Raw genomic sequence first — 185,089 nt, 5'->3', positions numbered from 1 at the left:
GCAGCGGCGTAAGCCGGTGACGCGTGGCCGCGGGAGCGCTTGCGTACCGTTGCCCTGAGGGCCGGCGCTGATCGAGGATCGGAGGGAGCTGGATGACCGATCCCTCCTGTCTGGCCGATGAGGACGGCGAGACCGGGCCAGCAGTGCGGGCCGCTTTGCTCAGTTGCTGGTTGGCATCCGGTGATGCACCGCTGATGTCACAAAGCCGACCGGGCGAGGGTCGGCTTTGTCGGCTGCTGTAGTGATGGCCATGCGCCCTGGCCCGGGCCGATATCCGCCCGGCGCCGCAAGGATGCGGACTTCAGGGCGGGGAAGGCGTCAGGCCGCCAGCCCCTTGGAGCCGATGTCCAGGAACTTCTGGCGCCGGTCCTTGATCAGCGTGGCGGCATCTTTGCCCTCCAGCTCGGCCAGCATCTCCGCCAGCGCGCCGCGCACCGCCTCAAAGGCGGCTTCGGCATTGCGATGGGCGCCGCCGAGCGGTTCCGGGATGATCTTATCCACCACGGCCAGCTCCTTGAGGTTCTGGGCGGTAAGGCGCAGGGCTTCGGCGGCTTCACGCATTTTCTCGGCATCCTTCCACAGGATCGAGGCGCAGCCTTCGGGGCTGATCACGGAGTAAACCGAATGTTCCAGCATCGCGACGCGGTTCGCGGTGGCAAAGGCCACGGCACCACCGGAGCCGCCTTCGCCGATGATGATGGAGATCAGCGGTACACCGATCTTGAGGCACATCTCGGTTGAGCGGGCAATGGCTTCGGATTGGCCGCGTTCTTCGGCACCTTTGCCGGGATAGGCGCCTGCGGTGTCCACAAGGGTCACCACGGGCAGGCCGAAACGACCGGCCATTTCCATCAGGCGGATGGCCTTGCGGTAGCCTTCGGGGCGGGCCATGCCAAAGTTATGGGCGATGCGGGCCTTGGTGTTGGACCCTTTTTCATGGCCGATAACCATCACCGGCTGGTCGTTGAAGCGGGCCAGGCCGCCCATAACCGCCAGATCATCGGCAAAGTTCCGGTCACCGGCCAGTGGCGTGTATTCGGTGAACAGCGCATCAATGTAATCGCGGCAATGCGGCCGTTCGGGGTGACGCGCGACCTGACATTTGCGCCAGGGGGTCAGATCCTTGTAAAGATCGATCAGCAACTGCGCCGCCTTGGCGTCTAGCGCTGCGGCCTCATCTGTCAGATCGGCCTCTTCATTGGCCCGGGCCAGGGCGCGCAGTTCTTCCGCCTTGCCTTCGATTTCGGCCAACGGTTTCTCAAAATCCATGTACTGGGTCATGTCGTCTCACTCGAGCGGTTTGCCCGATATATGGCCTCAAGGGGCGGCGGATGCAACTCAGCAAGATTTGTGAAGTGTTGCTATGGCATCCAAAACCGGTCAGAAGAGGGACGTTTTCCGATGAGCAACTCCTATGAGGACCGCATTCTGCGTGTGCTGGCGTATATCTACGACAACCCCGAGGGGGATCTGTCGCTGGATGCGCTGGCGGATGTCGCGGCGATGTCGCGGTTCCATTGGCACCGGGTGTTTCGCGCCCTGACCGGGGAAACCTGCGCGCAGGCGGTGCGCCGTATCCGGCTGCATCTGGCGGCGACCGCTCTGGTGCAGGGCAGCGCGCGGATCGAGCGTATCGGCGAGGCTGCCGGCTATCCCAATCCACGTTCTTTTGCCCGTGTTTTCGCCGATGCCTATGGGGTGTCGCCCGCTGCGTTTCGCAAAAGGGGCCGTCTTCTGCCGCCAAATCCCAATCTGATTGCCAAAGGAGAACCCATGTTACCCGTTACCCTTCGCACCGAACCCGGCCGCAGGCTAGCCGCGCTTGCCCACAAAGGCGCCTATAGCGAGATTGGTCGCAGTTTCGAGGCCTTTTCCGCGCTTTGTACCGCGCGTAATCTCTGGCCGCAGATGCGCCAGATGATCGGTGTCTACCTCGACAGCCCGGATGCTGTTCCGGATGCGGAGCTGCGCAGCTTCGCCGGGGCCAGCACGGCCGATGACAGCGTCCTGCCGGAGGGGATGGAAGAGGTTGTCTTGCCCGGCGGCAAGACCGCAGTCCTGACTTACAAGGGGCCATACTCAGGGATACATGCCGCCTATGGCGATCTGTTCGGGGCCTGGTTGCCGCAGTCGCAGGAAGAGCCGGCCGATGCGCCCTGTTACGAGATCTATCTCAATGATCCGCATCAGGTCGCGCCGGAGGAGCTGCTGACCGAAATCTGCCTGCCGCTGAAGTGAGTGTCAGCCCTGTAGCAGGATCGCGGCCAGCGAGGCCAACAGCAGCGCCGCCATGGTCCAGTTGAATGCCCGCAGCTGAGCGGGCCGGGTCAGCAGCCGTCGCAGTTGCTGACCCAGAATGGTCCAGGTCGAGGCCGAGAAACTGCCAATCAGCAGATAGGTGCCCGATACCCAGAGGATCGCCGTCACATCGCGGCTGGCCGCATAGAGGGTGATCGCGCCGAGTGCCATTGCCCAGGCCTTTGGGTTGACCCATTGGAAGGCGCAGGCCTGAAGAAAGCTGAGCGGTGTGCCCTGTGCCTCGCCGTCCTGCGGCGGGGCCGCATTGGCGACCTTCCAGGCCAGCCAGAGCATATAGGCCACCGACAGGGCGGTCATGATCCAGGTGAGTGGCGGGAAGGCGTCGAACAGCTGCATCACGCCAAGGCCGACCGGCAGGATCATCAGCGGAAAACCGATCGCCACGCCAAGAAGATGTGGCAGGGTGCGCTGGAAACCGAAATTGGCGCCTGAGGCCATCAACATCAGATTGTTGGGACCGGGCGTGAAAACAGTGCCGAAGACAAAAGCCGCAAGGGCGAGGAAGAGTTCATAAGTCATGGCGATGAAAATGCAGGGTCTCGGCATGAATGAAATTGCGTTCTCTGCGTGAATGGATCATGTTTTGCAACAAATGGCGAAACTTGATCAAATAAACGACAAGATATTGCGTGAGCTGACCCGGGACGGGCGGATCAGCAATCTGGAGCTGGCCGACCGGGTTGGTCTGTCGCCCTCGGCCTGTCTGCGCCGGGTACAAGAGATGGAGCGCAGCGGTCTCATCACCGGCTACCGTGCGGTGTTGAACCGTCAGGCGCTGGGCGTGGGGTTTGTCACCTATATCGGCGTTGGCCTTGGCGAACACACCAAGGAGGCGCAGGAGGCCTTTGAGGTTGCGATGCGACAGGCGCCGGAGGTGGTGGAGTGCCACAATATCACCGGCACCATCGAATATCTGCTGCGGGTCGAATGCGCAGATCTGCCAAGTTACAAGAAGTTTCACACCGATATTCTGGGCACGTCGCCTTATGTCACTTCGATCACCACCTATGTGGTCATGGGATCGCCCAAGGATCTGCGGGCCTGAGCGCCGGGGTGGTGGTATTTTTGAGTATTTGACGAAAGGTGACAGGGCTGCTGTTACCCTTCGGCCAGGGCGGCGCGCATGGCGATGGCAGGGGAGGCCAGTACGGGGATCTCCGTTTTTACGAGATCAGCAGCCCCGGCCATCGAGGCCTGCGCCAGGACCACACAGGCGGTATCAGCCACCAAGGCCAGGCTGGTGCTGATCCAGGTGGCGATCTCGGTGTGGAACAACTCACTGTTGCCATTGGTGAAATGAGGCCAGAGGCCGGTCAGCGGCAGGCTGCGGATCTCGGCGGTCCGGCCATTTTGGGCGAAGGCGCGTTCGAGCAGCGCAGTGGAGGCCGCGCGGGTGCTGTCCAGGCAGTAGGCGAGCAGCACCGGACCGCCGATCTGGGCGGCGGCCTGCATCATCGGCCAGTCGAGTCGCGTGGCGCCAGCGGTTTCCGCCAGCTCGCCCAGCGTGGTGCAGGTGCACAGGGCGGGACCGGTGACCTGGCGGATCTCGGCGGTGACCTCCTCGCGCAGGGTGTCGTCGATGCCATTTTGCGCCCGTTCGAGCCAGTCGGGGCGGACAATGTGGTGCAGTTTTGCCGAGCCGGCCAGCGCCTCGAAGGTTGCCACATGGACGTCGGCCGTATGGATGAGCGTGAGGTCGGTCATGGTCTGCGCCTGTGGCTGGGCGGGAGCGCGGTTGCGCTCCCGGCTTTCTGGGTCAGCTGTTGCTGGCGATCAGGTCCGATTGGGCGACAATCACCTCGGCCTGTTTGATCGAGGCGATATCGACCAGGCGACCCTTGTAGACGGTGGCACCTTCGCCGTTGGCCTTGGCAGTTTCCATTGCGGCGAGGATTTCGCGGGCCTCGGAGACTGCCTCTTGTGACGGGGTGAAGACCTGATTGGCCAGTGCGATCTGTTTGGGGTGGATGGCCCATTTCCCGACCATCCCCAGCGTGGCGGAGCGTTTGGCCTGGGCGATATAGCCCTCGTCATCAGAGAAATCTCCGAATGGACCGTCCACCGGCAGGATGCCATGGGTGCGACAGGCGGCAACGATGGCGGCCTGCGCCCAGTGCCAGGGATCGGACCAGTGTTTTTCGCCCGCGCGCAGCATGTAGTAGTCTTCCTGCGTGCCGCCGATGCCGGTGGTCTGCATGCCCATTGAGGCCGCGAAATCCGCCGCACCCAGCGACATGGCCTGAAGGCGTGGGCTGCTGGCGGCGATGGCTTCGACATGGGCGATGCCCGCAGCGGATTCGATGATCACCTCAAAGGATACCGGTTTGCTGCGGCCCTTGGCGCGTTCAATGGCGGTGACCAGCGCGTCGACCGCATAGACGTCTTCAGCGCAGCCCACCTTGGGGATCATGATCTGATCGAGGCGGTCACCGGCCTGTTCCAGAAGATCCACAACATCGCGATACCAATAGGGCGTATCCAGCCCGTTGATGCGCACCGACATGTATTTGTTGCCCCAATCGACCGTGTTCAGGGCCTCGATCACATTGGCGCGGGCGCTGTCCTTGTCGGAGGGGGCTACCGAATCTTCCAGATCGAGGTTGATCACATCCGCTGCCGAGGCCGCCATTTTGGGAAAGAGCTTGGTGTTGGAGCCGGGGCCGAACAACTGGCAACGGTTGGGGCGGGCCGGGGCGGCGGGTTGGATGCGAAAACTCATGCTGGCGACCTTTGAGTAATGAAGTGTCAAATTTTCCTTCTGTTTTGGTATTAAATTACGATCCAACCTGCAAGGAATTTGTGCAAGCGCAGCATTGCAGATGCAGAAAGCGGCAGCTCTGACGCGTGCCTGCGGGCGCAACCAAGCAAGGAACGCGCGCATCCGTCGCGAGGATCGAATAATCTTCGTGTAATTTGCAAAAACGTCGAAGAAATCTGCGTTGACCTGCGGATATTGCGCGGAATTCGGGAGCCTCTCGCAGAGCGGCTCTCTTACACTCGCGCGGAACTCGACTTTTACTCAGGAGGCCCCGCCATGATCGAGACCCCGTATCTGCTGTTTCTGGGCGACGCGCCCGATATGCTGGCTGCCAAGGTGGCCATCGGTATCCGTGACTGGCGGCCCGACCATGCGGTGGGCCAGATCCGCCTGCCGGGCTGTGGTGCCGATCTGGGGCTGACCGACATGACGCTGGCAGAGGCCAAGGCCGCCGGTGCCAAGACGCTGGTGATCGGTGTTGCCAACCGGGGCGGCGTGATCTCTCCGGCGTGGAAAGAGGTGCTGATTGCGGCCCTCGAGATGGGCTATGATCTGGCGTCTGGCCTGCACAACCTGCTGCGCGATGAGGGCGATCTGGTGGCAGCTGCCCAGACCCATGGCGGCACCCTGCATGATGTGCGCGTGCCCACTGTTGGCTATCCGATCGCCAATGGGGTGAAGCGCAGCGGCAAGCGCTGTCTGGCGGTTGGCACGGATTGTTCGGTCGGCAAGATGTATACCGCGCTGGCGATGGATGCCGAGATGCAGGAACGCGGGATGAAGTCGTCCTTCCGCGCGACGGGTCAGACGGGTATTCTGATCACCGGCCAGGGCGTGCCGCTGGATGCCGTGATTGCGGATTTCATGGCCGGTGCCGTCGAGTATCTGACGCCGGACAATGAAGACGACCACTGGGATCTGATCGAAGGTCAGGGCTCTTTGTTTCACGTGTCGTATTCCGGGGTGACCATGGCACTGGTGCATGGTGGGCAGCCGGATGCGCTGATCCTGTGCCATGAGCCGACCCGTGAGCATATGCGTGGCCTGCCGGGATATAAGCTGCCGAGCCTGGAGCAGCTGCGTGATACCGCGCTGCCGCTGGCGCAGGTTTCCAACCCGGACTGCAAGGTTGTCGGCATTTCCGTCAACACCCAGCATTTGAGCGAGGAAGAGGCGAAATCCTACCTCGCCGAGGTCGAGGCGCGGATGGGTCTGCCTGCGGTTGACCCCTATCGCCATGGCGCTGGCCGTCTGGTGGACGCGCTGAACGCGGTGTGATCTAACCTCGCTGTCGCCGGGGTGGTCCGACAGGATCGGAGCCTCCGGCGGGAGTATTTCGGGAAAGATGACATCCGGGGCCTGCGTCCTTGCCGACGCCTTGTCCGGTTGGATCCCGCGCGGTCGGATTTGACCAAATAGAGATTGACTAAAACCGCAGTGATGGAGACAGCCATGCAGATCAGCGTGACCCCCGATACCTTCAAGTTGGCGCAGGTCTTTACCATCTCCCGCGGCTCGCGCACCGAGGCCAAGGTGCTGACGGTCCGCATTGAGCAGGATGGTATGACGGGCTGGGGCGAATGTGTGCCCTATGCGCGCTATGGCGAGACGCTTGAGAGTGTCACCGCCGAGATTGAAGGTCTGCCTGAGACATTTGGTCGTGAAGAGCTGCAATCGCTCCTGCCTGCGGGGGCGGCGCGCAACGCAGTGGATTGTGCGCTATGGGATCTGGAAGCGAAACGGGCGGGCAAGCGCGTCTGGGAGCTGGCAGGTCTGCCTGAGCCAAAGCCCGAGATCACCGCCTATACGCTGTCGCTTGACAGCCCTGAAAACATGCAGGCGCAGGCAGCGAAGAATGCCCATCGTCCGCTTCTGAAGATCAAGCTGGGGACCGCTGACGATATGGCCCGCCTGGAAGCCGTGCGCGCGGGTGCGCCTGATGCGCGGATCATCGTTGATGCCAATGAGGGGTGGAGCGCGGAGGTCTATGCCGATCTTGCCCCGCATCTGGTGCGGCTGGGTGTGGCGCTGGTCGAACAGCCGCTGCCCGCGGGAGAGGATGAGGCCCTGTTGGGGATGGAGCGGCCGGTGCCGGTCTGCGCCGATGAGAGCTGCCATGACCGTGAGAGCCTTGCTGCGCTTGAAGGAAAATATGACGTCATCAATATCAAGCTGGACAAGACCGGCGGGCTGACCGAAGCGCTGAAACTGCGCGAGGCGGCACTGGCGCGGGGCTTTGATGTGATGGTCGGCTGCATGGTGGGATCGTCTCTGGCGATGGCCCCTGCGACACTGGTGGCGCAGGGTGCGGTGGTCACGGACCTTGACGGGCCGCTGCTTCTGGCCGAAGACCGCGAGGAACCGTTGAATTTCGACGCAGCCGGCGTGCACCCGCCGAACGCAGCCTTGTGGGGTTAAGGAGACCAAGATGACCCGTACCGTATATGTGAATGGCGAATACCTGCCCGAGACCGAAGCCAAGGTCTCCATTTTTGACCGCGGCTTTCTGATGGCGGATGCGGTCTATGAGGTGACATCGGTTCTGGGCGGCAAGCTGATCGATTTCGAAGGTCACGCCGTGCGTCTGAAGCGCTCGCTGGATGAGCTGGAGATGGCGGAGCCCTGCTCGAAGGAAGAGCTGCTGGAGATCCACCGCAAGCTGGTTGAACTGAACGGTATCGAGGAAGGCCTGGTCTATCTGCAGGTCAGCCGTGGCTCGGACGGGGATCGTGATTTTGTGTTCCCCTCTGCCGATACCCAGCCGACGCTGGTGCTGTTTACCCAGAACAAACCCGGTCTTGCGGACAGCCCGGCAGCCAAGAAAGGCGCCAAGATCATCTCGATCGAGGACATCCGCTGGGGCCGTCGCGACATCAAGACCGTGCAGCTGCTCTACCCCTCCATGGGCAAGATGATGGCCAAGAAGGCCGGCGCAGATGACGCCTGGATGATCGAGGATGGTCATGTGACCGAGGGGACGTCGAACAACGCCTATTTCGTCAAGGATGGCGTGATCGTCACCCGCCCGCTGTCCAATGACATTCTGCACGGCATCACTCGCAAGGCGGTTCTGCGCATGGCGGAAGAGGCGCAGCTGAAAGTGGAAGAGCGCCTGTTCACCATCGAGGAAGCCAAGGCGGCGGATGAGGCCTTTACCACCTCGGCTTCTGCTTTTGTGATGCCGGTTGTTGAAATTGATGGTGTAGCGCTGGGCAATGGTACGCCGGGCCCGATCGCCAAGCGCCTGCGCGAGATCTATCTGGAAGAAAGCATGAAAGAAGCGATCTGATCGTGCTGTTCTGCGAGACCGGAAAAGGCCGCCCCCGTGATGGAGGGCGGCCTTTTTATTGGTGGTCTGTCGCGCGTCGTTAGAGAAGCGACATCAGCTTGCGGGCTGCATCCTCGGAGGAGGCCGGGTTCTGTCCGGTGACCAGCTTGCCGTCGATGATGGCAAATTCCGCCCAGTCGTCCTGTTTTTCATATAGGCCGCCATTGGCTTTCAGCATGTCCTCGACCAGGAAGGGCACCACATCGGTGAGGCCAACGGCCTCTTCCTCGGTGTTGGTGAATCCGGTGACACGCTTGCCCGCCACCAGCGGTTTGCCATCGGCCCCCTCGGTGTGGCGGAACACGGCCGGGGCGTGGCAGACGGCGCCGACCGGGCGGTCGCTCCGGGCGAACCCTTCGATCAGGCGGCGGCTGTCGGCGTCTTCGGCCAGATCCCAGAGCGGGCCGTGGCCACCGGGGTAGAAGATCGCATCGAAACCTGCGTCTGTCACCTCGGACAGCACCTTGGTGTTGGCCAAGGCGCCCTGTGCGGCGGGATCGTCCTTGAACCGGCGGGTGGCTTCGGTCTGGGCGCTGTCATCGTCGCTTTTGGGGTCAAGTGGCGGCTGGCCGCCCTTGGGCGAGGCCAGCGTGACTTCGGCTCCGGCATCTTTGAACACGTAGTAGGGGGCGGCGAATTCCTCCAGCCAGAAGCCGGTTTTTTCGCCCGTGTCGCCCAGTTGGTCGTGGGATGTGAGAATCATCAGGATTTTCATCTCGGGTCTCCTTTCCATATGAAGTTCAGATCAGTCGGCGAGGTGAATGACGCGTTTGCCAAAGGCCTCGCCTCTCAGGAGGCCAACGAATGCGGCGGGCGCTTGTTCCAGACCTTCGATCATTTCCTCGCGGTATTTCACTTTGCCGTCCTGTACCCAGCCGGTCATCTGCTTGGCGAACTCCGGGTAGAGGTGGCCGAAATCGTCAAAGACAATGAAGCCGCGCATGGTGATGCGCTTGCGCAGCAGCTGGCCCATCAGATAGTTCATCCGGTCGGGGCCGTCGGGCAGGGCGGTGGCATTATACTGGGAGATGAGGCCGCAGAGCGGGATCCGAGCCGAGGGGTTCAACAGCGGCATCACCGCATCGAAGACTGCACCGCCGACGTTCTCGAAATAGATGTCGATGCCATCCGGGACCGCCTTGGCGAGATCGTCGGCAAAGCTATCAGTCTTGTAATCTATGCAGGCGTCAAAGCCCAAAGTGTCGACGACATGCTGGCATTTTTCGGCCCCGCCGGCGATGCCAACAACGCGCAAACCGAGGATCTTGCCGATCTGGCCAACGGTCGCGCCCACGGGTCCGCTGGCGCCTGCGACCACCAGTGTTTCGCCTTCCTTTGGCTGGCCGATCTGGGTGAGACCCGCCCAGGCGGTGAGACCGGGCATGCCCAGAACACCAAGCGCCCAAGAGGGGTTCTGCGGGGTCTTGCCCATATTGATGGTGAGGGTTCCATCAGACAGTGCATAGTCCTGCCAGCCGCCGAAGGCGACAACCCAGTCGCCCGGTTCGTACCCCTGAAGGTTGGAGGTCACGACCTGGGCAACGGTGCCGCCCACCATGACCTCTCCGATTTCGACCGGAGCGGCATAAGACGGGGCGCTGCTCATCCGGCCGCGCATGTAGGGGTCCAGCGACAGGTATTCGTTGCGCAGCAGCATCTGGCCTTCGCCGGGGGTCGGGATGTCGCTGGTTTCCAGGCGCAGGGTGCTGTCGGTCGGCTCACCCTTGGGGCGCTCTGCGAGGACGAATTTGCGGTTGGTGCTGTCGGACTGTGGCATGGGATGGTTCCTCTCTGATGAAGTTACGAACTAGACCGATCGTCTAGTGGCTGGAAAATTTTTTTGGCGCGGATCAGCTCTGCGGTGGTGGGAGCATGATCAGGGTCTGGGACATGGCGGTTTCAAACGGCGCGCCGTCCTGAGACAGATGTGCCATGAGGCTGGCGCCCAGCCAGATCTGGTAGAGGGTTGTGGCGGTCTGGTCTGGATCGACACTGGCGGCCAGAGACCCATCCGCCTGCGCGCCGCGAAGGCAGTCGGACAGGCGGGCGACGATCGATTCCACGCCGTGTTGCAGGATCGCGCGCATGTCGGCGGACAGATCGGACACTTCTGCTGCTAGCTTCACGATCAGGCATTTCTGCTCTGCGTTGCCGGAGATCTGGCGATCTTTCCAGCAGCGGAAATAGCCCAGCACCTGATCCCGCCCCGATTGTTCAGGATCATTCAGCGTGTGCCGGATCTCCAGCCGGTATTGATCAACATAGTGGCGCAGGAGCGCGCAGCCATAATCCTCTTTCGAGGCGAAATAGTGATAGAAGGAGCCTTTGGGCACCTGCGCCGTGCTCAGCAGCTCGGTCAGGCCAACCGAGGTGTAGCCGCGCTGTGCGGTCAGCTTGCGGCCGGTGTCCAGAATTTGCATGCGTGTCTCACTCATGACGCTAGACATAAGCTGACTAGACCGATTGTCTAGTGGCGCTTGCAGAATTATTTCTGCGGCGGATCAAACCTGCTGAAAATGCGACAAGGCCCCGCGATTGCGGGGCCTTGTTCAGGCTGATGCCAAGTGTGAGGGAGGTGTTACTTGATCATCAGTTGTGGGGAGACGACGTCGATACCCAGTGCCTTGCCGACGGCGAAATAGGTCAGCTTGCCCGCGTGGACGTTCAGACCGTTCAGCAGGTGCGGATCATCGGCGCAGGCCTGTTTCCATCCTTTGTTGGCGAGGTTCAGCATGAAGGGCAGGGTCGCATTGCCCAGAGCCTGGGTCGAGGTGCGCGCGACGGCGCCCGGCATGTTGGCCACGCAGTAGTGCATGATGCCGTCGACTTCGTAGATCGGGTCGGCGTGGGTGGTGGCTCTGGAGGTCTCGAAGCAGCCGCCCTGGTCGATAGCGACGTCGACCAGAACCGCACCCGGCTTCATCTCGCTGAGCTGTGCACGGGAGACCAGTTTCGGCGCCGCGGCACCGGGGATCAGAACCGCACCGATCACCATATCGGCGTCACGGACCAGCTCAGCGGTGGCACCAGCGGTGGAATACTGGTTCTTGAAGTCGCGACCGAAGACATCGTCGAGGTACTTCAGGCGTGTGAGCGACCGGTCGAGAATGGTGACATCTGCGCCCATGCCCGCAGCGATCTTGGCCGCATGGGTGCCGACCACACCGCCGCCGATCACAACAACCTTGGCGGGGGCCACGCCGGGCACGCCGCCCATCAGAACGCCACGGCCACCGTTTGCCTTTTGCAGGGTGTATGCGCCAACCTGCGGGGCCAGACGGCCGGCCACTTCGGACATCGGCGCCAGCAGCGGCAGGCCGCCACGGTCGTCGGTCACGGTTTCATAGGCGATGGCGGTACAGCCGCTTTCCAGAAGGTCCTTTGTCTGCTCCGGATCGGGGGCCAGGTGCAGATAGGTGAACAGCAGCTGGCCTTCGCGCAGCATCTTGCGCTCAACGGCCTGGGGTTCCTTGACCTTCACGATCATGTCGGCGGTGGCGAAGATCTCTTCGGCGGTGTCGATGATGGCGGCACCAGCGGCGACGTAATCCTCATCGGTGAAACCTGCACCCATGCCAGCACCGGCCTGGATCAGGACAGAATGTCCGTGGTTAACGGCTTCACGGGCGGCGTCCGGCGTCATGCCGACGCGGAATTCCTGCGGCTTGATCTCTGTGGGGCATCCGATTTTCATGTAATCACTCCTCCTACATGCTTGCGCTATTGTGCCGCAGGCGCAGTGAAAAGTGCTTCTTTTTTGGGCAGATTAAAAAGGTGCAGATCGAAGGTTCTTCGAATATATTGTAACTTTGACGAAGGATCTTTCACCATATGTCACTTGATCACACGGATCGTCGGATCTTGCAGGTGTTGCAGAAGCAGGGCCGGATCTCTAACGCAGAGCTGAGCGAACAGGTTAACCTGTCGGCGTCGGCCTGCCACCGACGGGTCCAGCGCCTGGAGGCGGATGGCTATATCCGCAATTATGTCGCGCTGCTGGATGCACGCAAGATGAACCTGCCCGCAACGGTATTTGTGGAGATTACCCTGCAAAGCCAGGCCGACGAGCTGCTGGACGCGTTTGAGAAGGCAGTGGCACGCATTCCGGATGTGCTTGAATGTCATCTGATGGCGGGAACGGCGGATTACATCCTGAAAGTGGTGGCTGAAAACACCGATGATTTCGCCCGCATCCATCGCCAGCATCTGACGCGACTGCCCGGCGTGGCGCAGATGCAAAGCTCCTTTGCGCTGCGTACGGTGTTCAAGACCACGGCGCTGCCGGTCTGACCGGGGCAGCGCCCCTGTGGCAGGGCGGCTTGTCAGGCTCCGTGATCTGGGAAAGACTGCTCCGGCAGAACAAGACGGCAGGATCGTCGCGGGCGGGGGCATATGGACTGGGACTATATCATCATTGGCGCGGGCAGCGCGGGGTGTGTGCTGGCCAACCGGTTGAGTGCCGCAGGGCAGCGCGTGCTGCTGTTGGAAGCGGGAGGCCGGGACAGCTACCATTGGGTGCATATCCCGATGGGATATCTCTATTGCATCAACAATCCGCGTACCGACTGGATGTATCGGACCGAGGCCGAGGCCGGGCTGAACGGGCGGGCGCTGATCTATCCGCGTGGCAAGGTGCTGGGCGGCTGTTCCTCCATCAACGGGATGTTGTACCTGCGCGGACAGGCGGCGGATTATGACGGCTGGCGTCAGCGCGGCCTGACCGGCTGGGGCTGGGACGACGTTCTGCCCTATTTCAAGAAGTCAGAGGATTATGTCGAAGGGCCGTCCGATCTGCACGGCTCGGGCGGCGAATGGCGGGTGGAAAACCAGCGGCTGCATTGGGATGTGCTGGACGACTGGATGCAGGCGGCCGCGGACTGGGGGCTGCCAAAGGTCACGGATTTCAACACCGGTAACAACGAAGGAGTCGGTTACTTCCGGGTGAATCAGCGTGGCGGCTTGCGGATGAACACCGCAAAGGCGTTTCTGCGGACCGCAACCGGCGAGACACTGAAGGTCGAGACCGGCGCCCATACACGGCGCATTCTGATCGAAGAGGGCCGGGCGGTGGGCGTGGAGTACAGCCAGGGGGGCGTGGTCAGGACCGCGCGGACGCGGGGGGAAATCGTGCTGTCGGCGGGCGCAATCAACAGCCCTCAGATCCTGCAACTCTCTGGCCTGGGTCCGGCGGAACTGCTGCGGGCGCATGGGATCGAGGTGCATCGTGACCTACCTGAGATTGGGCGGAACCTTCAGGATCATTTGCAGCTGCGCTGCGCCTGGCGGCTGAGCGGGGCAAAGACGCTGAACACGCTGGCAAACTCGCTGATTGGCAAGGTGAAGATCGCTGCCGAATATGCGCTGCGCCGGTCTGGCCCGATGTCGATGGCGCCCAGTCAGCTGGGTGCGTTTTCACGGTCGCGCCCGGATCTGGCGACGCCGGATCTGGAGTATCACGTGCAGCCCCTGACGCTGGAGGCCTTTGGTCAGCCGCTGCATGACTTTCCGGGGCTGACGGCGAGTGTGTGCAACCTGCGGCCCGAAAGCCGGGGTGAGGTGGCGATCACCAGCGCCGATCCGATGCAGGCGCCGCGTATTGCACCCAATTACCTGTCAACCGCAGGCGATCGTCAGGTCGCGGTCGCCGCGATCCGGCAGGCACGCGCGATCATGGGGCAGTCCGCCATGCGCCGCTATCTGCCGGAGGAGCTGAAGCCGGGCGGCGGATCCGATGAGGAGGCGGATCTGATGCAGGCAGCGGGTGATATCGGCACCACGATATTTCACCCGACCTGTACGGTGCGGATGGGCATCGAGGAGGCGGCGCCGGTGGATGGGGCGCTTCGGCTGCGCGGAGTGGCGGGGCTGCGGGTGGTTGATGCCAGTGTGATGCCGGTGATTCCCAGCGGCAATACCAATGCCCCCACAATCATGATCGCGGAAAAGGCAGCTGACATGATTTTGAGTGATCATCGCGCGTAATTGGCGTTTCTCGCACCGTGCCCCCTTGCGCCCGTTCGGATTATTCGATTCCCTGTTCTGACCCTGTCGGCGGTCGCGCCACGGGGAGCGATGGCCTGTTGGCAGTGACGGCGCGGAGTGCCGACGGATCTCTGCGACGGTATGGTGTGACATGAAACAATCACATCCGCCTGCTACTGCCGCGTGACTGACCACTAACCGACCAAGGAGCCCGAGCGTGACCAGCGAGTATGACCCTGATTCCTTTGACTGGCTGGACGCTGAACTTCAGGACACGTTGGACGAAGATTTCGAGATCGAGTTCGCCGAACCGATGCTGTCGATGGAGCTGCGCAAGATCTATCGCTCACAGCATCCGGAGATGCTGGACCGTAAGGTCTATTTCCGCAATCTGCTGCGGTTGCAGGCGGAGCTGATCAAGGTGCAGGACTGGGTCCAGCACACTGGGGCAAAGGTCTGCATTCTGTTTGAGGGCCGCGACAGCGCAGGCAAGGGCGGGGTGATCAAGCGGATCACCCAGCGCCTGAACCCGCGGGTAGCGCGGGTGGTGGCCTTGCCCGCCCCCAGCCGCCGTGAGCAGAGCCAGTGGTATTTCCAGCGCTATGTGCCGTATCTGCCGGCGGCGGGTGAAATCGTGCTCTTTGACCGCTCCTGGTACAATCGCGCCGGGGTGGAGCGGGTCATGGGATTTGCCAGCGATGACCAGGTCGAACAGTTCTTTCAGGACGTTCCCGAATTCGAGCGGATGCTGGTTCGGTCGGGCATCATCCTGCTGAAATACTGGTTCTCCATCACCGATGAAGAACAGCAGCTGCGGTTTCTCATGCGGATCCATGATCCGATGAAACAGTGGAAGCTGTCGCCGATGGATCTGGAGAGCCGAATCCGCTGGGAGCAGTATACCAAGGCCAAGGAAGATATGTTCGAGCGCACCAATATCCCGGAAGCGCCCTGGTATATCGTCGAGGGCAACGACAAGAAGCGCGAGCGGCTGAACTGTATCGAGCATCTGCTGACGAAGATTCCATATAGCGAGGTGCCGAGCGAACGGGTCTCGCTGCCGGACCGGGAGTACAAGCCCGATTACGAACGCCGGGTGCTGCCGGATGACCTCTACGTGCCCAAGATCTACTGACGGCAGGCCGTTTGTCGCGTCTGGACAGCCGCCGGGACCGGGCCCTGGCTGCGCCTGATCGGGCGGGCGCGCAGGCGTGGTGCGGGGCTGTTAGGGAAAGCGCAGTCAGGGCGCTGTCTACCCGTGGGCTCTGAGGAGAGAAGGAACCCGGAGCGGCAAATGCCTTGGTTGTAAGGGGGTAAGACAAGCGCCTGATGGGGGGGAGACGCTGCCTGCTCCGGGTTTAAACCACCGGGTGTTCCAGATCCGATGGAGCGGGCAGCTGCTGGGGAAACGCTTCAGCCTGCCCGTGCATTAACCAGACTAGCGCAGTTTTCCTGAAACGAACACACGTATTGCGTGTATTTTTTGATAAAATATTAATTTTATAGGCGACGGATTGTCGCACTCGCTATTTTCGGGGAGGGCAAAAACGACAAACCCCCGCGGCAAAGCCTCGGGGGTCGTCAATTTTGCGTCCAGAACTGCGGATCAAAGGGCTCAGAGGAGGCCTTCGCGCTGTGCTTTCTTACGTGCCAGTTTACGGGCACGGCGAATCGCTTCAGCTTTCTCACGCGCTTTTTTCTCGGACGGCTTCTCGAAATGTTGCTTGAGCTTCATTTCGCGGAAGACGCCTTCACGCTGCAGCTTTTTCTTCAGGGCACGAAGCGCCTGATCGACGTTATTGTCGCGAACACTAACCTGCATGTGGTTTTCACCACCTTTCTAAGTTGAGTTGCAAGGATTTGCAGGAGCTGGCCATATAGCAAGGTCGTGCTAGCTTGTCCAGTGCCGGGCAGGGGCGGTGCAGATGCTCCTGTAGCTGTTTGATGCGTCATTGTCGCTGAGCCAAACGGTCCGGGCGTGTCTGTCCGCGCCGCAGGTGATACCCGGTGTCCAGAAGACGCGATTGCGATTAGAGAGAGATGAGATTTCGGAAGGCGATATCATGACGATTGAGGATCACACCGACCCGCGCTCCGTGCCTGAGGCGGGCGACACCATCGAGCGGCTGCTGAATGCCGCATTACTGCATGTGCCCTTTGATGGCTGGAGCGCCTCGACATTCTCTGCAGCTGTGGCGGACGCCGGGGTTGACCCGGCGCTGGCGGAGGCGTTGTGCCCACGCGGCGCGGTAGATCTGGCGGTTGCCTTTCACAGGCGTGGTGATCAGCTGATGCTTGAGCGATTGGCGCAAGAGGACATGACCGGCCTGCGGTTTCGCGACAAGATCGCACGGGCGGTGCGTCTGCGGCTGGAGGTCGTCGACGATAAGGAGGCCGTGCGCCGTGGCACCACTTTGTTTTCGCTGCCACAATACGCAGGCGATGGTGTTCGGCTGATCTGGGGCACGGTGGATGCGATCTGGACCGCGCTTGGCGATTCTTCGGAGGATATCAACTGGTACACCAAGCGGGGATCGCTTGCGGGCGTTTATTCTTCGACCGTGCTCTATTGGCTGGGAGACGACAGTCTGAACCACCAGGCCAGCTGGGAGTTTCTCGACCGTCGCATCGATAACGTCATGCAGTTCGAGAAACTGAAGGCGCAGGTGCAGTCCAACCCGTTGCTGAAACCTCTGCTGGTGGGGCCGAACTGGCTGGCCCAGCAGATAAAGGCGCCGAGCGCGCGCGACGACCTGCCGGGCAGCTGGTCGACCCCGCGGCGCTGATGGGCGCAACGTTCTGGTTGCCTGTGCCAATGCAACGTCTTTGACGGGCAGCCGTCCTTTGCTAGGCAGTGACAACAGCGGAGGAATGCCAATGACCGAGATGATGCAGGCGATTGAGATTCGCGAGCCGGGTGGGCCTGAGGTTTTGCAGGGCTGTGCCCGCCCGATGCCGACCCCGGCGCATGGGCAGGTGGTTCTGAAAGTGGCCTATGCAGGCGTCAATCGCCCGGATGCGCTGCAACGCGCGGGCAAATACGCACCTCCCCCGACCGCCAGCGACCTGCCGGGCCTGGAAGCCTCAGGCGAGGTGGTCGCCATTGGCGCCGGGGTCAGCGAGCTGACTGTGGGCGACCGGGTCTGTGCGCTGCTACCCGGCGGCGGCTATGCCGAATACGTCGCGACGCCAGCGGCGCATTGCCTGCCGGTGCCTGAGGGGCTGTCTATGAAGCAGGCGGCCTGCCTGCCGGAGACCTGTTTCACCGTCTGGTCCAACGTCTTTACCCGCGGGGGCCTGTTGGCCGGGGAGCGGTTTCTTGTTCACGGAGGGTCATCCGGTATCGGAACAACCGCGATTCAGCTTGCTTCGCAGCTGGGCGCGCGGGTCTTCACGACCGCCGGATCAGATGAGAAATGTGCGGCGTGCCTGAGGCTTGGGGCCGAACGGGCGATCAATTACCGCGATGAGGATTTCGTCGAGGTAATGAAGAGCGAAGGCGGGGCCAATCTGATTCTGGACATGGTGGGCGGCGACTATATTCCGCGCAACGTGCGTGCGCTCGCGGATGATGGCCGCATGGTCCACATCGCGTTTCTGTCAGGTCCGAAGGTGGAGTTGAACTTTGCCCAGGTCATGGCGCGGCGTCTGACGCTGACCGGATCAACACTGCGACCACAGAGCGATCTGGCAAAGGCGCAGATTGCGCGGGATCTGCGCGAGGTGGTCTGGCCACTTATCGAGGCAGGGAAATTCGCGCCGGTGATGGACCAGACCTTTGCCCTAGAAGAGGCGGCGGCGGCCCATGCACGGATGGAAAGCTCTGCGCATATCGGCAAGATTGTTCTGGAGGTCGGCGGCGAGGGTTGGCCCTGCCGCGCGGGCTGATCGTGCTGGCGCGGTTGTCGCCGGCACGTGTCAGGCAACGGCCCGACGATAGAGATGCCAGGTGGCGTGTCCCAATACCGGGACCACCACGATCATGCCCGCAAACATCGGGATCGCAGCGACCAGCAGCGCAAGCGCGACAATGAGGCCCCAGACCAGCGAGACCCAGAGATTCCGGCGCACCACGCGCAGGGATGTGGCGACAGCGATGGGCAGGCCGACATGCCGGTCCAGCAACAGCGGAAAAGACACAAGGCTGACCGCGAGCGCTGCAAAGGCGAAGATCCCGCCTACGGTGCCGCCGATCACCAGCATTGCCCAGCCGGCACCGGTGGTGAAGATATCCTGGGTAAAGGCCGCCAGAGATGTCGGGGCCTCGGGCCCGAGCGTGCGGTTGTAGATCGCCGCAGCCACCGTCAGCCAGAGGATGCAGAGCGCGGCCAGATATAGGCCCAGCATCAGGATCGACAGGAACGCCGGGGAGCGCAGCACGGCAAAGGCGTCCATCCAGCGCGGTGTGAAACCGGCCTCGCGGCGTGATGACATCTCATAGAGCCCAACGGCGGCGACCGGGCCAACCAGCGCAAATCCGAGGACCAGCGGGAGGATCAACGGCAGGAGGTTCATCGACAGGCTGAGGACAACCAAGGCCACGCCAATCAGCGGGTAGAGAAAGACAAGCGCCATGGCGTCAGACCGGCAGGCCGCGAAATCCTGCCACCCGGCCCGCAGCGCAGCACCGAGGTCTGCCATGTCCAGCTGGAGCACGCGGGGCATCGCGCCTGCCTTGTCACTGCCCAGATGGTCCACCGAAGCGGAGAGATGGGAACTGGTCAGGCCAACGGATTTTGCCAGCCAGCTGATGGGGTTTCCGATGGTTCGTGCCATGATTATTCCTCTCGGGTTCGCGCAGTGCGCGGCAGTCCGGTCAAGGGAGGTGAGCACGACAGGTCCGGATCTGAGGTGCTCTCAGAGTGGTGCATATGCTCAGTCTACCATAAAGACAGCGCAAATTGGGTCACTATGGCGCGAGGGATGCCATTTCCCGGTGCCTCTCCCTGTGCTTCGGCGCAGGAGTCGTCTGGCCGTGCGGATTGCAGCGCTAGCGGATCGGCTCGAACACCGCGTTTTTCTGCGTGCAGTCCCGGATCACATCGCGGCCGCAGGGCACGGGTCTCAGCTCGCGGGACAGACAGATGCGAGCTTCCTGGATGTGGCCATCGCGGCAGGTGATGGTCAGCGTGTCGGGCTTCAGATCGGGGTTGTCCTGCAGAAAGGCCTGCTCCACCAGACTGGCGGGTAGGGTCACGGCTTGGGTCAGCCTGCGAAAGGCACGCGGTCGGTTGATCTCTGCATAGGCCTGCCGGGAGAGGGCGAAATATTCGCCAGCGGACAGGCCACTACAGGTTCCGTGTTTCTTCCACTGATGCCAGGCGAGGCCGGAGGTCCCCATGATGTCGGCCATCTGCTGCGTCTGCTGGCGGGTCGGCGGCGCCTCTGCGGTGCGGCAGTAGCTCGGCCAGCCACGATGGAACTGCGGCCAGAGCCCATGCAGGGTCCAGCCATGATCGTGGCGGGGGTCGCATTGCTCGGACCGTTTGGCATCGCCTTCCAGCGCACACCAGTTCGGCGACCAGCTGAGACTGAGGACATAGTAGTCGAACTGCCCGGCAATCTCGCCTTCGGCTGTTGCCTGTCTCGGCGATGTCGCGGCAAAGGCGATGCCCAGTCCGACAGTTGCTACCGCAATAAGGGCTGCCTTCAGGGTCCGTTTGATGCCGCGCATTCGCCTCTTTCCTTATAGAAACATCGCGACTATATAGAATTGAAGTTCCCCGACAACGGAAACCGCCCCAAATCGGGGAAGCCTCTTTCAGGCGACGGGAAAGATGTATCTGGGACAACCGTGTTACTAAGGAGATGAGCGCATGGCAAAACCGTTGATGGCCAAGGCGACCGCCGTGTGGCTGGTGGACAATACCACGATCAGCTTCAAACAGATTGCCGATTTTGTCGGTATGCACGAGCTGGAAATCCAGGGCATCGCTGATGGCGATGTGGCTGCTGGCGTCAAAGGGTTCGACCCGGTTGCCAACAACCAGCTGACGCAGGAAGAGGTGGATAAGGCCGAAAACAACCCGCTGCATAAGCTGAAGTTGAAGTTCAACCCGGCTGCTGCCGGTGAAGAGAAACGCCGTGGACCGCGCTACACGCCGCTGTCCAAGCGTCAGGACCGTCCGGCGTCGATCTACTGGCTGGTGAAGTTCCACCCTGAGCTGTCCGATGGCCAGATTTCCAAGCTGGTGGGCACCACCAAGCCGACCATTCAGGCGATCCGCGAGCGGACCCATTGGAACATTGCCAATATCCAGCCGATCGACCCGGTCGCGCTGGGCCTGTGTAAACAGTCCGAACTGGATGCCGCCGTACAGAAAGCCGCCGCCAAGAAGGCTGCCGAAGGTGGTGTGATGAGCGATGACGAACGTCGCAAGTTGGTGTCGACTGAACAGTCGCTGGAGATGGACGCAGAGCCCCGTATGCCGTCGGCGATCGAGGGTCTGGAGACCTTTACCCTCGGTGGCAGCGACAAGCCGAGCCGTGCCGAAGAAGAGGATGTGGTTGACGCTGACAGCTTCTTCAACCTGCCTGCCGGTGGCGATGACGAGGATGACGAGGACGATACGGATCCCCGTTTCTAAGCCACACGCGCCCCTGCACAGGGGTGACGCAAGATAGAAAAAAGCCACGGGATGCACAGCGTTCCGTGGCTTTTTTGCGTTTCAGGCGCCTTGCCTTCGGGGTGGCTGTGGCGTGGATGCTGGCAGGCCGCTGAGCTGCGGGCAGGCCAATTATTCGACCGTTACAAAAAATTCGCCTTTCGGTGCGGATCGCTGCATTTTTCTGACATTTCTGCCTTGACGCGCGGCCGTGGCTGGCGTACCTCGCACCCCGACGGCGCGGTAGCTCAGTTGGTTAGAGCGAACGACTCATAATCGTTAGGTCGGGAGTTCGAGTCTCCCCCACGCCACCATTTCTCCTTGAAAACAAAGACTCGACCACTGGCATAGTGCTGGGTGACTGCGCGGCGTTTCCGCCTGTGAACATCAGCGTCCAGCCGCTGTGTCTGATCAGATATCGCCTGGGCATGGGGCGTGGCCGTGGGCCAAGGGTGGCACGGGCGTGTCAGATGTCCTTGCGGGCGCGCAGGGCCGCCGTGATGGTGCCTTCGTCGAGGTAATCCAGTTCTCCGCCGATGGGCACGCCCTGTGCAAGAGAGGTGAGTCGAACCCGGCCGTTGAGCTGATCGGCAATGTAATGCGCCGTGGTCTGGCCGTCGATCGTGGCGTTGAGCGCCAGAATCACCTCCGTGACGTTTTCGGCTTGAACCCGGTCCTCCAGACGGGGAATGCGCAGCTCGTCAGGGCCGACGGCATCCAGCGCCGACAGCGTGCCGCCAAGCACGTGATAGCGCCCTTTGAAGACCGCCGCCCGCTCCATCGCCCAGAGATCCGCGACATCCTCCACCACGCAGAGTTCGCCATTGGCGCGGGTCATATCCTCGCAGATGGTACAGAGATCGCTGGTGCCGACATTGCCGCAGTTGAGGCATTCACGAGCCGTGGCTGCAACGTCACTCATCGTTTCAGCCAGTGGTGTCAGCAGCAGGGCGCGTTTGCGGATCAGGTGCAAGACCGCCCGGCGGGCAGAGCGCGGCCCCAGCCCCGGCAGTTTGGCCATCAGGGCAATCAGGTCTTCGATATCGGTGGTGGAGTTCTTGATCATGCCTAACGCCCCTATCTGCCCTGCTATATAGGCTGATTGCCCTTGGAAAGCACAAGGGGGCGCAGGCAGTCTGTTCAGGTTTTGTTTTACAGTGCCTGCGGAGCAAAAGAAAAGGCGGCCACAGGGCCGCCTGATCGGGTCTGCATGATGCCGCAGCTTAGAACGGCAGCTTGATATCCTTGGGCAGGCCCATGCTTTCGGTCAGCTTGGCCATTTCGTCCTGCGCCTTCTCGGCTGCCTTCGCTTGGGCATCCTTGATCGCGGCGAGGATCAGGTCTTCGACCACTTCCTTGTCGTCGCCGTTGAAGATCGACGGGTCGATATCCAGCGCCTTCAGATCGCCCTTGGCCGAGGCGGTTGCCTTCACCAGACCTGCGCCTGCTTCGCCGGTGACCATGACATTGTGCAGGTCTTCCTGCATCTGCGCCATTTTGGTTTGCAGTTCCTGTGCCGATTTCATCATCTTGGCCATGTCGCCAAGACCGCCGAGGCCTTTGAGCATCTGTTTTCTCCTAAGTGCGAGGGCGCAGCGCGCCGTAAGTCATCCCGGCACATATCGCAACTGCAAGGCCGATGAACAAGTGGGGTGGCGCCAAGCAATCTTCTGCAAGGTCGTAGGCTACCGCATAATTCAGCGCGTTTTCGTACCGGTCAATCGCAACGACAAAGGCAAGACCGGCCCAGAGCACGGCAGCGATTGCGAAGGTCGGGCGGTTTCGTGTGGTCAGAGCGATGCCCGCAAGGGCAAGCAACGCAAGGGACACGGGCAGGGTGGAGAGGCCCATCAACTCATCCCAGGCGGTGGCCGGACCATCACCCGGTTTCCAAAACGGTCGTTCCTTATCACAGACTTCTGCAATTGCTGCGGCGGGAAACAGCGTCATTATACCTGCAAAGCAAGTTACTCTTCTTCGAAGGGATCCCATTCGTCCTCGACCTCTGGCAGGGCGTCTGCTTCGACCTCGGCGGCGAGGTCTTCGGCGGTGCGGATCTTGATGATCCTGGCCTTGGGGAAGCTGTCCAGAACGGCCTGTACGATCGGATGTTGACTGGCCTTGTCGCGCAGGGCGTTTTCAACTGCATTGTCGCGTTCGGTGATCGTCTCACCACCGCCTTCGTTTGCGATGGAAATGACCCAGCGTGCCTGCGTCCAGGTCTGCAGCTGCTGGCCAAGGCGTTGTGCCAGATCCTTGGGCGCGTCATCGGTGGGCTGGATGGTGATCCGCCCCGGCTGGTAGGAGACCAGCCTCAGGTAGGTTTTGACATATTCCAGCAGCAGGCCATCCCGGCGGACGCGAATCAGTTCAACGATATGTTCAAAGCTGGGGTATCGGGCCAGCGCCTGATCCATCTGCGGCGCAAGGGCAGTGGCCGGTCCGCCGCCCGTGGCGGAGATGGTCTGCGACATCGTCGGCCCGCTGCCAGGGCCGGGCTGATAGCCGGAGGCTGTCTGACCCGTGTTGTGGCCGGAGTTTTGATTCTGGCCGGTGTTTTGGCCCGCATATTGCCCGGCATGGTGCCGCTGCGCGCCCGCCTGCGGCAGGGGGGCGCCATTGCCGGGGCCAGCTGGTGGCGGCGGGGTGTCCTGAAGCGTGCGCATCAGCTGTTCGGGGGTTGGCAAATCAGCCACATGAGTCAGACGGATCACGGCCATTTCGGCCGCCATCATCGCGTTGGGGGCGGCGGCAACCTCCTCCAGAGCCTTCAGAAGCATCTGCCACATCCGCGTCAGCACCCGCATCGGCAGGGCTTCGGCCATCTGGCCGCCACGGGCGCGCTCATCGGGGCTGACGGTGGGGTCTTCAGCCGCATCAGGCGTGATCTTCACCACAGAAACCCAATGGGTGATCTCCGCCAGATCGCGCAGCACCGCCAACGGGTCTGCGCCCTCGGCATATTGCGCACTGAGTTCCGTCAGTGCCTCCGCCGCATCGCCGCGCAGGATCATGTCCATCAGGTCCAGCACCCGGCCGCGGTCGGCAAGGCCCAGCATGGCGCGGACCTGATCGGCGGTGGTCTCACCCGCGCCATGGGAAATCGCCTGATCCAGGAGCGAGGTGGCATCCCGGGCAGATCCTTCGGCGGCGCGAGTGATGAGCGCCAGCGCGTCGTCGGCAATCTGGGCGCCCTCAGCCGTTGCGATCTTGCGCAGGAGGGCAATCATCACCTCCGGCTCGATCCGGCGCAGGTCAAACCGCTGGCAGCGCGACAGCACCGTCACAGGCACCTTGCGGATTTCGGTGGTGGCGAAGATGAACTTCACATGCGCGGGCGGCTCCTCCAGCGTCTTCAAGAGCGCGTTGAAAGCACTGGTCGACAGCATGTGAACTTCGTCGATGATGTAGATCTTGTAGCGGGCCGAGGCGGCGCGGTACTGCACCGAGTCAATGATCTCGCGGATGTCTCCGACACCTGTGCGCGAGGCCGCGTCCATCTCCATCACATCGACATGGCGACCTTCCATGATCGCCGTGCAATGCTCGCATTTGCCGCAAGGATCGGTGGTGGGGCCGCCCTGGCCATCCTCGCCGATGCAGTTCATGCCCTTGGCGATGATCCGGGCGGTTGTGGTTTTGCCGGTGCCGCGGATGCCTGTCATGATGAAGGCCTGGGCGATGCGATCGGCGGCAAAGGCGTTCTTCAGCGTCCGCACCATGGCGTCCTGACCCACCAGATCGGCAAAGGTCTCGGGCCGGTATTTGCGGGCCAGAACCTGGTATTGACCCGAGGTTTGGTCTGCTGTGTCGCCTGCTGTGTCGCTCATGATGTCTCGTGCCAGATTCGGGGGTCGGTCGTTGATGTCCGGGTAAAGTAGGCAAGCCCGCGCGTGGCGTCCACCGCTGATGGTGGTCGCGGCAGGATAAGGGGTGTGTACCATCGGGCTTTCAGAAACCATTAGGTGCAGGGCCGACAGATCGCTACATTGGAGGATGTGATCGTCCGGGGGGATTGCTGGCGTAGGATCAGGCGGTGAATTGGCAGTGGGGGCTGACCATGGAGGATGGATCTCAACACGGTGACATCGAAGAGGAGCGGGCCGGGGGCACGCTGATCTTGCACGCGCTTTCGGTGGCGGATGGTATTCTGGCGCTATGCCCGCTGCCCGGTGCAGGGGGCGATTATCGTGGCGATATGGACCACATTCGAGAGTGGCAGCCCGGTTTGGTCATTTCGATGACCACGGAGGAGGAACATGCCGCAGTTGGTGCCGAGACGATCGGAACGGATCTGCAGAGTATCGGCAGCCGATGGATACATTTGCCCGTCCCTGATTTCAGTGCGCCGCCGCCGGAGATCCTGAGCCGTTGGCCGGAGGTCAGCCATCTGGCGCGCAAGGCGCTTGTTGGCGGTGGTCGCGTGCTGGTGCATTGCCGGGGTGGCTGTGGCCGGTCTGGCATGGTGGTGCTGCGGCTGATGACGGAATGCGGCGAGCGGCCGGATCTGGCGTTGGCACGGCTACGGGCCATTCGCCCCTGCGCAATCGAGACCGACGCTCAGATGATCTGGGCGTATGGCCCGAGGCGTATTCCCGGCAAAGGCACCTGACAGCGGCTGTGTGAAACGGGCCGGCGCGGGGAGATGCTCCCGCCCGGATATGACCTTCGGCAAGGTCATATCCCGTTGGGCGTGGCGCCGCGCAAGCGCGGCGTGCGGTGCTTTCAAAGCGGCGTTCAGCTGAAAGCTGCGAGCTGCGGAGGGGTGATTCGGGCCATCTGAGGTGCCAGCGGCACAGCCTGTGCCAAGCCGCAGGGGTAATCCGGCAGCTTGGCAAGGGGGAGGCTGTCAGCCGAGGGCAGAAAGAGGGCATCCGCGAAACGGTCAAGACCGGCCAGATCCGCCTCTTGCGAGACACCACAATAAATGCGGATGCGGTCATGTCTGGCGGCAAATCTCGCCTCGCAGGGCCGGTCGCAGGCGGTCAGCTCGCATGTCCCGGCAATTTCGAAGTCCTCGGTTGTGACGGCTTTTGCCTGTCCCATGGCGGCGGCGAGGCGCGCAATCATGCGCTCTGCCGCCGGGCAGGGTTGCCCCAGATGCTGGCAGGTGCTCAGGGAATAGCCATGTGTCGTATCAGTCCAGTTCATTGCGCCCTCCGCGCGAAGGAGGGGATGAACGGTCAGAGCTGGCAGGCCAATCGGCGGACATGCAGACCCTGCCAGGACACCCCGCCCGGTTTCGAGTTTCTCATCAGATGGCAGGTCTCCTGACTCGCGGGTCGCGGCAACTTCGGGGCCTTCCCAACACCGTGGGATCCAACGGGATCCGTGGCATCAGTGGCATGGTCCGAGGTTGCTCACCGCTTACAGTTGCGGGGGCAGTCGCGGCATTGATCCGGTATGTCTACCATCTCGCACCGTGTTCCCTTTTCATCCTGATCGCGTGGCAGCGATGCAGGAACCATCTGCCACTAGGGCTAGCGGCTGGCGGGGCGAGTCGTCAAGCGCTACCTCAGGGGGTGGGGTATTTCTTCGGCGTATTGCCTACCATATCGGGGAGGAGTGGCGCCCCGTGCCACTATATATAGCGGCAATGCCAGAGTCGTTTGGTGTGGTGGATCAGCGGCCAAACTGGCAAGAGGCAGCTAACTCTGCCGTGGGCGGCGACTGAATGTCGGGGATGGGGGGAGGTGAGAGGTTGGACATCGACCCAAGCGGGGCTCGTTGTGGCTGCTTCCTTCCGGATCTGACCAGGTTGGCGAGGCGCTTGCCCGCGCCAACCTCTCACTGGTCGATATAGGAGGGCAGATCAGGAATGGCAAGCCCGTCTGACCGCAATAAGGCGCATGGCAGCGGGCGCATTCAGGCGGGGATCAGAGCTTGACACCGATCCGCAAAAATCCGTCGGCGGTTGTGCCGTACAAATTGTGGCGGGCCGGGTCGAGATCGGTGAGATATGTGCGGGCGCCGGGTCCGGTAAAGATCTCGACCTCGGTCGAGGGGTGATTGGACAGCCGCCAGGGGGGCGGCGCTTGTTCCAATGGATCGCGCATCAGGCGCCCGGCGACATAATCGCAAATCACGTCCCTGACCCGCAGGGGGGGCGTCGGCAGGCGGGTCGCGGCCTGGGCCATCGTGAAGTTGCCGCCGCCGCCAATGCGGTAACTGCTTACTGCTACGGCGAAATGTTGGTTCTCTGGTATTGGAGCCCCTTTCCAGCGCAGATTGCGGATTCGGTGATTGCTGGGGTCAATCAGCTCACCATCGCTGGCAAATCTGGCAGGTACGGAGACATCGATGTCGTATTGCAGCCCAAAGATGACATCAAAGTTGTGACCGGCCCGGTCCGTGTCCAACAGCGGGTCTCCAGAGGTGCCCGGCGCGATCTGATTGAAGAGACCCGCCGACATTTCCAGCCAATCGCGCAGCTGGGCACCATTCAGAACCACCGTGCGCAGCTCGTTCGGGAAGGGCTGGATGTCGACGACATGGCGCATGTACATCTGGCCGGCCGGTACATCTGTGTAGTTGGACGGACCTGACCGGGCGCCGAATTTGCCGGGAGCGGTCGCTGAGAGCAGTGGCAGGTTTCCGGCAACGGTATCTCGCAGGGCGGGGCGCACCGCAGCGGCCTGGGCCCAGGCCACCAGCGCGAGGGCCTGATCGCGACCAAGGAAGGTGAAATAAGAGTGCAGCGGTCTGCTGGTGCTGCCGACAGGCTGGGCCATCCGCCTGCGTGTCTCTGCGTGGTCTTCTGCGAGGGCGTCGACCATGACGGGGTCTTCGGCCACCAGGGGAACGAGCATGCCACCCGCGCCGGCGATGGTCTTGCGCCGGGCGATAGGGCGCAATCTGCAGGTGGTTTTGGTCACGGTCCAGCGGCCCGATTGCAGCTGGACGTGCAGGTCGATCACGCCGAGGTGTGAGCCATGGGCACCCGGCATCACCACAGGCGCGGATACGGGGTGGCGCGGATCCGGCAGGGTCAGATGAGTGTGACCTCCGATGATGGCGTCCAGAACGCCAAGATCTGCAAGCGGGTGGAGTGCGTTCTCAATGCCGTATCCGGTAGTTTGCTCTCCGATACCGGTATGGGCCAGCGCGATGACGATATCGCAGCCCCTGGCGCGCAACGCGTCGGCCTGCCGGGCGGCACATTGCACCATGTCGTCGATGGTGACGCGACCCTGCAGCTGATGCGCGGCCCATTTCAGGGTTTGCATCGGCAGAACCGAGAGCACGCCGATCCGAAGCGGCAGATCCTCCGAACCGGGGAAAACGCGTTCGAGCACTGCGGACTGGCAAAAAGGCAAGGAAGCCTGCGGATCCACCAGCTGCATATTTGAGCAGATGACGGGGCAGGAGATCTGCAGCAAGGCCTGCCTGAGCTGATCCAGGCCGAAATCGAAATCATGGTTGCCGAGCCCGATGGCATCGTAGCCGAGTAGGTCGAACGCGCGGGCAACCGGGGCCGGGCGGGTCTCGCTGAGCTGCATCGGGCGCTCTGCTATCGGGGTGCCGAAGATGCTGTCGCCATTGTCGACAAGCAGCGTCGCGGCGCCTTTGGTAGCGGCTTCCTCGCGCGCCTCAGCGATCAGTGTGGCAACACGAGAGAGCCCCAGGCTTGGGTCGGGGCGATCAGAATAATAGTCGTGACTCAAAAGATTAGCATGCAGATCCGTGGTCGCCAGAATGCGCAGGGATCCGACCTTTTCGTCTTCGGTTTGATCCGATCCTGTCATATTGCGTTTCTTAGCGGTCTCACGGCGAACCCCGGGGTGGCATTGATTGCCAATTTATTAACAAGCCTGTTTGCCTGTTTGAAGCAATCAAATGTGACGCCCGAAAGTCGCTTGTTGCCGAAAATTCTAATCAATCGCGTTGCTTTCCACTTGAGATGCTGCGGAATTACGGTTTTCACCTGTTGCGAGGGGTCAGGATATTTCTAGATCACTGTGGCGCAGAGGAAACAGCTTATCATCTCATAGATGTATTTCTCTGCCAGATTCAGGTGCTGCGACACATCAGTGCGCAGACGTAGCAGCGGGGCAGCGCGATGCGACAGGCGGAACAAGTGACATTTGGTGGCAGCGGTCTGGACCGGGCCGCACAGCTCCGGGATGATCCGGCGGCCCTGACAACACGCTGGCAGAGCGAAAATTGCCGTATCCTTTTGATTTGGAGAGGGAAACCGCTATGTACGCTACCCGAGGCGGGAGTGGAGAGCGGCGCTGTGCCGGATGCTCTGGCCTGGATCGGGTCCGATCATCCCCTGGCGACGGCAGGTGTGGGGCAGGCGGTCTTCCTGGGATGCTGTGCTGCTGGTTTGGCACGGTTCTCGCTTGATATCAGTGGGTGGCAGCCAGACAATCATGACGAGAGCGCGCTGCGCAGCTTTGTCGACAACAGTGAACAGCGGCACCCGGATTTGCCCACTGACACGGGGTTTGTGGAGCTGCGCCGCATCATGGCACAACTCAGCCGCGAGGACGCCGAACTGGCAGCGATGGCACGGGCGGTGTTCGGCTGGCATCACAGCCATGGGTTCTGCGCCTGTTGTGGCGCGAAAAGCAATATGGCGCAGGCTGGCTGGCAGCGGCTTTGTCCCAGTTGCGGTGCGGCCCATTTTCCGCGTACCGACCCGGTGGTCATCATGCTGATCACCCATGGTGATGCCGTTCTGGTTGGTCGCTCGCCGGGGTGGCCGGAGGGGATGTATTCGCTGCTGGCCGGTTTCGTGGAGCCGGGAGAAACGCTGGAAGCAGCCGTGAGACGCGAGACGGAAGAGGAAACAGGGGTGAAGGTCGGCGCCGTCAGCTACCTGTCCAGCCAGCCCTGGCCGTTTCCTATGTCGTTGATGTTCGGCTGCGCGGGCGAGGCTCTGGGGCGTGAGATCACCATCGACCCGAAAGAGATCGAAGCGGCGCGCTGGGTTTCGCGGCAGGAGATGATGACGGTTTTTGAAGGGGGCCATCCTGAAATTCGCAGACCGCGCAACGGCGCAATTGCACATTTCCTTTTGCAGAACTGGCTTGCAGATACACTGGATTGAGACGAATAGTAGAATTCAGCTCAAGACTGCCATTGGATCTTGCAGATCCGCCGTAACGACAGGATGCCCATGGATTTCTCCAGCAAAGAAGACATCGACGCACCTATCGCCGAAGTCTTTCGGTCGATTTCTGATTTCGAGAGCATGGAGCGGATGGCGTTGCGTCGGGGTGTCGATGTGCAGCGCCTGGGAGATGCGCAGCATCCGGAGAACGGGCTGGCCTGGGACATCGAATTTCAGTTCCGCGGAAAGAAGCGCAATCTGCATCTGTCGCTCAGCACCTACGAGCCGGTAACTCAGATGATTCTGAGCGGCACGGGTAGCGGGATGGATGGCACGATGGATATTGAGCTGCTGGCGCTGTCGCCCCAGCGCACCCGGCTTTCCGTGACCCTGACGCTGACACCGAAGACACTGTCAGGGCGTTTGATGGTTCAGTCGCTGAAACTGGCCAAAACCAAACTCAAGCGTGGTTTCAAGAAGCGGGTGTCCGAGTTCGCCAAGCAGACGGAAGAGCGCGTCAATCGTTCAGCCTGAGCGTGGCCCGCGGGCCAACCGGCTGCTGGGTTGGATTCGGGATGACCGATCCGGGGCCGGTAGCTGAGGCCGCCATCGACGCGTTAGCCGCGACGACACCGGTCAGAATCGGTCGTCATTGGCCGGGTAGACACCCAGTATTTCAATGTTGGTGGTGAAATAGGCCAGCTCGTCCATGGCGAGCTGCACATTTGGATCGTCGGGATGACCGTCGATATCTGCATAGAACTGGGTCGCTGTGAAGGACCCGTCGACCATGTAGCTCTCCAGCTTGGTCATGTTGATACCGTTGGTCGCGAATCCGCCCATCGCCTTGTAGAGAGCTGCCGGGATGTTGCGGACCTGAAAGACAAAGCTGGTGATCATGCCGTGGTTGCCACGGCGCTCCAGATTCGGCTCACGCGACATGGTCAGGAAGCGCGTGGTATTGTTGCCATGATCCTCGATATGGCGTGCCAGCACCTCAAGGCCGTAGATCTCTCCGGCCAATTCGCTGGCCAGCGCCGCATGGCTCTTGTCGCCTTGTTCAGCGACATCGCGCGCGGCGCGGGCGTTGTCCGGGCTGACGCGGCCGCGAATGTTGTTTTCGCTGAGGAAACGCGCACATTGCGGGAGCAGCACCAGATGCGAATGAGCGTCCTTGATATCCTCAAGCCGCGCACCAGGAACGCCAAGAAGATTGATATGCACCCGCACAAAGGCCTCATCAATGATGTGCAAACCGCTGTGGGGCAGCAGGCGGTGGATATCCGCAACGCGCCCGTAGGTGGAGTTCTCCACCGGCAGCATCGCCAATTCGGCTTCGCCGTTGCGGACAGCGTCAATGGCATCCTCGAAGTTGCGACAAGGCAGCACGTCCATGTCGGGGCGCTCCTTGCGGCAGGCTTCGTGGCTGTAGGAGCCAAGCTCCCCCTGAATGGCAATTCTATGGGTCATAACTGCGACATCCGTGCAAAACTTCAAAAACGGGCGTTTCGTCGCGCTGTCTATACCTTGCCACTTGAGAGGGGAAGCCTTAGACACCCTCCCAGACAGCTGAAATGGACTCGCGATCATGTTTGACACGATGACCCTTACCAAAGCGACCGCAGGCTTTTGCGGCGCTTTCCTCGTGCTCCTGCTAGGCAAATGGGCCGCAGAGGGGCTCTATCACACCGAAGCTCATGGCGAGGCTTCCTATGTGATCGAAGTGGAAGAGGCAGGTGCGGAAGAAGTAGTTGAAGTCGTCGACTTCGGCGAACTGATGGCCGCAGCAGATGTTGGCAAAGGTGCCAATGTCTTCAAGAAATGCTCCGCCTGCCACAAACTCGAAGCTGGTGCCAATAGCACCGGTCCTTACCTCTACGGAGTCGTTGGTCGCCCGATTGCTGCCGCAGATGGCTTTGGCTATTCCGCGTCGCTGGCGGGGATGGGCGGCGAATGGACAGCTGAAGAGCTCGATGCCTTCCTGACCAAGCCATCGCAATATGCGCCGGGCACCACCATGAGCTTCAGTGGCCTGAAAAAACAGAGCGATCGGGTGAACCTGATTGCCTATCTGGACAGCCTCGACAACTGATTTCAGTTGCTTTTGCCCATGATCAAAAGACCGCGCCAGTTGGTGCGGTCTTTTTGCTTTCGGGGTGTGCTGGTGCGGATTTGATGTCTAGGCAGGCGGGTTCATGCCCTGACATCGGTTGACACACGGGAAATTCAGCCAATCTGAACTTGAATGTAGGGGGTCGGCCCGCTTAGCTTTGGGACAGAGAATGATCCTGGCAGCGAAGGCCGGACAATGGAGGTATTGGCAGATGAAGACGCCCACCACACCGCGTCGTGCCGTTTTGGCCCGAGCGATTGATCCGCAACCGCTTTTCCGGGCCGTGATGACAGGGTTTGCCGCATTTGCGATGCTGGCACTGGCCGCTACCCTGGGACATGCCGAAGACAAGGTAATCAAAAGCCACGGGTTCACCGAATTTGGAGAGTTGAAATATCCCGAAGGCTTTGAACATTTCGACTACGTCAATCCAAAGGCGCCCAAAGGGGGCGAACTGTCTCTGTCGGCGGTGGGCACCTTTGACAGCATGAACCCCTATACCCGCAAGGGTCGGGGCGGCGCGATGTCGGCGGACCATTTTGAATCGCTGATGATTGGATCCTATGACGAGCCGGGATCCTACTATGGGCTGCTGGCCGAAAGCCTTGAGTATCCCGAAAGCCAGGATTGGGTGATTTTCAACATGCGCCCCGAAGCGCGGTTTTCGGACGGAACCCCTGTCACAGCTGAGGATGTGGTGTTTTCCCACAACCTGCTGCTGGAGCAGGGATTGCAGTCCTATGCGGAGGCGGTGAAGAAACGCATCCCCAAGGCCGAGGTTCTTGGCCCGCATCGGGTAAAATTCTACTTTTCGCCGGATTTCCCGCGCCGGGCGATGATCACGCAGGTCGGCGGCACCTCAGTGTTCTCCAAGGCATGGTTCGAGGCAGACACGGAGAACCGCCGCCTGGATGAGCCGCGTCTGGATCCTGGCATCGGATCAGGTCCCTATGTGGTGGAAACGGTCGATGTGAACCAGCGCATCATCTACAAACGCAACCCCGACTATTGGGGTAACGACGTCAACGTGAACGTCGGGCGTCACAACTATGACCGCATCCGCATCGAGTATTTTGGCGACAGCGTGGCCGCGATGGAAGGGTTCAAGGCAGGCATTTACACCATGCGGCCAGAAAACAGCTCCAAGAGCTGGGCAACGTCGTATGAGTTCGATGCGGTCAAGGAGGGGGATGTGGTGAAGGGGGAATTCCCGGATGGCAATGTCCCGGCCGCCAGTGGGTTTGTGATGAACCTCCTGCGCCCCAAATTCCAAGATCCGCGCGTGCGTGAGGCGGTTCAGCTTGGCTATAATTTCGAATGGACCAATGACAGCCTGCAGTATGGGCTGTTCGCGCAGCGCCATTCCTTCTGGCAAGACACAGGGCTGGAAGCCAAGGGCCTCCCCGAGGGGCGCGAACTGGAGGTGCTGAAGGATCTGGGCGATCTCATTGATCCAGCGCTGCTGACCAGCGAACCGGTGATGGCTCATAGCTCCAACCCGGATCGTCCGGCGGATCGGCGTAACCTGCGTCGGGCCATGAAGCTGCTGGATGAGGCTGGATGGACTGTTGGCAACGACGGTCTGCGTCGCAACGCCGAAGGAGAGCTGCTGAAGCTGGAATTCCTGATCGATTCTCCGACGATCGAACGGATCGTGCAGCCCTATATCGCCAATCTGCGCCAGATAGGGATCGACGCGATTTCCAACCGGGTCGATTTTGCGCAATATACCAGCCGCCGTCGTGAAAAAGACTTCGACATGATTACCTACGCCTACCCGAAATATCTGCAACCTTCGACCGGGCTCTATCAGCAGTTTGGGTCTGACGCGCACGAGTTTTCGGTGTTCAACCCGGCTGGAATGGCGGACCCAGCAGTTGATACGCTGATCGGCGCGATCGTGAAGGCGGAAGAACAGGAAGAACTATATGCCAATGTGCGTGCCCTAGATCGCGTCCTGCGCGCCAAGCGGTTCATGGTGCCGACCTGGTATCTGGATGTGAACTGGGTGGCCTATTGGAATTTCTATGAGCAGCCAGAGACCCTGCCGCTGTTCGATCTGGGGCTGAGTGATGTCTGGTGGGTCAACGCCGAGAAAGAAGCGGCATTGAAATCCTCCGGCGCGTTGAGGTAAGCGCCTGACATGGCAGCCTATATCCTTAGACGTTTTCTTCTGGTGATCCCGACCCTGTTCGGGATCCTCGTCATCAATTTTGCTCTGGTGCAATTTGTGCCGGGGGGGCCGGTTGAGCAGATGATCGCTCAGCTGGAAGGCGGCGGTGACGTCTTTGAAGGCTTCGCCGGGGGCGGCGGGGATGCGGGCAGTGAGGCCGTTGCCGCCAATGACAACTACGCTGGCCGACAGGGGCTGCCGCCGGAGCTGATCGCAGAGCTGGAACGGCAGTATGGCCTGGACAAGCCGCCGTTGGAGCGGTTCCTCCTGATGGTCGGCAACTACATGCGCTTTGACTTTGGGGAGAGCTACTTTCGCAAGATTGATGTGATGGATCTGGTGCTGGAGAAAATGCCGGTGTCGATCTCCCTGGGGCTCTGGTCGACGCTGATCGCCTATCTGATTTCGATCCCGCTGGGCATCCGCAAGGCGTTGCGCGATGGCAGCCGGTTTGACACCTGGACCAGCGGTCTGATCATCGCAGCCTATGCGATCCCCGGCTTTCTGTTTGCGATTCTGCTGCTGGTGCTGTTTGCCGGCGGCTCTTACTGGCAGATCTTTCCACTGCGGGGGCTGACCTCCGACAATTGGGAGAGTCTCAGCCTGTTTGGCAAGGTAGCGGATTATTTCTGGCACATCACGCTGCCGGTAGTCGCCTCGACCATATCCGCCTTCGCCACGCTGACGCTGCTGACGAAGAACTCCTTTCTGGATGAGATCAAGAAGCAATATGTCATGACGGCACGGGCCAAAGGGCTGAGCGAGCGGCGCGTGCTCTACGGCCATGTCTTCCGCAACGCGATGCTGATCGTAATCGCGGGTTTTCCAGCAGTCTTCATCGGTGTGTTCTTCTCCGGCAGCCTGATCATCGAAACGATCTTCTCGCTCGATGGTCTGGGGCGGCTGGGGTTCGAGGCGGCCGTGGCGCGCGACTATCCGGTGATCTTTGGCACGCTGTTCATCTTTGGTTTGATGAGCCTTGTTGTCGGCATTATCTCCGACCTCATGTATGTGATCGTCGATCCGCGTATCGACTTTGAAAAGAGAGAGGGCTGACAGATGGCTTTGTCTCCGCTCAACCAGCGCCGCTGGAACAATTTCTGCCGCAATCGCCGGGCTTTCTGGTCGCTGTGGATCTTCTCGGTCCTGTTTGGCATTTCGCTCTTTGCCGAGTTCATCGCCAACGACAAACCGATGCTGGTCAACTACCGTGGTTCATATTTTACCCCGGTGTTCAATTTCTACCCGGAGACAGTCTTTGGTGGCGATTTCCAGACCGAGGCGGCGTATCGCGACCCTGAGGTTCGGTGTCTGATTGCCTCCGGCGGGATCGAAGACTGCTTTGACGACCCCGAAACTATTCTGGAAGAGATCGAGGCCGGTACATTTTCAGCAGACGGGTTCGTAGAAGGATGGGCCATCTGGCCGTTGATTCCCTATTCGTTTAACACCACGGTCGACCGGCCCGGTGCGGCACCGCTGCCACCGAATGGAGAGAACCTGCTGGGCACCGATGACACCAAACGGGATGTGCTGGCGCGGGTCATTCATGGTTTCCGTCTGTCGATCCTGTTTACCCTGATGGTCACCGGTGCAGCAACATTGGTCGGTATTGCTGCGGGTGCGGTTCAGGGGTTCTTTGGCGGGTGGCTGGACCTGATCTTTCAGCGCGTGATCGAGATCTGGGGATCCATCCCGCAGCTCTATGTCATCATCATCATGTTTGCGATCCTTGGGCGCAGCTTCTGGTTGTTGGTGGTGCTGATGATCCTGTTCAGCTGGACCGCCCTTGTGAGCGTGGTGCGGGCCGAGTTCCTGCGCGCGCGAAATCTGGAATACGTCCGCGCTGCCAAGGCGCTCGGGGTCGGGAATATGACCATCATGTTCCGCCATATGCTGCCCAATGCGATGGTGGCGACGCTGACGTTTCTGCCTTTCATCGTGACGGGCACAATTGGCACGCTTGCAGGGCTGGACTTCCTCGGCTTTGGCCTGCCGTCCTCGGCGCCCTCGCTGGGCGAGCTGACCTTGCAGGCAAAACAGAACCTGGAGGCGCCCTGGCTTGCTTTCACCGCGTTTTTCACCTTTGCCATCATGCTGTCGCTGCTGGTCTTCATCTTTGAAGGGGTGCGCGATGCCTTTGACCCGAGAAAGACCTTCTCATGACCGGTTCAGGCTCTAATCCGCAGAATAGAGGCGTCGCGGCCTCCTGTTCGCCGCCGTGCGATGGTGCGACCCGCAAATGCTCCAACCCATGGGCAATCCGATGACAACACGCGATCAAACTGCGCCGCTATTAAACGTCGAGAACCTGCGCGTGTCTTTCCGCCAGGATGGAAAGGTGACCGAGGCCGTGCGCGGTGTGTCCTTCTCTGTTGGTCGCGGCGAAACAGTCGCGCTGGTGGGGGAGAGCGGGTCCGGGAAGTCGGTGACTGCGCTGTCCACCGTGTCATTGCTGGGGGACAGCGCCACTGTCAGCGGGTCTGTCACCTACGACGGACAGGAAATGGTCGGCGCCAGTGACCGCCGCCTTCGGCAGGTGCGCGGCAACGATATCAGCTTCATCTTTCAGGAGCCGATGACCTCGCTCAACCCGCTGCACTCGATCGAGAAACAGCTGGCCGAGTCGCTGGCACTGCATCAGGGGCTGGCGGGCGCTGCGGCGCGGAACCGGATTTTGGACCTGCTGAACCGGGTTGGTATCCGCGACGCTGAAACCCGTCTCGATGCCTATCCGCATCAATTGTCGGGTGGTCAGCGCCAGCGGGTGATGATCGCGATGGCCTTGGCCAACCAGCCCGATATCCTGATCGCGGATGAACCCACCACCGCACTGGATGTCACGATCCAAGCCCAGATCCTTGAACTGCTCGGGGACCTGAAGGCCAGCGAGGGCATGGGGCTGCTGTTCATTACCCACGACCTGAGCATAGTGCGCCGGATCGCGGATCGTGTCTGTGTCATGCAGGCCGGAGTAATTGTCGAGACCGGACCGACAGCTGAGATTTTCGCCAATCCGCAGCATCCCTATACCCGCAAACTGCTGGATGCCGAACCCACAGGCCAGCCGGAGCCGGTGCCTCAGGCTGCTGAAGAGTTGGTTCGGACCGAGGATCTGAAGGTCTGGTTCCCCATCCAGAAAGGCTTGCTGAAACGTACCGTCGGCCATGTGAAGGCTGTGAACCCGACATCGCTTTCGGTGCGGGCGGGCGAAACGCTGGGCATCGTCGGCGAAAGCGGCAGCGGCAAGACAACGCTGGCTCTTGCCATCATGCGGCTGATTGCGTCGGACGGGCGTGTGGAGTTCCAGGGACAGGATCTGCGCCAGTGGTCTACGAGGGATCTGCGGCGGCTGCGTGCCGATATGCAGATCGTGTTTCAGGATCCTTTTGGCTCGCTCAGCCCGCGTATGACCTGCGCGCAGATCATTGCCGAAGGTCTGGCAATCCACAATGTCGATCAGGATCGGGATCCTCGGGATCTGGTGGCTGAGGTCATGACGGAGGTTGGTCTCGATCCGGCCTTTATGGATCGTTATCCGCATGAGTTTTCCGGCGGCCAGCGGCAGCGGATCGCCATTGCGCGAGCCATGGTGCTGCGGCCGAAACTGGTCGTGCTGGACGAACCCACATCGGCGCTGGACATGACGGTACAGGTTCAGATCGTCAACCTGCTGCGCGACCTGCAAAAGCGCTACGGGCTGGCCTATCTGTTCATCTCCCATGACCTGAACGTCGTGCGCGCGATGTCGCACAAGATGATCGTGATGAAGCAGGGCGATGTGGTGGAGGCGGGATCCGCTGCGGAGCTCTTTGCCAACCCGTCGGATCCTTATACGCGGCAGTTGCTCGCTGCGGCTGGATGAGGGCTTGTTTCGGCGGATAGGCCGGATCCTGAGCTTTGGTTCCGATGGCATGGGTGTCGCGACAGTTTGGCAGATCCGGCTTGCTGAAACGGCTGAGGCTGTCGCCGGCGCCTAACCTGCTGAGATAGCTAACAAGACTGCCCTGCACGGGTTATGTGGTGGGGCGGCCGTCCGGTGGGTTGGCACATCATGCCAACAAACGCGGCGTCGCCAATTGTGATTTGCGCGGCACATGTTTAAGTTGGTGGTTGCAGGTTGGCTTTGGCCTTGGCGCAGATCAAATCGGATCAATCATGAACGCTCCTACCATTCACAATGTGAACTGCGGCGATTGCCCCATTCGTCACCGCGCTGTTTGTGCGCGCTGTGATGCGGATGAATTGGAAGTCCTGGATTCGATCAAATACTACCGTACATATGAGGCCGGTCAGCCGATCACCTGGTCCGGCGACCGGATGGATTTCGTAGGGTCGGTTGTGTCCGGCATTGCGACCCTGACGCAGACGATGGAAGATGGCCGCACCCAGATGGTCGGCCTGCTCTTGCCCAGCGATTTTGTCGGGCGACCGGGGCGCGATACGGCTGCCTATAATGTCGTGGCGACATCCACGGTGGTCATGTGCTGTTTTCGCAAGAAACCGTTTGAGGACATGATGTCCCAGACGCCGCATGTGGCGCATCGGTTGCTTGAGATGACGCTGGACGAACTGGACGCGGCGCGGGAATGGATGCTGGTTCTGGGACGCAAGACAGCGCGCGAAAAAATCGCCAGCCTTCTGTCCATTCTGGCCCGGCGCGATGCGTCCCTACAGCGCCACAAGGACAGCAATCGGCGGGTATTCGATCTGCCGCTCACCCGGGAAGCAATGGCTGACTATCTGGGGCTGACGCTGGAGACAGTCAGCCGACAGGTCTCAGCCCTGCGTAGGGATGGTGTCATTGAACTGGAAGGCAAACGGCATGTGACCGTGCCCGACATGGGCCGCCTGATGGAAGAAGCCGGCGACGACAGCGACGGGGGCTGTCTGATCTGACTTTCCGATAGAGCGCATGAGCAAGGGGCCTGCAACCGCGCCCCTTCTTTTTTGGACCGCAGCTAATGCGCCATCAGAACCGGGACTTTGGCCTTCTCAAGCATGTTGCGGGTCGCACCGCCCAGGATTGCCTCGCGGAACCGGGAATGGCCGTAGGCGCCCATTACGATCAGATCGGCAGCCGTATCCACGGCGTGGCGGTTCAGCACATCGGAGACCCGGGTCATTGTTTTGCTCAGTACGTCGATCTCACATTTGACCCCGTGGCGTGACAGCATCTGGCAGAGCATTCCACCTGGATCGGAACGTTCTGGGCCGTGCTGCGGCGGGTCAATCACCACCACACGCACCACATCCGCTGCCTGAAGCATCGGCAGCGCCTTGCGAATGGCGGTCATCGCTTCGATGCTTTCGTTCCAGGCAACCAGAACGGTTTTGGGTTGGTCGGGCAGTGGGCAGTCATCTGGAACCACCAGTACCGGCGCGCGGCCTTCGAATAGGGCGGCCTCGACGATGGCCTCCGCTTCGGCGGGGCGATCCTTGCCATAGGGCTGGCCCAACACAACAAGATCAGAGAACCGCGCCATTCGTGCAACATGACGGCCGATATCGGCCATTTGCGCGACACCGGTCTCGACGTTGAAAGTCACGGCGGATCGCGTCAGCCGCTCGGTGGCGGCGGTTTCGATCTCGGCCACCTCCTCTTTGGCGCGGGCAAGGGTCTCCTGCAGTACCATCGCGTTGGCACCGGCGTAGTAGTACCCGGTCTGGGTGCGATCCACCCCCAGGCACAGGGCATCCAGATGGCCGTCGCTCAGGCGGGTCAGCGAGATGGATTGCTCCAGCTGGGCTCCGGTGTTTGCGGGTGTGGTCAGCACAGTCAGTAGTGTTTTGTAGGACATATTAACCTCACATGAGTATGAGCGACCGCAACAAACTTGTGGTTGTGCCGCGTGTTGCGCCATTGTGAAGGTGCTTCTCACATTCTGCGGCAAACCGTCTTGATACAGATCAAGGCGTTGTCCGGCGCAGTTTTGCATTTAAGGCTCAGAAAAAATCTGTCTGACGCGACCCAGAGAATCGTGTCGGGCAAGGAAAAGGGACGCAAGATGTCTAATTATATCAAGCTGATCGCGCTTGGTTTGGTCACGCTCTTTGCGATGATCGCGACCAATTACGCGCGGGATTTGGCCTATCAGGTTCATGCGATCATCATCATGATCGTGGCTGGTGGGCTGTTTCTATACACCCTACAACACACCGATGAGCCTGTGACTGCAACGGGATCGTTACAGGGCGAGTACTTTGACAGTGTTGTACGCGCCGGTGTGGTCGCAACCGCGTTCTGGGGTGTGGTCGGGTTTCTGGTCGGGGTGTTCATCGCCTTCCAGCTGGCCTTTCCGGTCCTGAACTTCGAATGGGCGCAGGGGCTGGCGAACTTTGGGCGGCTCCGTCCATTGCATACCTCGGCGGTGATTTTCGCCTTTGGCGGTAACGCGCTGATTGCGACATCTTTTTATGTGGTGCAGCGCACCTCGGCCGCCCGTCTCTGGGGGGGCAATCTGGCGTGGTTTGTGTTCTGGGGCTATCAGCTCTTCATCGTGCTGGCGGCGACCGGATATCTCTTCGGCTCGACCCAGTCGAAGGAATATGCCGAGCCGGAGTGGCACGTTGACCTGTGGCTGACCATCGTCTGGGTTGCCTATCTCGCGGTGTTCCTGGGCACCGTCATCAAGCGCAAGGAGCCGCATATCTATGTGGCCAACTGGTTCTACCTCGCCTTTATCGTCACCGTGGCGATGCTGCATCTGGTCAACAACATGACCATCCCGATCAGCATCTGGGGATCCAAATCCGTGATCCTTTGGTCCGGTGTGCAGGATGCGATGGTGCAGTGGTGGTATGGCCACAATGCCGTCGGATTTTTCCTGACTGCGGGGTTCCTTGGCATGATGTATTATTTTGTGCCCAAGCAGGCGGAACGACCGGTGTTTTCATACAAGCTGTCGATCATCCACTTCTGGGCGTTGATCTTCCTTTATATCTGGGCGGGTCCCCACCATCTGCATTACACCGCGCTGCCGGATTGGGCGTCGACCCTTGGCATGGTGTTCTCCATCGTGCTGTGGATGCCCAGCTGGGGCGGCATGATCAACGGCCTGATGACACTGTCGGGTGCCTGGGACAAGCTGCGCACCGACCCGGTGATCCGAATGATGGTAATCTCTATCGGCTTCTACGGCATGTCCACCTTTGAAGGTCCGATGATGTCGATCCGCGCGGTGAACTCGCTGTCGCATTACACCGACTGGACCATTGGTCACGTTCACTCCGGTGCGCTTGGCTGGAACGGCATGATCACCTTTGGTGCCCTCTACTTCCTGGTGCCGGTTCTGTGGAAACGTGAGCGCCTCTATTCGCTCAGCCTGGTGTCCTGGCACTTCTGGCTGGCGACAATCGGCATCATTCTCTACGCGGCGTCGATGTGGGTGACCGGCATTATGGAAGGCCTGATGTGGCGTGAAGTGGATGCCAACGGGTTCCTTGTGAACTCCTTTGCCGACACCGTGGCTGCAAAGTTCCCGATGTATGTGGTGCGCGCCCTCGGCGGGGTCCTGTTCCTCGCTGGTGCTCTGATCATGTGCTACAATCTCTGGATGACCGTACGACGGGCGCCGGCCAAAGAGGCCAGCCTGACCGTTGCGGTTCCGGCTGAATAAGGAGGGCCGGACAATGGCAATTCTCGACAAACATAAAATCCTCGAGACCAATGCGACCCTCCTTCTGGTGTGCAGCTTTCTGGTTGTCACCATCGGTGGGCTGGTCCAGATCGCACCGCTGTTCTGGCTGGAAAACACCATCGAAGAGGTGGAAGGCATGCGCCCCTACACCCCGCTGGAGCTGGCCGGGCGTGACATCTACATCCGCGAAGGCTGCTATGTCTGCCACAGCCAGATGATCCGCCCCATGCGGGACGAAGTGGAACGTTACGGTCCTTATTCGCTGGCAGCGGAGTCGATGTATGACCATCCCTTCCAGTGGGGGTCCAAACGGACCGGCCCGGATCTGGCCCGTGTGGGTGGCCGCTATTCTGACGAATGGCACGTGGATCACCTGCGCGACCCGCAGTCGGTTGTCCCGGAATCGGTGATGCCCAAATATGGCTTCCTTGAGAACAACCGGATTGACGGCGAATACATCGGCGATGTGATGGCGGCGAACGCTTTTGTCGGTGTGCCCTATTCCGACGAGATGCTGGAAAATGCAGAGGCCGACTTCCGCGCCCAGAGCAATCCCGACGCCGATTATGACGGGCTTCTGGAGCGCTATGGCGAGAAGGTCAGCGTACGCAATTTCGACGGTCAGCCTGGGATCTCCGAGGCCGACGCGCTGATCGCTTATCTGCAAATGCTGGGGACTTTGGTTGATTTCTCGACCTTCACCCCCGCAGCCAACCGCTGATTGGAGGCAGGCATGGATATCTACACTCTGCTTCGGGAATTTGCGGACAGCTGGATGTTGCTCTTTCTGTTCGTGTTTTTCCTGGCTGTTGTGATCTGGGCGTTCCGCCCCGGCAGCAGCAAGGTCTACAAGGACACCGCCAACATCCCCTTCCGGCATGAAGACAAACCCGCCCCAGAAATGGGTAAAGCCAAGGAGGCGCGGTCATGAGCAAGAAAGTGAAGAAGTTCGAGGACGATCCGAATACCACCGGCCACAGCTGGGACGGGATCGAGGAGTTCGACAACCCGATGCCACGTTGGTGGCTCTGGACCTTTTACGCGACCATTATCTGGGGCATTGGCTATACCATCGCCTATCCGGCCTGGCCGGGCATCCAGTCTGCAACTGCCGGTGTGTTGGGCTGGAACTCGCGGGCGCTGGTGGCAGAAGAAATCGCCGCGGTGAACGAGGCGAATGCCCCGATCAACAGCCGCCTTGAGGAGATTGAGCTTGCGTCGATTTCCACCGATCCCGAGCTGAACGGCTATGCGGTCTCGGCTGGTTCTGCGGTGTTCAAGACCTGGTGCGCCCAGTGTCACGGTGCCGGTGCCGCCGGGGCAAAAGGGTATCCGAACCTGTTGGATGACGATTGGCTTTGGGGCGGATCGATCGAGGATATCCACGCGACGATCGCCCATGGGATCCGCAACGAAGAAAGCGACGAGGCGCGTTATTCGGAGATGCCAGCCTTTGGTCGCGATGAGTTGCTGGAGAAGGAAGAGATTGATCAGGTCGTGAACTTCGTGATGTCGCTTTCGGGCGATCCTCAGGATGCGACGAAGGTGGAGGCGGGCGCGGTGGTCTTTGCCGACAATTGCGCCTCATGCCACATGGAGGACGGTACCGGTGACCGTTCGCAGGGCGCTCCGAACCTGGCCGATGCCATCTGGCTCTATGGCGGGGATTACGCAACCCTGACAGAGACCGTCCACAATTCACGTTACGGGGTCATGCCAAATTGGAACACGCGTCTGACCGAGGCGCAGATCCGCGCGGTTTCGGCTTATGTGCACCAGTTGGGTGGCGGCGAATAGCTCTGCCTGTTTCGTGTCGCTAGATATAATCTCTGGGGCTGCCTTCGGGCGGCCCCATCTGTGTTTTGATAAGGTGAGTTGTGGCGGATTTTTTGCTTGAAGCTACAGTTGCTGTAGGGTTTAGCAGGGTGGGGCAACCAGATAGGTGACCCCATGTCAGATACCCGCTTCCTTACCGCAACCTCTATGCTGGATATCACCGCGCCAGCAATTTCTGCTTTGATTTCAGCGCGTGGCTGGCAGCAGCTCGCACCCGCTGACCGGATCGGCGCCGCCTATACCTACGTCCGCAATGATATTCTGTTTGGCTATAACATCGCTGATACGCGGACGGCATCGCAGGTTCTGGCGGACGGCTACGGCCAATGCAATACCAAGGCAACCCTGCTGATGGCGCTGCTACGGGCGCTTGGCATTCCGTGCCGTCTGCATGGCTTCACCATTGATAAGAGCCTTCAGCGCGGCGTTGTACCCGAACTGGTGTATTGGATGGCTCCGCGCAATATCCTGCATTCCTGGGTTGAGGTTCAGTTGGACGGCCAATGGATCAACCTGGAGGGTTTCATCCTGGATCAGGGCGTGCTCGGGGCTTTGCAGGCGGCATTTCCGGGGCGCGACACGCTATGTGGCTATGGCGCTGGCACCGATTGCCTGCAAGCGCCGATGGTCGTATGGCAAGGGCGCGACACCTATATTCAGAAAACCGGGATCAATGCAGATCTTGGTATGTTCGATAGCCCGGATGCCTTCTACGCCCGCCACCGGCAGGACCTGCGCGGCATACGCGGTTGGCTCTATCGGAATGCCATTCGTCATTGGATGAACCATCGGGTCGCCGGGATCCGTCGCGGGCAGGTGCCGGTACTGCCAGGTGGGAGTAGTACATTGGAACCGCAGTTCTCCAGTCCGCTTCTTGCCGCGGACACCGGCCCGTATTCAACAGAGGGAGAGTAGATTTTGGCCGGTCTTTGATCCCGGTCAAATACAATGGACGGGATGCCGGATAGTCTTGCCTCATCAGACAGTGCCACCGATGTGCCCTTTCCAGCGCCGGTGGCCGTCCAGTCCGCCACCTGTCTTGCAGGGAAACGGACCCAGCGTCGGCTTTTCGATCTGTTCGCGCGTTTCCTGAAAAGCCGACGCTCTCGCTATCCCAAGCGTTCATCTCCATATGCGGTGCCGGTTGCTCAGCCGATTGGGTTCTATCCCGCTGGCCACAATCACGCTAGGCTTGTTCCCGGAGCGCGGGACCGGTGACATCTAGAGGCTGCGCCCTGGTGTCACATCTGCGACGTGGCGACGCGGCCGACCGCGAGGAGAGGAGCGCAAAGGCCTCTACTTTATGGATTTATTGGGCGCGCCGTGGTTTTGGACGGAATGCCGCGCCCGGTTGACGATGTCGTCGCGACAGCAAAGATGTGTTCCGCATACGCGTTTGATCCACGTCAAGGTTCGTCCGGGGCGCATCTGGGACAACCGCTGCAACAATGCAAGATTTGGAGTGAGTCCGTGAGCGATTCCGATCCCGCCCCCAGCCTATATGCCGCCAGAGAGCCGATTTTCCCCCGCCGCGTGTCCGGCGCCTTTCGTAACCTGAAGTGGTATATCATGGCGGTAACGCTGGGGATCTACTACCTGACGCCATGGATCCGCTGGGACCGTGGTCCGGCGCTGCCCGATCAGGCGGTGTTGCTGGATCTGGCCAATCGGCGGTTTTACTTCTTCTGGATCGAAATCTGGCCGCATGAGTTCTATTTCGTTGCGGGCTTGCTGATCATGGCAGGGCTGGGGTTGTTTCTGTTCACCTCGGCGCTGGGGCGTGTCTGGTGCGGCTATGCCTGCCCGCAGACGGTCTGGACGGATCTGTTCATCCTGGTCGAGCGCTGGGTCGAGGGGGATCGGAACGCGCGCCTTCGCCTGCACCGCCAACAGAAGCTGGATTTTCGCAAGGCGCGTCTGCGGATCACCAAGTGGGTGCTCTGGCTGTTGATTGGTCTCGCAACCGGGGGGGCCTGGGTCTTCTATTTTGCAGATGCACCGACACTGCTGCATGATCTTGTCACCGGGAATGCCCACCCGGTCGCTTATACCACTATCGCCATCCTGACCGGGACCACTTTCCTGTTCGGTGGTTTTGCGCGTGAGCAGATCTGTATCTACGCCTGCCCCTGGCCACGCATTCAGGCGGCGATGATGGACGAGGATACGCTGACCGTCGGCTACCGCGAATGGCGGGGAGAGCCGCGCGGCAAACCGCGCAAGACCGATGAGCCGGGGCTGGTCCACGGCGATTGCATCGACTGTATGGCCTGCGTCAACGTCTGCCCGATGGGGATCGACATCCGCGATGGTCAGCAGATGGAATGTATCACCTGTGCGCTTTGCATAGACGCCTGCGATGATGTGATGGAACGGATCGGTAAGCCGCGCGGGCTGATCGACTATATGGCGCTCAGTGACGAGGCGAATGAGCGCGCAGGCCATCCACCCAAGAACATCTGGAAGCATATCCTGCGCCCGCGTACGCTGATGTATACGGCACTCTGGGGGGGCGTTGGTCTGGCGCTCCTGTTTGCCCTGTTCATCCGTTCGGACATCGAGTTGACGGTGGCCCCGGTGCGCAACCCGACCTTTGTGACGCTCTCGGACGGCTCGATCCGTAACACTTATGATGTGCGGTTGCGGAACAAGACTGGAGAGCCACGCCCGTTTGAACTTTCGATCAAGGGAGCGCCAGGCATGCAGCTCACGCTGGAAGGCATTGATGGCTCGATCGTCACGGTGCCTGCCGATACCAGCCTGCTTCAGCGCGTTTATATCGTGGCACCGAAATCCGCCGATGCCGCCGCAGCGCGCAGCACGCCGGTGCGGATCTGGGTTGCAGATATCGACAATGGCGAACGTGCGTATAAGGATACCAGCTTTAACGGGAACGGGAGCAGCCAATGACCGAGGGCAAACCGACACGACAGTTCACCGGCTGGCACGCGCTTATGATCTTCGGCGGCGCCTTCACCGTGATCATCGCTGTCAATATCGCGCTGGCGGTCAATGCGGTGCGGACGTTTCCCGGGCTGGAGGTCAAGAACAGCTATGTCGCAAGCCAGAGCTTCGATGCCCGTCGCGATGCGCAGCAGGCTCTGGGCTGGTCAGTCTATGCCTCGGCCGCCGGGGATCAGGTGAAACTGGAGATCACCGATGCCAATGGCGCACCGGTTGAGGTGGCACATTTGGCAGCGACACTCGGCCGTGCCACCCATGTGAAGGATGATCAGACACCTGATTTTCGCTTTGACGGTACGGCCTATGTCGCAGCTGCGCAGCTGAGCGCGGGCAATTGGAACATCCGAATGGTGGCCCGGGCCGAGGATGGCACCGAATTCACGCAGCGGGTCATCCTGCATGTGGCGCGGTAACTGGCCATGAGCACCGCCTTTGGCCCCCAACTGGCCGCATGCCCCGGCTGTGTCGCAGCGCCAAACGGCGCGGTTGAGCAGGCGCCGACCGAGGCACGTCTGGCCCTGTCGCTGCCCAGTATTCATTGTCAGGCCTGCATCTCCACGGTGGAGCGGGGTCTGAATGCGGTGCCGGGCGTGCGGAGCGCTCGGGTCAATCTCACTCTGAAACGCGCGCTGATTGAGGCCGATCCCGAGTTGCGTGCGCTTGATCTGGTGCCAGTATTGGAACAGCTTGGGTTCGAGGCGCACGAGCTTGACCTGTCGGCGTTGGGCGCGACCGAGACCGATCAGGCGGGACGTGAGCTGCTGATGCGTCTGGCGGTGGCCTTCTTCGCGTCGATGAATGTGATGCTGCTGTCAGTCTCGGTCTGGTCAGGGGCAAGCGATGCAACCCGTGACATGTTCCACTGGATCTCTGCGGCGATCACCTTCCCGGCGATCCTCTTCGCCGGGCAGCCTTTTTTTCGCAACGCCTGGCAGGCTTTGCGGGTGGGGCGGCTCAATATGGATGTGCCGATTGTTCTGGCAATCGTCCTGGCGCTGGTGACCTCTCTGTGGGAGACCTCGCTCTCTGGTGAACACGCCTATTTCGACGCGGCGCTGACATTGACGTTCTTCCTGCTGGCCGGTCGCTATCTGGACCATCGTACCCGCGCCGTGGCGCGTTCTGCTGCCGAGGAACTGGCGGCACTGGAGGTCCCGCGCGCCCTGCGGCTGGATGAGGCCGGGCAACCGGCGGAGGTTGCCGTTGCCGATCTGGCCATTGACGATCGTATTCTGGTACGCCCGGGCGGTCGGATGCCTGTGGATGGTGTCGTCCTGGACGGGCAGTCGGAACTGGATCGCTCTTTGCTGACCGGTGAAACGCTGCCGGTTTTTGCCGAAGTTGGGAGCCTTGTTTCGGCGGGTGAGGTCAATCTGACCGGACCCTTGGTTGTGCGCGCGACCGCCGTCGGGGCCGAGAGTTCCCTGCATCAGCTTGCCGATCTGGTCGCCATCGCAGAGTCCGGGCGGTCACGCTATACCTCGCTGGCGGATCGCGCGGCGAAGCTATATGCGCCCGGGGTTCATATCCTGTCCGCGCTGGCCTTCCTTGGCTGGTATCTCTTTACCTTCGACATGCGAGTGGCGCTGAATATTGCCGCTGCAGTGCTTATCATCACCTGTCCCTGCGCGCTGGGGCTGGCGGTCCCTGCGGTGACAACTGCGGCCTCGGGGCGGCTGTTCAAAAAAGGCATGTTGATCAAACACGCAACTGCGCTGGAACGTCTCGCTGAGGTCGATATCGTAGTTTTCGATAAGACCGGCACGCTGACCAATGGCAACCCTCAATGTGATGACTTCGACCAGCTGTCTCTGCCAGATCAGCGGTTGGCCTATGCGCTGGCACAGGGGTCTGATCATCCGCTGTCGGTTGCAATCTGCCGTGCTGCGGAACAGGCCGGGATTGAGCCTGCGTTGCTGACAAGGCAGGAAGAGGTGCCGGGATTTGGCACCGAGGGGCAGCACGGGGGGCAGCGGGTGCGTCTGGGGCGCGCGGCATGGGTTGGCGCGGCGCCGGGGCAGAAGACCGCCGCCTATCTTGATCGCGGTGATGGTGCGCCACAGGCTTTGACGTTTTCGGATAGTCTGCGTCCCGGCGCCGCTGCGGCGGTAGAAGCGTTGCAGGCGGCGGGGAAGGACGTCTGGCTGATTTCGGGTGACACTGAAGGAGCGGTGAGCGAACTTGCAGGCCGCCTCGGGATCCAGAACTGGATGGCCTCCGCCTTGCCGCAGGATAAATGCGATCAGGTCTCGGCCTTGTCCAGCGCGGGCCACCGGGTGCTGATGGTCGGTGATGGTTTGAATGACACTGCTGCGTTGGCGACAGCACATGTGTCCATTTCGCCCGCTTCGGCGCTGGATGCAGCGCGGGTTGCGTCGGATATCGTTCTGCTGGGACAGGATCTGGCCCCCATAGCCGAGGCCTGTAATGTCGCGCAGAAGGCAACACGACGCATTCGCGAGAACTTTCGCATTGCGACACTCTACAATGTGATCGCGGTTCCCTTGGCGGTGGCAGGGCTTGCGACCCCTCTTGTGGCTGCCTTGGCGATGTCGACATCGTCGATTACAGTATCCCTAAACGCGTTGCGCCTGCGCTGATGATGACCGCAGGCGACCGGCAGGCCAATTCAAGAGAGCCAAGATGAGCGTACTTACCTATCTGATACCGATCTCCCTTTTCCTGGGGGGCGTGGGACTTGTCGGTTTTCTCTATACGGTGCGCTCGAACCAATATGACGATCCAGAAGGTGATGCGCGCAGGATTCTCAGCGACGAATGGGATGATCACCCCAAGCCGTGATTGAACGCTCGAGTGACGGCATGGACCTGCAAAAGAAAAGGCGCCAGAAGGCGCCTTTTCCTATTGGCTTTGTCGCCCGCTTCAGGAGGGGCCGACCGTTTCGCAGGTGATGTTGCGGGCAGAGAGGCGGCGGCAGGCGAGGGCCGCACTCTCCTTGGTCATGCCAAGAAAATTGGCATCAAAGCCACGAGGTGTCTTAACAACTTTGCGCAGGCTGCCATCGAGGGTTGCCATTTCGGCAAGTGCCGTGCGCAGCAGCACTTTTTCGGCCTGATAGCGGCTGCCGTAGCGGCCCACGTTGATACCCCAGTAGCGCCCGCCCGAGGTCGAGAGCCGGGTGACAACCACCGGTTCCGGCTCGGCTGCGGTCTGGTTCGTGGCCAGCCGTGCGGGACGGGCCATGGGGCGCAGACCTACAAAGGGGCGTGGCCTGGCAATCGGAGCAGCCGTTTGTTCGGCTACGGCCGCCACGATTTCTGCCTCGGCGATGGCAGCCGTGATGCTGGCCTGTAGAACATCGCGATCCAGCTTCGGCGGTGCCTCTGCTGCAGGGATTTCGCTGGTGGTCGTCTCGGTCTCAGCCTCGGTCTGAGCCTCGGCCAGCACTGTTGCGGCCTCAGGTTCAGCGGCGCCTGGACGGCGTCTGGGGCGCAGGCTGGTTTTCACCAGACCCGAGACGCGAATGGTCTTGCCCGCCGCCCCGTCGGCAGCCGGTTCGTCAGCGCTGGCCAGCTGGGTGCCAAGACCACGATTGCCCTGGTAGGGCGGGCGCGCCGGCCGCCGCAATTTGGCGCTGCTTGGCGCGCGGCGAAACCCAAGATCGAGGAGTTCGGCGACTTTGGCATTACGAGAGGTTGATGATTTGCCGCCAAAAACAGTGGCAATGATCCGTTCGTTGCCACGTTCTGCGGAGGCGACGAGATTGAAACCTGCGGCCCGGGTGTAGCCGGTCTTGATCCCGTCGGCACCGCGATAGGCCGCAAGAAGACGACGGTTGGTGTTGGGCACGTTGCGCACACCGGCATCCGCCGAACGGCGCGAGAACAGATTGTAATACTCGGGATAATCATAGAGCAGATGCCGCCCGAGCGTGGTCATGTCACGCGCGGTGGACAGATGCCCGTTCTGGGTGAGGCCATGGGCGTTTTTGAAGGTGGTGCGAGACATCCCAAGCGCCTTGGCCGTGCGGGTCATGCGGCGGGCGAAGGCGGCTTCGGATCCGGCGAGTGTCTCGCCAATGGCAGTGGCGGCATCATTGGCGGATTTTACGGCAGCGGCCCGAATTAGGTAGCGAAAGGCGATGCGCTGTCCGGCCTTCAAACCCAGTTTCGACGGTTGCTCGGATGCGGCGTTACGGCTGATCTTCACCTCTGTATCGAGGCTAATCTCGCCGTTGCGAATGGCTTCAAACGCAATATAGAGAGTCATCATCTTGGTCAGCGAGGCCGGGTGCAGCCGGGTGTCTGCATTTCGGGAGTGCAGGACTTCGCCCGTCCGGGCGTCGATGACCATCGCGGCATAGGGGGCTGCCATCGCACTGGGCGGCGCAGTTGCGACCATCGATAGGAAAATAACCAGTCCCAAGACCCAACGCCCCAAACGGGAATACACCCGCAAAGCGCGGATCAGCGGAGTCCGCCTGACCTGCACGATATCTGCCATTTTTGCCTCTTGTCGCCGGTTTTCCGACTGACGTTTTTGCCTGTATTAAAAAAGCGTAGCACAGGGTCACTTTGGAATAAACAGCCCGGTTTTTAAGGAAAAATCGAGATCAGAGTTTGCTTTTCGACATCTAGTGGTGCGCAGCGATGATGACCACTAGATCGGCGGTTGGTTAAAGAAGTGTTAGCGAAAAAAATTGCCGCGGCGCGTGCTATTGGCGGTTGCACGCCTGCGTCTGGTGCCCTGCTGCAACAAGGCACGGCCGACACGCCGCCCATTGAGCGATTCCAGCAGGGCATGACGGGCTGAATCCGCGAGTCTGTCAGGGGTGATGCGGTCCTGTCGTGTAGAAGGGGCCCATGTAGGCCAGCTCCAGAGAAAAGGCGCAGGGGGTGGAGATTCGTGCTGTGATTGCGGTTTTCAACGCCGCAAGCAGCCTGTTGGAAAACGCGGCATCGCGATGGGGTTTCACCAGAACGGAGACCTTCACCACAACATGGCTGTGATGATAGGCGTCGGTCGGATAGCCGCGTCCCTTGCAATCACCGGCCCCATCGTCGTGGGATAGGATGACCTGTTCGATTTCGGCCAGGATCGCGGGGATGTCGAGATCCAGATCGCTGCTGTATTTGATTTCGGCGTGGGGCATTGGTGTGTCCGTTTGTTGAGTGATGAAGGCGAGAGTCGCGATAGCGCGGATCAGCCGATCTCGGCCACCAGCGCGGGCAGTGCGCCCAGATCCGCGATTTCGGTGTATCGAGGGCTATGGGTCGGCGCCGGAGCAAACTCGACCTCCCAGATCAATCCATGCGGCACATATGTGCCCCAGCCGCCTGCCTCGATTGCCGGGACCACGTCCGAGCGCATGGAATTGCCAACCATCATCGCCCGCTCCGCGCCATCGCCGTGGCGCAGGAAAATATCGGCATAGATCTGCGGCGTCTTCTCCGAGACGATTTCGACCCCGTCGAACAGATCACCCAGCCCGGATTGCGCCAGCTTGCGCTCCTGATCCAGCAGGTCGCCTTTTGTGACCAGCACCACCCGGTGGCTGTCGGCCAGAGCTTCAACCGCTGTCCGCGCGTTCTCCAGCAACTCGATAGGGTAGGATAGCATCATCTGCCCGGCGGTGATCAGCTCCTGTATGACGCAGGCAGGCACCTGGGCCTCTGTCACGTCAATGGCGGTTTCAATCATCGACAGGGTGAACCCCTTAACGCCATATCCATAACGCCCGAGGTTCTGTTTTTCCGCTGCCAGCAGCCGCTCCCCCAAAGCCTGCGAATCGAGATCATCGGGAACGTGATCCATCAGCAATTCGGCAAAGCGGTCCTGGGTGATGCGGAAAAATCGTTCATTATGCCAAAGGGTATCATCGGCATCGAAGCCAATTGTTGTCAATTTTCGAGTCAATCCGACACTCTCAATCCCTTTTCCTATCCATCAGAAAGGCTATATAAGCGGGACATTAAAATCCATCCACGATCGGAAGTCTGTGCCAATGCTGCCTACGCCAGTTATGATGTCGGATCATTCAGATGACGATACCGATCTCGGTGTCCTGACCAAGACCCGACCCAAAACGCAGCGTCCGCCGCGCTACAAGGTGCTGTTGCTGAATGACGATTACACTCCGATGGAGTTCGTGGTCATGGTGCTGGAACGGTTCTTCAGCATGACCCATGCCGAGGCCTTCGAAGTGATGCTCACCGTTCACAAGAAAGGCGTCGCGGTGGTCGGCGTTTTCAGCCATGAGATCGCCGAGACAAAAGTGGGGCAAGTGATGGATTTTGCCCACCGCCATCAGCATCCGTTGCAATGCACGATGGAAAAAGAAGAATAAAAAGAGGCTTTTAGATGTCTGTTCGCCTGTCCCTGGCCGTCGAGACGGGCGGATTTTCCGTGCCCGACTCCGGCCGCATCGTTGTGTTTCACCCGCTGTCCGACCTTGACCTGTCGGCGCTGCCAAAAGAGCGGCTGCTGATCGTACAACCCTTTGCGCCCGATCATATTGCGCTGGCGGGCCAAGGCTACGATTGCGTGCCCGAACTGCCTGCGGACGAGCGATTCGCGGCAGCGGTTGTTCTCTTGCCACGGGCGAAGGCTCTGGCGCGCGCGCTGCTGGCCAAGGCCGCCGAGGTCTGCGACGGCCCCGTGCTTGTCGATGGTGGCAAGACCGATGGGGTCGATTCGGTGCTGAAGGCGCTGCGTGCCCGCACCGAAGTGTCGGCCCCGATATCAAAGGCACACGGCAAGGCGTTCTGGTTCGACGCGACGCACTCCGATCTGGCGGACTGGCAGGGCGCAGCTGCCCAGGTCGATGGTGGTTTTCAGACGGCTCCCGGTGTGTTCTCCGCCGATGGCATTGATCCGGCTTCGGCTCTGCTGGTCGCCGCACTGCCGGAGAAGCTCGGCCGCAATGTGGTCGATCTTGGGGCTGGTTGGGGCTATCTCGCAGCTGCGATCCTGCAACGCGAGGGCGTGACGGCGCTGCATCTGATTGAGGCCGATCATAATGCCCTCAGCTGTGCACGAATGAACGTCAGCGATCCCCGCGCCCACTTCCACTGGGCCGATGCCCGCAGCTGGTCTGCGCCAGAACGGGTCGATTGCGTCATCTCCAATCCGCCGTTCCACACCGGGCGCACGGCAGAACCGTCGCTCGGACAGGCGTTTATCACTGCGGCGTCCGGTATGCTGGCACCGTCAGGGTCGCTCTGGATTGTTGCAAACCGGCATCTGCCCTATGAGGCGACGCTTGCCGAGCAGTTCGTAACAGTCGATGAGGTCGCCGGGGACAATCGGTTCAAGGTTCTGCGGGCCAGCCGACCGCGTCGCCACCGTCGCTGACAACGACCAAACACAAAGGGTGGTTCCCTTGTTTCTGTCGGCAGTCTAGGTTGCTGAAAAACGGGGTGGTGCCGTGGCGCCCCCCGGATCCTGACGGAGATCATTCATGTCTTTTTCCATTTCCGGCAAAACGGCCATCGTCACCGGTTCGGCCAGTGGCATCGGTCTTGCCATTGGCAAACAATTCGCAGCAGCCGGTGCCAATGTCATGTTTGCCGATACCGATGAGGCGGCGCTGCTGAGCGAGCTTGGCACGCAAGCGGATGAAAGCAATATCCGGTACTTTGCCGGGGACCTTCGGGAACGGCTCACCATTGCCAATCTTTTGTCGGCAACCATTGATGCCTTCGACGATATCGACATCCTGGTCAATGGCGCACGGCAGGTGGTGCCGACCGATCCGCTGGACCCGGAAGACAAGTCGATGGAGCTGCTGCTCAACGAGACGCTGTTGCCGACCATGCGCCTGTCGCAACAGGTCGCACGGCGGATGATCAAACAGGGTGAGCAACGCGACAATGGCGGGCCCAATGGCGCCATCATCAATCTGTCATCCATCGCCGCGCGCCGCTCGCACCCGGAACTGCTGGCCTATTGTGTGGCCTCGGCTGCGCTTGATCAGTTGACCCGGTCGCTGTCGGTTTCGCTGGCCCCTCATAGGATCCGGGTCAACTCCATTGCGTTCGGCTCTGTAATGAGCGCGTCGATGCAGGCGACGCTCAAGGATAATCGCGCCTATCGGCAGGATATCGAACGCCATACCCCCTTGGGGCGTATTGCCTCTCCCAGTGAACTGACCGAGGCGGCGCAGTTCCTGGCCTCTGACGCGGCGGCTTTTATGACCGGCCAGATCGTTACCCTGGACGGTGGCCGCACGCTGCTGGACACTGTCGCGGTGCCGGTCCATTAAGCGGCTTTCACCTTTGCGCAAATAGGCGACCAGATGAGCATTGAAATGATCGACGAAAAAGCCCGAGCGGCAGCTTGGTTCAGATCCTTGCGTGATACGATTGTGGCCGCCTTCGAGGCGCTGGAAGACAGCCATGCCAGCGGCCCTTTCAGTGATCAGCCTGCCGGCCGTTTCGAGGTCAGCGAAACCACGCGCTCTGCCGAGGATGGCAGTGATGCCGGTGGTGGCCTGATGAGCGTGATGCGCGGCGGTCGCGTCTTTGAAAAGGTCGGCGTGAATATCTCTGAGGTCTACGGCACATTGGGTGAGCGCGCGCAGACTGCCATGGCGGCGCGCAAGGGCATTCCGGGGATGAAGGACGATCCGCGCTTCTGGGCCTCTGGCATCTCTCTTGTGGCACATATGCAGAACCCCCATGCCCCCGCGGTCCATATGAACACGCGGATGTTCTGGACCCCGCATGCCTGGTGGTTTGGCGGGGGGTCTGACCTGAATCCATGTATCGAATACGATGAGGACACCGCCCATTTCCACCGCATGCAGGAACAGCACTTGGCGGCCCATGGCGCCGGGCTGTATCCCCAGCTCAAGGCCTGGGCGGATGAGTATTTCTACATCCCTCACCGGCAGAGGGCGCGCGGGGTTGGCGGCATCTTCATGGATGACCGCAACAGCGGCGACTGGGAGGCGGATTTCGCCCTGACGCAGGATATTGGCCGCGCCTTCCTTCCTGCCTATCTGCCGTTGGTCGAAAAACGCAGGCCGATGGCATTTGGCGCAGCGGAGAAAGACGTCCAGCTGGTCCATCGCGGCCTCTATGCCGAGTATAATCTGGTCTATGACCGCGGCACCAAATTCGGCCTGGAAACCGGCCATGACGCCAATGCCGTCCTGATGAGCCTGCCGCCGATGGCGAAATGGGTCTGATCAAGGCGCGCGATCTCCTGCTGATGGCGCGGGCGCGCTGTCTTGATCATTGCTCTGAACGGGCTGGCGGGCTTTACTGAACCAAAGCGAAAATCGCAGAGATCGGGCAGGTCGGGATGAGCAGATTTTGGTGGGTGCTTGCAGGGATGATGGTCCTTGCCGCTTGTAGCGGCCGAACAACACCGGTTGCGCCACCGACACCGCCAATAGGCCAGCCGGTGCAGCCCGGAGAAACCACCGCCAGCCTTGCCGCGGCGCGGGCGCGGCTGATCACCCACCCTAAATTCGCCGACAGCGATCCGCACCCCTGGGACGGGCGTACGCCATGGTCGTACCCCATCCATGGCATCGACGTCTCACGCTGGCAGGGGGACATCGACTGGCGCCGGGTTCGGGCTGCAGGCATCAGCTTTGCCTATCTGAAGGCAACTGAAGGCGGTGATCTCACCGATCCGAAATTCCGCGATCACTGGCGTGCCGCACGACAGGCGGGCGTCAAACGCGGCGCCTATCATTACTTCTACTTCTGCCGCCCGGCCGCGGAACAGGCGCGCTGGTTCATCCGTCATGTCCCCCGCGACAGCGCGGCCTTGCCGCATGTGCTGGACATGGAGTGGACGCCACATTCTCGCACCTGCACCAAACGTCCCTCCGGCGCCAAGGTGCGGGCGGAGGCAGAGCGGTTTCTGGACCTTCTGGAAGCGCATTATGGCCAGCGGCCTGTGCTCTACACGACGGTGGATTTCTACCGTGAGACCAGCATCGGCCGCCTGCGGGATACTGAGTTCTGGTTGCGCTCGGTCGCGGATCACCCGCATGTCACCTATCCCGGTGCGCTCTGGCGGTTCTGGCAATATACCGGCACCGGACGCGTGCCCGGGATCGCTGGCAACGTCGACCTCAACGTCTTTGGCGGCGGGCCAGAGCGTTGGCTGCGCTGGTCGGGGCAGATCTGAGCTGCACCGGCCGGGCCATCTTCTGGCTCAAAATATCCCGGAGCGCGAGGCAGCGCCTCGCATTCTACTGCCGATCCTGGTGCTTCCAGTCGAAAAAGCCCGCTCCGGCCTGCGCCAGAAGTTTCGCGGCCATCTCGCGGCCCAGCTCCGCACCGTCTTCGAGCGCACAGGTCTGATCGTCATTGATCGCTTCCGATCCGTCAGGGCGCAGGACTTCGCCGCGCAGCCTCAGGCTGTTGCCCTCCAACGTCGCAAGACCAGCGATCGGGGTCTCGCAAGAGCCATCCAGCGCGGCAAGAAATGCGCGCTCGGCAGTCAGGCGCAGCCCGGTCTCGCGGTCATGCAGAGCCGCCAGCATATCACCGATACGGCTGTCGCCCTGCCGGCGCTCAATGCCAATGGCACCCTGGGCGACGGCGGGTAGCATGTCTTCTGGGGGGATGGCGGTTGCCGGAACCTGATCGGCGCCAAGACGGTTGAGCCCGGCCATCGCCAGAAAGGTGCATTCGGCCACACCATCGCGCAGTTTGGTCAGCCGTGTCTGCACATTGCCACGAAATTCCACAACCTTGAGATCGGGACGCCGATGCAGAAGCTGTGCGCGCCGCCGCAGTGAGGAGGTGCCAACAACGGCGCCTTCGCGCAGCTCCGCGATGGATGAGACATTGGCGCAGATGAAAGCATCACGCACGTCTTCACGCGGCAGATAGGTGTCCAGCAGCAACCCCGCAGGCTGCGCTACGGGCATGTCCTTCATGGAATGCACTGCAATGTCGATGGCACCGGACAGCAGGTCCTCTTCGATCTCCTTCGTGAACAGCCCCTTGCCACCCAATGTCTTCAGCGGTTTATCTGCCGCGATCAGCGCCTGATTGTCACCGCTGGTCTTGATCACGACAATGTCGAATGCGTCCTGTGGCAGATCGAAGGCGGCCATGAGCCGGGCGCGGGTTTCATGGGCCTGGGCCAGCGCCAAAGGCGAACCGCGGGTGCCGATTTTCAGGGGCGAAGCGGGGGAGGGCAGATCGATCTGTGTCATATATCGACCCTTAATCGCGACATAATGCCATGACAAGCACCGGTCCTGCTGCCCTTGACAATTTGCCGCCAAGGCTAGACCTCAGATGCAACACAGATATGAGGGTGATCATGGCCGAACAGAAGAAGCTGCTGCGCGCATTGGCGGGCGAGACACAGGATGTGCCGCCGATCTGGATGATGCGCCAGGCGGGCCGCTATTTGCCCGAGTACCGCGCCACCAGGGCTGAGGCCGGCGACTTTCTGTCGCTCTGCTATAATCCAGAACTGGCGACTGAGGTGACGCTGCAGCCGATCCGTCGCTACGGTTTCGATGCAGCGATTCTGTTTGCCGATATCCTCTTGGTGCCGCAGGCACTCGGGGCTGATCTTTGGTTCGTGACCGGCGAGGGGCCGCGCCTGTCGACGGTCACAACGGAGAGCGATTTTGCCAAGTTGGGACCGGTCAGCGACATCCATGAGACGCTGAACCCGATCTATGAAACCGTGCGGCTGCTCTCGGCTGCCTTGCCCCGCGAAACCACGCTGATCGGCTTTGCCGGAGCGCCCTGGACCGTCGCGACCTATATGATCGCGGGACGCGGCACGCCGGATCAGGGGCCTGCGCATCTGCTGCGTCAGGAAAACAATCCGCTGTTTGAGGCGCTGCTGAACCGTATCACTGAGGCGACGATCGAATATCTCTCGATGCAGATCAAAGCCGGTGCCGAAGTGGTCAAGATCTTTGACAGCTGGGCAGGATCGCTCAGTGGCGAGGCGTTTGAGAAATACGCATTGGCTCCCTGCCGCCAGATCACCGCCGCGCTGAAACAGCGCCATCCCGAAATTCCGGTGATCGGTTTCCCGCGTGAGGCGGGGGAAAAATATGTCGGTTTTGCCAGGGCGACGGGTGTCGATTGTGTGGCGCTTGATAACTCCGTTGACCCCGAATGGGCGGCGGCCAATGTGCAGGTTGACGGCTGTGTTCAGGGCAATCTTGCCTCGCGCCATATGGTGACGGGGGGGCAGGAGCTGATTGATGACACCCACCGTATCGTCAAAGCTTTCGGCAAGGGGCCGCATATCTTTAACCTCGGCCACGGGATCACCCCGGACGCCGATCCGGACAATGTGCAACGGATGATCGACGCGGTGCGCGGCAGCTGACCGGGCTGAACAGAGCTGTCCGGCGATCATGTTCGTCTTGCGCGCTGAGGCCAATTGCGGCATCAGCGCGTTTTCCACTCACGCCGAAAGGGCAAGTCGATGGATTACAAGAAATCTGGAGCCCCCAGAATGGGCAAAAACAGCCCGCGTCATCAGGAGCATAATGCCAAGGGCAGCGCCAAGAACCCCTATGGTGCGCGCGAAACCAAAGCCGAACTCCTGGCGCGGATGAAAGCAGCGGCGGAGAAGGCCAAGAAAGACAGCTGATCCTAGCGCTGCCGTTGCCTCAGCTCCGCCAGTATCTCGGAATTGTGCTGGCCACGTGCCGGGGCCGGTGGGACCTCCCAGCTGTCCTGACCAGAGAACCGTGGCGCCGCAGCGGCCTGGAGGCCATTCTCAGCTGTTACCCAGGTCCTGCGCTGGTTCATCGGATGTGCCTCTGCCTCGATGGGTGACAATACCGGTGCCACGCAGGAGTCGCTGCCCTTGAATAGCCTGTCCCAGTGGTCGCGCGGCTGCGCGGCAAAGATACCGGCCAGCCTTGCGCCCAGCACCGGCCAGAGGCTTTTGTCGTGCTGCCGGGCGAATTGGGCATCCTCGCTCAGATCGAGGCGCGACAGAAACTCGGCGTAAAACTGTGGTTCCAGACATTGCACGCTGATGTACCCGCCATCGGCGCAGACATAACAGCGGCTCCAATGCGGCCCATCCAGCAGGCTTTTCCCACGCAGGCTGCTGAACTGTCCGGCCTGCTGCAATGTCATCAACAGGTTCATCATATGGGCCGAGCCATCGTAAATCGCGGCATCGACGACGCATCCGGCTGGCGTGTCGCCGTGACGGTTTTCGCGCCTTACCAGCGCTGCCAGAATACCCGCGACCAGATAAAGCGCGCCACCGCCGATATCGCCCACCAAAGTCGCCGGTGGCTGGGGAGGGGTGCCGGGCGTTGCATCATACCAAAGCGCCCCGGACAGCGCGATATAGTTTAGGTCGTGACCGGCGGTTTCGGCCAAGGGGCTATCCTGCCCCCATCCGGTCATACGCCCATAAATAAGGTCGGGGTTGCGGTCGTGACATGTGATCGGCCCCAGCCCCAGCCGCTCCATAACACCGGGTCGAAAGCCCTCGACCAGCGCATCGGCAGTCTCGACGAGATGCAGCAGCGTTTCGACGTCAGCCGGCGATTTCAGATCCAGCGTGATGGAGCGTTTGCCGCGATCAATGATCGGATGTGCAGGCATCAAACCCGCGCCCTCGCCTTTGCGGTGAACGCATATGACATCCGCGCCAAGATCCGCCAGCATCATCGCGGCGAAGGGCGCAGGGCCCAGCCCTTCGATCTCGATTACACGAATTCCTGTCAGCATGGCGGGCCTCCTGTCGGGTAATTTCGGATGATGTCGCGACCTTGCTGTCAGCCTAGCGGCTTTCTGCCCGGCCCCAAGAAGACCGTTGCGGCACATCCCGAATACTGCTGTTTTCGGATCAGATTTTTCTGAAGAAAGCGCTTGAAGCTCCAGCTGCTGTAGCAATTACATAAGCAGCCGACACGATGTGATGACAAAAAAAAGGTGACATTGGAATGGCTAGGGATGCGATTGAGCAGCTGGAGTGGCGGGTAACCGGAATGGACTGTGGGTCCTGCGCGACCAAGGTGCGTGGCGCGGTTGAGCGACTGCCGGGTGTCAGCGGCGTCGAGGTCGCCATGATGTCGGAGCGGCTGCGCCTGGAGCTTGATCCACGCCAAGGCTCGGTGATGGCCGTCGAGAAGGCGGTGCGCGGGCTGGGGTTTGGTGTCACGGCAAGCAGCACTGCACCAGCTGGCACCTCTGCGCCCTGCTGTGGCGGCGTACAGCACGCCGATGCCGCCGATGCAGTGGCCCCGCCTTGGTATCACAGTGCCAAGGGGCAATTACTGCTGGTGACGGGGCTGCTGCTGGCGCTGGCCTGGAGCATTAAGCTGCTGGCATCGCCTACGGTTGGTCTCTGGGCGTTCATGCTGGCGACCCTGATCGGAGTGGCTCCTGTGGCGCGGCGTGCCTTTGCGATGCTGCGGGCGGGGATGCCCTTTACCATTGAAATGCTGATGTCGATCGCAGCGATTGGCGCCCTGTTTATCGGTGCTGCCGAAGAGGCAGCACTGGTGGTGTTTCTCTTTGCCGTGGGTGAGATGCTCGAAGGTCTGGCTGCCAACAAGGCGCGGGATGGTATCCGGGCGCTTGCGGATTTGGTGCCAAAGACGGCGCTGCTTGAAGGTGGTGACACCCTGGAGGAGATCGCCGCAGATCGCCTGCGGGAGGGGCAGATTGTCGTGGTGCGCCCAGGTGACCGCGTGCCTGCGGATGGCGAAGTGATCAACGGTATCTCGGGCGTCGACGAAAGTCCGGTGACGGGCGAGAGCGTGCCCAGCCTCAAGGAACCGGGATCCGAAGTCTTTGCCGGATCAATCAACACCCAGGCGGTGCTGCGGGTGCGGGTGACCCGCGCCGCAGCCAACAACACCATTTCGCGGATTATCCGGCTGGTGGAAGAGGCGGAAAGCGCCCGTGCGCCGACAGAGCGTTTCATCGACCGCTTCAGCCGGATCTATATGCCGATCATCGTGGGTATCGCGCTGCTGGTCGCATTGGTGCCGCCGATGGTCTTCGCGATGGATTGGGACACATGGATCTACCGCGCCCTTGCCCTGTTGTTGATCGGGTGTCCCTGTGCCCTGGTGATCAGCGTACCCGCTGCCATCGCTTCGGCGCTGTCGTCCGGTGCGCGCCATGGTCTGCTTCTGAAAGGGGGCGCAGTGATCGAGGCCGCCGCCCGCACCACCGATGTTGCATTCGACAAGACAGGCACGCTGACCTGTGGGCGACCTCAGGTCACCGATATCGTTGTGGTTCAGGGCAGTGAGGGCAGCGTTCTGCAACTCGCCGCAGCGGTCGAGCGGGAGTCGAGCCACCCTCTGGCCGAGGCGATCTATGCTCGAGCTGTCGAAGCCGGGGTAGATATTCCGCCGGTGCAGGAAGCCCACGCGGTGCCGGGGAAGGGGGCCTCTGCCAAGCTCGGGTCAGTTGTCATCACCGTCGGATCGCCGCGCTTTGCCGCAGAAACAGGTGTGATGGCGCAGGCTTCCATGGTGAAGGCTGCCGAGCTTGAAGCCGAGGGGAAGACCGTTGTCGCCCTGTTCAGCGACGAGGTTCTATATGGATTGATCGCGCTCAGGGACGAGCCGCGCGAAGATGCGGTGGAAGCGATGCGCGCGCTCCGACAGATGGGGATCACAGCAACGATGCTGACAGGGGACAATGCCCGCACGGCAGCCGCCATCGCCGGCCAGCTGGGGATTGATCACCGTGCAGAGCTGATGCCGCAGGACAAGGTAGCGGCCCTGCAAGAGCTGACACAGCGTGGTCAGGTCATGATGGTCGGCGATGGCATCAATGATGCGCCCGCGCTTGCGACAGCGCAGGTTGGTGTCGCTATGGGGTCTGGCACCGATGTGGCCCTTGAGACCGCAGATGCCGCGATCCTGCGCAACCGGGTCAGCGATGTGATCGGCATTATTCGCCTGTCGCGCGCCACATTGACGAATATTCGCCAGAACGTTGCTGTGGCACTGGGGCTGAAAGGCGTGTTTCTCGTGACATCGGTTCTGGGGATCACGGGCCTGTGGATCGCGATTCTCGCCGACACTGGCGCCACGGTCCTGGTGACGCTTAATGCGCTGCGGCTGCTGTCTTTCAGACCCTCGCCAACGTCGAAGGAGCGCTAAGCACAGGCGTGGGCGACAGGCGCCGACTGAGGGAGAGATCAATAATGCGGAGGACGTTCGTCGCCAATGACAACCCCGCCGCCACCGTCCTGCTCGCGTGAAGCTTCCCGCTGAAACAGCATGGCGACACGATGGGTCAGCCGGTCAATCTCGGATTGCTGCCGGTTGACCACATCGCTCAGCTCATCGACGGTGCGCGTCAGGTGGGCGATCTGTTCTTCGAGATGTTGCATCGGTTTCTCCCTTCGGGTCTGCCGCTGTCATAGGGGCAGTTGCGTGCAGGGTCCATGCTCGGTTGTGCCAACGCCGCCGCTTTGGGTTGCATGGAGATCAGGCAACAACGGCACGGCCATAGGGCCTGCGCGCTCTGCCGCCTTGCTGTTGGGCCGCCCTTGGGCTAGACCGCCGGGCGAGTATCTGACCCATTTGACACCCCGAGGAGGCCAAGATGGCCAAAGTCAAGAAACAGCCCCGCCCCAAGGCGATCACGCCGAAGGGCTTCCGTGACTATTTCGGCGAAGAGGTGAGCCAGCGCAGCGAGATGTTGCGGGCCATTGCGGGTGTCTATCATCATTACGGGTTTGATGCGCTGGAGTCTTCGGCGGTGGAAACCGTTGAGGCACTGGGCAAGTTTCTGCCCGATGTCGATCGCCCGAACGAGGGTGTCTTTGCCTGGCAGGAATATGACGAAAGCGGCAACGGCGACTGGATGGCGCTGCGCTACGACCTGACCGCTCCGCTGGCACGGGTCTATGCCCAGCACCGCAATGATCTGCCGACGCCTTACCGCCGCTATGCGATGGGGCCGGTCTGGCGCAACGAGAAACCGGGTCCGGGCCGCTATCGCCAGTTCTACCAGTGCGACGCGGATACCGTTGGAACCGCCTCCATGGCCGCCGATGCCGAGATCTGCGCGATGTTGTCCGACACGCTGGAAACTGTCGGCATTCCGCGCGGTGACTATCTGGTGCGGGTGAATAACCGCAAGGTGTTGAATGGCGTGCTTGAGGCGATGGGCCTTGAGGCGGGCGACAGCAAACGCGACGACGTGCTGCGCACCATCGACAAATTCGACAAGGTGGGCGAGGCTGGTGTCCGCGAGCTGCTGACCAAGGGGCGTCTGGATGCCTCCGGCGCCTTCATCGACGGCGTTGGCCTAACCGATGACCAGGCAGCACCCGTGCTGGCGTTCCTGACCTCCAAGGGCGCTGACGCCGCCAAGACCCTTGCCAACCTGCGCGCCGCCATTGGGGGTAGTGCGATTGGCGCGGAGGGAGTCGCCGAGCTGGAGCAGATCGGCGATCTGCTGGCCGCTGGTGGGTATGGCGCCGACCGCATCGATATCGACCCTTCGGTCGTGCGTGGCCTCGGCTATTATACCGGCCCGGTTTACGAGGCCGAACTCACCTTCGAGATTCTGGATGAGAAGGGCCGTAAACGGCAGTTCGGCTCGGTTTCGGGCGGTGGGCGTTACGACGATCTGGTGAAGCGGTTCACGGGTCAGGAAGTCCCGGCGACCGGCGTCTCCATCGGTGTTGACCGGCTCTTGGCCGCGCTGCGCGAGAAAGGCCGGATCGAGGCAAAGACCACCGGCCCCGTTGTGGTGACGGTGATGGATAAGGCGCGTATGGCGGACTACCAGACCATGGTGGCCGAGCTGCGCAATGCAGGCATCCGGGCTGAGGTCTATCTTGGCAATCCCAAAAACTTCGGCAATCAGCTGAAATACGCGGACAAGCGCAACTCGCCCATAGCGGTGATCGAAGGCGGCGAGGAAAAAGATCGCGGTGTGGTGCAGATCAAGGATTTGATCCTCGGCGCGCAGATTGCCGAGAACGCCACCCTCGAAGAGTGGAAAGAGCGTCCGAGCCAGTTTGAGGTGCCACGCGGTGATCTGGTCGCCAAGGTGCGCGAAATCCTTGCAGGGCAGGGCTGAACCATGGGTTATCGTCTGAGCGCTCTGTCGCTGGCCGCGCGGCTGCGCATGAGTTTCGAGGCCGCCGGGGCAAGGGTGGTCGAGCCGCCGTTTCTACAGCCTGCCGAAACGCTGCTGGACCTATATGGCGAGGACATTCGCGCCCGTGCCTATGTGACCTCCGATGCGCTGCGCGGGGAACAGATGCTGCGCCCCGATTTCACCGTGCCGGTGGTGCAGATGCACATGAGCCATGGCGCCGAACCGGCGCGTTACACCTATGCGGGCGATGTGTTCCGCCGTCAGGAACATGACGAGGATCGCGCCAATGAATATCTTCAGGTTGGCTATGAGGTCTTCGAACGCAACGATGCCGCCGGTTCTGATGCTGAAGTTTTTGCGCTGATTGCGCTCCAGCTTCGTGATTTGCCGGTGCGTGCGGCTACCGGAGATATCGGTATCCTGATGGCTGCGGTGGAGGGGCTCAACACCACCAGGCTGCGCAAGGCTGCGCTCATGCGCCACATCTGGCGGCCGCGCCGGTTCCGGGCGATGCTTGACCAGTTTGCTGGCCGCGTCCCTGTCGCCGAAAGCCGTCGCAAGCTGTTGTCGACCGAAGGCGTTCTGACCGGGCAAGTGCCTGCGATTGGCAAACGCCGCCCGGCGGAGGTGGATGCGCGCGTCGATGCATTGCGTGCGGATGCAGCCGCCCCGCCGATTGCAGAGAACGAGCTGGCCGCGCTTGAGGCGCTGATGGCGGTGCGGGAGACTATCCCCTATGCCTCGGAACAGCTGCGCGATATCGCCGTGGATCTGCCAGCGATCAACCCGGCGCTTGACCGGCTGGACGCCCGGACAGCCGCGATGAAAGCCCGAGGCATCGATGTGGACAGCCTTGACTTCGAAGCCTCCTACGGGCGGACATCAATGGAGTATTACGATGGTTTCGTGTTCGGGTTTTACGCCGACGCGCGACCCGATCTGCCGGTGATTGCCAGCGGCGGTCGCTATGACGCGCTGACACGGCAGCTGGGGCAGGGAGCAGAGATCCCCGCCGTCGGCGGCGTCGTTCGTCCTGATCTGATGCTGCTCTTGGAAGGGGCACAATCATGAGCCTGAAGCTTGGTGTGCCGTCCAAGGGACGGCTGATGGAAAAGACCTTCGAATGGTTTGCCAAACGCGGCATCATCCTGTCGCGTACCGGGTCAGATCGTGAATATGCCGGTGCGGTTGATGGGATTGACGGCATTGATCTGGTGCTGCTGTCTGCCGGTGAGATGCCGCGCGAACTCGCAGCGGGGCGGATTCACCTGGGCGTCACCGGTACTGATCTGGTGCAGGAAAAACTACCGCTCTGGGAACAGCAGGTCGAAGAGATTGCAGGCCTCGGCTTTGGTCACGCTGACCTGATCCTTGCTGTGCCGCAGATCTGGGTGGATGTCGAGACCATCGACGATCTGGACGCGGTCGCAGCGGCGTTTCGGGCCAAACACGGCCATCGGTTGCGGATCGCCACGAAATACCATCGCCTGGTACGGGAATTCCTGATGGATGCCGGTGTGGCTGACTATCAGCTGGTTGATAGCCAGGGCGCGACCGAAGGGACCGTCAAGAACGAGACCGCCGAAATGGTCGCAGATATCACATCAACGGGGGAGACCCTGCGGGCAAACCATCTGAAGCTGATGTCCGACGGTCTGATCCTGCGGTCGCAGGCAACACTTTGGCGCAGCCGCGTGGCGAAATACAGCGCTGGTGAAAAAGCGTCTCTGAGCGAGCTTCTGAAACGTCTGCACGGTTGATTGCAGCACGCCAACGTCGGCGGCGGGCCTATCGGGCGGATTAGAGCCACATGTCTGCACATGCCTCCGAGAGGCCGCCCGCGCACCCCGTGGCGGCCTCTCTGTTCTTTTGTGGTGGGGGTTCGGTTAGGATCGTTTATCGGCGGCGCGACGGCTTGCGCGCCATTGGATCACGCAGATGTGCATCTCCCGCGAGCGGCGCCGCCAACCGCTCATTTGAAAATCTTCCGTCGGCCTCTACCTGAATACCTTGGACACGGGGGGCGAGGGCCTGTTTGCGTGATCTCAATATTGTGCATCTCGCCTCTCTTGGTCCGATCAACAGGGAGAGACCGATATGATATCAACCAAAGCCGCTGCCAAAGCAGCACTCACCGCTATTCCGCTGCTTTTAGCTGCCAGCCCGGCGGCACTCGCCCAGGACACCAGCATGAGCTTCTTCGTGACCAGCGTCGGTTCGGGAAAAGGCGGCGATCTGGGTGGGCTTGAGGGTGCCGACGCCCATTGCACCAATCTCGCCGAGGCGGCAGGCGTCACTGGCAAAACTTGGCGCGCCTATCTCAGTACCCAGGAAGAGGGCAAGCGTGGTATCTCGGCACGTGACCGGATCGGAAGCGGCCCCTGGCATAACGCCAAAGGGGTGCAGATTGCCGCCAACCTTGATGAGCTGCACCTCAATCCGAATATCGTCAAATCCACAGGGCTGGATGAAAACGGCAATCTGGTGAACGGGCGTGGTGACAAGCCAAATGTTCATGACCTGCTGACAGGGACCATGGCTGACGGCACGGCCTATTTCCCGTGGATGGAAGGCGACAAAACTTGCAGCAACTGGACCAGCTCCGGCGAGGGCAGTGCAACGGTTGGGCATCATGACCGGCATGGTGGCGGCAATACATCTTGGAATGCGGCGCATGACTCGCGCGGCTGCTCGATGGAGGCGCTTGCGATGACCGGAGGAGCCGGCCTCTTCATGTGTTTTGCGACAAACGGCGGCTGACCTGTTCAGACCAAGCCCGAAAAACATAAAAGGCGCCCCAGGGCGCCTTTATATTTGGTCGGAGCGAGAGGATTCGAACCTCCGGCCCCTGCCTCCCGAAGACAGTGCTCTACCAGGCTGAGCTACGCTCCGACCGTGGCGCGGAATTACACGGCAGCGGCTGGATATGCAAGCCCTATTCCGCCGGTTTCTCCGGGCTTTGCCGTTTCAGCATGAGCGACACATTGGTGCCGCCAGCCGTGTACCCACGGGTCCGGGTGCGCAGGACCGGGGTGTTATGCGAACGCCCGCCAAACGCTTCGCGCAACACGATGAAAATGCCGCTGGCAATAATTATCGCGGCACCGACCAGTGTCATCAGGTCGACCTTTTCATTGAACAGAACCACGCTGAATATCGTTGCCCAGATGATCTGTGAATATTGCATGGGGGCGACAATCGCCGCCTCGCCAATGGTATAGGCGCTGACCGTCAGTAGGGTCGCGCAAAACCCGAACAGAGCGACGACCGCGATCCCGCTGAAGGTCACGCCATCCATCGGGACGTAGACCAGCGGCAGAGCCAGGCCCATAACCGCAAAGGTCATCAGCATCGGGTAGATCATCAATACCACCCGGCGTTCGTCGGCGCTGATTTTACGCAGTACAACCGATTGGAAGGCCGCACAGAGTGCGGCGAAGAGCGCCGCCGCATGACCGAGGCCAAAGCTGGTCGCACCAGGGCGCAAAACCACCATAACGCCGATGAACCCGACCACAACGGCCGCCAGCCGTGGCAAGCCGACACGTTCGCCCAGAATCGGGATCGACAGCAGTGTAATCAGAAGCGGCGTGGCAAATAGCAGGGCATAGGTCTCGGCGAGCGGCAGCTCTGAAAACGCATAAAAGGCGCTGGCCGGAATCACCGCCATCGTCGCCGACCGTGCCGTCATCCACCAGGGGTGGACCGGTCGCAGGTGGCCTTGGGTTGCATCCTTGACCAGCATTAGTACCAGCAGCGGAAATGACAGAAGACTGCTGAAGAACACCAGCTGAATCGGCGACACATCTGCGCCAAGCACCTTTACCACCACGTCGTGGGTTGAAAATATCGCATAGGCCAAAAGAGCAAGCAGGGCGGCTTTTATGTTCATGGGACAATCCGACTAAGCGCAACAGGGCGGGGAGCTTTTGCACTATAGCGCTAACATTATCAGGAAAATACTAAAACCCGTTCGCGCGCATGGAGCCGCACGCTCTTGGTTCGCCGGCCTCCTGCACCGCGGATATGAAGGTCCGGCGAGGGCTGGCTACGGTGCTGCGAGGGCCCGATATGGCCCTCGCGCTGATCAATGGACCGAAACCTTACAGGCTCGCGTCGAGGGCGCCGATGATCGCATCGCCCATGTCCGAGGTGCTGATCGGCGATACGCCTTCTTCGCCCAGCAGGTCGGCGGTGCGGTGGCCATCAGCAAGGACTTTTTCGACCGCCGCTTCAAGACGATCAGCCTCGGCGCCCTGATCAAAGCTGTAGCGCAGCGCCATGGCAAAGCTGAGGATACAGGCGATCGGGTTGGCCTTGCCCTGGCCCGCGATATCCGGGGCGGAGCCATGAACCGGCTCGTAAAGCGCTTTCGGACGGCCATTGGCCATCGGTGCGCCAAGGGACGCAGAGGGCAACATGCCCAGGCTGCCGGTTAGCATAGCAGCACAGTCGGACAGGATGTCACCGAACAGGTTGTCGGTCAGGATCACGTCAAACTGCTTGGGTGCGCGCACCAGCTGCATGGCGCCATTATCGGCATACATGTGGGACAGCTCGACCTCGGGATAGTCCGCAGCAACGCGGGTCACCACCTCGCGCCACAGGATGCCGGATTCCATCACGTTGGCTTTTTCCATCGAGCAGAGTTTCCTGTTCCGGCGCATCGCCAGTTCGAACGCAGAGCGGGCGGCGCGCTCGATCTCCGACTCCGTATAGCGCTGGGTATTGATGCCGACGCGCTCATTGCCCTCTTCGAAGATGCCGCGCGGCTCGCCGAAATAGACGCCGGAGGTCAGTTCGCGCACGATCATGATATCGAGACCCGCGACGATATCCTTCTTCAGCGAGGAGAAATCCGCCAGCGCGTCAAAGCACTGCGCCGGGCGCAGGTTGGAGTAGAGATCCATCTCCTTGCGCAGGCGCAGCAGCCCACGCTCCGGCTTCACAGAGAAGTCGAGATCGTCGTATTTCGGGCCACCCACGGCGCCCAGCAGGACAGCGTCGACCTCTTGCGCCTTTGCCATGGTCTCATCCGCCAGCGGTTTGCCGTGCACGTCATAGGCGGCACCACCGACCAGATCCTCGCTCACATCGAACTGTAGATCGCGCTTTTCGCCATACCAGGTAATGACCTTGCGGACCTCGGCCATGACTTCGGGGCCGATCCCGTCGCCGGGCAGAATCAGAATCGATGGGTTGGACATAGGGATACTCCTTGAAAGCTTGCAGCCGGGGGTAACGGCACATCGCCCGTGGGTCAATGTTCCGGGCGCATATAGCGCGCCATCGCTTTGTTTTTATGGCTGAGAGGGCGGTTCCCGCGCCATCTTGTTGCCGTGACCTTAGTTCTGGATTTGCAAATCTGTCCAGACCAGAGCGTGACGGCTGGCAGGGCGCTCAGAACCGCTATAGCGATCCGCGATGTCTTCGGCCCATATCAGTCCCGAGGCGACGACCTGCGCAGACTGTGACGGGAGGATATAGTCTACGCGCATACGGCCGGATCTGCCCCAGTTTACGGTTTCCGCGCCTCCGGTCTGATCCACCGGGCGTGGGTCCTGTAGTCTTGGGTCGCGGAGCAGATCTGCAATGGCCTGCCGATAGCCAGCCCCCCGGTCGGGATCAAGGTTCGCACCGCCAGCGATAACCCAGGGTTCGGGGGGAACGGGGCCAAGCCGGCCATCCAGCAACACCTGCCAGAGCCGGATCTCATCCCGGTTGCGCAACGCGTTACGACCCTCAGGGCCGTCAAACAGCGGCGGTGTCGCCTGAAAGGTCAGGACAGACAGTTCAGAACCATCGGGCAACAGGATCGGGACGATCCAATGGCCGGTGCTTGGCAGGCGCTGGATCGCTAGCGCCTGTGGGCTGGGAAACGGACGACCATCGGGGTGGGCAGGAAGGATGGCTCCGGGAAGATCCCGCCACAGCAGATCGGAGAGATCGCGCGCCTTGGCATGCAGGATCGGAAACCGCGACAGCAACGCAAGCCCGCCCTGTCCGGTGAACCGGCCATAGCCCTGCGCATCCCGGGCGGTCGAAGGCTCCCCGTCTCCGTCCATGTCCAGCCCGGTGTGCACCCCGCTATTGGGACGTGGGGCATAGATGTGATCATAGCGGGGCAGGCGTTTGTCCAGCTGATCGCGCAGCTCGGCGATGGCGTGACCATCGTGATCCCAATCAATGCCCTGCAACAGCAGGATATCAGCCTCTGCCGCACTTAGGCTGTCCAGAATGGCGGTGATTTGTGGATCTTCGCCGCGGCGCAGATCGCGCAGCAATAAACCCGGCCCCTTGCGCGACAGCTCGGTGTTGAAACTGGCGATACGGATCAGTGGCTTGACCTGGGGCTGGGCATGACAAATCAGCGGAAAGAGGGCGGCCAACAGCAGGGTGGCCAGCGCTCTCATGCGGTCTGCAACGCCTCGGAACTGGCGTAAGCGGCGCGGCGCTTCTGTGCGATCAGGTCGGAGACGCGCAGCATGGCAAGACCGCGCATCACCATGGAGGTAGGCACAAACGCCCAGGCGGCGACGACCCAGACCAGCGTCTGCGGGGCGGACAAAAGACCGGGATCGACCAGGCCCGAGGCCAGTTTCACAACGGCCGGGAGCGCAAAGGGAAAAAGCACCCCGCCAACAATATTGATGCGCGCATCCCGTTGCAGTCGTTCGACCACATCGCCGCCGGTTGTCGGGTCGAAGAGCGGCAGATTTGTCCAGACGTTGAATGGCCCATTGCCGAGCGGCCAGTCATAAAGCCGGATCGCCAAAGCAAAACCAGTGATCGCAAGCAGTGCAACGATATAGGTCAGCGCTGCCGCTGCCATCACCCGGGTCACCAGTTCAGGCTCCACATGCGCTGGCATCATCAACCCGATAAGCTGGACGGGGGAAAAGGCAAAATCCAGCGTAGTTCCTAACCAGGACGCCAGCCCATGCACCAGCGACGTCAGGGCTGTTGCCTCGATCGGGTGGCGCGCCAGCAGACTGACCAGGATGACAATCAGCGCCAAGGCGATAAACCGCATTCGGTTCAGCGGCGGGGCTTCGCGAAACTCGACGAAACTGGGGTAGCTTGAGAAATATTCGGCAAAAGTCAGCGCCGCTGCGAGGATCGCAAGAAGGGCAATCACCTCCGGTGATCTGGTTGCCGTATCCGGCAACAACAGCGATGGCATTGCGATCAACAATGCAACAAAGATGCCGCGGATGGCCGCGCCTGTAATCCGTGCAATCACGCTTCGATCCCTTCAAACTGGACTGGCCGGTGCATTGCCGTGCCGTTGTTCCAACTTGATGCTCGGAGTCGTTTCTTGGTGAAACGTTGCTGCCGAGCGCTGCCTCATTTCTGCCTTATTTCTGCCTGTCAGCGGGAATTTGCTCAAGTTTGATGACGTGATTTGGGATCCTTCCGTGTACTTTGGGTCGCAGACTGGTGCCGGTTTGCATCAGTTGCATATCTTGAGTTGCAATGAAAACAATGGCTTATCGACTTCTTCACAAGATATTGTGGAATGTCAGCCGTAAAGGGCTAGTAGAATCGTTTCACGGGACGAGGGGACGCAGCTCAGTCCAGTCAGCGCACTGACAACCGCCGCACCATCTGACCGGGGGAGCCATGACCAGCGAGATTGCCGCACGTTACACCAGATTCGCGCAGGTGGAGGCTGCAGGCCAGTCGCTGATTTACGAACGGCTTGCATTGCAGGTAGCCCGCTCGCCGCGCTGTCTGGCGTTCCTGTCAGCGCTCCCTGCGGATCGCCAGCAACCGAATCTGCTGTTCGCGGCACTGCGTTCGGTTACAGGCGATATCCCATGCGATGACCGGCTGGATAGGGCAATCCACAAGCAGGGGGATGATATCGCAGCCGTGATGCTGTGCCGGACAACCCAGACGAACGAGCCGGGACGCTGTGCGGTCCTGTTGCCCGTATTGGCCCAGATCACGGGACCGATTGCCCTGATTGAGGTCGGAGCATCCGCAGGGCTTTGTCTGTTGCCGGACTACTATGGCTATGATTGGGAACGTTATCAGCTGCCGCCGTCGCAGCAAATCGGGGTCCGTGCCCCTGTGATGATCTGCAATGCGTCACCCGGTACACCTTTGCCGCGGGCGCATCCCGAAATCATCTGGCGCGCGGGGCTGGATCTGAACCCGCTTGATGTCAATTGCAAGGCGGATGTCCGCTGGCTCGAACACCTGATATGGCCCGAACATCAGTCGCGCCTCGACAGGCTGCGCGCCGCTATCGCCGTTGCCAGGAAGGCTCCTCCGTCGATTGTCGCCGGGGATCTGACCCAGGATCTGCCTGCTCTAATTGCCAAGGCACCTTCCGAGGCGACGGTTGTCGTCTTTCATACAGCGGTGGTGACTTATGTTGCCGATCAGGGCCAGCGCGACGCCTTCGCGGAAATGATGTTGAACAGCGGGGCGATCTGGATCAGCAACGAGGGTACGCGGGTCTTCCCGCAGTTTGCGGACCGTGCGGGACCGGTGCGGGACAATATGTTTCTGCTGACGCAGAATGGCCATCCGCTGGCCTGGACCGGCCCGCATGGCCAGGCGATCGAGTGGCTGCCAGAAAATCGTTGAAACCTCGAGTTTGCCGATTTTCGCCCGCGATCCGCCTCATTGAAAAAGCCGCCCATGCGGGGCGGCTTTTCTGTGCATAGTCGGTTTGAACCGTCGGGTCAGACCCAGGGGCGCTCCTGCGCGGCCTTGTCTTCAAAGCTGGCGATGGACGCGGATTTTTCCAAGGTCAGGCCGATATCATCCAGCCCGTTCAGCAGACAGTGCTTGCGGTGACCGTCGACTTCAAATGCGACGACTTCGCCGTCGGAGGTGGTGATTTCCTGTGCTTCCAGATCCACGGTCATACGGGCATTCTCACCCTTCTCCGCGTCCTTCATCAGCAGATCAACCTGCTCCTGCGGCAATACGATGGGCAGGATCCCGTTTTTGAAGCAGTTGTTGTAGAAGATGTCCGCAAAGGAGGTCGAGATCACGCATTTGATACCGAAATCCTTGATCGCCCAGGGCGCATGTTCGCGCGAGGAGCCACATCCAAAGTTGTCGCCTGCAACCAGAATCTCGGCGTTGCGATACTGCGGCTTGTTCAGCACGAAATCCGCAATCTCAGACCCGTCGCGGTTGTAGCGCATCTCATCGAACAGATTCTTGCCGAACCCGGTGCGCTGAATGGACTTCAGAAACACCTTCGGGATGATCATGTCGGTGTCGATATTGACGAGCGGCATCGGTGCGGCGACGCCGGTGAGTTTTTGAAACTTATCCATTGGGCGTATTCCTTACATCAGCTCGCGAATATCGGTCAGCTTGCCGGTCAGCGCGGCAGCGGCAGCCATGGCAGGCGACACCAGATGGGTGCGGCCCTTGTAGCCCTGACGCCCCTCGAAATTGCGGTTCGAAGTGGCGGCGCAACGCTCGCCCTCGGACAGCTGATCGGGGTTCATAGCCAGACACATGGAACAACCCGCAAGGCGCCATTCAAACCCGGCCTCGGCAAAGATCTCGGCCAGGCCTTCCTCCTCGGCCTGAGCGCGCACCAGACCGGAACCCGGTACGATCATCGCCCGCATGCCTTCCTTGATCTTCTTGCCCTTCACCACCTCGGCAACAGCGCGCAGATCTTCGATGCGGCCATTGGTGCAGGAGCCGATGAACACGGTGTCGATTTCGATGTCAGTGAGCTTCTGGCCGGGGGTCAGCCCCATGTATTCGATCGAGCGGCGCGCGGCTTCAACCTTGCCGCCCTCGAAATCCTCGGGGTTCGGCACCACGCCGGTGATCGGCAGCACGTCCTCAGGGCTGGTGCCCCAGGTCACAACCGGCTCGATATCTTCGCCCTTCAGGGTGACGACCTTGTCGAAATGAGCGCCCTCGTCGGTGTAAAGCGTCTTCCACCAGTTCAGCGCCGCTTCCCACTGGGCGCCCTTCGGGGCGTGCGGGCGACCTTTGACATAGTCAAAGGTGGTCTCGTCCGGTGCGATCAGGCCCGCGCGAGCGCCGCCTTCGATTGCCATGTTGCAGACGGTCATGCGGCCTTCCATCGACAGGTCGCGGATCGCTTCACCGCAGTATTCGATGACATAGCCGGTGCCGCCGGCGGTGCCGGTCTCGCCGATCACCGCCAGGGTGATGTCCTTGGCAGTCACACCCGGCTTCAGCTTGCCGGTGATCTCCACCTTCATGTTCTTGGACTTTTTCTGGATCAGCGTCTGGGTGGCCAGCACATGCTCCACCTCTGAGGTGCCGATGCCATGTGCCAGCGCGCCGAAGGCACCGTGGGTGGCGGTGTGGCTGTCGCCGCAGACCACGGTCATGCCGGGCAGGGTCCAACCCTGTTCCGGGCCGACAATGTGCACGATGCCCTGGCGGACGTCATCCACCGGGTAGTAATGCACGCCGAATTCGCGGGCGTTCTTGTCGAGCGCCTCGACCTGAATACGGCTTTCCTCGTTCTCGATGCCTTTGGCGCGGTCGAGCGTGGTCGGCACGTTATGGTCCGGCACCGCGATGGTCTTCTCGGGCGCGTGCACTTTGCGGCCCGCCATGCGCAGGCCTTCGAACGCCTGCGGGCTGGTCACTTCGTGAACCAGGTGGCGGTCGATATAGAGCAGGCAGGTGCCATCCTCTGCTTCATGCGCGACATGCGCATCCCAGATTTTATCGTAGAGCGTCTTGGGGGACATGAGTCCTCTCCCGTAGTTTTTGGAATGTAGCTGGCAAAAGGGCTTGGCGGCAGCCTTATAGCCGCGCCAGAACCGTGCGGGCGGCGCCAAAGAACCGTTCGCGCAGGCGCGCGCGGTCTTGCAGTTCGATATGATGGGCCAAAACGAGCGTCATGAGCGCTGGGATACCGCGCTACGCCACGGCAATCAAGATTCGTTCTGAGCGGCCAGCCCGTCATGACCGTGCCATTCGCCCGGCGCGCGTCGTGCCAATGGCGGTCAATGAAGCTCCTGTCGCCGGGTGGGCGGACCTACCGCGTTGCAAAAACAACCAAATCTTTGACAGGCCTGGCCGCGACCCCTTGCTTTTGGCAGGTCTCTATCGGCATCCTGAGAAGCAGGAGGCGCGTCATGGAAGAACTGGAACTGCCAGCAACGGTGGTCACGCTTTGGGATCAGATCCTGCATGTCGTGGAGTTGGGGCTGACGCCCGGCTGGCGGCAGTATCAGATCGCCATCATCATATGTCTCTTCATCGTCGCCTATGTTCTGAGGCTCGTGACGCAGCCGGGCTGGGACCGCTGGGCCAGATCCAGAAGCGGCTGGCCCAAGTGGCGCTTGCGGGTTCTGGTGCAGGTACTGCGGCGCATCACCCTGATTTACTTCGTTATTCTTTGCTGGGGCACCTATGTCGTCATGCAGCAGATGACCTGGCCCTCGCGAAGTTACCTGATCGGTGTTGCGGCAACGCTGGGGGTGGCCTGGCTGATGATCGGGTTTCTGGCCCGATTCGTGCATAACCGGACATTGCGCCGTCTGGTGACATGGTCGCTGTGGATCTACGCCACGCTGGTCGCGCTCAACCTTGTCGATGACGTGGCGCAGTTCCTCGATGGGGTCGCGCTGGATATCGGGTCCATGCACCTGTCGTTGCTTGCGGTCCTGAAAGCCTGTGTTCTGGGGGCGGTGCTGCTGACGATGGCGCGGCTCGGGACGCAGGCCGCAGCCGGTGGCTTGCGCCGGAACGAGGATATCTCGCCGTCGATGCAGGTCCTGATGGGCAAGGCTGTGCAGGTTGTGCTCTATGGTTTGGCTTTGCTGTTCAGCATTCGCGCCATCGGATTCGATCTTACCGGGCTTGCAGTCCTGTCCGGCGCGATCGGTGTCGGTATCGGGTTCGGCCTGCAAAAAGTAGTGTCGAACCTGGTCTCGGGAATCATTATCCTGATGGACCGGTCGATCAAACCGGGTGATGTGATTTCGCTGGGCGAGACCTTTGGCTGGATCAATGCGCTTGGCGCCCGTTACGTATCCGTGGTGACCCGCGACGGGCGTGAATATCTGATCCCGAACGAGGATTTTATCACCAGCCAGGTGGTCAACTGGTCCCATTCGGACCGATTCGTACGGCTCGATCTGAATTTTGGCACCGGTTACAATGATGACCCGCATGAGGTGCGCCGCGTCGCCATCGAGGCCACAAAAACGGTGGGTCGGGTGCTCAGCGGTGGCAAGCGTGCCCCCGTCTGCCACATCGTCGGCTTTGGCGACAGCAGCGTGGATTACGTCCTGCGTTTCTGGATCAGCGATCCGACCGGCGGTCTGACGAATATTCGCGGCAATGTCTATCTGGCGCTCTGGGACGCCTTTAAAGGCGCCGGAATCTCCATACCTTTCCCACAACGGGAAGTGCGCGTCCTGAACGACGCACTGCCGGTCGCAATGCAGGATACGGAGGCACGGCGGGGCGGCGGCACAGTGGATGGTTCGGGGGCAGGCCCAGAAGCCGCCGCGCGGCCAATTCAGGACTGACATCACCCGGCCGCACGACCATGCGTTTCGCGCTGCTTTCACGCCTGCACAAGACGCATAGCCGCCGACCATCAAGCTTCATTGAAAAACCGCTTGTAGCTTGCTACATTAACTCAACCCCAGCGCCGGGGGACCGGCGGCGCGCTACAAGGAGGACAATGTCCTGTCACCCGAACCTCAGGCGGCCCCAGATGCTGGTCGCGGAGTGGCCGTAATGGCTACCACATCACAGCCAACCAGCGACGAGCTGCTGGCGCGTGTTCTTTCCTCGCTGAATGACGACAAGGCCGAAGATGTTGTGCAGATCGACCTGCGCGGCAAAACGGCTATTGGCGACCATATGGTCATCGCCTCGGGTCGCTCGACCCGTCAGGTGGCGTCGATGGCTGAAAAGCTGGCCGACCGCCTGAAGCAAGACTATGGCATGGTCTGCAAGGTCGAAGGCAAGGACACCGGCGACTGGGTGCTGATCGATACCGGCGATATCATCGTCCATCTGTTCCGCCCGGAAGTGCGCGAATTCTATCAGCTCGAAAAAATGTGGCTGCCCGCAGGCACGTCACCAGCCCAGAGCGAGAACTGATCCAGCGACGGGATCCGGTTCCAAGAGATCGGTCCGCGCAGCTCGTCCTTTGCGTCTGGCGCGGACCCGTATCGAAAGTTCCTCATGCGACTCCATTTCTGTGTGGTCGGGCGCCTCAGGGCCAGCCCGGAAAAGCAGCTGATCGACGATTATATCGAGCGTTTTGACCGTACCGGTCGTGCGCTGGGTCTGGGTCCCTGCCGGATCGTTGAAGTTGAGGACAAGAAAAACGCAGGCATGGCCGCTGAGGCGGAACTGCTGCGCAAGGCAATCCCCAAGGGGGCTGTCATCTGCGTGTTGGACGAGCGTGGCAAGCTGCTCAGCTCGCCGGATTTCTCCAAACGTCTGTCTGATTGGCGCGATACCGGCCGTCAGGATGTTGCCTTTGTGATCGGCGGGGCGGACGGCATTGATCCGAGCCTGCGCGCCGAAGCCGATTTTTCAATTTCATTAGGCAAGATGGTCTGGCCGCATATGCTGGTGCGGGTGCTGCTGGCAGAACAGGTCTATCGTGCCGCAACCATACTGGCGGGCAGCCCCTATCACCGGGTTTAGCAGGCGCATCGCGTCTGGTGCGCAGGCACCGGCCACCGCGCGGCGTTCAGCATGAGGTGCAGGTCAGGCGGAGCGTATATGTTGTCTCAGCCCAGCCGTCGACATTGCAGCGCGCCTGAATGAGGACGCTGTCCAGCCCGTCTGGTATCGCCACCCCGGCCAGTGATCTGGTGAATGGCTGTTCGTTGACATGCGGATGCGCCAGTTCCCTCAGGCCCAGCACATTCCCGTCCATATCGAGCACCCGCCAGCCGTCGGCATAGTGACCCCAGCCGGTATCGGGATGGCGCAGGGTGACGCTGATGCGCCAGCTGCCAGCTGTCTGCTGCGCGGCAGCATCAGTTATTTGCGGATCATCGGCCAGCGCCGCCGCAGGCAGGCTTACCGCCACGAGCAAGGCGAAGAGTTTTGTCATGGCGCGAGTATAGGTCCGAAGCCTGCCGCGGTAATGTCACAACTCTGTGTTGGCAGCGGATCCTGAGGGTTCGTTTAAGGGTGGGGTCGCGTTTGCCGGGACCCGCTGCAGAATCTGGCGGGACTGCGAGGCAAATTCCCGCCGATAAAGCACCGCAAAGGTCACGATTGTCGCCGCAACCAGCGCCCATGGTCCGATCAGCCATGCGACGGCGGCGAGCGCGAAATAGGTGGACCGCATGGCGCGGTTGAAACTGCGCGCGGCGGTGATGCTCAGGTCTGCTGCCTGTCGCGCGCGGGGATAGGCACGGGGGTCGGCGTCGGTATTGGGCACAGCGGCCATCAGCACAAAACAATAGCCGAACAGCCGATGCGCCCAGACATATTTCAGGAACGCATTGGACAACAGCAACAGCACCAAAAGGATTTTGACATCCCAGACAAAGGCAGGCGCGCTCTCCAGACTGAGATCCTGCGCCACACCGGCCAGTTGATCGGTATTGCCGATCAGTGCCAGCCCTCCGCCGATGGCGATCATCGAGGCAGAGGCAAAGAACGCGCTGCCTTGTCGCAGATTTGCGATCAGCTGGGCGTCGAAGATGCGGGGATCACGCTGCACCATCTGAATCATCCAGGCATGGCGGAACTCGGCCATCAGGCCAGAGACCGAGGGATGCTCCGAAGTGGCGTGTTCAATGCGCCAGCCGATGCCGATCCAGCAGAGCATCAACAACAGGCAGGCCGCCAGATCTAGGGGCGAAAACAGGGCGATACGGTCAGGCAGTGTCATGGCTCGACCCTACCTCCGGAACTCGGGGCTTGCCAGATCGGATAATTGGTAATATTAGTTTACCAAATTTAGCAATCCACAGGAGAGCCCCATGGAGATGCCAGCCCCGGATCAGACCGTCCTGTCGCGCAAGGCTGAACTTGTTTCGCGTCTTTCTGCTGTGTTGCCTGCGGATGCGCTGGTCGAAGATCCCGCAGAGACGCGGGCCTACGAATGTGATGCGCTGACCGCCTACAAATGCCCGCCGATGCTGGTGGTGCTGCCGCGGAGCACGCAAGAGGTCTCGGATGTGCTGCGGATCTGCCACGAGGCAGGCGTGCCGGTGGTCCCGCGCGGGGCCGGGACGTCGCTGGCCGGCGGGGCGCTGCCAACGGCCGATTGTGTCCTTCTGGGCGTCGCGCGGATGAACGCGGTGCTGGAAACGGATTACGACAACCGCATTATCCGGGTGCAAACCGGTCGCACCAACCTGAGTGTTTCGGGCGCGGTGGAGGAACAGGATTTCTTCTATGCTCCTGATCCGTCCTCGCAGCTGGCCTGCGCCATCGCCGGCAATATCGCGATGAACTCCGGTGGCGCGCATTGTCTCAAATACGGTGTGACCACCAACAACCTCATGGGTGTCACCATGGTGATGATGGATGGCACCGTGGTCGAGATCGGCGGCGCCCATCTGGATGCGGGCGGGCTGGATCTGCTGGGTGTGATCTGCGGCAGTGAAGGGCAGCTGGGCGTGGTGACCGAGGCGACCCTGCGGATCCTGCGCAAACCCGAAGGCGCGCGCCCGGTGCTGATCGGTTATGACAGCAACGAGGTGGCGGGGGCCTGCGTCAGCGATATCATCAGGGCAGGGGTTCTGCCGGTTGCGATCGAATTCATGGACCGGCCCTGCATCGAGGCCTGCGAGGCCTTTGCCAAGGCGGGTTACCCGATGTGCGAGGCGCTGTTGATCATCGAGGTCGAAGGTAGCGACGCGGAAATTGACCTCCAGCTGAGCCTGATCACCGAGATAGCCCGTTCGCACAATCCGGTGGAGCTGCGCGAGGCGCGTGACAGCGACGAGGCCGCGCGGATCTGGCTGGGCCGAAAATCGGCCTTCGGGGCGATGGGGCAGATCAACGACTATATGTGTCTGGATGGCACGATCCCTGTCACCGCGCTGCCGCTTGTCCTGCGCCGCATTGGGGAAATGAGCCGGGAGTTCGGACTGGACGTCGCCAATGTGTTCCATGCGGGCGATGGCAATATGCACCCGCTGATCCTGTTCGATGCCAACAAGCCCGGCGATCTGGAGACCTGCGAAGCCTTTGGTGCCGAAATCCTGAAGCTCTGCGTGGAGGTGGGCGGATGCCTCACCGGAGAGCATGGCGTGGGGATCGAAAAGCGCGATCTGATGCTGCATCAGTACCGGCCCGCCGATATCGAGGCGCAGCTGCGGGTGAAAGATGTGTTCGATCCGAAATGGCTGCTCAACCCGGCGAAAGTATTCCCGCTGTCCACGACGCAAAGCAGACGCGCGCCCGCAATCGCGGCTCAGTAACTGATGGTAGTCGACAGGCCCCGATGCGGGCCTGTTGCGGGGGCCTTGCCCCCACACCCCCAGAGTATTTTTGAAAAGGTGAAATCATGACACCTCAGAGTGAGGCCGAACTGGCCGAGATTATTGCGGGGGCCAAGGGGCCTTTGAGTATCCGAGGCAGCGGCACCCGTGGTATCGCCGACAACGGCGCGCCGCTGTCGGTCGCGGGGTTGAGCGGTGTCACCCTTTACGAGCCGGGAGCGTTGACGCTTGTTGTGCAGGCGGGCACACCGGTTGAGGAGGTAAAGCAGATACTGGCAGGTGAAAACCAGCGCCTTGCCTTTGAGCCGATGGACCATCGCGGACTGCTTGGAACCGACGGCGCGCCCACTATGGGCGGTGTGTTTGCCGCCAATATCTCCGGTCCCCGCCGCATCCAATGTGGTGCGGCGCGCGATTTCCTGTTGGGGGTGCGGTTTGTGGACGGCCGCGGTGACGTGCTGAGCAACGGTGGCCGGGTCATGAAGAATGTCACCGGCTATGATCTGGTCAAGCTGATGGCCGGTGCCCATGGCACTCTGGGTGTGCTGAGTGAGCTGTCGTTGAAAGTCTTGCCCAAGGCTGAAGCCTGCGGAACCGTGGCGGTTGACGTCGCCGATCTGGCAACAGCAGTGGCGGCCATGTCGCTTGCGCTGGGCTCTCCTTATGATGTGACCGGGGCCGCCTATGATCCGGATGCGCGAAGGGCCTATATCCGGCTTGAGGGGTTTGAGGCCTCCGTTGCCTACCGTGCCGAAGCCCTGGCGAAGGAGTTGGCTGGATTTGGCGCCCCGGAGATCTCTCTTGGTGAGAGCACCGCATTGTGGGAGGGGGTTCGCGATGTGGCAACTTTCCACGACAAACCGGGCGATGTCTGGCGTATTTCGGTGAAACCCTCCGACGCGGTGGCGCTGGCGCCCGCGCTGCGGGCGGAGGCTTTGCAGTTTGACTGGGGCGGCGGGCTGATCTGGGCGCTGGTGCCCGAGGGGACTGACCTGCGGGCGCGGATCGGCGTGCCAGGCCATGCAACGCTGGTGCGGGCGTCTGCTCAAACCCGGCAGCAGCTGGGACAATTTCATCCGCAACCTGCCACGCTTGGCGCGATATCTGCGGGGCTGCGCCAGCAGTTCGATCCGCGCGGCATTCTTAATCCGGGACTGATGGGGTAGATCATGCAAACCACGTTTACCGAAGAGCAACTGCGCGATCCCGGCACCCAGCGGGCCAATGAGATTCTGCGGACCTGTGTGCACTGCGGCTTTTGCACGGCAACCTGCCCGACCTATCAGGTTCTCGGCGATGAGTTGGACAGCCCGCGCGGACGGATCTATCTGATCAAGGACATGCTGGAGAACGAGCGCAAGCCCGACGCCAAGACGGTGAAGCACATCGACCGCTGCCTGTCCTGCCTCGCCTGCATGTCGACCTGCCCGTCGGGTGTGCATTACATGCATCTCGTCGATCACGCCCGTGCCTATATCGAAAAACACTATGACCGGCCCTGGAGCGATCGTGCCCTGCGCTGGCTGCTGGCGCGGATCCTGCCCTATCCCGGCCGCTTCCGGCTGGCGCTCGTCGGGGCGAAGCTGGCACGGCCGTTTCGTGCATTTGTGCCTGACGCGCGATTGCGGGCGATGCTGGACATGGCGCCGAAGCGCATTCCGCCGGTCAGCCGCAACGATGATCCGCAGCGATTTGCACCAATTGGACCGCGCAAGAAACGCGTGGCCCTGATGACCGGGTGCGCGCAGAAGGCGCTCAACACCGATATCAATGATGCCACCATCCGCCTGTTACGCCGTCTCGGCTGCGAGGTTGTCGTCGCCGAAGGGGGGGGGTGCTGCGGGGCGCTGACACATCATATGGGTCGCGAAGACGAAAGCCATGCCACCGCTGCCAAGAACATCCGCGCCTGGTGCACAGAGATGGACTGGAAGGGCCTCGATGCGATTGTGATCAACACCTCCGGTTGCGGCACGACGGTGAAAGACTACGGGCATATGTTCCGAAATGATCCTCTGGCGGCAGATGCGGCGCGGGTGTCGGCCATTGCCATGGACATATCGGAACTGCTGATGCAGCTGGAACTGCCAGAAGGTGAGGACAAGCAGCTGATCGTGGCCTATCACGCGGCCTGTTCACTGCAACATGGCCAGCAGATCAAAACCCACCCCAAGACCCTTCTGAAACGGGCAGGTTTCTCTATTGTTGAACCTGCGGATCCACATCTGTGCTGCGGGTCGGCCGGAACCTACAATCTGATGCAGCCGGAAATTTCGGCAGAGCTGAAGGCGCGCAAGGTCAAGACGCTTGAGGCGAAGAAACCGGACCTCATCGCGGCCGGGAATATTGGCTGCATGATGCAGATCGGATCGGGTACTGAGCTGCCTATCGTGCACACTGTTGAGCTGTTGGACTGGGCGACAGGCGGGCCCAAGCCGCGCGCGCTCCAGCTGGGCGGTAGCGTCACTGACACACGGGCCGGTGAGATCCCGATCTTGCGCTGATGCGGTCGGCAAGAAGCCGCCGCAGGCGCTAAACTGCCCGGGTGCATTCCACGTCCGCTTGCCGTAATTTTGCCCCAAGCAGTGCTTACCCTCGGAGGCGAGCGATTGGGACATGGGGCGGCGAAATGATGAGCGCGGGAATACGGATCAGGCAGCTGGTGCTGTCGCTGGCAGCTGCGCTGTCGAGCCTTGCTGTGCCCTCGGCAACGCTTGCCGATGACAGCCGTCTCCAGCGCCTCGAAACCACAGAGGCGGGCCGTGACTGGCAGGCGGTTGGTCGGCTGGACGTCAATGGCGAAGGGTTCTGTACCGGTGCGCTGATCGCGCCGGATCTGGTGCTGACGGCAGCGCATTGCCTCTATGATCGCGACAGCCGCACCCGGATCGAGCCGCAGACCATCGAATTTCTAGCCGGGTGGCGCAATGGTCGGGCCTCGGCCTACCGAAGCGTGCGTCAGGCGGTGATCCATCCAAGCTACATCTACGATGGCAAGGTGTCGACCGACAGGGTGCGCAACGATATCGCACTCCTGCAGCTGCAGAGACCGATCCGCAACACCACAGTGACCCCGTTTGAAACCGACCAGCGCCCGGAGAAAGGCGCCCGGATTGGCGTTGTCTCTTATGCGCATGACCGATCGGAGGCGCCGTCGCTTCAGGATGTCTGTGCCGTCATGGCCCGGCAGGAGGGGGTGCTGGTGATGTCCTGCGATGTGGACTACGGCTCCTCCGGTGCGCCGGTGTTTTCCTTTGATGCCGGTCGGCCCAAGATCGTGTCGGTCGTCTCTGCCAAGGCCGAGGTCTCAGGCCAGCAGGTTGCGCTCGGGGCCGCCCTGGCTGAGGAACTGGCGCTGTTGCGCGCGCAGCTGGCCGGAAGCCGGATCGGTGGCCAGATGCCGCCCGGTGTCGGGCGTGTAACTGTGGGCGAACGGGGTACGACCTCAGGGGCCAAGTTCATCAAGCAATGAGATTTCGCGCCGCTGGCCGCAGCCGGTCGGTAGATCGGCGGTTCAGGCGCATTTTGGCGGCTGTCGGCAACCGGATGAAAGCTGAGAAATTTGTGCGCCCCAGTGGGTGAACGCCCTCTTGAACCGGCAATTCCAGTCCTTATCTCAGTGCTGTTCGGATCGCCGATGAACGGGGTCCGACGCTTCAGACGCCCGTCCCGATTGGGAGGGCAGGTTGAAATCGCTCACTGATGAGGATGACACATGCGTAGTTTTGATTTTGCACCGCTGCACCGGGCCACCATTGGCTTTGACCAGATCGCCGACCTGATGGATCGTGCACTCAGCTCTGATGTCGCGCAGCCGAGCTATCCCCCTTACAATATCGAAAAAACCGCCGCTGATGCCTATCGGATCTCGATTGCCGTTGCGGGCTTCTCCGAAGCCGATCTGGGTGTCGAGGTGAAGGAAAACGCGCTCGTCGTTTCGGCCAAGAAATCCGAGGATGACAGCGACCGCACCTACCTGCATCGCGGTATCGCGACCCGCGCGTTTGAGCGCCGGTTCACCTTGGCCGACCACGTGCGCGTCACCGGCGCCAGCCACTCCGACGGGATGCTGCATATCGACCTGCAGCGCGAGGTGCCCGAGGCGCTGAAACCGCGCCGGATCGAGATCACCTCGAACAATACCCGCGAATTGGACGCCAAACCGGTCAACTGATCCGCGCTGATCGCTGAGTTCGGTTAATCCAGAAACACAACAGCCCCCCGGATCCGCCGGGGGGCTGTTTGATTTTGTGTCGGGAGTCGGCTCAGTTCACCTTGAGCTGGCTGACCATCCCGATGGAGAAGAACATCGTCTCGCCGGAGGCATCATCGACGCCGTCGTTGTCCGTCACGACAAAGCCTTCTCCCTCGGCAGTGATCGCGAGGCCTTCGACCTTGTCCAGCACGTAGCCACCGGTTGCGGTCAGATCGGGCAGCAGATCGCGGACCAGCTCCTTGCTGACAACCGGCAGATCGCCGCCCAGCGGTGCAGGCTGCATCTCAGCCAGCGGAATGCGGTAGATCTTCTTGGTGATGGCGCGGAAATCATGCTGGTTGTCGCGTTCGATCACATAGACATAATCGCCATGCGCCACGATCTCCGACAGGCCGGTCCAGCCGGTCTGCGGCTCAGCCTTGGGATAATGGACCGCCCCCCATTCCTTGGTTTCCAGATTGTAGGCCACAAGTTTGACGTGGTTCTTGGGATCGTCTTTCCACTCGCGCTGAACCGCCATCCAGAGCGTCTCGCCGATCCTGGTGATGCCTTCAAAGCCAAAGCGTTTTTCAACCGCCATCAGTTCGGCGGGCAGACCGATTTCACCCGTCTTTGCCTTTATCAGACCGTCCTTGGAGACGTGATAGATCGCGTGCGGGATGACGCGATCGCTGCGGCCTTCGGAGGCCACGTAAAAGCCGCCTGCGCCGTCAAGGGTAATGCCTTCCAGATCCAGTTTCTGGGCGGGGTTGCCGTCCTGCCGATGGATGCGGATCACATCGACGATGCGGGCCGGTGTCTGGCTGGGGTCAATCTTGAAGATCGAGGGCTGGAAGCCATAGAAACTGTCGTTGACCGCGTAGATCATGCCATCGGCATCCGCGACCATGCCCGATAGCGCGCCCCAGCCGATCAGTTCATCCGCCCCGGCAGAGGTCAGATGCGGATAGACCGGCGCGCCATCCTGTAGCGCGTACATCATCACGTGGGCGCGGGGGCCCTTGTCGTCGATCAGGTCCTTTTCATTGGCGGAGACCAGCAGATTGCGCTCAGGCAGTACAGCGTAGCCTTCCGGGCCGACGCCCGAGGGCAAGAGCTGTGTCAGCACCGGGTTGGCCAGATCGCTGACATCGTAGACGCCGACAACAGACGCCCGCTCAGCCCCGACAAATACATAGGGCGTGCCGTCGAACTCCGCGAAGATCACGCTTTCGGGTTCCACTCCTTTGGCGTCAGAGCGTTTGTCAGGGTAGTGGCCGATCTGCACGATTGCATGTTCGAAGGAAGTGCCACTGTCATAGACGACGGTGCCGTCCTTGTTAAAGATCGTCCAGCCGCGCGATCCGCCCTGATAGTCGCCTTCGTTTGCGGTGGCGAAATGGGCGTCATCAATCCAGGTCACCGCATCCGGTTCGCGCAGGCGACCCGTCTGGTTCTCCTCAAAAATCAGTGCACCGCGTTCGTCCGTGGCGTCGATACCCTCCAGATCGACAGCCCCTGCCGAGAAATGGTTCACGATCTCGCCGTCCCTGGAGACGATCACCAGATGATTGTTCTCCTGAAGGGTGACGACGGTTTCCCCCAGCCCATTCACAGAGACATACTCTGGTTCCGGGTCCTCGCCTGCGATGTCAGCAAGGCCTGTCAGGCTCACCATCTTCATCGACGCGCAATCAAGGCCTCCCTCGGTGGTATTCACCAGCACCAGATTGCCCGCAGGCATCTGCGGCAGCATACCATCATTCAGATCCTCGTCCCGCTCGTTTTCGATCGCCACGGCGAGGAAGGCGCCATCCTTGGACTTGGCGAGTGAATCCGGCTGACCACCCAGGTCGCAGGATCCGGTTTCAGCGCCTGTTTCCGTGTCAAAGGATGTCAGCAGACCCGAGGGCTGCGTGTAGCTCTCAGAGGTGTTCACGCCCACATAGGCCGTGCTGCCAACAACCGCGACCGATGTCGGCTCACCCGGCAGGGCGATATTGCCCTTGGGGGACGGATTGGCCGGGTCGGTGATATCAATCAGCCCCAGCGCGCCCAGCGGGCTGTCGGTATAGACCAGCGTCATGCCATCCGCTGTGGCGTCGATGATCTCGGGCGAGGTCTCGCGCGTCTGATCCTCACCGGCGGCCATATTCTGGACGACGGGAAAGGCGGCGACGCGGTTAAAGGATTTCTCTGCCTGGGCGACACCAGCGGTGAGGGCCAGCACAGAAGTCAGGCACATGAGGCGCGGAAACATCGGCTACTCCGAAAGTTGGACAATTGACTGCCCATGCTCCTGCCCGTTCTGCCTAACGGGAATGTGACGGTTCGATGTAGTTTTGATGATGCAAGAAGGCCCCGACAGCGATCTGTCGGGGCCCTATGTCGTGGATCAGACCGACATGCAGATGTATTTCATCTCCAGATAGTCCTCAATGCCATGGTGACTGCCCTCTCGGCCCAGTCCCGATTGCTTGACGCCGCCAAACGGCGCCACCTCGGTCGAGATGATGCCGGTGTTAACGCCGACAATCCCGTATTCGAGCGCTTCGGCCACCTTGTAGACCCGGCTCAGATCCTTGGCATAGAAATAGGAGGCAAGGCCAAAGATGGTATCATTGGCCATCTCGATCACGTCGTCCTCGGTCTCGAATTTGAACAGAGGTGCCATCGGGCCAAAGGTTTCGTCCTGAGAGAACACCATATCCTGTGTGGCGCCGGTGATGATCGTCGGCTCAAAGAAGGTGCCGCCCAGCTCCGAAGGATTGCCGCCCAGGATCACCTCTGCGCCTTTCTCCTTGGCATCGGCAATATGTGCCTGCACTTTTTCAACAGCTTTCTGGTTGATCAGCGGCCCGAACTGTGTGCCCTCACTCAGGCCATCACCAACCGTCATCTTGGCCACGGCCTCCTTCAGCTTGGCAGCAAAGGCGTCATAGACACCGGCCTGCACGTAGATCCGGTTGGCACAGACACAGGTTTGGCCGTTGTTGCGGAATTTGCACATGATCGCGCCTTCGACAGCCGCGTCGAGATCGGCGTCGTCAAACACGATAAATGGCGCGTTGCCGCCCAGTTCCATCGAACATTTCATGACGGTATCTGCCGCCTGCCGCATCAGGATACGACCAACCTCGGTGGAGCCGGTAAAGGTCAGCTTGCGCACGGCTTTGTTCTCGCAGAACTCCTTGCCGGTCTCAGACGCATTGGAGGAGGGGACGACATTGAACACACCAGCAGGAATGCCGGCGCGCTCCGCCAGAACCGCCAGAGCGGTCGCCGACAGCGGGGTCAGCTCGGCGGGGCGGGAGACAAAGGCGCAGCCAGCCGCCAGCGCCGGGCCCGCCTTGCGGGTAATCATCGCATTGGGAAAATTCCACGGCGTGATCGAGGCTGCAACGCCGATCGGCTGTTTCAGAACGGTGATGCGCTTGTCACGCTGGTGGCCCGGAATAGTCTCGCCATAGATGCGTTTGGCTTCCTCGGCGAAAAACTCGATGAACGATGCGCCATAGGCGATTTCGCCGCGCGATTCCGCCAGAGGCTTGCCCATCTCGGCGGTCAGGATCACCGCCAGATCCTCCTGGTTTGCCATCATCAGGTCGAACCATTTGCGCAGCACGCCCGCGCGCTCCTTGCCGGTCCATTTGGCCCAGTCCTTCTGCGCCGCCTCTGCCTGGGCGATGGCGCCTGCCACCTGGCTGCGGCTGACATCGGCCACCTGCGCGATCACATCGCCACGGGCCGGGTTGATCACGTCAAAGGTGCCGTCGTCGCCATCAACGAACTGGCCGCCGATATAGGCCCGGCTTTCCAGCAGGCTGGGGTCTTTGAGCAGGGATTTCAGATCTGTAGTCGCGTCAAGCATGGCTTGCCTCCCGGATGTCGTTTGCTGGAAATGGAAATCAGCTGTCACTTGATATGTCCAGAAAGAGTGATGAGTCCAGAATTTGATCAAATATACCGGCGGTATGTGGCTCGCTATTGCGCCGCCGGTTGCCGTGGGCCGTTTGACATGTCCGACCCAAGGTAGTCAGGTAGGGCAAATACCAAAAAAGGGGAGGTCCGGCATGGAACTGGACGACGCATATTCCAACGGGGCCTATATTGAGAACGCTGAAAGCTATCCGCCACGCTGGGCGGCCTCGGCCGAGGATTTCCGCAACGCCATGCGGGAGCGGTCGCGTATTGACGTCTCCTATGGGGACAGCGAACGCCAGAAATATGACCTGTTCTTCCCGAAAGGAGAGAGCAGGGGGCTCCTTGTCTTTGTCCATGGCGGCTATTGGCTCGCCTTTGACAAATCCAGTTGGTCCCATCTTGCGGTCGGGGCGCTGGCCCATGGCTACGCTGTCGCCATGCCCTCTTATGACCTCTGCCCCGAGGTGCGCATTGCCGATATCACCCGCCAGATTGCGGCGGCGGTGACGGCCATTGCAGCAGAGGTGCCCGGCCCGATCTCGCTGGCCGGGCATTCGGCTGGGGGGCATCTGGTGGCGCGGATGCTGGACAGGGCGCTGCTGCCCGCCGAGGTGGGGGAGCGCATCCAGACGGTTGTGCCGATTTCGCCTCTTGCGGATCTGAGACCGCTTCTGCGGACCTCGATGAACGACAAGTTCAAGATGGAGGCAGCCAGTGCGGCGGCGGAAAGCCCGGTGGATATGCAGGACCGCTATCCGGCGGAGGTCACCGTCTGGGTTGGCGGTGAAGAACGCCCGGCGTTTCTGGATCAGGCGGTCTGGCTCACCGAAGCCTGGGACGCAGATCACGTGATCGCCTTTGGCAAGCACCATTTCAACGTGGTCGAACCGCTGGCCGATCCTGAAAGCGATATGGTGAAGCTGCTGACCAGGTAGCCGATCCGAAAGATCGCGATAACCGGGCCGCAGAAATTTGCGGCCCTTATCTTTCCAGGGGGCGTTTCGGCAGCCCGTGTCGAGGTCGCTTTTGGGCGATAGCTGGTGATTTCGAACCAGTGCCGTGGTGGCGCTCGGCCTATCGTGGTGTTACGGGTAAGGCGATGGCGTCGCCGCATGCACAGCATATTGCCCATGATTGATCTCAAAAAACACGTCCTGAACGCCGGGACCTTTCTTGTAAGATGGAAGGGTCGACTATGACTTCACGTCCTGAAATGTATCGTTTTCACAATGGTGAAAAGGCACCGCTGCAATTTGCCGTCTCCGAATATGAGACGCGGATCGCAGGCCTGCGCAAAATCATGGCAGACACCGGTGTGTCCGCCGCGGTCTTCACCTCGATGCACAACATCTCTTATTATTCGGGCTTCACCTATTGCGCCTTTGGCCGCCCCTACGGTCTGGTGGTGACCGCAAGCGAAGCCGTGACCATCTCCGCAGGTATCGACGCGGGCCAGCCCTGGCGCCGTTCGTTCTGCGACAACATCACCTATACCGACTGGCAGCGTGACAATTTCTGGCGTGCCATCAAGTCGGTGAGCGGCGATGGCGTGGTGGTCGGCTATGAGAGCGACCACCTGACCCTGCTGCAGAAGGCCAAGCTGGAGGGCTTCCTGAAGCCGTCGCAGCTGGTGGACCTTTATGAGCCGACCATGTGCCAGCGGATGGGCAAATCCGCAGCTGAACTGGAGATGATCCGGGCCGGTGCTGCGGTGGCGGACGTCGGCGGCTTTGCCATCCGCGACGCGGTCAGGGAAGGTGCGCGGGAGATTGACGTGGCGATGGCGGGCCGTGACGCGATGGAGCTGGAGATTGCCAAGCGTTTCCCGGATGCCGAATACCGCGATACCTGGGTCTGGTTCCAGTCCGGCATCAACACCGATGGCGCCCATAACCCGGTGACCGGTCGCACCCTGCAGCGCGGAGATATCCTTTCCCTGAATACTTTCCCCATGATTTCAGGATATTACACCGCGCTGGAGCGGACCATGTTCGTAAAGGAGGTGGATGCCGACTCGCTGCGCATCTGGGAGGCCAATGTGGCGGCTCATGAGCTGGGCATCTCGCTCTTGAAACCGGGGGCAAGCTGTGCGGAGATCACTCATCAGATCAATGCCTTCTTTGAGGAACAGGACCTGCTGCAATACCGCACCTTTGGCTATGGTCACTCGTTCGGCGTCCTGTCGCACTACTATGGCCGCGAGGCCGGGCTGGAGCTGCGCGAGGACATCGACACGGTGCTGGAGCCGGGCATGGTGATTTCTATGGAGCCGATGCTGACCATCGCCGACGGCCAGCCCGGCGCCGGCGGCTACCGTGAGCATGACATCCTGATCATCCACGAGGACGGCAACGAGAACATCACCAAATACCCCTACGGGCCGGAGTTCAACGTCGTCGGCTGACCCCGGCGCTGGATGGGCTGAAATATTGTCGGCAGGCGAGTGCTCCCGCCTGCTCCCCGCCTCCCGAAGGGAGGCCGTCCCAGTTGGGCGTGGCACCGTGCAAGGCACGGTGCCACATCGCACTTTCGAAGGTCTCCCCCGATCTGCGAGCGGCGGGGTGCCGCGCGTCTTCGCTGCGGGTGTCGGATGATCCTGCCGTCAGACCGGACCGGTGTGTCGCAAAGATTGCGCTGGCGTCCGGCATGAGGCATATGTGCGCTAAGGCGACATCTGATCCAGCGATCACGCCCGGTTCCCGGCTTATGCGGGGCTGCGGTGGATCCCGGTCGTGAACAAGGACATATCACAGCCATGCACCACCCCCCGGAGAAGCGAAAATCCGAATATGCGCTGATCCAGCTGTTGCCGAACATGATGACCATCGCGGCCATCTGTGCGGGGCTGTCTGCGATCCGCTTTGGGGTGCAGGGCAATTACACGCTGGCCGTTCAGCTGATCCTGGCGGCTGCGATCCTTGACGGGTTTGACGGGCGTCTGGCGCGTATCCTGCGCAGCGACAGCAAGATGGGCGCTGAGCTCGATTCGCTGGCGGATTTCCTCAACTTCGGCGTCGCCTCACCGCTGGTGATCTACTATTGGGCATTGCAGGATATGCGCGGCCTCGGCTGGCTCGCGGTGCTGGTGTTCTCGGTCTGCTGCGTGGTGCGTCTGGCGCGCTTTAATGTCTCCACCAAGTCCGAGCAGAAAGTCACCGCAAAAAGCGTCTATTTCGAAGGCGTCCCATCTCCGGCGGGGGCGCTCCTGGCCATGCTGCCGATGTTCATCTCATTTGCCTTCGCCGACGCGCCGGTGGTCCCGGACATTCTGATTTGCCTTCACATGGTTGTCATTGGATTGCTTATGATCAGCCATGTGCCAACATGGTCGCTGAAGGCTGTCAAAATTTCGCGCGAAAACGTGAAGTACTTCTTGGTCGGTTTTGCCTTTGCGGGGGCAGCCGTCCTGATTTACGCATGGATTACGTTGGTGATCCTGTGCCTTGGGTATGCCGCGATGGTGGCCTGGGGATTGGTTAAGAGGAAAACGCCGGAGACCGGCGCATAAAAGAGTAAGGGTGGAGAATTGGATATAAAGGCTGTTGAAACGTCGTATGCCCGTTGGGCGCCCGTTTATGACAAGACCTTCGGAGCGATCACCAATGTCGGCCGCCGCCGCGCTGTTGGGTACGTCAACGAACATCGCAGCGGTCGGGTTCTGGAGGTGGGCGTTGGCACCGGCCTCTCTCTGCCGCTCTACAAATCCCACCTGAAAGTCACCGGTATCGACTTCAGCGAAGACATGCTGCGCAAGGCGAAAAAACGTGTCGCCGAAAACAAGCTGCATCATGTCGAGGCACTGCGCCAGATGGATGCGCGCGCGCTCGATTTCCCTGATGCCACCTTCGACACCGTTTCTGCCATGCATGTCCTGTCGGTTGTACCCGATCCAGAGAAGGTGATGGGCGAGATTGCCCGTGTCCTCAAGCCCGGGGGCAAGGTTGTCATCACCAATCATTTTCTGCGCGAACAGGGGGTGCTGGCCTTCATTGAACGGGTTTCGGCGCCCTTTGCCAATGTGCTGGGCTGGCATTCGGATTTTGAACTCGACACGATCCTCGGTGAAGATCATCTGTCCGTGGAGCATCATCAGCCCTTGCCGCCCTTTGGCCTGATGACGTTTCTGGTGCTGTCCAAAATTCAGTCCGTCTGAGCCGCCGTGCCGCACGGTGGGGGCGTCATCTGACGGCAAAGACCGATCGGGGAGCCGGTCGGTCTTTTCATTGCGGGGTGGCTCTGCAAAACTATCGCCAACCGGCCTGATGTCTGGTGCCTGATGACGGCACGGCAGTCGGGTTTTCTTTATCCGGGGGATGTAAATTATGTTCACATTCCCCATATGACACATAAGACATTGCAGAAAGGGCACTTTATGAGCCAATCACAATTTGACGAGATGGTACGCGCCTCCCAGGACAAGGTGCGCGAGTCGCAATCCAAGATCGAGGCGCTGACCTCGCGCATCGAGGTGGCTCGTAGCAAGATCGAGGCGGGCGAGGATGCCAGCATCGACATCGAAAACGCGACGCTGGAGGATGTTCACGCCCACACCGAGGTGATGAACGCCAATATCGCCGAGCTGATCATGGGCCTCGACGATGTGACAACAGCCTTCTCCAGAGATTTCGACGAGATGCGCTCGAAAACCGGCTGGGAGAGCTTTGTCGGCTTCTTCTCCAAGGGCAAATCGGACTCGATGCGCCAGGAGCGGATGCGCACCGCCAGTATCGACGACAAGCTTCAGGATCTGATCGCCAAATCCGACGTCATCGTGAAACTCTTGGAGGGCCAGCTGGCCACTCTGGAAGAGCAGCGCGAGAAGGTACAGGTGAACCTCTCGGCCACTCTGGACGACCGCGAGTTGACGGTGCAGGAGCTGGAAGGCGTGCGCGCCCGGATCGTGGCGCTGGACCCCCAGATCATCGAGCTGGAAAACAAGATCTCGGTCGAGCAGGACGCCGCCGCGCGCACCAAGCTGGAGACCGAGCTGGCGGAGCTGAACACCAAGTACAACGCGATGGTGCAGGACGAGCAGGTAAAACTGGCGAAATCCCAGACGCTGGAGCGCTATATCGAGAAGGGCAAGACCTGGGTCGACTCCCTGCAAAACCAGGCGGCGACGCAGATGGTGCTGATCAACAAGCTGCAGACGGACACCCAGCAGCGGGTGGTGCTGTATGACGCGCTGACCAAATCGCTGAAGACCGCACAGCAGCAGGATGTGGCGCACCGGATCAACGAGATCGGCGTGCAGACCGACAAGGAAGCCCAGACCGCAATGGCCGCAATCGGTACTGCGACCAACCAGAAGATGGCCGACATGCTGGAAAGCCACGAGGACAACATGGTGTTCGCCCGCGACGTGCTGGAGAAGAAGGCCAAGGCCGATGAACGCTTTGCCCGCCGGTTCGCGGCGATTGTCGAGAAGCACGATAAGAACCTGTATGGGGGGTGAAGTTGCGTTTTCCATTGTTACAAAACCCGAAGAACTGGCGTGACTGGTGGTTGGACTTCGGCTGCCTTGTTCTGCTTTTGGTGTTGCTTGGGGTATATACCTCCCTTTCCAAAGCCACACTGTTTGGGGCAGGAGCAGGCAGTATGATCGGCACGGCACTTCATCTGAGGTCACGCTTGAAGAAAGCTCAAAGTGAAAAACCCATTGAGGGGGCAGGCTGAGTCCTTCGCGCCGCTGAACAACCTGAGAAAGCCGGAGCAAGATGCCGCCATTGAAATTGAAGAATTACAGAGGATCGCGCCCGGCCCTGGCGTGGGCGTTCGCGCCCGCCGTTTTGCTGGAGGCAAACCTTCGGTTTGACAGGGGCGGAGCGGGCGCGATCCGGGCTGTTGCGCACCCCGGAGATTTCGCATGACCGACCCCGCCAAGGACCACGCAGGCCTCAGCGATACTTTCGCCTCGCGCCGGTATTTCAAGAAGTTCGAGACCATCATCCGGCATCTGACCCGGGTGGCGGCGGCGATGCAGGCGGAGGGGCGGCTGAGCAAATCCGATGTGAAGGTGCTGACCGCCTACCTGATGCGGCTGAACTTCACCTTCCGCGCGCTGTCGATGAAATACCTGATGGCGGGGCGCGACACGGGCCGCTTCTTTGGTAGCCTGGCGATGGACAAGCGCGACAGCGGATTTCCCGTCGCCGCCGAGCTGATGACCATGGCAAATGACGCCCAGCAAGCGGAGCGGCATCTGGCGAATATGGCCAGCGAAGAACAGCTGAAGGACGATATGGTGCGCACCATCATCTCGGAGCGCACAACGCCATCAAAACTACAGTTCGCTCTGTCGCAACGGCTTTATTATCAGGAGCTCATGAAGGGGCAGCTGTTTTGGACCCAAAATGATCCGGTCTGCGAATGGCTGGAAAACCTTGGCCCGCGCCGTCGGCGCTTCCTGCTGCACTGGGCAGCCTACGACAGCCAGGTGAACCTGCCGGTGATCTACCTGATGGAGCTGGAGGACAGCGGCAAGGTGGCGCTGCCCAAGGATGAGCGCCGCTGGCCCGAGGTGCAGGCGCATCTGATGGCACAGGCCTTGGCCGGGCTGAAGCTAGTGACCATCGCCAAGGGGTTCGACGAGGATTTCGACGACCTCCACCCCAAGCATCTGCGCCGCTACCATGTGGGGCCGATGTATTCCTCCGCCTATACCGATCAGTCCGGCCCGCTGCACCGGGTGCTGGAGGAGGCGGAGGCCCCAGCGGGCCAGGACTGGGCCCTGGCCTGGACGCTGGAGGAATTGGAGAGCGAAGACGTGCGCGAGGAGCGCGCGGGCTGGTTCGGCACGGTAGAACGTGAGATCTTTGCGCTTGACCCCTTTGGCGGCCGCGGCGCGGATACCGGCGCGACCCGCACCCAGCGCGCCATCATCCTGCCGCAGCGCCCGTTCCAGGTGCTGGCAGAGCTGGATCCGCCGGGATTTGCCGACGTGCAGAAGTTTGTGGTGAGCGACACTGGGCAGGTGCTGCGGTATTGAGCGGCTGCGCGAGCCGTGAGTGCGGGAGCCTCCGGCGGGGATATTTTATGGCCAGAAGAAGCGCGGGTTGGATTTTAGGCCCGCAAGCGACGGATTGAGAGGGTGAGATGAGCATTTCAGGCAACCAGATGGAACTGCGGGAAGAGGATATCCGCAAGCACTACGCGGCGGCTGCGGCGATGCTGGAGGGGTTTGACCACACCCCGCGCATTGCCAAGCCTGCGATCGAGGGCAAGGCGCCGGAGCGCTCAGCCGGGATTGGCACGCGTCGGCGTTTCCGCTCCACCACGCCGGGGCTGGTCACACGCTCCACCGCGCGCCCTGAGGGTGTGCATCTGATTGCCCGCATCGAGGCGGCGGATGACGATGATCCGCTGACCTCGCCGCTTCAGGCGACCCTGCAGCATGCCTTGCGCCGGGCGCTGGCGGTCTCCCTGGCGATGGGGGAGGCCTATGCGGATGTGTCCGGATTGGCGGATCTGAAGCGGGCCAATCTGGCCGGTTCTTTGGACGCGGCGCGCAAGGGGGAGTTCACCGAACTGCTGGCCGCCGAGGCGCTGATTGCGGCGCATGTGTTTGCCAATGCCGCGGCCTATCTGCTGGCACCGCACGGCTCCGAGGCGCAGGCCGAGGTGGGCGAGGCGGAGGAGCTGCTGACGGATAACGCGCCGCTGGCGCTGCACGGGGCACTGTGGGAACTGGACCAGAAACTGGCGCTGCATGCCCCCAATGATGCGCATCTGATCGCGGCCACGGCCGCCTATGCGGAGCAGCTGATGGAAAAGGCGGCCTTGCGCGCCCAGAACGCGCCGCGGCTGGAAGCGTTCACCGCTGCGGACTGGCGGGTGGAGGCGGATGACCTGACCATCAGCGGCTTTGAACCGGCGGCGAAGGCAAAGTCCACAACGCTCACCATGGCGTTCAAGAAACCGCATGAGGTGGTCGGCAACCATATCGCCAAATACCAGGCACTGCGCCTGTCCAAAATGCTGATGGCCTATGATTTCGACCGCCGCCTGAACCCGTTTGCCGAGATGGGTGGCTTCATCTTCACCTTCATGGGGGATGGCAAGCCCGGGACGGGCAAGACGACGCTCATTCAGATGATGGCCGGCCTCATCCATGATTATTGCCAGAACGCAGGCTATGCCTTCCGCTACCAGAATTTCGGCATCGACAATATCGACAGCTATCAGGGCAAGTCAGGGCAGAACGCCAAATCCTTCATCCAGAATGTGATTGACCCGCATGTCATCGGCTTTGGCACCATCGACGACATCGACCAGATCGCAGGGAAACGCGGCGACCGCCAGTCCAGCGCGGGCCAGCAGGAGGTGACGGCGGTGTTCATGGAGGCCTTTGCCGGCGCCAATACCGTGGTACGCGGCAACTGCACCTTTGGCATGTTCTCCAACTACCCGGAAAATGTGGATGACGCCCTGCGGCAGCGGGCCGGCGCGCGGTTCCTGGTGGACGGGCCGCAGACGCGGGAGGATTACATCGACATCCTGACCCTCCTGATGGGCAAGAACCACAGCATTCCGCTGGGCGACCATGACCTTTACGGCGCGCAGGAGATCAAACAGGCCGTTGCACGGTCGTTCGAGGCGCACAACCGCCCGCAGGAGCCGGGGCTGATGGAGGTCTTTGGCCGGGTGCATGACCAGATCGGCGAATTGGACAGCCTTGCCAAGCTGGGCACCTATCTGAAGGCCATTCAGCAGGCCGATGAGCGGTTCACCGGCCGTGCCATCAAGAACATCACCGATGCGGTCAAGGTGCGGGCGATGGATTTTGAGCTGCCGGACGACTGGATGGAGAATCCGGAGCTGTTCCTGTTCAAGGATTACGAGACCAAATCCGCAATGATTGCGGAGCTGCGGGTGCCCATCACGGTCGACATGGTGGTGCAGGAGATCAACCGCTACGCCGACAGCGAGTTCCGCTATGCTGACAAGTCGGATGAGGTGGCGATTGAGAACATGGTGCGCGATTTCGGGCGGCAGGAAGAGGCCAAGCGGCGGTATCTGGAGGGGCAGGGGTGAAAAAGCTAGTTGCGGTTGCGTTTGCCCTGTCAGTTGGAGCCGGAGCTGGCCTCGCAACAGCTGAGCCGGATTATAATTTGATTGGAAAACAGGCGTTTTCCTTGTGGGAATGCGCCGCTTTGTCAGGTGTCGCCCGTGACGATAGTCCGGAAGCCCTAAATCTGTTTAACAGCGGATATGAGTTTATGAGGGAGTTTGTTGTTGCGTGGAAAGAAGGGAAGTTAACGAACGAGAACACGAGCGAGGTGCCTGTAGGAATTAGCTGGCGTTTAACCCCGGGCCCGTCAGTAGATTTTTCTTTGGGCTATATGTGGTCCGAATTTGCAAGATATGCTTCCGATGACACTTGGGATGACAGCATTGAGGCAACTTTTGACGAGAAGAAGCAATTGCAAATACTAAAAGCAGAGCAGCAGTTTCGGGATCGAAATTGTGAACTACTTGAAGAGGTTATTAGCAAGCGATGATTGTCGGAAGCTCTATCAGTTGGTGCATTATCGTGGCGAAGCCGCGACGCGCCCGACCCGCCCCCCAGGGCGGGCGCGTTCCGCACCCACCCTCGGGCCGGGCGCATCGCTTGTGCTATGCACACAGGAGGACAGCATGAAACGCCTCATCCAGCATGGCCTGATGTTCGGCAATCTCTTCCATGTGGCCTCGCCCGCGCTGGTGGAGCGGTACAATCGCGCGCTGAAGCATCTGACCGGCAAGACCACGGCTCTGACGGATTTCCACGTCGATATCTCTGGCTACTCGCCGGAGGTGGGCGATGAGCTGGGCGATGATCACTATCTGAACCATGCGGGCGTCAACCGGCAGTTCATCCTGCTCAGCACCGAACAGAAACGCTGCCCGCTCCTGAATGTGAAATTCTCCACCAGCCGGGACATTCTGCGCCGGTTCATTGCCGCCAATGAAAGCCAGCTTTTTGCACTGACGGCCACGGATGCGGTGGCGGGCGAGCTGGTGAATTCGGTCTTCGAGGTCACGACCCCGGCCAAGTTGTTCGATATCCGTCAGGTGCGGATCGAGGCCGACACCACGCGGGCCACGCTGCGGCAGGCGGATCGGCTGGCGGAGCTGGTGGAGCGGTTCAAGAGTGAGGAAGACGGCTGGTTCGATGACGCGCTGATCGCCGAGATGATCGAGACGGCGGAAAAAACCGGCGATGTCACCCGCAACCCGGTGCGGCTGAAGCATGAGGTGTTTGAGCAGCAGAATTTCTGGACCGCGCATTTCGGCGGGCTTTACGTGTTTCAGAAGGTGGAGCGCCCGGCGGTGATCGCCAGCGGCGCCAAGCCCGAGGGCGTGCCGCTGGACCATGTGTTCGACCTTGGCCAGAAGAACGCCATTGCCAAGTTTCTGGAGTTGAACGGGCTGGTGGAGCCGATCATCCGTGCACGCGGTGTCGATGGCGCGGCCATCCTGCGCCAGAAGATGGGATTTCTGGCGATCAGTGTTCTGGCGGATAAGGGCATGGACCTCTCCGGCCTGTCGCGCAGCGATCTGCGGCGGCTGGCAGCGCGTCACGCCAGTGATCTGCCTGCGGAGTTCGAGGGCATGGCGGCCATGGTCCGCTGGGCAGATAGCGGCGGTGCATGGCCCCAGATCAAATCGGACCATCCCGCCTATTTCTATTGCCTGCGGGCAACCAATACGCCGGATCGCGATCTGGTCAACATGCTGCTGGCAGAGCTGACCCCGCTGGATTTCCGCCAGCTGTTCATCTGCCACAAGGAGGCGTTCTATCAGCAGTATCGCGGTTGGCCAGAGAACAAGAAGGATCACGTCGTGACCTTCCTTGCGCGGGAATATGCCGTGGACAAGGCCGGCGCGCGGGCTGCTCTCTTTGGCCATGAGCCGGATATGAGCGGTCGCAGCCCTGCGGTCGAGGCCCGCCGTCGGGGGGGCGAGCAGGCGCCTTCCCCGGATCGTCTGGTCGAGCGGGTCGGCCCCTGGGGGGTGGTAGGTCGCCGGGGCAATACGCGGGGGCGGCGCTGATGTTTGCCTTCATTCGCCTGATGGCGATCCTTCTTGTGGTGCTGACGGTGATCTATGCCCTGGTGTCGCTCTACTCGCGCGAGGTACGCCGGGCCAAGCTGAAACGCCGCTGGACCGAGAAGGGGTTGACCGGAGACCGTTCCGCCTTCATCCAGCGCGGGCTGCACCAATATGACCGCTCGCTGCGGCGCAGGCTGATCCTGCTGGTCTATATCGTGCCGCTGGGGGCCATTGCGCTTCTGGTTTATGTCATGAATTTCATGTGAGGTCGCTGATGCGTTACGTAAAATGGGTGTTCATTCTCACCTTCTGGCTGCTGGCGGGGGCCTTTCTGCATTACACGCTGCCGCAGAACGACGTGGTGCGCGTGGTCAAGACCGAGGTGCGCCGGGTCGATTTTGGTGAAAACTCGATCTTCTGGGCACAGCAGGATACCGCGCAGGAAAGCGCGACCAGCGTCAACCGCGACGTGCGCTTTGTCGAGGCTTTCTTTCCCAGTGGTCGCCCCATCGTTTATCGCAACGAGGACACCGGCTGGGGCTGGCCGCCGTATTTCAAGCTGGACAGCTCCAATCTTCAGGCCGAGCTGACCGATCTCGCGTCCACCAAATCAGACCCGCAGTGGGTGCTGGTCCGCCACTATGGCTGGCGCAATGAATTCCTGTCGATCTTTCCCAACGCGGTTGCGGTCAAACCGGTTGACGGCCCGGATCATACCCAGGTGAACTGGTTCAACATCATCTTCCTCACGCTGCTGGCAGCGGTGGTCTGGGCGATATATGTGCGCTGGCGCCGTTTCCGCCGGGCGCGCATCGACCCGATGGTCGAGAATGTCGAAGACAGCCTTTATGCTGCCGGCGATGCGCTGTCGGAACGCCGTGGCCGGTTGCGCCGCTGGCTGGACAGCTGGAAGCAGAAATAGCGCAGGACAAGCGGGGCTGCCGACTGCGCAGCCCCAGATGGCCCCCTAGTCAGAGAACAGATGCTCGGTCCGGGCAAGGCTCAATGCGGCGTCATGGTCCAGTGCCAGAAACGGCATCAGCTGTTCGGCCATCTGCTCGTCACTGTCGCTTTCGCGGATCAGGCTGAGGTGATCAAATCCCACATCGCGGATGCGGTCGGATTCATGCTGGATATCGTTGCGGATCGTCGGCAACAGCCGCTCCAGTGCGGCGGCTGAGGTTTGTTGACCGGCCAGACCAATGCGTTCGGCATGACCGGTGAGATAATCGTCGCTCAGGTTGCATTCGATCTGTAGCAGACGTGTTACCGCCCGGTCCGCGCAGAAATCCTGCATCAGCTCCAACGCCGAAGGGTCAAGGCAGATCACCAGCCGGTCGGTCTCATAATAGTCAAACAGCATCCGAACCAGCGCGCGGCGGTGGCGGGTGCGTTTCCATAACGTCGCCTCGATACCGCCGAGGTCGGGCATCTCGGTGCCTTCTTCGTCAAACAGATAGGCGAGCGCCGGGATGTTGCTGACCTCACGCAGCCGCTCGATCAGGCGTTTGGCCACATGCCATTTCTTGCAGGTGATGATCAGCAATTCGCGGTTGCGCCCGAGCGTGCTTTCGGTTTCCCAGAAACGGGGGGCAAAGCGCAGCCCGTTGCGTCCGCGTTTGGTCAGAAACTCATAGAGGTTACGACCCTCGTTGGAGATCTGAAACTCAACCCCCTGTGCGGCATAAAGCGCGCCGAGCCGGGATTTCAGCTCCTGTGCCTCGGGGCTGATCTTGCGGGCAAAGAGAAAATCCTGCCCCATCAGCATGTCGTAATGGTCGTTGTAGAACTGGACCGGCATTCCGTAGTCAGAGAACATCAGCAATGTCAGCGTGCGGCTCTCGATCTCCCTGGCGGGAACCAGATGGCGCACCAGGGTCTGAAAGAAGGTCTCATCCGGGATCCAGGTGGTGCGAAAGAACCGCAGCACATCGCGGCGGTCCTTCAGGAACGCCAGGATCCATTCCACGGTCCGGCGGCGCAGGCACCACCACTGGCTGCCGATCTGGATCTGCATATCCTCGGGCAGGACGCGCGTCAGGCCCAGCCGTTTCTGCACCATGTGGGTCAGATCAAAGAGGCGTTTGTTCCTGCGTTCGTTGAAGATATGGCGATAGATCAGCCGGTCTTCCTTCATGCCGGTCTTGATCCAGTCGCTTTCAAAAAAATCGAAGCTCTCGATGTAATCGCAATCCTGCGCGTCCAGCAGCTGGCGCGCGTATTCGGCCGTCTTGATCGCCATGCAGTCGCCGGACACCATGTAGAAATGCGTCGCCCGAGGGAAGGTGGCGACGGCGCTTTCCAGCGCGTGGAGCGTCGCCTGAACCAGAGACCATTCGCCCCAGCCGCATTTGACCCGCTTGCGGGCAAAGCAGACATTCGGGTTGTCCTTCAGCGCGGCTCGGATTTGCTGGAAATCACGCGTCGGAGACCGGCCATCGAAGTGGATCGCCATGTAATCCCCGGCGGCAGTCAGTTGCTCTGCCTGCTGGATAATCGCCTCTGGGTCCTTATGGCACAGCAGAACATATGCGATTTTTGCCATGACGACGCCCCGGGGTCTTATTTTGATTGATTGTTTCCTTGATACTGACGAATTCTCACTGAATAAACCGCATTATTTAGCTTTTAACGACTAGGCTGGCAGATGGCGCCTATAGCAGCGCATCGGACTGGGAGAGCAAGAATGGGATTTCCGGGCACTTGGATGACAGAGAGCGAAAGCGTGGTCTACCGCGTGGTGCCCAAATGTGCCTGCTCGACCATTGGTCAGATCATGTATTACTCAGATCATGGCCGGTTCTTCGATGGCGATATCCATGATGCCACCAGCGGGCTGCATAAATGGGCTCTGCCGGACAGCCAGCCGCTGATTACCGGCAATGTGCAGTCGCAGAAATCCTATGCGTTCACCTGCGTGCGCAACCCTTACACGCGCGTGCTGAGTTCCTTCTTCGACAAGATTTGCGGCATCCAGCGCAATGGCAAACGCTACCGGGGCAATCTGGTGCCGCGGCTCACCTATGACTACGGGATCGAAGTGGGCGGTGACGATGGCAAGCAGCCCTTTGACCAGATCAAGAGCTTTCGCCGTTTCCTGCTGTTTGTCCGCGACACGGTGAAGTTTCGCCGCCCGATGGATCCCGATATCCACTGGTCCGCAACCTCGGGCCATGTTTCCACCTTCATCTGCAACGGCGGGCGCTACGACAAGGTGATCTGGACCGAAGCCTTCAACGAGGGCATGCAGGATGTACTGGACGCCATCGAGACGCCGCATCAGGTCGATCTGGCGCAGATCCCACGCTTCAACGAAAGCGAAGGTCACGGTCCCAAGCGGGCTCATCCGGTCGAGGAGTACTTTGACGATCTGTCGATGCATCTGGTCTATGAGATCTACAAGCGCGATTTCGAGGTGTTCAAATACGATTTTGAAAACCCCGCCAACAAGATGCCCATCGGCGAGATCGACCTCGATGAGGTGCATGCCAAACTGGGCGAGTAGGTCACACCCGACCATCAGCTCCCGCCCGGGCTGCAATCATTGACATGATCTTGTCCCGGTTGGGCGTGGCGCCGCTGGCGCGGCGCGCCTCCGGCGGGAGTATTTCGGGAAAGGTGAGGGGTTTTGTGCCCTATACGCGGGTCGGGGACCCCAGATCTTGCAGCTGGGCTTGCAATCCGGTTGGAAACAACTCAATCCCGCCAGTCTCCAGCGCATCAGGATGCACCCATCTGGCAATAGATTTCAGGCCGTTGTCTTCGTAGAACTCAATCGTATCGCCTGCCAGATGCGGGGTCTCTGGCCAGGTGACCTGCGCGGCGAAGATGATTTCATGGCCGGTCTGGCCTTCGTGCCGATAGATGTTTTCCAGCACCACCGGCGCGCCGATGATGGTGATTTCCACAGCGAGCTCCTCCTGAAACTCCCGTCGCAGCGCCTGTTGCCAGGTTTCGCCAAATTCAACGGTGCCACCCAAGGGACGGACGCCTTTGGTCCGGCCGCTGTCATCGGGCACCTCCGCCGCGAGGAAACGGCCATCGCGCCAGGGCAGACCAATGGTTTTCACGCGAATGGACTGGGCCGGGCGCCAAATGGTCATGTCGGATCTCCTGCGGTGCCGAGGTGGGTCGAGTAGGGCTGGATCTCTATGAAAGAAAAAGCCCCGACATCCAAGATGCCGGGGTCTTCAAAAGCGAACTCACTGACAGCGCTGATTATTCGTCGTCGGGCAGGGCGCGCACGGCGCCTTTTGCGGCGGAGGTGGCCAGCAGGGCATAGGCCTTGAGCGCGGTGGAGACCTTGCGCTTGCGCGGCTTCACCGGTTTCCAGCCTGCTGCGTCCTGGGCGGCGCGCCGTGTCGCCAGCTCCTCGTCGGAGACCGCCAGGTGGATGGTGCGGTTGGGGATGTCGATCTCGATGGTGTCGCCCTGGTGCACCAGGCCGATGGTGCCGCCTTCAGCTGCCTCAGGCGAGACATGGCCGATCGACAGCCCGGAGGTGCCGCCGGAAAAACGCCCGTCGGTCAGAAGCGCGCAGGCTTTGCCCAGCCCTTTTGATTTCAGATAGGAGGTCGGGTAGAGCATTTCCTGCATCCCCGGACCGCCGCGCGGGCCTTCATAGCGGATCACCACCACGTCACCCTCCTTGACCTTGCCGGTCAGGATGTCGTTCACCGCCTGATCCTGGCTTTCGCAGACATAGGCCGAACCGGTGAATTTCAGGATGTTTTCATCCACCCCTGCGGTTTTCACGATGCAGCCGTCGCGGGCGATATTGCCAAACAGCACCGCCAGACCGCCGTCCTGGCTGAAGGCATGTTCCTTGGAGCGGATCACCCCGCCTGCACGGTCGGTGTCCAGCTCCTTGTAGCGGTTGGACTGCGAAAACGCTTCGGTGGTGCGCACGCCGCCGGGGGCGGCCTTGAACAGCTCTTCGGCCTCGGGGTTGTTGGCAACCTTGATGTCCCATTTGGCGATTGCCTCGCCCATGGAGCTGGAGTGGACGGTGGCGCAATGGTCATGCAACAGTCCCGCGCGGCTGAGCTCACCCAGGATGGAGAAGATGCCACCGGCGCGGTGGACGTCTTCCATATGAACGTTTTCGGTGTTCGGTGCGACCTTGCACAGGCACGGCACCTTGCGCGACAGGCGGTCCATATCGGTCATGGTGAAATCGACCTTGCCTTCATTGGCGATGGCCAGGAGGTGCAGCACCGTATTGGTCGACCCTCCCATGGCGATATCGAGGCTCATGGCGTTTTCAAACGCATCAAAGGTGGCGATTTCGCGCGGCAGCAGGCCTTTCTCCTCGCCCACGTAGTGGCGCTTGGTGATGTCGACGATCTTGCGGCCCGCCTCAAGGAACAGGTGTTTGCGGTCGGCGTGGGTGGCCAGTGTCGAGCCATTGCCCGGCAGCGCCAGACCCAGCGCCTCGGCCAGACAGTTCATCGAGTTGGCGGTGAACATGCCGGAGCAGGAGCCGCAGGTGGGGCAGGCGTTTTCCTCGATATGCTGCACCTGCTCATCGGTGAGGTTCTCGTTGGCCGCCGCAACCATCGCATCGACGAGGTCGATCTTCTTGGCGTCGAGATCGGCAATGTCGATCTTGCCCGCTTCCATCGGTCCACCGGAAACGAAGATCGCCGGGATATTCAGCCGCATCGCTGCCATCAGCATGCCGGGAGTGATCTTGTCGCAGTTGGAGATGCAGACCATGGCGTCGGCGCAATGGGCGTTGACCATATATTCGACGGAATCCGCGATCACCTCGCGCGAGGGCAGCGAGTAGAGCATCCCGTCATGGCCCATGGCGATACCGTCATCCACCGCGATGGTGTTGAACTCCTTGGCGACGCCGCCGGCCGCCTCGACCTCGCGGGCGACCATCTGGCCCAGATCCTTGAGGTGGACGTGGCCGGGTACGAACTGGGTAAAGGAGTTGACGATGGCGATGATCGGCTTGCCGAAATCATCGTCCTTCATCCCTGTGGCGCGCCACAATCCGCGTGCGCCCGCCATATTGCGGCCATGGGTGGAAGTTCTGGATCGGTACATTGGCATCTGGCTGGTTCCCTTGTCTTTGCCCCTCAGGGACACGATTTGCGCAACAAAGGCAACATGTCGGGGCGGTCTTCGGTAATTATCTGGTGGTTTCTGCCGGTTTTCGCAGGCTTTGGCGGGACGGAGTGGCGAACCGGGCGGTCAGGATCGGCATCCGGGACATCAGCGACAGGCCGAGGCTGTTGAGCCCCATGCCCACACCCATGCCCATAACCAAGACCGGAATCCAGCTGTCGGCCTGCGCCAGATTGGCGCCGGGGGCGCCGCTGGCCTGAGCGATGATCACGACAGATCCGGTGTAGCCCAGCAGCACGGCAACAGCGCCGGCAACACTATGCGACAGTTTCAAGGGGCTGAGCATCCGGGTTTTCCTGAGCTGGCGGATCCGCTAGAGATCGCAGGTCTGTGCGTTATAGCGCACAGTAGCGTTTGTGCGTTATAACGCACAAGAGGTTTTTGAAGCGCGGCATGAACCAATCCGCATCGGGCGGACCAGCAACGGGCAGCAGGCATGAGCGAAGATAGCATCACTCTGAATTTGCGGGACATTCGCCAGGGCGCAGGGCTAAGCCTGTCACGGGCTGCCGAGGTCACCGGCGTCAGCAAGGCGATGCTGGGCCAGATCGAGCGCGGCGAATCAAGCCCGACGATTGCCACCCTGTGGAAAATTGCCAAGGGGTTTCATCTGCCGCTCAGCGCGCTGATCGGCGAGGCGGCGGCCCCGGATCTGGCCGCCAGCGGCGAGCGGGTGTTCCGCTCGGTCCAGTTTCCCGGTTCGATCGCGGTGAAGATGGTGTTTCCCTTTGATCCCGCGCTTGCGGCCGAGACCTTCCACGTGAGCCTGCGTCCCGGCCAATGCCACCTGTCCCAGCCCCATGACAGCGGCGTGACTGAAGAGGTCTTCGTGCTGGAGGGCGCGATGGAGGTGTTGCGGGGCGACGATTGGGTGGCGCTGGATACCGGGCAGGGGCTGCGCTTTGCGGCGGATCAGCCACATGGCTATCGCTGTGGCGACAGCGGTGCTGCGTTCTTGAACATGCACCACTACCGCCGCGTGGCCTCTCGCGGCTAGCGGCAGCCGGATCAATTGGCCGCAGCGGCGCGGCTTGTCGCCGGGGCAGAGGATGCCTAATGCTGGTGGCATTGATGACGAGGCGCCAGACCCTCCGGGGTGCGCGCGTCTTGCCCCTGTTTCCATTGACCTATTGCCGGAGAGTTTTCCACCGGCCTTATTACGAAAGCGATCTGATCCATGGACACTCTGCGCGGCAGTCTCCTGATGGTGCTCGCTATGGCCGCCTTTGCGCTGGAGGATATGTTCATCAAATCCGCGGCCCGAAGCCTGCCGGTCGGGCAGATCCTGATCCTGTTCGGGGCCGGGGGCATGGTGATCTTTGCCATCATGGCGCGTGCACAGGGGCACCGCCTGTGGACCCCGGTGTTCTGCACGCGCGCGCTTGTGCTGCGCTCTGTCGCCGAGGTTGCAGGGCGGCTGTGCTACACGCTGGCAATTGCGCTGACGCCGCTTTCTTCGGCCTCCGCAATCCTGCAGGCGACGCCGCTGGTGGTTGCTGCCGGCGCGGTGGTCTTCTTTAACGAGCATGTGGGCCTGCGCCGCTGGCTGGCGATTGCGGCGGGTTTTGTCGGCGTCTTGATGATCCTGCGCCCGGGCGCCAGCGGGTTTGAGCTGGCCTCGCTCTTTGCGGTGGCGGGAACGCTTGGCTTTGCAGGCCGCGACCTGGCCACCCGCGCGGCTCCGGCCGGGCTGTCGAACGCGCATCTCGGGCTGGTCGGATTTGCCATGCTGATCGTCGCGGGGGTCTTGGCGCAGCCCTTTGGCGCGCCGATGGTGATGCCGGATCTCGCCACCGGGGCCGGTCTGGTGGCTGCAACCGTGGTGGGGGTGGTGGCCTATCACGCCCTGACCGGCGCCATGCGGAGCGGCGAGATTTCGGTCATCGCTCCCTTCCGCTACACCCGGCTGGTGTTTGCCATGGTGCTTGGGGTGGTGGTCTTCCACGAGCGCCCCGACCTCTGGACCCTGATGGGCAGCACGGTCATCGTGATCAGTGGCGGCTTTACCCTGATGCGCAGCCGTCGCCGTCAGCCTACCTGAATCCGGTCGGTGGGGCGGGGGCCAATCCTCCGCTGCATCACCATCTTGCACCTCTCCCCCTGGCAGCTTACATCTGCGCCCATGGCCAAGCAAAAATCAGACCCGAATTACAAAGTGATCGCAGAGAACCGCCGCGCGCGGTTTGACTATGCGATTGAGGACGATCTGGAATGCGGGATCCTGCTGGAAGGATCCGAGGTCAAATCCCTGCGCGCCGGCGGTACCAATATCGCCGAGAGCTACGCGACGGTGGATGATGGCGAACTCTGGTTGGTGAACTCCTATATCGCGCCTTACGAGCAGGCGAAGATGTTCAAGCATGAGGAGCGTCGTCGCCGCAAGCTGCTGGTGTCGCGCAAGGAGTTGTCGAACCTTTGGAATGCAACCCAGCGCAAGGGGATGACCCTGGTGCCGCTGGTGATGTATTTCAACCATCGCGGTCTGGCCAAGGTGAAGATCGGCATCGCCAAGGGCAAGAAGAACCACGACAAGCGCGAGACCGAGGCCAAACGCGATTGGTCGCGCCAGAAGCAACGCCTGCTGAAAGACCACAGCTGAGTGCGACGCATTGCAGCTGCGGTGGGACAGGGCCACGTCTGGATCTGCCACCGGGCCTGCGCCGGACCTACGACCGTCGCTTCCCGGCCACCCTATCCTGCCCGGCAGTTGCACCGGGTAACGCGTGGCCATTGCAATAACTGACTAAATAAGTCAGATAAGCCCAACCCAGCAGACACATCCCTCGGTCAGGCCCGGCATCTTCTGTTTTCCTCCCTGTGACAAGGATGATGCCGATGCCTGAGGCCCTTTCTGATTCGCGACCTCTGACCCCTGCACCCGCCGCTGACATGCCAACTATGCCCGCAGAAACCGCGCTTGCGGAACTGGGGCTTGATCCGTTTGAGGTCGCGCTGCTGCCACAGCTGCGCCATTTCACCACCTGCCTGCGAGAGCCGCAGAGCCAGGCCTGGCAGCACGCCTGTTGCAGCGCGGCTGAGCGCTGGGGTGAGAGTTTCGGCCTGGGGGTCGCGCATGCGCTGTTCAAGGTGGTGCGCTGCCTGCATGACCTGCGCGGCGAGCTTTATCAGGGGCATGACGCGCTGACCCTCTCGACCCGAGCCAGTGTCACCGCAGATGAAGCGGCCTGTCTGCGGATGCTGCATCACATGCGCCGCGACAACACCCCAGCGGCCCGCGACGCCGTGGCCGATCTGACCGGCGGCTGGATGGACCCGCATGTGATCCGCGCGGCGCTGTCCTTTGCCCATCGCTTCCCGGCTGGCAAGACGGATCCGGCCCCTCGGTCACAACCTGCCACCGAATCCGCGCGCCCTCGGCTGCGGATTGTCCGCTGACAGGGAGTGCAGATGCCCGGCGCAGCGCCTCCGATCCGGCCCGGTGGGACAGATTGTTGCGCCGCAGGCCCGGCCTCCCTTGCGACTCTGTCCGCGCGGTTGTACGGATGCCTCAGCACATATGAGGGGAGGCGGTAACGTTGGATGATCCTAAAACGCTTGTGTCGACAGACTGGCTTGCTGCGCATCTGAAGGACCCTGATCTGCGGCTCCTTGATGCCTCATGGTACATGCCGCACGAAGGGCGAGACGCCAAGGCGGAGTATGACGCAGCTCATATTCCCGGCGCGCGCTTCTTTGATATCGACGATATCGCCGACAATCGCTCCGAGCTGCCGCATATGGTTCCCCCGGTGGAGAAATTCATGTCCCGCCTGCGCGCGATGGGGGTCGGTGACGGCCATCAGGTAGTGGTCTATGACGGCACTGGGCTGCGGTCAGCGGCGCGGGTGTGGTGGCTGTTCCGCCTGATGGGGCAGACCAATGTTGCGGTGCTGGACGGTGGTCTGCCGAAATGGCAGGCCGAGGGCAACCCGGTCGAAGATCTGCCGCCGGTCATCCGCGACCGCCATATGACCGTGCGGGTGCAGAACCATCTGCTGCGTGATGTGACGCAAGTGTCCTCCGCCGCCAAGCTTGGCGATCACGAGATCATCGACGCCCGTGCGGCCGCGCGGTTTCAGGGCACGGTTGCCGAACCCCGCGAAGGTCTGCGGTCGGGTCATATCCCCGGCTCCAAGAACCTGCCCTATACCGAACTGCTGAACGCTGATCAGACGATGAAAGCGCCGGACGCGCTGCGTGCCGCCTTTGAACGGGCTGGTGTCGATCTCAGCAAGCCTGCCATCACCACCTGTGGGTCAGGCGTGACCGCCGCAGTCCTCAGCCTCGCCATGGAGCGGATCGGCAAGACCGATCATTCGCTTTATGACGGCTCCTGGACTGAGTGGGGCGCCTTCCCAACCCTTCCCGTTGCAACCGGAGAGACCTGATGTTCGAAACCCTGAAACCCCAGCCGGCGGACAAGATCCTGATGCTGATGCAGACCTATCGCGACGACCCGCGCGATGACAAGATCGACCTTGGCGTCGGCGTCTACAAGAACGCCGAAGGGGTGACCCCGGTGATGCGCGCCATCAAGGCGGCAGAACATAAACTGTGGGAAGAGCAGACCTCCAAATCCTACGTCGGCCTGGCCGGTGATCCGGCCTATTCCGACGCGATGATCAAGCTGATCCTTGCGGATAGCGTCGAGCGGGGCAATGTCGCGGCAGCCGCCACCCCCGGTGGCACCGGTGCCGTGCGTCAGGCGTTTGAGCTGATCAAGATGGCCAACCCCGGCGCGCGGGTGTTCGTGTCGAACCCGACCTGGCCAAACCACATCTCGATCCTGAACTATCTGCACATCGAAACCGTCGCCTATCGCTATTTCGACCGCGAGACCTGCGGCGTTGATTTCGATGGCATGATTGAAGATCTGAAAACCGCCAACAAAGGCGACGTGGTGCTGCTGCATGGCTGCTGCCACAACCCGACCGGTGCCAACCTCAACATCGTGCAGTGGCAGGAAGTGGTGGCGCTGCTGAACGAACGCGGTCTCATTCCGATGATCGACATTGCCTATCAGGGCTTTGGCGATGGTCTGGAAGAGGACGCGCAGGGCGTTCGCTATGTGGCGGCCAACACGCCGGAATGTCTGATCGCGGCCAGCTGTTCAAAGAACTTCGGCATCTACCGCGAACGCACCGGCCTGCTGATGGCAGTATCGCAGGATGCAGGCGCACAGGGGCTGAACCAGGGCACGCTGGCGTTTCTGAACCGGCAGAACTATTCCTTCCCGCCGGATCATGGCGCGCGTCTGGTGACCATGATCCTGAATGACGACGCGCTGCGCGCCGATTGGGCGGCGGAACTGGAAGAGACCCGCCTTGGCATGCTGAAACTCCGCCAGCAGCTCGCGGATGAGCTGCAGCGCCTGACCGGGTCTGACCGCTTTGCCTTCCTGGCCCAGCATCGCGGCATGTTCTCACTGCTCGGCACCACGCCCGAAATGGTCGAGAAGATGCGCGCCGACAGCGGCATCTACATGGTCGGCGACAGCCGCATGAATATCGCAGGTCTGAACACCCAGACGGTGCCGATCCTCGCCCGGGCGATTGTCGACGCTGGCGTCTGATCCCGCCTGTCTGATTCAGGCTGTCAGAACCGATGATCACGCCCCGCTTCGGCGGGGCGTTTTTGCGACGGCTCACCAGACTTTCTCAATTCGTCTGGGCAAAAACCTTCAAAGACTTTTGGCTGCGGCCCGGGGGGCACCCAAATGAAAACGCGGCCCCCGGAGGCACCGGGAACCGCGTTCAGTTTCAAGCCGGGTTCGGATCAGCTGGGGGAAAATTCGGGATAGGCTTCCATACCCAGTTCCGCCATGTCCAGACCGTTGACTTCGTCCTCTTCGCCAACCCGGATACCGGTCACCGCCCGCAGGATCAGCCAGACCACGGCGGAAGAGATAATGACGAAGAGCGCGACAACCACGATCCCGGTCAGCTGTGTGATCAGGCTGGCTTCGGGGTTGGTCAGCACAACCGCGATGGTGCCCCAGATACCGGCCACCAGGTGAACCGGGATGGCGCCGACCACATCGTCGATTTTCAGCTTGTCCAGCAGTGGCACCACAAAGACCACGATGATGCCGCCAGCAGCCCCGATCAGCGTTGCCATGCCCAGACCGGGCGTCAGCGGTTCTGCGGTGATCGACACCAGACCCGCCAGCGCGCCGTTCAGGATCATGGTAAGATCGGGCTTCTTGAACAGCAGCTGCGTCAGGATCAGCGCGGCCACGGCGCCGCCAGCTGCGGCTGCGTTGGTATTGGCAAAGATCCGGCTCACGTCCGCGACATCCCCGACAGTGCCCATCGCCAGCTGCGAGCCACCGTTAAAGCCGAACCAGCCCAGCCACAGGATGAACGTCCCAAGGGTGGCCAGCGCCAGGTTGGATCCGGGCATCGGGACGGTCTTGCCGTTCTTGTACTTGCCAATGCGCGGGCCAAGGATCAGCGCGCCGGTCAGAGCCGCCCAGCCACCAACGGAATGCACCACGGTGGAGCCTGCAAAGTCGAGGAACCCCATCTCGTCGAGGAAGCCGCCGCCCCATTTCCAGCTGGCCTGCAGCGGGTAGATCACTGCGGTCAGCACGATGGTAAAGGCGAGAAAGGGCCAGAGTTTCACGCGCTCGGCGAGGGTGCCGGAGACAATGGAGGCCGTGGTTGCACAGAACATCAGCTGGAAGAAGAAATCCGATCCGGTGGAGGCATAGGAGTAATCATCTGCCTGCTCGGCGGTGATGCCCACCGCCTCCAGAACGCCCGGACCCCAGACACCGGAGAGGACGCCCTCAATCGACCAGGTGCCCAGCGGATACATCAGGTTATAGCCGATCAGGTAATAGAAGATGGCCGCCAGAGAGAACAGCGCAACGTTTTTTGTCAGCTGCATGGTGACGTTTTTCGACCGCACCAGACCCGCTTCCAGCATGGCAAAACCGGCCGCCATCCAGAACACGAGGAAGCCGCCGACCAGAAACAGCAGCGAGTTGAGGATAAACACCGTGTCGGTGGCCGCCGCTCCGGGCGCCGGGGCCGCAGCGGCGGTCTCTTGGGCGAGGGCGAGGCCGGGCAGGGCCAGCGTCGCCACCGCTGCAAGGGAAAGGGTTGATTTACGCATAACTGATTTCCTTCCTTTGCGCGTTTTCACAGCGCGTCGTGATTGGTTTCGCCGGTGCGCACGCGGATCGCCTGCTCAACGTCGAGAACAAAAATCTTGCCGTCACCGATCTTGCCGGTGCGGGCGGTCTGGGTGATGGTGTCGACGACCTGATCGGCCAGCCCGGAGGGCACCACCAGATCCAGCCGCATCTTGGGCACGAAATTCACCTCATATTCCGCCCCACGATAGATCTCCGTATGGCCGGACTGGGCGCCGAACCCCTTGATTTCCGTGACCATCAGCCCGGACACGCCGATGGATGTCAGCGCCTCGCGGACCTCCTCCAGCTTGAACGGCTTGATGGTTGCTATGATCATTTTCATGCCCGACCCCCTGTGATGATGGCGGCGCGTGGTGACAGCGCCTGAACTGTTTGCAGGTGCAGCAAATCCGCAGAGCCGAGTCGGTGGAACGTTTCGGGTCAGGTTTTGAGGGCGGTTGCGGCGGGACGGCTAAAAAATAGGCGATCTTTTGCCAGTCCGCCTAAAAAACACCCGGCTTTCAGAGGGGAAATGTCGTGAAACTGCCCCTCAACAAACCGTCGCAGACACGGTATGGTCCGCAAAACGGGCAAACCGGGCAGGATCTGGAAGATGGCACAAGGACCGCGGCGCCGACCTCTGGTCGCAGACAAGCGCTACGCGACAGCGGGGCGCGGCACGCAGGGCAAAGCGCCCGCGCGCAAGGCCAAACCACGGCCGAAATCAACCGCAAGGCCGCGTAAATCGGGCTGGCTTGGCCTGTTCGGCGGCGGTCGCAAAACGGGTGGCACCGGGGGCGGTGGCAGAGGCCCGCGCAAACCGCAGAAACCAAAGACCCTGCTGGGCAAGATCCTCGCGCTGCTGCTGGCACCGTTTCGCTGGGCGTTCCGGCTGGCCTGGGGATTTGCCTGGCGGATCGGCATGATCTCGACCGCGCTGGTGGCGCTGGCGGTGGGCTACCACTACATGAAACTGCCCGAGGTTGCTGAACTGTTGGACGGGCGCGCGCGCGGCTCTGTCACGCTCACCGATCGCAACGGCGAGGTCTTTGCCTGGCGGGGGGATCAATTCGGCGGCGTGGTCACCAGCGAAACCGTCTCGCCCTACCTGAAGAACGCCATCGTCGCGACCGAGGATAAACGGTTCTACCGCCACTTCGGTGTATCGCCGCGCGGCGTTGCCAGCGCTGTCCGCATCAACCTGAGCGAAGGGCGCGGCCCGCTGTCCGGCCATGGCGGCTCCACCATCACGCAGCAGACCGCCAAGCTGCTGTGTCTCGGCGTGGTCTATGATCCGACCGAATGGGAGAGCGAGCGCGCCTATGAACGCGACTGCCGCCAGGGGTCGCTGTGGCGCAAGGCCAAGGAAGCCATCTTCGCGATGGCGATGGAGGCCAAATACACCAAGGATGAAATCCTCTCGATCTATATGAACCGCGCCTATCTGGGCGGTGGCGCCTATGGGGCCGAGGCCGCAGCGCAGCGCTATTTCGGCAAATCCGCCAATCAGGTGGATGCCGCAGAGGCGGCGATGCTGGCGGGTCTGCTGACAGCCCCTTCAACGCTGGCACCGACCAATAATCTGCAACGCTCGCAGGATCGCGCCGCCACCGTGCTGCGCCTGATGCAGGAGCAGGGGTATCTGACCACCGCTGAAATGCGCGCGGCGCAGAATACCCCTGCGGTCCTGAGCGAGGCCGCCGCCGCCCGCGCCGGTGGCTATTTCGCCGATTGGGTGATGGACACCATCCCGGATTTCTTTGGCAATGAGACAACCGAGGATGTGGTGATCCGCACTACCATCGACCAGCGCCTGCAACGCGCAGCCGAAGATGCGCTGAACCATGTCTTTGACACCAAGGTCCGCGAAGGCTCCAAGGCGCAGGCCGCCATTGTGGTGATGAGCGCGGATGGCGCGGTCCGGGCCATGGTGGGTGGGCGCAAATCCCGTGTCTCCGGTGTGTTCAACCGCGCGACCCAGGCCAAGCGTCAGACCGGCTCGGCCTTCAAACCCTTTGTCTATGCCACGGCGCTTGAGCTGGGGTATTCGCCGCTCGACCGGGTGCTGGACGCGCAATATTGCCTTGATGTTCCGGGGTCCGGCCAGTGGTGCCCAAAGAACTATACGCGGAAATTCTATGGCGAGGTCACCCTGGCGCAGGCCCTGCGGGATTCGCTGAACGTCCCGGCTGTGAAAGTGTCCGAGGCGGTGGGTCGCGATCTGGTGCGTCGCGTGGCCGGTGATTTCGGACTGGACAGTGAGCTGGCCGCCGGCCCGGCGCTGGCGCTGGGTGCCTCCGAAAGCACGCTGCTTGATATGACCGGAGCCTATGCGGGCATTCTCAATGGTGGCTCCTCGGTGACCCCATATGGCGTGACGGAGCTGACGATCATTGGCGACAACACCCCTCTGATGGGCGCCAGCGGCGGTCTGGGCGAGCGGGTGATCCAGACCAAGGCGGCGCGGGAACTGATCTGGATGATGGAGCAGGTGGTGTCGCAGGGCAGCGGTCGGCGGGCGCAGATCCCCGGCTGGCAGGCGGCCGGCAAGACCGGCACGACACAGGCGGCCCGTGATGCCTGGTTTGTGGGCTTCACTGCCGATTATGTCGCGGGCGTCTGGATGGGTTATGATGACAACACGCCGCTCTCCGGCGTGACCGGTGGCGGTCTGCCCGCCGATATCTGGCGCGAGGTCATGGTGCGGGTGCATGACGGTCTGACACCCAAACCGCTGCCGATGATCGCACCGCAGCCCATCGCACCACCGCCACAACCGCAGCCACAGCGTCGCCAGCGGCCCAACGTCGGGCAGGAACTGGGGCGCGCGGTGGACGGTCTGCTGCGTGACATCTTCGGCAACCGATAGCGCATCACGCCGGACCAAGCCGGGCCAATATGGGTCTTATGTCCCGCATGTCTCTGCGCTGTCACCGTGCAGCGTTCCGGCGCGGTCGTCGGCGGTCAGTCACTCCGTTTGGTGACCGCCGGTAGCCCCGTGTGGTGTCGCACCGCGCTGGGGATCATCGCGCGACCTTATGCGCGCTGACAGGGCGCGGCGCACAAACTGCAATCCTGAAATAGAAGAAGGGGCCGCCGGGCCCCTTTTTCGTGATCTGTCTGACGCTGCGGTGGCTGAACTCAGCTCAGCCGCTTCAGCTCGGCGATCAGCTTGTTGATATCACCCTTGTTGCGGTCAAGGATGGCCCCGATCTCGGTGCGTTCGGTCAACAGCAGGTTCACGCCTTCGATGAACATGTTGTAGAATTTGTCGCGACCGGATTTATCGGACACGAGGAAGGTCACCTCAAACGGGGCCTGACCTTTCAGCTTGGCCAGCGATTTGATCTCATAACCCGCCTTGATCTTGCGCGCGGATTGCACCTCGACCGAACCGCCGATGAACTCGCGGAACCGCTTGCCGTATTTGCGGGAGATATAGCCCTGGAATGCATCGGCAAAAGCGTTCATCTGCGCGCCCGAGGCGCGGCGGGCATCCACACCCAGCGCATAGCGCGCCATGATGTTCACATCCGCATAGCGCACGAAAATCTTCTCGAAATCACGGATCATCGCACCTTCGGACTTGCCGGAGGCGATGACCTTGTTGATGTCGCCAACGACGCTGCCGACAAGGCTGCGCGCGGCGGCTTCACTCAGGGCAAGCACTTTATCGGGCAGGGCGGCCAGCCCGAGAAAGGCAACGCCAGTGGCCAGGAAACTGCGGCGGGTCAGAAAATTACTCGGCATAGATGTCCTCATACGGATCTGAATAGGGATCGCCATAGACCCCTTCGTATTCACTTTGATCGCCGCCCAACTCGAAGCGGCGGTTCTGAAGGTAGATCAGCCGCGCCTGCGCGTAGCTGTCGGCGCTCTCATACAAAATCGAGTCGATGGTGTCGGAATATGTGCCACGATCCCCCAGACGACGCACCACCTCGGCATAGATGCCGATGTTGTCGGCTGGATTATGCCGAGCGTAGCTGATCGGATTGGTGAAGAAATCCACCACGATGCCAGCCCCGTCGCGGGCGGTGGAGGGGCCAAAGAACGGCAGCTCGACATAGGCGCCTTCGCCAACACCCCAGACATGCAGCGTCTCGCCGAAATTGGTGTCCACACGCGGCACGTTGAAGTCAGAGGCCGGATCGCCAAGGCCGCCGATGCCAAAGATCGTATTGATCACAAAGCGCGATACAGCGATGCCCGATTCCTTGAAATTGCCCTGCAACAGCGCATTCACCGCCTGACCCGGCATCGACAGGTTCTCGGCAAAGTTGTTGAAACTGGTCACCATATCCGGCGGCACAATCGCGACATAACCCTTGGCAGCGGGGCGAAAGGCAAAGCGGTCAACACCACGGTTGAAATTGTGAATGGACCGGTTGGTGTTCTCGTAAGGATCGAACACCTCACCCGACGCGCGCGAGACACTATCTTGGGTTGCGCAGCCTGCCAGTGTCGACGTAACAGTTACCAGGGCCATAATCAAAAAAGGTCGCAGCGGGAAGGTCATTCGCTTCGGTGTCCAATCTGTCTGCTGTGGGCGCGTTGGACCCACTTAGGGTGTTTCTCAGCTCTGCCTAGTCAGAGACTGGGCTTGTTTACACAGTTGTGGCAGATTTGGAACATATGTGGTCCGGTTTTCTGCGCGCGTGGCTGATACATAGGGCATATTGACAGGGAATTGCAGACCTCTCATGACGAAAACTACTAATAAATCCGGCTTCGATGAGCTGCAGGCGCATCGTCGCCGCAGTCGTGGTCTCTATTGGTCTGTCGGTATCTTCAGCTTCTTCGTGAATATGCTGATGCTGACGGGACCGCTATACATGATGCAGGTCTATGACCGGGTGCTGGGCAGCCGATCGGTGGCGACGTTGATCGCGCTGTCACTGCTGGTGGTGTTTCTCTACGGCACCATGGGTATTCTGGACTATGCGCGCGGTCGCATTCTGTCGCGGGCCGGGGCGCGGTTTCAGGCCGGGCTGGATCAGCGCGTGTTCGATGCCATGATCCGCCGTTCCGCGGTGGCTCAGGATCCGGTGGCGCAGACCGGTCTCAGCGATTTGGAATCGGTGCAACGTCTGATCGCCTCGCCGGTGCTCGGTGCCGCATTCGATCTGCCTTGGACGCCGATCTTCCTGTTTGGCATCGCTCTGTTCCACCCCTGGCTCGGGCTGCTGGCGCTTGGCGGTGGTGCGGTTCTCATTGCCATCGCGGTGCTGAACCAGTTCCTGTCGCGCCGCCCGCAGATGCAGGCGGGCATTTCCGGCCACCGGGCCAATCTGATGTCCGAGGAAATCCGCACCGAAGCGGAGATGATCCAGTCGATGGGTATGCGCCGCGCCGCGTTTCAGCGCTGGAAAGCGGGCCGCGATGCCGCACTGGTGGACAGTGTCGCCGCCAGCGACGTCGGCGGCGGCTTCACCACATTGACCAAAACCCTGCGCCTGTTCCTGCAATCGGCGATGCTGGGTCTGGGCGCCTATCTGGTGCTGCAGAACGAGGTGACCGCCGGCGCGATGATCGCAGGCTCGATCCTGATGGGCCGGGCGCTGGCGCCTATCGAACTGGCGCTTGGTCAATGGGCGATGGTGCAGCGCGCGCTGAAGGGCTGGCGCAATCTCGCCGAGCTGCTGGAGAAAGTCCCGGAAGAGCCGCAGCGCACCGAATTGCCCAAACCCTCCGCCAATCTCGAAGTACAGGCGCTGGCGGTGGTGCCGCCGGGGGACAGCCGTCCGCAGCTGCGCAATGTCAGCTTCCGGGTGCAGCCGGGTCAGGCCATCGGCGTGATCGGCCCCTCAGGCTCCGGCAAATCCACCCTCGCGCGGGCACTGACCGGCGCGTGGCGCCCGGCGGCGGGCACGGTGCGGCTGGATGGCGCCTCGCTGGAGCAATACGCCCCCGAGGTGCTGGGCCAGAACATCGGCTACCTGCCGCAGCGCGTGCAGCTGTTCGAAGGCACCATTGCCCAGAACATCGCCCGGCTGTCGTCCAACCCGGATTCCGAAAAAGTCGTCGCCGCCGCGAAAAAGGCTGCGGCCCATGATATGATCGTGCATCTGCCCGATGGCTATGACACCCGGATCACGGCTGGGGGCGGGCGGCTCTCCGGCGGTCAGATGCAGCGTGTCGCCCTGGCGCGCGCGCTTTATGACGATCCGGTGATCGTCATTCTGGATGAGCCGAATTCGAACCTCGACAACGACGGGTCGGTGGCGCTCAACCGGGCGATCAAACAGCTCAAGGCCGATGGCAGATCGGTGCTGATCATGGCCCATCGCCCGGCGGCCATTCAGGAATGTGACCTTTTGCTGGTCATTGATCAGGGGATCCAGACCGCCTTTGGCCCCAAGGACAAGGTCCTGCGGGAAATGGTTTCGAACCACCAGAGCATTCAACAGGCAGCGCCAGGAGGTGTGCGATGAACCAGACCGATACCGGGGCCACATCCTGGTCCGCCCGCCGTCCGCTGCTGATCGGCCTGTTCGGCGTTGTGATCCTGCTCGGGGGCTTTGGCACCTGGTCGGTTGCCACCTCCATCGCCGGTGCCATTGTGGCCTCGGGCCGGATTGAGGTCGACCGCAACCGGCAGGTTGTGCAGCACCTCGACGGCGGCATCGTGCAGGACATTCTGGTGGAAGAGGGCGACACCGTGGCCGAGGGCGCGGTGCTGCTGCGGCTGGATGCCAAGGAGCTGCACTCGCAACTGGTCATCACCGAAGGTCAGCTGTTTGAACTGATGGCACGCCGCGCGCGCCTTGATGCCGAGCGGGACAGCGCCGAGACGGTTGAGTTCGACGCCGAGCTTTCCGAACTGGCCGAAACCCGGCCAGAGGTGGCCGATCTGATGCAGGGCCAGCTTCGCCTGTTTCAGGCGCGCAAGGATTCAGTGGCGCGCGAAATCGACCAGCTGGAAAAACGACGCTCGCAGATACAGGATCAGATCAAAGGCGTTCTGGCGCAGCAGGCCTCGCGCCGCACCCAGCTCGAGCTGATCGAGGAGGAGCTGGCAAACCAGCAGTCGCTGCTGGATCGCGGGCTGGCGCAGGCCGGCACGGTTCTGAACCTGCGCCGGACCGAGGCCGACCTGCAAGGTTCGCTGGGCGAGCTGATTGCCACCGAGGCCCAGGCCGAGGGGCGCATCACCGAAATCGACATCGAAATCCTCAAACTGGGCACCCAGCAGCGCGAGCAGGCCATCACCCGGCTGCGCGATCTGCGCTATCAGGAGCTGGAACTGGCCGAGACCCGCCGCGCGCTGAAGGAACGTCTGGCGCGGCTCGATATCACTGCACCGGTCTCCGGCATCGTCTATGGTCTGCAGGTCCATACGCCGCGCTCGGTGATCCGGGCGGCGGAGCCGGTGCTTTATCTGGTGCCGCAGGACCGGCCGCTGGTGATTGCCGCGCAGGTGGCCCCCACCGATGTCGATCAGATCTATGTCGGTCAGCCGGTAACCCTGCGCTTCCCGGCTCTGGATCAACGCCTGACGCCGGAACTTTTCGGCACGGTGAAACAGGTCTCTGCCGATGCGTTTGAGGATCAGGCGAGCAAGCTCTCCTACTACCGCACCGAGATCGAACTGGATCCCGGCCAGCTGGAAACCCTGCCCGAGGGCACGGTGCTGATCCCCGGTATGCCGGTCGAAGGATACATCCGCACCGCCGAGCGCACGCCGCTGGCCTATCTCGTGAAACCCCTTGCCGACTACTTCGTCAAAGCCTTCAGGGAAAGCTGACGGGGCCGAGCAGCGCGAAGCCGCAGACACGTCGCAAAACCGCCCCACCCGGGGCGGTTTTTTGCTTTCCGCCCTGCCGCTTCCCGGTTAGCGTTCCGCAAAACCTGATGCAAAGGACTGCACCCATGGATATCGAAGCCAAACTCAAAGAACTGGGCATTCAGCTGCCGAGCGCACCGGCCCCGGCTGCCAATTACGTCCCCTATGTCGTGGTCGGCGATATGGTCTACATCTCCGGCCAGATCTCGGCCGGCCCCGAAGGGCTGATCACCGGCAAACTGGGCGCCGACATGGATGTGGCCGCAGGTCAGAAAGCCGCCCGCCAATGTGCCATCGCGTTGCTGGCGCAGCTGAAAGCCGCCTGTGATGGCGATCTCAATCGCCTGAAGCGCGTCGTCAAACTCGGCGCTTTTGTGAATTCCACCGATAGTTTCACCGACCAGCCGCAGGTGGTGAACGGCGCTTCCGATCTGATGGTCGAAGTGCTGGGCGATGTCGGCCGTCATGCCCGTGCCGCCGTCAGCTCGCCTTCGCTGCCGCTGGGGGTCGCTGTGGAAATCGACGGCGTGTTCCAGATCTCATGAGAGCTGACCTGCCTGCCGCACTCCTGCGCCAGCCCATAACCCATCGCGCGCTGCATGATGTGCGCGATGGCCGCCCGGAAAACAGCCGCGCCGCCATGCGCGCCGCGATCGAGGCTGGCTATGGTATCGAAATGGATTTGCAGCTGTCCTCGGACGGCTGCGCCATGGTGTTTCACGATTACGCCCTGGACCGGCTGGCCGAAGGCACCGGTCTGGTGGCGGATCACACCCGCGATCAGCTGCGCGCGATCCCGCTCAAGGGCGGCGACGGTGAATGTATCCCCGATCTGGCCGAGATCCTTGATCTGGTGGCAGGCCGTGCGCCGCTGCTGATCGAGCTGAAGGATCAGGACGGCGATATGGGCCCCAACATCGGCGCGCTGGAGGCAGACACCCTGCGCCAGTTGCAGGGCTACAAGGGCGATGTCGCCCTGATGTCCTTCAACCCGCATTCCGTGGCAGAGCTGGCACGGCTGGCGCCCGAGGTGCCGCGCGGACTGACCACCAGCGCCTATGATCCGGTCAGCTGGCGCGAATTGAGCACGCCGACCTGCGACCACCTGCGCGCGATCCCCGATTTCGACCGCGTCGAAGCCAGTTTCATCAGTCACGAGGTGCAGGACCTCGGCCGGGATCGCGTCACGCAGCTGCGTGATCAGGGTGTGCCGATCCTGTGCTGGACGGTGACCTCTGCCGCGATGGAAACCGAGGCACGCAAAATTGCGCATAATGTCACCTTCGAGCGCTATCTTTCTGATATTCCGGGTTGAACCCGTCCGCGACGGACACAGATACTGTCTGTCGCGGAGGCTTTGAATGGAACAGGCGCAGATCGAAATCGAAGTGCTGGCTGCGCTGTCGCAGCTGGAGGCTGCGGAATGGGACGCCTGCGCCTGTCCCGAGGCCGCTGATGGCGGCCCACCGCTCGACCCCTTTACCACCTACCGGTTCCTGTCCGCGCTGGAGGACAGCGGATCGGTGGGGCGGGGCACCGGCTGGCAGCCGCAGTATCTGACCGCGCGGCGCGACGGCCTGCTGATTGCCTGCGCCCCTATGTATGTGAAATCCCACAGCCAGGGCGAATATATCTTCGACCACAACTGGGCCCATGCCTATGAACGCGCAGGCGGGCATTACTATCCCAAACTTCAGATCGCGGCCCCCTTTACCCCCGCGACAGGCCGCCGCTTTCTGATCAGGCCCGGGTATGAAGGCGTGGGCCAGTCCGCGCTGGTACAGGGCGCCGTGCAGCTTGCCGCCAATAACCGCGTCTCCTCGCTGCATGTCACCTTCTGCACCGAGGATGAGGCCGCCATGGGCGCCGAAATGGGTCTGATGGCGCGGGTCACCCAGCAGTTTCACTGGCTGAACGACGGCTACCGCAGCTTTGACGATTTCCTCGCCGCGCTAGCGTCGCGCAAACGCAAGACCATCCGCAAGGAACGCGCTCAGGCGCAGGGCTTCGGGGGCGAGATCCGCTGTTACCACGGCAGCGATCTGCGCCGCGAACACTGGGATGCCTTCTGGACCTTCTATCAGGACACCGGCGCGCGCAAATGGGGCTCGCCCTATCTCAGCCGCGCGTTCTTTGACATCGCCCATGACACCATGGCCGACGACATGCTGCTGATTCTTGCCGAACGCGACGGGATACCGGTGGCCGGTGCACTGAATTTCCTAGGCCGTGAGACGCTTTACGGTCGCTACTGGGGGTGCACCGAACACCACCCCTGTCTGCACTTCGAATTGTGCTACTATCAGGCTATTGAACACGCGATTGCGCGTGGTCTGACGGCCGTCGAAGCAGGCGCGCAGGGCGAACATAAACTGGCGCGCGGCTATCTGCCCCGGCAGACCCACAGCCTGCATTGGGTGGGCGATCCCGGCTTTGCCGATGCAATTGCCCGCTATCTGGACGCCGAACGCGGCGCCATCGAGGAAGAGATCGAGATCCTGACGGACTACGGTCCGTTCCGCAAACCCCATGTGGAGGAGCAACAATGACCGAGAAACTTTCTGAAGCCACCCGTGGCCCGCTGCTGGACCCGCTGTTCAGCGCCGGATGGGAGGTGGTCGAGGGCCGCGACGCCATCACCAAGACCTTTAAATTCGCCAGCTTCGTCGATGCCTTTGGCTGGATGACGCGGGCTGCAATCTGGGCCGAAAAATGGGACCACCACCCGGAATGGAGCAATGTCTACAATACCGTTACAGTGACCCTGACCACCCATGACGTCGGCGGTATCAGCGCGCTGGACGCCAAGCTGGCGCGCAAGATGGAGAGCCTTGTCTGACAGGCGCCGTCTTCATCCGCGGTAGAATGACAAGAGAGGCACGGGTATCCGCGCCTCTCTTGGTGTTTCTGATGTCCCGATCTTGGTCTTGGGCAGGGGCTCAGCCCATCGCCTCCAGCAGGGCCTCGCCTGCCGACAGCTCACATTTGCCGGGCGAATCCTCAGCATTCATGATCTCGACCTTGCCGTCGCGGGCCAGCATCGCATAGCGCAGAGAGCGCCCGACCAGCCCAGCCGCAGGCGCGTCCAGCCGCATCCCGATCGCATCGGTAAAGCCGCATTCGGCGTCCGACAGCATGGTGATCCCCGCTGCACCGGCACCGGTCGCCTCTGACCAGGCCTGCATCACAAAGGGATCGTTGCCCGCAATGCAGATGATTTCATCCACGCCCTTGGCCGCCAGCGCCTCGGCGTTGCGCACGAAACTGGGCACATGGGCGGAATGGCAGGTCGGCGTAAACGCACCCGGCACCGCAAAGATCGCCACCGTGCGCCCCTTTGTCAGATCGCTGATCGCGACCTGCTCCGGCCCGTCCTTGCCCATCCGCGTCAATGTTGCCTCCGGCAGGCTGTCCCCTTGTGAAATCATGCTGTGTTCCTCTCCGTGCTGATTGTGTTTTATGTTCCCCCACATATAGGGTTCGGCAACAGCCTGACCAGCACGCAAACTGGCAATGGCATTTTCGAAAGACAGCAGAAGGCACAATAGCAAATGACCCATTTTGTCGTGATCGGGGCAGGCCAGGCGGGGGCCTCGCTGGTGGCGCAGCTGCGCAAGCAGGGTTTTGACGGAGAGATTACGCTGATTGGCGGCGAACCCGTTGTGCCCTATCAGCGCCCGCCTCTGTCAAAGGCCTATCTCCTGGGGGAGATGGAGATGGACCGCCTGTTCCTGCGGCCCGAGAGTTTTTATGCCGAGGCCAATATCACCCTGAAACTTGGCCAGCAGGTGCAGGCCATCGACCCGGCGGCGAAAACCGTGACGCTGGCGGATGAGGTGCTGCACTACGATCAGCTGGCGCTCACCACCGGCTCCACCCCCCGCCGCCTGCCTGCGGCCATCGGCGGCGATCTGGGCGGGGTCTACGTCCTGCGCGATCTGGCGGATGTGGATGCCATGGCCCCGGCGGTCACGGATGGCGCGCGCACACTTATCGTCGGCGGTGGCTACATCGGGCTGGAGGCCGCAGCCGTCTGCGCCAAACGCGGGGTTGCCGTGACGCTGGTCGAGATGGCCGAGCGCATCCTGCAACGGGTCGCAGCTCCCGAAACCTCGGATTATTTCCGCGCGCTTCACACGGGCCACGGTGTTGATCTGCGCGAAGGCGTGGGTCTTGTGCGGCTGGAAGGTGAGGGCGGCGCCGTCAAACGCGCCGTGCTCAGCGATGGCAGTACGGTCGAGGTGGACTTCGTCATTGTCGGCGTCGGCATCACCCCGGCCACCGATCTGGCAGAGGCGGCAGGCCTCGCGCTGGAGAATGGCATCCGGGTGGATGAACAGGGCCGCACCTCGGATCCGTCGATCTGGGCGGCGGGCGATTGTGCATCCTTCCCCTATCGCGGCAGCCGCATCCGGCTGGAAAGCGTGCCCAACGCCATTGATCAGGCAGAGGTCGCCGCCCGCAATATGCTCGGCGCGAATGAAACCTATGTGGCCAAACCCTGGTTCTGGTCCGATCAATACGACATCAAACTGCAGATCGCGGGCCTCAACACAGGCTACGACAACGTGGTCACCCGCACTGGCAGCGATGGCACCATGTCGTTCTGGTACTATTCCGGCGATCAGCTGGTGGCGGTGGACGCAATGAATGATCCGCGCGCCTATATGGTTGCCAAACGTCTGATCGAGGCCGGGCGTACCGCTGACAAATCCGTCGTGGCGGACGCTGACGCGGATCTGAAGCCGCTGCTACGCACATGAGGATCATCGCCGGCGAGTTTCGTGGCCGCGCGCTCACCAGCCTGGGCAAGGGCGACGCGGGCGCGCATCTGCGCCCCACCACCGACCGTGTGCGCGAAAGCCTGTTCAACTTGCTGGGCCATATCGTCGATTTCGACGGCGTGCGGGTGCTGGATCTGTTTGCAGGCACAGGTGCCCTGGGGCTTGAGGCGCTGTCGCGCGGCGCGGCCGAGGCCGTGTTTGTGGATGATGGCCGGGTGTCGCAGGGGCTGATCACCAAGAACATCGACCTGCTGCGCATCAAGGATCGCGCCCGCCTCATCCGCCGTGATGCCACCCGCCTGCCGGTCAATGACGCTGCGCCTTACGATGTGGTCTTTCTCGATCCGCCTTACGGCAAGTCGCTGGGGCAAAAGGCGCTGGCGGCGGTGACAAAAGGCGGCTGGCTGGCCGAGGAGGCGCTGGTCGTCTGGGAAGAAAGCAGCCCCATGCAGCCCCCCGAAGGATTCACTCTGCACGACAGCCGCAAATACGGGGACACCCATGTCACCCTTCTGTGGCGCGAGAGCTGAGCATCAGCCCAAAAGGACAGCACCATGCCGATTACATATCCCACGCCGAAACTGGTGATTTTTGATTGCGACGGTGTGCTGGTCGATAGTGAAACACTTAGCAATCAGGTGCTGGTCGACAATCTCGGACGGTATGGTCTGCAACTGTCGCTGGCGGAGTGCATGGACCTCTTTGTTGGTGGCACCATGGCGGATGTCCGAACCAAGGCCATCGCGCGCGGTGCGGATCTGCCCGAGAACTGGGTGGCGCAGGTCTATGATGAAACCTACGCAAGGCTGCGGCAGGGTGTGGATCTGGTGCCGGGTATCCCGGATCTTTTGGCACTGTTGCAAGTCCGCGGCATCGCCTTCTGCGTCGCCTCCAACGGCAGCGAGGAAAAGATGCGGATCACCCTTGGTCAGAACGGCCTATGGGACCTGTTCCATCCCCATGCCATGTTCTCGGCCCAGACGCTGAAGACCGGCAAACCCGATCCCGATCTGTTTCTTGCGGCGGCCTGTCATTTCGACGTGCAGGCGCGCGACTGTCTGGTGATCGAAGACAGCGAAAACGGCGCCCTCGCCGCCGCCCGCGCCGGGATGCGCTGCCTTGGCTTTGACCCCCATGGCAAGGGCACGCGCCTGAAGCGGCATAATGCCGAGCATATCACCGCCATGTCAGAGGTTCCGCGCCTGATTGGACATATTCCCTAAAGGCACCCTCAGGTAGAGTGCGACATTTTCACAGCAATCTATACGCTTTGTTCAGCGGAACTCCCCACGATCCACCCGCAGGATTTACACCGTTCGATGCAGGCAATATCCGGCCTGTGAAACGGACGATCAATCGTTTCGTTCAGCATTTCATTTCAGATGCTCAAAATTGACGTAGGACACAATATGAAATTCAATCTCCGTATTGGCCTGGCGCTCGCCAGCGCCTTGGCCCTGTCGGCCTGCGTGTCGCCTGATGTTGTCACCAAAACGCAGGTGGGGGATGCCAAGCTGACCTGCACCGAAATCGCGGTGCAGCTGAACCAGCTGGAAGAGATCCGCAAAGAAGCCAAGAAGGGCAAGAGCATGTCCGGCGAGAATATCGCCGCCGCGCTGTTGTTCTGGCCGGCTGTTATCGGCAACCATTCCAACGCCAAGCAGGCGCTAGAAGCCGCGAACGAGCGTCACGAGGTTCTGGTAGCCCTGGCAGAGCGCAAACGCTGCAAGCTCTGATACCGGTACGGGGCAACCCGTATCGCAGAACGACAAAGGGGCGCGCCACAAGGCACGCCCCTTCTTTGTTAAATGATACGGTATCAGCCGTAGGTCGGGTGAAACTTCCCGCCGGGCGACAGGGTAAAGATCTCGGCCCCATCAGCGGTAACGCCAACCGAATGCTCGAACTGCGCGGACAGCGATTTATCGCGGGTAACAGCGGTCCATTCATCCGCCAGGATCTTGGTTTCCGGGCGGCCAAGGTTCACCATCGGTTCAATGGTGAAGAACATGCCTTCCTCCAGCACCGGGCCGGTGCCCGGGCGGCCATAGTGCAGCACGTTGGGCGGTGCATGGAACACCTGACCCAGACCATGGCCACAAAAATCTCGCACCACGCTCATACGCTGCGCTTCCACATAGGATTGGATCGCATGGCCAATGTCGCCAAAGGTATTGCCGGGTTTCACCGCCTCGATCCCCTTCATCAGGGAGTCATGGGTCACCTGGATCAGCCGCTCGGTCTTGCGCGACAGCTTGCCTGCCACATACATCCGGCTGGTGTCGCCGAACCAGCCATCGACGATGACGGTGACGTCGATATTCAGGATATCGCCATCCTTCAGCTTCTTGTCACCGGGAATCCCGTGACAGACCACATGGTTCACGCTGATGCAGCTGGCGTGCCGATAGCCCTTGTAGCCGATGGTGGCCGAGGTCGCGCCTGCGTCCTCCACCATCTGGGTGATCAGCCGGTCCAGCTCGCCGGTGGTCTGACCGGGGACGACATGGGCAGCGATATCGTCAAGGATCCGTGCCGCCAGCGCCCCGGCAGCGTGCATTCCGGCAAAATCGCCGGGCTCATAAATGCGAATGCCGTCTTTGGTGGTGCGGCCGTCTTTCGATCTCATCAGATGAGGCTCCATCGGGTGTCTTTGACATAGCTATCTACGCGCTCCGCGCCAAAAGGGCCAGAGCCGGCACCACCGCCTGCCGGGAACTTTTTGCCACCCGGATGCGTTCCTCTCCCTGACGAATTGCAATCGCACCACGGAGGGACCCGCAGCCATGGACAGCATGAATGCCCTGATGCAGACCGAAATCTACAACGGAAAAGCGCTGGCCGATCTGATCACGCTGGAATTTCTGGCTCAGGCCATGGGCAGCGTGCTCGCCGCCATGCTGATCCTGATGGCTGGCTTCATCGTCGCGGGCTGGGTCAAACGACGGATCGTTCAGATCGGCGACAGCCATGCCAGCCTTGATGTGACGCTGTTCCACTTCCTCGGCAATCTGGCACGCTATGTGATCCTTGCCTTTGCGGTGCTCTTTGTTCTCAACACCTTCGGGGTCCAGACCACCTCGATCATCGCGGCCATCGGTGCCGCGGGTCTGGCCATCGGTCTGGCCATGCAGGGCGCGCTGTCCAATGTGGCAGCTGGCATCATGCTGATCCTGTTCCGCCCGTTCAAACTGGGTGATTTCATCGAAGTGGACGGCGAAATGGGCACGGTCAAGGAAATCACCCTGAACAACACGGTGATCGCCGACCTGTCGAACCTCAAGGTGATCATCCCCAACTCCGAAGTCTGGGGCAACACGATCACCAATTACTCCGAATATGACACCCGCCGCGCGGCATGGACCTTCGGCGTCGGCTACGGGGCCAACCTTGCCACCGCCGAGCAGGTCATCCGCGACGCCATCATGTCCGACAGCCGCTCGCACGCAGAGCCGGAACCCTTCATCCAGGTCAATAATCTCAACAGCAGCTCGGTGGATTTCCTGGTCCGTGTCTGGGTCGATGCGGCGGAATATTTCCAGTATCAGGCGGATATGAAACGCCGGGTGAAGGAAGCACTGGACGCGGCCGGAATCGATATTCCCTTCCCGACCCGGACGCTGGTGCAGGCCAGCCCCGACAGCCCCGACAGCTCGGACAGTGCCGAGCAGAGCAAAAGTGGCGCCACCGACACGCAGAGCGAAGCAGCCTGACAGGCGACCCGCAGCGCTCAGCCCGCGCCTGCGCCAATCGCGCCCGCAATTGCAACACCCTCCGGGGTGATGCGGGTGGCGATCACCAGCCGCTCCACCCCCGCAGCCGCCGCCGCATCCCAGGCGGCGGCATAGGTCGGGTCGATATCGCCGGCGATCTGAAACCGCTCACAATCACCGCGCTGCACCAGATAGAGCAGCACCGCCCGGTGACCGGACCGGCACATGTCGGCCAGGTTGCCCAGATGCTTGGCCCCGCGCGCGGTCACGCTGTCGGGGAACTCCGCCAGACCGGGCTGGCGTGACAGCGTCACGCTTTTGACCTCAACATAGCAATCGGGCAGGCCGGGCTGGCTCAGCAGGAAATCAATGCGGCTCTTCTCGGCATATTTCACCTCGGCCCGGACCGTTTCATAGGCCGACAGCGCTGCGATCTGGCGCGCCTCCAGCGCCGATTTCAGCGCGCGGTTCGGCACCGATGTATCCACACCCACCAGGGTGCCACCGGCAACCTCGACCAGCCGCAAGCCGTATTTCAGCTTCTTCTTCGGATCGTCATTCGGCTCCAGCCAGACCGTGCTGCCCTGTTCCGCCAGCCCCATCATCGAGCCGGGATTGGCACAATGCGCGGTTATTTCGCGCCCATCCGGCAACTGGCAGTCCGCCAGAAACCTCTTGTAGCGTCGGATCAGCGTGGCGGGCAGCAGAGGGGTTTGAAAGCGCATGTGACAGGGCCTATACCTGCGCTATCATTGGTTCAAGAGGAGGAGCGCAGATGGCCACCCCAACCGGCGCCATGCCAACCGCAGCGATGCTTGTCATCGGTGACGAGATTCTGTCCGGGCGCACCCGCGATGCCAATATGTATTATCTCGCCGGCGAGCTGAGCAAACATGGCATCGACCTGCAGGAAGTGCGCGTCGTCAGCGACAATGAGGCCGCGATCATCGCCGCCGTCAGGGCGCTCTCGGATGGTTTTGACCATGTCTTTACCAGCGGCGGTATCGGCCCCACCCACGACGACATCACCGCCGATTGCATCAGCAAGGCCTTTGATGTGCATCTGGACGTGCGCGAGGATGCGCGCGCGCTGTTGCAGGCCCATTACGACAAATCCGGGCAGGAGCTGAACGCGGCCCGCCTGCGCATGGCCCGGATCCCCGATGGTGCGACGCTGATTGAAAACCCGGTCTCCACCGCGCCCGGTTTCACCCTTCGCAACGTGCATGTGATGGCCGGGGTGCCCAGCGTGTTTCAGGCCATGGTCGCCTCGGTCCTGCCGACGCTCACCGGCGGTGCGCCGCTCTTGTCGCAGACCCTGCGAGTGCAGCGGGGCGAGGGCGACATTGCCCCTATCCTGACCGCCATTGCCGAGGCCTATGATGACCTCTCCATCGGCTGTTACCCGTTCCAGCAGAATGGTGCGTTTGGCGCCAATGTGGTGGTGCGCGGTGCCGATGGCGCGCGGGTGGATGCGGCGATTACCGCGCTGGCGCGGGATCTTGATCTTTGACTGCCACGCCGTCGCTGACCGACCCGAAATACTATGACGTCACCGACCACACCTGGCCTGCCGCCGAGGTCCGCCAGCTGGGTCCGGTCACCCTGCGCCGGGGCGATGGCGGCGGCAGCCGGGTCTCCGCAGCAACCGTCACCACAGGCCACGCAAGCGAGGCAGAAATCACCGCCGCCGAACAGGCCATGTCGGAGATGGGGCAGGATCATCTGTTCATGATCCGCGATGGTCAGCAGGCACTGGATGCCCAGCTGGCGGCACGCGGCTACGTGATCAAGGATCCCGTGGTGCTCTGGACCTGTCCTGTCGAACAGCTCTGCCATGTTGAAATCCCGCCCGTGACCGCCTTCTGCGTCTGGGAACCCCTTGCGATCCAGCATGAAATCTGGGCCGCCGGTGGCATCGGTCCCGAGCGCTTTGCGGTCATGCAGCGCACGGCGGGGGCCAAGACCTCGCTGCTGGGCCGCTGCGATGATTCCCCCGCGGGCACCGGCTTTGTGGCGATCCACGACGGCACCGCCATGGTGCACGCGCTGGAAATCCTGTCACATCAGCGGCGCAAGGGCATGGGCGTCTGGCTGATGCACCGCGCTGCGCAATGGGCCGCTGATCAGGGCGCGCGCGAACTGGCGGTTCTCTGCACCGAAGCCAACGCCGGGGCAAACGGTCTATATGCCTCACTTGGCATGCTGCGCGCCGGGCGTTACCACTATCGTCACAACCCAGAGGGAGTGTAATCGATGACCCGCGACGCTGATGCCCCAACCGCATTGGACCTGCCGATGGTGGACCCGCTGCCGCCAGAGACGCAGAAATATTTCGACATCTGCCAGGACAAACTCGGCATGGTGCCCAACGTGTTGCGGGCCAATGCCTTCGACATCGACAAGCTCAACGCCTTTACCGCGATGTATAACGACCTGATGCTGGCGGACAGCGGCCTGTCAAAGCTGGAGCGCGAGATGATCGCGGTGGTGGTGTCCGCCATCAACAGCTGTTTCTACTGCCTCGCAGCCCATGGCGCGGCCGTGCGTCAGCTGTCGGGCGATCCCAAGCTGGGCGAAATGCTGGTGATGAACTACCGGGTTGCTCTGTTGGAGCCGCGCCAGCGCGCCATGCTGGATTTCGCGGCCAAGGCGACCAAGGCCAGCGCCGAAATCGAAGAGGCCGACCGCCAGACCCTGCGCGACCACGGCTTCAGCGACCGCGATATCTGGGATATCGCCAATGTCACCGGCTTCTTTAACATGTCCAATCGGGTTGCCAGTGCCACCGGCATGGTCCCCAACGACGCCTATCACGCGCAGCACCGGTGATCCGTCGCGCTGTCCTTACCGCCCGGCGGCTGACGCCTGCGGTGGCGGGGCTGCTCTGTGCGGCCCTGCCGTCCTTTGTGGCAGCCCAGGGCATCGAGCTGCCGCCCGGCGCGCGCCAGCTGGCCGAACGGCCAACCGCCCTTGGCAGCTACGCGGTACCGCTAGGCGCGGCCAGCGACGACGGCGTGCCAGAACGCCAGGTCGAAGGTCAGATTCTGCGCCGCAGCTGGCGGATTTCCGGCGATTCCACGGTTTTGCAGGTGCTGTCGCCATTGCGCGCGCAGCTGGTCGATGCCGGCTTTGACCTGCTGTTTCAATGTCCGGCGCGCAGCTGCGGCGGCTTTGATTTCCGCTTTGATATCGAGGTGATCCCGGCGCCGGATATGACGGTGGATGTCAGCAACTTCAGCTTCCTCTCTGCCGAACATCCCGACGGGCGGATCGTCACCCTGCTGGTTTCCCGCTCCGGCAATGCAACCTTTGTGCAGATGATCGAAGTCCGCCCCGCGGAAACCGCCAGCGCGGCACCGCGCGACGACACCGCCGCCATCGCCAGCCAGCCAGACGAGGCGCCGATCGTGGCACCGCCGCTGGTGGGCGCGGCAGAGCTGATCGAGCGCCTGCGCCGCAATGGGCGCGCGGTGCTGGCGGATCTCGAATTTGAAACCGGCGCGGTGGCGCTGGGGGCCAAACCCTATGCCAGTCTGGCGGCGCTGGCAGAGTTCCTCAGCCAGAACCCCGACTATTCCGTGCTCTTGGTGGGCCATACCGATACCGTCGGCAGTCTTAGCCAGAATATCGCGCTCTCCGAACGGCGCGCCGATGCGGTGCGGACCCGCCTGCTGGAGGAGGGCGATCTGGAGCCTGGTCGCGTGTCGGTGGCAGGTGCGGGCTTCATGGCGCCGCTGACCAGCAACCTCAGCCCCGAGGGGCGCGAGGCCAACCGCCGGGTCGAGGTGGTTCTGATCGCCCGCTGACAGGACGCCCACAGGAAGCCCGCAGATCTCCCATGGCCACCGCCCAGAGGCCCGGAACGGGAAAACCCGGCACAATGGCCGGGTCCTCTCCAGTTCCAACGGGGCGCGCGGCTCACCAGGTGATGCCATCCTTATCGGCAAAGGCCTCAGCGAGAAAGTCGATGAACGCCCGCACCTTGGGCTGGGTAAAGCGGCCAGGAGGGTAGACCGCATAGATGCCTTGGGTTTCCATCGGCAGCGAGGGCATGACGTCCTCGACCAGCCCCTCGGCCATGGCATCTGAATAGAGATAGCTTGGCAGATAGGCGATCCCGAGGCCTGAAATGGCCGCATTCAGCAGCGACTGCCCGTCATTCACCGACAGCCAGCCAGAGGTCCGCACCTGCCGTTTTTCGCCCGACGGCGCGGTGATCTTCCACATGCTGCCGCTGGACTGGTTCGAATAATGCAGCAGCTTGTGCATGTTGAGATCGTCGATCTTCTGTGGACGACCGAATTTCTCCAGATAGGCGGGGGAGGCGATCATCCGCTTGGTGGTTTCGGTCAGCTTGCGCGCACGCAGAGAGCTGTCTTCCAGCTCGCCGATCCGCAGCGCCATATCAAACCCTTCGGAGATCAGCTCCACATAGCGGTTGTTCAGCACCATGTTGACGGTGATATCGGGATAGTCGCGCAGGAAGTCCGACAGCACCGGCGACAGGTGATTGACGCCGAAATCCGTCGCCACTGAAATCCGCAGCAGCCCCGATGGCGCCGATTGCATGGAAGTGACCAGCGCATCCGCCTCACCGGCATCATTCAGGACACGGCGGGCGCGGTCATAGTAGGCCAGCCCAATTTCTGTGGGCGATACCCGCCGCGTGGTCCGGTTCAGCAGCCGCGCGCCCAGACGGGCCTCAAGGCTTGAGACATGTTTGGACACCGCCGATTTGGAGATCCCCATCTTCTTTGCCGCATCGGTGAATCCGCCCTGGTCCACCACATTGGCAAAGGCCTCCATTTCGGTCAGTCGGTCCATAGCACTCGCGTCCTTGTTTACCCGTGTTGCCTCAAATGTCGCGGGCAAATCGGGCAAGAACGGGGCGAGGATGGGATAATTGCAGGGTTATTCACCCATAGTTTACCAGCTGGAAACACCTGCGGCTCGGCCCGAAGATCGCAATAGCAGTCAAAGCCACTATGTTGAGAAGGGCTTACATCAATGGGAGGACAACTTATGACTGCGATCATCAGATCCACGATGAGAACCGCGCTGGCGGCCCTCATCGCCTGTGCCCTGCCGGTTTCCGCAGCCCTGGCCGGCGGCGAAACCCCGTCGCCGGAGGGGGCGGAGGTCTACTTCGTGATGCCCAGGGATGGCGATACCGTCTCATCCCCGGTCACCGTGGTCTTTGGCCTGCGCGGCATGGGGGTGGCCCCGGCGGGCACCGAAAAGGAAAACACCGGTCACCATCACCTCCTGGTCGACCGCCCGCCGCTGGGCGAGGGCGAGGATGGCGCGGATGAGCTGTCCTACGGTCTGCCATCGGATGAAAACCACATCCATTTTGGCGGCGGCCAGACCGAAACGACACTGGATCTGGCACCGGGCGAACATACGCTGCAACTGGTGATGGGCGATTACGGCCATGTGCCGCATTCCACCCCGGTGGTATCGCAGGTGATCACCATCACGGTCGAATAGGCGAGGCAACGGGCGGCGATACTTCGGCGCAGGGCGAAGCATCGCCGTCGGGCCGGCTGCTAGATCAGGGGCGTATTTCTCAACGAAGGACGCCCCATATGCTCACCTGTGTCATCCGCTACCATCTCGACCCCACCAAACGTGAGGATTTCGCCACCTACGCCCGCAACTGGGGCCAGGCGATCCCCCGCTGCGGCGCCGATCTGATCGGCTATTATGCCCCGCATGAAGGCTCATCAACGCTGGCCTATGGCATCTATGATGTGGCAAACCTTGCTGAATACGAAGCCTACCGCGCGCGTCTCGCAGCCGACCCACTGGGCCGCGAAAACTACGTCTTCGCCCAGGAGCGCCGCTTCATCCTGCGCGAGGATCGCACATGGCTGAAAAAAGTTTCCGACCCAGAAGGATCCACAGGATGATCGCAGTCATATTCGAGGTTGAAATCAAGGATGGCGCCAAGGACCGCTATCTTGAGATCGCAGCCAGTCTGAAGCCGCTTTTGGAACAGATCGAAGGCTTCATCTCCGTCGAACGGTTCCAGAGCCTCACCACGCCGGGCAAACTCCTGTCGCTGTCCTTCTGGGAGAGCGAGGAAGCCGTGGCCAACTGGCGCCAGCTCAGCGCCCACCGCGCGGGGCAGAAAGAGGGCAGGGACCATGTGTTCAGGGATTACCGCCTGCGGGTGGCAGGCGTGCTGCGCGACTACGGCATGGAGCGGCGCGACGAAGCCCCCGCCGATGCCCGCGCGGCCCACGACCCTGTTGCCACGTGAAACACGAGGGGCGCAGACGGCGGTGCAGATGGCCTCTCCCCGTTTTTGCCGTGTTTGCCATGGCCGCATTCGGCGCGGCCGTCTTCGCTGATGACCGCGGTGCCGGTGCGGCGGTGATCCTGTCGCCCGGCGACGGCGATATCCTTTCCTCCCCCGTCGCGATCGGCCTCTCTGTCCCACAGGGCGGCAAATATCACCTTCGTGTCAATGGCGTGCGATCCGGGTCTGCGCCTCTGCCCACAGGGGCTGTCAGCCTGACGCTGGATCTGCCGACAGGCCTGCACCAGCTCAGCCTTTCCCCGAACAGCGGCGGGGCATTCAGCGCCCCGATCACCATCCTGATCGACCGGGTGATTCCGGATGAGGGCGACAGCTGTTTTACCTGCGGCGGCCTCGCCCGGTCTGCCAACTGAACAAGGCCCCGGCGGAACCGGGGCCTATCTATCTGTCTTATCCGTCACAACCGGTCGCAGCTTCAGCGCGGGTGGCGGCCTTCTTCGATCTCTTCCACGATCTTGCCGACAAAAGCCTTCAGATCATCGGGGTTGCGGCTGGTCACGATTCCGTTGTCCGAGACGACCTCCGCATCCTGCCAATCGGCCCCCGCGTTGATCATGTCGGTCTTGATCGACTGAAACGAGGTCATGGTGCGGCCCTTGACCAGACCGGCCTCGATCAGCAGCCAGGGCGCATGGCAGATTGCGGCGACAACCTTGCCCTGATCGTAGAAACCGTTGATCAGCTCGATCACATCGTCATTGATGCGCAGCAGATCCGGGTTGATCTGACCGCCGGGCAGGACCAGCGCGTCGTACTCCTCGACACGGACCGCCTCCAGCGCCAGATCCGCCTTGGCCTCACGGCCCCAGTCATCGCCTTCCCAGCCCTTGATCGCCTTGCCATCGAGGCTGGCGACAGAGACCTCAGCGCCCTTGACCCGCAGCTGATCGCGCGGGAACTCCAGTTCGGACTGCTCGAACCCATGGGTGGCAATCATCAGGATCTTGGCGTCGGTGATACGGGGCATGAAACTCTCCTGTCTGTCGTGGCGGTAATCGCGCCACCGGGGCGGCGCCGTTCACAGACAAAACGCCACTGGGCGCCGGAGGTTCCACAACCGCAAACGACCCCCGCCACCACAGGCGGCGAGGGTCGCAAGATTTACATAGCGGCGGGACGGTGCCGGATCAGAGGCTGGCCGCCAGCCGTGTACCCTGATTGATGGCCCGTTTGGCGTCCAGTTCGGCCGCCAGATCGGCGCCGCCAATCACGTGGCAGGATGTGCCCTGCGCCTCCAGCGCATCCGCCAGCGACCGCTCCGACAGCTGGCCAGAGCACAGCACAACGGTATCCGCCGCGATCACGGTCGGATTCTCGCGCGCCTCGCCAAAGCTGACATGCAGCCCGTCGTCGTCGATCTTCTCATAGTTCACGCCGCCGACGAAATTCACATCCTTCATCTTCAGCGTGGCGCGGTGGATCCAGCCGGTGGTCTTGCCCAGCCGCTTGCCGTGGCGCTCCGCCTTGCGCTGCAACAGCGTCACCTCGCGGGCCGGGGCCTCGGGCTGCGGGCCTTCGGGGGCCAGACCGGCGCGATGCTCGGCCGGGTCCGCAACGCCCCATTCCTTCATCCACAGGGGCAGGTTCTCGGTGGCGCTTTCACCTTCGTGCAGCAGGAATTCCGACACATCAAAGCCGATGCCGCCTGCGCCGATCACCGCCACCCGCTTGCCCACCTTGGCCTTGTGGCGCAGCACGTCGATGTAATCGACCACATTGTCGCGGTCCTGACCGGGGATCTGCGGATCGCGCGGCACCACACCAGTGGCAATCACCACCTCGTCAAAGCCCTTGAGATCGCCCGCCGACACCTCGCGGTTCAGCTCCAGCGTCACATCGCTCTGGGCCAGCATGGTGCGATACCAATCGACCAGCCCCCAGAATTCTTCCTTGCCCGGCACCTGCTTGGCCATGTTCAGCTGGCCGCCGATCTCGCTTGCGCGATCAAATAGCGTCACCTTGTGGCCGCGCTCCGCTGCCGCCAGCGCGGTGGACAGACCCGCAGGACCCGCGCCGACAATGGCGACGGTCTTCACGCTCTCCGCAGGCGTCAGCACCAGTTCGGTTTCATGGCAGGCGCGCGGATTCACCAGGCAGGAGGTCAGCTTGCCGCTGAACGTATGGTCCAGACAGGCCTGATTGCAGGCGATGCAGGGTGCGATCTGATCGGCCTTGCCCTCCGCTGCCTTGGCGACAAAATCTGCATCCGCCAGCATTGGCCGCGCCATCGACACCATATCGGCGCAGCCCTCGGACAGCACCTGCTCGGCGACCTCCGGCGTGTTGATCCGGTTCGATGTGATCACCGGAATGCCAACCTTGCCCATCAGCTTTTTGGTGACCCAGGCAAAGGCCGCGCGGGGAACAGATGTGGCAATCGTCGGAATACGCGCCTCATGCCAGCCGATCCCGGTGTTCAAGATGGTGGCACCGGCCTTCTCGATCTCCTGCGCCAGTTCGACCACCTCGTCATAGGTGGAGCCATTGGGCACAAGATCGATCATCGACAGGCGGTAGATGATGATGAAATTCGTCCCCACCGCCTCACGGGTGCGGCGCACCACCTCGATCGGCAGGCGCATCCGGTTCTCATAGGACCCGCCCCAGCGGTCCTCGCGCTTGTTGGTATGGGTGACGAGGAACTGGTTCAGGAAATAGCCCTCCGACCCCATGATCTCAACGCCATCATAGCCCGCCTGCTGTGCCAGCACGGCGGCATTCACGATGTCGGAGATCTGCTTCTCGATACCCTCTTCATCCAGCTCCTGCGGAGGGAAGGGCGAGATCGGCGATTTTATCGGGCTTGGCGCCACGCATTTCGGACCATAGGCATAACGCCCGGCATGCAGGATCTGCATCGCGATCTTGCCCCCGGCCTCATGCACGCGGTTTGTGACGATGCTGTGGTTGGCCACATCCTGCTCGCTCGCCATCATCGCCGCCCCCGGCAGAACCGATCCTTCAAGGTTCGGACCAATGCCACCGGTGACCATCAGCGCCACGCCACCGCGCGCCCGGTCGGCATAGAATTCGGCCACCCGGTTCCAGTCCTTGGTTTCCTCAAGCCCGGTGTGCATGGATCCCATCAGCACGCGGTTTTTCAACGTGGTAAAGCCGAGATCCAGCGGCGCCAACATTTTCGGGTACGCAGTCATGACACTCTCCCTGGTAGTTCTCTGATAAGTCTTTGGTCTTCGTTTGCGCGAAAATGGCCCGGCCTGAAAGGGATTGTCACTTTGGACGCGGCGTCAACCTCTTGCACGACGCTGGGGCACAGGTGCACAAGGGGTGCATCCAACCAAGGAGAGACTGGATGACCCCCGAAGATATCGCAACCCTGCCGTACCGGCCCAATGTCGGCGTGATGCTGGTCAATGCAGCGGGTGAGGTCTGGGTCGGCCAGCGCATGGACCGGCACAAGGACGCCTGGCAGATGCCCCAGGGTGGTATCGACGCAGACGAAGATCCCAGGCTGGCGGCGCTGCGCGAACTGGAGGAAGAAACCGGCGTCACCGCCGATCTGGTCGAGATCATCGCCGAAAGCAACGGCTGGCTGCCCTATGATCTGCCCGCCGAAGTGGTGCCGCATTTCTGGGGCGGCAAATATCGCGGGCAGGAACAGAAATGGTATCTGATGCGCTTTCTCGGGCGCGACGATCAGATCAATATCGCCACCGACCACCCGGAATTCTCCGCCTGGTGCTGGCAGCCGGTCGATCAGCTGGTCGGCAAGATCGTGCCATTCAAACGCGAGGTCTACGAACGGGTTATTCAGGAGTTTCAGGACCATCTATGATGGTTCGGACTGCCCCCCGTCTGACAAAGGATGTCCTGATGCCGCCGCTTCGCACGCTTTTTCTGCCCGTTGCCCTCCTGTCTGCGCTGGCCGGTCCCGCATCCGCCCTCAGCTGCCTGCCTTGGGGACCGTCGGACGCCTATCTGGAGGCGGTGAAATCCGACAAAAACTACGTCGTGGTCGAGGGTAAGCTCAGCTTTGATGAAACCGCCCTGCCGAAACCGCCGCAGGACAATCCCAATGATGCGCCGCCGCGCAGCCTGATCCCCGCGCGGATCAACGGCAAGGTGATGACCCCGGACGGCTTTTCAAAAGACGTCGATCTGGACATCACGCTGGAACTCCTCTGCTTTGGGCCGTGGTGTGCTGGCGCTGCGGATGGCGTGGACTATCTGGCCTTTCTGGAGCAGCGCGCAGGCGATTACGTGCTGCGTATGGATCCCTGTGGCGGCTTTGGCTTCGGGGGCACCGATGGTGCCGCCCGAGAGGAGGTGCTGGCCTGCCACGCGGGCACATCCTGCACTCCTTGGTCCGAACGCTAACCCGGTCCCGGTTTGGGAGACTAGATGCCAGCCACCCGCCGCCTCCGCCAGCGCAAACCGCTTTGCCCCAGCCACAGGCTGAACAGCGCAAGGCCCGCGCCAATCGCCTGTTTCGCCGTCAGCACCTCGCCGAGGAACACCCAGCCCAGCACCACCGCTGACAGCGGGCTGAGCACCCCGAGAAGCGACACCACCGATGGTTCCAGCCGGGCGATGCCGCGAAACCACAACACATAGGTCGCAGCGCCGCCGATCAGGCTCATATAGGCCAAGCCGAGCAGGTTCTCGGCACTCAGCTGCGGCAGCGATGGCAGCGACCACAGGGTGACCGGGATCAGCAGCAGCCCGCCCGCCGTCAACTGCCAGGCGGTGAAGGTCAGCAGGGACACAGGCGGCTGCCACTTGTGGCTCAGCACCACGCCGGCTGCCATCGCAATGGCCCCGGCGAGCCCCGCCAGAACACCGATCCCGTCCAGCTGCGCACTCGGCGTCAGCACCAGCAGCGCCACGCCCAGAATGCTCAGGGCCGCCGCCAGCACTGCCGCCGTGCGCACCGGCGTCTTCAGCATCAGCGCCGACAGGAACACCACCACCAGCGGCTGCACCGAGCCAAGGGTCGCAGCAACCCCGCCGGGCAGGCGATAGGCGGCCACAAACAGCAGGCTCCAGAAGATCGAGAAGTTCAGCGCCCCCAGCACCAACAACCGTGGCACCCAGCTCAGCGGCGGCAGTTGCCGCACCATCAGCATCAGCAACAGCCCCGCAGGCAGCGCGCGCAGCAGTGCCACCAGCAGCGGCGACTGCCCCGGCAGCAGGGTGGTGGTGACAATATAGCTGCTGCCCCAGATCACGGGGGCCAGCGCGGTTAGGATCAGATCGCGGCTTTGCATGGCAGAGGTTCCTTTATTTCTCGACATCAAGATATATCGGTTTTTCTTGACGTCAAGATATCAGCCGATAAAACCTTCCCACATGGACCATGTGGATTTTGTGACCCAGCAATGGGAGCGAGAGCGCCCCGACCTTGATGTATCGGCGATGGCCGTCATCGGGCGGGTCGGACGATTGGCGCAAGCCTATCAGAAAGAAATGCAGAAAACCTGGGCGCGCTATGATCTGAACGCGGCCAAGTTCGATGTGCTGGCCACCCTGCGCCGGGCAGGCGCGCCTTATCGGCTGTCACCGGGGGATCTGTTGCAGGCCACCATGGTCGCCTCCGGCACCATGACCAACCGCATCGACCGGCTGGTGGACGCCGGTCTGGTGGCGCGCAGCGTCAACCCCGAGGACAGCCGCGGCTTCCTGATTGAGCTGACGCCAGAGGGGCTGAAGCTGATCAACGAGGTGGTCGAGGCCCATGTCGCCACTCAGGCCCGCCTGCTCGGCGATCTGTCGGACACCGAACAGCGCAGCCTGACACAGCTTCTGTCCAAGGCGCTGAACGCGGCAGAAACCGCCTGAAGCTCCCCGCGACCGTCAGGGCCGGTCACCGATGAAAAAAGCCGCCCCCGATTGCTCGGGGACGGCTGTGCAATAGTGGCTGCGGGCACGGCCCCGGCTCAGATCAGCCCTTCGCGGCGCAGCACCTGATTCATCACCGCTTTGGGGCGGGGGCCGATATGGCTGATCACCTCGGCGGCGCAGACATTGCCGATCCTGGCGCAGGTCTCGATGTCCAGCCCCTTGGCCATACCGAACAGGAACCCGGCCGCAAATTGATCGCCGGCCCCGGTGGCATCCACCGGCACCACCCGCTCAACCGGCACTGTCACGCGGGTGTCGCCCTCAACCACGGTGACGCCATCGCCGGAGCGGGTGCAGACCACCAGCGGGCAGATGGCGGCTGTCTTGGCCAGCGCCTCTTCCAGATCGTCGGTTTCAAACAGCGATTTGATCTCGGCCTCATTGCCGATCACGAAATCGAGGTCGTGTTCGATCAGCGACAGGAAGTCGGCCCGGTGGCGTTCCACACAGAAGGGATCGGAAATCGCGATGCCGCATTTGCCGCCGCCGTTGCGGCAGTCCCGCGCCGCTTCCATAAAGGCGCTCTTGCCCTTGTCTTTGTCGAACAGATAGCCCTCAAGGAACATCAGCTGCGCCTTGCCGGCCACCGTGTCCGGCACATCCGACGAGGACAGCTCGGAGGAGATGCCCAGATAGGTGTTCATCGACCGCTCGCCATCGCCGGAGACAAAGATCATCGACCGCGAGGTCGGCAGCTCGCCGCCCGCAACCGGCGGGTTCACAAAATCCACGCCGTCATCCGCCATCGCCTTGGCGTAGAACCGCCCCAGCGCATCGTCATGCACCCGCCCGATAAAGGCCGCATCCAGCCCCAGTGCACCCGCGCCCGCAATGGTATTCGCCACCGAACCGCCGGGCGTCTGCACCCGTTCCTGCATCGCCGCATAGAGCACCTCGCCGCGATCACGTTCGATCAGCTGCATGATGCCTTTCTCGATGCCCATATGCTCCAGAAAGCTGTCGTCACATTGGCTGATCACGTCCACAACGGCATTGCCGATCCCGACGAGCTGGTAGGTTTTCATAGAGTCTTGTCCTCAAACTGGCAGAGATCGCGGATGATGCAGGTGGGGCACATCGGCTTGCGAGCCTTGCAATGGTATCGTCCGTGCAGGATCAGCCAATGATGGGCATGAAGCTGGAAATCTGCCGGAATATTGTCTTCGATGGCACGTTCGACCGCATCGACATCCTTGCCCGGCGCAATGCCCGCCCGGTTGCCAACGCGAAAGATATGGGTGTCCACCGCCTGTGCGGGCTGGCGCCACCACATGTTCAGCACCACATTTGCGGTCTTGCGCCCGACACCGGGCAGGGATTGCAGCGCCGCGCGGGAATTGGGCACGATGCCGTCATACTCCTCGACCAGAATCCGCGACATCTTGATCACGTTCTTGGCCTTCTGGCGATATAATCCGATGGTCTTGATATGCTCGATCAGACCTTCTTCGCCCAGATCCAGCATCTTCCGCGGGGTGTCGGCAATCTTGAACAGCTCGCGTGTTGCCCGGTTCACGCCCGCATCGGTGGCCTGCGCCGACAGCGCCACCGCCACCACAAGCGTATAGACGTTGACGTGATCCAGTTCGCCCTTCGGCTCTGGATCCGCTGCCTGAAACCGCGTGAAGATCTCACGCAGCGTGTGATAATCGAGTTGCTTTGCCATCGCGGCCCTTAATGCCGCGCAGGAACAGTCGGCGCAAACAGAAAAGCGGGTCAGGGTGAGCGAAGCGTTACACTGCGGCTTGCCGGTCTCTCGCAGGCCCTTCGCGCAAGATCCGGGTCGCACTGCCCGGCCAGCGCCATATACTGGAGCACAGGACCACAGGCGGGAGTGCGACCCATGACATTGCAGACGCGCGAGGAGAGCTATCATTACGGCGTCATGCGCCGGGCGATTGCGCTGATTGACGATGGCGGCGAGGATCTGACGCTGGCCGAACTCTCTGCCGCGATGGGGATGAGCCCCTCGCATTTCCAGCGGCTGTTCTCGGCCTGGGTCGGCGTCTCCCCCAAACGCTACCAGCAATATCTGCGGCTGGGCCATGCCAAGAGCCTGCTGGAGGATCGCTTCACCACGCTGGAGGCCGCCCATGCCGTGGGTCTTTCGGGCAGTGGCCGACTGCACGATCTGTTCCTGCGCTGGGAGGCGATGAGCCCCGGTGAATACGCCCGCAAGGGGGCCGGTCTGACAATCCACTGGGGCTGGTTTGACAGCCCCTTCGGTCTGGCGCTGGTGATGGGCACGCAGAAAGGCATCTGCGGGCTGGCCTTCGCGGCGGAAACCGGGCCGGAGGCGGCGATGGCGGATATGCGGTCACGCTGGCCTCAGGCCGCGTTTGCCGAAACCCCGGAGCTGTTGCGGCCGCAGGCGGAGGCGATCTTTGCACAGCGCGGCGAGGCTGCCCTGCATATGATCGGCGCCCCCTTGCAGATCAAGGTCTGGGAGGCGCTGCTGCGCATCCCGTCCGGGCAGGTCACCACCTATTCCGAGATCGCCCAATCCATCGGCGCGCCGCGTGCGGTGCGCGCCGTCGGCACGGCGGTGGGGCGCAACCCGGTCAGCTGGCTGATCCCCTGCCACCGCGCCCTGCGCAAATCCGGCGCTCTTGGCGGCTACCACTGGGGGCTACCGGTCAAACGCGCGATGCTGGCCTATGAGGCGGCGCGAGAGGAGGGGCAGCAGGACGGCGCGGCCTGATCCGCGCGCACCCTGTCTTGACCCGCGCGCCGCGCAAACAGCCGCCGCAGCAGGGCGGGGCGCTTGCCACCCGGCGTGATCTCGGCCCGCGCTGCGGCCATTGCGGCGGCCTTTGCCGCGCCCCGGATCTGAGCGGCCTCCCGCTCCACTTCGTAGGATTTGGAAAACTGGCGCTGCGCCTCCCATTTGTCTTTGCCCAGCGTGATCAGAACAATCCAGTCATAGGTCAGCATGGTGTTTCTCCTTCTGTCTGAAGTCAGAACACCACAACGCTGCTGACACGCTTTGTCAGCGGCCTGTGCTAAGATGTCAGCAGCCTGTCAGCGGAGAGAGATCATGGAGCGCACCGGCCGCCTGTTCGAAGTCATCCAAATCCTGCGCGCCGCCTCCGCCCCGATCCGGGCGGAGGATCTGGCGGAAAAGCTGGAGGTCTCAAAACGCACCGTCTACCGCGATATCGCCGCGCTTCAGGGGATGCGCACCCCGATCGAGGGGGAGGCGGGCATCGGCTATGTGCTGCGCAAGGGCTATGATCTGCCGCCGCTCAACTTCGACGAAGAAGAGCTGGAGGCGCTTTATGTCGGCCTGTCCCTGTTGATGCGAACCGGCGACGGCGCCTTGCAGGAGGCGGCCAAAAGGGTCTGTCGCAAAGTCATGGAATGCCGCTCGCCTGGAGATCGGTTGCAGGTGGCCCCCTGGGGTGGCGCGCCGCTGGATGATCCCGAGCGGGGCTGCGTGTCAAAGGGGCTGCTGCGACAGGCGGTCCGGGAAAGCCGCAAACTGCGGCTCACCTATCTCTGTCCCGACAGCGGCGAAACCCTGCGGGTCCTGCGCCCGCTGGCGCTGATCTACAACGTCGAAACCACGCTGCTGGCGGCCTGGTGCGAATTGCGCGGCGGCTTTCGCCATTTTCGCGCCGACCGGATGCTCTGCGCCGATCTGCTGGCGGACAGCTTTGCTGCAGAGGCCGATCTGCTGCGCAAACTCTGGATGGAGCAGGGCGGCGGACTTGAGGAGGATGCGGCCCGGATCACCTCAGCCTAAAGCAGAGCTTGGGCAGGTTTTCGCCGAGCCAAAAAGACGTTACCTTGTGATGACGGCACCGCAACACGATATTCTCCGCAGCACGGGCCCCGCCCGGATTGAGCAAGCAAAAGGCAGATTTTTGATGATGCAGATGAAACTTACCACCGCCGCCATCCTGGCCGCAGGCCTGGGCCTGACCGCCTGTACCGATCCCGCAACCGTCGGCACCCCCGGCAGCAAGACCCAGAGCGGCGCTCTGATCGGGGGCCTGATCGGCGCGGGCGTTGGCGCTGCTGCCAATGATTCCGACCGGGGTCTGGGTGCTGTCACCGGCGCGCTGGTCGGTGCCGCCGCCGGCAGCGTCATCGGCAACCAGCTGGACGCGCAGGAGCGCGAGCTGCGCCAGTCGATCTCCAATGATGGCATCTCCATCGTCAACACCGGCGACCGTCTGATCGTGTCGCTGCCCAATGACCTCACCTTTGCCACCGACAGCGCGGCGATCTCGCCCGCGGTGCGCTCTGACCTGAACAAGGTTGCCGCCAGCCTGGTGCGCTACCCCAACAGTCAGGTTCAGGTGATCGGCCATACCGACAGCGATGGCGATGCCGCCTATAACCAGGGCCTGTCGGAGCGTCGCGCCAATGCGGTTGCCGATCAGATCCAGGCCGGTGGTGTGCCCTACAACCGCGTCCAGATCATCGGTCGCGGCGAAAGCCAGCCGGTGGCGTCGAACCTCACACCCGATGGCAAGGCGCGCAACCGCCGCGTGGAAATCGTCGTGATCCCGCAGGGCGCCTGAGCCTCCTGACGCAGCCATATCCGGGGTCTTGCCCCGTCCAAGCAGAAAGACCGCGCCGCAGGGTGCGGTCTTTTTTCTGCGCAGTTATGTAACTATTCCAGACTGCGTGGCGTTGTGTGGATGACTGCACATCGGCTGCGCAGGCGTCGGGGTTTTCTCACCGGCCTGACGGCATAGGTTTGTCCGAGACAGAAATTCAAAACCGAAAGAGGCATCACACCATGTCCGACCCCAAAATCCTGACCATCTCCGGTTCGCTGCGTGCGGGCGCCACCAACCGTAAATTGCTGGCCGAGGCCCTGCGCCTGTTCGGTCCCGCCGAGGTGAGCGAGGCCGATCTCAATCTGCCGCTTTATGACGGTGACGACGAACAGGCCAATGGCATTCCCGCAGCGGTTCAGACACTTGCGGATCAGATCGAGGCGGCGGATGCGGTGATCATCTCCACCCCGGAATATAACGGCGCGCCCTCTGGCGTGTTGAAGAACGCTCTCGACTGGGTCAGCCGCACCAGCAACAAACCGTTTCAGGACAAACCGGTGGCTGTCATGTCCGCCGCTGCGGGCCGCGCCGGCGGGGAGAAGTCGCAGATGCTGCTGCGCACATTCCTGGTGCCGTTTCAGCCCCGCGTGCTGACCGCACCGCAGGTGCATGTGGCGGCATCGCAGTCCGAATTCGACGAAGGCGGCCGCCTGAAGGGCGAGATGTATGTCAAAACGCTGGAAACGCTGATGACGGCGCTGCGGGCCGAAATCGCGCGCTGAGCGGACCCAGACCAGAGATCAACCAGACCAGAGATCAACCAGCCCCGCAGCGCAACCGCCGCTTCGGGGCTGTCTTTGTGTCGGCGTCTGCCGCGTTGATCACCCGTCGCGGCCCGGCTCGTCGGGAGAGTTGGAAAACAGCGCGATCTTATTGCCGTCAGGGTCGCGCAGATAGCCGACATAAAACCCGGCGCTATAGGCCGCGCGAAACCCCGGCTGGCCGTCATCAGATCCGCCCGCCGCAACCGCCGCCGCGTGCAGGTCGCGCACCTGCTGCTGATCGCGGGCCTGAAACGCCACCATCACGCCATTCCCGGCCGAGGCGGCAGCGCCATCAAACGGCGGCTTCACATAGAAATCGGGCAGGGTCGGCAGCTCTCCCTTCGGCACTGGCAGGGCAAAGCTCAGCCCTTCCGGCCCCTCGCTGAGACCATAGCCAAGCACCGGCAGAAACGCGGTGTAAAAGGCCTTCGCCTTTGCCATGTCATTGGCACCGATGGTGATATAGGCGATCATTGCTCTGCCCCTTCGCCTGACATTCAGAAGTTATCTTCGACCCGGAACCCGTCGGGGATATCGTCGTTTCCGTCCAGAACCAGATCTGCCATTGTCCCGGCCACCTTTGGCGCCATGCCAAAGCCGATCTTGAAGCCGCCATTGGCAATGAAATGACCATTCCTGCCGGGCCAGCCGCCCAGCATCGGCGCGCGTGAGCGGGCGCGGGGCCGCACCCCGGCCCAGCGTTCGATCACCTCGGCACCATGCAGCACCGGCAAGGCGGCGCAGGCGCGCGCGATCACATCGTCCAGCTGCGCATCGGTGCTGCTGGGATCCTCAAACTCACGTTCGCTGGTGGAGCCAATCGCGAGGGTGCCATCGGCATGGGGAATGATGTGCAGCCCGTCGGCATATAGCTGCGGCACATTCCCCTCGGCAAAGCGCAACAGCGCCGCCTGACCCTTGACTCCATTGCCCAGCGTCTTGCCCTCGGCCGGGCCGCCGGGGCCAGCCAGCCTGTCGTTCAGCTCCAGCAGTCCCGCATAGCCCTTGGCATGGATCACCTGCCCCTGATCGGCGCCCTCTGCCTGCACCTCGATCCCCATGACGGACAACCCTGCCACCAGCGCGGCACAGGCGCGGCGCGGGTGCATCCGGGCGCTCAGCGTATCGTGGATGACATATCCGCTGGCGCTGGGCGGCACCCAGGGCCCTGCGTCGTCGGCGGCGATGACGGACCAGCCCGCCAGTCCCTGCCACAGCGTCCGGGCGCTTTCTGCGCGGTCATGGGCCAGATCCAATGTCCGCTGATCATTGATCGGTTGCAGCCGCCCGGTGCGCCCATAGCCGGGAGACACCCCGCCGGTTGCCTCAACCTCGGCCCAGAAGGCGTCGGCCATCAGCAGGCTTTCCAGCTGATATTGTTTCTTTGGGTTCCAGTTCTCCGGCACATGCGGCGCCAGCGCGCCGACCAGACCGCCGCTGGAGCCTGAGCCGGCGCCAAAGGGATCAATGATCTGGACCTTGGCGCCGCGCCGTGCGCAGGCCCAGGCAATCGACAGGCCAAAGATCCCGGCCCCGCGTATGGTGATATCCGCCATTGCCATTCCTGCACCCTTTCGCCAGTGTCGCGTCGTTCACCACATCACTTAGGGGATTATCGCATGGCAGACCAGCAGGCCCGGCTCAGCTGGCGGGATGGCAGCATTCCGGTGTCGGATCAGTTCGACGATCCCTATTTCTCCATCCATGATGGGCTGGCCGAGACGGAGCATGTGTTTCTGGGCGGCAATGATCTTTCTGATCGCTTTGCCGCTGCGGCGGAGGCGGGTGCGGATTTCCATATTGCCGAACTCGGCTTTGGCACTGGGTTGAACCTGCTGGCCGCCTGGCGGGCCTGGGAGACGGCGCAGGCTGAACATGACACCGCAGCGGTGCTGCATTTCACCAGTTTCGAGGCCTTCCCCATGGCCACGGACGATATGGCCCGTGCGCTTCAGGCCTTTCCCGAGGTGGCGCCCTGGGCCGAACGGTTTCTGGCGGTCTGGGGCGGGCCGGGCCTCTGCGATCTCGGCAACCTGCGTGTCACTGTCCTCACCGGCGACGCCCGCGTGTCGCTGCCGGAGTGGACAGGCAAGGCGGATGCCTGGTTCTTGGACGGGTTCTCCCCGGCAAAGAACCCGGAGCTGTGGCAGGACGACCTGCTGGAAGAGGTTGCCCGTCACACGGCGGCAGGCGGCACGGCGGCGACCTACACGGCGGCGGGATTTGTCCGCCGCGGGCTGGAGGCTGCCGGATTTGACGTAACACGCACGCCCGGTTTCGGGCGCAAGCGGCATATGACAAAGGCAATATTGCGATGACCATGCGCCCCGACGCCAAGATGCTGGAGCCTCATCCGCCCCGGATCATCCAGCAGAACAACGTCACCGCCGGCGTGCTTCTGATGATTGCGGCAACCATTGTGTTTGCCTTGCAGGATGGCATCTCGCGGCATCTGGCGGGACAGTACAACACCTTCATGGTGATCATGGTGCGTTACTGGTTCTTTGCGCTGTTTGTGATTGCACTTGCGGCGCGCGCGCCGGGAGGTATTCGCGCCACGGCCCGCACCGATCAGCTGGGGTTGCAGGTCTTTCGCGGCGTGCTGCTGGTGGCGGAAATCTGCGTGGCTGTCTATGCCTTTACCGTGCTTGGGCTGGTCGAAAGCGTGGCGGTGTTTATCTGCTATCCGCTGCTGGTGGCGGCCCTGAGCGGGCCGGTGCTGGGCGAGAAGGTCGGCTGGCGGCGCTGGGCGGCGATCTCGGTGGGGCTGATTGGTGTGCTGATCATCCTGCAACCGGGCGTCGGTGTCTTTGATCCGCTGGCGATCATCCCGTTTGTTTCGGCGCTGATGTTTGCGCTTTATGGTCTGATCACCCGCTATGCAGCGCGGCGCGACAGCACGGCGACCAGTTTCTTCTGGACCGGGGTTGCGGGCATGGTGGCGATGACCCTTGTCGGCATCTGGTACTGGGAGCCGATGAGCCAGGGCGACTGGATGTGGATGGCCGTCCTGTGCCTCACGGGTGTGACCGGGCATTGGCTGCTGATCAAATGCTATGAGATGGCCGAGGCCAGCGCGGTGCAGCCCTTTGCCTATTTCCACCTGATCTGGGCCGCGGCACTTGGGGTGGTTGTCTTTGGCGAGGTGATCCGCACCAATGTCGCCATCGGTGCGTCCATTATCGTGGCGGCCGGCCTGTTCACCCTATGGCGCGAACGCGTCAAGAGTTGATCCGGCCAGTTCCTTGGAGAACGGCACCGGCAGCGGCGGTTTGCCAAGGCGCGCGCGATAGATCGGCAGGCTCTCGGTGACGCGCATCACGTAGTTGCGCGTCTCGTTGAAGGGGATGTGTTCGATCCAGTCGACAATCCCCGGCGTGCCATCGCGCGGATCGCCGTAGCGGTCCATCCAGGCCTTTGGGCGATGGGGGCCGGCGTTGTAGCCTGCGGCCATCATCACCACATTGCCGTTAAAATCACCCGCCAGATCGGCCAGATAATTGCTCCCCAGAAGCGCGTTATAGGACCAGTCGGAGATCAGCCGCCCGGTGGTGTGATCGGCCAGAAGACCCATGTTCGAGGCCACCAGCTTGGCGGTGGCGGGCATCACCTGCATCAATCCGCGCGCGCCGGCATGGCTGATCACGATGGGGTCGAATTCGCTCTCGCGGCGGGCAATGGCAAGGGTCATCTCCCGCGCCATTGGCAGATCTTTCTCGGCCACGGGATGCAGCGGAAAATAGGCCGCTTCCAGCTCTTCGCCGGTCTGCGCGGCGCGTTTGGCGATCATCACTGCCAGATGCGGTTCGTTCATGGCCACCGCCATCTCGCCCAGCTGCCGCGCCTCGACCGGGCCCAGCCCCTCAACCAGATGGGTGAGGAAGCGTTCCGCCAGGGCCAGATCGCCAGCCTGCAACAGCAGCAGGCCGGCCTCTGCGACGGTGGAGTTCAAAAAGCTGGCCGCGCGCCAGTCGGGCAGCTGCGGCGGGGTGATCAGATCGGGATCAAAGGGGCGGCCCAGAACCTCTGCCGCCAGCAACCCGTAGAAAGACGTCTGATAATCTGCCGCCTTGGCATAGGCGGCATGGGCTTTTTCGATATCGCCATGAGCGCCATAGGCCTGACCCAGCCAATAGCCGCCGCGTCCGATTGAGATCGGGCTTTCGACCGAAGCGAGGAAGCGTTCGAAGTGATAGGCGGCCAGCTCGGGGTCGTTGAGCTTGCGCAGGGCGATATAGCCGGCCAGCCATTCGCAATCGGAATAACCATAGCCTGCATCCGCCGTGGCAAAGTGATGGGCGGCCAGCTGATAGGCGCGTTCGTGGTTGCCGTCGCGCATGTCCTGCCGCGCCAGATCCCGGCGGCGGCGCAGCCATTTTTCGGGCTGTCCCAGTTTCTTGGCCGAGGTGCTGCGGTCCATCATCAGGCTGATGGCATCCTCCTGCCGCCGCTTGCGGTCGCGCCAGGCAAAGCGGTCATAGGCGAGACCCGCGTCATCCTTCAGCGCGTCGGGGACGGCGGCGATTTTGCCGTCAACGCCCGGCTCGGCGTCTTGAAGGGCGAGGCGCGCCTCCGCCAGCCTGCGCTGATCGGCGCTGACCAGGGACAGCATCTGCCGCGCGCTGACCTTGTGATTGTCCCACAACATCTGGTCGAGCCGGGCCGCGTGATGCGCTGAGAGCAGCTTGGCGTGGTCTTTCAGATAGTTGTCCTGGATCACCGACCCCATCGGCATTGTACGCCAGGCCAGCACCAGCTCGGCCTCGCCTTCGCCCTTTTGCCCGGCCCCGATCAGCGCACGCCCATAGCTCAGCGCGCCCTCGGCGGTCTGCGGGCGATGGTCGCGGTAATAGGCCAGAATGGTGTCGCGGCTGGCTTCGGCGATCTGCGGCTCGTGCTTGCGCCGCAGAAGGTCCAGCCCCGGCCAGTCGGCACGCCGCGCCAGAAAGGCCACAACATCAGAGACCGACCCCATGCCCTCCCGCAGGCGGTGCCATTCGATGACGTCGCGGGCCACGGTGGTTTCGCGCCCGGCACTGCGCCCCGCCTCGCTCCATTTTTCCGAGCGCATCAGCTCCAGCGCGCGACCAAGGTCGACCGCCATGGCAGGTTGGCCGCTCAGGCTGGCGGAAATGAGGGCAATGAGGGCCAGAATGCGTGTCATCTCTTGCATTTTCCAACGTTCCGGGGATAGAGCCAATGACGATAATCCGTGACCTGCCGGTATCAACTCAAATCCCCGGCATGTCCATCACCCAAGGCGGCGCAATCGCGCCTGCACGAATAGCAAAGGGAGCGTGCCCATGTTCAAAGGCTCTATGCCAGCCCTCGTCACCCCGTTTTCCAACGGCGAGCTGGATCTGGATACGCTCAAACGCTTGGTCGAATGGCACATTGACCAGGGCTCAACTGCGCTGGTCCCGGTCGGGACCACCGGTGAAAGCCCGACGCTGACCCATGAAGAGCATGAAACCGTGATTGCCGAGGTGGTGAAAACCGCCGCTGGCCGGGTGCCGGTGATTGCCGGTGCGGGCTCCAACAACACGGTCGAGGGCAAGCGGTTTGTGCAGTTTGCAGCCGAGGTCGGTGCCGATGCCGCGCTGGTGGTGACGCCCTATTATAACAAGCCGACTCAGCGCGGGTTGATTGCGCATTTCACCGAGCTGCATGACTGCGCCGATATTCCGATCGTGATCTACAATATCCCCGGTCGCTCGGTTGTCGATATGACCCCCGCCACCATGGGCGAACTGGCCAAGCTGGAGCGCATCATCGGCGTGAAGGATGCAACCGGCGATATCGCCCGTGTGTCGCAGCAGCGCGCCTCCTGTGGTGCGGATTTTGTGCAGCTGTCCGGCGAGGATGCCTCGGCGCTGGGGTTCAACGCCCATGGCGGCGTCGGCTGCATCTCGGTGACGGCCAATGTGGCGCCGAAGCTCTGCGCGGAATTCCAGGCGGCGACGCTGGCGGGTGATTACGCATTGGCGCTGGAGTATCAGGACAAACTGATGCCGCTGCATGAGGCGATTTTCATTGAGCCGGGTCTGGTCGGGGCGAAATACGGCCTGTCGAAACTGGGTCTGTGCAGCGAGGAGATCCGCCTGCCGCTGACCGGTCTGACCGACAGCACCAAGGCCGCGATTGATGCCGCGATGGTACACGCGGGCCTGCTGTAAGCGTAGAACACCGACCATAGACATGGTTCTTCGGACCGGGACGCTGCTGCGTTCCGGTCTGTTTCGTTTGGGCTGTCTTCTGTCTCTAACTGGCGGTTCAGGGTCACATCCCCAGCGCCAGATCCGTCGAGAATAAAAAGGCGGCGCCGCCCCGAGGAAGGATCCCGGGAAAGGCTGGAAGCTGCGGGGCGCGTCACTGCCCCGGTGCTAAACTGTTTTGCACGGACCCCGGCGGCATCACTGCCAACAGGGTCGGTTTCCATGGTGTCCGGGGTCGTAAATCCCGGAGCAGATCGCGATCCCCAGCAGGTTAGCCAATCGGCGTGCAGGCCCCGTAAACGCTGCGCGCGTCGCCGGGCAACGGGGGGCTGCCCATCACGGCAGAGCCGCCGCCAGATGCCGGGTCTTGTCCGGGTTGCGGGTGACATAGATGCGGGCAATCCGGCCGTCGCGGATATCCAGAGAGGTGGCTTGCAGGATGCCGTCCTCGGCTCGGGTCAGCATCGCAGGCAACCCGTTCAGCTGGCACAACCGCCATTGTTCGGGGGCCGGCTGATTGCTCTTGCGGGCAAGCCCCGCCAGCAGCCGCAGCACCTTGTCGCGCCCGTAGATCGGGTTGAGCGCCGCAGTCGCCTTGCCACCGCCATCGGAAATCAGCTGCACATCTTCGGTCAGCAGCCGGGTCAGGGCGGCGGTGTCACCGGTCTTGGAGGCGCGAAAGAACGCCTCGGTCAGCGCGCGCCCTTCATCCGGGTTGCCGGGGCGCTGGGGGCGCAGCGCCTGCACCTTGCGGCGGGCGCGGGTGGCGAGCTGGCGGCAGGCCTCGGGCGAGCGGTTCAGGGCGGCGGCCACATCCCCGTAAGAGCTGTCGAAGATATCATGCAGCAGAAAGGCCGCGCGTTCGAGCGGCGACAGCGCGTCCAGCGCCAGGAGCAGCGCAACCGAGACGTCATGGTCCAGCTGCTCTGTGGCGTCATCGGTGAGCACCGGTTCCGGCAGCCATTCACCGGGGTAGGTCTCGCGCCGTTTGCGGGCCGATTTCAGCTGATCAAGGCACAGCCGCGTGGTGATCCGCATCAGATAGCCGGTGGTATCCAGAATCTCGCCCTGGGGTGCGGATTGCCAGCGCAGATAGGCATCCTGCAAGACGTCCTCGGCGTCCGTCACACTGCCGAGCATCCTATAGGCGGCCGCAAACAATCGCGGCCGCGCGGTCAGGAACGCGTCGGTTCCGGTGTCTTTCATCGGTGCTGTCACGCGGCGTTGGCCCCTGTGGTCTGGTCCTCGCTCACAGGGTGGGCGCTGCGAAAGCCGATTGCAATGCGGTTCCAGCTGTTGATGGCGCCAATCAGCAGGGTCAGCATCACCTGTTCGCGCGGCTCAAACAGGTCTGCCATGGCGTCATAATCGGCATCCGGTGCGGCGGTGGCCTCCACCCGCGTCAGTGCCTCGCACCACGCCAGGGCGGCGCGTTCGCGGGGCGTGTAGAGCGGCGATTCACGCCAGGCGTTCAGCAGATGCATCCGATCCTCGCTCTCGCCGTGGGCGCGCATCTCATGGGTGTGCATATGGATGCAGAAGGCGCAGCCGTTGATCTGCGAGGCGCGCAGTTTCACCAGCTCCACCACGCTGTATTCCAGCGTGCTGTTCTTGAACAGATTCTCCTGCTCCAGCATCGGTTTGAAGAGATCACCGGCGACGGAGAAATAATCGAGACGTTGGGTCATGGGTTTGGTCCTTTCTGATGGGTTCAGAAACAGGACGAGGCAGCGGGCGGGTTTGTGACATGACCGGCGCGATTTTTTGAAAAAAGGATGCGCATTCAATGAAAAAGGGCGCCGCTGGGGCGCCCTGATTGTGGTCTTTGGTGGTGATCAGCGTTTGCCGTAATAAAGCCCGACCACATGTTCGGCCTGGGCAAAGAACAGCCAGCGCGACACGGCAATACCGGCGATATGCAGCAGCACGGCGACGCCTGCGAGCAGGTGTTTGAGCATCAGACCCTCAACTGGCAGGATCAGGCAGACCAAGGGCAGCGCAAAGCCAAGGGCAAAGGCAATGACGCGCAGTTTCTGCGCGTGTTTGCGCCCGACCACATGCACGAATTCGCGCAGCAGATAATTGGAGCCGGTATGGGGCGGCTCAAACGCGCGGACCGTGCCGCGATCGCCAAGGCCGGTGGCGGTGCCCATATTGGTGCCGGAGCTGGCAAAGGCCTGATCGCCCTTGGCCCAATAGGCCAGCTGCACCGAGCCTGCGATGGCCAGAAGCCAGGGCGCCAGCGCCTCGGCCCCAGCCAGCAGCGATCCGCCCGCAAGGCTGAAGGACAGGAACATCACCGGCGTCAGGGACATGTTCCAGCGCGGGATGGTCTTCAGCTGGGTGTAGATCATCGAGGTGGTAAAGACCGTTGCCAGCGACAGCGCCGCACCGAGCCAGCCAAGCGCCCACCAATGGGTGTCCAGAAACACCGCGCCAAAGGCAAAAAGCCCCATCACGATGAGGGCTGCAACCGCGCAGATGCCCTCACGGCTGAGCCAGCTGGTTTTCCACTGGGTGAAGGCGCGCCAGGCCCGTTCCGGTCGGCCGAGGTGAAACGTCGAAGCCAGAAGCCCGCCCACCGCAAAGCCAAAGGCGATGGCATAGAACACAAAGGCAACCCAGCCGGTGACCTCGGGCTTGCCGAGGCCAAGGAAGGCCAGAAGGCCAAAGCCCAGACCGGAGAGGGTGGTGAAGATGATAACGGATGGTGCCGGATGCATCAGCTTGCCCCCCCTGAAGTCTGTCCCGGAAGCTTATCAAGCGCCTTGTCCAGCCAGCCAAGGAAGCCTTTGGGATCTTCGGCGACGGGGGCCAGCAGCGGGGCGAGGATGTCGATCTGGTCCTCGATCTGGTCCTTGGGGCGGGGCGGCAGGTATTTGTTCACCGGTTTGGTGCCCATTTCCGGCATCAGATCCATGCCGCCGCGTGCGGCCACCAGTTTGGAGACATCGCTGTCGGGATCCCCCAGATCGCCAAAATGGCGCGCGCCTGCCGGACAGGTGCGCACGCAGGAGGGCACACGGTCCACCTCCGGCAGGTTCTCATTGTAGATCCGGTCGACGCAGAGGGTGCATTTCTTCATCACCCCTTCGGCCAGATCCAACTCGCGCGCGCCATAGGGGCAGGACCAGGCACATAGGCCACAGCCGATGCAATTGTCCTCGTTCACCAGCACGATACCGTCTTCCACCCGCTTGTAGCTGGCGCCGGTGGGGCAGACGGTGACGCAGGGGGCGTCCTCGCAGTGCAGGCAGGATTTCGGGAAATGCACCAGCTGGGCTGCTGGGTTGGGCTGGCTGGCACAGGGGGAGGGCTGCACCTCATAGGAATGCACACGGTTAAGGAAGGTGCCGGAGGGATCAGCGCCATAGGCGTTCTGATCGCTGAGCGGCGCGCCATAGTTTTCGGTGTTCCAGCCCTTGCAGGAGATCACACAGGCATGGCAGCCGACGCAGGTATCAAGGTCAATGACCAGACCCATCTTGCGGTCGGTCCTGGTGGGAAGCTCGGTCATTGCATACCCTCAGTACAAGTTGCGGAACCAAGAAGACGGGTATTTTCTTGGCAATTTTCCTCGAAGAAAATTGGGTCGATCATTTGCCCACCTTCCATGTGAGGTCTTTGGGGCCGGTGCCCACCGGCGAGGCCTGCGCCGGGATGGCGGGTTGGCTTTCGCTCAGATCGTCCGGCGCGGCGGCTTTCTCGATCTTCACCTTGAGGTCGAACCATGCGGCCTGACCGGTGATCGGGTCGGAGTTGGCCCAGCGGAGGCCGTCGCCCTTGGGCGGCAGCAGCTCGTGGATCAGATGGTTCAGCAGGAAGCCCTTGGTGGCTTCGGGGGCGTTTTCCTCCAGCGCCCAGGCACCCTTGCGCTTGCCGATGGCGTTCCAGGTCCAGACGGTGTTTTCATTGAGCGCGGCCATCTCCATCACCGGAACAGTGATTTCGCCATGGGGGGAGGTGACCTTGGCCCAGTCGCCATCGCTGAGATTGTTCTGCCGCATCAGTTTGGTCGGCACATAAAGCGGGTTGCGCCCGTGGATCTGGCGCAGCCAGGCGTTCTGCGTGCCCCAGGAGTGATACATCGCCATCGGGCGCTGGGTCAGGGCGTTGACGGTGAAGCCTTCGTTGCCCTGCTGATCGGTCTCGTACCAGATCGGCAGCGGGTCCATGGTCTGGCGAATGCGGTCGCGCAGATGGTCGGGCGGCTGACGTTCGCCGTGGCCTTCGGCAGCCAGCTGGAATTTGCGCAGCGGTTCGACATAGAGCTGGAACAGATAGGGCTGCGGGCTGTCGAACAGACCGAGGTTCACCGCCCAGTCCTGATAGGCCATGTTCCAGGGTTTGAAATAGCTGGCCTCTGCCGGGATATGTTCGACAAAGAAACCGCCGTTTTCGATGTATTTGTTCAGCTGTTCGGGGTTCACCTCGCCCCGGCCAACCTTGTCGCCATTTTCACCGCGAAAGCCAGCCAGCGGACCGATGCCGGGTTTGCGTTCGTGGTTCACGATATAATCGGCATAGTCCTGCCATTTGGCGGTGCCATCCTCATGGGTGAAGCCGGGCAGCTTCATTTTGTTGGCAAGCTGCACCAGCACGGTCTGGAAACCCCGCACATCGCGGTCGGGTTCGACCACAGGCCAGCGGATCGCATCGGCTGCGCCATCGGCTTCGCAGATCGGGCGGTCCAGCAGGGAAATACAGTCGTGGCGCTCCAGATAGGTGGTGTCAGGCAGGATCAGATCGGCATAGGCCACCATCTCAGAGGAATAGGCGTCCGAATAGATGATCCGGGGGATCACATAGTCGCCGTTGTCGTCGGTATCGGTCAGCATCTCCATCACGCCGCGCGTGTTCATCGAGGAGTTCCACGACATATTCGCCATATACATGAACAGCGTGTCGATCTTGTAGGGATCGCCGGCATGGGCGTTGGAGATAACCATATGCATCAGCCCGTGGCTGGACATCGGGTTTTCCCAGGTAAACGCCTTGTCGATGCGCGCCGGGCTGCCGTCGGTTTTCAGCGCCAGATGTTCCGGCCCGTGAACAAAGCCCAGATGCGGACCATCCAGCGGTTTGTTCGGGGTGACGCGGCAATGGGGCGCGGGATGCGCCTCTACCGGTTTGGGGTAGGGTGGTTTGAATCGGAAGCCGCCGGGGGCCTCGACCGTGCCCAGAAGGATCTGCAACACATGCAGGGCGCGGCAGGTCTGGAACCCGTTGGCATGGGCCGAGACACCGCGCATGGAGTGCATGGCAACCGGGCGGCCCTTCATGGTTTTATGGGTTTCGCCGCGGAAATCGGTCCATTCCTGATCCAGCTCGAACGCCTCGTCAAAGGCGACGCGGGCCAGTTCGGCGGCGATGGCACGGATGCGTTTGGCGGGGATGCCGCAGCGCTCGGCCACCGCTTCGGGGGCGTAATCGTCGCTGAGATAGCGCTGGGCCATCAGCTGGAACACCGACACATGGGTGATGCCATCGAGTTCGAACGAGCCGCCCAGATCGGGGCGCACGCCGCGCATGTCAAAGGGCGCCAGCTTGCCGGTGGTGCGATTGATCACCAGCGGCGCGCCGTGATCGTCGCGCAGGAACAGGCCATAGTCGGGGCTGGCGGGATCCTGATTGACCAGCACCGGCGCATTGGTGAACTGGCCGAGGTAGTCGAGGTCGATCTTGCCGGCCTTCATCAGCACATGCACCAGCGACAGGATGAACAGCCCGTCGGTGCCCGGCGTGATGCCGACCCAATCATCCGCCACCGCGTTATAGCCTGAGCGGATCGGGTTTACCCCGATGACCCGCGCGCCGCGCGCCTTGATCTTGCCGATGCCCATCTTGATGGGGTTGCTGTCGTGATCCTCGGCGACGCCGAACAGCAGGAACAGCTTGGTATGGTCCCAGTCGGGCTGGCCGAATTCCCAGAACGCGCCGCCCATGGTGTAGATGCCGGCGGTGGCCATATTGACCGAGCAGAAACCGCCATGGGCTGCATAGTTGCAGGTGCCGAAGTTCTGCGCCCAGAAGCTGGTGAAGCTCTGGGACTGGTCGCGGCCGGTGAAAAACGCCAGCTTTTCGGGGTTATCCTCGCGGATCGGTTCCAGCCAGCCCGCGGCGATGTCCAGCGCCTCGTCCCAGGAGATTTCCTCGAACTTGCCGGAGCCGCGCGGGCCGACGCGTTTCATCGGCGCACGCAGACGCGAGGGCGCGTTGTGCTGCATGATGCCGGCGGAGCCTTTGGCGCAGAGCACGCCCTTGTTCACCGGGTGATCGCGGTTGCCTTCGATATAGGCGACCTTCTTCTGGCCGTCCTCGCCGGTTTTCATGTGGACGTTGATGCCGCAGCGGCAGGCGCACATGTAGCAGGTGGTCTGGCGGATCTCGTCCGACACGGGCGGCGAGGTGTCTAGCTGGGGCTGGGTATGTGCCATGGTGTCCCTGTTTGATGATGCGCCGGGCCTGCATGGGCCGGGCGGCGTTATGTGATATGGCGCGGAGTGCGTGGGATCAGCGCGTATTTATCGGAATATAGGCGCGGGGTTCCGGCCCGTTGTAAAGGGTCAGCGGGCGGATCAGGATATTGCCGCGCTGCTGTTCGATGCACTGGATGATCCAGCCGGGCATCCGCCCGATGGCAAAGATCGGCACGTAGAGATCCATCGCGATACCATGCAATTGGTAGATCACGCCGGAGTAGAAATCGACATTCACGTTGAGACCATGGCGCGCGTAGGGTTGCATCGCCTCGACCACGGCTTGCAGGATTTCATACCATTCGGGCGCGCCCATTTCCGCACCCAGCTGGCGCACGCCGTCGCGCATGTGCCGCGCGCGCGGGTCTTCCTTGCGGTAGACGCGGTGGCCAAATCCGGTGACGGCCTCCTTGGCGGCGCGCTTGGCCTTCACATAGGCGGCGGCTTTGTCGGGGGTGCCGATCTCATGCACCATCTTCATCACGTCTTCGGCAGCGCCGCCATGGGCCGGACCTGCAAGGGTGGAGAGCGCGGTGACAATGCCGCCGTGCAGATTGGTTTCGGTCCCGATGGTGACGCGCGCGGCAAAGCTGGAGGCATTGGCGCCATGTTCGGCGTGCAGGATGAAATCCACATCCGCCAGCCGGGTGGCCTCGGCTGTGGGTTTTTCACCCTTCAGCATCCACAGCCAGTTGCCCGCATGGCTGAGATCCATGTCGGGCGCGACCACTTCGCGGTTATTTCGGATCGCGTCATGGGCGGCGATGATGATCGGCACCTGCGAAATCAGCCGGATGCCGTTGGCAACGAAGGCGTCTTCGCCCACCTGCTGGCTGTCTGGTTCGAGCGCGGCGAGGGCGGAGACGGCAGTGCGCAGCACGTCCATCGGATGGCCATCCTTGGTGGCGCGGATGATATCGAGCACCGCCGGCGGCAGCGCCCGCGCGGATTTCAACGCGGCGTCAAAACCGGCCAGTTCCTCGGCAGTGGGCAGCTCGCCGTGGATCAGCAGGTAGCAGACTTCCTCGAAGGTGGAGTGGGTGGCGAGATCGTGAATCGAATAGCCGCGATAGCTCAGCTCGCCCTTGGCGCCATCAATGTCGGAGACCCCGGAGCGTTCGAAGTAGATCCCCTTGAGGCCCCGGTTGATCTTGACGTCATCGCTCATTGCTGGCTCCTTTCCCCGCAAGGGAGATAAAAATGACTGTACTTGAAAAGGCATATGCGCAGGCCCGCAACCGCAAGGCGCGGGTGGTGTTCCCCGAAATGGACGATCCCAGAGTGGCGGCCGCCGTCGACCAGCTGACCCGCGCGGGGCTGGTGGAGGCGGTGCCTTTGGCGCCGCTGTCTGACGCGCATGTGGAGGTGCTGGTGGCCGCGCGCGGCATGAAAGAGGGGATTGCCAAGCGGATGCTCGCAAAACCCTTGTACCGCGCGGCCGCGATGGTTTCTGCGGGCGAAGCGGATGCGATGGTGGCGGGTGCGGATGTGCCCACGCGCCGGGTGATCGAAGCTGCGAGTATCGGCATCGGGCTGGATGCAGGGGTCAGCACCGCCTCGTCGTTTTTCCTGATGATCTTTCCCGATGGGCGCGAATTGGTGTTTGCCGACTGTGCCGTCAACGTGGCGCCGGATGCCGCGCAACTGGCTGATATTGCACGGGCTTCTGCGCGCTCTGCCGAGGCGCTCTTGGGGGCTGCGCGGGTTGCGATGCTGTCGTTTTCCACCGGCAGTTCGGGCGATGGCGACAGTGTGGCGCTGGTGCGCGCGGCGGCAGAGGCCAGCGGGTTTGCAGGTCCGGTGCAGGCGGATGCGGCGCTGAACCCTGGGATTGCCGAGAAGAAGGGCATCGCCCCGGTTAAGGCCAATGTGCTGATCTTCCCGACGCTGGATGCGGGCAACATCGGATACAAACTCTGCCAGGAATTGGGCGGCGCGCAGGCGCTGGGGCCGTTCTTGCAGGGCTTTGCCAAGCCGGTCTGCGATCTGAGCCGGGGCGCCTCGGTCGAGGATATCGTGGCGGCGACCGTTCTGACGGTGGCGCAGATCTGATCCGGCGCGTGAGATGGCAGGAGGGCGGGGGCGGCGATCATGGCGTCCCCATCAGGGTCTGGGCATCCATGGCGATCTGGCGCTCTTCCTCGGCCTCGACCACCCAGATCGCCACCTTGGAGCTGGCCGCATGCAGGCGCGATTTGCGGGCGTGGTTGGCATCCACATCCATCCGCGCGCCGATCCATTCCAGACCGCGCAGGATGCGGGCGCGCACACCCACCGCGTTTTCGCCGATGCCGCCGGTGAAGGCGATGGCATCAAGCCCCTCCATTGCGGCAATCAGACTGCCCGCATGACGCAGGCTCCAATAGCAAAAATGTTCGATGGCAAAGGCGCTGTCAGCACTGGGGTCGAGCATCAGGTTGCGCATGTCGGATTTGCCACCTGACAGGCCGAGCAGGCCACTTTCGTTGTTGAGGATCGCCTTGGTGCGGTCGAGGCCGTTGTCCTCGACCAGGCGCAGCACCGCATTGGCGTCGATCCCGCCTGACCGCGTGCCCATGGTGAGGCCATCCAGGGGCGAATAGCCCATGGTGGTGGCAACGGACTGGCCATTGCGGATCGCACAGAGCGACGCGCCATTGCCGAGGTGAAACGCCAGCAGGCGCGAGGGCAGTGCGGCGCCGGAAATCTCCGGCAGGCGCCGCACCAGCGAGGCGTAGGACAGACCGTGAAACCCGTAGCGGCGGATGCCCTTGGTCTCTTCCACGCGGGGGATCGCATAGCGCGTTGCGACCTCGGGGTTGGTGGCGTGAAACGAGGTGTCAAAGCTGGCAAACTGCGGCAGATCGGGTGCGGTGGCGGCCATGGTGTCGATCGCGGCAAGGCTGTGGGGGTTATGCAGCGGGGCAAGCGGCGTGCAGTCGGCGATCTCGGCCCGGATATCGGCGGTGATCCGCACCGGCTTGGTCAGCTTGCGCCCGCCATGCACCACCCGGTGGCCCACGGCGGCCAGATCTGCGGGATCAATGCCATGGTCCGGCAGCGCCGCCAGAATGGCCGCCAGCGCCTCGGCATGGGTGGGGAACTGGCTGTCCCGGCTGTCGCCCGCGATGCGCAGGCGCGATTGCGGCGTGCCGATCCCCTCGGCCAGACCGGCGAGCCGCTGAGTGAGGTCGGCGTCGAAGATCGCGAATTTGATCGAAGAGGATCCTGCATTGAGGATCAGGATATCGGCGGCGGATCGGGGGCTCATAGCGCAACCTTCGCGATATTGAGGGCGGCCAGAGCCGCCAGCAGGGTGACGACATAGCGACGAAACAGATGCGGCGCGGCGAGCGCAAAGCCGCGTGAACCGACCCAGACGCCCGCGCCAAGGATCGGAAAGGCAAGGAGAACCCCCCAAAGCGTGTCCGGCCCGGTCAGCCCATGGGCGGACATCACCGGCAGGGCCATCAGGTCGATGCCGGTGAGAAACACGATCATCGTGGCGCGAAACACCGCAGGCGGGATCGGCTGCGCGGTCATGAAGGCTGCGGCGGGCAGACCACCGACACCTGCGCTATTGGCCATGCCGGAGGCCATGCCCACAGCGACATGACCGGTAGTGCCGATGGGCCGCGCGAGGCTCCAGCCACTGAGCAGGAGCAGGCTGAGCGCAAAGATCAGCACCGAGATCACCAGTCGGGCCTGATCCGGGCCAAGGCGCGCCATCACGGCCACGGCGGGCAGGGTGGCAACGGCGGCACCTGCCAAGAGGGCCGCCGATCTGCGCCAGTCGATATGGGGGCGGATGCCGCGCGCCTGAAAGACGGTCATCGCAATCTCGCAGGCAAAGACCACAGGGATCAGCGGCAGCGGGTTGGTGATGAGAGCGGCAAGGATGATGAAGATCGCGGAAAAGCCAAAGCCGGAGTAACCGCGGATAAAGGCCGCCGCAAACAATGCGGCGGCCAGAAAGGCGCCCGCGCCCATTGAGAGATCAAAAGGCAGGGGCATTTGCGTCAGACCTGCTGTTCGCGCATGTCGGCCTTGTCGATGCCTGCCACGCGGACCGGTTTCTTCATGGCGTCACGGCGGAACGGTTCCCCCAGTTCCTGGTTGATCATGGCTTCGATCAGGGTGGTCTTGCCGTTTTTCTGGTCCTCGATGGCCTGCGCCAGTGCCGAGGTCAGCTCGTCCATGGTGCGGGCCACAACGCCGTTGAGACCACAGGCCTTGGCGATGCCTGCATAAGAGACCTGCTCGTCCAGCTCGGTGCCGACGAAGTTGTCGTCAAACCACAGGGTGGAGTTCCGTTTCTCCGCGCCCCACTGGTAGTTGCGGAACACGACATGGGTGATGGCGGGCCATTCCTCGCGGCCGATGGCGGTCAGCTCGGTCACGGCGATGCCGAATGCGCCGTCGCCGGAGAAGCCGACGACAGGGGTGTCCGGGCAGCCGATCTTGGCGCCGATGACAGCGGGCAGACCATAGCCGCAGGGGCCGAACAGGCCGGGGGCGAGGTATTTGCGGCCTTCGTCAAAGGAGGGGTAGGCGTTGCCGATGGCGCAGTTGTTGCCGATGTCGGAGGAGATGATCGCCTCACGGGGGAGGGCCTGCTGGATGGCGCGCCATGCCATGCGCGGGCTCATCCAGTCGGGTTTGTCGTCGCGGGCGCGCTGGTTCCAGGTGGTGCCCGGATCGTCGTCCTCGTGGGTCATTTCAGTCAGCTGCTGCGCCCAGCGGGATTTGGTTTCCGCAATGCGGTTCCTGCGTTCGTCGCGGCCCGCGTCACCGGCGGTGTCGCTCAGCTGCGCCAGAATGCCATTGGCCACTTTGGCGGCGTCGCCGATGATGCCGACGGAGACTTTCTTGGTCAGGCCGATGCGGTCGGGATTGATATCGACCTGAATGATCTTGGCATTGGCCGGCCAGTATTCCATGCCGTACCCCGGCAGGGTGGAGAACGGGTTCAGACGGGTGCCGAGGCAGAGGACGACGTCGGCGTCCTTGATCAGCTCCATGCCGGCCTTGGACCCGTTGTAGCCCAGCGGACCTGCAAACAGCGGGTGGTTGCCGGGGAAGGCATCGTTGTGCTGGTAGCCCACGCAAACCGGAGCATCCAGACGCTCGGCCAGTGCTTTCGACGCGGCGATGCCGCCCTTGGACAGGACAACACCGGCACCGTTCAGGATCACCGGGTTCTTGGCTTCGGAGAGCAGTTTGGCCGCATCGCTGACAGCGGTTTCGCCACCGGAGGGGCGTTCGAATTCGACGATGGCGGGCAGTTCGATGTCGATGACCTGGGTCCACATGTCGCGCGGGATGTTCAGCTGCGCAGGTGCTGAGGCGCGTTTGGCGTTCATGATCACACGGTTCAGCACTTCGGCCACGCGGGAGGGGTCGCGGACCTCTTCCTGATAGGCCACGCAGTCGGCGAACATGCGCATTTGTTCCATTTCCTGGAAACCGCCCTGACCGATGGTCTTGTTCGCGGCCTGCGGGGTGACCAGCAGCAGCGGCGTGTGGTTCCAGTAGGCGGTTTTGACGGCGGTTACGAAGTTGGTGATGCCGGGGCCGTTCTGGGCGATCATCATCGACATCTTGCCGGTGGCGCGGGTGTAGCCATCGGCCATCATCCCGCCGGAGCCTTCATGGGCGCAGTCCCAGAAAGTGATGCCGGCTTCGGGGAAGATGTCGGAAATCGGCATCATGGCCGAGCCGATGATGCCAAACGCATGTTGGATGCCGTGCATTTGCAGTGTTTTTACAAATGCTTCCTCGGTGGTCATTTTCATCGCGTGTTCTCCTGATGAGACGCCAATAGGGCCGGCACAAAGGCCGGGATGACTCTGGTGTATTCCGCCGCGCGAGGGGCGGTTAGGGCCAGTTCGCGGGCTGGATTAAGACCAGTATTCCGGGGCGTGCCGAATGCTGCGCTGCGGCGGCAAACGGGGCGCAGGCACGGCGCGTCCCGAGCGCGTTCTGATCGCGGCCTGATGGCGCTTCAGGCACGCTTGAGGCAGGCACCGGGCAGGCTTTGGGGCGGTCCGGGTGGGATTGCCTTGCAGGGCTAGCCTGCCTTTGCGCGGCAGGGGCGCAGGGCATCGGCCAGCAGCGCCAGACCCGGCTCGATCCGGCTGGACGGGATCGAGGAATAGCCCAGCCGGTAATAGTTCTGTTTGCGGTGTTCGGCGGCAAAGAAGGGCGCGCCGGGTTCGATCAGGACGCTTTTTTCAACCAGCGATCGGGCAACAACCGCAGTATCCACGTGATCCTCGGCCCGCATCCAGAGGGAAGAGCCGCCGTAGACGCCGACCCCGGCGACGCTGAGCCCGTGATCGGTCACCGCCGTTTCGATCACGCAGCGGCGGTCATGCAGCACCTTGGCCATGCGGCGGATCTGGGCGTCGTAATGGCCGAGCGACAGGAAATAGGCCACGGTGCGCTGCACATGGCCGGGCGGGTGGCGCAGCACATTGGCGCGCAGCGCGCGGGCCTGACGGATAAATGGCTCGGAGCCGACCAGATAGCCAAGGCGCAGCCCCGGAAAGAGCGATTTGGAGAAGCTGCCGACATAGACCACCCGGCCATCGGCGTCGAGCGACTTCAGCGCGGGGGAGGGCGCGCCGAGGAAGGACATTTCAAACTCATAATCGTCTTCGACAATCACCGCGTCGATCTCGCGGGCGCGTTCCAGCAGCTGCTTGCGCCGCGCCATCGGCATGGTGGCGGTTGTCGGGCTCTGGTGGCTGGGGGTGGTGAAGATGACATCGGTGTCATCGCGAATGGCATCCGGGGGCAGCCCGTCGTGATCCACCGGCAGGCAGTCGATCTGGCAGCCGCGATAGACCAGCTGATCGCGCAAGGTGTAATAGGTCGGATCCTCAAGCGCGGCCTTGCGGCCCGGTCCCAGCAGCAGCTGGGTCACCAGCCAGAGCGCGTTCTGGGCGCCAAGGGTGATCAGGATCTCCTCGGGCCGGGCAGAGATGCCGCGCCGGGGCAGGGTATGGCGGGCGATATATTCCACCAGAAGCGGGTCGTCCTGATCGAAATAGTCGTTGGTCAGGGCCGCAAAATCCTTTTGCCCCAGCGCGCGCAGGGCACAGAGCCGCCAGTTGGCGTGGTCAAACAGCGTGGCATCGGCCTGCCCGTAGATGAAGGGATAGCGGTAGTCGCGCCAGTTCTGCGGTTTGCGGGGCGTATCGCCGCCGCAGTAGTTGCCGACGATGGTGGAGGCCCAGTCGACCGTATCGGCCGATTTCTGCGAGGGCGCATAGCTGGGCGGCACCGGCGCGTTTTCAGAGACATAATAGCCCGACCGCCCTCTGGAGATCAGGTAATCATTGGCCAGCAGCTCTGTGTAGGCCAGCGTCACGGTGATGCGGCTGATGCCCAGATGCGCGGCGAGTTTGCGCGAGGACGGCAGTTTTTCCCCGACCCGCAGGCGGCCGGAGAGAATGCCCTCGGCAATCATTTCCTGGATCTGCGCCTGCAGGGTGCCTTGCGCGTCGGGGTTCAGAAAGAAGGTGTCGACAGAGATAGCCATGAATCACTGTAGGCTGGACATAAATGGGGTGCAATCTGGACTTACGTATTTTTTTTGCACGCTTGCGGAGGAAAACCCAGCCGCCGGGTCAGGCCCGTGATGCCGCATCTTGCCCGTGATGATGGTGATGGTGAGAAAGCTGATCTTCCGTACCGGGCCGGGTTACCTGTCTGACAGATGTTGCAGGTGGGCGCGGATCGTGGGCCATTCGGCGGCGGTGATGGAATAGACGGCGGTGTCGCGCAGGGTGCCATTGGCCAGTATCATATGCGCCCGAAGGATCCCGTCGAGCTGTGCGCCGAGCCGTTCGATGGCGGCCCGGCTCTGGCGGTTGAGACGATGGGTGCGGAACTCCACCGCGATGGCCCCGAGCGTTTCAAACGCATGGGTGAGCAGCAGACGTTTGCATTCGGTGTTGATCCCGCTGCGCTGCACCGATCTGCGATACCAGGTGGCGCCGATTTCCAGCCTGCGGTTGGCGGCGTCGATGTTCATATAGGTGGTCATGCCGACCGCGCGACCTGTCTGATCCAGCACGGCGAAGGGGGCCATTTTGCCGCTCTGTTGCAGGGCAAGACGACGGCTGATTTCGGCCCCGATATCCTGCGGTGCGGGCACTGTCGTGTACCACAGCCGGTGCAGGTCACCGTCGGCGGCGGCTTCTGCCAGATCGCTGGCGTGATCGGGCAGAAGCGGGGTGAGGCTGACGGTCTTGCCCGTCAGCGGCAGGGGAGACGCCCACATGGTTGCGCACCTTTGATCTGAAACATCCGACCCAGAGATGCAGAAAAGGTGGCCCTGTGGTAAGGGCCACCTTTGGATTTTTCGATCAGGCCAGATTGGACCGGTCTGTCAGGCCTGACTTATCAGGCCTGCTGGGGGTGATCAGCCAAACACCTTGGTCAGGGCCACATCCACCGCGTCGGTGATCTTGTCCACGTCTTCCGGCGTGACGATCAGCGCGGGGCTGAAGCACAGGGTGTTGTTCTTGCCCGGAATGGAGCGGTTGGTCACGCCGATGATGACGTTCTGATTGCCACATTCAGCCACAACCGCCTGCGCCAGTTTCTCGTCCACCGGTTCCTTGGTCTCGCGATCCGCGACCAGTTCGGCGCCGAGGAACAGACCCTTGCCGCGGACATCGCCGATGACCTGATGTTTCTCCATCAGCGCCTCGAGGTTGGCCTTCATCCGCGCGCCCATGGCGGTGCAATTGTCGAGCAGGTTCTCATCCTCGATGATCTGCATATTGACCAGCGCAGCCGCAGGACCGGCGGTGCAGCCGCCAAAGGTGGAGATATCGCGGAAGTAGTTCATCGGATCACTGGCGTCATCCTTGAACATGTTGAAGACCTCCTCGGTGGTGACAAGGCAGGCAATCGCGGCATAGCCGGAGGCCACACCTTTGGCCATGGTCACGAAATCAGGCTGGATGCCGTAGTGCTGATAGCCGAACCAGGTGCCGGTGCGGCCAACGCCACAGACCACTTCGTCGATGTGCAAGAGGATGTCGTACTGTTTGCAGATCTCCTGCACGCGCGGCCAGTAGCCTTCGGGCGCCTCAATGACGCCGCCGCCTGCGGTCACCGGTTCAAGGCAGAGCGCGCCGACGGTGTCGGGGCCTTCGCGCAGGATGACCTCTTCGATCAGGTTGGCGGCGGCAATGCCGAACTCCTTGCCGGAGAGATGCTCCAGACCCAGCTCGTGCTTGCGGTATTCCATGCAGTGGGGAACCTTCACGAAATCGGGCGCGAAGGGGCCGTATTGCATATTGCGCTCTTCCTGACCGCCTGCGGACATCGTCGCGAGGGTCGAGCCGTGGTAGTCGCGGTCGCGGTAGAGGATCTTGGTTTTCTTGCCGCCGTATTTCTTGTGCGCGATCTGGCGCACCATCTTGAAGGCTTTCTCATTCGCCTCGGAGCCGGAGTTGTTGTAATAAACCCGGCTCATCCCCGGCATTTTCGAGATCAGCTTCTCGGCGAACAGTGCACCGGGGATGGACCCTGCCGACTGGGCAAAATAGCAGAGTTTCATCAGCTGGTCGTAGACCGCCTTGGCGATTTCCTCGCGGCCATAGCCGACGTTGACGGTCCAGACACCGCCGGAGACGGCATCGAGCCATTCCTTGCCGTTCTGGTCCCAGACCCGCATGCCCTTGCCCTCGACGATGATGCGGGGGTCGTTTTCCTCAAACGGTTTGTGCTGGATCAGGTGATGCCAGACGTTGGCCTTGTCGGCGGCGATGACCCGGCTCAGGTCGTTTTCATTGAACGTGCCATCCATGACATGCCCTTTCCAAGTTGTTCGAAAATGCGATCCGCCACCGGTCGGCTGGCCAGACTCGCCCTGTCACTACGAAACGCTATATTTACGTTTTGCTCTAGGTCCAGTTGTCGGCGCAATTTAGCTCCAGACGCGGAGCTGGCGGATGAGTTCTGTAAAAAACATATGTTCTGGAATTGCCGGATTGAGAACGTGTGTTGTTATGCGCCAGATCGGTGCAGGACACAGGCGGAGCGACGCGTTGACGACATATCATCTGATGGTGGCCCCCAATGGGGCACGGCGGCAGCAGGCGGATCATGCAGGTCTGCCGTTGCGCACGGCCGAGATTGCTGCGACGGCGGCGACCTGTCAGCGCGCCGGGGCGGATGCGCTGCATCTGCATGTGCGCGACCGGGACGGGGGGCATTCGCTGGATGCCGCGCGCTACCGGGAGGCGATGGCGGCGGTGGCCGAGGCCGCGCCGGGCATGGCGATCCAGATTACCACCGAGAGTGCCGGGATTTTTGACGTGGCCGATCAGCTGGCCTGTCTGGAGGCGCTGCGCCCGGCGGCGGCCTCGATCTCGGTGCGGGAGCTGGCACGCGATGCGGATCTGGCGGCGCGGGCCTATGCGATCTGCGCCGAGGCCGGGACACAGGTGCAGCATATCCTTTATGACCTGAACTGTGTGGCCCTGCTGCGGGCGGGCTATGCTGCGGGGCGGATTCCCGCAGCGATGCGGTCAGCGATATTCGTTCTGGGACGCTACGCGCCGCCGCGTCTGGCCCATCCGGCGGAGCTGCGTCCGTTTCTGGCGGCAACTGCGGATCTGGATCTGGACTGGGGGCTCTGCGCTTTTGGCCATAGGGAACATGATTGCCTGCTGGCAGGGCTTGAGGCCGGGGGGCGGCTGCGGATCGGGTTTGAAAACAATACCCAGGCTGCGGACGGTTCGGAGTATCCTGACAACGCGGCCTCTGTCGCGGCTTTTGTCGAACGTGCCGGTGCGGCGGGGCATCTGCCTTGTGCGCGCTCTGTTTTCAATGATCAAGGAGCTCAGCCATGAGCCATGTTTTTCCGCGCCATACCAAGGCCAATCTGCCCACTGCCGTTGGGGGCGATGGCTGTTATCTGATTGATGCCAATGGCAAACGCTATTTCGATGGCTCCGGCGGCGCGGCGGTGTCCTGTCTGGGGCATTCCGATGCCGAGGTGATTTCAGCCGTGCAGGCGCAGGTGGGCCAGCTGGCCTTTGCCCATACCGGGTTCATGACCTCGGAACCGGCCGAAGCGCTGGCGGATCTGTTGATTTCACAGGCGCCGGGGGATCTGGACCGGGTCTATTTCGTCTCTGGCGGATCCGAGGCGACCGAGGCCGCGATCAAGCTGGCGCGGCAGTATCATCTGGAGCGCGGCGACAGCGCGCGGCGTCATGTGATCGCGCGCAGGCAGAGCTATCACGGCAACACGCTGGGGGCGCTGGCGGCGGGCGGCAATGAATGGCGACGCCAGCAGTTTGCGCCGCTGCTGATTGATATTTCGCATATCGCGCCCTGCTATGAATATGTTGACCGGGGCGACGGCGAGAGCAGCTATGACTATGGCCAGCGTGTCGCCAATGAGCTGGAGGCGGAGATCCTGCGGCTTGGGCCTGAGACGGTCATGGCCTTCATGGCGGAGCCTGTGGTGGGGGCGACATCCGGCGCGGTGCCTGCGGTTGAGGGCTATTTCAAGCGTATCCGCGAAATCTGCGACCAATATGGCGTGTTGCTCATTCTGGATGAGGTGATGTGCGGCATGGGGCGCACCGGGCATCTGTTTGCCTGCGAGGCGGATGGTGTCGCGCCCGATATCCTCTGTATCGCCAAGGGGCTGGGCGCTGGCTATCAGCCGATTGGCGCGATGCTGTGCAGCCGCCGGATCTATGACGCCATTGAAGGCGGCAGCGGGTTTTTCCAGCACGGCCACACCTATATCGGGCACCCGGTGGCAACGGCGGCGGGGCTGGCAGTGGTGCGGGCGCTGCTGGATCGCGGGCTGGTGCAGCGCAGCGCCGAGATGGGCGAGACATTGCATGGCGCATTGGTCGAGGCCTTTGGCCAGCATCCTCATGTTGGCGATCTGCGCGGGCGCGGGTTGTTCCGCGGGATCGAGCTGGTGGCCGACCGGGAGAGCAAGACGCCCTTTGATCCCGGCCTAGGTATTGCGGGCAAGCTGAAGAAGGCCGCGTTCGAGGCCGGGCTGATCTGCTATCCGATGGCGGGCACGCGGGATGGGCGCAACGGCGATCATATCCTGCTCGCGCCGCCCTTCATCCTGACGGAGGATCAGATCGGCGAGATCACTGACAAGCTGAAGATTGCGCTGGCGCAGGTTCTGCCTGCTTCGGGCTCTGGAACCGGGTGAGATCGCGGGCGACTCGGGCGTTTGGCGATCACGTTGGTGGGCCGTAGCCGGATTGTGCAGGTTTTGATCGGCGGACTGGCAGGTTTTGAGATCATTCCGTGAAAAGAATGATGTGCTCACGCAGTATATGAGTGATGTTTCTTCATATCTTCTTGGTAGTATCTCTGCATAACTCCAAGAGGACCGATCAAATGACCACAGATATCGCCCCTGCCAACCTTCTTGATCGCTTTCGCGCATCACTTGCCGGGGCGGATTGTCTGGAGCGCCTGCGTGCGGGTGTCATTGGTGAGGGGGCCGAGCTGCCGGGGCCAAATGGGCCGGTCAAGATGATCTACGCCGATTATGTCGCCTCTGGCCGCGCCCTGCGGCAGGTTGAGGACTTCGTTCTGACGGAGGTGCTGCCGTTCTATGCCAACAGTCACACCGAGGCGTCTTATTGCGGCAGCTTCATGACCCGGCTGCGTGGCGCGGCACGGCAGACGATTGCGCGGATCTGCGGCGCCGATGATCGCTTTGCCACGGTGTTTACCGGATCGGGTGCAACGGCGGGTCTGAACCGGCTGGTGCATCTGCTGGGGGTGTCCGGCGCGGTGGCGGCGGGGCAGCGGCCGCTGGTGATCCTTGGCCCTTATGAGCATCACTCAAACATCCTGCCCTGGCGCGAAAGCGGCGCCGAGGTGGTGGAGATTGCCGAAGCGGCCGAGGGTGGGCCGGACATGGCGGAGCTGGAGGCGGTCTTGCAGGGGGCGGCAGGCGGCGACCGCCTGATCGTGGGGGCGTTTTCAGCGGCCTCCAACGTGACGGGGATTGTCACCGACACCGATGCGGTCAGCCGGTTGCTGCGCCGGTACGGCGCGCGGGTGGTCTGGGATTATGCGGGCGGTGGCCCCTATCTGCCGATGGATATGGCGGCGGGCACCGATGCCGAGAAGGATGCGATTGTATTTTCCGCCCATAAATTCCTGGGCGGGCCGGGGGCATCCGGCGTGATGATCCTGCGCAAGGCGGCAGTGGCCAGCACACGCCCGACGCTGCCCGGTGGCGGCACGGTGAAATTCGTCTCGCCCTGGCAGCATGACTACGCCGAGGATCTTGCCGCCCGAGAAGAGGCCGGCACGCCCAATGTGGTGGGCGATATCCGCGTCGCGCTCTGCCTGCTGGTCAAGGAGGCGATGGGTCAGGCGTTTATGGACCGGCGGCAGGAAGAGCTGCGCCAGCGGGCGCTGGCGGCCTGGCAGGGTCTGCCCAATCTGCAAATCCTTGGCAATCCGAACGCTAAGCAGAAGCTGCCGATCTTTTCGTTTCAGGTGCAGGACCCGGAGACCGGCGCGCCGATCCACCAGCAGCTGTTCACCCGGATGCTGTCGGATCACTACGGCGTTCAGGCCCGCGGCGGCTGCGCCTGTGCCGGACCTTATGCGCATCGGCTGCTGAACATCGGGCAGGTGCAGTCCCGCGCCATGCGGGCGGCCATTCTGGGTGGCAAGGAGATCGAGAAGCCCGGTTGGACGCGGCTCAACTTCTCCGCCACGCTGAGCGATGAGAAAGCCGATGCGATCATCCATGCGGTGCGGGACCTGGCGCAGGATCCGCAACGGTTCTGCGAGGGCTATAACGTCGATGTCTCTACCGCGCGATTTGCGCCGAAGGTGGCATAATGTGCCGTCTGCTCGCCTGGAACGGGGCCCCGCGCTATCTTGAGGATCTGGTGTTCGTACCGGAACATTCGCTGGTGCATCAGTGCCGTAACGCGCTGATCTGCAAGACGCCGATCAATGCTGATGGGTTTGGTATGGCCTGGTATTCGGACCGGCCCGAACCCTGTCTGTACAAGGATACCCATCCGGCCTGGTCCGATCCAAATCTGGCGCAGATTTCGCGCCACACCAAGACCGGGCTGTTTCTGGCGCATGTGCGCGCCTCGACCGGGACGGCGACCTCGCGCAACAATTGCCATCCGTTTGCCAGTGGCAAATGGAGCTTCATGCACAATGGTCAGGCCGGTGGGCATATGATGTTCCGCAAGCGGCTGGATACGATGATCCCGGATGCTTTCTACGATCACCGTCTGGGCGGCACCGAGAGTGAGGCGATTTTCCTGATCGCGCTTGGGCTTGGCCTTGATGAGGATCCGATTGGCGCGGTGGCGGCGGCGGTACAGCAGGTCGAAGCGGTGTCGCGCGATCATGGCACCACGCCGCATATGCGGTTTGGCGCCTGCTGGTCCGACGGTACCCGGCTTTTTGCGGCGCGCTATGCCTCTGATCAATACGCACCGAGCCTCTATTACCGGATCTACGATGAGGGGGTGATTGTCACCTCCGAGCCGCTGGACAGCGACACCCGGAACTGGATCGAGGTGCAGCCGAACCGTGCGCTGGTCGTCGAAGGGGGGCGGGTTGTCGAGCTGCCGTTCACGGCGGCGCTGGCGGCGTAGCCATCCGGGCGGGTCAGAGCGGGGGCTCTGACGGGTCTCAGATCTTGCCTGTAGCTGAGCCTTTGACCGGGCTATTGACTGGCCCCTAAACTGGGCCTCTGCCCGCCCTCCGATATATCAGGGGGATCGCGGGAAGAGGCCGGTTGACTATCCCTACGATGCAGCGCAACCCTGTGGCGAAAATGGACGGGGATAGCTGAGCCGCCCGGCAGGGGTGGTCCGGCGCCCGGACCTGTGTCGGAGGAACCATGTCGCGTGAGGGATCACCCACCTACCCGTTGATCCGAAATGTCGGGCTGTCCGGTATGCTGGTCAGCTTTGGCGATCAGCTGGATGAGGCCACCAATCGCGCCACGCTGGCGTTTCGCGGTGCGGTCGACGATCTGGCGCTGAGCGGCGTGGTGGAAACCGCGACATCGCTGGCCTCGGTCTTTGTGCGGTTTGACCCGGCAGAGCTGCCGCATGAGCGTTTGCACGCGGCACTGGCGGATCTGTTGCAGACACGGGACTGGCGCGAAGCGCCCTTGCCGCAGGGGCGGCGGTTCTGGCGGGTGCCCACGGTCTATGGGACCGAGCTTGCGCCGCAGCTGGCCGAGGCGGCGGATCTGGCGGGCCTGAGCGAACAGGCGGCAATTGACGAGCTGGGCGCGGCGCGGGTCAGGGTGCTGACCATCGGATTTGCCCCCGGGCAGCCCTATCTGGGCACTTTGGGCGAACACTGGGACATCCCGCGCCAGAGCGAAGTCACCCCTCAGGTGCCGGTCGGGGCGCTGGTGCTTGCGATCCGCCAGTTCGTCCTGTTTTCAACCGCGTCACCGACCGGCTGGCGCCATGTCGGGCAGACTGGTCTGACGCTGTTTCAACCCGAAGCCGCCGATCCATTTGCGCTGCGAGCGGGGGATGAGTTGCAGTTCGAGCCGGTCGGAACGGCCGAGTTCCTGCGTCTGCGCGAGACCGGTGCGCCGCAGGGCGGGGCCATTGTCAGCGAGGTTTCGGCATGAGAGCGCTGCGGGTTCTGCGGACCGGTCCCTCCTGCACGGTGCAGGACGGCGGACGGGTTGGCTATATCGGGCAGGGGCTGTCGCAGGGCGGCGCGGCGGATCGGCTGGCGCTCGTCGAGGGCGCGGCGCTGCTGCGGCAGGATGCCGGGTTGGCGGCGCTGGAGATGGCCGGCATGGGCGGGCTGTTCGAGGCAACCGAACCCATGCGGATTGCTCTGACCGGCGCCGAGATGCAGGCTACGCTGGATGGTGCGCCGCTGGTCTGGAACGGCTCGCACAGGATTGAACCGGGGCAGCGGCTGGAGATCGGCGCGGCCCGGCGCGGCGTCTATGGCTATCTGCATCTGGGCGGCGGATTGGCCACACCACAGCGGCTGGGCGGACGGTCGACGCATCTGGTGGCAGCCCTTGGCGCGCCGCTGGCCGAGGGCGATATCCTGCCGGTTGGCGAGGAGACGACGCCGGCGGCGCGGCGGGTGACCGGGCTTTGCCTTGATGTGGCGGATCGGTTCTCCGGCGGCGAGCTGCGGTTGGTCCAGAGTTTCCAGTCCGATCTTTTTGACCCGGCGGTGCGTCGGCGCTTTGCCGAGACGCCGTTCACGCCGGGGCGGCGCGCCAGCCGCATGGCGCTGCAACTGATGTCCGAGGGCGAGGGATTTGCCGCAGCGGGGCAGCTGAACGTGCTGTCGGAGGTCATCGTGCCGGGCGATGTGCAGATGACCGGCGATGGCCGCCCGTTCCTGCTGCTGCGCGAGGCGCAGACCACCGGCGGCTATCCCCGGATCGGTACGGTTCTGCCCTGTGATCTGTCGCGGGCGGTTCAGGCGGCGGCTGGGGCTGTGCTGCGGTTTCGCTGGGTGTCGCTGGCCGAAGGGCTGGCGCAGCAGGCGGCGCATGACGCGGCGCTGGCGCGGCTTCCCTCTGCCTGCCGACCGTTGCTGCGCGATCCGGCTGATATGGCTGACCTTCTGTCCTATCAGTTGATTGGTGGCATGGTTTCCGCCGCAGCGGATCCTTTTGAACCCCGAGATGAGCCTGGAGCCGAGACATGAGCAAAACCGTCGATCTGAACGCCGATATGGGCGAAAGCTTTGGACCTTGGACGATGGGCGATGATGCAGCCCTGCTTGACGTGGTCTCCTCGGCCAATATTGCCTGCGGGTTTCATGCGGGCGACCCGGATGTGATGGCCGCGACCATGGCACTGGCGCGGGATCATGGCGTCGGGATCGGCGCGCATCCCGGTTTCGATGATTTGCAGGGGTTTGGTCGCCGCAAGATGCAGGTGCCGCAGGATACGCTGGCCAATCTGATCCGCTACCAGCTGGGCGCAGCGCAGGGCATGGCGCGGGCAGCGGGCACCGAGGTGCGCCATCTGAAGCTGCATGGCGCCCTGTCGAATATGGCCTGCGTCGATCACGGCATGGCGCGGACCTGCTATGAGGCGGCGCTGGATCTGGACCCGGATCTGATCATCATGGTGCTGGCCGCCACCGCCATGGAGGAGGTGGTGCGCGAGCTGGGCTGCAACTGGTGCGGTGAGATCTTTGCCGACCGGGCCTATAATGACGATGGCACGCTGGTGGACCGGTCGCGGCCCGGCGCGGTGATCCATGACCCGGAGATTGCGGGACCACGGATCCTGAAGATGGTCGAGGAAGGCGCCATCATCACGGAGAGTGGCGCCCGCATTCCCACGGCCATCGACACCATCTGCCTGCATGGCGACACGCCCACGGCGGTGCAGCTGGCCCGTTCGGTGCGCCAGTCGCTCTCTGATGGTGGAATCGCTATCCGTGCCTTTGAGGGCCGCCGCGGCTAGGCAGGGTGATGTGAAATTGGATGTGAATAATTTTGATGTATATCAGTAGTTTATACAGCTGATTGTATAAATTGGATGTTGGAGCCTATTCCAATCTCCGATTTCTGGAGTAAACCCGTGGCAGCCCATCCCTGTACCAGGTCCCTGCCATGCCTCTTCGTCTGTTCTCGACCCGCTCACGCCCGATACATCTGGGCCCCTTTCCGATGGAGCGGTTGCAGCCCGGGGTGATGCCGGATCTGACGGCGGTGCCGCCATTTCAACGGCTGAGTTTTGCCCGGCCCGATATGCCTGCCTCTATCGTCAATGCGATGGGCGAATATCAGGCGATGATGGATGCGATCCGCGACGGGCTGGTCAACAAGGCGCAGGCTGACTGCCCGAGCGATCCGCAGGAGCGGGCCGATCATATCAAGGCCTTTGGCTATTTCAGCGATGCGGCGATGGTGGGGATCGGGCCGATGCCTGCCTCTGCCCGGCTGCACGTGCCTTATCGCAACCCCGATATCGACCGTCTGGCCCACGACCTGAAGACCCGCCAGACCAAGACGCTGGCCTCTGGCATCGACATGATCATGGCGGATCTGCGCGATGCGATGGAGGCGCCGCCGACCACCATCGGCGATCACACCCATTCGATTGTGTTCCTGTACGACATGCCGCGCGACCCGCGCCCGGAGGAGGTGGGCTGCGACTGGCTGGAGGGGGCCGAGCGGCACCGCGCCTGTCTGCGGGCCTCGGAGACGGCGGTGGTGCTGGCGAATTACATCCGTCTGCTGGGCTGGGATGCCAAGGCGCATACTGGGACGTCGGCGGATGTGGATCTCAATCAGCTGACCGTTGCGGCGGGGCTTGCGACGGTTGAGGATGGCAAGCTGGTGAACCCCTATCTGGGGACGCGGTTTGGCGTTGCGGTTGTGACCACCGATTTCGACATGGCGCAGGACAAGCCGCTGTTGCCGCAGGATCTGCAACCGGTGATGCAGGTGAAGGGGCCGAAATGGTGGCTGGGGATCGGGTCCGAACGCTCAGCGCTGAATGGCGACCCCTTTGCCCGCCGCGATTTTCGCGATGGCCCGCATCCGTTTGAAACGCTGAAGCGGGTGGAGGATCCCACCACCTATATTGACGAGGCGCGGGTGGCGCGGGTGCCCAAACGCGCCGACATGTTTGCCCGCAGCCAGTTCGGCGATATGGGCAAGACCAATCAGCAGGCCGCAACTGGCGGGTTCTACGTGCGCAAGGCCGCGCCTTCGATGGCGCAGCGGCGGATGCTGGGGGCCTTTGTGCTGCTGCAGGATGGTGCGCCGGCCACGCAGGCACCGCGCCCCACGGATGCGGAGCGCAATGCGGCCAACATCAAGGCGGCGAGCTATTGGCTGGGGATTGATGCGGTGGGGATCAGCCGCTGCCCGGAGTGGACCTGGTACAGCCATGACGCCACCGGCGCCGAGATCCACCCGGAACATGATCAGGCGATTTCGATGATTGTCGATCAGGGCTTTGACACCACCGAGGGCACCTCGGGGGACGACTGGATTGCAGTGGCGCAGTCGATGCGGGCCTATCTGCGGTTTTCGCTGCTGGGCGGCGTGATTGCGCGGCAGATCCGCAACCTCGGCTACAAGGCGAAGGCCCATACGGTGATGGATGGTGAGGTGTTGCAACCGCCGCTGCTGCTGTTGTCGGGGCTGGGGGAAGTGAGCCGGATTGGTGAGGTGATCCTGAATCCCTTCCTTGGGCCGCGTCTGAAATCCGGTGTGGTCACCACCGATATGCCAATGGCGCATGACAAGCCGATTGATTTTGGCCTGCAGGCGTTTTGCGAGGCTTGCAACAAATGTGCGCGCGAATGCCCGTCGGGGGCGATCACGGCCGGGCCGAAGCTGATGTTCAATGGCTATGAAATCTGGAAGTCGGACAGTCAGAAATGCACCACCTACCGGATCACCACGCCCGGCGGGGCGATGTGCGGGCGGTGTATGAAAACCTGCCCCTGGAATCTGGAGGGGATATTCAAGGAAAAACCCTTCCGCTGGGCGGCGATGAATATGCCAGCGGCGGCGCCTGCGCTGGCGCGGCTGGATGACATGGTCGGCAATGGCGAGATGAACCCGGCCAAGAAATGGTGGTGGGATCTGGAGCTGGAAGAGGACGGCGGCTATCGCCCGACGCGCCACCCGGTCAATGCGCGCGCGCTGCAAAAGGATCTGGATCTGCGCTATGAGGATCAGACGCTGGCGGTGTACCCCGCGCATCTGGCGCCGCATCCCTGGCCCTATCCGTTTCCTATGGACCGGGAGGCGGGGATCGAGGCCTATCAGGCGATGATCACCGCCGAGGAATACAAAGCCCGCCGGGCGCGGGGCGAGACCGGCGATTGGGATCACATTTATACCAATGACAGCGACAGCCCGGTTCTGCGGGTGGAGGTGTCGAATGTCGATGTGATGAGCGATGGCGTCACCAAGTACGAGTTCCAGAGCCTCGACGGCAGCCCCTTGCCCGAATGGACGGCGGGGGCGCATCTGGACATCGTGGTGGCACCGGAGTTCCTGCGCCAGTATTCCATGTCCGGGGATCCTGCGGATCGGTCGAAATATCAGATCGGGGTGTTGCGCGAGGATGTGGGGCGAGGGGGATCGAAGCTGCTCCATCGGATCTTCACCAAGGAACGGCGGGTCTTTATCTCCAAACCGATCAATCATTTCCCACTGGTGGAGGAGGCCAGCCGCAGTTTCCTGATGGGGGGCGGAATTGGTGTCACGCCGATGATTGCGATGGCGCATCGTCTGCATGCGTTGGGACAGCCGTTTGAGCTGCATTACTCCGTCCCCTCGCGCAAGGATGCAGGCTATCTCGACGATCTTGCAGCGATGCGCTGGGCGGACAATGTGCGGGTGCATGTCTCGGATGAGGGCAGCCGCGCCGATCTGGACCAGCTGCTGGCAGGGTATCAGGACGGCTGGCATGTCTACAGCTGCGGGCCGGATCGCTACATGAATGGGGTGATGGAGGCGGCAGAGCGTCAGGGCTTCCCTGAGGAGGCGCGCCATCTTGAGTATTTCTCGGTGCCGGAGGTGCCGGAGTATGAAAACCACGACTTCACGCTGAAGCTGGCGCGCTCGGGGCGTGAGGTGTTGGTGCCTGCGGAGAAAACTGCCACCGATGTGCTGGCGGAGAACGGCATTCATATTGATGTGAAATGTTCCGACGGCATCTGTGGTGTTTGCAAATGCGGGCTGGTTTCAGGCGAGGTGGAACACCGCGATTTCGTGCTGTCCAAGGCGCAGCGCAAGGGCGCGGTGATCCTGTGCCAGTCACGGGCCGCAGAAAAGGGCGGCGTGATTGAGGTGGATCTCTGAGCGCTGCGCGGAGGCGTCAGCCGGCCGCAAATAAAACGGGCCGCGCGTGACATCGCGCGGCCCGTATCGTGCTGGTAGGTCGCGGTTTAGCTATCCCTTGCGGCCTTCATCTCGACTGCGCGGATCAGGGCCGTGGCCAGCGCGCTTTCGGAGATCGGTTTTTGCACAATCGGGCAGGGCGGGTAGATATCGACGATATCCTGCACCTCGCCATACCCGGTGGTCAGCACAAAGGGGATGCCCTGCCGGGCCAGCTCCTCGGCCACCGGCACCGATTGTTCGGAGCCGAGATTGACGTCCAGCACCGCATATTCAAAGCCGCCCTCCGCCAGTGCGTCCAGCGCCTTGCCGACGGAGGAGGCGCTGGCGACCTCGAAGAAACCCATATCTTCGAGCATTGCGGTAAGATCCATGGAGATGATGAAACTGTCCTCAACCACCAGCGCCTTGCCCTGAAGCTGCGCGGCCTGTTGGGCCGGATCCACCGTGATGGTGGTCTTGGCGACGGTTGTCTCATCGACGATCTTGTGCAGGTAGAGGGTGGGAATGCGGAACGATGCCTCAAGACCTGTGGTCTTGTACTGGATCGTGGCATCGCCCTTCAGCTCATGCGGGATGGAATTCTCCACGATCGAGGAGCCAAATCCGCGCCGCGAGGGAGGGGCAACCGGTGGCCCGCCCCGTTCGACCCAGTCGATCAGAAGCGCGCCGCTGTCTTCTTCCTTCAGGGTGATGATGACCCGGCCCACCCCGTTGCTGAGCGCGCCGTGCTTGACGGAGTTCGTGGTCAGCTCATGCAGGACAAGCGCCAGCGTGGTGAACGCCGTCGGCGAGATCAGCGCGTCGGGACCGTTGATCACCACCTCACCAGTACGCCCGGTGGTATAGGCCTCCAGTTCGCAGGTTATAAGGGCGCGCAGAGAGGCGGGCTCCCATTGTTCGCTGGTCAGCTGGTCATGGGCGCGTGCCAGCGAATGGATGCGGCCATCAAGATTGTCGGTAAATTCGGTCAGCGTGCGCGCCGTTCCCTTGGTCTGGGTGACCAGCCCGCGCATCAGGTTGAGGATATTGCGGACCCGGTGGTTGAGTTCGGAGATCAGCAATTGCTGCTGTTCCTCGGCCCGCGCCCGTTCGGCATTGGCGGCCTCGGTCACCTTGAGGAAGATTTCCAGCAGCACGGTGCGCAGCAGATTGGCACTGTGAAGGGCTTCCTCTGCCCAGGGGACACTGCGCCATTCCACGGTTTCCTGCCAGGCCTCAAAGCTCTTGCGCGGGGTAAGGCGCACGCCATTGGGGCCGACCTCCATCGGTTTGGTCGGATCCCCCGCCCATTCCACGGTCTGCGAGATCTTGCGCCGACACAGGATCAGATAGTCGCGCGGGCGTTTGGAGATCGGGATCGCCAGAATGCCTGCGCAGCGGTCGATGTAGTCGCGTGCGGGTTCGTGAAGGCTCTCCAGCTGGTTGGTGGAAAAGGCGGTGGTGCCGATGGTCAGATCCAGCATCCGCGCCAGCGACCGGGTTTCCTCGGCGGTCGGGGTGAGGCCGGTGGCCTGGAAGTCGCCATCTGAGTAGAGCACCAGCCCGTCATGCGGGATCACGTCCTGAATATCCTCGGACACCGATATCAGGCTGTCCTTGAACGGGCGGCCATCCGCCAGCATCGCCATCAGCTGCGTTTGCAGCCGGTTCATGTTCTTTTCTTCGCGGCTGCGCTGCTTGGTCTCGAACTGGCTCAGCTCATAGGAGAAGACATGGGCAAACATCTCGATCGCGGTGCGGCGCTCATAATCAATGTAGCGCGGGCGATTGTGGTGGCAGGCAAACAGCCCCCAAAGCTCGCCATCCTTCATGATCGACACCGACATCGAGGCACGCACGCCCATGTTGCGCAGATATTCCAGATGGATCGGCGACACGGCGCGCGTCACCGCCAGCGACAGGTCCAGGGGGGCGCCGTCGATCTTGAAGGCGGGGGTGATCGGTGATCCGGCATCATCCACATCCGCAATCAGCCGCAGCAGCGAGCGTTTGTAGAGCGCGCGTGCCTGAACCGGGATATCGGAGGCGGGAAAGAACATGTTTTCGTATTTCTTGGTCCGGTCGCTGCGCACCTCGGCAATGACCTGGCCGGACTGATCGGGCTGGAACTGATAGACCATCACGCTATCGAAACCGGAAAGCGCCTGCAGGCCCCGTGCCGCCCCCTGCGCCAGTCGGGCGATGCCCTCATCGCGGCGCAGCTGCGAGAAATGCGGATAGATCTCCGACATCACATCGCGCTCGCTGCGGTCGAACTTCGGTTCGAACTCCACCACCAGATGGCGCCCGCTCTGATGGATGCTGATATCAAAGGCCTGAACGCCGGTCTTCAACGGGATGTTGAAAAAGCGCAGGCTGCTGTCAGGGGCTTCCAAGGCGCCCAGATTGCGGCGAATGCGGCTGAAGGCCGCCTCGGTGATCAGCCCGGCCAGCGACTGGCCGATGGCCTCCTCAGCCGCGATGCCCAGGATTTCCTGCAGGTTCTCCGAAGCATGCTGCACGATCCAATCGGTCGATAAGGCGATCAGCCCGCCATAGGATTGCACCCGGCCCAGTTGATGAATGGGTTCGCGATCGCAGTTGGTCAGGGTCGTGGTGGAAACGGTTTGTTCCAAAGCCATTATACAGGCCCTTTTTATTGGGATGTTATCAATATCATGCGCGCTGTCCGATCCGCGCAGTCTTCTCAGCAGTCTTATATATCAAGCGGGTAATTCAATCGGCGTGGTGCCGAACGGTGTAAGCCGGGCGGCGGTCTGGAAAAGGTCAAACCCCTTGCGGGTATCCGCCACGATCCGATGCGCCAGCGCGCCATCGGGGGGGAGGTGATCCAGATCATCGCATGTTGCCCGCCATGGCGCCAGATGGTCGCGCGGTCTGAAATAGTCAGGCAGCTCCCCCGGTCCTGCGGCATCGCTCAGGCGGCGGCGCAGCACCTCATTGCCCATGCGCGAGCCAAGCACCAGATAGTCGACGGCTGTGGGGTGCAGCTCTGGCGTATCCGCTGCAATGACGGCCGGCTGTCGCCCGATGGCGGCGCAATCCGCGCGCAGGGCGTCGATCAGCGCTGCCAGCAGCGGGCTGGCGCGACCGGTCTGGCCGCCGCTGGTCCGCGATAGCGCGTAGAGCGCAGTATGCTGACAGCTGAGAAACCAGGCGAGATGGGGCAGGGGGCTTTCGTGAAACGGGGCAAAGGCCCGCTCTGCCGCGTCATGTTCCATACGGGTGATCCGGCGCAGCATGTGGCGGAAACCGTCATTCGTAGCGCGCGCTCCGTCTTGGCCGGGGGCAGGTGCCGGGGGGGCTGCTGACGCACGGCTCTCCGCCGCTCGCTGCGCGGACTGGGATAGGGGAAGGTCTCTCATCGTCTTTTGTCTTGGTTCCGCGATTGCGCTGTTGATTCCGTGGCAGCCCAGGCATCAGCGGGCCCGGGCGGGTCGTGCCTTCCATCGCAGTCGGCGGGCGATGAGGAGGACATTGACCAGTGTTCTGACCGATGCCGCCACGCCCCGGCTGCGGCTCCACCAAAGCCTATGATGGTGCGACGACACAAGCCATAGTCTTTATAGTGACCTCGCGGCGCGGGTCGATTTTGCGAGCCGGGGGCCACGGCGTGGACTTTTTACGCTGAGAGTCCCGTGCTCGGGGCGCGTGACGCGCTGAGACACCGAGTCGGATGAGCGCGAGTCGGCAGGCGTTTAGTGGTCCCGGGCGTGCGTACCTCTATATATAGATTTGAGCAGGGGGATCTTTGGTGATCGCACCTGCGGTTGCGGGCAGAATGGATCAAGGAAGCTGGGTTGATCTGTCGAATATGGATGTGTAACAATCTGATATTGCTTGATAATATGACTTTTTGCCGGAAACTTCATGAAAATGTCAAAAAACCGCTTGCGGCCATCCTTAACTGGCCTTAGAACCCCCTTCACCGGCGGCGCTGAGGCGCTGCTGAGACACACCGGACGGTGCGGCGGCGACGCTGGATTGGACGGGAAACGCAGCGGAGAGACGCTGGGACGGGCCGGAGAGACGGTTGGACGCATCGGAAAGACGGTGGCATTTATGAGGGTTTGATCGGCGGGCGCGT

The 185,089-nt window shown here is 62.0% G+C and carries 179 protein-coding genes, 2 tRNA genes, 1 other RNA gene and 1 riboswitch; of the genes, 108 read left to right on the top strand and 74 right to left on the bottom strand.

The window, feature by feature from the left end:
* Positions 1 to 318: 318 nt before the first annotated feature.
* Positions 319 to 1,281, bottom strand: coding sequence for an acetyl-CoA carboxylase carboxyltransferase subunit alpha (locus tag VWY75_RS07990; protein WP_340546683.1), 963 nt, complete (start codon positions 1,279 to 1,281; stop codon positions 319 to 321).
* 120 nt (positions 1,282 to 1,401) lie between these two features.
* Here VWY75_RS07990 and VWY75_RS07985 point away from each other — a divergent pair, with 120 nt between their 5' ends.
* Positions 1,402 to 2,238, top strand: coding sequence for an AraC family transcriptional regulator (locus tag VWY75_RS07985; RefSeq protein WP_416534627.1), 837 nt, complete (start codon positions 1,402 to 1,404; stop codon positions 2,236 to 2,238).
* Between the two features lie 3 nt (positions 2,239 to 2,241).
* Here the strand turns inward: VWY75_RS07985 and VWY75_RS07980 are convergent, their stop codons facing one another.
* Complete coding sequence (locus VWY75_RS07980; RefSeq protein ID WP_416538198.1) at positions 2,242 to 2,838, bottom strand: LysE family translocator; 597 nt, start codon at positions 2,836 to 2,838, stop codon at positions 2,242 to 2,244.
* A gap of 73 nt (positions 2,839 to 2,911) precedes the next feature.
* Here VWY75_RS07980 and VWY75_RS07975 point away from each other — a divergent pair, with 73 nt between their 5' ends.
* Positions 2,912 to 3,364: an Lrp/AsnC family transcriptional regulator gene (locus VWY75_RS07975; RefSeq protein ID WP_416534626.1), complete on the top strand. Its 453-nt coding sequence runs from the start codon at positions 2,912 to 2,914 to the stop codon at positions 3,362 to 3,364.
* 53 nt (positions 3,365 to 3,417) lie between these two features.
* On the opposite strand, the gene VWY75_RS07970 is transcribed toward VWY75_RS07975, so the two are convergent.
* Together VWY75_RS07970 and VWY75_RS07965 are read right to left on the bottom strand one after the other, a co-directional pair.
* Complete coding sequence (locus VWY75_RS07970) at positions 3,418 to 4,023, bottom strand: hypothetical protein (RefSeq protein ID WP_416538199.1); 606 nt, start codon at positions 4,021 to 4,023, stop codon at positions 3,418 to 3,420.
* Positions 4,024 to 4,075: 52 nt separating this feature from the next.
* Complete coding sequence (locus VWY75_RS07965; protein WP_340546688.1) at positions 4,076 to 5,038, bottom strand: L-malyl-CoA/beta-methylmalyl-CoA lyase; 963 nt, start codon at positions 5,036 to 5,038, stop codon at positions 4,076 to 4,078.
* Between the two features lie 315 nt (positions 5,039 to 5,353).
* Here VWY75_RS07965 and dgcN point away from each other — a divergent pair, with 315 nt between their 5' ends.
* The 3 genes from dgcN (at position 5,354) to VWY75_RS07950 (ending at position 8,366) form a co-directional block, all read left to right on the top strand.
* Positions 5,354 to 6,355: an N-acetyltransferase DgcN gene (dgcN, locus tag VWY75_RS07960; RefSeq protein WP_340546689.1), complete on the top strand. Its 1,002-nt coding sequence runs from the start codon at positions 5,354 to 5,356 to the stop codon at positions 6,353 to 6,355.
* A gap of 174 nt (positions 6,356 to 6,529) precedes the next feature.
* Complete coding sequence (dgcA, locus tag VWY75_RS07955; protein WP_416538245.1) at positions 6,530 to 7,495, top strand: N-acetyl-D-Glu racemase DgcA; 966 nt, start codon at positions 6,530 to 6,532, stop codon at positions 7,493 to 7,495.
* A 10-nt stretch (positions 7,496 to 7,505) separates the two neighbouring features.
* Positions 7,506 to 8,366 (top strand): D-amino-acid transaminase, encoded by an 861-nt coding sequence (locus tag VWY75_RS07950; RefSeq protein WP_416538200.1) that lies wholly within the window; start codon positions 7,506 to 7,508, stop codon positions 8,364 to 8,366.
* A 79-nt stretch (positions 8,367 to 8,445) separates the two neighbouring features.
* On the opposite strand, the gene VWY75_RS07945 is transcribed toward VWY75_RS07950, so the two are convergent.
* From VWY75_RS07945 to ald, 4 genes are all read right to left on the bottom strand, one after another.
* Positions 8,446 to 9,120 carry a type 1 glutamine amidotransferase domain-containing protein gene (locus tag VWY75_RS07945; RefSeq protein ID WP_416538201.1) on the bottom strand — a complete coding sequence of 225 codons (675 nt, stop codon included), beginning with the start codon at positions 9,118 to 9,120 and terminating at the stop codon, positions 8,446 to 8,448.
* A 30-nt stretch (positions 9,121 to 9,150) separates the two neighbouring features.
* Entirely contained in the window at positions 9,151 to 10,182 is a 1,032-nt protein-coding gene (locus tag VWY75_RS07940; protein ID WP_416538202.1) for an NADP-dependent oxidoreductase, read from the bottom strand.
* A 73-nt stretch (positions 10,183 to 10,255) separates the two neighbouring features.
* Complete coding sequence (locus VWY75_RS07935) at positions 10,256 to 10,825, bottom strand: TetR/AcrR family transcriptional regulator (protein ID WP_416541649.1); 570 nt, start codon at positions 10,823 to 10,825, stop codon at positions 10,256 to 10,258.
* 158 nt (positions 10,826 to 10,983) lie between these two features.
* Complete coding sequence (gene ald, locus VWY75_RS07930; protein ID WP_340546695.1) at positions 10,984 to 12,099, bottom strand: alanine dehydrogenase; 1,116 nt, start codon at positions 12,097 to 12,099, stop codon at positions 10,984 to 10,986.
* A 137-nt stretch (positions 12,100 to 12,236) separates the two neighbouring features.
* On the opposite strand from ald, the gene VWY75_RS07925 reads away from it, so the two are divergent.
* From VWY75_RS07925 to ppk2, 3 genes are all read left to right on the top strand, one after another.
* A complete protein-coding gene (locus VWY75_RS07925) occupies positions 12,237 to 12,695 on the top strand; it encodes an Lrp/AsnC family transcriptional regulator (RefSeq protein ID WP_014875917.1) in 459 nt (152 codons plus the stop codon).
* A 102-nt stretch (positions 12,696 to 12,797) separates the two neighbouring features.
* The gene (locus tag VWY75_RS07920) at positions 12,798 to 14,387 is read left to right on the top strand and encodes a GMC family oxidoreductase (RefSeq protein ID WP_416538204.1); all 1,590 of its coding nucleotides are present in this window, start codon (positions 12,798 to 12,800) and stop codon (positions 14,385 to 14,387) included.
* A 217-nt stretch (positions 14,388 to 14,604) separates the two neighbouring features.
* A complete protein-coding gene (ppk2, locus tag VWY75_RS07915) occupies positions 14,605 to 15,522 on the top strand; it encodes a polyphosphate kinase 2 (RefSeq protein ID WP_340546697.1) in 918 nt (305 codons plus the stop codon).
* 480 nt (positions 15,523 to 16,002) lie between these two features.
* Here ppk2 and rpsU read toward each other — a convergent pair whose 3' ends face one another.
* Positions 16,003 to 16,209: a 30S ribosomal protein S21 gene (gene rpsU / locus VWY75_RS07910; RefSeq protein WP_005614280.1), complete on the bottom strand. Its 207-nt coding sequence runs from the start codon at positions 16,207 to 16,209 to the stop codon at positions 16,003 to 16,005.
* 241 nt (positions 16,210 to 16,450) lie between these two features.
* Between rpsU and VWY75_RS07905 the strand changes: the two genes are divergently transcribed.
* Together VWY75_RS07905 and VWY75_RS07900 are read left to right on the top strand one after the other, a co-directional pair.
* Positions 16,451 to 17,173 (top strand): COQ9 family protein, encoded by a 723-nt coding sequence (locus VWY75_RS07905; protein WP_416538205.1) that lies wholly within the window; start codon positions 16,451 to 16,453, stop codon positions 17,171 to 17,173.
* A gap of 91 nt (positions 17,174 to 17,264) precedes the next feature.
* A complete protein-coding gene (locus tag VWY75_RS07900; RefSeq protein WP_416538206.1) occupies positions 17,265 to 18,275 on the top strand; it encodes an NAD(P)H-quinone oxidoreductase in 1,011 nt (336 codons plus the stop codon).
* A 30-nt stretch (positions 18,276 to 18,305) separates the two neighbouring features.
* Here the strand turns inward: VWY75_RS07900 and VWY75_RS07895 are convergent, their stop codons facing one another.
* A complete protein-coding gene (locus VWY75_RS07895; protein ID WP_416538207.1) occupies positions 18,306 to 19,163 on the bottom strand; it encodes a DUF2189 domain-containing protein in 858 nt (285 codons plus the stop codon).
* A 214-nt stretch (positions 19,164 to 19,377) separates the two neighbouring features.
* Complete coding sequence (locus tag VWY75_RS07890; RefSeq protein ID WP_416538208.1) at positions 19,378 to 20,061, bottom strand: ribonuclease T2 family protein; 684 nt, start codon at positions 20,059 to 20,061, stop codon at positions 19,378 to 19,380.
* A 142-nt stretch (positions 20,062 to 20,203) separates the two neighbouring features.
* Between VWY75_RS07890 and VWY75_RS07885 the strand changes: the two genes are divergently transcribed.
* Together VWY75_RS07885 and VWY75_RS07880 are read left to right on the top strand one after the other, a co-directional pair.
* Entirely contained in the window at positions 20,204 to 20,974 is a 771-nt protein-coding gene (locus VWY75_RS07885; protein ID WP_340546702.1) for a DUF1013 domain-containing protein, read from the top strand.
* Positions 20,975 to 21,229: 255 nt separating this feature from the next.
* Positions 21,230 to 21,306, top strand: a tRNA-Met gene (locus VWY75_RS07880).
* Between the two features lie 152 nt (positions 21,307 to 21,458).
* On the opposite strand, the gene recR is transcribed toward VWY75_RS07880, so the two are convergent.
* The 4 genes from recR to VWY75_RS07860 form a co-directional block, all read right to left on the bottom strand.
* Positions 21,459 to 22,058, bottom strand: coding sequence for a recombination mediator RecR (gene recR / locus VWY75_RS07875; RefSeq protein ID WP_416538209.1), 600 nt, complete (start codon positions 22,056 to 22,058; stop codon positions 21,459 to 21,461).
* 157 nt (positions 22,059 to 22,215) lie between these two features.
* Positions 22,216 to 22,560 (bottom strand): YbaB/EbfC family nucleoid-associated protein, encoded by a 345-nt coding sequence (locus tag VWY75_RS07870; RefSeq protein ID WP_019298230.1) that lies wholly within the window; start codon positions 22,558 to 22,560, stop codon positions 22,216 to 22,218.
* A 10-nt stretch (positions 22,561 to 22,570) separates the two neighbouring features.
* Positions 22,571 to 22,942 carry a hypothetical protein gene (locus tag VWY75_RS07865; protein WP_416538210.1) on the bottom strand — a complete coding sequence of 124 codons (372 nt, stop codon included), beginning with the start codon at positions 22,940 to 22,942 and terminating at the stop codon, positions 22,571 to 22,573.
* Between the two features lie 17 nt (positions 22,943 to 22,959).
* Positions 22,960 to 24,822: a DNA polymerase III subunit gamma/tau gene (locus VWY75_RS07860; protein ID WP_416538211.1), complete on the bottom strand. Its 1,863-nt coding sequence runs from the start codon at positions 24,820 to 24,822 to the stop codon at positions 22,960 to 22,962.
* A 230-nt stretch (positions 24,823 to 25,052) separates the two neighbouring features.
* Here VWY75_RS07860 and VWY75_RS07855 point away from each other — a divergent pair, with 230 nt between their 5' ends.
* Entirely contained in the window at positions 25,053 to 25,604 is a 552-nt protein-coding gene (locus tag VWY75_RS07855) for a protein-tyrosine phosphatase family protein (RefSeq protein WP_416538246.1), read from the top strand.
* A 125-nt stretch (positions 25,605 to 25,729) separates the two neighbouring features.
* On the opposite strand, the gene VWY75_RS07850 is transcribed toward VWY75_RS07855, so the two are convergent.
* The 3 genes from VWY75_RS07850 to VWY75_RS07840 all read right to left on the bottom strand — a co-directional run bounded on the left by VWY75_RS07850 (position 25,730) and on the right by VWY75_RS07840 (position 28,737).
* A complete protein-coding gene (locus VWY75_RS07850) occupies positions 25,730 to 26,143 on the bottom strand; it encodes a hypothetical protein (protein WP_416538212.1) in 414 nt (137 codons plus the stop codon).
* Positions 26,144 to 26,234: 91 nt separating this feature from the next.
* Positions 26,235 to 26,476: riboswitch (cobalamin riboswitch) on the bottom strand.
* Positions 26,477 to 26,683: 207 nt separating this feature from the next.
* Positions 26,684 to 26,782, bottom strand: an RNA gene (gene ffs / locus VWY75_RS07845) — signal recognition particle sRNA small type.
* A gap of 86 nt (positions 26,783 to 26,868) precedes the next feature.
* Positions 26,869 to 28,737 (bottom strand): 5'-nucleotidase C-terminal domain-containing protein, encoded by a 1,869-nt coding sequence (locus tag VWY75_RS07840; RefSeq protein ID WP_416538213.1) that lies wholly within the window; start codon positions 28,735 to 28,737, stop codon positions 26,869 to 26,871.
* 314 nt (positions 28,738 to 29,051) lie between these two features.
* On the opposite strand from VWY75_RS07840, the gene nudC reads away from it, so the two are divergent.
* Positions 29,052 to 30,047 carry an NAD(+) diphosphatase gene (nudC, locus tag VWY75_RS07835; protein WP_416538214.1) on the top strand — a complete coding sequence of 332 codons (996 nt, stop codon included), beginning with the start codon at positions 29,052 to 29,054 and terminating at the stop codon, positions 30,045 to 30,047.
* Positions 30,048 to 30,116: 69 nt separating this feature from the next.
* A complete protein-coding gene (locus VWY75_RS07830) occupies positions 30,117 to 30,584 on the top strand; it encodes an SRPBCC family protein (protein ID WP_340546709.1) in 468 nt (155 codons plus the stop codon).
* 102 nt (positions 30,585 to 30,686) lie between these two features.
* Here the strand turns inward: VWY75_RS07830 and VWY75_RS07825 are convergent, their stop codons facing one another.
* Positions 30,687 to 31,520, bottom strand: coding sequence for a prephenate dehydratase (locus VWY75_RS07825; RefSeq protein ID WP_340546710.1), 834 nt, complete (start codon positions 31,518 to 31,520; stop codon positions 30,687 to 30,689).
* A gap of 118 nt (positions 31,521 to 31,638) precedes the next feature.
* Between VWY75_RS07825 and VWY75_RS07820 the strand changes: the two genes are divergently transcribed.
* From VWY75_RS07820 to fnrL, 6 genes are all read left to right on the top strand, one after another.
* Positions 31,639 to 32,142, top strand: coding sequence for a c-type cytochrome (locus tag VWY75_RS07820; RefSeq protein ID WP_340546711.1), 504 nt, complete (start codon positions 31,639 to 31,641; stop codon positions 32,140 to 32,142).
* A gap of 232 nt (positions 32,143 to 32,374) precedes the next feature.
* Positions 32,375 to 34,297: an extracellular solute-binding protein gene (locus VWY75_RS07815; RefSeq protein ID WP_416538215.1), complete on the top strand. Its 1,923-nt coding sequence runs from the start codon at positions 32,375 to 32,377 to the stop codon at positions 34,295 to 34,297.
* A gap of 9 nt (positions 34,298 to 34,306) precedes the next feature.
* Positions 34,307 to 35,392 carry a microcin C ABC transporter permease YejB gene (locus tag VWY75_RS07810; protein WP_340546713.1) on the top strand — a complete coding sequence of 362 codons (1,086 nt, stop codon included), beginning with the start codon at positions 34,307 to 34,309 and terminating at the stop codon, positions 35,390 to 35,392.
* 3 nt (positions 35,393 to 35,395) lie between these two features.
* Positions 35,396 to 36,502 (top strand): ABC transporter permease, encoded by a 1,107-nt coding sequence (locus VWY75_RS07805; protein ID WP_340546714.1) that lies wholly within the window; start codon positions 35,396 to 35,398, stop codon positions 36,500 to 36,502.
* Between the two features lie 88 nt (positions 36,503 to 36,590).
* Positions 36,591 to 38,201, top strand: coding sequence for an ABC transporter ATP-binding protein (locus VWY75_RS07800; RefSeq protein WP_416538247.1), 1,611 nt, complete (start codon positions 36,591 to 36,593; stop codon positions 38,199 to 38,201).
* Between the two features lie 293 nt (positions 38,202 to 38,494).
* Positions 38,495 to 39,235, top strand: a complete 741-nt coding sequence (fnrL, locus tag VWY75_RS07795) for a transcriptional regulator FnrL (RefSeq protein ID WP_340546715.1) — start codon at positions 38,495 to 38,497, stop codon at positions 39,233 to 39,235.
* Between the two features lie 62 nt (positions 39,236 to 39,297).
* Here fnrL and VWY75_RS07790 read toward each other — a convergent pair whose 3' ends face one another.
* The gene (locus VWY75_RS07790; protein ID WP_340546716.1) at positions 39,298 to 40,137 is read right to left on the bottom strand and encodes a universal stress protein; all 840 of its coding nucleotides are present in this window, start codon (positions 40,135 to 40,137) and stop codon (positions 39,298 to 39,300) included.
* 207 nt (positions 40,138 to 40,344) lie between these two features.
* Here VWY75_RS07790 and ccoN point away from each other — a divergent pair, with 207 nt between their 5' ends.
* From ccoN to ccoS, 9 genes are all read left to right on the top strand, one after another.
* Entirely contained in the window at positions 40,345 to 41,955 is a 1,611-nt protein-coding gene (gene ccoN, locus VWY75_RS07785; protein WP_416538216.1) for a cytochrome-c oxidase, cbb3-type subunit I, read from the top strand.
* 13 nt (positions 41,956 to 41,968) lie between these two features.
* Positions 41,969 to 42,697 carry a cytochrome-c oxidase, cbb3-type subunit II gene (gene ccoO / locus VWY75_RS07780; protein ID WP_340546718.1) on the top strand — a complete coding sequence of 243 codons (729 nt, stop codon included), beginning with the start codon at positions 41,969 to 41,971 and terminating at the stop codon, positions 42,695 to 42,697.
* Between the two features lie 12 nt (positions 42,698 to 42,709).
* Positions 42,710 to 42,907, top strand: a complete 198-nt coding sequence (locus tag VWY75_RS07775; RefSeq protein ID WP_340546719.1) for a cbb3-type cytochrome c oxidase subunit 3 — start codon at positions 42,710 to 42,712, stop codon at positions 42,905 to 42,907.
* Positions 42,904 to 43,773, top strand: a complete 870-nt coding sequence (gene ccoP, locus VWY75_RS07770; protein WP_416538217.1) for a cytochrome-c oxidase, cbb3-type subunit III — start codon at positions 42,904 to 42,906, stop codon at positions 43,771 to 43,773. Before VWY75_RS07775 ends, ccoP begins: the two co-directional genes overlap by 4 nt.
* Before the next feature lie 153 nt (positions 43,774 to 43,926).
* Positions 43,927 to 44,727, top strand: a complete 801-nt coding sequence (locus VWY75_RS07765; RefSeq protein ID WP_416538218.1) for a transglutaminase-like domain-containing protein — start codon at positions 43,927 to 43,929, stop codon at positions 44,725 to 44,727.
* A 555-nt stretch (positions 44,728 to 45,282) separates the two neighbouring features.
* A complete protein-coding gene (gene ccoG, locus VWY75_RS07760) occupies positions 45,283 to 46,722 on the top strand; it encodes a cytochrome c oxidase accessory protein CcoG (protein WP_340546722.1) in 1,440 nt (479 codons plus the stop codon).
* A complete protein-coding gene (locus VWY75_RS07755; protein ID WP_340546723.1) occupies positions 46,719 to 47,189 on the top strand; it encodes a FixH family protein in 471 nt (156 codons plus the stop codon). The genes ccoG and VWY75_RS07755 overlap by 4 nt, the downstream gene beginning before the upstream one ends.
* Positions 47,190 to 47,195: 6 nt before the next feature.
* Positions 47,196 to 49,376 carry a heavy metal translocating P-type ATPase gene (locus VWY75_RS07750; protein ID WP_416538219.1) on the top strand — a complete coding sequence of 727 codons (2,181 nt, stop codon included), beginning with the start codon at positions 47,196 to 47,198 and terminating at the stop codon, positions 49,374 to 49,376.
* Between the two features lie 43 nt (positions 49,377 to 49,419).
* A complete protein-coding gene (gene ccoS / locus VWY75_RS07745) occupies positions 49,420 to 49,578 on the top strand; it encodes a cbb3-type cytochrome oxidase assembly protein CcoS (RefSeq protein ID WP_024095921.1) in 159 nt (52 codons plus the stop codon).
* Between the two features lie 81 nt (positions 49,579 to 49,659).
* On the opposite strand, the gene VWY75_RS07740 is transcribed toward ccoS, so the two are convergent.
* The 3 genes from VWY75_RS07740 to VWY75_RS07730 all read right to left on the bottom strand — a co-directional run bounded on the left by VWY75_RS07740 (position 49,660) and on the right by VWY75_RS07730 (position 52,653).
* Entirely contained in the window at positions 49,660 to 51,240 is a 1,581-nt protein-coding gene (locus VWY75_RS07740; protein WP_416538220.1) for a D-alanyl-D-alanine carboxypeptidase family protein, read from the bottom strand.
* Between the two features lie 322 nt (positions 51,241 to 51,562).
* Positions 51,563 to 51,889 carry a hypothetical protein gene (locus tag VWY75_RS07735; RefSeq protein ID WP_416538221.1) on the bottom strand — a complete coding sequence of 109 codons (327 nt, stop codon included), beginning with the start codon at positions 51,887 to 51,889 and terminating at the stop codon, positions 51,563 to 51,565.
* Between the two features lie 50 nt (positions 51,890 to 51,939).
* Positions 51,940 to 52,653, bottom strand: coding sequence for an HAD family hydrolase (locus VWY75_RS07730; RefSeq protein WP_416534605.1), 714 nt, complete (start codon positions 52,651 to 52,653; stop codon positions 51,940 to 51,942).
* Positions 52,654 to 52,741: 88 nt separating this feature from the next.
* Here VWY75_RS07730 and clpS point away from each other — a divergent pair, with 88 nt between their 5' ends.
* From clpS to VWY75_RS07705, 5 genes are all read left to right on the top strand, one after another.
* On the top strand, positions 52,742 to 53,083 hold the full coding sequence (gene clpS / locus VWY75_RS07725; RefSeq protein WP_340546728.1) for an ATP-dependent Clp protease adapter ClpS: 342 nt from the start codon (positions 52,742 to 52,744) through the stop codon (positions 53,081 to 53,083).
* A 14-nt stretch (positions 53,084 to 53,097) separates the two neighbouring features.
* Positions 53,098 to 54,090 (top strand): class I SAM-dependent methyltransferase, encoded by a 993-nt coding sequence (locus tag VWY75_RS07720; RefSeq protein ID WP_416538222.1) that lies wholly within the window; start codon positions 53,098 to 53,100, stop codon positions 54,088 to 54,090.
* A 106-nt stretch (positions 54,091 to 54,196) separates the two neighbouring features.
* Positions 54,197 to 55,000 (top strand): SDR family NAD(P)-dependent oxidoreductase, encoded by an 804-nt coding sequence (locus VWY75_RS07715; RefSeq protein WP_340546730.1) that lies wholly within the window; start codon positions 54,197 to 54,199, stop codon positions 54,998 to 55,000.
* A 33-nt stretch (positions 55,001 to 55,033) separates the two neighbouring features.
* Positions 55,034 to 55,927 (top strand): oxygen-dependent coproporphyrinogen oxidase, encoded by an 894-nt coding sequence (gene hemF / locus VWY75_RS07710; RefSeq protein WP_416538223.1) that lies wholly within the window; start codon positions 55,034 to 55,036, stop codon positions 55,925 to 55,927.
* A gap of 116 nt (positions 55,928 to 56,043) precedes the next feature.
* Positions 56,044 to 56,883 carry a GH25 family lysozyme gene (locus tag VWY75_RS07705; RefSeq protein WP_416538224.1) on the top strand — a complete coding sequence of 280 codons (840 nt, stop codon included), beginning with the start codon at positions 56,044 to 56,046 and terminating at the stop codon, positions 56,881 to 56,883.
* Positions 56,884 to 56,947: 64 nt separating this feature from the next.
* Here the strand turns inward: VWY75_RS07705 and hemC are convergent, their stop codons facing one another.
* Positions 56,948 to 57,922, bottom strand: coding sequence for a hydroxymethylbilane synthase (gene hemC, locus VWY75_RS07700; RefSeq protein WP_340546733.1), 975 nt, complete (start codon positions 57,920 to 57,922; stop codon positions 56,948 to 56,950).
* Between the two features lie 110 nt (positions 57,923 to 58,032).
* On the opposite strand from hemC, the gene hemE reads away from it, so the two are divergent.
* Together hemE and VWY75_RS07690 are read left to right on the top strand one after the other, a co-directional pair.
* A complete protein-coding gene (gene hemE / locus VWY75_RS07695) occupies positions 58,033 to 59,067 on the top strand; it encodes a uroporphyrinogen decarboxylase (protein WP_416534602.1) in 1,035 nt (344 codons plus the stop codon).
* A gap of 129 nt (positions 59,068 to 59,196) precedes the next feature.
* Positions 59,197 to 59,334 (top strand): hypothetical protein, encoded by a 138-nt coding sequence (locus tag VWY75_RS07690; protein WP_340546850.1) that lies wholly within the window; start codon positions 59,197 to 59,199, stop codon positions 59,332 to 59,334.
* A 2-nt stretch (positions 59,335 to 59,336) separates the two neighbouring features.
* Here the strand turns inward: VWY75_RS07690 and VWY75_RS07685 are convergent, their stop codons facing one another.
* Positions 59,337 to 60,437 carry a CaiB/BaiF CoA transferase family protein gene (locus VWY75_RS07685; protein ID WP_416538225.1) on the bottom strand — a complete coding sequence of 367 codons (1,101 nt, stop codon included), beginning with the start codon at positions 60,435 to 60,437 and terminating at the stop codon, positions 59,337 to 59,339.
* A gap of 215 nt (positions 60,438 to 60,652) precedes the next feature.
* On the opposite strand from VWY75_RS07685, the gene VWY75_RS07680 reads away from it, so the two are divergent.
* Positions 60,653 to 62,833, top strand: a complete 2,181-nt coding sequence (locus VWY75_RS07680) for a heavy metal translocating P-type ATPase (protein ID WP_416538226.1) — start codon at positions 60,653 to 60,655, stop codon at positions 62,831 to 62,833.
* 38 nt (positions 62,834 to 62,871) lie between these two features.
* On the opposite strand, the gene VWY75_RS07675 is transcribed toward VWY75_RS07680, so the two are convergent.
* A complete protein-coding gene (locus VWY75_RS07675; RefSeq protein WP_340546737.1) occupies positions 62,872 to 63,066 on the bottom strand; it encodes a SlyX family protein in 195 nt (64 codons plus the stop codon).
* A 215-nt stretch (positions 63,067 to 63,281) separates the two neighbouring features.
* Between VWY75_RS07675 and hisS the strand changes: the two genes are divergently transcribed.
* The 4 genes from hisS (at position 63,282) to VWY75_RS07655 (ending at position 67,550) form a co-directional block, all read left to right on the top strand.
* Complete coding sequence (gene hisS, locus VWY75_RS07670; RefSeq protein WP_416538227.1) at positions 63,282 to 64,769, top strand: histidine--tRNA ligase; 1,488 nt, start codon at positions 63,282 to 63,284, stop codon at positions 64,767 to 64,769.
* 3 nt (positions 64,770 to 64,772) lie between these two features.
* Positions 64,773 to 65,861, top strand: a complete 1,089-nt coding sequence (locus VWY75_RS07665) for an ATP phosphoribosyltransferase regulatory subunit (RefSeq protein ID WP_416538228.1) — start codon at positions 64,773 to 64,775, stop codon at positions 65,859 to 65,861.
* Positions 65,858 to 66,550 (top strand): ATP phosphoribosyltransferase, encoded by a 693-nt coding sequence (gene hisG, locus VWY75_RS07660; protein WP_340546740.1) that lies wholly within the window; start codon positions 65,858 to 65,860, stop codon positions 66,548 to 66,550. The genes VWY75_RS07665 and hisG overlap by 4 nt, the downstream gene beginning before the upstream one ends.
* A gap of 337 nt (positions 66,551 to 66,887) precedes the next feature.
* Positions 66,888 to 67,550 (top strand): hypothetical protein, encoded by a 663-nt coding sequence (locus VWY75_RS07655; protein WP_416534599.1) that lies wholly within the window; start codon positions 66,888 to 66,890, stop codon positions 67,548 to 67,550.
* A gap of 55 nt (positions 67,551 to 67,605) precedes the next feature.
* On the opposite strand, the gene VWY75_RS07650 is transcribed toward VWY75_RS07655, so the two are convergent.
* The 5 genes from VWY75_RS07650 to VWY75_RS07630 form a co-directional block, all read right to left on the bottom strand.
* Positions 67,606 to 67,682 (bottom strand) — tRNA-Pro (locus VWY75_RS07650).
* Between the two features lie 43 nt (positions 67,683 to 67,725).
* Positions 67,726 to 68,682 carry a DMT family transporter gene (locus tag VWY75_RS07645; RefSeq protein ID WP_416538229.1) on the bottom strand — a complete coding sequence of 319 codons (957 nt, stop codon included), beginning with the start codon at positions 68,680 to 68,682 and terminating at the stop codon, positions 67,726 to 67,728.
* Positions 68,683 to 68,893: 211 nt separating this feature from the next.
* The gene (gene leuB / locus VWY75_RS07640) at positions 68,894 to 69,997 is read right to left on the bottom strand and encodes a 3-isopropylmalate dehydrogenase (protein WP_416538230.1); all 1,104 of its coding nucleotides are present in this window, start codon (positions 69,995 to 69,997) and stop codon (positions 68,894 to 68,896) included.
* A gap of 138 nt (positions 69,998 to 70,135) precedes the next feature.
* A complete protein-coding gene (locus VWY75_RS07635; RefSeq protein ID WP_416538231.1) occupies positions 70,136 to 71,203 on the bottom strand; it encodes an endonuclease/exonuclease/phosphatase family protein in 1,068 nt (355 codons plus the stop codon).
* Positions 71,200 to 72,033, bottom strand: coding sequence for a hypothetical protein (locus VWY75_RS07630; protein ID WP_416538232.1), 834 nt, complete (start codon positions 72,031 to 72,033; stop codon positions 71,200 to 71,202). The genes VWY75_RS07635 and VWY75_RS07630 overlap by 4 nt, the downstream gene beginning before the upstream one ends.
* A gap of 380 nt (positions 72,034 to 72,413) precedes the next feature.
* On the opposite strand from VWY75_RS07630, the gene VWY75_RS07625 reads away from it, so the two are divergent.
* Positions 72,414 to 73,388, top strand: a complete 975-nt coding sequence (locus VWY75_RS07625) for a DUF2332 domain-containing protein (RefSeq protein ID WP_416538233.1) — start codon at positions 72,414 to 72,416, stop codon at positions 73,386 to 73,388.
* 98 nt (positions 73,389 to 73,486) lie between these two features.
* Here the strand turns inward: VWY75_RS07625 and leuD are convergent, their stop codons facing one another.
* Genes leuD through VWY75_RS07610 form a run of 3 tightly spaced genes read right to left on the bottom strand, consistent with a single transcriptional unit; the run spans position 73,487 to position 75,662 of the window.
* On the bottom strand, positions 73,487 to 74,092 hold the full coding sequence (leuD, locus tag VWY75_RS07620) for a 3-isopropylmalate dehydratase small subunit (RefSeq protein ID WP_340546747.1): 606 nt from the start codon (positions 74,090 to 74,092) through the stop codon (positions 73,487 to 73,489).
* 12 nt (positions 74,093 to 74,104) lie between these two features.
* Positions 74,105 to 75,508 carry a 3-isopropylmalate dehydratase large subunit gene (leuC, locus tag VWY75_RS07615; protein WP_416538234.1) on the bottom strand — a complete coding sequence of 468 codons (1,404 nt, stop codon included), beginning with the start codon at positions 75,506 to 75,508 and terminating at the stop codon, positions 74,105 to 74,107.
* Between the two features lie 55 nt (positions 75,509 to 75,563).
* The gene (locus VWY75_RS07610) at positions 75,564 to 75,662 is read right to left on the bottom strand and encodes an isopropylmalate isomerase (RefSeq protein ID WP_241770621.1); all 99 of its coding nucleotides are present in this window, start codon (positions 75,660 to 75,662) and stop codon (positions 75,564 to 75,566) included.
* A gap of 236 nt (positions 75,663 to 75,898) precedes the next feature.
* On the opposite strand from VWY75_RS07610, the gene VWY75_RS07605 reads away from it, so the two are divergent.
* The 3 genes from VWY75_RS07605 to rlmH all read left to right on the top strand — a co-directional run bounded on the left by VWY75_RS07605 (position 75,899) and on the right by rlmH (position 78,437).
* On the top strand, positions 75,899 to 77,299 hold the full coding sequence (locus tag VWY75_RS07605) for a mechanosensitive ion channel family protein (protein WP_340546749.1): 1,401 nt from the start codon (positions 75,899 to 75,901) through the stop codon (positions 77,297 to 77,299).
* 214 nt (positions 77,300 to 77,513) lie between these two features.
* Complete coding sequence (rsfS, locus tag VWY75_RS07600) at positions 77,514 to 77,882, top strand: ribosome silencing factor (RefSeq protein ID WP_340546750.1); 369 nt, start codon at positions 77,514 to 77,516, stop codon at positions 77,880 to 77,882.
* A gap of 84 nt (positions 77,883 to 77,966) precedes the next feature.
* On the top strand, positions 77,967 to 78,437 hold the full coding sequence (rlmH, locus tag VWY75_RS07595) for a 23S rRNA (pseudouridine(1915)-N(3))-methyltransferase RlmH (protein WP_416538235.1): 471 nt from the start codon (positions 77,967 to 77,969) through the stop codon (positions 78,435 to 78,437).
* Between the two features lie 46 nt (positions 78,438 to 78,483).
* Here the strand turns inward: rlmH and VWY75_RS07590 are convergent, their stop codons facing one another.
* Both VWY75_RS07590 and VWY75_RS07585 read right to left on the bottom strand, forming a co-directional pair.
* On the bottom strand, positions 78,484 to 78,852 hold the full coding sequence (locus VWY75_RS07590) for a hypothetical protein (RefSeq protein ID WP_416538236.1): 369 nt from the start codon (positions 78,850 to 78,852) through the stop codon (positions 78,484 to 78,486).
* A gap of 36 nt (positions 78,853 to 78,888) precedes the next feature.
* Complete coding sequence (locus VWY75_RS07585) at positions 78,889 to 79,641, bottom strand: DUF599 domain-containing protein (protein WP_416538237.1); 753 nt, start codon at positions 79,639 to 79,641, stop codon at positions 78,889 to 78,891.
* Between the two features lie 91 nt (positions 79,642 to 79,732).
* Between VWY75_RS07585 and VWY75_RS07580 the strand changes: the two genes are divergently transcribed.
* The 5 genes from VWY75_RS07580 (at position 79,733) to VWY75_RS07560 (ending at position 85,376) form a co-directional block, all read left to right on the top strand.
* On the top strand, positions 79,733 to 81,181 hold the full coding sequence (locus tag VWY75_RS07580) for an FAD-linked oxidase C-terminal domain-containing protein (protein ID WP_340546754.1): 1,449 nt from the start codon (positions 79,733 to 79,735) through the stop codon (positions 81,179 to 81,181).
* A gap of 86 nt (positions 81,182 to 81,267) precedes the next feature.
* On the top strand, positions 81,268 to 82,368 hold the full coding sequence (locus VWY75_RS07575) for an FAD-binding protein (RefSeq protein ID WP_416538238.1): 1,101 nt from the start codon (positions 81,268 to 81,270) through the stop codon (positions 82,366 to 82,368).
* A 3-nt stretch (positions 82,369 to 82,371) separates the two neighbouring features.
* Positions 82,372 to 83,706 carry a glycolate oxidase subunit GlcF gene (gene glcF, locus VWY75_RS07570; RefSeq protein ID WP_416538239.1) on the top strand — a complete coding sequence of 445 codons (1,335 nt, stop codon included), beginning with the start codon at positions 82,372 to 82,374 and terminating at the stop codon, positions 83,704 to 83,706.
* Positions 83,707 to 83,834: 128 nt separating this feature from the next.
* On the top strand, positions 83,835 to 84,674 hold the full coding sequence (locus VWY75_RS07565; protein ID WP_340546846.1) for a trypsin-like serine peptidase: 840 nt from the start codon (positions 83,835 to 83,837) through the stop codon (positions 84,672 to 84,674).
* Positions 84,675 to 84,917: 243 nt separating this feature from the next.
* Entirely contained in the window at positions 84,918 to 85,376 is a 459-nt protein-coding gene (locus VWY75_RS07560) for an Hsp20 family protein (RefSeq protein ID WP_416538240.1), read from the top strand.
* A 91-nt stretch (positions 85,377 to 85,467) separates the two neighbouring features.
* Here VWY75_RS07560 and VWY75_RS07555 read toward each other — a convergent pair whose 3' ends face one another.
* Entirely contained in the window at positions 85,468 to 87,657 is a 2,190-nt protein-coding gene (locus VWY75_RS07555) for an esterase-like activity of phytase family protein (RefSeq protein ID WP_416538241.1), read from the bottom strand.
* 135 nt (positions 87,658 to 87,792) lie between these two features.
* On the bottom strand, positions 87,793 to 89,268 hold the full coding sequence (locus tag VWY75_RS07550) for an NAD-dependent succinate-semialdehyde dehydrogenase (protein WP_416534586.1): 1,476 nt from the start codon (positions 89,266 to 89,268) through the stop codon (positions 87,793 to 87,795).
* A 202-nt stretch (positions 89,269 to 89,470) separates the two neighbouring features.
* On the opposite strand from VWY75_RS07550, the gene VWY75_RS07545 reads away from it, so the two are divergent.
* From VWY75_RS07545 to VWY75_RS07495, 11 genes are all read left to right on the top strand, one after another.
* Complete coding sequence (locus tag VWY75_RS07545) at positions 89,471 to 90,256, top strand: alpha/beta hydrolase (protein ID WP_416538242.1); 786 nt, start codon at positions 89,471 to 89,473, stop codon at positions 90,254 to 90,256.
* Between the two features lie 260 nt (positions 90,257 to 90,516).
* Positions 90,517 to 91,725 (top strand): aminopeptidase P family protein, encoded by a 1,209-nt coding sequence (locus VWY75_RS07540; protein WP_416538243.1) that lies wholly within the window; start codon positions 90,517 to 90,519, stop codon positions 91,723 to 91,725.
* Positions 91,726 to 92,076: 351 nt separating this feature from the next.
* Entirely contained in the window at positions 92,077 to 92,829 is a 753-nt protein-coding gene (locus VWY75_RS07535; RefSeq protein ID WP_260079953.1) for a CDP-alcohol phosphatidyltransferase family protein, read from the top strand.
* 18 nt (positions 92,830 to 92,847) lie between these two features.
* On the top strand, positions 92,848 to 93,474 hold the full coding sequence (locus VWY75_RS07530) for a class I SAM-dependent methyltransferase (protein ID WP_340546762.1): 627 nt from the start codon (positions 92,848 to 92,850) through the stop codon (positions 93,472 to 93,474).
* Between the two features lie 219 nt (positions 93,475 to 93,693).
* Positions 93,694 to 94,776, top strand: coding sequence for a hypothetical protein (locus tag VWY75_RS07525; RefSeq protein WP_416537435.1), 1,083 nt, complete (start codon positions 93,694 to 93,696; stop codon positions 94,774 to 94,776).
* Positions 94,777 to 95,187: 411 nt separating this feature from the next.
* On the top strand, positions 95,188 to 96,309 hold the full coding sequence (locus VWY75_RS07520) for a hypothetical protein (protein ID WP_416537433.1): 1,122 nt from the start codon (positions 95,188 to 95,190) through the stop codon (positions 96,307 to 96,309).
* A gap of 107 nt (positions 96,310 to 96,416) precedes the next feature.
* A complete protein-coding gene (locus tag VWY75_RS07515) occupies positions 96,417 to 98,354 on the top strand; it encodes an ATP-binding protein (protein ID WP_416537432.1) in 1,938 nt (645 codons plus the stop codon).
* Positions 98,351 to 98,821: a hypothetical protein gene (locus tag VWY75_RS07510; protein WP_416537431.1), complete on the top strand. Its 471-nt coding sequence runs from the start codon at positions 98,351 to 98,353 to the stop codon at positions 98,819 to 98,821. Before VWY75_RS07515 ends, VWY75_RS07510 begins: the two co-directional genes overlap by 4 nt.
* Before the next feature lie 136 nt (positions 98,822 to 98,957).
* On the top strand, positions 98,958 to 100,355 hold the full coding sequence (locus VWY75_RS07505; RefSeq protein WP_416537430.1) for a DUF6638 family protein: 1,398 nt from the start codon (positions 98,958 to 98,960) through the stop codon (positions 100,353 to 100,355).
* Positions 100,355 to 100,621 (top strand): hypothetical protein, encoded by a 267-nt coding sequence (locus VWY75_RS07500; protein WP_416535291.1) that lies wholly within the window; start codon positions 100,355 to 100,357, stop codon positions 100,619 to 100,621. Before VWY75_RS07505 ends, VWY75_RS07500 begins: the two co-directional genes overlap by 1 nt.
* An 8-nt stretch (positions 100,622 to 100,629) precedes the next feature.
* The gene (locus VWY75_RS07495; protein WP_416537429.1) at positions 100,630 to 101,277 is read left to right on the top strand and encodes a DUF1523 family protein; all 648 of its coding nucleotides are present in this window, start codon (positions 100,630 to 100,632) and stop codon (positions 101,275 to 101,277) included.
* 45 nt (positions 101,278 to 101,322) lie between these two features.
* Here VWY75_RS07495 and VWY75_RS07490 read toward each other — a convergent pair whose 3' ends face one another.
* The gene (locus tag VWY75_RS07490) at positions 101,323 to 102,900 is read right to left on the bottom strand and encodes a DUF5928 domain-containing protein (protein WP_416537428.1); all 1,578 of its coding nucleotides are present in this window, start codon (positions 102,898 to 102,900) and stop codon (positions 101,323 to 101,325) included.
* 141 nt (positions 102,901 to 103,041) lie between these two features.
* Here VWY75_RS07490 and VWY75_RS07485 point away from each other — a divergent pair, with 141 nt between their 5' ends.
* Positions 103,042 to 103,860 (top strand): sulfotransferase family protein, encoded by an 819-nt coding sequence (locus tag VWY75_RS07485; RefSeq protein ID WP_416535289.1) that lies wholly within the window; start codon positions 103,042 to 103,044, stop codon positions 103,858 to 103,860.
* A gap of 130 nt (positions 103,861 to 103,990) precedes the next feature.
* Here the strand turns inward: VWY75_RS07485 and VWY75_RS07480 are convergent, their stop codons facing one another.
* The 3 genes from VWY75_RS07480 to VWY75_RS07470 form a co-directional block, all read right to left on the bottom strand.
* Positions 103,991 to 104,458, bottom strand: a complete 468-nt coding sequence (locus VWY75_RS07480) for an NUDIX hydrolase (RefSeq protein WP_416537427.1) — start codon at positions 104,456 to 104,458, stop codon at positions 103,991 to 103,993.
* A gap of 115 nt (positions 104,459 to 104,573) precedes the next feature.
* Positions 104,574 to 106,418 carry a dihydroxy-acid dehydratase gene (ilvD, locus tag VWY75_RS07475; protein ID WP_416537426.1) on the bottom strand — a complete coding sequence of 615 codons (1,845 nt, stop codon included), beginning with the start codon at positions 106,416 to 106,418 and terminating at the stop codon, positions 104,574 to 104,576.
* Positions 106,419 to 106,497: 79 nt separating this feature from the next.
* The gene (locus VWY75_RS07470; protein WP_416537425.1) at positions 106,498 to 106,779 is read right to left on the bottom strand and encodes a benzoate/H(+) symporter BenE family transporter; all 282 of its coding nucleotides are present in this window, start codon (positions 106,777 to 106,779) and stop codon (positions 106,498 to 106,500) included.
* A gap of 150 nt (positions 106,780 to 106,929) precedes the next feature.
* On the opposite strand from VWY75_RS07470, the gene VWY75_RS07465 reads away from it, so the two are divergent.
* From VWY75_RS07465 to VWY75_RS07440, 6 genes are all read left to right on the top strand, one after another.
* Positions 106,930 to 107,490 (top strand): helix-turn-helix domain-containing protein, encoded by a 561-nt coding sequence (locus VWY75_RS07465; protein ID WP_416535285.1) that lies wholly within the window; start codon positions 106,930 to 106,932, stop codon positions 107,488 to 107,490.
* Positions 107,491 to 107,670: 180 nt separating this feature from the next.
* Positions 107,671 to 108,534, top strand: coding sequence for a DMT family transporter (locus VWY75_RS07460; RefSeq protein WP_416537424.1), 864 nt, complete (start codon positions 107,671 to 107,673; stop codon positions 108,532 to 108,534).
* A gap of 81 nt (positions 108,535 to 108,615) precedes the next feature.
* On the top strand, positions 108,616 to 109,092 hold the full coding sequence (gene smpB, locus VWY75_RS07455; RefSeq protein WP_340546776.1) for an SsrA-binding protein SmpB: 477 nt from the start codon (positions 108,616 to 108,618) through the stop codon (positions 109,090 to 109,092).
* Positions 109,093 to 109,391: 299 nt separating this feature from the next.
* Positions 109,392 to 109,889 (top strand): hypothetical protein, encoded by a 498-nt coding sequence (locus VWY75_RS07450; protein ID WP_416537423.1) that lies wholly within the window; start codon positions 109,392 to 109,394, stop codon positions 109,887 to 109,889.
* Positions 109,890 to 110,029: 140 nt separating this feature from the next.
* The gene (gene sseA / locus VWY75_RS07445) at positions 110,030 to 110,881 is read left to right on the top strand and encodes a 3-mercaptopyruvate sulfurtransferase (RefSeq protein WP_340546778.1); all 852 of its coding nucleotides are present in this window, start codon (positions 110,030 to 110,032) and stop codon (positions 110,879 to 110,881) included.
* The gene (locus VWY75_RS07440; RefSeq protein WP_340546779.1) at positions 110,881 to 112,065 is read left to right on the top strand and encodes an amino acid aminotransferase; all 1,185 of its coding nucleotides are present in this window, start codon (positions 110,881 to 110,883) and stop codon (positions 112,063 to 112,065) included. The genes sseA and VWY75_RS07440 overlap by 1 nt, the downstream gene beginning before the upstream one ends.
* A 203-nt stretch (positions 112,066 to 112,268) precedes the next feature.
* On the opposite strand, the gene VWY75_RS07435 is transcribed toward VWY75_RS07440, so the two are convergent.
* Entirely contained in the window at positions 112,269 to 113,612 is a 1,344-nt protein-coding gene (locus VWY75_RS07435) for an ammonium transporter (protein ID WP_340546780.1), read from the bottom strand.
* Between the two features lie 26 nt (positions 113,613 to 113,638).
* Positions 113,639 to 113,977 carry a P-II family nitrogen regulator gene (locus VWY75_RS07430; protein WP_024095995.1) on the bottom strand — a complete coding sequence of 113 codons (339 nt, stop codon included), beginning with the start codon at positions 113,975 to 113,977 and terminating at the stop codon, positions 113,639 to 113,641.
* A gap of 270 nt (positions 113,978 to 114,247) precedes the next feature.
* Between VWY75_RS07430 and VWY75_RS07425 the strand changes: the two genes are divergently transcribed.
* Positions 114,248 to 116,503: a transglycosylase domain-containing protein gene (locus tag VWY75_RS07425; protein WP_416535283.1), complete on the top strand. Its 2,256-nt coding sequence runs from the start codon at positions 114,248 to 114,250 to the stop codon at positions 116,501 to 116,503.
* A 272-nt stretch (positions 116,504 to 116,775) separates the two neighbouring features.
* On the opposite strand, the gene VWY75_RS07420 is transcribed toward VWY75_RS07425, so the two are convergent.
* Together VWY75_RS07420 and VWY75_RS07415 are read right to left on the bottom strand one after the other, a co-directional pair.
* Positions 116,776 to 117,384 carry an MlaC/ttg2D family ABC transporter substrate-binding protein gene (locus tag VWY75_RS07420; protein ID WP_416537422.1) on the bottom strand — a complete coding sequence of 203 codons (609 nt, stop codon included), beginning with the start codon at positions 117,382 to 117,384 and terminating at the stop codon, positions 116,776 to 116,778.
* Positions 117,374 to 118,153: a VacJ family lipoprotein gene (locus tag VWY75_RS07415; protein ID WP_374015516.1), complete on the bottom strand. Its 780-nt coding sequence runs from the start codon at positions 118,151 to 118,153 to the stop codon at positions 117,374 to 117,376. The genes VWY75_RS07420 and VWY75_RS07415 overlap by 11 nt, the downstream gene beginning before the upstream one ends.
* 184 nt (positions 118,154 to 118,337) lie before the next feature.
* Between VWY75_RS07415 and VWY75_RS07410 the strand changes: the two genes are divergently transcribed.
* The 6 genes from VWY75_RS07410 to VWY75_RS07385 all read left to right on the top strand — a co-directional run bounded on the left by VWY75_RS07410 (position 118,338) and on the right by VWY75_RS07385 (position 124,259).
* Positions 118,338 to 120,068 carry a type I secretion system permease/ATPase gene (locus VWY75_RS07410; protein ID WP_416537421.1) on the top strand — a complete coding sequence of 577 codons (1,731 nt, stop codon included), beginning with the start codon at positions 118,338 to 118,340 and terminating at the stop codon, positions 120,066 to 120,068.
* Positions 120,065 to 121,381, top strand: a complete 1,317-nt coding sequence (locus tag VWY75_RS07405; RefSeq protein ID WP_416535281.1) for an HlyD family type I secretion periplasmic adaptor subunit — start codon at positions 120,065 to 120,067, stop codon at positions 121,379 to 121,381. Before VWY75_RS07410 ends, VWY75_RS07405 begins: the two co-directional genes overlap by 4 nt.
* 125 nt (positions 121,382 to 121,506) lie before the next feature.
* Positions 121,507 to 121,965: a RidA family protein gene (locus VWY75_RS07400; protein WP_416535280.1), complete on the top strand. Its 459-nt coding sequence runs from the start codon at positions 121,507 to 121,509 to the stop codon at positions 121,963 to 121,965.
* The gene (locus VWY75_RS07395) at positions 121,962 to 122,735 is read left to right on the top strand and encodes a glycerophosphodiester phosphodiesterase family protein (RefSeq protein ID WP_340546787.1); all 774 of its coding nucleotides are present in this window, start codon (positions 121,962 to 121,964) and stop codon (positions 122,733 to 122,735) included. The genes VWY75_RS07400 and VWY75_RS07395 overlap by 4 nt, the downstream gene beginning before the upstream one ends.
* Positions 122,736 to 122,781: 46 nt before the next feature.
* Positions 122,782 to 123,969, top strand: coding sequence for a GNAT family N-acetyltransferase (locus VWY75_RS07390; protein WP_416537420.1), 1,188 nt, complete (start codon positions 122,782 to 122,784; stop codon positions 123,967 to 123,969).
* Positions 123,966 to 124,259 carry a 4a-hydroxytetrahydrobiopterin dehydratase gene (locus tag VWY75_RS07385; protein WP_416537419.1) on the top strand — a complete coding sequence of 98 codons (294 nt, stop codon included), beginning with the start codon at positions 123,966 to 123,968 and terminating at the stop codon, positions 124,257 to 124,259. The genes VWY75_RS07390 and VWY75_RS07385 overlap by 4 nt, the downstream gene beginning before the upstream one ends.
* Positions 124,260 to 124,359: 100 nt before the next feature.
* Here VWY75_RS07385 and VWY75_RS07380 read toward each other — a convergent pair whose 3' ends face one another.
* Positions 124,360 to 124,848 carry a peroxiredoxin gene (locus VWY75_RS07380; protein ID WP_340546790.1) on the bottom strand — a complete coding sequence of 163 codons (489 nt, stop codon included), beginning with the start codon at positions 124,846 to 124,848 and terminating at the stop codon, positions 124,360 to 124,362.
* Positions 124,849 to 124,971: 123 nt separating this feature from the next.
* On the opposite strand from VWY75_RS07380, the gene VWY75_RS07375 reads away from it, so the two are divergent.
* From VWY75_RS07375 to VWY75_RS07360, 4 genes are all read left to right on the top strand, one after another.
* The gene (locus VWY75_RS07375) at positions 124,972 to 126,183 is read left to right on the top strand and encodes an NAD(P)/FAD-dependent oxidoreductase (protein ID WP_416537418.1); all 1,212 of its coding nucleotides are present in this window, start codon (positions 124,972 to 124,974) and stop codon (positions 126,181 to 126,183) included.
* On the top strand, positions 126,180 to 126,734 hold the full coding sequence (rsmD, locus tag VWY75_RS07370) for a 16S rRNA (guanine(966)-N(2))-methyltransferase RsmD (RefSeq protein ID WP_416537417.1): 555 nt from the start codon (positions 126,180 to 126,182) through the stop codon (positions 126,732 to 126,734). The genes VWY75_RS07375 and rsmD overlap by 4 nt, the downstream gene beginning before the upstream one ends.
* A gap of 24 nt (positions 126,735 to 126,758) precedes the next feature.
* On the top strand, positions 126,759 to 127,427 hold the full coding sequence (locus VWY75_RS07365; protein ID WP_416537416.1) for an HAD family hydrolase: 669 nt from the start codon (positions 126,759 to 126,761) through the stop codon (positions 127,425 to 127,427).
* A gap of 186 nt (positions 127,428 to 127,613) precedes the next feature.
* Positions 127,614 to 127,940 (top strand): hypothetical protein, encoded by a 327-nt coding sequence (locus VWY75_RS07360; protein ID WP_040181163.1) that lies wholly within the window; start codon positions 127,614 to 127,616, stop codon positions 127,938 to 127,940.
* A gap of 83 nt (positions 127,941 to 128,023) precedes the next feature.
* Here the strand turns inward: VWY75_RS07360 and map are convergent, their stop codons facing one another.
* Positions 128,024 to 128,833, bottom strand: a complete 810-nt coding sequence (gene map / locus VWY75_RS07355) for a type I methionyl aminopeptidase (protein ID WP_416537415.1) — start codon at positions 128,831 to 128,833, stop codon at positions 128,024 to 128,026.
* 157 nt (positions 128,834 to 128,990) lie between these two features.
* Between map and VWY75_RS07350 the strand changes: the two genes are divergently transcribed.
* Positions 128,991 to 129,917, top strand: a complete 927-nt coding sequence (locus tag VWY75_RS07350) for a mechanosensitive ion channel family protein (RefSeq protein ID WP_416537414.1) — start codon at positions 128,991 to 128,993, stop codon at positions 129,915 to 129,917.
* A 17-nt stretch (positions 129,918 to 129,934) separates the two neighbouring features.
* Here VWY75_RS07350 and sfsA read toward each other — a convergent pair whose 3' ends face one another.
* Positions 129,935 to 130,642, bottom strand: coding sequence for a DNA/RNA nuclease SfsA (sfsA, locus tag VWY75_RS07345; RefSeq protein WP_416537413.1), 708 nt, complete (start codon positions 130,640 to 130,642; stop codon positions 129,935 to 129,937).
* A gap of 50 nt (positions 130,643 to 130,692) precedes the next feature.
* On the opposite strand from sfsA, the gene VWY75_RS07340 reads away from it, so the two are divergent.
* The 4 genes from VWY75_RS07340 to VWY75_RS07325 are packed head-to-tail and all read left to right on the top strand — an operon-like array spanning position 130,693 to position 133,726.
* Positions 130,693 to 131,430 carry a competence/damage-inducible protein A gene (locus VWY75_RS07340; RefSeq protein WP_340546797.1) on the top strand — a complete coding sequence of 246 codons (738 nt, stop codon included), beginning with the start codon at positions 130,693 to 130,695 and terminating at the stop codon, positions 131,428 to 131,430.
* Positions 131,427 to 132,170, top strand: a complete 744-nt coding sequence (locus tag VWY75_RS07335) for a GNAT family N-acetyltransferase (RefSeq protein WP_416537412.1) — start codon at positions 131,427 to 131,429, stop codon at positions 132,168 to 132,170. Before VWY75_RS07340 ends, VWY75_RS07335 begins: the two co-directional genes overlap by 4 nt.
* 3 nt (positions 132,171 to 132,173) lie before the next feature.
* Positions 132,174 to 132,749, top strand: coding sequence for a peroxidase-related enzyme (locus VWY75_RS07330; RefSeq protein ID WP_416537411.1), 576 nt, complete (start codon positions 132,174 to 132,176; stop codon positions 132,747 to 132,749).
* Positions 132,746 to 133,726: an OmpA family protein gene (locus VWY75_RS07325; protein ID WP_416537410.1), complete on the top strand. Its 981-nt coding sequence runs from the start codon at positions 132,746 to 132,748 to the stop codon at positions 133,724 to 133,726. Before VWY75_RS07330 ends, VWY75_RS07325 begins: the two co-directional genes overlap by 4 nt.
* 112 nt (positions 133,727 to 133,838) lie before the next feature.
* Here the strand turns inward: VWY75_RS07325 and VWY75_RS07320 are convergent, their stop codons facing one another.
* Entirely contained in the window at positions 133,839 to 134,744 is a 906-nt protein-coding gene (locus VWY75_RS07320) for a LysR family transcriptional regulator (RefSeq protein ID WP_340546801.1), read from the bottom strand.
* A 198-nt stretch (positions 134,745 to 134,942) separates the two neighbouring features.
* Here VWY75_RS07320 and VWY75_RS07315 point away from each other — a divergent pair, with 198 nt between their 5' ends.
* The 4 genes from VWY75_RS07315 (at position 134,943) to VWY75_RS07300 (ending at position 136,598) form a co-directional block, all read left to right on the top strand.
* Entirely contained in the window at positions 134,943 to 135,410 is a 468-nt protein-coding gene (locus tag VWY75_RS07315; RefSeq protein ID WP_416541648.1) for a DUF4399 domain-containing protein, read from the top strand.
* 98 nt (positions 135,411 to 135,508) lie between these two features.
* Positions 135,509 to 135,832, top strand: coding sequence for an NIPSNAP family protein (locus VWY75_RS07310; protein WP_416537409.1), 324 nt, complete (start codon positions 135,509 to 135,511; stop codon positions 135,830 to 135,832).
* On the top strand, positions 135,829 to 136,185 hold the full coding sequence (locus tag VWY75_RS07305) for an antibiotic biosynthesis monooxygenase family protein (protein ID WP_340546803.1): 357 nt from the start codon (positions 135,829 to 135,831) through the stop codon (positions 136,183 to 136,185). Before VWY75_RS07310 ends, VWY75_RS07305 begins: the two co-directional genes overlap by 4 nt.
* A 59-nt stretch (positions 136,186 to 136,244) precedes the next feature.
* On the top strand, positions 136,245 to 136,598 hold the full coding sequence (locus VWY75_RS07300) for a hypothetical protein (RefSeq protein WP_416537408.1): 354 nt from the start codon (positions 136,245 to 136,247) through the stop codon (positions 136,596 to 136,598).
* A gap of 62 nt (positions 136,599 to 136,660) precedes the next feature.
* Here the strand turns inward: VWY75_RS07300 and VWY75_RS07295 are convergent, their stop codons facing one another.
* Both VWY75_RS07295 and VWY75_RS07290 read right to left on the bottom strand, forming a co-directional pair.
* Positions 136,661 to 137,212, bottom strand: coding sequence for a type 1 glutamine amidotransferase domain-containing protein (locus tag VWY75_RS07295; protein ID WP_416537407.1), 552 nt, complete (start codon positions 137,210 to 137,212; stop codon positions 136,661 to 136,663).
* Between the two features lie 160 nt (positions 137,213 to 137,372).
* A complete protein-coding gene (locus VWY75_RS07290; RefSeq protein WP_416537406.1) occupies positions 137,373 to 139,400 on the bottom strand; it encodes an FAD-dependent oxidoreductase in 2,028 nt (675 codons plus the stop codon).
* Between the two features lie 158 nt (positions 139,401 to 139,558).
* Here VWY75_RS07290 and VWY75_RS07285 point away from each other — a divergent pair, with 158 nt between their 5' ends.
* Positions 139,559 to 140,041: an RNA pyrophosphohydrolase gene (locus VWY75_RS07285; protein ID WP_340546806.1), complete on the top strand. Its 483-nt coding sequence runs from the start codon at positions 139,559 to 139,561 to the stop codon at positions 140,039 to 140,041.
* 38 nt (positions 140,042 to 140,079) lie between these two features.
* The gene (locus tag VWY75_RS07280; RefSeq protein WP_416537405.1) at positions 140,080 to 140,583 is read left to right on the top strand and encodes a hypothetical protein; all 504 of its coding nucleotides are present in this window, start codon (positions 140,080 to 140,082) and stop codon (positions 140,581 to 140,583) included.
* Positions 140,584 to 140,603: 20 nt separating this feature from the next.
* Here VWY75_RS07280 and VWY75_RS07275 read toward each other — a convergent pair whose 3' ends face one another.
* The gene (locus VWY75_RS07275; RefSeq protein WP_416537404.1) at positions 140,604 to 141,473 is read right to left on the bottom strand and encodes an EamA family transporter; all 870 of its coding nucleotides are present in this window, start codon (positions 141,471 to 141,473) and stop codon (positions 140,604 to 140,606) included.
* Between the two features lie 82 nt (positions 141,474 to 141,555).
* Here VWY75_RS07275 and VWY75_RS07270 point away from each other — a divergent pair, with 82 nt between their 5' ends.
* Positions 141,556 to 142,044 (top strand): MarR family winged helix-turn-helix transcriptional regulator, encoded by a 489-nt coding sequence (locus VWY75_RS07270; protein WP_260082048.1) that lies wholly within the window; start codon positions 141,556 to 141,558, stop codon positions 142,042 to 142,044.
* A gap of 98 nt (positions 142,045 to 142,142) precedes the next feature.
* Here VWY75_RS07270 and VWY75_RS07265 read toward each other — a convergent pair whose 3' ends face one another.
* Together VWY75_RS07265 and nth are read right to left on the bottom strand one after the other, a co-directional pair.
* Positions 142,143 to 143,132 carry an adenosine kinase gene (locus VWY75_RS07265; RefSeq protein ID WP_416535260.1) on the bottom strand — a complete coding sequence of 330 codons (990 nt, stop codon included), beginning with the start codon at positions 143,130 to 143,132 and terminating at the stop codon, positions 142,143 to 142,145.
* Positions 143,129 to 143,773 (bottom strand): endonuclease III, encoded by a 645-nt coding sequence (gene nth / locus VWY75_RS07260; RefSeq protein WP_416537403.1) that lies wholly within the window; start codon positions 143,771 to 143,773, stop codon positions 143,129 to 143,131. Before nth ends, VWY75_RS07265 begins: the two co-directional genes overlap by 4 nt.
* Before the next feature lie 177 nt (positions 143,774 to 143,950).
* Between nth and VWY75_RS07255 the strand changes: the two genes are divergently transcribed.
* Positions 143,951 to 144,808, top strand: coding sequence for a methylated-DNA--[protein]-cysteine S-methyltransferase (locus VWY75_RS07255; RefSeq protein WP_416537402.1), 858 nt, complete (start codon positions 143,951 to 143,953; stop codon positions 144,806 to 144,808).
* Here VWY75_RS07255 and VWY75_RS07250 read toward each other — a convergent pair.
* On the bottom strand, positions 144,763 to 145,041 hold the full coding sequence (locus tag VWY75_RS07250; protein WP_340546812.1) for a hypothetical protein: 279 nt from the start codon (positions 145,039 to 145,041) through the stop codon (positions 144,763 to 144,765). The genes VWY75_RS07255 and VWY75_RS07250 overlap by 46 nt on opposite strands.
* A gap of 103 nt (positions 145,042 to 145,144) precedes the next feature.
* On the opposite strand from VWY75_RS07250, the gene VWY75_RS07245 reads away from it, so the two are divergent.
* The 3 genes from VWY75_RS07245 to VWY75_RS07235 all read left to right on the top strand — a co-directional run bounded on the left by VWY75_RS07245 (position 145,145) and on the right by VWY75_RS07235 (position 147,400).
* Entirely contained in the window at positions 145,145 to 145,852 is a 708-nt protein-coding gene (locus VWY75_RS07245; protein WP_340546813.1) for a helix-turn-helix transcriptional regulator, read from the top strand.
* A gap of 124 nt (positions 145,853 to 145,976) precedes the next feature.
* Positions 145,977 to 146,636: an OmpA family protein gene (locus VWY75_RS07240; RefSeq protein WP_340546814.1), complete on the top strand. Its 660-nt coding sequence runs from the start codon at positions 145,977 to 145,979 to the stop codon at positions 146,634 to 146,636.
* Positions 146,637 to 146,857: 221 nt separating this feature from the next.
* Entirely contained in the window at positions 146,858 to 147,400 is a 543-nt protein-coding gene (locus VWY75_RS07235; protein ID WP_260101076.1) for an NADPH-dependent FMN reductase, read from the top strand.
* 99 nt (positions 147,401 to 147,499) lie between these two features.
* On the opposite strand, the gene VWY75_RS07230 is transcribed toward VWY75_RS07235, so the two are convergent.
* Positions 147,500 to 147,916 carry a VOC family protein gene (locus VWY75_RS07230; RefSeq protein ID WP_416537401.1) on the bottom strand — a complete coding sequence of 139 codons (417 nt, stop codon included), beginning with the start codon at positions 147,914 to 147,916 and terminating at the stop codon, positions 147,500 to 147,502.
* Between the two features lie 23 nt (positions 147,917 to 147,939).
* Positions 147,940 to 149,004: an NAD(P)/FAD-dependent oxidoreductase gene (locus VWY75_RS07225; RefSeq protein WP_416537400.1), complete on the bottom strand. Its 1,065-nt coding sequence runs from the start codon at positions 149,002 to 149,004 to the stop codon at positions 147,940 to 147,942.
* A gap of 57 nt (positions 149,005 to 149,061) precedes the next feature.
* Here VWY75_RS07225 and mnmD point away from each other — a divergent pair, with 57 nt between their 5' ends.
* Both mnmD and VWY75_RS07215 read left to right on the top strand, forming a co-directional pair.
* Positions 149,062 to 149,760: a tRNA (5-methylaminomethyl-2-thiouridine)(34)-methyltransferase MnmD gene (gene mnmD, locus VWY75_RS07220; RefSeq protein WP_416537399.1), complete on the top strand. Its 699-nt coding sequence runs from the start codon at positions 149,062 to 149,064 to the stop codon at positions 149,758 to 149,760.
* Positions 149,757 to 150,674, top strand: a complete 918-nt coding sequence (locus tag VWY75_RS07215) for a DMT family transporter (RefSeq protein ID WP_260093550.1) — start codon at positions 149,757 to 149,759, stop codon at positions 150,672 to 150,674. Before mnmD ends, VWY75_RS07215 begins: the two co-directional genes overlap by 4 nt.
* On the opposite strand, the gene VWY75_RS07210 is transcribed toward VWY75_RS07215, so the two are convergent.
* Entirely contained in the window at positions 150,648 to 152,606 is a 1,959-nt protein-coding gene (locus VWY75_RS07210) for a lytic transglycosylase domain-containing protein (RefSeq protein WP_416537398.1), read from the bottom strand. The two genes, VWY75_RS07215 and VWY75_RS07210, sit on opposite strands and share 27 nt — an antisense overlap.
* A gap of 139 nt (positions 152,607 to 152,745) precedes the next feature.
* Between VWY75_RS07210 and dapA the strand changes: the two genes are divergently transcribed.
* Positions 152,746 to 153,618, top strand: a complete 873-nt coding sequence (gene dapA / locus VWY75_RS07205) for a 4-hydroxy-tetrahydrodipicolinate synthase (protein ID WP_416537397.1) — start codon at positions 152,746 to 152,748, stop codon at positions 153,616 to 153,618.
* Between the two features lie 375 nt (positions 153,619 to 153,993).
* On the opposite strand, the gene sigJ is transcribed toward dapA, so the two are convergent.
* The 6 genes from sigJ to VWY75_RS07175 all read right to left on the bottom strand — a co-directional run bounded on the left by sigJ (position 153,994) and on the right by VWY75_RS07175 (position 161,304).
* A complete protein-coding gene (gene sigJ, locus VWY75_RS07200) occupies positions 153,994 to 154,863 on the bottom strand; it encodes an RNA polymerase sigma factor SigJ (RefSeq protein ID WP_416537396.1) in 870 nt (289 codons plus the stop codon).
* 8 nt (positions 154,864 to 154,871) lie between these two features.
* On the bottom strand, positions 154,872 to 155,345 hold the full coding sequence (locus VWY75_RS07195; protein WP_416537395.1) for a carboxymuconolactone decarboxylase family protein: 474 nt from the start codon (positions 155,343 to 155,345) through the stop codon (positions 154,872 to 154,874).
* Between the two features lie 147 nt (positions 155,346 to 155,492).
* A complete protein-coding gene (locus VWY75_RS07190; RefSeq protein ID WP_416537394.1) occupies positions 155,493 to 156,380 on the bottom strand; it encodes a dimethyl sulfoxide reductase anchor subunit family protein in 888 nt (295 codons plus the stop codon).
* A complete protein-coding gene (locus VWY75_RS07185) occupies positions 156,380 to 157,174 on the bottom strand; it encodes a 4Fe-4S dicluster domain-containing protein (protein ID WP_416537393.1) in 795 nt (264 codons plus the stop codon). The genes VWY75_RS07190 and VWY75_RS07185 overlap by 1 nt, the downstream gene beginning before the upstream one ends.
* A gap of 79 nt (positions 157,175 to 157,253) precedes the next feature.
* Positions 157,254 to 160,094, bottom strand: coding sequence for a molybdopterin oxidoreductase family protein (locus VWY75_RS07180; RefSeq protein ID WP_416537392.1), 2,841 nt, complete (start codon positions 160,092 to 160,094; stop codon positions 157,254 to 157,256).
* A 76-nt stretch (positions 160,095 to 160,170) separates the two neighbouring features.
* On the bottom strand, positions 160,171 to 161,304 hold the full coding sequence (locus VWY75_RS07175) for a citrate synthase (protein ID WP_416537391.1): 1,134 nt from the start codon (positions 161,302 to 161,304) through the stop codon (positions 160,171 to 160,173).
* 32 nt (positions 161,305 to 161,336) lie between these two features.
* Between VWY75_RS07175 and VWY75_RS07170 the strand changes: the two genes are divergently transcribed.
* On the top strand, positions 161,337 to 162,188 hold the full coding sequence (locus VWY75_RS07170; protein WP_416537390.1) for a phosphate acyltransferase: 852 nt from the start codon (positions 161,337 to 161,339) through the stop codon (positions 162,186 to 162,188).
* Between the two features lie 37 nt (positions 162,189 to 162,225).
* On the opposite strand, the gene VWY75_RS07165 is transcribed toward VWY75_RS07170, so the two are convergent.
* The 6 genes from VWY75_RS07165 to VWY75_RS07140 all read right to left on the bottom strand — a co-directional run bounded on the left by VWY75_RS07165 (position 162,226) and on the right by VWY75_RS07140 (position 169,944).
* Positions 162,226 to 163,386, bottom strand: a complete 1,161-nt coding sequence (locus tag VWY75_RS07165; RefSeq protein ID WP_340546825.1) for an acetate/propionate family kinase — start codon at positions 163,384 to 163,386, stop codon at positions 162,226 to 162,228.
* A complete protein-coding gene (locus tag VWY75_RS07160; RefSeq protein WP_416535248.1) occupies positions 163,383 to 164,129 on the bottom strand; it encodes a TSUP family transporter in 747 nt (248 codons plus the stop codon). The genes VWY75_RS07165 and VWY75_RS07160 overlap by 4 nt, the downstream gene beginning before the upstream one ends.
* Before the next feature lie 5 nt (positions 164,130 to 164,134).
* Complete coding sequence (gene xsc, locus VWY75_RS07155) at positions 164,135 to 165,910, bottom strand: sulfoacetaldehyde acetyltransferase (RefSeq protein ID WP_340546827.1); 1,776 nt, start codon at positions 165,908 to 165,910, stop codon at positions 164,135 to 164,137.
* A gap of 275 nt (positions 165,911 to 166,185) precedes the next feature.
* On the bottom strand, positions 166,186 to 167,661 hold the full coding sequence (locus VWY75_RS07150) for a PLP-dependent aminotransferase family protein (protein ID WP_340546828.1): 1,476 nt from the start codon (positions 167,659 to 167,661) through the stop codon (positions 166,186 to 166,188).
* 162 nt (positions 167,662 to 167,823) lie between these two features.
* Entirely contained in the window at positions 167,824 to 168,405 is a 582-nt protein-coding gene (locus VWY75_RS07145; RefSeq protein ID WP_416535247.1) for a GNAT family N-acetyltransferase, read from the bottom strand.
* 141 nt (positions 168,406 to 168,546) lie between these two features.
* Positions 168,547 to 169,944, bottom strand: coding sequence for an aspartate aminotransferase family protein (locus VWY75_RS07140; protein WP_340546830.1), 1,398 nt, complete (start codon positions 169,942 to 169,944; stop codon positions 168,547 to 168,549).
* Positions 169,945 to 170,185: 241 nt separating this feature from the next.
* Here VWY75_RS07140 and VWY75_RS07135 point away from each other — a divergent pair, with 241 nt between their 5' ends.
* The 8 genes from VWY75_RS07135 to VWY75_RS07100 all read left to right on the top strand — a co-directional run bounded on the left by VWY75_RS07135 (position 170,186) and on the right by VWY75_RS07100 (position 180,960).
* A complete protein-coding gene (locus VWY75_RS07135) occupies positions 170,186 to 170,992 on the top strand; it encodes a 3-keto-5-aminohexanoate cleavage protein (RefSeq protein WP_416537389.1) in 807 nt (268 codons plus the stop codon).
* Positions 170,989 to 172,332: an aspartate aminotransferase family protein gene (locus VWY75_RS07130; RefSeq protein ID WP_416537388.1), complete on the top strand. Its 1,344-nt coding sequence runs from the start codon at positions 170,989 to 170,991 to the stop codon at positions 172,330 to 172,332. Before VWY75_RS07135 ends, VWY75_RS07130 begins: the two co-directional genes overlap by 4 nt.
* Before the next feature lie 191 nt (positions 172,333 to 172,523).
* Entirely contained in the window at positions 172,524 to 173,993 is a 1,470-nt protein-coding gene (locus VWY75_RS07125; protein WP_416537387.1) for an aminotransferase class V-fold PLP-dependent enzyme, read from the top strand.
* Entirely contained in the window at positions 173,993 to 174,772 is a 780-nt protein-coding gene (locus VWY75_RS07120; RefSeq protein WP_340546834.1) for a class II glutamine amidotransferase, read from the top strand. The genes VWY75_RS07125 and VWY75_RS07120 overlap by 1 nt, the downstream gene beginning before the upstream one ends.
* A gap of 248 nt (positions 174,773 to 175,020) precedes the next feature.
* Positions 175,021 to 175,773, top strand: coding sequence for a 5-oxoprolinase subunit B family protein (locus tag VWY75_RS07115; RefSeq protein WP_340546835.1), 753 nt, complete (start codon positions 175,021 to 175,023; stop codon positions 175,771 to 175,773).
* Entirely contained in the window at positions 175,770 to 176,825 is a 1,056-nt protein-coding gene (locus tag VWY75_RS07110; protein WP_416537386.1) for a biotin-dependent carboxyltransferase family protein, read from the top strand. Before VWY75_RS07115 ends, VWY75_RS07110 begins: the two co-directional genes overlap by 4 nt.
* Entirely contained in the window at positions 176,822 to 177,595 is a 774-nt protein-coding gene (locus VWY75_RS07105) for a LamB/YcsF family protein (protein ID WP_416537385.1), read from the top strand. The genes VWY75_RS07110 and VWY75_RS07105 overlap by 4 nt, the downstream gene beginning before the upstream one ends.
* A 149-nt stretch (positions 177,596 to 177,744) precedes the next feature.
* Entirely contained in the window at positions 177,745 to 180,960 is a 3,216-nt protein-coding gene (locus tag VWY75_RS07100; RefSeq protein ID WP_416537384.1) for a 2Fe-2S iron-sulfur cluster-binding protein, read from the top strand.
* Positions 180,961 to 181,046: 86 nt separating this feature from the next.
* On the opposite strand, the gene VWY75_RS07095 is transcribed toward VWY75_RS07100, so the two are convergent.
* The 3 genes from VWY75_RS07095 to VWY75_RS07085 all read right to left on the bottom strand — a co-directional run.
* Positions 181,047 to 183,623, bottom strand: a complete 2,577-nt coding sequence (locus tag VWY75_RS07095) for an HWE histidine kinase domain-containing protein (RefSeq protein ID WP_416537383.1) — start codon at positions 183,621 to 183,623, stop codon at positions 181,047 to 181,049.
* Positions 183,624 to 183,704: 81 nt separating this feature from the next.
* The gene (locus tag VWY75_RS07090) at positions 183,705 to 184,244 is read right to left on the bottom strand and encodes a hypothetical protein (protein WP_416537382.1); all 540 of its coding nucleotides are present in this window, start codon (positions 184,242 to 184,244) and stop codon (positions 183,705 to 183,707) included.
* 456 nt (positions 184,245 to 184,700) lie between these two features.
* Positions 184,701 to 185,089: hypothetical protein (locus VWY75_RS07085; protein WP_416537381.1), on the bottom strand; the 389-nt coding region annotated here is incomplete at its 5' end.

The organism is Phaeobacter sp. JH20_08 (assembly GCF_048056635.1).
GTDB classification, from domain to species: Bacteria; Pseudomonadota; Alphaproteobacteria; order Rhodobacterales; family Rhodobacteraceae; genus Phaeobacter; species Phaeobacter bryozoorum.
Note: the sequence above shows the minus strand (reverse complement) of the source record. Positions and strands in the feature narration are given on the sequence as shown.

Bases quoted from the DNA above. Each gene is read 5' to 3' on its own strand.
- VWY75_RS07990 (WP_340546683.1), bottom strand. From the start codon at position 1,281: ATGACCCAGTACATGGATTTTGAGAAACCGTTGGCCGAAATCGAAGGC.
- VWY75_RS07985 (WP_416534627.1), top strand. From the start codon at position 1,402: ATGAGCAACTCCTATGAGGACCGCATTCTGCGTGTGCTGGCGTATATC.
- VWY75_RS07980 (WP_416538198.1), bottom strand. From the start codon at position 2,838: ATGACTTATGAACTCTTCCTCGCCCTTGCGGCTTTTGTCTTCGGCACT.
- VWY75_RS07975 (WP_416534626.1), top strand. From the start codon at position 2,912: ATGGCGAAACTTGATCAAATAAACGACAAGATATTGCGTGAGCTGACC.
- VWY75_RS07970 (WP_416538199.1), bottom strand. From the start codon at position 4,023: ATGACCGACCTCACGCTCATCCATACGGCCGACGTCCATGTGGCAACC.
- VWY75_RS07965 (WP_340546688.1), bottom strand. From the start codon at position 5,038: ATGAGTTTTCGCATCCAACCCGCCGCCCCGGCCCGCCCCAACCGTTGC.
- dgcN (WP_340546689.1), top strand. From the start codon at position 5,354: ATGATCGAGACCCCGTATCTGCTGTTTCTGGGCGACGCGCCCGATATG.
- dgcA (WP_416538245.1), top strand. From the start codon at position 6,530: ATGCAGATCAGCGTGACCCCCGATACCTTCAAGTTGGCGCAGGTCTTT.
- VWY75_RS07950 (WP_416538200.1), top strand. From the start codon at position 7,506: ATGACCCGTACCGTATATGTGAATGGCGAATACCTGCCCGAGACCGAA.
- VWY75_RS07945 (WP_416538201.1), bottom strand. From the start codon at position 9,120: ATGAAAATCCTGATGATTCTCACATCCCACGACCAACTGGGCGACACG.
- VWY75_RS07940 (WP_416538202.1), bottom strand. From the start codon at position 10,182: ATGCCACAGTCCGACAGCACCAACCGCAAATTCGTCCTCGCAGAGCGC.
- VWY75_RS07935 (WP_416541649.1), bottom strand. From the start codon at position 10,825: ATGCAAATTCTGGACACCGGCCGCAAGCTGACCGCACAGCGCGGCTAC.
- ald (WP_340546695.1), bottom strand. From the start codon at position 12,099: ATGAAAATCGGATGCCCCACAGAGATCAAGCCGCAGGAATTCCGCGTC.
- VWY75_RS07925 (WP_014875917.1), top strand. From the start codon at position 12,237: ATGTCACTTGATCACACGGATCGTCGGATCTTGCAGGTGTTGCAGAAG.
- VWY75_RS07920 (WP_416538204.1), top strand. From the start codon at position 12,798: ATGGACTGGGACTATATCATCATTGGCGCGGGCAGCGCGGGGTGTGTG.
- rpsU (WP_005614280.1), bottom strand. From the start codon at position 16,209: ATGCAGGTTAGTGTTCGCGACAATAACGTCGATCAGGCGCTTCGTGCC.
- VWY75_RS07905 (WP_416538205.1), top strand. From the start codon at position 16,451: ATGACGATTGAGGATCACACCGACCCGCGCTCCGTGCCTGAGGCGGGC.
- VWY75_RS07900 (WP_416538206.1), top strand. From the start codon at position 17,265: ATGACCGAGATGATGCAGGCGATTGAGATTCGCGAGCCGGGTGGGCCT.
- VWY75_RS07895 (WP_416538207.1), bottom strand. From the start codon at position 19,163: ATGGCACGAACCATCGGAAACCCCATCAGCTGGCTGGCAAAATCCGTT.
- VWY75_RS07890 (WP_416538208.1), bottom strand. From the start codon at position 20,061: ATGCGCGGCATCAAACGGACCCTGAAGGCAGCCCTTATTGCGGTAGCA.
- VWY75_RS07885 (WP_340546702.1), top strand. From the start codon at position 20,204: ATGGCAAAACCGTTGATGGCCAAGGCGACCGCCGTGTGGCTGGTGGAC.
- recR (WP_416538209.1), bottom strand. From the start codon at position 22,058: ATGATCAAGAACTCCACCACCGATATCGAAGACCTGATTGCCCTGATG.
- VWY75_RS07870 (WP_019298230.1), bottom strand. From the start codon at position 22,560: ATGCTCAAAGGCCTCGGCGGTCTTGGCGACATGGCCAAGATGATGAAA.
- VWY75_RS07865 (WP_416538210.1), bottom strand. From the start codon at position 22,942: ATGACGCTGTTTCCCGCCGCAGCAATTGCAGAAGTCTGTGATAAGGAA.
- VWY75_RS07860 (WP_416538211.1), bottom strand. From the start codon at position 24,822: ATGAGCGACACAGCAGGCGACACAGCAGACCAAACCTCGGGTCAATAC.
- VWY75_RS07855 (WP_416538246.1), top strand. From the start codon at position 25,053: ATGGAGGATGGATCTCAACACGGTGACATCGAAGAGGAGCGGGCCGGG.
- VWY75_RS07850 (WP_416538212.1), bottom strand. From the start codon at position 26,143: ATGAACTGGACTGATACGACACATGGCTATTCCCTGAGCACCTGCCAG.
- VWY75_RS07840 (WP_416538213.1), bottom strand. From the start codon at position 28,737: ATGACAGGATCGGATCAAACCGAAGACGAAAAGGTCGGATCCCTGCGC.
- nudC (WP_416538214.1), top strand. From the start codon at position 29,052: ATGCGACAGGCGGAACAAGTGACATTTGGTGGCAGCGGTCTGGACCGG.
- VWY75_RS07830 (WP_340546709.1), top strand. From the start codon at position 30,117: ATGGATTTCTCCAGCAAAGAAGACATCGACGCACCTATCGCCGAAGTC.
- VWY75_RS07825 (WP_340546710.1), bottom strand. From the start codon at position 31,520: ATGACCCATAGAATTGCCATTCAGGGGGAGCTTGGCTCCTACAGCCAC.
- VWY75_RS07820 (WP_340546711.1), top strand. From the start codon at position 31,639: ATGTTTGACACGATGACCCTTACCAAAGCGACCGCAGGCTTTTGCGGC.
- VWY75_RS07815 (WP_416538215.1), top strand. From the start codon at position 32,375: ATGAAGACGCCCACCACACCGCGTCGTGCCGTTTTGGCCCGAGCGATT.
- VWY75_RS07810 (WP_340546713.1), top strand. From the start codon at position 34,307: ATGGCAGCCTATATCCTTAGACGTTTTCTTCTGGTGATCCCGACCCTG.
- VWY75_RS07805 (WP_340546714.1), top strand. From the start codon at position 35,396: ATGGCTTTGTCTCCGCTCAACCAGCGCCGCTGGAACAATTTCTGCCGC.
- VWY75_RS07800 (WP_416538247.1), top strand. From the start codon at position 36,591: ATGGGCAATCCGATGACAACACGCGATCAAACTGCGCCGCTATTAAAC.
- fnrL (WP_340546715.1), top strand. From the start codon at position 38,495: ATGAACGCTCCTACCATTCACAATGTGAACTGCGGCGATTGCCCCATT.
- VWY75_RS07790 (WP_340546716.1), bottom strand. From the start codon at position 40,137: ATGTCCTACAAAACACTACTGACTGTGCTGACCACACCCGCAAACACC.
- ccoN (WP_416538216.1), top strand. From the start codon at position 40,345: ATGTCTAATTATATCAAGCTGATCGCGCTTGGTTTGGTCACGCTCTTT.
- ccoO (WP_340546718.1), top strand. From the start codon at position 41,969: ATGGCAATTCTCGACAAACATAAAATCCTCGAGACCAATGCGACCCTC.
- VWY75_RS07775 (WP_340546719.1), top strand. From the start codon at position 42,710: ATGGATATCTACACTCTGCTTCGGGAATTTGCGGACAGCTGGATGTTG.
- ccoP (WP_416538217.1), top strand. From the start codon at position 42,904: ATGAGCAAGAAAGTGAAGAAGTTCGAGGACGATCCGAATACCACCGGC.
- VWY75_RS07765 (WP_416538218.1), top strand. From the start codon at position 43,927: ATGTCAGATACCCGCTTCCTTACCGCAACCTCTATGCTGGATATCACC.
- VWY75_RS07755 (WP_340546723.1), top strand. From the start codon at position 46,719: ATGACCGAGGGCAAACCGACACGACAGTTCACCGGCTGGCACGCGCTT.
- VWY75_RS07750 (WP_416538219.1), top strand. From the start codon at position 47,196: ATGAGCACCGCCTTTGGCCCCCAACTGGCCGCATGCCCCGGCTGTGTC.
- ccoS (WP_024095921.1), top strand. From the start codon at position 49,420: ATGAGCGTACTTACCTATCTGATACCGATCTCCCTTTTCCTGGGGGGC.
- VWY75_RS07740 (WP_416538220.1), bottom strand. From the start codon at position 51,240: ATGGCAGATATCGTGCAGGTCAGGCGGACTCCGCTGATCCGCGCTTTG.
- VWY75_RS07735 (WP_416538221.1), bottom strand. From the start codon at position 51,889: ATGCCCCACGCCGAAATCAAATACAGCAGCGATCTGGATCTCGACATC.
- clpS (WP_340546728.1), top strand. From the start codon at position 52,742: ATGCTGCCTACGCCAGTTATGATGTCGGATCATTCAGATGACGATACC.
- VWY75_RS07720 (WP_416538222.1), top strand. From the start codon at position 53,098: ATGTCTGTTCGCCTGTCCCTGGCCGTCGAGACGGGCGGATTTTCCGTG.
- VWY75_RS07715 (WP_340546730.1), top strand. From the start codon at position 54,197: ATGTCTTTTTCCATTTCCGGCAAAACGGCCATCGTCACCGGTTCGGCC.
- hemF (WP_416538223.1), top strand. From the start codon at position 55,034: ATGAGCATTGAAATGATCGACGAAAAAGCCCGAGCGGCAGCTTGGTTC.
- VWY75_RS07705 (WP_416538224.1), top strand. From the start codon at position 56,044: ATGAGCAGATTTTGGTGGGTGCTTGCAGGGATGATGGTCCTTGCCGCT.
- hemC (WP_340546733.1), bottom strand. From the start codon at position 57,922: ATGACACAGATCGATCTGCCCTCCCCCGCTTCGCCCCTGAAAATCGGC.
- hemE (WP_416534602.1), top strand. From the start codon at position 58,033: ATGGCCGAACAGAAGAAGCTGCTGCGCGCATTGGCGGGCGAGACACAG.
- VWY75_RS07690 (WP_340546850.1), top strand. From the start codon at position 59,197: ATGGGCAAAAACAGCCCGCGTCATCAGGAGCATAATGCCAAGGGCAGC.
- VWY75_RS07685 (WP_416538225.1), bottom strand. From the start codon at position 60,437: ATGCTGACAGGAATTCGTGTAATCGAGATCGAAGGGCTGGGCCCTGCG.
- VWY75_RS07680 (WP_416538226.1), top strand. From the start codon at position 60,653: ATGGCTAGGGATGCGATTGAGCAGCTGGAGTGGCGGGTAACCGGAATG.
- VWY75_RS07675 (WP_340546737.1), bottom strand. From the start codon at position 63,066: ATGCAACATCTCGAAGAACAGATCGCCCACCTGACGCGCACCGTCGAT.
- hisS (WP_416538227.1), top strand. From the start codon at position 63,282: ATGGCCAAAGTCAAGAAACAGCCCCGCCCCAAGGCGATCACGCCGAAG.
- VWY75_RS07665 (WP_416538228.1), top strand. From the start codon at position 64,773: ATGGGTTATCGTCTGAGCGCTCTGTCGCTGGCCGCGCGGCTGCGCATG.
- hisG (WP_340546740.1), top strand. From the start codon at position 65,858: ATGAGCCTGAAGCTTGGTGTGCCGTCCAAGGGACGGCTGATGGAAAAG.
- VWY75_RS07655 (WP_416534599.1), top strand. From the start codon at position 66,888: ATGATATCAACCAAAGCCGCTGCCAAAGCAGCACTCACCGCTATTCCG.
- VWY75_RS07645 (WP_416538229.1), bottom strand. From the start codon at position 68,682: ATGAACATAAAAGCCGCCCTGCTTGCTCTTTTGGCCTATGCGATATTT.
- leuB (WP_416538230.1), bottom strand. From the start codon at position 69,997: ATGTCCAACCCATCGATTCTGATTCTGCCCGGCGACGGGATCGGCCCC.
- VWY75_RS07635 (WP_416538231.1), bottom strand. From the start codon at position 71,203: ATGAGAGCGCTGGCCACCCTGCTGTTGGCCGCCCTCTTTCCGCTGATT.
- VWY75_RS07625 (WP_416538233.1), top strand. From the start codon at position 72,414: ATGACCAGCGAGATTGCCGCACGTTACACCAGATTCGCGCAGGTGGAG.
- leuD (WP_340546747.1), bottom strand. From the start codon at position 74,092: ATGGATAAGTTTCAAAAACTCACCGGCGTCGCCGCACCGATGCCGCTC.
- leuC (WP_416538234.1), bottom strand. From the start codon at position 75,508: ATGTCCCCCAAGACGCTCTACGATAAAATCTGGGATGCGCATGTCGCG.
- VWY75_RS07610 (WP_241770621.1), bottom strand. From the start codon at position 75,662: ATGACGCTCGTTTTGGCCCATCATATCGAACTGCAAGACCGCGCGCGC.
- VWY75_RS07605 (WP_340546749.1), top strand. From the start codon at position 75,899: ATGGAAGAACTGGAACTGCCAGCAACGGTGGTCACGCTTTGGGATCAG.
- rsfS (WP_340546750.1), top strand. From the start codon at position 77,514: ATGGCTACCACATCACAGCCAACCAGCGACGAGCTGCTGGCGCGTGTT.
- rlmH (WP_416538235.1), top strand. From the start codon at position 77,967: ATGCGACTCCATTTCTGTGTGGTCGGGCGCCTCAGGGCCAGCCCGGAA.
- VWY75_RS07590 (WP_416538236.1), bottom strand. From the start codon at position 78,852: ATGACAAAACTCTTCGCCTTGCTCGTGGCGGTAAGCCTGCCTGCGGCG.
- VWY75_RS07585 (WP_416538237.1), bottom strand. From the start codon at position 79,641: ATGACACTGCCTGACCGTATCGCCCTGTTTTCGCCCCTAGATCTGGCG.
- VWY75_RS07580 (WP_340546754.1), top strand. From the start codon at position 79,733: ATGGAGATGCCAGCCCCGGATCAGACCGTCCTGTCGCGCAAGGCTGAA.
- VWY75_RS07575 (WP_416538238.1), top strand. From the start codon at position 81,268: ATGACACCTCAGAGTGAGGCCGAACTGGCCGAGATTATTGCGGGGGCC.
- glcF (WP_416538239.1), top strand. From the start codon at position 82,372: ATGCAAACCACGTTTACCGAAGAGCAACTGCGCGATCCCGGCACCCAG.
- VWY75_RS07565 (WP_340546846.1), top strand. From the start codon at position 83,835: ATGAGCGCGGGAATACGGATCAGGCAGCTGGTGCTGTCGCTGGCAGCT.
- VWY75_RS07560 (WP_416538240.1), top strand. From the start codon at position 84,918: ATGCGTAGTTTTGATTTTGCACCGCTGCACCGGGCCACCATTGGCTTT.
- VWY75_RS07555 (WP_416538241.1), bottom strand. From the start codon at position 87,657: ATGTTTCCGCGCCTCATGTGCCTGACTTCTGTGCTGGCCCTCACCGCT.
- VWY75_RS07550 (WP_416534586.1), bottom strand. From the start codon at position 89,268: ATGCTTGACGCGACTACAGATCTGAAATCCCTGCTCAAAGACCCCAGC.
- VWY75_RS07545 (WP_416538242.1), top strand. From the start codon at position 89,471: ATGGAACTGGACGACGCATATTCCAACGGGGCCTATATTGAGAACGCT.
- VWY75_RS07540 (WP_416538243.1), top strand. From the start codon at position 90,517: ATGACTTCACGTCCTGAAATGTATCGTTTTCACAATGGTGAAAAGGCA.
- VWY75_RS07535 (WP_260079953.1), top strand. From the start codon at position 92,077: ATGCACCACCCCCCGGAGAAGCGAAAATCCGAATATGCGCTGATCCAG.
- VWY75_RS07525 (WP_416537435.1), top strand. From the start codon at position 93,694: ATGAGCCAATCACAATTTGACGAGATGGTACGCGCCTCCCAGGACAAG.
- VWY75_RS07520 (WP_416537433.1), top strand. From the start codon at position 95,188: ATGACCGACCCCGCCAAGGACCACGCAGGCCTCAGCGATACTTTCGCC.
- VWY75_RS07515 (WP_416537432.1), top strand. From the start codon at position 96,417: ATGAGCATTTCAGGCAACCAGATGGAACTGCGGGAAGAGGATATCCGC.
- VWY75_RS07505 (WP_416537430.1), top strand. From the start codon at position 98,958: ATGAAACGCCTCATCCAGCATGGCCTGATGTTCGGCAATCTCTTCCAT.
- VWY75_RS07500 (WP_416535291.1), top strand. From the start codon at position 100,355: ATGTTTGCCTTCATTCGCCTGATGGCGATCCTTCTTGTGGTGCTGACG.
- VWY75_RS07495 (WP_416537429.1), top strand. From the start codon at position 100,630: ATGCGTTACGTAAAATGGGTGTTCATTCTCACCTTCTGGCTGCTGGCG.
- VWY75_RS07490 (WP_416537428.1), bottom strand. From the start codon at position 102,900: ATGGCAAAAATCGCATATGTTCTGCTGTGCCATAAGGACCCAGAGGCG.
- VWY75_RS07485 (WP_416535289.1), top strand. From the start codon at position 103,042: ATGGGATTTCCGGGCACTTGGATGACAGAGAGCGAAAGCGTGGTCTAC.
- VWY75_RS07480 (WP_416537427.1), bottom strand. From the start codon at position 104,458: ATGACCATTTGGCGCCCGGCCCAGTCCATTCGCGTGAAAACCATTGGT.
- ilvD (WP_416537426.1), bottom strand. From the start codon at position 106,418: ATGCCAATGTACCGATCCAGAACTTCCACCCATGGCCGCAATATGGCG.
- VWY75_RS07470 (WP_416537425.1), bottom strand. From the start codon at position 106,779: ATGCTCAGCCCCTTGAAACTGTCGCATAGTGTTGCCGGCGCTGTTGCC.
- VWY75_RS07465 (WP_416535285.1), top strand. From the start codon at position 106,930: ATGAGCGAAGATAGCATCACTCTGAATTTGCGGGACATTCGCCAGGGC.
- VWY75_RS07460 (WP_416537424.1), top strand. From the start codon at position 107,671: ATGGACACTCTGCGCGGCAGTCTCCTGATGGTGCTCGCTATGGCCGCC.
- smpB (WP_340546776.1), top strand. From the start codon at position 108,616: ATGGCCAAGCAAAAATCAGACCCGAATTACAAAGTGATCGCAGAGAAC.
- VWY75_RS07450 (WP_416537423.1), top strand. From the start codon at position 109,392: ATGCCCGCAGAAACCGCGCTTGCGGAACTGGGGCTTGATCCGTTTGAG.
- VWY75_RS07440 (WP_340546779.1), top strand. From the start codon at position 110,881: ATGTTCGAAACCCTGAAACCCCAGCCGGCGGACAAGATCCTGATGCTG.
- VWY75_RS07435 (WP_340546780.1), bottom strand. From the start codon at position 113,612: ATGCGTAAATCAACCCTTTCCCTTGCAGCGGTGGCGACGCTGGCCCTG.
- VWY75_RS07430 (WP_024095995.1), bottom strand. From the start codon at position 113,977: ATGAAAATGATCATAGCAACCATCAAGCCGTTCAAGCTGGAGGAGGTC.
- VWY75_RS07425 (WP_416535283.1), top strand. From the start codon at position 114,248: ATGGCACAAGGACCGCGGCGCCGACCTCTGGTCGCAGACAAGCGCTAC.
- VWY75_RS07420 (WP_416537422.1), bottom strand. From the start codon at position 117,384: ATGCCGAGTAATTTTCTGACCCGCCGCAGTTTCCTGGCCACTGGCGTT.
- VWY75_RS07415 (WP_374015516.1), bottom strand. From the start codon at position 118,153: ATGACCTTCCCGCTGCGACCTTTTTTGATTATGGCCCTGGTAACTGTT.
- VWY75_RS07410 (WP_416537421.1), top strand. From the start codon at position 118,338: ATGACGAAAACTACTAATAAATCCGGCTTCGATGAGCTGCAGGCGCAT.
- VWY75_RS07405 (WP_416535281.1), top strand. From the start codon at position 120,065: ATGAACCAGACCGATACCGGGGCCACATCCTGGTCCGCCCGCCGTCCG.
- VWY75_RS07400 (WP_416535280.1), top strand. From the start codon at position 121,507: ATGGATATCGAAGCCAAACTCAAAGAACTGGGCATTCAGCTGCCGAGC.
- VWY75_RS07395 (WP_340546787.1), top strand. From the start codon at position 121,962: ATGAGAGCTGACCTGCCTGCCGCACTCCTGCGCCAGCCCATAACCCAT.
- VWY75_RS07390 (WP_416537420.1), top strand. From the start codon at position 122,782: ATGGAACAGGCGCAGATCGAAATCGAAGTGCTGGCTGCGCTGTCGCAG.
- VWY75_RS07385 (WP_416537419.1), top strand. From the start codon at position 123,966: ATGACCGAGAAACTTTCTGAAGCCACCCGTGGCCCGCTGCTGGACCCG.
- VWY75_RS07380 (WP_340546790.1), bottom strand. From the start codon at position 124,848: ATGATTTCACAAGGGGACAGCCTGCCGGAGGCAACATTGACGCGGATG.
- VWY75_RS07375 (WP_416537418.1), top strand. From the start codon at position 124,972: ATGACCCATTTTGTCGTGATCGGGGCAGGCCAGGCGGGGGCCTCGCTG.
- rsmD (WP_416537417.1), top strand. From the start codon at position 126,180: ATGAGGATCATCGCCGGCGAGTTTCGTGGCCGCGCGCTCACCAGCCTG.
- VWY75_RS07365 (WP_416537416.1), top strand. From the start codon at position 126,759: ATGCCGATTACATATCCCACGCCGAAACTGGTGATTTTTGATTGCGAC.
- VWY75_RS07360 (WP_040181163.1), top strand. From the start codon at position 127,614: ATGAAATTCAATCTCCGTATTGGCCTGGCGCTCGCCAGCGCCTTGGCC.
- map (WP_416537415.1), bottom strand. From the start codon at position 128,833: ATGAGATCGAAAGACGGCCGCACCACCAAAGACGGCATTCGCATTTAT.
- VWY75_RS07350 (WP_416537414.1), top strand. From the start codon at position 128,991: ATGGACAGCATGAATGCCCTGATGCAGACCGAAATCTACAACGGAAAA.
- sfsA (WP_416537413.1), bottom strand. From the start codon at position 130,642: ATGCGCTTTCAAACCCCTCTGCTGCCCGCCACGCTGATCCGACGCTAC.
- VWY75_RS07340 (WP_340546797.1), top strand. From the start codon at position 130,693: ATGGCCACCCCAACCGGCGCCATGCCAACCGCAGCGATGCTTGTCATC.
- VWY75_RS07330 (WP_416537411.1), top strand. From the start codon at position 132,174: ATGACCCGCGACGCTGATGCCCCAACCGCATTGGACCTGCCGATGGTG.
- VWY75_RS07320 (WP_340546801.1), bottom strand. From the start codon at position 134,744: ATGGACCGACTGACCGAAATGGAGGCCTTTGCCAATGTGGTGGACCAG.
- VWY75_RS07315 (WP_416541648.1), top strand. From the start codon at position 134,943: ATGACTGCGATCATCAGATCCACGATGAGAACCGCGCTGGCGGCCCTC.
- VWY75_RS07310 (WP_416537409.1), top strand. From the start codon at position 135,509: ATGCTCACCTGTGTCATCCGCTACCATCTCGACCCCACCAAACGTGAG.
- VWY75_RS07305 (WP_340546803.1), top strand. From the start codon at position 135,829: ATGATCGCAGTCATATTCGAGGTTGAAATCAAGGATGGCGCCAAGGAC.
- VWY75_RS07300 (WP_416537408.1), top strand. From the start codon at position 136,245: ATGGCCGCATTCGGCGCGGCCGTCTTCGCTGATGACCGCGGTGCCGGT.
- VWY75_RS07295 (WP_416537407.1), bottom strand. From the start codon at position 137,212: ATGCCCCGTATCACCGACGCCAAGATCCTGATGATTGCCACCCATGGG.
- VWY75_RS07290 (WP_416537406.1), bottom strand. From the start codon at position 139,400: ATGACTGCGTACCCGAAAATGTTGGCGCCGCTGGATCTCGGCTTTACC.
- VWY75_RS07285 (WP_340546806.1), top strand. From the start codon at position 139,559: ATGACCCCCGAAGATATCGCAACCCTGCCGTACCGGCCCAATGTCGGC.
- VWY75_RS07280 (WP_416537405.1), top strand. From the start codon at position 140,080: ATGCCGCCGCTTCGCACGCTTTTTCTGCCCGTTGCCCTCCTGTCTGCG.
- VWY75_RS07275 (WP_416537404.1), bottom strand. From the start codon at position 141,473: ATGCAAAGCCGCGATCTGATCCTAACCGCGCTGGCCCCCGTGATCTGG.
- VWY75_RS07270 (WP_260082048.1), top strand. From the start codon at position 141,556: ATGGACCATGTGGATTTTGTGACCCAGCAATGGGAGCGAGAGCGCCCC.
- VWY75_RS07265 (WP_416535260.1), bottom strand. From the start codon at position 143,132: ATGAAAACCTACCAGCTCGTCGGGATCGGCAATGCCGTTGTGGACGTG.
- nth (WP_416537403.1), bottom strand. From the start codon at position 143,773: ATGGCAAAGCAACTCGATTATCACACGCTGCGTGAGATCTTCACGCGG.
- VWY75_RS07255 (WP_416537402.1), top strand. From the start codon at position 143,951: ATGACATTGCAGACGCGCGAGGAGAGCTATCATTACGGCGTCATGCGC.
- VWY75_RS07250 (WP_340546812.1), bottom strand. From the start codon at position 145,041: ATGCTGACCTATGACTGGATTGTTCTGATCACGCTGGGCAAAGACAAA.
- VWY75_RS07245 (WP_340546813.1), top strand. From the start codon at position 145,145: ATGGAGCGCACCGGCCGCCTGTTCGAAGTCATCCAAATCCTGCGCGCC.
- VWY75_RS07240 (WP_340546814.1), top strand. From the start codon at position 145,977: ATGATGCAGATGAAACTTACCACCGCCGCCATCCTGGCCGCAGGCCTG.
- VWY75_RS07235 (WP_260101076.1), top strand. From the start codon at position 146,858: ATGTCCGACCCCAAAATCCTGACCATCTCCGGTTCGCTGCGTGCGGGC.
- VWY75_RS07230 (WP_416537401.1), bottom strand. From the start codon at position 147,916: ATGATCGCCTATATCACCATCGGTGCCAATGACATGGCAAAGGCGAAG.
- VWY75_RS07225 (WP_416537400.1), bottom strand. From the start codon at position 149,004: ATGGCAATGGCGGATATCACCATACGCGGGGCCGGGATCTTTGGCCTG.
- mnmD (WP_416537399.1), top strand. From the start codon at position 149,062: ATGGCAGACCAGCAGGCCCGGCTCAGCTGGCGGGATGGCAGCATTCCG.
- VWY75_RS07215 (WP_260093550.1), top strand. From the start codon at position 149,757: ATGACCATGCGCCCCGACGCCAAGATGCTGGAGCCTCATCCGCCCCGG.
- VWY75_RS07210 (WP_416537398.1), bottom strand. From the start codon at position 152,606: ATGACACGCATTCTGGCCCTCATTGCCCTCATTTCCGCCAGCCTGAGC.
- dapA (WP_416537397.1), top strand. From the start codon at position 152,746: ATGTTCAAAGGCTCTATGCCAGCCCTCGTCACCCCGTTTTCCAACGGC.
- sigJ (WP_416537396.1), bottom strand. From the start codon at position 154,863: ATGAAAGACACCGGAACCGACGCGTTCCTGACCGCGCGGCCGCGATTG.
- VWY75_RS07195 (WP_416537395.1), bottom strand. From the start codon at position 155,345: ATGACCCAACGTCTCGATTATTTCTCCGTCGCCGGTGATCTCTTCAAA.
- VWY75_RS07190 (WP_416537394.1), bottom strand. From the start codon at position 156,380: ATGCATCCGGCACCATCCGTTATCATCTTCACCACCCTCTCCGGTCTG.
- VWY75_RS07185 (WP_416537393.1), bottom strand. From the start codon at position 157,174: ATGACCGAGCTTCCCACCAGGACCGACCGCAAGATGGGTCTGGTCATT.
- VWY75_RS07180 (WP_416537392.1), bottom strand. From the start codon at position 160,094: ATGGCACATACCCAGCCCCAGCTAGACACCTCGCCGCCCGTGTCGGAC.
- VWY75_RS07175 (WP_416537391.1), bottom strand. From the start codon at position 161,304: ATGAGCGATGACGTCAAGATCAACCGGGGCCTCAAGGGGATCTACTTC.
- VWY75_RS07170 (WP_416537390.1), top strand. From the start codon at position 161,337: ATGACTGTACTTGAAAAGGCATATGCGCAGGCCCGCAACCGCAAGGCG.
- VWY75_RS07165 (WP_340546825.1), bottom strand. From the start codon at position 163,386: ATGAGCCCCCGATCCGCCGCCGATATCCTGATCCTCAATGCAGGATCC.
- VWY75_RS07160 (WP_416535248.1), bottom strand. From the start codon at position 164,129: ATGCCCCTGCCTTTTGATCTCTCAATGGGCGCGGGCGCCTTTCTGGCC.
- xsc (WP_340546827.1), bottom strand. From the start codon at position 165,910: ATGAAAATGACCACCGAGGAAGCATTTGTAAAAACACTGCAAATGCAC.
- VWY75_RS07150 (WP_340546828.1), bottom strand. From the start codon at position 167,661: ATGGCTATCTCTGTCGACACCTTCTTTCTGAACCCCGACGCGCAAGGC.
- VWY75_RS07145 (WP_416535247.1), bottom strand. From the start codon at position 168,405: ATGTGGGCGTCTCCCCTGCCGCTGACGGGCAAGACCGTCAGCCTCACC.
- VWY75_RS07140 (WP_340546830.1), bottom strand. From the start codon at position 169,944: ATGGATGGCACGTTCAATGAAAACGACCTGAGCCGGGTCATCGCCGCC.
- VWY75_RS07130 (WP_416537388.1), top strand. From the start codon at position 170,989: ATGAGCCATGTTTTTCCGCGCCATACCAAGGCCAATCTGCCCACTGCC.
- VWY75_RS07125 (WP_416537387.1), top strand. From the start codon at position 172,524: ATGACCACAGATATCGCCCCTGCCAACCTTCTTGATCGCTTTCGCGCA.
- VWY75_RS07120 (WP_340546834.1), top strand. From the start codon at position 173,993: ATGTGCCGTCTGCTCGCCTGGAACGGGGCCCCGCGCTATCTTGAGGAT.
- VWY75_RS07115 (WP_340546835.1), top strand. From the start codon at position 175,021: ATGTCGCGTGAGGGATCACCCACCTACCCGTTGATCCGAAATGTCGGG.
- VWY75_RS07110 (WP_416537386.1), top strand. From the start codon at position 175,770: ATGAGAGCGCTGCGGGTTCTGCGGACCGGTCCCTCCTGCACGGTGCAG.
- VWY75_RS07105 (WP_416537385.1), top strand. From the start codon at position 176,822: ATGAGCAAAACCGTCGATCTGAACGCCGATATGGGCGAAAGCTTTGGA.
- VWY75_RS07100 (WP_416537384.1), top strand. From the start codon at position 177,745: ATGCCTCTTCGTCTGTTCTCGACCCGCTCACGCCCGATACATCTGGGC.
- VWY75_RS07095 (WP_416537383.1), bottom strand. From the start codon at position 183,623: ATGGCTTTGGAACAAACCGTTTCCACCACGACCCTGACCAACTGCGAT.
- VWY75_RS07090 (WP_416537382.1), bottom strand. From the start codon at position 184,244: ATGCTGCGCCGGATCACCCGTATGGAACATGACGCGGCAGAGCGGGCC.